The organism is Arthrobacter sp. P1_B11 (assembly GCF_056406715.1).
The window spans coordinates 57,672-288,357 of the sequence record NZ_JBFTZQ010000001.1 but is presented as its reverse complement, the minus strand read 5'-3'; the positions used below and the strand labels follow the sequence as shown (position 1 = coordinate 288,357).

202 protein-coding genes, 2 tRNA genes, 1 other RNA gene and 2 riboswitches (1 of these 207 running past the window's edge) are annotated in these 230,686 nt (G+C 65.2%); of the genes, 71 read left to right on the top strand and 134 right to left on the bottom strand.

Annotated features, from left to right (window positions below; genetic code table 11):
* The 8 genes from aroA to AC1D14_RS01245 all read left to right on the top strand — a co-directional run.
* Window positions 1-1,309, top strand: partial view of a 3-phosphoshikimate 1-carboxyvinyltransferase gene (gene aroA, locus AC1D14_RS01280; RefSeq protein ID WP_476967958.1) — the 3' portion only. It extends 86 nt beyond the left edge of the window; the window shows 1,309 of its 1,395 coding nt (coding positions 87-1,395); the start codon falls outside the window, past its left edge; the stop codon is at window positions 1,307-1,309.
* Window positions 1,293-2,408, top strand: a complete 1,116-nt coding sequence (gene rsgA, locus AC1D14_RS01275; RefSeq protein ID WP_230116947.1) for a ribosome small subunit-dependent GTPase A — start codon at window positions 1,293-1,295, stop codon at window positions 2,406-2,408. Before aroA ends, rsgA (AC1D14_RS01275) begins: the two co-directional genes overlap by 17 nt.
* 66 nt (window positions 2,409-2,474) lie before the next feature.
* Complete coding sequence (gene hisN / locus AC1D14_RS01270; protein WP_230116948.1) at window positions 2,475-3,287, top strand: histidinol-phosphatase; 813 nt, start codon at window positions 2,475-2,477, stop codon at window positions 3,285-3,287.
* A 170-nt stretch (window positions 3,288-3,457) separates the two neighbouring features.
* Window positions 3,458-3,571: riboswitch (SAM riboswitch) on the top strand.
* A gap of 35 nt (window positions 3,572-3,606) precedes the next feature.
* Window positions 3,607-5,016 (top strand): aminotransferase class V-fold PLP-dependent enzyme, encoded by a 1,410-nt coding sequence (locus AC1D14_RS01265; protein ID WP_476967957.1) that lies wholly within the window; start codon window positions 3,607-3,609, stop codon window positions 5,014-5,016.
* Between the two features lie 76 nt (window positions 5,017-5,092).
* Window positions 5,093-5,851, top strand: a complete 759-nt coding sequence (locus AC1D14_RS01260) for a class I SAM-dependent methyltransferase (protein WP_476967956.1) — start codon at window positions 5,093-5,095, stop codon at window positions 5,849-5,851.
* Window positions 5,852-5,882: 31 nt separating this feature from the next.
* A complete protein-coding gene (locus AC1D14_RS01255) occupies window positions 5,883-6,599 on the top strand; it encodes a metal-dependent transcriptional regulator (protein WP_230116951.1) in 717 nt (238 codons plus the stop codon).
* A gap of 40 nt (window positions 6,600-6,639) precedes the next feature.
* Window positions 6,640-7,092 carry a FluC/FEX family fluoride channel gene (locus AC1D14_RS01250; RefSeq protein WP_476880796.1) on the top strand — a complete coding sequence of 151 codons (453 nt, stop codon included), beginning with the start codon at window positions 6,640-6,642 and terminating at the stop codon, window positions 7,090-7,092.
* Entirely contained in the window at window positions 7,089-7,472 is a 384-nt protein-coding gene (locus AC1D14_RS01245; RefSeq protein ID WP_476967955.1) for a fluoride efflux transporter FluC, read from the top strand. Before AC1D14_RS01250 ends, AC1D14_RS01245 begins: the two co-directional genes overlap by 4 nt.
* A 58-nt stretch (window positions 7,473-7,530) precedes the next feature.
* Here the strand turns inward: AC1D14_RS01245 and AC1D14_RS01240 are convergent, their stop codons facing one another.
* Window positions 7,531-8,919 carry an MFS transporter gene (locus AC1D14_RS01240; RefSeq protein WP_476967954.1) on the bottom strand — a complete coding sequence of 463 codons (1,389 nt, stop codon included), beginning with the start codon at window positions 8,917-8,919 and terminating at the stop codon, window positions 7,531-7,533.
* A 23-nt stretch (window positions 8,920-8,942) separates the two neighbouring features.
* On the opposite strand from AC1D14_RS01240, the gene AC1D14_RS01235 reads away from it, so the two are divergent.
* A complete protein-coding gene (locus tag AC1D14_RS01235; RefSeq protein ID WP_230117053.1) occupies window positions 8,943-9,305 on the top strand; it encodes a hypothetical protein in 363 nt (120 codons plus the stop codon).
* Between the two features lie 99 nt (window positions 9,306-9,404).
* The gene (locus AC1D14_RS01230) at window positions 9,405-9,542 is read left to right on the top strand and encodes a hypothetical protein (RefSeq protein WP_230116955.1); all 138 of its coding nucleotides are present in this window, start codon (window positions 9,405-9,407) and stop codon (window positions 9,540-9,542) included.
* 91 nt (window positions 9,543-9,633) lie between these two features.
* Here the strand turns inward: AC1D14_RS01230 and AC1D14_RS01225 are convergent, their stop codons facing one another.
* The 14 genes from AC1D14_RS01225 to AC1D14_RS01160 form a co-directional block, all read right to left on the bottom strand.
* Entirely contained in the window at window positions 9,634-10,617 is a 984-nt protein-coding gene (locus AC1D14_RS01225; protein WP_230116956.1) for a S1C family serine protease, read from the bottom strand.
* A gap of 196 nt (window positions 10,618-10,813) precedes the next feature.
* Window positions 10,814-11,182: a transfer-messenger RNA gene (ssrA, locus tag AC1D14_RS01220) on the bottom strand.
* Between the two features lie 80 nt (window positions 11,183-11,262).
* The gene (gene smpB, locus AC1D14_RS01215) at window positions 11,263-11,733 is read right to left on the bottom strand and encodes an SsrA-binding protein SmpB (RefSeq protein ID WP_230116957.1); all 471 of its coding nucleotides are present in this window, start codon (window positions 11,731-11,733) and stop codon (window positions 11,263-11,265) included.
* A gap of 105 nt (window positions 11,734-11,838) precedes the next feature.
* Window positions 11,839-13,275, bottom strand: coding sequence for a M23 family metallopeptidase (locus AC1D14_RS01210; protein ID WP_230116958.1), 1,437 nt, complete (start codon window positions 13,273-13,275; stop codon window positions 11,839-11,841).
* A 24-nt stretch (window positions 13,276-13,299) separates the two neighbouring features.
* Window positions 13,300-14,214 (bottom strand): permease-like cell division protein FtsX, encoded by a 915-nt coding sequence (ftsX, locus tag AC1D14_RS01205; RefSeq protein WP_230116959.1) that lies wholly within the window; start codon window positions 14,212-14,214, stop codon window positions 13,300-13,302.
* Window positions 14,211-15,038 (bottom strand): cell division ATP-binding protein FtsE, encoded by an 828-nt coding sequence (ftsE, locus tag AC1D14_RS01200; protein ID WP_230116960.1) that lies wholly within the window; start codon window positions 15,036-15,038, stop codon window positions 14,211-14,213. The genes ftsX and ftsE overlap by 4 nt, the downstream gene beginning before the upstream one ends.
* A 243-nt stretch (window positions 15,039-15,281) precedes the next feature.
* On the bottom strand, window positions 15,282-16,397 hold the full coding sequence (gene prfB, locus AC1D14_RS01195; RefSeq protein ID WP_230116961.1) for a peptide chain release factor 2: 1,116 nt from the start codon (window positions 16,395-16,397) through the stop codon (window positions 15,282-15,284).
* 68 nt (window positions 16,398-16,465) lie between these two features.
* Window positions 16,466-16,954 carry a pilus assembly protein TadG-related protein gene (locus tag AC1D14_RS01190; RefSeq protein WP_476967953.1) on the bottom strand — a complete coding sequence of 163 codons (489 nt, stop codon included), beginning with the start codon at window positions 16,952-16,954 and terminating at the stop codon, window positions 16,466-16,468.
* A complete protein-coding gene (locus AC1D14_RS01185; protein ID WP_476967952.1) occupies window positions 16,951-17,508 on the bottom strand; it encodes a hypothetical protein in 558 nt (185 codons plus the stop codon). The genes AC1D14_RS01190 and AC1D14_RS01185 overlap by 4 nt, the downstream gene beginning before the upstream one ends.
* A 100-nt stretch (window positions 17,509-17,608) precedes the next feature.
* Window positions 17,609-18,004, bottom strand: a complete 396-nt coding sequence (locus tag AC1D14_RS01180) for a TadE family protein (RefSeq protein ID WP_290369698.1) — start codon at window positions 18,002-18,004, stop codon at window positions 17,609-17,611.
* Between the two features lie 3 nt (window positions 18,005-18,007).
* On the bottom strand, window positions 18,008-18,214 hold the full coding sequence (locus AC1D14_RS01175; protein WP_476967992.1) for a hypothetical protein: 207 nt from the start codon (window positions 18,212-18,214) through the stop codon (window positions 18,008-18,010).
* Between the two features lie 124 nt (window positions 18,215-18,338).
* Complete coding sequence (locus AC1D14_RS01170) at window positions 18,339-19,280, bottom strand: type II secretion system F family protein (protein ID WP_476967951.1); 942 nt, start codon at window positions 19,278-19,280, stop codon at window positions 18,339-18,341.
* Window positions 19,277-20,134, bottom strand: a complete 858-nt coding sequence (locus AC1D14_RS01165) for a type II secretion system F family protein (protein WP_476967950.1) — start codon at window positions 20,132-20,134, stop codon at window positions 19,277-19,279. The genes AC1D14_RS01170 and AC1D14_RS01165 overlap by 4 nt, the downstream gene beginning before the upstream one ends.
* A complete protein-coding gene (locus tag AC1D14_RS01160) occupies window positions 20,131-21,354 on the bottom strand; it encodes a CpaF family protein (protein ID WP_476880789.1) in 1,224 nt (407 codons plus the stop codon). Before AC1D14_RS01160 ends, AC1D14_RS01165 begins: the two co-directional genes overlap by 4 nt.
* Before the next feature lie 194 nt (window positions 21,355-21,548).
* Between AC1D14_RS01160 and AC1D14_RS01155 the strand changes: the two genes are divergently transcribed.
* Entirely contained in the window at window positions 21,549-23,675 is a 2,127-nt protein-coding gene (locus tag AC1D14_RS01155; RefSeq protein ID WP_476967949.1) for an acyltransferase family protein, read from the top strand.
* Between the two features lie 37 nt (window positions 23,676-23,712).
* On the opposite strand, the gene galE (AC1D14_RS01150) is transcribed toward AC1D14_RS01155, so the two are convergent.
* Window positions 23,713-24,732, bottom strand: coding sequence for a UDP-glucose 4-epimerase GalE (gene galE, locus AC1D14_RS01150; protein WP_476967948.1), 1,020 nt, complete (start codon window positions 24,730-24,732; stop codon window positions 23,713-23,715).
* A gap of 112 nt (window positions 24,733-24,844) precedes the next feature.
* On the opposite strand from galE (AC1D14_RS01150), the gene AC1D14_RS01145 reads away from it, so the two are divergent.
* A complete protein-coding gene (locus tag AC1D14_RS01145) occupies window positions 24,845-26,941 on the top strand; it encodes an acyltransferase family protein (RefSeq protein ID WP_476967947.1) in 2,097 nt (698 codons plus the stop codon).
* A 383-nt stretch (window positions 26,942-27,324) separates the two neighbouring features.
* Window positions 27,325-30,510 carry a GH25 family lysozyme gene (locus tag AC1D14_RS01140; RefSeq protein ID WP_476967946.1) on the top strand — a complete coding sequence of 1,062 codons (3,186 nt, stop codon included), beginning with the start codon at window positions 27,325-27,327 and terminating at the stop codon, window positions 30,508-30,510.
* A 78-nt stretch (window positions 30,511-30,588) separates the two neighbouring features.
* Here the strand turns inward: AC1D14_RS01140 and AC1D14_RS01135 are convergent, their stop codons facing one another.
* The 7 genes from AC1D14_RS01135 to AC1D14_RS01105 all read right to left on the bottom strand — a co-directional run bounded on the left by AC1D14_RS01135 (window position 30,589) and on the right by AC1D14_RS01105 (window position 36,859).
* The gene (locus AC1D14_RS01135) at window positions 30,589-31,731 is read right to left on the bottom strand and encodes a glycosyltransferase (protein WP_476967945.1); all 1,143 of its coding nucleotides are present in this window, start codon (window positions 31,729-31,731) and stop codon (window positions 30,589-30,591) included.
* Window positions 31,732-31,826: 95 nt separating this feature from the next.
* Entirely contained in the window at window positions 31,827-32,927 is a 1,101-nt protein-coding gene (locus AC1D14_RS01130) for an acyltransferase (protein WP_476967944.1), read from the bottom strand.
* Window positions 32,924-33,334 carry a DUF2304 family protein gene (locus AC1D14_RS01125; protein ID WP_476967943.1) on the bottom strand — a complete coding sequence of 137 codons (411 nt, stop codon included), beginning with the start codon at window positions 33,332-33,334 and terminating at the stop codon, window positions 32,924-32,926. The genes AC1D14_RS01130 and AC1D14_RS01125 overlap by 4 nt, the downstream gene beginning before the upstream one ends.
* Before the next feature lie 4 nt (window positions 33,335-33,338).
* Window positions 33,339-33,977 (bottom strand): glycosyltransferase family 2 protein, encoded by a 639-nt coding sequence (locus tag AC1D14_RS01120; RefSeq protein ID WP_476967942.1) that lies wholly within the window; start codon window positions 33,975-33,977, stop codon window positions 33,339-33,341.
* A gap of 85 nt (window positions 33,978-34,062) precedes the next feature.
* On the bottom strand, window positions 34,063-34,557 hold the full coding sequence (locus AC1D14_RS01115; RefSeq protein WP_476967941.1) for a hypothetical protein: 495 nt from the start codon (window positions 34,555-34,557) through the stop codon (window positions 34,063-34,065).
* Window positions 34,554-35,894, bottom strand: a complete 1,341-nt coding sequence (locus tag AC1D14_RS01110) for a glycosyltransferase (protein ID WP_476967940.1) — start codon at window positions 35,892-35,894, stop codon at window positions 34,554-34,556. The genes AC1D14_RS01115 and AC1D14_RS01110 overlap by 4 nt, the downstream gene beginning before the upstream one ends.
* The gene (locus AC1D14_RS01105; protein WP_476967939.1) at window positions 35,891-36,859 is read right to left on the bottom strand and encodes a glycosyltransferase family protein; all 969 of its coding nucleotides are present in this window, start codon (window positions 36,857-36,859) and stop codon (window positions 35,891-35,893) included. The genes AC1D14_RS01110 and AC1D14_RS01105 overlap by 4 nt, the downstream gene beginning before the upstream one ends.
* A gap of 169 nt (window positions 36,860-37,028) precedes the next feature.
* On the opposite strand from AC1D14_RS01105, the gene AC1D14_RS01100 reads away from it, so the two are divergent.
* Window positions 37,029-38,915 (top strand): ABC transporter ATP-binding protein, encoded by a 1,887-nt coding sequence (locus AC1D14_RS01100; RefSeq protein ID WP_476967938.1) that lies wholly within the window; start codon window positions 37,029-37,031, stop codon window positions 38,913-38,915.
* A 67-nt stretch (window positions 38,916-38,982) separates the two neighbouring features.
* Here the strand turns inward: AC1D14_RS01100 and AC1D14_RS01095 are convergent, their stop codons facing one another.
* From AC1D14_RS01095 to AC1D14_RS01085, 3 genes are all read right to left on the bottom strand, one after another.
* On the bottom strand, window positions 38,983-39,978 hold the full coding sequence (locus AC1D14_RS01095; RefSeq protein WP_476967937.1) for a glycosyltransferase family protein: 996 nt from the start codon (window positions 39,976-39,978) through the stop codon (window positions 38,983-38,985).
* A 48-nt stretch (window positions 39,979-40,026) separates the two neighbouring features.
* Window positions 40,027-41,148 (bottom strand): glycosyltransferase, encoded by a 1,122-nt coding sequence (locus AC1D14_RS01090; protein WP_476967936.1) that lies wholly within the window; start codon window positions 41,146-41,148, stop codon window positions 40,027-40,029.
* Between the two features lie 76 nt (window positions 41,149-41,224).
* Complete coding sequence (locus AC1D14_RS01085) at window positions 41,225-42,331, bottom strand: glycosyltransferase family A protein (protein ID WP_476967935.1); 1,107 nt, start codon at window positions 42,329-42,331, stop codon at window positions 41,225-41,227.
* 53 nt (window positions 42,332-42,384) lie between these two features.
* On the opposite strand from AC1D14_RS01085, the gene AC1D14_RS01080 reads away from it, so the two are divergent.
* Entirely contained in the window at window positions 42,385-43,521 is a 1,137-nt protein-coding gene (locus AC1D14_RS01080) for a glycosyltransferase family 2 protein (RefSeq protein ID WP_476967934.1), read from the top strand.
* Between the two features lie 114 nt (window positions 43,522-43,635).
* Window positions 43,636-44,700, top strand: a complete 1,065-nt coding sequence (gene wecB / locus AC1D14_RS01075) for a non-hydrolyzing UDP-N-acetylglucosamine 2-epimerase (protein WP_476874629.1) — start codon at window positions 43,636-43,638, stop codon at window positions 44,698-44,700.
* Between the two features lie 104 nt (window positions 44,701-44,804).
* On the opposite strand, the gene AC1D14_RS01070 is transcribed toward wecB, so the two are convergent.
* The 10 genes from AC1D14_RS01070 to AC1D14_RS01025 all read right to left on the bottom strand — a co-directional run bounded on the left by AC1D14_RS01070 (window position 44,805) and on the right by AC1D14_RS01025 (window position 57,205).
* Entirely contained in the window at window positions 44,805-46,817 is a 2,013-nt protein-coding gene (locus AC1D14_RS01070) for a DUF6541 family protein (RefSeq protein ID WP_476967933.1), read from the bottom strand.
* Window positions 46,818-46,941: 124 nt separating this feature from the next.
* The gene (locus AC1D14_RS01065; RefSeq protein ID WP_230116988.1) at window positions 46,942-47,670 is read right to left on the bottom strand and encodes an ABC transporter ATP-binding protein; all 729 of its coding nucleotides are present in this window, start codon (window positions 47,668-47,670) and stop codon (window positions 46,942-46,944) included.
* A gap of 1 nt (window position 47,671) precedes the next feature.
* The gene (locus AC1D14_RS01060) at window positions 47,672-48,577 is read right to left on the bottom strand and encodes an ABC transporter permease (RefSeq protein WP_230116989.1); all 906 of its coding nucleotides are present in this window, start codon (window positions 48,575-48,577) and stop codon (window positions 47,672-47,674) included.
* Complete coding sequence (locus tag AC1D14_RS01055) at window positions 48,574-50,601, bottom strand: glycosyltransferase (RefSeq protein WP_230116990.1); 2,028 nt, start codon at window positions 50,599-50,601, stop codon at window positions 48,574-48,576. The genes AC1D14_RS01060 and AC1D14_RS01055 overlap by 4 nt, the downstream gene beginning before the upstream one ends.
* On the bottom strand, window positions 50,598-51,782 hold the full coding sequence (gene glf, locus AC1D14_RS01050; protein ID WP_230116991.1) for a UDP-galactopyranose mutase: 1,185 nt from the start codon (window positions 51,780-51,782) through the stop codon (window positions 50,598-50,600). Before glf ends, AC1D14_RS01055 begins: the two co-directional genes overlap by 4 nt.
* Window positions 51,783-51,999: 217 nt before the next feature.
* A complete protein-coding gene (locus AC1D14_RS01045) occupies window positions 52,000-53,172 on the bottom strand; it encodes a glycosyltransferase family 4 protein (protein WP_476967932.1) in 1,173 nt (390 codons plus the stop codon).
* Window positions 53,169-54,164, bottom strand: coding sequence for a Gfo/Idh/MocA family protein (locus tag AC1D14_RS01040; RefSeq protein ID WP_230116994.1), 996 nt, complete (start codon window positions 54,162-54,164; stop codon window positions 53,169-53,171). The genes AC1D14_RS01045 and AC1D14_RS01040 overlap by 4 nt, the downstream gene beginning before the upstream one ends.
* On the bottom strand, window positions 54,164-55,255 hold the full coding sequence (locus tag AC1D14_RS01035; RefSeq protein ID WP_230116995.1) for a DegT/DnrJ/EryC1/StrS family aminotransferase: 1,092 nt from the start codon (window positions 55,253-55,255) through the stop codon (window positions 54,164-54,166). The genes AC1D14_RS01040 and AC1D14_RS01035 overlap by 1 nt, the downstream gene beginning before the upstream one ends.
* Window positions 55,252-55,851: an acyltransferase gene (locus AC1D14_RS01030; RefSeq protein WP_230116996.1), complete on the bottom strand. Its 600-nt coding sequence runs from the start codon at window positions 55,849-55,851 to the stop codon at window positions 55,252-55,254. Before AC1D14_RS01030 ends, AC1D14_RS01035 begins: the two co-directional genes overlap by 4 nt.
* 64 nt (window positions 55,852-55,915) lie before the next feature.
* Window positions 55,916-57,205, bottom strand: coding sequence for a nucleotide sugar dehydrogenase (locus AC1D14_RS01025; protein WP_230116997.1), 1,290 nt, complete (start codon window positions 57,203-57,205; stop codon window positions 55,916-55,918).
* A 243-nt stretch (window positions 57,206-57,448) separates the two neighbouring features.
* On the opposite strand from AC1D14_RS01025, the gene AC1D14_RS01020 reads away from it, so the two are divergent.
* Window positions 57,449-61,621: an FtsK/SpoIIIE domain-containing protein gene (locus AC1D14_RS01020; RefSeq protein ID WP_476967931.1), complete on the top strand. Its 4,173-nt coding sequence runs from the start codon at window positions 57,449-57,451 to the stop codon at window positions 61,619-61,621.
* A 12-nt stretch (window positions 61,622-61,633) separates the two neighbouring features.
* Here the strand turns inward: AC1D14_RS01020 and AC1D14_RS01015 are convergent, their stop codons facing one another.
* A complete protein-coding gene (locus AC1D14_RS01015; protein WP_230116999.1) occupies window positions 61,634-62,131 on the bottom strand; it encodes a hypothetical protein in 498 nt (165 codons plus the stop codon).
* Window positions 62,132-62,366: 235 nt separating this feature from the next.
* On the opposite strand from AC1D14_RS01015, the gene AC1D14_RS01010 reads away from it, so the two are divergent.
* Complete coding sequence (locus tag AC1D14_RS01010; protein WP_003804966.1) at window positions 62,367-62,615, top strand: WhiB family transcriptional regulator; 249 nt, start codon at window positions 62,367-62,369, stop codon at window positions 62,613-62,615.
* A gap of 103 nt (window positions 62,616-62,718) precedes the next feature.
* Here the strand turns inward: AC1D14_RS01010 and AC1D14_RS01005 are convergent, their stop codons facing one another.
* The 4 genes from AC1D14_RS01005 to AC1D14_RS00990 are packed head-to-tail and all read right to left on the bottom strand — an operon-like array spanning window position 62,719 to window position 71,086.
* The gene (locus AC1D14_RS01005; RefSeq protein ID WP_230117000.1) at window positions 62,719-64,188 is read right to left on the bottom strand and encodes a sensor histidine kinase; all 1,470 of its coding nucleotides are present in this window, start codon (window positions 64,186-64,188) and stop codon (window positions 62,719-62,721) included.
* 32 nt (window positions 64,189-64,220) lie between these two features.
* Entirely contained in the window at window positions 64,221-69,074 is a 4,854-nt protein-coding gene (locus AC1D14_RS01000; RefSeq protein ID WP_230117001.1) for an NAD-glutamate dehydrogenase, read from the bottom strand.
* Window positions 69,075-69,131: 57 nt separating this feature from the next.
* Window positions 69,132-70,445 carry a CpaE/TadZ family protein gene (locus AC1D14_RS00995; RefSeq protein WP_230117002.1) on the bottom strand — a complete coding sequence of 438 codons (1,314 nt, stop codon included), beginning with the start codon at window positions 70,443-70,445 and terminating at the stop codon, window positions 69,132-69,134.
* Complete coding sequence (locus AC1D14_RS00990; protein WP_230117003.1) at window positions 70,442-71,086, bottom strand: hypothetical protein; 645 nt, start codon at window positions 71,084-71,086, stop codon at window positions 70,442-70,444. Before AC1D14_RS00990 ends, AC1D14_RS00995 begins: the two co-directional genes overlap by 4 nt.
* 154 nt (window positions 71,087-71,240) lie before the next feature.
* On the opposite strand from AC1D14_RS00990, the gene AC1D14_RS00985 reads away from it, so the two are divergent.
* Complete coding sequence (locus tag AC1D14_RS00985) at window positions 71,241-71,456, top strand: helix-turn-helix domain-containing protein (RefSeq protein ID WP_230117004.1); 216 nt, start codon at window positions 71,241-71,243, stop codon at window positions 71,454-71,456.
* 21 nt (window positions 71,457-71,477) lie between these two features.
* On the opposite strand, the gene AC1D14_RS00980 is transcribed toward AC1D14_RS00985, so the two are convergent.
* A complete protein-coding gene (locus AC1D14_RS00980) occupies window positions 71,478-72,050 on the bottom strand; it encodes a hypothetical protein (protein WP_476967930.1) in 573 nt (190 codons plus the stop codon).
* Between the two features lie 184 nt (window positions 72,051-72,234).
* Here AC1D14_RS00980 and AC1D14_RS00975 point away from each other — a divergent pair, with 184 nt between their 5' ends.
* Complete coding sequence (locus AC1D14_RS00975) at window positions 72,235-73,050, top strand: LysM peptidoglycan-binding domain-containing protein (protein ID WP_476967929.1); 816 nt, start codon at window positions 72,235-72,237, stop codon at window positions 73,048-73,050.
* 148 nt (window positions 73,051-73,198) lie between these two features.
* Entirely contained in the window at window positions 73,199-73,627 is a 429-nt protein-coding gene (locus AC1D14_RS00970; protein WP_230117007.1) for an Rv3235 family protein, read from the top strand.
* A 69-nt stretch (window positions 73,628-73,696) separates the two neighbouring features.
* Here AC1D14_RS00970 and secA read toward each other — a convergent pair whose 3' ends face one another.
* From secA to mtrA, 7 genes are all read right to left on the bottom strand, one after another.
* Window positions 73,697-76,426, bottom strand: a complete 2,730-nt coding sequence (secA, locus tag AC1D14_RS00965; protein WP_230117008.1) for a preprotein translocase subunit SecA — start codon at window positions 76,424-76,426, stop codon at window positions 73,697-73,699.
* A 42-nt stretch (window positions 76,427-76,468) separates the two neighbouring features.
* Complete coding sequence (locus AC1D14_RS00960) at window positions 76,469-77,737, bottom strand: winged helix-turn-helix domain-containing protein (protein ID WP_476880767.1); 1,269 nt, start codon at window positions 77,735-77,737, stop codon at window positions 76,469-76,471.
* A gap of 30 nt (window positions 77,738-77,767) precedes the next feature.
* Window positions 77,768-78,493, bottom strand: coding sequence for a ribosome hibernation-promoting factor, HPF/YfiA family (gene hpf / locus AC1D14_RS00955; RefSeq protein ID WP_230117010.1), 726 nt, complete (start codon window positions 78,491-78,493; stop codon window positions 77,768-77,770).
* Between the two features lie 162 nt (window positions 78,494-78,655).
* Window positions 78,656-79,531 carry a ComF family protein gene (locus AC1D14_RS00950; RefSeq protein WP_476967928.1) on the bottom strand — a complete coding sequence of 292 codons (876 nt, stop codon included), beginning with the start codon at window positions 79,529-79,531 and terminating at the stop codon, window positions 78,656-78,658.
* Between the two features lie 106 nt (window positions 79,532-79,637).
* Window positions 79,638-81,356: an LpqB family beta-propeller domain-containing protein gene (locus tag AC1D14_RS00945; protein ID WP_230117012.1), complete on the bottom strand. Its 1,719-nt coding sequence runs from the start codon at window positions 81,354-81,356 to the stop codon at window positions 79,638-79,640.
* Window positions 81,353-83,428 (bottom strand): MtrAB system histidine kinase MtrB, encoded by a 2,076-nt coding sequence (mtrB, locus tag AC1D14_RS00940; RefSeq protein WP_230117013.1) that lies wholly within the window; start codon window positions 83,426-83,428, stop codon window positions 81,353-81,355. Before mtrB ends, AC1D14_RS00945 begins: the two co-directional genes overlap by 4 nt.
* Complete coding sequence (mtrA, locus tag AC1D14_RS00935) at window positions 83,400-84,074, bottom strand: MtrAB system response regulator MtrA (RefSeq protein WP_230117014.1); 675 nt, start codon at window positions 84,072-84,074, stop codon at window positions 83,400-83,402. Before mtrA ends, mtrB begins: the two co-directional genes overlap by 29 nt.
* Before the next feature lie 146 nt (window positions 84,075-84,220).
* On the opposite strand from mtrA, the gene AC1D14_RS00930 reads away from it, so the two are divergent.
* Window positions 84,221-84,949 (top strand): DUF4166 domain-containing protein, encoded by a 729-nt coding sequence (locus AC1D14_RS00930; protein WP_230117015.1) that lies wholly within the window; start codon window positions 84,221-84,223, stop codon window positions 84,947-84,949.
* Between the two features lie 113 nt (window positions 84,950-85,062).
* Here AC1D14_RS00930 and AC1D14_RS00925 read toward each other — a convergent pair whose 3' ends face one another.
* Window positions 85,063-86,106, bottom strand: coding sequence for a uroporphyrinogen decarboxylase/cobalamine-independent methonine synthase family protein (locus AC1D14_RS00925; RefSeq protein WP_230117016.1), 1,044 nt, complete (start codon window positions 86,104-86,106; stop codon window positions 85,063-85,065).
* A 3-nt stretch (window positions 86,107-86,109) separates the two neighbouring features.
* The gene (locus AC1D14_RS00920; protein ID WP_230117017.1) at window positions 86,110-86,565 is read right to left on the bottom strand and encodes a chorismate mutase; all 456 of its coding nucleotides are present in this window, start codon (window positions 86,563-86,565) and stop codon (window positions 86,110-86,112) included.
* Window positions 86,566-86,677: 112 nt separating this feature from the next.
* Here AC1D14_RS00920 and AC1D14_RS00915 point away from each other — a divergent pair, with 112 nt between their 5' ends.
* Entirely contained in the window at window positions 86,678-87,337 is a 660-nt protein-coding gene (locus AC1D14_RS00915) for an NADPH-dependent F420 reductase (RefSeq protein ID WP_230117018.1), read from the top strand.
* An 85-nt stretch (window positions 87,338-87,422) separates the two neighbouring features.
* Here AC1D14_RS00915 and AC1D14_RS00910 read toward each other — a convergent pair whose 3' ends face one another.
* The 5 genes from AC1D14_RS00910 to mnmA form a co-directional block, all read right to left on the bottom strand.
* Window positions 87,423-89,132 (bottom strand): ABC transporter ATP-binding protein, encoded by a 1,710-nt coding sequence (locus AC1D14_RS00910; protein WP_230117019.1) that lies wholly within the window; start codon window positions 89,130-89,132, stop codon window positions 87,423-87,425.
* Between the two features lie 2 nt (window positions 89,133-89,134).
* Window positions 89,135-90,154, bottom strand: a complete 1,020-nt coding sequence (locus tag AC1D14_RS00905; protein WP_230117020.1) for an ABC transporter permease — start codon at window positions 90,152-90,154, stop codon at window positions 89,135-89,137.
* Window position 90,155: 1 nt separating this feature from the next.
* Window positions 90,156-91,247, bottom strand: coding sequence for an ABC transporter permease (locus tag AC1D14_RS00900; RefSeq protein WP_230117021.1), 1,092 nt, complete (start codon window positions 91,245-91,247; stop codon window positions 90,156-90,158).
* 128 nt (window positions 91,248-91,375) lie between these two features.
* Complete coding sequence (locus tag AC1D14_RS00895) at window positions 91,376-93,010, bottom strand: ABC transporter substrate-binding protein (RefSeq protein WP_230117022.1); 1,635 nt, start codon at window positions 93,008-93,010, stop codon at window positions 91,376-91,378.
* A gap of 251 nt (window positions 93,011-93,261) precedes the next feature.
* Window positions 93,262-94,404 (bottom strand): tRNA 2-thiouridine(34) synthase MnmA, encoded by a 1,143-nt coding sequence (gene mnmA / locus AC1D14_RS00890; RefSeq protein WP_290369700.1) that lies wholly within the window; start codon window positions 94,402-94,404, stop codon window positions 93,262-93,264.
* Between the two features lie 250 nt (window positions 94,405-94,654).
* Here mnmA and AC1D14_RS00885 point away from each other — a divergent pair, with 250 nt between their 5' ends.
* The gene (locus tag AC1D14_RS00885; RefSeq protein ID WP_230117023.1) at window positions 94,655-95,908 is read left to right on the top strand and encodes an NAD(P)/FAD-dependent oxidoreductase; all 1,254 of its coding nucleotides are present in this window, start codon (window positions 94,655-94,657) and stop codon (window positions 95,906-95,908) included.
* Here AC1D14_RS00885 and AC1D14_RS00880 read toward each other — a convergent pair.
* Together AC1D14_RS00880 and AC1D14_RS00875 are read right to left on the bottom strand one after the other, a co-directional pair.
* The gene (locus AC1D14_RS00880; protein WP_476967927.1) at window positions 95,887-97,116 is read right to left on the bottom strand and encodes a cysteine desulfurase family protein; all 1,230 of its coding nucleotides are present in this window, start codon (window positions 97,114-97,116) and stop codon (window positions 95,887-95,889) included. The genes AC1D14_RS00885 and AC1D14_RS00880 overlap by 22 nt on opposite strands.
* Window positions 97,117-97,178: 62 nt before the next feature.
* Window positions 97,179-97,853: a helix-turn-helix transcriptional regulator gene (locus AC1D14_RS00875; protein ID WP_230117025.1), complete on the bottom strand. Its 675-nt coding sequence runs from the start codon at window positions 97,851-97,853 to the stop codon at window positions 97,179-97,181.
* 106 nt (window positions 97,854-97,959) lie between these two features.
* Here AC1D14_RS00875 and AC1D14_RS00870 point away from each other — a divergent pair, with 106 nt between their 5' ends.
* Window positions 97,960-98,373: a hypothetical protein gene (locus tag AC1D14_RS00870; protein WP_476967991.1), complete on the top strand. Its 414-nt coding sequence runs from the start codon at window positions 97,960-97,962 to the stop codon at window positions 98,371-98,373.
* Window positions 98,374-98,523: 150 nt separating this feature from the next.
* Here the strand turns inward: AC1D14_RS00870 and AC1D14_RS00865 are convergent, their stop codons facing one another.
* Complete coding sequence (locus AC1D14_RS00865; RefSeq protein ID WP_230117027.1) at window positions 98,524-99,165, bottom strand: hypothetical protein; 642 nt, start codon at window positions 99,163-99,165, stop codon at window positions 98,524-98,526.
* A gap of 416 nt (window positions 99,166-99,581) precedes the next feature.
* Between AC1D14_RS00865 and AC1D14_RS00860 the strand changes: the two genes are divergently transcribed.
* The 4 genes from AC1D14_RS00860 (at window position 99,582) to AC1D14_RS00845 (ending at window position 102,754) form a co-directional block, all read left to right on the top strand.
* Entirely contained in the window at window positions 99,582-100,529 is a 948-nt protein-coding gene (locus AC1D14_RS00860; protein ID WP_230117028.1) for a J domain-containing protein, read from the top strand.
* A gap of 42 nt (window positions 100,530-100,571) precedes the next feature.
* Window positions 100,572-101,039 (top strand): tRNA (cytidine(34)-2'-O)-methyltransferase, encoded by a 468-nt coding sequence (locus AC1D14_RS00855; RefSeq protein ID WP_230117029.1) that lies wholly within the window; start codon window positions 100,572-100,574, stop codon window positions 101,037-101,039.
* 253 nt (window positions 101,040-101,292) lie between these two features.
* On the top strand, window positions 101,293-101,898 hold the full coding sequence (sigK, locus tag AC1D14_RS00850) for an ECF RNA polymerase sigma factor SigK (protein ID WP_230117030.1): 606 nt from the start codon (window positions 101,293-101,295) through the stop codon (window positions 101,896-101,898).
* A 1-nt stretch (window position 101,899) separates the two neighbouring features.
* Window positions 101,900-102,754, top strand: a complete 855-nt coding sequence (locus tag AC1D14_RS00845; RefSeq protein ID WP_230117031.1) for an anti-sigma factor — start codon at window positions 101,900-101,902, stop codon at window positions 102,752-102,754.
* A gap of 100 nt (window positions 102,755-102,854) precedes the next feature.
* Here the strand turns inward: AC1D14_RS00845 and AC1D14_RS00840 are convergent, their stop codons facing one another.
* From AC1D14_RS00840 to AC1D14_RS00815, 6 genes are all read right to left on the bottom strand, one after another.
* Complete coding sequence (locus AC1D14_RS00840; protein ID WP_230117032.1) at window positions 102,855-104,267, bottom strand: GntT/GntP/DsdX family permease; 1,413 nt, start codon at window positions 104,265-104,267, stop codon at window positions 102,855-102,857.
* A 9-nt stretch (window positions 104,268-104,276) separates the two neighbouring features.
* Window positions 104,277-104,816, bottom strand: coding sequence for a gluconokinase (locus AC1D14_RS00835; RefSeq protein WP_476880758.1), 540 nt, complete (start codon window positions 104,814-104,816; stop codon window positions 104,277-104,279).
* Window positions 104,817-104,889: 73 nt separating this feature from the next.
* Window positions 104,890-105,669 (bottom strand): PIG-L deacetylase family protein, encoded by a 780-nt coding sequence (locus AC1D14_RS00830; protein ID WP_230117034.1) that lies wholly within the window; start codon window positions 105,667-105,669, stop codon window positions 104,890-104,892.
* A 4-nt stretch (window positions 105,670-105,673) separates the two neighbouring features.
* Window positions 105,674-106,627, bottom strand: a complete 954-nt coding sequence (locus AC1D14_RS00825) for an electron transfer flavoprotein subunit alpha/FixB family protein (RefSeq protein WP_476880757.1) — start codon at window positions 106,625-106,627, stop codon at window positions 105,674-105,676.
* A gap of 15 nt (window positions 106,628-106,642) precedes the next feature.
* Window positions 106,643-107,443, bottom strand: a complete 801-nt coding sequence (locus AC1D14_RS00820; RefSeq protein ID WP_230117057.1) for an electron transfer flavoprotein subunit beta/FixA family protein — start codon at window positions 107,441-107,443, stop codon at window positions 106,643-106,645.
* Between the two features lie 267 nt (window positions 107,444-107,710).
* Window positions 107,711-109,429: a trypsin-like peptidase domain-containing protein gene (locus tag AC1D14_RS00815; RefSeq protein WP_230117036.1), complete on the bottom strand. Its 1,719-nt coding sequence runs from the start codon at window positions 109,427-109,429 to the stop codon at window positions 107,711-107,713.
* 300 nt (window positions 109,430-109,729) lie between these two features.
* Here AC1D14_RS00815 and AC1D14_RS00810 point away from each other — a divergent pair, with 300 nt between their 5' ends.
* The 3 genes from AC1D14_RS00810 (at window position 109,730) to AC1D14_RS00800 (ending at window position 114,209) form a co-directional block, all read left to right on the top strand.
* Entirely contained in the window at window positions 109,730-111,781 is a 2,052-nt protein-coding gene (locus tag AC1D14_RS00810) for a TPM domain-containing protein (protein ID WP_476967926.1), read from the top strand.
* Between the two features lie 107 nt (window positions 111,782-111,888).
* Window positions 111,889-112,674 (top strand): PspA/IM30 family protein, encoded by a 786-nt coding sequence (locus AC1D14_RS00805; protein ID WP_230119108.1) that lies wholly within the window; start codon window positions 111,889-111,891, stop codon window positions 112,672-112,674.
* A 110-nt stretch (window positions 112,675-112,784) separates the two neighbouring features.
* A complete protein-coding gene (locus tag AC1D14_RS00800; RefSeq protein WP_230119107.1) occupies window positions 112,785-114,209 on the top strand; it encodes a cryptochrome/photolyase family protein in 1,425 nt (474 codons plus the stop codon).
* A gap of 21 nt (window positions 114,210-114,230) precedes the next feature.
* Here the strand turns inward: AC1D14_RS00800 and AC1D14_RS00795 are convergent, their stop codons facing one another.
* The 5 genes from AC1D14_RS00795 to AC1D14_RS00775 form a co-directional block, all read right to left on the bottom strand.
* The gene (locus AC1D14_RS00795) at window positions 114,231-115,166 is read right to left on the bottom strand and encodes a cytochrome b/b6 domain-containing protein (protein ID WP_230119106.1); all 936 of its coding nucleotides are present in this window, start codon (window positions 115,164-115,166) and stop codon (window positions 114,231-114,233) included.
* 165 nt (window positions 115,167-115,331) lie between these two features.
* Window positions 115,332-115,408: transfer RNA gene (locus tag AC1D14_RS00790), tRNA-Met, on the bottom strand.
* Window positions 115,409-115,533: 125 nt separating this feature from the next.
* Window positions 115,534-115,607, bottom strand: a tRNA-Met gene (locus AC1D14_RS00785).
* A gap of 154 nt (window positions 115,608-115,761) precedes the next feature.
* The gene (locus AC1D14_RS00780) at window positions 115,762-118,749 is read right to left on the bottom strand and encodes a UPF0182 family membrane protein (protein ID WP_476874591.1); all 2,988 of its coding nucleotides are present in this window, start codon (window positions 118,747-118,749) and stop codon (window positions 115,762-115,764) included.
* Between the two features lie 181 nt (window positions 118,750-118,930).
* Window positions 118,931-120,079, bottom strand: coding sequence for a YlbL family protein (locus tag AC1D14_RS00775; RefSeq protein WP_230119104.1), 1,149 nt, complete (start codon window positions 120,077-120,079; stop codon window positions 118,931-118,933).
* Between the two features lie 221 nt (window positions 120,080-120,300).
* On the opposite strand from AC1D14_RS00775, the gene AC1D14_RS00770 reads away from it, so the two are divergent.
* Window positions 120,301-121,773 (top strand): zinc-dependent metalloprotease, encoded by a 1,473-nt coding sequence (locus AC1D14_RS00770; protein WP_230119103.1) that lies wholly within the window; start codon window positions 120,301-120,303, stop codon window positions 121,771-121,773.
* 12 nt (window positions 121,774-121,785) lie between these two features.
* On the opposite strand, the gene AC1D14_RS00765 is transcribed toward AC1D14_RS00770, so the two are convergent.
* From AC1D14_RS00765 to nudC, 3 genes are all read right to left on the bottom strand, one after another.
* Window positions 121,786-122,400, bottom strand: coding sequence for a M48 metallopeptidase family protein (locus tag AC1D14_RS00765; protein WP_230119102.1), 615 nt, complete (start codon window positions 122,398-122,400; stop codon window positions 121,786-121,788).
* Window positions 122,400-124,532, bottom strand: a complete 2,133-nt coding sequence (locus tag AC1D14_RS00760) for an ATP-dependent DNA helicase UvrD2 (RefSeq protein ID WP_476874588.1) — start codon at window positions 124,530-124,532, stop codon at window positions 122,400-122,402. Before AC1D14_RS00760 ends, AC1D14_RS00765 begins: the two co-directional genes overlap by 1 nt.
* A 98-nt stretch (window positions 124,533-124,630) precedes the next feature.
* Window positions 124,631-125,683, bottom strand: a complete 1,053-nt coding sequence (gene nudC, locus AC1D14_RS00755) for an NAD(+) diphosphatase (protein ID WP_230119100.1) — start codon at window positions 125,681-125,683, stop codon at window positions 124,631-124,633.
* Between the two features lie 152 nt (window positions 125,684-125,835).
* Between nudC and AC1D14_RS00750 the strand changes: the two genes are divergently transcribed.
* The gene (locus AC1D14_RS00750) at window positions 125,836-127,167 is read left to right on the top strand and encodes a macrolide 2'-phosphotransferase (protein ID WP_476874587.1); all 1,332 of its coding nucleotides are present in this window, start codon (window positions 125,836-125,838) and stop codon (window positions 127,165-127,167) included.
* Between the two features lie 43 nt (window positions 127,168-127,210).
* On the opposite strand, the gene AC1D14_RS00745 is transcribed toward AC1D14_RS00750, so the two are convergent.
* Genes AC1D14_RS00745 through AC1D14_RS00735 form a run of 3 tightly spaced genes read right to left on the bottom strand, consistent with a single transcriptional unit; the run spans window position 127,211 to window position 134,489 of the window.
* Window positions 127,211-130,711, bottom strand: coding sequence for an ATP-dependent helicase (locus AC1D14_RS00745; RefSeq protein WP_230119098.1), 3,501 nt, complete (start codon window positions 130,709-130,711; stop codon window positions 127,211-127,213).
* Window positions 130,708-134,076 (bottom strand): ATP-dependent helicase, encoded by a 3,369-nt coding sequence (locus AC1D14_RS00740; protein ID WP_476967925.1) that lies wholly within the window; start codon window positions 134,074-134,076, stop codon window positions 130,708-130,710. The genes AC1D14_RS00745 and AC1D14_RS00740 overlap by 4 nt, the downstream gene beginning before the upstream one ends.
* Window positions 134,073-134,489 carry an MGMT family protein gene (locus AC1D14_RS00735; protein ID WP_230119097.1) on the bottom strand — a complete coding sequence of 139 codons (417 nt, stop codon included), beginning with the start codon at window positions 134,487-134,489 and terminating at the stop codon, window positions 134,073-134,075. The genes AC1D14_RS00740 and AC1D14_RS00735 overlap by 4 nt, the downstream gene beginning before the upstream one ends.
* 131 nt (window positions 134,490-134,620) lie before the next feature.
* Here AC1D14_RS00735 and AC1D14_RS00730 point away from each other — a divergent pair, with 131 nt between their 5' ends.
* The 4 genes from AC1D14_RS00730 to AC1D14_RS00715 all read left to right on the top strand — a co-directional run bounded on the left by AC1D14_RS00730 (window position 134,621) and on the right by AC1D14_RS00715 (window position 138,062).
* Window positions 134,621-135,331 (top strand): 3'-5' exonuclease, encoded by a 711-nt coding sequence (locus AC1D14_RS00730; RefSeq protein ID WP_230119096.1) that lies wholly within the window; start codon window positions 134,621-134,623, stop codon window positions 135,329-135,331.
* A 296-nt stretch (window positions 135,332-135,627) separates the two neighbouring features.
* The gene (locus AC1D14_RS00725) at window positions 135,628-136,563 is read left to right on the top strand and encodes an ABC transporter substrate-binding protein (protein WP_230119095.1); all 936 of its coding nucleotides are present in this window, start codon (window positions 135,628-135,630) and stop codon (window positions 136,561-136,563) included.
* 3 nt (window positions 136,564-136,566) lie between these two features.
* The gene (locus AC1D14_RS00720; protein ID WP_230119094.1) at window positions 136,567-137,328 is read left to right on the top strand and encodes an amino acid ABC transporter permease; all 762 of its coding nucleotides are present in this window, start codon (window positions 136,567-136,569) and stop codon (window positions 137,326-137,328) included.
* Window positions 137,325-138,062 (top strand): amino acid ABC transporter ATP-binding protein, encoded by a 738-nt coding sequence (locus AC1D14_RS00715; RefSeq protein WP_230119093.1) that lies wholly within the window; start codon window positions 137,325-137,327, stop codon window positions 138,060-138,062. Before AC1D14_RS00720 ends, AC1D14_RS00715 begins: the two co-directional genes overlap by 4 nt.
* Before the next feature lie 132 nt (window positions 138,063-138,194).
* Here the strand turns inward: AC1D14_RS00715 and hemL are convergent, their stop codons facing one another.
* The 8 genes from hemL to AC1D14_RS00675 all read right to left on the bottom strand — a co-directional run bounded on the left by hemL (window position 138,195) and on the right by AC1D14_RS00675 (window position 145,819).
* Window positions 138,195-139,526 carry a glutamate-1-semialdehyde 2,1-aminomutase gene (gene hemL, locus AC1D14_RS00710; RefSeq protein ID WP_230119092.1) on the bottom strand — a complete coding sequence of 444 codons (1,332 nt, stop codon included), beginning with the start codon at window positions 139,524-139,526 and terminating at the stop codon, window positions 138,195-138,197.
* Between the two features lie 5 nt (window positions 139,527-139,531).
* A complete protein-coding gene (locus AC1D14_RS00705) occupies window positions 139,532-140,623 on the bottom strand; it encodes an LLM class flavin-dependent oxidoreductase (RefSeq protein ID WP_230119091.1) in 1,092 nt (363 codons plus the stop codon).
* Complete coding sequence (gene hemB, locus AC1D14_RS00700; protein ID WP_230119090.1) at window positions 140,620-141,603, bottom strand: porphobilinogen synthase; 984 nt, start codon at window positions 141,601-141,603, stop codon at window positions 140,620-140,622. Before hemB ends, AC1D14_RS00705 begins: the two co-directional genes overlap by 4 nt.
* A gap of 10 nt (window positions 141,604-141,613) precedes the next feature.
* Window positions 141,614-142,606, bottom strand: a complete 993-nt coding sequence (locus AC1D14_RS00695) for a uroporphyrinogen-III synthase (RefSeq protein WP_230119089.1) — start codon at window positions 142,604-142,606, stop codon at window positions 141,614-141,616.
* A gap of 21 nt (window positions 142,607-142,627) precedes the next feature.
* The gene (gene hemC, locus AC1D14_RS00690) at window positions 142,628-143,626 is read right to left on the bottom strand and encodes a hydroxymethylbilane synthase (protein ID WP_230119088.1); all 999 of its coding nucleotides are present in this window, start codon (window positions 143,624-143,626) and stop codon (window positions 142,628-142,630) included.
* Entirely contained in the window at window positions 143,623-144,864 is a 1,242-nt protein-coding gene (locus AC1D14_RS00685) for a ferrochelatase (protein ID WP_230119087.1), read from the bottom strand. The genes hemC and AC1D14_RS00685 overlap by 4 nt, the downstream gene beginning before the upstream one ends.
* Window positions 144,861-145,562 (bottom strand): hydrogen peroxide-dependent heme synthase, encoded by a 702-nt coding sequence (gene hemQ, locus AC1D14_RS00680; protein ID WP_230119086.1) that lies wholly within the window; start codon window positions 145,560-145,562, stop codon window positions 144,861-144,863. The genes AC1D14_RS00685 and hemQ overlap by 4 nt, the downstream gene beginning before the upstream one ends.
* Window positions 145,563-145,651: 89 nt before the next feature.
* Window positions 145,652-145,819: a hypothetical protein gene (locus AC1D14_RS00675; protein WP_230119085.1), complete on the bottom strand. Its 168-nt coding sequence runs from the start codon at window positions 145,817-145,819 to the stop codon at window positions 145,652-145,654.
* Between AC1D14_RS00675 and AC1D14_RS00670 the strand changes: the two genes are divergently transcribed.
* On the top strand, window positions 145,809-146,675 hold the full coding sequence (locus AC1D14_RS00670; protein WP_230119084.1) for a hypothetical protein: 867 nt from the start codon (window positions 145,809-145,811) through the stop codon (window positions 146,673-146,675). The two genes, AC1D14_RS00675 and AC1D14_RS00670, sit on opposite strands and share 11 nt — an antisense overlap.
* A 159-nt stretch (window positions 146,676-146,834) precedes the next feature.
* Here AC1D14_RS00670 and hemG read toward each other — a convergent pair whose 3' ends face one another.
* Window positions 146,835-148,307, bottom strand: a complete 1,473-nt coding sequence (hemG, locus tag AC1D14_RS00665; protein ID WP_230119083.1) for a protoporphyrinogen oxidase — start codon at window positions 148,305-148,307, stop codon at window positions 146,835-146,837.
* A 4-nt stretch (window positions 148,308-148,311) separates the two neighbouring features.
* Complete coding sequence (hemE, locus tag AC1D14_RS00660; protein WP_230119082.1) at window positions 148,312-149,406, bottom strand: uroporphyrinogen decarboxylase; 1,095 nt, start codon at window positions 149,404-149,406, stop codon at window positions 148,312-148,314.
* A 158-nt stretch (window positions 149,407-149,564) separates the two neighbouring features.
* On the opposite strand from hemE, the gene AC1D14_RS00655 reads away from it, so the two are divergent.
* Both AC1D14_RS00655 and AC1D14_RS00650 read left to right on the top strand, forming a co-directional pair.
* Entirely contained in the window at window positions 149,565-150,914 is a 1,350-nt protein-coding gene (locus AC1D14_RS00655) for a glutamyl-tRNA reductase (protein ID WP_230119081.1), read from the top strand.
* 271 nt (window positions 150,915-151,185) lie between these two features.
* Window positions 151,186-151,431, top strand: coding sequence for a hypothetical protein (locus AC1D14_RS00650; RefSeq protein ID WP_476967924.1), 246 nt, complete (start codon window positions 151,186-151,188; stop codon window positions 151,429-151,431).
* A 34-nt stretch (window positions 151,432-151,465) separates the two neighbouring features.
* Here the strand turns inward: AC1D14_RS00650 and moeB are convergent, their stop codons facing one another.
* Complete coding sequence (gene moeB, locus AC1D14_RS00645; protein WP_230119079.1) at window positions 151,466-152,665, bottom strand: molybdopterin-synthase adenylyltransferase MoeB; 1,200 nt, start codon at window positions 152,663-152,665, stop codon at window positions 151,466-151,468.
* A gap of 83 nt (window positions 152,666-152,748) precedes the next feature.
* On the opposite strand from moeB, the gene AC1D14_RS00640 reads away from it, so the two are divergent.
* The 3 genes from AC1D14_RS00640 to AC1D14_RS00630 all read left to right on the top strand — a co-directional run bounded on the left by AC1D14_RS00640 (window position 152,749) and on the right by AC1D14_RS00630 (window position 154,014).
* Window positions 152,749-153,417, top strand: a complete 669-nt coding sequence (locus AC1D14_RS00640; protein WP_230119078.1) for a TetR/AcrR family transcriptional regulator — start codon at window positions 152,749-152,751, stop codon at window positions 153,415-153,417.
* Window positions 153,418-153,478: 61 nt separating this feature from the next.
* On the top strand, window positions 153,479-153,703 hold the full coding sequence (locus AC1D14_RS00635) for a DUF3107 domain-containing protein (RefSeq protein WP_230119077.1): 225 nt from the start codon (window positions 153,479-153,481) through the stop codon (window positions 153,701-153,703).
* A gap of 8 nt (window positions 153,704-153,711) precedes the next feature.
* Window positions 153,712-154,014 carry a hypothetical protein gene (locus AC1D14_RS00630; protein WP_230119076.1) on the top strand — a complete coding sequence of 101 codons (303 nt, stop codon included), beginning with the start codon at window positions 153,712-153,714 and terminating at the stop codon, window positions 154,012-154,014.
* Between the two features lie 24 nt (window positions 154,015-154,038).
* Here the strand turns inward: AC1D14_RS00630 and AC1D14_RS00625 are convergent, their stop codons facing one another.
* The 4 genes from AC1D14_RS00625 to thiO form a co-directional block, all read right to left on the bottom strand.
* Window positions 154,039-154,704, bottom strand: coding sequence for a 4a-hydroxytetrahydrobiopterin dehydratase (locus AC1D14_RS00625; protein WP_230119075.1), 666 nt, complete (start codon window positions 154,702-154,704; stop codon window positions 154,039-154,041).
* Window positions 154,705-154,767: 63 nt separating this feature from the next.
* Window positions 154,768-155,604: a thiazole synthase gene (locus AC1D14_RS00620; RefSeq protein ID WP_290369764.1), complete on the bottom strand. Its 837-nt coding sequence runs from the start codon at window positions 155,602-155,604 to the stop codon at window positions 154,768-154,770.
* Between the two features lie 5 nt (window positions 155,605-155,609).
* Entirely contained in the window at window positions 155,610-155,846 is a 237-nt protein-coding gene (gene thiS / locus AC1D14_RS00615) for a sulfur carrier protein ThiS (RefSeq protein WP_230119074.1), read from the bottom strand.
* Entirely contained in the window at window positions 155,843-157,267 is a 1,425-nt protein-coding gene (gene thiO, locus AC1D14_RS00610; RefSeq protein WP_230119073.1) for a glycine oxidase ThiO, read from the bottom strand. Before thiO ends, thiS begins: the two co-directional genes overlap by 4 nt.
* A riboswitch (TPP riboswitch) is annotated at window positions 157,260-157,380 on the bottom strand. Its footprint overlaps the gene before it by 8 nt.
* Window positions 157,381-157,407: 27 nt before the next feature.
* On the opposite strand from thiO, the gene thiE reads away from it, so the two are divergent.
* Complete coding sequence (gene thiE / locus AC1D14_RS00605) at window positions 157,408-158,142, top strand: thiamine phosphate synthase (RefSeq protein ID WP_230119072.1); 735 nt, start codon at window positions 157,408-157,410, stop codon at window positions 158,140-158,142.
* Here the strand turns inward: thiE and AC1D14_RS00600 are convergent.
* The gene (locus AC1D14_RS00600) at window positions 158,139-158,825 is read right to left on the bottom strand and encodes a ferritin-like fold-containing protein (RefSeq protein WP_230119071.1); all 687 of its coding nucleotides are present in this window, start codon (window positions 158,823-158,825) and stop codon (window positions 158,139-158,141) included. The two genes, thiE and AC1D14_RS00600, sit on opposite strands and share 4 nt — an antisense overlap.
* A gap of 41 nt (window positions 158,826-158,866) precedes the next feature.
* On the opposite strand from AC1D14_RS00600, the gene AC1D14_RS00595 reads away from it, so the two are divergent.
* The 3 genes from AC1D14_RS00595 to AC1D14_RS00585 all read left to right on the top strand — a co-directional run bounded on the left by AC1D14_RS00595 (window position 158,867) and on the right by AC1D14_RS00585 (window position 163,402).
* Window positions 158,867-160,393: an RNB domain-containing ribonuclease gene (locus AC1D14_RS00595; protein WP_230119070.1), complete on the top strand. Its 1,527-nt coding sequence runs from the start codon at window positions 158,867-158,869 to the stop codon at window positions 160,391-160,393.
* A gap of 394 nt (window positions 160,394-160,787) precedes the next feature.
* Complete coding sequence (locus tag AC1D14_RS00590; RefSeq protein WP_230119069.1) at window positions 160,788-162,521, top strand: DEAD/DEAH box helicase; 1,734 nt, start codon at window positions 160,788-160,790, stop codon at window positions 162,519-162,521.
* An 8-nt stretch (window positions 162,522-162,529) separates the two neighbouring features.
* Window positions 162,530-163,402 carry a DNA-methyltransferase gene (locus AC1D14_RS00585; RefSeq protein WP_230119068.1) on the top strand — a complete coding sequence of 291 codons (873 nt, stop codon included), beginning with the start codon at window positions 162,530-162,532 and terminating at the stop codon, window positions 163,400-163,402.
* A 65-nt stretch (window positions 163,403-163,467) separates the two neighbouring features.
* Here the strand turns inward: AC1D14_RS00585 and AC1D14_RS00580 are convergent, their stop codons facing one another.
* Complete coding sequence (locus tag AC1D14_RS00580; protein ID WP_230119067.1) at window positions 163,468-164,313, bottom strand: PHP domain-containing protein; 846 nt, start codon at window positions 164,311-164,313, stop codon at window positions 163,468-163,470.
* Between the two features lie 102 nt (window positions 164,314-164,415).
* Here AC1D14_RS00580 and AC1D14_RS00575 point away from each other — a divergent pair, with 102 nt between their 5' ends.
* Window positions 164,416-165,996, top strand: coding sequence for an aminopeptidase P family protein (locus AC1D14_RS00575; protein ID WP_476967923.1), 1,581 nt, complete (start codon window positions 164,416-164,418; stop codon window positions 165,994-165,996).
* 126 nt (window positions 165,997-166,122) lie between these two features.
* Here AC1D14_RS00575 and AC1D14_RS00570 read toward each other — a convergent pair whose 3' ends face one another.
* Entirely contained in the window at window positions 166,123-167,124 is a 1,002-nt protein-coding gene (locus tag AC1D14_RS00570; protein ID WP_476967922.1) for a YflT domain-containing protein, read from the bottom strand.
* 76 nt (window positions 167,125-167,200) lie between these two features.
* Between AC1D14_RS00570 and AC1D14_RS00565 the strand changes: the two genes are divergently transcribed.
* From AC1D14_RS00565 to AC1D14_RS00555, 3 genes are read left to right on the top strand one after another with little or no spacing between them, the layout of a single operon-like run.
* Complete coding sequence (locus tag AC1D14_RS00565) at window positions 167,201-168,484, top strand: magnesium transporter MgtE N-terminal domain-containing protein (RefSeq protein WP_230119064.1); 1,284 nt, start codon at window positions 167,201-167,203, stop codon at window positions 168,482-168,484.
* A complete protein-coding gene (locus AC1D14_RS00560; RefSeq protein ID WP_476874573.1) occupies window positions 168,438-169,196 on the top strand; it encodes a DUF1003 domain-containing protein in 759 nt (252 codons plus the stop codon). Before AC1D14_RS00565 ends, AC1D14_RS00560 begins: the two co-directional genes overlap by 47 nt.
* A gap of 11 nt (window positions 169,197-169,207) precedes the next feature.
* Window positions 169,208-170,335 (top strand): Mrp/NBP35 family ATP-binding protein, encoded by a 1,128-nt coding sequence (locus AC1D14_RS00555; protein ID WP_230119062.1) that lies wholly within the window; start codon window positions 169,208-169,210, stop codon window positions 170,333-170,335.
* Between the two features lie 30 nt (window positions 170,336-170,365).
* On the opposite strand, the gene AC1D14_RS00550 is transcribed toward AC1D14_RS00555, so the two are convergent.
* From AC1D14_RS00550 to sigE, 3 genes are all read right to left on the bottom strand, one after another.
* A complete protein-coding gene (locus tag AC1D14_RS00550; protein WP_230119061.1) occupies window positions 170,366-170,779 on the bottom strand; it encodes a twin-arginine translocase TatA/TatE family subunit in 414 nt (137 codons plus the stop codon).
* Between the two features lie 69 nt (window positions 170,780-170,848).
* Window positions 170,849-171,871 (bottom strand): anti-sigma factor, encoded by a 1,023-nt coding sequence (locus AC1D14_RS00545; RefSeq protein WP_230119060.1) that lies wholly within the window; start codon window positions 171,869-171,871, stop codon window positions 170,849-170,851.
* A gap of 8 nt (window positions 171,872-171,879) precedes the next feature.
* Window positions 171,880-172,497: an RNA polymerase sigma factor SigE gene (sigE, locus tag AC1D14_RS00540; RefSeq protein WP_230119059.1), complete on the bottom strand. Its 618-nt coding sequence runs from the start codon at window positions 172,495-172,497 to the stop codon at window positions 171,880-171,882.
* 360 nt (window positions 172,498-172,857) lie between these two features.
* Between sigE and AC1D14_RS00535 the strand changes: the two genes are divergently transcribed.
* On the top strand, window positions 172,858-173,490 hold the full coding sequence (locus tag AC1D14_RS00535) for an O-methyltransferase (protein ID WP_230119058.1): 633 nt from the start codon (window positions 172,858-172,860) through the stop codon (window positions 173,488-173,490).
* A 112-nt stretch (window positions 173,491-173,602) separates the two neighbouring features.
* On the opposite strand, the gene AC1D14_RS00530 is transcribed toward AC1D14_RS00535, so the two are convergent.
* The 4 genes from AC1D14_RS00530 to AC1D14_RS00515 form a co-directional block, all read right to left on the bottom strand.
* Window positions 173,603-173,770, bottom strand: a complete 168-nt coding sequence (locus AC1D14_RS00530) for a DUF3117 domain-containing protein (protein ID WP_009357720.1) — start codon at window positions 173,768-173,770, stop codon at window positions 173,603-173,605.
* A gap of 233 nt (window positions 173,771-174,003) precedes the next feature.
* Entirely contained in the window at window positions 174,004-175,176 is a 1,173-nt protein-coding gene (locus AC1D14_RS00525) for a hypothetical protein (protein WP_230119109.1), read from the bottom strand.
* 86 nt (window positions 175,177-175,262) lie between these two features.
* On the bottom strand, window positions 175,263-175,682 hold the full coding sequence (locus AC1D14_RS00520; RefSeq protein WP_476880744.1) for a DivIVA domain-containing protein: 420 nt from the start codon (window positions 175,680-175,682) through the stop codon (window positions 175,263-175,265).
* Between the two features lie 23 nt (window positions 175,683-175,705).
* Entirely contained in the window at window positions 175,706-176,491 is a 786-nt protein-coding gene (locus AC1D14_RS00515) for an LOG family protein (RefSeq protein WP_230119056.1), read from the bottom strand.
* Window positions 176,492-176,599: 108 nt separating this feature from the next.
* Here AC1D14_RS00515 and AC1D14_RS00510 point away from each other — a divergent pair, with 108 nt between their 5' ends.
* From AC1D14_RS00510 to AC1D14_RS00495, 4 genes are all read left to right on the top strand, one after another.
* A complete protein-coding gene (locus AC1D14_RS00510) occupies window positions 176,600-177,355 on the top strand; it encodes an amino acid ABC transporter ATP-binding protein (RefSeq protein ID WP_230119055.1) in 756 nt (251 codons plus the stop codon).
* 55 nt (window positions 177,356-177,410) lie between these two features.
* Entirely contained in the window at window positions 177,411-178,298 is an 888-nt protein-coding gene (locus AC1D14_RS00505; protein WP_230119054.1) for a glutamate ABC transporter substrate-binding protein, read from the top strand.
* A gap of 99 nt (window positions 178,299-178,397) precedes the next feature.
* Entirely contained in the window at window positions 178,398-179,048 is a 651-nt protein-coding gene (locus AC1D14_RS00500; protein WP_230119053.1) for an amino acid ABC transporter permease, read from the top strand.
* Window positions 179,045-179,884 (top strand): amino acid ABC transporter permease, encoded by an 840-nt coding sequence (locus AC1D14_RS00495; RefSeq protein ID WP_230119052.1) that lies wholly within the window; start codon window positions 179,045-179,047, stop codon window positions 179,882-179,884. Before AC1D14_RS00500 ends, AC1D14_RS00495 begins: the two co-directional genes overlap by 4 nt.
* A 90-nt stretch (window positions 179,885-179,974) precedes the next feature.
* Here the strand turns inward: AC1D14_RS00495 and dapE are convergent, their stop codons facing one another.
* The gene (gene dapE, locus AC1D14_RS00490; protein ID WP_230119051.1) at window positions 179,975-181,096 is read right to left on the bottom strand and encodes a succinyl-diaminopimelate desuccinylase; all 1,122 of its coding nucleotides are present in this window, start codon (window positions 181,094-181,096) and stop codon (window positions 179,975-179,977) included.
* Window positions 181,097-181,234: 138 nt separating this feature from the next.
* On the opposite strand from dapE, the gene dapD reads away from it, so the two are divergent.
* Entirely contained in the window at window positions 181,235-182,263 is a 1,029-nt protein-coding gene (gene dapD / locus AC1D14_RS00485) for a 2,3,4,5-tetrahydropyridine-2,6-dicarboxylate N-succinyltransferase (RefSeq protein ID WP_230119050.1), read from the top strand.
* Between the two features lie 60 nt (window positions 182,264-182,323).
* Window positions 182,324-183,175, top strand: a complete 852-nt coding sequence (locus tag AC1D14_RS00480) for a hypothetical protein (protein ID WP_230119049.1) — start codon at window positions 182,324-182,326, stop codon at window positions 183,173-183,175.
* A 49-nt stretch (window positions 183,176-183,224) separates the two neighbouring features.
* Here AC1D14_RS00480 and AC1D14_RS00475 read toward each other — a convergent pair whose 3' ends face one another.
* On the bottom strand, window positions 183,225-183,836 hold the full coding sequence (locus tag AC1D14_RS00475) for a hypothetical protein (RefSeq protein ID WP_230119048.1): 612 nt from the start codon (window positions 183,834-183,836) through the stop codon (window positions 183,225-183,227).
* Between the two features lie 91 nt (window positions 183,837-183,927).
* Window positions 183,928-184,557, bottom strand: coding sequence for a TetR/AcrR family transcriptional regulator (locus tag AC1D14_RS00470; protein ID WP_230119047.1), 630 nt, complete (start codon window positions 184,555-184,557; stop codon window positions 183,928-183,930).
* Window positions 184,558-184,672: 115 nt separating this feature from the next.
* On the opposite strand from AC1D14_RS00470, the gene galE (AC1D14_RS00465) reads away from it, so the two are divergent.
* Entirely contained in the window at window positions 184,673-185,692 is a 1,020-nt protein-coding gene (galE, locus tag AC1D14_RS00465; protein ID WP_476967921.1) for a UDP-glucose 4-epimerase GalE, read from the top strand.
* On the opposite strand, the gene AC1D14_RS00460 is transcribed toward galE (AC1D14_RS00465), so the two are convergent.
* The 3 genes from AC1D14_RS00460 to fdxA all read right to left on the bottom strand — a co-directional run bounded on the left by AC1D14_RS00460 (window position 185,689) and on the right by fdxA (window position 188,716).
* Window positions 185,689-186,972 (bottom strand): citrate synthase, encoded by a 1,284-nt coding sequence (locus AC1D14_RS00460; RefSeq protein ID WP_230121516.1) that lies wholly within the window; start codon window positions 186,970-186,972, stop codon window positions 185,689-185,691. The two genes, galE (AC1D14_RS00465) and AC1D14_RS00460, sit on opposite strands and share 4 nt — an antisense overlap.
* A 258-nt stretch (window positions 186,973-187,230) precedes the next feature.
* Entirely contained in the window at window positions 187,231-188,379 is a 1,149-nt protein-coding gene (gene dapC / locus AC1D14_RS00455; RefSeq protein WP_290369807.1) for a succinyldiaminopimelate transaminase, read from the bottom strand.
* 13 nt (window positions 188,380-188,392) lie between these two features.
* Window positions 188,393-188,716 carry a ferredoxin gene (gene fdxA, locus AC1D14_RS00450; protein ID WP_230121517.1) on the bottom strand — a complete coding sequence of 108 codons (324 nt, stop codon included), beginning with the start codon at window positions 188,714-188,716 and terminating at the stop codon, window positions 188,393-188,395.
* Between the two features lie 151 nt (window positions 188,717-188,867).
* Between fdxA and AC1D14_RS00445 the strand changes: the two genes are divergently transcribed.
* The gene (locus AC1D14_RS00445) at window positions 188,868-189,113 is read left to right on the top strand and encodes a putative acetyltransferase (protein ID WP_476874568.1); all 246 of its coding nucleotides are present in this window, start codon (window positions 188,868-188,870) and stop codon (window positions 189,111-189,113) included.
* Window positions 189,114-189,120: 7 nt separating this feature from the next.
* Here the strand turns inward: AC1D14_RS00445 and AC1D14_RS00440 are convergent, their stop codons facing one another.
* Window positions 189,121-190,401, bottom strand: coding sequence for an MFS transporter (locus AC1D14_RS00440; protein ID WP_230118683.1), 1,281 nt, complete (start codon window positions 190,399-190,401; stop codon window positions 189,121-189,123).
* Between the two features lie 62 nt (window positions 190,402-190,463).
* Here AC1D14_RS00440 and AC1D14_RS00435 point away from each other — a divergent pair, with 62 nt between their 5' ends.
* On the top strand, window positions 190,464-190,973 hold the full coding sequence (locus AC1D14_RS00435; protein ID WP_230118682.1) for a helix-turn-helix domain-containing protein: 510 nt from the start codon (window positions 190,464-190,466) through the stop codon (window positions 190,971-190,973).
* Here the strand turns inward: AC1D14_RS00435 and AC1D14_RS00430 are convergent.
* Together AC1D14_RS00430 and typA are read right to left on the bottom strand one after the other, a co-directional pair.
* The gene (locus AC1D14_RS00430; RefSeq protein ID WP_230118681.1) at window positions 190,970-191,368 is read right to left on the bottom strand and encodes a hypothetical protein; all 399 of its coding nucleotides are present in this window, start codon (window positions 191,366-191,368) and stop codon (window positions 190,970-190,972) included. The genes AC1D14_RS00435 and AC1D14_RS00430 overlap by 4 nt on opposite strands.
* A gap of 48 nt (window positions 191,369-191,416) precedes the next feature.
* Window positions 191,417-193,345 (bottom strand): translational GTPase TypA, encoded by a 1,929-nt coding sequence (typA, locus tag AC1D14_RS00425; protein WP_230118680.1) that lies wholly within the window; start codon window positions 193,343-193,345, stop codon window positions 191,417-191,419.
* A 272-nt stretch (window positions 193,346-193,617) separates the two neighbouring features.
* On the opposite strand from typA, the gene AC1D14_RS00420 reads away from it, so the two are divergent.
* Entirely contained in the window at window positions 193,618-194,466 is an 849-nt protein-coding gene (locus AC1D14_RS00420; RefSeq protein ID WP_476967920.1) for an SGNH/GDSL hydrolase family protein, read from the top strand.
* Window positions 194,467-194,578: 112 nt separating this feature from the next.
* Here AC1D14_RS00420 and AC1D14_RS00415 read toward each other — a convergent pair whose 3' ends face one another.
* The 5 genes from AC1D14_RS00415 to AC1D14_RS00395 all read right to left on the bottom strand — a co-directional run bounded on the left by AC1D14_RS00415 (window position 194,579) and on the right by AC1D14_RS00395 (window position 202,139).
* Window positions 194,579-196,300 carry a dipeptide ABC transporter ATP-binding protein gene (locus tag AC1D14_RS00415; RefSeq protein WP_476967919.1) on the bottom strand — a complete coding sequence of 574 codons (1,722 nt, stop codon included), beginning with the start codon at window positions 196,298-196,300 and terminating at the stop codon, window positions 194,579-194,581.
* Between the two features lie 11 nt (window positions 196,301-196,311).
* Window positions 196,312-197,304, bottom strand: coding sequence for an ABC transporter permease (locus AC1D14_RS00410; protein ID WP_230118677.1), 993 nt, complete (start codon window positions 197,302-197,304; stop codon window positions 196,312-196,314).
* A complete protein-coding gene (locus AC1D14_RS00405; RefSeq protein WP_230118676.1) occupies window positions 197,294-198,223 on the bottom strand; it encodes an ABC transporter permease in 930 nt (309 codons plus the stop codon). The genes AC1D14_RS00410 and AC1D14_RS00405 overlap by 11 nt, the downstream gene beginning before the upstream one ends.
* A gap of 215 nt (window positions 198,224-198,438) precedes the next feature.
* Window positions 198,439-200,079, bottom strand: coding sequence for a peptide ABC transporter substrate-binding protein (locus AC1D14_RS00400; RefSeq protein WP_230118675.1), 1,641 nt, complete (start codon window positions 200,077-200,079; stop codon window positions 198,439-198,441).
* A gap of 230 nt (window positions 200,080-200,309) precedes the next feature.
* Entirely contained in the window at window positions 200,310-202,139 is a 1,830-nt protein-coding gene (locus AC1D14_RS00395) for an ABC transporter ATP-binding protein (protein WP_230118674.1), read from the bottom strand.
* Window positions 202,140-202,218: 79 nt separating this feature from the next.
* Here AC1D14_RS00395 and AC1D14_RS00390 point away from each other — a divergent pair, with 79 nt between their 5' ends.
* Window positions 202,219-202,848 (top strand): PH domain-containing protein, encoded by a 630-nt coding sequence (locus tag AC1D14_RS00390; protein WP_230118673.1) that lies wholly within the window; start codon window positions 202,219-202,221, stop codon window positions 202,846-202,848.
* Window positions 202,849-202,870: 22 nt separating this feature from the next.
* Here AC1D14_RS00390 and AC1D14_RS00385 read toward each other — a convergent pair whose 3' ends face one another.
* From AC1D14_RS00385 to ychF, 4 genes are all read right to left on the bottom strand, one after another.
* A complete protein-coding gene (locus tag AC1D14_RS00385) occupies window positions 202,871-204,010 on the bottom strand; it encodes an ABC transporter permease (RefSeq protein WP_230118672.1) in 1,140 nt (379 codons plus the stop codon).
* Entirely contained in the window at window positions 204,007-205,548 is a 1,542-nt protein-coding gene (locus AC1D14_RS00380; protein WP_230118671.1) for an ABC transporter permease subunit, read from the bottom strand. Before AC1D14_RS00380 ends, AC1D14_RS00385 begins: the two co-directional genes overlap by 4 nt.
* A gap of 176 nt (window positions 205,549-205,724) precedes the next feature.
* Window positions 205,725-207,503, bottom strand: a complete 1,779-nt coding sequence (locus AC1D14_RS00375; RefSeq protein ID WP_230118670.1) for an ABC transporter family substrate-binding protein — start codon at window positions 207,501-207,503, stop codon at window positions 205,725-205,727.
* Window positions 207,504-207,830: 327 nt separating this feature from the next.
* Window positions 207,831-208,916: a redox-regulated ATPase YchF gene (gene ychF, locus AC1D14_RS00370; protein WP_230118669.1), complete on the bottom strand. Its 1,086-nt coding sequence runs from the start codon at window positions 208,914-208,916 to the stop codon at window positions 207,831-207,833.
* Between the two features lie 155 nt (window positions 208,917-209,071).
* On the opposite strand from ychF, the gene AC1D14_RS00365 reads away from it, so the two are divergent.
* Entirely contained in the window at window positions 209,072-210,313 is a 1,242-nt protein-coding gene (locus AC1D14_RS00365; RefSeq protein ID WP_476967918.1) for a DNA recombination protein RmuC, read from the top strand.
* A gap of 68 nt (window positions 210,314-210,381) precedes the next feature.
* Here AC1D14_RS00365 and AC1D14_RS00360 read toward each other — a convergent pair whose 3' ends face one another.
* The gene (locus AC1D14_RS00360) at window positions 210,382-211,458 is read right to left on the bottom strand and encodes a 4-hydroxy-3-methylbut-2-enyl diphosphate reductase (RefSeq protein ID WP_476880738.1); all 1,077 of its coding nucleotides are present in this window, start codon (window positions 211,456-211,458) and stop codon (window positions 210,382-210,384) included.
* A gap of 133 nt (window positions 211,459-211,591) precedes the next feature.
* Window positions 211,592-212,440: a hypothetical protein gene (locus AC1D14_RS00355; protein WP_476880737.1), complete on the bottom strand. Its 849-nt coding sequence runs from the start codon at window positions 212,438-212,440 to the stop codon at window positions 211,592-211,594.
* 182 nt (window positions 212,441-212,622) lie between these two features.
* Here AC1D14_RS00355 and xseA point away from each other — a divergent pair, with 182 nt between their 5' ends.
* Window positions 212,623-213,918: an exodeoxyribonuclease VII large subunit gene (xseA, locus tag AC1D14_RS00350; protein ID WP_476880736.1), complete on the top strand. Its 1,296-nt coding sequence runs from the start codon at window positions 212,623-212,625 to the stop codon at window positions 213,916-213,918.
* 78 nt (window positions 213,919-213,996) lie between these two features.
* Entirely contained in the window at window positions 213,997-214,248 is a 252-nt protein-coding gene (locus AC1D14_RS00345; protein WP_230118664.1) for an exodeoxyribonuclease VII small subunit, read from the top strand.
* 5 nt (window positions 214,249-214,253) lie between these two features.
* Here AC1D14_RS00345 and AC1D14_RS00340 read toward each other — a convergent pair whose 3' ends face one another.
* The 8 genes from AC1D14_RS00340 to AC1D14_RS00305 form a co-directional block, all read right to left on the bottom strand.
* Window positions 214,254-215,108: a polyphosphate kinase 2 family protein gene (locus tag AC1D14_RS00340; protein ID WP_476880735.1), complete on the bottom strand. Its 855-nt coding sequence runs from the start codon at window positions 215,106-215,108 to the stop codon at window positions 214,254-214,256.
* A 35-nt stretch (window positions 215,109-215,143) separates the two neighbouring features.
* Complete coding sequence (locus AC1D14_RS00335; protein WP_230118662.1) at window positions 215,144-216,364, bottom strand: pyridoxal phosphate-dependent aminotransferase; 1,221 nt, start codon at window positions 216,362-216,364, stop codon at window positions 215,144-215,146.
* A gap of 191 nt (window positions 216,365-216,555) precedes the next feature.
* Window positions 216,556-217,512, bottom strand: coding sequence for an ABC transporter substrate-binding protein (locus AC1D14_RS00330; RefSeq protein ID WP_230118661.1), 957 nt, complete (start codon window positions 217,510-217,512; stop codon window positions 216,556-216,558).
* Window positions 217,509-218,255, bottom strand: a complete 747-nt coding sequence (locus AC1D14_RS00325; RefSeq protein WP_230118660.1) for an ABC transporter permease — start codon at window positions 218,253-218,255, stop codon at window positions 217,509-217,511. The genes AC1D14_RS00330 and AC1D14_RS00325 overlap by 4 nt, the downstream gene beginning before the upstream one ends.
* The gene (locus AC1D14_RS00320) at window positions 218,252-218,965 is read right to left on the bottom strand and encodes an ABC transporter permease (protein ID WP_230118659.1); all 714 of its coding nucleotides are present in this window, start codon (window positions 218,963-218,965) and stop codon (window positions 218,252-218,254) included. The genes AC1D14_RS00325 and AC1D14_RS00320 overlap by 4 nt, the downstream gene beginning before the upstream one ends.
* Window positions 218,965-220,065, bottom strand: a complete 1,101-nt coding sequence (locus AC1D14_RS00315) for an ABC transporter ATP-binding protein (protein ID WP_290369752.1) — start codon at window positions 220,063-220,065, stop codon at window positions 218,965-218,967. The genes AC1D14_RS00320 and AC1D14_RS00315 overlap by 1 nt, the downstream gene beginning before the upstream one ends.
* Window positions 220,066-220,239: 174 nt before the next feature.
* The gene (gene rsgA / locus AC1D14_RS00310; RefSeq protein ID WP_476880854.1) at window positions 220,240-221,304 is read right to left on the bottom strand and encodes a ribosome small subunit-dependent GTPase A; all 1,065 of its coding nucleotides are present in this window, start codon (window positions 221,302-221,304) and stop codon (window positions 220,240-220,242) included.
* A gap of 523 nt (window positions 221,305-221,827) precedes the next feature.
* Complete coding sequence (locus AC1D14_RS00305) at window positions 221,828-222,280, bottom strand: NUDIX hydrolase (protein WP_230118657.1); 453 nt, start codon at window positions 222,278-222,280, stop codon at window positions 221,828-221,830.
* A gap of 56 nt (window positions 222,281-222,336) precedes the next feature.
* Here AC1D14_RS00305 and AC1D14_RS00300 point away from each other — a divergent pair, with 56 nt between their 5' ends.
* Window positions 222,337-223,410 carry a pirin family protein gene (locus AC1D14_RS00300; protein WP_230118656.1) on the top strand — a complete coding sequence of 358 codons (1,074 nt, stop codon included), beginning with the start codon at window positions 222,337-222,339 and terminating at the stop codon, window positions 223,408-223,410.
* A 27-nt stretch (window positions 223,411-223,437) separates the two neighbouring features.
* On the opposite strand, the gene AC1D14_RS00295 is transcribed toward AC1D14_RS00300, so the two are convergent.
* A complete protein-coding gene (locus tag AC1D14_RS00295) occupies window positions 223,438-224,310 on the bottom strand; it encodes an N-acetylglucosamine kinase (RefSeq protein WP_476880853.1) in 873 nt (290 codons plus the stop codon).
* A 162-nt stretch (window positions 224,311-224,472) separates the two neighbouring features.
* On the opposite strand from AC1D14_RS00295, the gene AC1D14_RS00290 reads away from it, so the two are divergent.
* A complete protein-coding gene (locus tag AC1D14_RS00290; protein ID WP_476880734.1) occupies window positions 224,473-225,507 on the top strand; it encodes a nitronate monooxygenase in 1,035 nt (344 codons plus the stop codon).
* A gap of 123 nt (window positions 225,508-225,630) precedes the next feature.
* Here the strand turns inward: AC1D14_RS00290 and AC1D14_RS00285 are convergent, their stop codons facing one another.
* Window positions 225,631-226,608, bottom strand: coding sequence for a LysR substrate-binding domain-containing protein (locus AC1D14_RS00285; RefSeq protein ID WP_230118654.1), 978 nt, complete (start codon window positions 226,606-226,608; stop codon window positions 225,631-225,633).
* Between the two features lie 97 nt (window positions 226,609-226,705).
* On the opposite strand from AC1D14_RS00285, the gene AC1D14_RS00280 reads away from it, so the two are divergent.
* Entirely contained in the window at window positions 226,706-228,022 is a 1,317-nt protein-coding gene (locus AC1D14_RS00280) for an MFS transporter (RefSeq protein ID WP_230118653.1), read from the top strand.
* On the opposite strand, the gene AC1D14_RS00275 is transcribed toward AC1D14_RS00280, so the two are convergent.
* Together AC1D14_RS00275 and AC1D14_RS00270 are read right to left on the bottom strand one after the other, a co-directional pair.
* Window positions 228,019-228,537, bottom strand: a complete 519-nt coding sequence (locus AC1D14_RS00275; protein ID WP_354962138.1) for a PLP-dependent transferase — start codon at window positions 228,535-228,537, stop codon at window positions 228,019-228,021. The genes AC1D14_RS00280 and AC1D14_RS00275 overlap by 4 nt on opposite strands.
* A gap of 4 nt (window positions 228,538-228,541) precedes the next feature.
* Entirely contained in the window at window positions 228,542-228,736 is a 195-nt protein-coding gene (locus AC1D14_RS00270; protein WP_230118688.1) for a hypothetical protein, read from the bottom strand.
* 133 nt (window positions 228,737-228,869) lie between these two features.
* On the opposite strand from AC1D14_RS00270, the gene AC1D14_RS00265 reads away from it, so the two are divergent.
* A complete protein-coding gene (locus AC1D14_RS00265) occupies window positions 228,870-229,382 on the top strand; it encodes an Lrp/AsnC family transcriptional regulator (RefSeq protein ID WP_476967917.1) in 513 nt (170 codons plus the stop codon).
* Window positions 229,383-229,429: 47 nt separating this feature from the next.
* Here the strand turns inward: AC1D14_RS00265 and AC1D14_RS00260 are convergent, their stop codons facing one another.
* Window positions 229,430-230,668, bottom strand: a complete 1,239-nt coding sequence (locus tag AC1D14_RS00260) for an MFS transporter (protein ID WP_230118651.1) — start codon at window positions 230,666-230,668, stop codon at window positions 229,430-229,432.
* Between the last annotated feature and the right edge of the window lie 18 nt (window positions 230,669-230,686).

Below are 230,686 nucleotides of genomic sequence, written 5' to 3'. Positions count from 1 at the left end.
CGCCACCGTGCGCGTCCCCGGTTCGAAGTCACTGACCAACAGGTATCTCGTGCTTGCGGCGCTGGCCGACGGGCCCTCCCGCCTGCGTGCCCCGCTGCACTCCCGGGATTCCGCGCTGATGATCGGTGCGCTCCGGCAACTCGGCGCCGACGTCCGCGAGGTGCCGGGCGACAGTACCTTCGGCCCCGACCTCGAGGTGACGCCCATCCCGTCCGGTTCCGGCGCCCTGGACGTCGCCATCGACTGCGGCCTGGCCGGCACTGTCATGCGTTTCGTTCCGCCTCTGGCAGCCCTGCGCCACGGTGTCGCTGTGTTCGACGGCGACCCGCACGCCCGGGAGCGGCCGATGGGAACCATCATCGAGGCGCTGGCGGCCCTCGGCGTCACCGTTCGCGGCGACGCCGGCGGGACACCCTCTTCCCTGCCTTTCCGCGTTGACGGGACGGGAGAGGTCCGCGGCGGCCATCTCGTCATCGACGCGAGCGCGTCATCCCAGTTTGTCTCCGCGCTGCTGCTCGTCGGCGCACGCTTCACCGAAGGCCTGCACCTCGAACACTCCGGAGACGCTGTCCCAAGCCTTGACCACATCAACATGACCGTGGCCGTGCTGCGCGGCGTGGGTGTGGAAGTGGACAACTCCACTCCGAACCACTGGATCGTCAGCCCCGGGCCGATCCGTGCCTTTGATGAGAAAATCGAACAGGACCTGTCCAACGCCGGGCCGTTCCTGGCCGCGGCCCTCGCCTCGGGCGGCACTGTGCGGATCCCGGACTGGCCCGAACACACCACTCAGGTGGGCGATCTTTGGCGGAGCATCCTGACGGATATGGGCGCGGCCGTGACACTGCAGGACGGAACGCTGACCGTCACCGGAGGCAGCGAGATCACGGGCGCCGACTTCGCGGAAACGAGCGAACTGGCCCCCACTGTCGCGGCGCTCTGCGCCCTCGCCACCGGCCCGTCACGGCTTAGCGGCATCGCACACCTCCGCGGGCACGAGACAGACCGCCTCGCCGCACTCGTCACGGAAATCAACCGGCTGGGCGGAGACGCCGAAGAGACGGGCGACGGGCTGATCATCCGGCCCGCAAAGCTCCATGGCGGTGTGGTCCGCAGCTACGCTGACCACCGGATGGCCACTGCAGGCGCCATCCTCGGACTGGCCGTGAAGGGCGTCGAAGTCCAGGACATCAGCACAACGGCCAAGACCATGCCGGACTTCCCGCAGCTGTGGGCGGACATGCTCACACAGCGGACCGGCCGCACCCAGAGGAACAACGCAGGGACCAGCGGTGGCACGCAGCACTGAGTCCTGGGACGAATCCGACGTCCGGATCCGCCCGAACAAGAAGGGCTCCCGTCCGCGCACCAAAGACCGTCCCAGCCATGACGATGCCGTCACCGGACGCATCATCACCGTTGACCGTGGCCGGTATACGGCAGTGGTGGGTGAGGACTCCGGCGACGAGCGGACGATCATCGCTGCCCGGGCCCGCGAGCTCCGCCGCTCCCCCGTGGTGGCCGGCGACTTCGTATCCCTCGTGGGTGACGTGTCAGGTGCTCCGGACACGCTCGCCCGGCTCGTAAAGATCCAGGCCCGGAAAACGCTCCTGCGCCGGAGCGCGGACGACACTGACCCGATTGAACGCGCCGTGGTGGCCAATGCGGACCAGCTGGTCGTCGTGGTGGCTGCCGCCAATCCGGAGCCCCGCACCGGTTTCATCGACCGCGCGCTGGTGGCCGCCTACGACGCCGGCATCGAGCCGCTGCTGCTCGTGACGAAGGCAGACGTCAAGGACCCCACCGAGCTGCTGGACAACTACCGCCATCTCGACTTCCCCGTCATCATTAGCCGCACAGCGGACTCTGCGGCGTCGGGCATCGACGCCCGCTCCGATGATGGCTTGTCCGCACGCCTCGACCTTGACGCCGTCTCCCAGCTGCGCGCCCACCTGGACGGCAAGGTGACTGTCATGCTGGGCCACTCCGGCGTCGGCAAGTCCACCATGGTGAATGCATTGACCGGCGCGGAGCGGGCAACCGGCGGCGTTAACGCCGTCACGGGACGCGGCCGGCACACGTCGTCGTCGGCCCTCGCGCTCAAGCTCGCGGACGCGCCCACCGGGAGCTGGATCATCGACACCCCGGGGATCCGCTCGTTTGGCCTCGCGCATGTGGACCCGGACCGAATCCTGCATTCCTTCCCTGACCTGGAGCCCGGCACCGAAGCCTGCGAACGCGGCTGCAAGCACGATGCAACCGCCGTCAACTGCGGCGTGGATGCCTGGGTGGAAGCCGGCCACGCAGGCCCTTCCGGGCCTGCGAGGCTAGCGTCCCTGCGCCGCCTGCTGGGCACCGATCCGCGCATGGAGGCCCAGGAAGCCAAGGAACTGGGAAGCGTCAGCTAGTCTCCCCGGCGGCTCCGGCATGCGGACATCCCCGCCCCGCCGGTCCTTTGACGGTAGTTTGGAACCATGACCCAACCCGCTTCGAGCTACAACGATGACCTGCGACTGGCCCATGTACTGGCGGATTCCGTGGATGACCAGACCATGAGCCGGTTCAAGGCGCTGGACCTTAAGATCGAAACCAAGCCCGACCTGACGCCGGTCACGGATGCCGACAAAGCCGCCGAGGAGTCCATCCGGGGCCAGCTCTCCCGCTCCCGCCCCCGCGATGCCGTCCTCGGCGAGGAGTTCGGCAGTTCGGGCCACGGTTCCCGGCGCTGGATCATTGACCCCATCGACGGCACCAAGAACTTCGTCCGCGGGGTGCCGGTGTGGGCCACGCTGATTGCGCTCGTCGATGAAGGCGAGCCCGTGGTGGGTGTCGTCAGCGCCCCGGCACTCGGCAAACGCTGGTGGGCAGCCAAGGGCGCGGGCGCCTACATGGGGCGCTCCCTTGCCGCAGCCACCCGGCTGAAAGTCTCGAATGTCTCGAATCTTTCGGACGCTTCGCTGTCCTACTCGAGCCTCGGCGGCTGGAAAGAACGCGGGAACCTCGACGAGTTCCTCGCCCTCACCGAAGACGTCTGGCGCACCCGCGCCTTCGGGGATTTCTGGTCCTACTGCATGGTGGCGGAAGGGTCCGTGGACATCGCCTGCGAGCCGGAACTGAACCTGTATGACATGGCTGCGCTGGTGCCCATCGTCACGGAAGCCGGCGGCCGCTTCACCTCACTCGAAGGAACCGACGGTCCCTTCGGCGGCAACGCATTGGCCACCAACTCCATCCTTCATTCGGAGGTCCTCAAGCGGCTCAACCCACAGCTGGACGACCTGCTGTAGTTCGGTCCAACAAACTTTCCGAAGAATTATCGACGGCGGGCGCCCCCTCAGGAGGGCGTCCGCCGGCGTATGTTCGGCATTCCGGCCAGATGAAGCGGGGCTGTAACAAACCGCTTAACATTCACGTTGGCCTTTTCCATCGCCCGCCGGGATGTCCTACGCTCTTTACAGGTCACGAGTGCCAGCGCGAAACCCCGGTTTGCTGGCCGGCAACCCTCCATTCGCGGTGGGGTGCCCCGGGTGACGACCAGGCCGGTCCGGAACGGACCCGGCAAGCGCGGATCCCCGTCACAAAGGGGTCCTTTCACAGCGAGGTCCCATGACTACTGCAACGTTCTCCTCCAACACCGGCGCCGGCCTGCTCGACGATCGCATTGCCGCTGCCGGACGGCCGCTGGCCGCAGTTACCGGCGCCGAGATCCAGGCTCCGCTGATCCAGGGCGGCCACGTGCGTTACGCCAACCTCGATTACGGCGCGTCGGCACCTGCGCTGTCCGTGGTGTCGGCTTACCTCAACGAGATCCTGCCGTTCTACGCCAGCGTGCACCGCGGCGCGGGTTACGCATCGCAGATCAGCACGTCGGTCTATGAGAACGCCCGGAACATCGTCCGCGACTTTGTCGGCGGCCGCCCGGATGACTCCGTAATCTTCACGCGCAACACCACGGACTCCCTCAACCTGCTGGCAGGCTGCCTCCCGGTGGAGGACCACCACCACACGGGGGAAGTCCTGTACCTCGACATCGAGCACCACGCCAACCTGTTGCCCTGGCAGGGCGTGCCGCACCGCAGCGTGGTGGCATCCGCCACCCTCGAGGCCACCATCGCCAGCCTCCGGGCTGAACTGGAGCATGGCGACGTCAGCCTCCTCGCCGTGACCGGCGCCTCCAACGTCACCGGCGAAATACTGCCAATCCGCCGCCTTGCCGCGCTGGCACACGAGTTCGGCGCCCGGATCGTGGTGGACGCGGCACAGCTCGCTCCGCACCGCCGCATCAACATCGCCGCGGACGACGTCGATTATCTCGCCTTTTCCGGCCACAAGCTCTACGCGCCGTTCGGTTCCGGCGTCCTGGTGGGACGCCCTGACTGGCTCGACGCCGGCACCCCGCACCTTGCGGGCGGCGGCGCTGTCAGTGAAGCCCGGCTCGACGGCGTCAGCTGGACCACCGGCCCCGCCCGCCATGAAGGCGGTTCGCCCAACGTCCTGGGCGCTGCCACCCTGGCCCGCGCAACGCAGGTGGTCGCTGCCCTGGACCAGGAGCGCTGGCACGCCCACGAGGCGGCCATCCGGTCCTTCCTCGTCGAGGGGCTGCGGAGGATCGAAGGCGTCACCGTGCACCAGATCTTCTCGGACACCGACGCGGACAACGACACGATCGGCGTAGTGAACTTCTCAGTGGAAGGCTACGACGCCGGCCTGGTGGCGGCCTACCTTTCCGCCGAACACGGCGTCGGACTCCGCGACGGCCGCTTCTGCGCCCACCCGCTGCTCAAGCGCCTGGGACTTCCGTCCGGCTCCCTGCGCGCCAGCTTTGGCATAGGTTCGCGGCTCGAGGACGCCCAGCGGCTCCTCGCCGGCATCGAAGAACTGCGCCGCACCGGCCTCGGCTGGGACTATGTGGTGGACTCGGGACGCTGGGTTCCGGCCAACGACACCCGCAGCTACCCGGACTGGGCACCCAACACCCCCGGCACCGCCGGCGCGGCCCCCTGCGCGCTGGACTGATCCCGGCACTCCGCCAGGGTGCTCCATGCGGTAAATTCGAAGGGTAAATTTTCAGCCTGCCCTAAGGAGACGGCGCGTGGCACGCGGTGGCCCCAAACTCGACCAGTGGCGGCGTCAGGAACTCGGGCAGAGTTTCCAGGACGGCGGCGAACACTACCACCGCGTCCGTCCCGGCTACCCTGCCGAGTCCGCGGACTGGATCATTCCTGCCGGCGCCCGGACAGCTGCTGACATAGGCGCCGGTACCGGCAAGTTCACCGCCTTGCTCGTGGAACGCGGCCTGGCGGTCAGCGCCGTGGATCCCTCGCCGGACATGCTTGATCAGCTCCGCGTCGCCTATCCGGCAGTGGCGGCGCGTGAGGGCACCGCTGAGGACACGGGGCTGCCCGGCTCGGCCTTCGACGTCGTGACGGTGGCACAGGCATGGCACTGGTGCGAGCCGCTGCGGGCCAGCACCGAAATCGCCCGGGTACTGAGACCCGACGGAGTGCTCGGCCTGATCTGGAACCAGCTGGATACGTCAGTGCCATGGGTCCACAGACTCTCGCGCATCATGCACGCCGGCGATGTCCACAAGCCGGACTTCCGTCCGCCCATAGGCCCCGAATTCACGGGCCTGGAAAGCCACCTGACCCGGTGGGACGACCCGGTCACCACGGCCGACATCCTCGAGCTGACCAAGACGCGCAGCTACTATCTCGCCGCCAACGGGGCCACCCGCGCCAAGGTCACCGGAAACCTCGACTGGTACCTCCACGACCATCTGGGTCACGCCCGCGGCGAACTGTTGAGCCTCCCCTACCTCACCCAGACATGGCGGGCCGTCAGGGCGTGATGCCGCACCCGCAACGGGTAGGCTTGGATCTGTGAAGACCAGCACGCCATCCTCCTCGATCGAGGACTACGTCAAGGTCATCTACTCTTTCACGGAGTGGCAGGACAAACCCATTACGTCGACGCAGCTGGCCCAGCGCCTTGGCGTAGCCAATTCCTCGGTGTCCGAGATGGTCCGCAAACTCAAGGACCAGGGCCTGGTCCTTCACAAGCCCTACAGCGCCATCACCCTGACCCAGGAGGGCATGCGCCTGGCCCTTTCCATGGTCCGGCGGCACCGGCTCATCGAGACGTACCTGGTGCAGGACCTGGGGTACAGCTGGGATGAGGTGCACGACGAAGCCGAGCTGCTCGAGCATGCCGTCTCCGACACATTCATCGAACGGATGGCGGCCAGGCTCGGCAACCCGACCCGGGATCCCCACGGTGACCCCATCCCCTCCGCTGACGGCACGGTACAGATGCCGCTGGCCCACCGGATGAGCGAACTCGACGAGGGCCATACTGGCAGGATCACCCGGATCAGCGACGAAAATCCGGAGCTGCTGCGCTACTTGGCCGCCGAAGAGATCGACCTGGACTCCGACGTCGAGGTCATGGGGCGCAAACCGTTCGGCGGCGCCCTCGTGGTGCGTATCGCTTCGGCGGGCAGAAGCCGCGACTTTGATCTCGCCGACGAGGTCACCTCGGCACTGTGGGTGCAGAGCGAAGAAGTGCACCCGGGCTGCCGGATGGCCGGCTCCGGATGAACGGCCACGCCATCGCCGGGCGCCCCATGACTGCGGCAGCATGAAGGCTGCGTCGGCTGATAAAGGAACCGCAGTGACAGCGGCCGGCAGCCACGGCTGGCGGACCTGGGCCGCCGTCGCCGCGGGAGGGCTGGCGGGCACAGAGCTGCGGTACGGTCTCGGCGTGCTGTTTCCGGAGTCCGCCGGCGCCGTGCCGTGGACCACACTGGCCATCAACGTCGCCGGAAGCTTCGTCCTTGGCATGCTGACCACCATCTGGATCGCGCGGCCGCACACTGCCTTCTGGCTCCGTGCCGCCATCGGGCCAGGTCTGCTCGGATCCTTCACCACCTTCTCAGCGGTGGTTGCTTCAGTGGACCAGCTGGCTCGCGGTGGGCTCCACGCAGTATGGGTTCTCTACCTGTCCCTGTCCGTCCTGCTGGGCCTTGGCGCCGCGGCAGTAGGCTGGAAAGCCGGGAAAGCGTTCGGTGCAGGAAACTGGGGCAGTCCATGACGGCCGGATTCCTGGCTACGCCGCTGCTGGTGGGACTGTTCGGCATTGCCGGCGCCCTCATCAGGTTTGCCGCGGACACCTGGCTGGCCGGCAAGCCAACGCCCCGCCGCCACTGGCCCTGGGCCACGTTGCTGGTCAATGTCGCGGGGTCCCTTGTCATCGGACTGTCGATCGGTCTCAGCAGCCGCGTCGGACCGGAATGGCATGCAGCGCTGGCCACCGGACTGGCCGGCGGCCTGACCACCTTCAGCTCCTGGACCACGGCCACTGTCCGGCTGGTCAGCGAGGATCGGTACCCTGCCGCAGCGCTCAATGTCGGGATCAACCTCGTGGCCGGGCTGGCGGCCGCGGCGGCAGGCATCGCATTCAGCGGCGGGTAGTCCCCCGGAGGCGGGCCGGCCGCCCAGGCGGCGCCAGCACCGCCGTCGTGCTCCGCTTTCAGGCTTGCTGCTGCCGGACAGGGTTGCGGATTCCGACGGCCGAGGCGGCCGCCCCGAGCAACAGCAGCGCCGCCGTGGCAATCAGGGCCCGGTGCAGGCCCTCTGTCGTCAGGACCGGGCCGATGATGAACCCGGCAAAGGCGATGCACACGAGACCGGCAATCCTCGAGACGGCGTTGTTGACGGCCGAACCGACGCCGGCTTGGTCCTGCGGAACGGCACCGAGGATCGCCGTGGTGAGAGGCGCAACGGTCATTGCCAGGCCCAGACCGAAAACCAGCTGCCCGGGCAGCACCTGGGTCCAGTAGCTCAGTGGCGTGCCCACCGTCAGGGTGAGCAGGAAGCCCACTGCACACAGTGCCGGCCCGCATGCCATGAACCAGCGGGGACCGTGTTTGCCTGCCAAGCGGCCAAAAAATGACGCCGATACCATGAGGATCACGGTGGACGGCAAGAGCGCAAAGCCCGCCGTGGTCGCCTTCATGCCGCCGATCTGCTGGATGTAGATGCCCAACGCAAAGAAGCCGAGGGAGAATCCGCCGTAGATGGCTGCAGTGGCAACGTTGCCCCAGCCGAAGTTCCGGACGGTGAACATTCCCAGCGGCAGGATTGGTGAGGCCATCCGGGATTCGTGAACAAGAAACAGAATCAGGCACACGATGCCCGCGGCGAGGGGAAGCCAGACCTGCGGGCTGGCCCAGCCCGCCGTCCCCTGCTCGATCAGGGCATAGACCGGCCCGCCCAGTGCCCCGACTGCCAGCAGCGCTCCCGTAACGTCGATGCTGCTCGCCGGATCGGGCGCAGCGTCCGAGCTCCGCAGCTTCGCCAGCACCGGCCAGATGGCGGCAGCAGGGAGGACGTTGATGAAAAAGATGACGCGCCACGAGAGGAGATCCACGGACACTCCCCCGATCAGCGGGGCGACAATGGCGGCGGCGCTGGTCCAGGCAGACCACTTGCCGATCGCCGCACCCTGCGCGCTGTCGGAAAAGTGGCTGACGATCAGGGCCAGGGAGCTGGGAACCAGCAGCGCACCGGCGACTCCCTGCAGGCCGCGGCTTATCACCAGGACCTCCGCGGTCCACGCCGCACCGCAGAGAACTGACGTTGCGGCGAACCCGGCCAGACCCCATTGCAGCACCCTGGCGCGGCCGAAGTGATCCGAGAGTGAGCCGGCGGCGAGGATCAGGGCACCCAGCGTCAGGAGGTACGCGTCCACTACCCACTGCTGGATGGGCAGCCCGCCGCCGAGTTCCCGGCCTATTGCGGGGAGTGCAATGCTGACCACAAAGCTGTCCAGGATGGCCATGAACGACGCCACGATGGCCACCATGAGGACCTGGCGCTGCAGTCGGGTAGGAACAGCGCGGGAGGCTGCATCGGTCATGCTTTACCGTATCGTGGAGTGTGATGATTAGCAGACGCGATGCGGCAATTGCCCTTGATGTACCTATGGAAATGGCCCAGCGCCACGGCATTCCCAGCCGGCTGACGGAAGCCGAGCTGGGTGAAATCCTGGACAATCCCCCACAGTGGCTACTCCAGTCGCGGGCCAACCGCACGGGAAAGCGCCCGGTGTGGGTTCATCTGCGCTGCGACGTCTGTGGCTACGAGGAGGCCGCGAGGCCCAAAAAATGGTGGCCGGAGTTTACCTACGTCAGCTGCAGCCACCACAGCCCGGCTGACATTCCGGCACCGGCTGCGGGGTTCGTCAGAAGCGAATTCGACGGCGTGGGCAGCCGCTTCGTGGGCATCTCGGACGTTTCCGTCTGAGCCGCAGGTGCCTTCGCCGGGCAGTTACATTCGGCGCGAAACAGGCGTAATTTACGTAGGGAGGGGCACTCTCCTGCTCCTCGGACGAGGGAGCACGCCATGCCGGACAAGTCGCCGCACACGCATCAGCTGAAAAAAGCGGGCAAGACCATCAAACAAAAACGCGCGGACAAGAAAGCGAAGGGGCCCCTTGAGGGAGCCCCGGATCCCGTCGCGCATCTGAAGAAACGTTCATAGCCGCACGTAAATGCAATGAAGAGCGGGGCCGGTTCCGGCCCCGCTCTTCATGTTTGGCGGTCCCGCTCCCTTGAGCGGTCCTGGTGCCGTCCTAGCCGGGTTCCGCCATTTCCGCCGGGACGGCCACAATCTCCAGCTCGTGCCCGTCCCGCAGGACCACGATGACCATGGGTTCGCCGATGGCGTCGGCGAAGAGCAGCTTTTGCAGGCTCTCGGCGTTGCTCACCGGTCGCGATGCCGCCCTCAGCAGCACGTCGCCCACCTTCAGGCCGGCGTGCTCGGCAGGGGAACCCGAGAGCACTTCAACCACGCGCAGGCCGTCGCGCTGGCCGGTGCGGATCACCGCGCTGGGGCCGAGCCTGATGGGTGTGCTGATCACGCCCAGGTAAGCGCGGCGTACCCGCCCGTCAGCCAAAAGCGCGGCGATGATCCGTCGGGTGGTTTTATTGATCGGCACCGCCAGGCCCAGCCCCGCGCCGGCCACGGCGGTGTTGATCCCCACGATCCTGCTGCGGGCATCCGCCAGGGCACCGCCTGAACTGCCGGCGTTCAGGGCGGCGTCCGTCTGGATGACATCCTCGATGACCCTGCGGTTGCGCCCGGCCCAGACGGGGATGGCCCTACCCAAACCGCTGACCACGCCCGCCGTCACAGAACCTGCGAGGCCGAGCGGGTTGCCGACCGCGATGACCAGCTGACCCACACGGAGGGATTCGGCATCGCCGAATTCCGCGGGCGCCACGTGCGGCGCCCGGCCGCGGACCACGGCGAGGTCTGAAAGGGGATCCGCCCCCACCATTTCAAGGTCAGTCGCGGAGCCGTCCGCGAACACGGCACGGCCCTTCTGCGTTCCGGCGACCACATGGGCGTTGGTCAACAGGTAACCGTCTTCCGTAAACAGCACGGCGGAGCCGGCTCCCACCCGGAACCGTCCGTTGCGCCCGTTGCCTGTCATTTCGATCGCGGCGACGTGCGGCGTGACCGTACTGGCCACCCGGATCACCGTCTCGGAGTAGGAATCGAGGGGCCCGTCGTCTCTGTCAGGACCCGGTGAAGTTGCAGGCGCCGTGGACATGGCGCGCCTCCCTTGGCCGTTTCGTGCTTGGCGAAAATTGATTGGTATCTGGAACAACCCCTGCTGCGGCCCGGCTAGTCCCCGGCGGCCTACGCCGTCGGTGAACACCGGCGTAGGTCACATCGCCGCCCGAAGACAGCGCTTAAACGCGTACAGCCCGGACGCGGGTCCGGGCTGTACGTGTTCGGCTTTTATACCGTGGAGATGGGGGGAATTGAACCCCCGTCCGATGTCGTGTTGTCAGGGCTTCTCCGGGCGCAGTTTGCGTCGGATTTTCTCGGCCCCAGCCGTCCTGCAAACAGGCGGCTGATCCGGGCCCAGTCATCTAAGAGTCCCGTTTACCCCGATGACGGGGGCAAACAGCAGTGGCTATCTAAATGACGCCAGGATCCGGGGCGATAGCAGCCTCGGGCTGACGGACTGTCTTACTGCTTAGGCAGCAAGAGCGAAGTCAGTGCGCTTAGATTCGGCACTTATTGGTTTGCAGACAGCGTTTACGAGATAATTCTGCATCCTCGGCCCGCTTCACCTGTCGCGACTAACATCGTCGAAACCGATCATCCCCGTATTTTGTTACCAAACCGGCGGGAACCACAAGTTCCTGCCGGACTATTCATCATAACGCATCCGTCGGGCGAAAAATTCCTAGCCGCGGTTGCGTTCCCGCATCACGCGGAGCGCCTCGCGCTTGTCCTGCTGTTCCCTCAGGGTCTGGCGCTTGTCATATTCCTTCTTGCCTCGGGCGATCCCGATCTCCACTTTGGCACGGCCGTCCAGGAAGTACAGCTGGAGCGGCACGATCGTAAAACCGGACTCCCTGACCTTGTGCGAGATCTTGATCAGCTCCTCGCGGTGCAGCAGCAGTTTGCGGCGCCGGCGGGCGGCGTGGTTGGTCCAGCTCCCCTGGTTGTACTCGGGGATATGGATACCCTCCATCCACAGCTCGTCGTTGTAGAACGTGCAGAAGCCGTCAACCATGGAGGCGTGGCCCTCCCGGAGGGACTTTACCTCGGTGCCCATCAGGGCGATGCCGGCCTCGTAGGTGTCCAGGACATGGTAGTCATGCCGGGCCTTCCGGTTGGTGGCCACTACCTTACGGCCACTTTCTTTCGGCACGGTAGAACTCCTCAGATCTTTGAAAGTTGGGTGCTTCGGCTGTCGCGGAGCAAAGTCATTCCAGTGTACGGCAGTCGTTCGGCCGGTTGCGGCGGGGTCAGGGCATCACAGCAGGCGCATGGGGTCGACTGCTTCGCCGTTCAGCCACGTCTCAAAGTGCGAGTGGCAGCCGGTGGAGTTACCGGTGGTACCCGAGTACGCGATCAGCTGCCCCTGGCTGACCTGTTGCCCCACGGAAACCACGACGCTCGTGTTGTGGTAGAAAATCGTTGTCAGCGAATTGCCCTGGACCACGCCGTGGGAGATCTTGACGTTGTTGCCGCCGCCGTCGTCGGCCCAGCCGGCCGAGATCACGGTGCCGGCGGCGGGCGCATAGACGGGCGTGCCGCAGGCGGCACCGAAGTCGATGCCGGTGTGCATGTAGCCGCCGGCGCCGTAGAAGTCGATCGTGCCCGGCGGCGTTGCCCGCCAGCCAAAACCGGAGGTGATCGGGACGCCGGCGTCGAACGGGTGGCGGAGACCGAAGGCCGACGGCGGACCCGCCGCCGGCGGCACGTACGGCTGCACGATCCGGGCCCGGGCAGCGGCTTCCTCGTCACCGCGGGCGCGGGCAGCAGCCTCGGCCTGGGCGCGCGCCGCCGCTGCGGCGGCCTCGGCGATGCGCCGCTGTTCCGCCAGCCAGGCTTCGCGCAGCTTCCGGTCCCGTTCAACGATCTCGGCAGCAACTTTGTCCTGGCGCGCTTTGACTGCGGCAAGTTTGCTCTGGATGCCGGGTTTGGCAGCTTCGAGCTGCTTGTTCAGGCGTGCGGTGTCCGCGATGAGCTTGTCCACCCTGGCCTTCTTGGCAGCTGCCTCGTCGCGGGCGGCTTTTTCCTTCTCCAGGGCGGCGTCGGCCTTGGCCTTCAGGTCCTGGATCTCCGCCTCAACAGCTTCCAGCCGGGCCTGCGAATTCACGTTGGTCGCATTTTGCTGGCTCAGCTTGTCCATGGCGGAGTTCTGGCTGCGCATGGCCTGGTCTGCAAGGTCGATGGTGTCGGTGAGGCTGCCGGTGTTGTTCGAGCCGAAGAAAAGCGTCAGGTTCGAAGGCACACCGCCGGACTTGTACGCCTGGGTGGCGATCTGGCCGATCAGCTTCTTGGTGCTGGCAATTTTCTGTTTGTCGGAATCAAGCTGCTGGGTGATCTTCGCCTTGTTTTGCTGGGCCAGATCCACGCGGGCAGCAAGGGCTTCCACCTCTTTCACCGCACTCGCCACCCGGCCCTGGGCCTCGAGCAGCGCCTGCTGGGCGCCGGGGAGCTGGCCACGGAAAATGACCAGGTCTCCCGCTGCTTTGGAGATCTTCGCATCAACGAACTCCAGGGACTGCTGGACGCGGGCCGCTTCGTCCTTGAGCGCGGCCTGCTGGTCTTCCAGGTCGCCGGCAAATGCGGGGGCCGACGATCCGAGCCCGGCGGCCAGCACCACCGCGAGTGCGGCGCTGATGATCCTGCGTTGGCGTCCCGAAGGGACGCTCGGCAGCTGCCGGCCGGGCTTTGCAATCATGGGCGTTCCTTCGATATGCATGGCCTATACCCTCAAGTATCGGCGGAGGGTCAACAGAGATGAAGTACCGGCCAGAACTACGCCCAGGCCGATGAGCGCCGGCGCCAGCAGCAGGGTCTGCGCTGGGGAGATAAATGCAGTGTCCGGGTACTGCTTGGACATGTATTCGCCGAGGAAGAAGTGCGCCACCGCCCAGAGGGTGCCTGACGCCAGCGCTGCACCGATCACGGCGGCGATGACGCCCTCCAGGATGAACGGCAGCTGGATCACCGTCTTTGACGCGCCCACGAGTCTCATGATCCCGGTCTCGCGGCGCCGGCTGAAGGCTGACAGCCTGATGGTGGTGGCAATGAGCAAAATCGCGCACACCGTCATGACGCCGGCGATGCTCACAGCCACCAGGGATGCTGCGTTCATGACAGAAAACAACCGCTCCAGGACCTGCCGCTGGTCAATGACCGTTTCCACCCCGGGCTGCGAGGAGAAGGTTTCACTGATGATCTGGTACTTTTCCGGATCCTTCATGTTGATCCGGAAGGACGCAGGAAGCTGGTCCGGGGTGACGGAGTCCACGATGGGAGAGTTCGAGAACTGCTCCTTGAAATGCTTGTAGGCGTCGTCCTTGGACTCGAACTGGAAGTCGTTGATGTACTGGGAAACGGCCGGTGACTCAAGGAGCGTCCGCAAGTTGTCCTGCTGCTCAGGCGTCGCTGAACCCGAAGCGCAACCGGCCGCCGTCGAACCTTCACCGCAGAGGAAGACCGCTACCTGGACTTTGTCGTACCAGTAGCCCTTCATCTGGTTGATCTGCAGCTGGAGCATGCCGGCGGCGCCGACGAACGTGAGTGACACGAAGGTAACCAGGATGACCGAAACCACCATGGACATGTTCCGGCGCAGGCCGCTGCCGATTTCCCCGAGGATGAACTGGAGCCTCACAGCCGGCCCTCCCCTGAACGGTTGGATGTATGCCTTTCCGGCGACACGTTGCGTGGGTCGTCCGGCGCGGGGAATCCCCCGCCGGCCTCCTCCCGGCCACTGGCATCGCGGAGCCTGCGGGACTGGCCGACGATCGGAATCATCGACGTGTACAGCGCGCGGGCTTCGTCGCGGATGACCACGCCGTTCTTCAGCTCTACGACGCGCTTGCGCATTTCATTCACGATGTCGTCGTCGTGCGTGGCCATGACCACGGTGGTGCCGTTCTGGTTGATCTTGTCCAGAACGCCCATGATCCCCATGGACGTGGTGGGATCGAGGTTGCCGGTGGGCTCGTCGGCCAGCAGGATGCCGGGACGGTTCACCACGGCGCGGGCGATTGCCACGCGCTGCTGCTCTCCGCCGGAGAGCTCGTGCGGCATGCGCTTCTCTTTCCCCTCCAGCCCCACGGTCTTGAGTACTTCGGGGACGGTGTCCCGGATGACGCTGCGGCTTTTGCCGATGACCTGCATGGCGAAGGCGACGTTCGCGAACACGTTCTTTTGCGGGAGCAGGCGGAAGTCCTGGAACACGACGCCGATTCCGCGGCGCAGCCTCGGAACGCGCCAGCTTGAGATGTTGGCGACGTTTTGCCCTGCGACATAGACGGTGCCGGACGTGGCGCGGTCTTCCTTGAGCACCAGGCGCAGGAACGTCGACTTGCCGGATCCGGATGCGCCGACAAGGAAGGCAAATTCACCACGGTCGATTTCAAGGGTGACAGAGTCCAGCGCGGGCCGGGTTGTCTGGTCGTAGACCTTGGTGACATTTTCGAATCGGATCATGACCCTATGTACCCTGCAGGACACGGCCCTGTGGGCCTGGTCTGCAACCGGTGCGGGGGCTTTCTCTTGGGGGAAGGAGAGCTCCGGCTTCTCGACTATACCTACGGGGGCAGGAACTCCCGGGTGAGTCAGAGGGGCGTGTCGCAGTATAGGTCGCAGTATAGAAACCGGAGGCCGGGCGGCTGGTGGGCGGCCTCCCGTCCGTCGCGCAGCCACGCCCGCGTTGCCGGCCGGCCGGCTCGCCTACTTGTCGGCGTTGCGGTTGTCGGTGCGCCAACGGATGCCGGCCTCGATGAAGTCGTCGATTGCGCCGTCGAACACTGCTGACGTGTTGCCCACTTCGTGTTCGGTCCGGAGGTCCTTGACCATCTGGTACGGGTTCAGGACATAGGAGCGCATCTGGTCGCCCCAGGATGCTTTGACGTCACCGGCGAACGCCTTCTTCTCGGCGTCCTCCTGTTCTTTCTTCAGCAAAAGGAGGCGGGACTGGAGCACGCGCAATGCAGCGGCGCGGTTCTGCAGCTGTGACTTTTCATTCTGCATCGACACCACAGTGCCGGTGGGGATATGTGTCAGCCGGACGGCAGAGTCGGTCGTGTTGACCGACTGGCCGCCGGGGCCGGAGGACCTGAAGACGTCCACCCGGATCTCATTGTCCGGGATGTCGATGGAGTCGGTCTGCTCGATGAGCGGAATGACTTCCACCGCCGCGAAGGACGTCTGGCGGCGGCCCTGGTTGTCAAAGGGGCTGATCCGGACCAGCCGGTGTGTGCCGGCCTCGACGCTCAGCGTGCCGAAAGCGTACGGTGCATTGACCTCGAAGGTGGCGGACTTAAGCCCGGCTTCCTCTGCATAGGAAGTGTCCATGACGGTAGTGGGGTATCCATGCCGCTCGGCCCAGCGCAGGTACATCCGGAGGAGCATTTCCGCGAAGTCGGCAGCATCGACGCCGCCGGCACCCGAGCGAATGGTTACCACGGCCTCGCGCTCGTCGTATTCGCCTGCGAGGAGGGTGACGACCTCAAGCTCCTTGAGGGACTTCCTGATCGACTCGAGCTCCGCGGCGGCCTCGCCCATCGAATCGGCGTCGTCCTCGTCCTGGCCCAGCTCCACGAGGACCTCAAGGTCGTCGATGCGGGAGACCAGCGTGTTCAGCCGCTCAAGTTCTGACTGGCGGTGCGACAGCCGTGAGGTGATCACCTGAGCGGCTGCGGGGTCATCCCACAGATTCGGTTCGCCGGCGCGCTCGCTCAGTTCTGCGATGTCTTCCTTCAGCGCCTCCACGTTGGTGACGTTCTCAATGGAGGTGTAGGTGGCGCGCAAGGCGCGGATCTCTGCAGAAAAATCTATTTGAGCCATGGTGGTTTAAGCCTACGCTATCCGCCTCCTTCGGCCGGACGGTGGGATGGGCGGTAGGTGCGCGCACGTCAGCGAGTGAGCCTGGACCGCGCGGTGGAGGCCGCTTCAATCCGTATGCCGTCCGGCACGAGGAAGTTGGCCACCGGAGGATGCACCGCCGCGCTGAGAACCACGACGGCGGTGGCACCGTCAGGCGTGCCGGTCGCCGGAGCGACGGCCAGCCCGTCAAAGCGCCCGAACGCACCGTTCCGGCTGAGGTAGTCAGAGGCGACGTTCCTGATGCGGTCCCCACTCAGCACGGCCGAAGGAGTGCCCCCGGCCGATTCCACCTGGCCCAGGGTGTAGCTGCCCGCGGCGGCAACGGACGCACCGTCCGCCAGGGACAGGAGCTTCTTGTGCTCGATGTAGAGGCTGGACGCGGCCATCACCACGGTGCTGACCAGGAGTGCCAACATGACGAATCCAATGATGAGCACGGTCATCTGCCCGTCTTCGGGCCCGGCGGCTACGCTGCCCTCAGCGGCGGCGGACGGTCGGCGCAGTACGGGGACACTCAACGGAACCTGCCCACAACTTGGGTCGCCGAGGCGTTCAGCTGGCTGGCGTTGAGGTGGAATGCTTCGCTGAAGGGGACAAAAGGCAGAGGCACGCTGAGATGGACCGTCACGGTGACCGCAGATCCCGCGGCCATGCAGTCCCCACGATCACAGCTCACTTCCACGCGGGCGTTTTCGGCGGGATGGCCGTAGTCCGCGATGGCCAGGACGGCTGCCTGCTCTGCTGCTGCCCGACCGGCCGGTTCGTCGGGTTGGGCCACGAAAACCTTAGCCGCCTGGTCTGCCGCGCCGACCACCGCGAATGAGCCGCCCTGGATCTGTGCCACGGTGATGATGAAGTACACCACCGGCACCATGAGGAGCAGGCCCAGGAACGTGAACTCGACGACAGCACTCCCCCGGTCCTCCAAGTCGGGCCCGCAGGACGGCTGCCGCGTTGCAGTGCCAGGCCCTGCATCCAGGACGGATTGCGCCCGCAGATGCGGGTCGGCGCCGTTCCCGCTTTGTTCCGGGACCCGGCGGTCAAGGCACAGCGCTTCGCGGAGGCGGCGCACGATTGGCCTTGTTAGGGGGCCAGTTAGAGTACCAGGCCGTGACCGGCGCCCGGACGGCGGCGACAATTCCCGCCTGGACCGTTCGGCTGCGGATGGCCGCTCAGTTGTTGATGGCCGCATGGCCCCTGACCTCCAGCAGGTCCCGCGGGCCGATCAGACCGATCACCGGCATCGGCGCCCGTACCGTTACTTCCAGTGTGCGCACGCCCTGAAACGTGACTTCACTTGTCTGTATGTCCTGGGCGAAGTCGGCGTTAAGCGCAGTCCCGATGAGTTCGCCCGTGCGTTGCCGTGCATCAATGGCGCTGCGGTCCGCCAAGGTCCCGTACCGCGCGCCCGAAGCCGCGGCGTCGATCAACGTATTACGGACATGCAGCACCAGTGCGAGCTGAATGATGGCCAGAAAGAACATCGTGAGCAGCCCGCCCACCAGGACGAAGTCGACGACAGCAGAACCACGCTCGCGCTCGGAGCCGTCCGCGGCACCCAGGATCACGAGCTATTTTCCGACCGTGTCCATGGCCTGGTTGAACATTGCTTCAAGTGCCGGTCCGGCGAGCGCAAGCAGCGCAGCCACGAGCACCGCCGACATGAGGGTAATCATGACCCAGCCTGGAACGTCGCCCCGCTCCGCGTGATCGCTGTGGACCGTTTGGTCGCCGGGAGTCGGGAGCCTCGAGGCCGTCGGTCTCCTGACGCGAGCCATCAGCGCGCCGAAAAGTGCGATTCCGTGCTTGGCTATGAATGTCATTTACTTCCCGTTTCTTTGCGATAGCGGTTGCTGGTTAGAGGAATTCGGTCTTCTGCAGGGAGGTCGGGTAGGGGCGGCATCAAAGGCTCAGGCTCAGCGCAGCGAGGCCGGGGAACACGGCGAAGACAACCGTGAGCGGCAACACTCCAAAGACCAGGGGAACCATCATGGCGATTTCTTTCTTTCCGGCGGACTCCATCAATTCGCGCTTGGCGGTGTCCCTGACGTCCTGCGCCTGGGCCCGCAGGACGTCAGCCAGGGGCGTGCCCCTCTCCACCGCGACGAGGATGCCGTCGACAAAGCGGATCAGCGGTCCGAGGTCCGTCCGGGCGGAGAACTCTTGAAGCGCTTCCACCAAAGGCTTGCCGGCACGCGTTTCTGCAAGCACTTTTTCGAACTCCTTGGACAGCTCTCCGCGGGCGCTTCTGCAGACCCGGTCCAGAGCACCGGTGGCACTTTCCCCCGCGCCCACAGCGAGCGCCATCAGCTCGGCAAGGCTCGGAAATTCAGCCATCATCCTGGTTTCCCGTTTTTTGATCTGGACTCCCAGCCAATAGTCACGGAAGAGGATTCCGCCCAGCGCGCTTCCGGCCGAAGCCACGACGGCCAGCACCGGACTAAATCTGCCGGCCGCGGCGCCCAAGGCGATGATGCCGACAGCCGCCACGAACCCGGACACAGCCCAGAGCAGTTGTTCGGCACGGAAATGAACAGGCGATTTGCTGATCCCGGCCTGCGCCAGTTTCCGGGCAAGCGCGGAGGTTCCAAGGTTGAACCTGGCCAGCTTCGCCATCCCATCCCTGATAATGGGACGCACAATACGTTCGAGCGGTCCGAAGGGCGTGAGGTTGTGGTCGGCAGCCCTCAGCAGGCGGGACTCCATGTTCTGGGATTTGAGCTGCGGTTCGATGCGTTCGACAAAGGTGGTGGGCCGCATGAACGGGAGCCGGACTAGCAGGAGCCACAGTCCGGCGCCAAGAACTATGCCGCACACGACAGCGGCGGCCGGGACGGTCGTCATCGCAGAACCCTCTCTTCCTCGGGCAGAGCACCGATCCGCAGCATGATGGAGTAGCAGACCAAGGAGACCACCAGCCCGCCGAGCAGGACCCCGGCCCCCATGGGGGTGTTGTAGGCGGCAACCGCTTCCGGGCGGCTCGCCAGCAACACCATCACGATCCATGGGGCGGCTACTGCGAGCCGGGCCGCGTTGACGGTCCAGGACTGCCGGGCTTCCAGTTCACTCCGGGTCCTGGCACTTTCGCGGAGGAACTCAGCCAGGGTCCCGAGCAGCTTGCCGAGATCCGAGCCTCCGACTTCCCTCGTGAGCCTGAGCGCCTCGATGATGCGATCGGCGACCGGATCAGCCAGGCGTTCCTTTAGTTTGTTCAGCGAGGCATCGAACTGGCCGCCCGCCCGATAGTCGGAGCCGAAGTCGCGGAACACGTGGCGGAGTTCCTCCGGCCCTTTCTCCCCCAGCTGAATAAGAGCTTCGGGCAGTGACAGCCCTGCCCTGATGGCGGATCTGAGGTGATCCACCACGTCTGGCCACAACCGCCGCAAAACTGCCGTCCGGCGTCGGGCCCTCCATCTGACCACCACCAGCGGAAGCCAGGCCCCGAACAGACCGAAGCAGAAGGAAATCGGCCACGATTTACTCAGGACGAAGAACACCAGGGTTACGAATAATCCGAGCCCCAGGCAACTGCCGACGAGACCTGCCCCCGTGACCCTTTCAATGCCGGCGGCAAGCAGCAAATCCTGCAGGCGGCTGGTCCGGGGGTCGCGCTTGGCGGCCGCAGGCTGCTCCCAAGCCGACCACCAGATCAGGAACAGTCCCGCCCCGGTCAGCACGCCAAGCAGCGGCGCCGTCAACGGGACTCCAAGAGGGCCGCGACGTCGTAACCTGCCCTCGCGAACTTTTCGGCTGCGGGCATCGAGCTGGCCTTTGGCTGAAGCTGGCCGTCGGTCACGGAGAAAACCATGGACGACTCAATGATGCCGTTCTCGACGCGCCTGCCGAGGGAGAGGATCTCCGTCACCTGCCTGCGACCGTTCGCCTGCCGGCTGCAATGGACCACGAGGTCAATGCACGAAGCCACAGTCGGGACAACAAAGGCGCTAGATATGTTGTCGCCCGCCAGCAACGGAAGCGTGCAGATCTTGGTCACCGCGTCGTGCGCAGAGTTCGCGTGGACCGTGCACATGCCAGGAAGCCCCGAATTCAGGGCAATGAGCATATCGAGGCTTTCTGCTTCCCGGACCTCTCCGACCACCAGTCGGTCCGGCCGCATTCGGAGGGCCTCTTTGACCAGCCGCCGCAGCGGTATTTCGCCCTCGCCCTCGAGGTTGGGCTGGCGGCACTGAAGTCCCACGACGTCGCGCAGCGGAAACTGGAGTTCAAAGATTTCCTCCACCGTGATGACCCGCTCACGGCTGCCGATGCTGGCGGCCAGGCAGTTCAGCATGGTCGTTTTACCCGCCTGGGTGGATCCTGACACGAGAATGTTGAGGCCGCTGGCCACCGCTGCACCAAGAAACCGAGCAGACTGGGGTGTCAGGGTCCCCAGCTCAACCAGGTGCTCAAGGCGGCTCGCCTTGACCACGAACTTACGGATATTGATGGCCCAATGGCGTCTCGTCACGTCCGGGATGACCACGTGGAGCCGAGACCCGTCCGGCAGCGCTGCATCCACAAACGGTGAGGACATGTCCAGGCGCCGCCCAGAACTCTTCAGCATTCGCTCCACGAGGTCCCGAACCTGCTGGTCCGTGAGGCTGAGCGACGTCAGCTCGGACTCGCCGTTCCGGGCCACGTAAATTTCGGTGGGGGCGTTCAGCCAGATTTCCTCGATGTTCGGATCATCCAGAAGAGGCTGCAGGGCACCGAAGCCGGCAACCGCGTCGAAAACGAACCTGCGGGCCAGCTCCAAAGGGCCGAGGGGCGGAAGCGGTCCCATCAGGGCACGCTCGTCGTAATCGCTCACTGCCGCGTCCACCAGCCGCCTGACCTCGCCGGTCTGCCGCAGCGGATCAAGACCACGTCTGCGAATCAGCTCCCGGACTTCGTCCTCGACTATCCGTACAGCATCCATGCGTTCCCCCGAACGACTGCCGCCCCCAGCGGAGACAGTCCAATTGGGTTAAAGCTAAAGGATGGCGACCCCCGAATGAAGTCATATGGGGGAAGTTGTGGATAAACAGGAACTACGGTCCGGCCGAGAGGCAGACAGCCAACTGGAGGTCTGCATTCGCGGCGGCACGCAGCTTCGCAATAAAATTGCTCATTGTGTCAGCAATCCGGATCCTGGAAACGCCAGAAAAGCGCCCGCTCGCAGACCGCGGGCCGCTGACGACGAGTCCATATCAACCTGAAATCCAAGGACTGCGGGCTATCGCGGTCGTCATTGTCGTGCTGTACCACCTCTGGCCACGCCGATTGACTGGCGGCTATGTCGGCGTCGATGTCTTCTTCGTCATTTCCGGCTTTCTGATCACTTCGCACATGTATCGCGAAGTCCGGGACGGCTCAAAAGTAGGACTCACTCGGTTCTGGGCCCGGAGGATCCGTCGGCTGCTCCCCGCTTCGATACTGGTCCTGCTGGTGTCACTGCTCGGAGTCTTCTTGTGGGTCCCCACGACTCTCTGGGAAGTTGCTGCCCATCAAATCGGCGCCAGTGTCCTGTATGTCCAGAACTGGATCCTTGCCAGCGACTCCGTTGATTACTCGGCACAGCATAACGACGCCTCAGCCGTCCAGCACTACTGGTCGCTCTCGGTGGAGGAGCAGTTCTACTTCGTCTGGCCCCTCCTGGTGGCGGCGCTGCTGTTCGTTGCCGGACGGCCCCCGGTCGCCAGGCGTTTGGGCCGTCTTGGCTCACCCAGAGCCATGATGATTGCAGGTATCACGGCAGTCGGCACCGCATCGCTGGTCTATTCAATCGTTCTGACGGCACTAAATCCCTCGGTCGCCTACTTTGCAACCCCCACCCGCGTCTGGGAATTCGCCGCCGGCGGCCTGATGGCCCTCGTCTTCAATGGAAGGCAATACTCCGGACGGCTGTCCTCGGCTCTCGCCTGGGCCGGACTGCTCCTGATCGCCTTTTCGGCGCTCACGTACGACGGCGGCACCCCCTTCCCCGGTTGGACGGCCGTGGTTCCCGTGGCCGGAACAGCCCTCGTACTGGTCTGCAGCGGGAACACTGCGGTCATGAACGCGCGTTGGTGGCTCTCCCGGAAGCCCATGACGTTTTTGGGCGATGTGTCCTACGGCCTATATCTCTGGCACTGGCCGCTGATCGTCATCGTCCCGTTCGTCCTTGGCCACGCGCTGACCACACCAGAAAAATTTCTGCTTTTGCTGGCATCGATCCTTCTGGCATGGATCACCAAGCTGACCGTTGAGGATCCGTTGCGCCGCGGCCGGGCACTCAAGACTTCCCCGCGGGCCTACGCCTTCACGGCAGGCGGCATGATCCTCACCGTCGCGTTGTGTTTTGGCCTGACGGCATCCGCCTACTCAACGCCGAGCGCTGACCGTGCGGCTGAGCTTGGAGACTGCTACGGACCTGGAGCACTGGTTCCGGCTAATGGCTGCGGTCCGGTCGTAGGCAAGGAGTCACCGAGCCCCGCACCCGCGCTTGTGGCCAAGCAGAATACGCAGCCCCTTCACCCGGGGTGTCAGGCCGACGCCGTCGGGACTGACATCGTGAGTTGCGATTTGGGGGTGGACGCCGCACAGGCGCGGGAAACAGTGGCCGTGGTCGGTGACTCCCACGCGACAGCCTGGTTCCCCGCCCTTGAGACGCTGGCAAAAGACCGCGGCTGGCACATCAAGACCTACACCAAGAGCTCCTGCCCCGTCACGGCCGCACTTCGCGTCCAGCCGGGGGAGAAGACCGATTCAAATCAACGTGACTGTTTCGCTTGGGGACAAAACGTGACTGACGAACTGGTGGCGGACAAGAAGATCACCACCGTCTTCGCCGCTTCCTACTCCACTGCCTTTACGTTCATGTCCCCAGACAACAAGAAGCTGCAGAACCCCGCCGTCGACGGATTCGCCGAAGTGTGGCGTCACTGGATGACCGCGGGCAAGCGTGTAGTGGTCTTCGATGACGTTCCGCGGACCAACGGCGAGTACGTTCCTACCTGCCTCGCACGCCATCAAAATGCACTTGATTGCGCCGTTCCAGTCGGCAAGGCGTATCCCGCCGGCACTGCCATCACCAACGCCGCAAAGGCCATGGCTTCCGAGGGCGTGCACCGCATCAACCTTCGTGACCAGTTTTGCGACAAGGCCCTTTGCTACCCTGTTGTGGGCTCCATGATTGTCTACAGGGACTTCTCCCACGTCAGCGCTGAGTATGCACGGGCACTCGCTCCGTACATAGCCAAGCAACTCCCCAAGCCCTAGCCGTCCGGGCCATCCTGCCCGGCAAGCAACGGAACAATCAGGCTTTTCCTGCGTAGCCGAACGGGTTTGAACTCTGCCAGCGCCAGTGGTCCCGGCACATCTGTGCAAGGTCCCGGTGTGCAGACCAGCCCAGGTCGGCCAGAGCCGCCGAGGCGTCGGCGTAACTTACTGCCGCATCGCCGGGCCGCCGGGGTGCGAACTCGTACGGAATGGGATGCCCGGCCGCGGCGCCGAAGGCCTCGATGACTTCCAGCACCGAGGACCCCCTTCCGGTCCCGAGGTTCCACCGGAAAGCGCCGGTCTTGGTCTCCAGGTAGTGCAGGGCGGCCAGGTGGCCGGCCGCGAGGTCCATGACGTGGATGTAGTCCCGCACTCCTGTGCCGTCGGGTGTGGGATAGTCGTTGCCGAACACCATGACCTTCTCCCGGCGGCCCACCGCCACCTGGGCCACGAACGGCAGCAGGTTGTTGGGAATGCCGTGCGGGTCTTCACCGATCCGCCCGGATTCGTGCGCACCCACCGGATTAAAGTACCGGAGCAACGCGATACTCCAGCGCGGGTCCGCCGCGCTTAGGTCGGAGAGGATGTCCTCGATCTGTTCCTTGGTCCTGCCATACGGATTGGTGGCGTCCAGCGGCGACTTCTCGATCAACGGGACGTGCTCCGAGGCGCCGTACACCGTAGCGGACGAGCTGAAGACCAGCCGCCGCACGCCCGCCTTCTCCATGCTCTCCAGCAGGTTCAGCGTGCCCACAACATTGTTCTTGTAGTACCAGAGGGGCTTCTCGACTGACTCCCCCACCGCCTTGAGGCCGGCAAAGTGGATGACGGCGTCGAAACCGCCTTCGGCAAACACGCCGTCGACGGCTTCCACGTCCAGAAGGTCGCCCTCCCGGAAATCGATCCTCCCGCCGGTGAGCTCCTCGACGCGGCGCACCGCCTCGACACTGGAATTCATCAAGTTGTCCAGCACCACCACCTCATGCCCATCCTCAAGCAGGCAAAGTGCAGTGTGTGATCCGATATAGCCGGCGCCCCCAGTGACCAAAACTTTCATGGCCACAAGTCTAGGGCAGCTGACTACTACTGCTTCATCGGCTCGGGCTTTCCTGCCTTCCGCGGTAAAGTGGCGCGTTGTGTCGCCAACCCAAACCGTAGAATCGCCTGAAGTGCACCAACGCGCGACCAGCCGTCAAGCGAAAAGCAGCCAGTTTCGGCCGGAGATTCAGGGCCTGCGGGCCGTCGCTGTCCTCTGTGTTGTGCTCTACCACTTCTGGCCGCGTGCCCTGACCGGTGGCTACGTCGGTGTCGATGTCTTCTTCGTCATTTCGGGGTATTTGATCACCTCCCACATTTACCGCGACGTTCGCGATGGATCTCCCGTAGAGCTGCTCAAGTTTTGGGCCCGACGGATCCGCCGGTTGCTTCCTGCATCAATGCTTGTGCTGCTGGCGTCGTTACTGGCAGTTTTCCTGTGGGTTCCATCGCCCCTTTGGGAAGTGTCCGCGCGGCAGATAGGGGCCAGCGCACTTTATGTACAAAACTGGATTCTCGCCAAGGACTCCGTCGACTATTCCGCTCAGCACAACGACGCCACGGCCGTCCAGCATTACTGGTCGCTCTCGGTCGAGGAGCAGTTCTATTTCTTCTGGCCGCTCCTACTGATGGCCCTCCTGTACATCTCTCGAAGGCCCGCCTTCGCCGTCGGCATGAGGCGGCTTGCAGCCACCCGTACGACAATGGTTGCAGGGATTGGTGCATTGGGCGCGGCCTCGCTCACCTACTCCGTCGTCCTCACTGCACAGTCGCCGTCAGTCGCCTACTTTGTAACACCAACGCGTGTGTGGGAGTTTGTCGCCGGAGCGCTGGCAGCCCTCCTCCTCTACGGGCGGCAATTCTCCGGGCGGCGGGCTTCCGGCCTGGCGTGGACGGGCCTCGCGCTGATCGCATTTTCCGCCGTCAATTACGACGGCGGCACGCCCTTTCCGGGGTGGACGGCACTTGTCCCGGTGGCCGGCACGGTACTTGTTCTTCTCTGCAGCGGAAACAGCGGGGCTCTTCACCCTCGTTGGTGGTTATCCCGCAAACCCATGACCTTCCTGGGGGACGTGTCCTACGGTCTCTATCTCTGGCACTGGCCATTAGTCGTGGTGGCGCCCTTTCTCCTTGGCCATACACCAGCGCTGCACGAAAAGATCGCGATACTTCTGGCATCCGTGGGACTGGCTTGGGGCACTAAGATAGCAATCGAGGATCCCGTGCGCCGCGGACCGCTTTTGGCCAACTCGCTAAGATCATACTCATTCAGTGCCATCGGTATGGCGCTGACGGTGGCGCTATGCTTCGGATTAACCGCGTCCGCCTACACGTCGCAGAACGGCGACCTCGCCGCGGAACTCGGCGTCTGCTACGGACCAGGCGCGCTGAATCCGGCCAACGGTTGCGGGCCTGTGCCAGGAAAGCAACCTCCCAGTCCCACGCCCGCGCAAGTGGCAAAGCAGAACAGTGAGCCTCTTCATCCGGAATGCCAGGCAGGTCTTGCCGGAGCGGACGTCGTAAGTTGCGAGCTGGGCGTCAGCCCTGCCCAGGCCCGCGAGACAGTTGCAATTGTGGGCGACTCACACGCAACGGCCTGGATCCCTGCGATTGAAGCGCTGGCCCAGAACCGCGGTTGGCACATCAAGGCCTACACAAAGAGTTCCTGTCCCGCCACGGCAGCGCGTCGCGTGTTGGCCTCCGAAAAAAACGACGCGAACCAGCGCGACTGTCTCGCCTGGGGCCGAAAGCTCAATGACCAGCTCCTCGCCGACAAGACGCTAACAACGGTTATCACTGCCGCCTATTCCACCGCGTATACATACAAGTCCCCGGAAGGCCAGAAGCTCCAAGATCCGGGGCCTGACGGATTTTCCCAGGAATGGCGACGATGGATGACCGGGGGCAAACGCGTCGTCGTCTTTGATGACGTTCCGCGAACTAGTGGGCAATCCGTTCCCACCTGTCTGGCGAAGAATACCGGCAATACCACAGCGTGTGCCGTTCCGGTGGGGCAGGCACTTCCCCCTGGTGCGGCTATAACACGGGCCGCACAATCCATGGTTCGGCAAGGCGTCAAACGGCTCTCTCTGCGCGACCTCTTTTGCGACAACTCCACGTGCTATCCCGTAATAGGTTCCATGATCGTCTACAGGGATTACTCCCATCTGAGCGCCGAGTATGCGCGGGCGCTGGCTCCTTACATAGCGCGGCAACTCCCAAAGAGTTGAAAGTGCGCCCCTACGATCGTGAGTTGACAAGCGTCACAGCAGTCACATTCGTCACTTCTATACCGTGAATGCTAGGATGAGCCGCGAACACCGCCGCAGGTGTGAAGGGGGACTCAACTCGGGGATAGCAGTCCAGCACCCGAGGCCACTTCAGCCGGCAGTTCTAGGCTACGGAGTACTACATGGATCGTTCCTCTAATTGCAGACTGTCCTTCGCCTTCGCGGTGAAGGCCAGGCGACTGGGCCTTCTGGGGAGCTCCGCCCTGCTGTCCGCAATGCTGTGCACCGGAGGTTTACTTCCGGCCCAGGCTGCCCCCGCACCGCCCGCAGCCCCAGGCTCTGGCGACACCGCTCAAGCCCCCGCGCCGGAGGTGACTCCTGGGGTGGACAGCGCTCCGCCCGCTGCCGAGAGCGCACCGGCCACTTCAGCCGCCAAGGTCACCGGGGTCACAGCACCGGCTGAGGAGCCGACCCCGCAGCCGGTAGACATGGAAGCTCTTCGTGCGGAGATCGGAAAAAACGGCTCCTTCATGGGCCAAGGCGCCAAGAGCCATGCCACCTCACTAGCCAGGCAGCCTGGAAGAGCATCCACCTATGCGCTAACCCCGGAAGCCGCCAACACCTGGATGGCCCCCGGCATCCAGGGCCTCGATGTCAGCAGCCATCAGCCCACGGTCAACTGGGCGTCCCAGTACAACCTCGGCGCCAGGTTTGCCTACGTTAAGGCGACGGAGGGTACGTCGTATAAGAGCGAGACCTTCGGAGCCCAGTATGACGGCGCCGTCGGGGCGGGCCTGATTCGCGGCGCTTACCACTTCGCACTCCCAAACGTATCCACCGCTTCCGCTCAGGCCGACTATTTTGTCAATAATGGCGGCGGATGGACCGGTGACGGGAAAACTATGCCGCCCCTTCTCGACATCGAGTACAACCCGTACACGACACTGGGCAACACGTGCTACAACATGAGCCCAACCGCCATGGTCAACTGGATCGCTGCCTTTTCCAACAGGGTTCTGGCCAGGACCGGGCGGCTGCCCATGATTTACACGACCACGGACTGGTGGACTACGTGCACCGGGAACTCCGGCGCTTTTGGCAACCAGCCCTTGCACATTGCGTCCTATTCAACCTACGTAGGCAATATGCCAAACGGCTGGGGTACTTACAGTGTTTGGCAGTACAGCAGCTCAGGCCCATTTGCCGGCGACTCCAACGCCTGGAACGGCGACTTCGCGGGCCTGCAGAAGTTTGCGTCCCAAGCCGACGGCGCTGTCCCCAGCCCATCCATCACGTCCCTTGGGGACGTAGTCGCGGCGGACGCCGCCGGCGTCCTGTGGGATTATCCCGCAACCGGCAGCGGATCGCTCCGCACGCGGAAGCAAATTGGCCAAGAGTGGCGAGGCCTGCGTTCAATCAACGCCATCGACTGGAATGCGGACGGCGTCCTGGATCTTGTTGCCCAATGGACGTCCGGCCGCGTCAACGTATATTTAGGAGTCGCAGCCGGCGGCTTTACGGCCGGTCCCGTCCTTGCAGCTGCCGGCTGGGCCAATTACCAGCTAACTATCGGATATTGGCTCAACAGCAGCTACTATCCCCAGATCATCACCCGTGACGATTCTTCTGGGGCTCTAACTCTTTGGCGCAACAGTGGGGGCTCCACCCTTAGCCAAGGCACCTCGCTGGGGCAGGGATGGGGCGGGATTAACCTGACCATGTTGGACTTCGACGGCGATGGCAGCCAAGATGTCCTCGCTCAGGATCCCGCCGGCGTCTTGCGCCTCTACCGCTCAAACGGCAGCGGCGCCTTTGTTGCCGAAGGCCGTCCCACCGTGGGAAGCGGGTGGCAGCGCATGACGAGCGTGACGGTCACCACTAACTTCAAGGGCGCCGGCACGGGTGGTCTAATGGCCAGAGACGGCGACGGCCAGCTCAGCTATTACCCGGTGCCCGGCAATTCGGCCTGGGGCCAGGTGTCCCCAATCGGTGTCGGCTGGAACGGCTACCTCATCGCCGGCGGTGAGAACATCAACACCGCTGCTCCATCTCCCGCACCGAAGCCGACGCCGTCAATCACCACTGCCGCAGACATCCTAACCGTTGATGCGGCGGGAGACCTCTATCGCCATGCCTCGGGCACAGGGTATATGGGAACGGCCGTCAAGATCGGCACTGGGTTCACCGGCTTCGCCTCGGTCCACGTCACTGACTGGAATGCCGATGGCCTCCAGGATTTAGCCACTTTCAGCACGGCCGGAGCACTCAGCATCTGCTTAGGGCTGTCCGCCGGCGGCTTTGCCGCCCCGTCGGTTCTGGCATCCGGCCTTTCCGGCGCCGAAGTCGCAATTGGACCGTGGTTGAAGACCTCTAAGTATCCAGGCGCCGTTGTACGCAAAAACGACGGGTCCCTCCAGTTCTATGCCAATGCTTCGGGCGGTGCTCTCTCGCCTGCAGCTGCCATCGGCTCAGGATTCGTCCGCATACACATCGCCATCATTGATGCAGACGGGGACGGCAACCAGGACATCACCGGTGTCGACTATCTGGGCTCGATGAAGCTGTTCCGATCCAACGGCTCAGGCTCGTTTATTAGCGAACCGCGGAAGGTCATCGGCACTGGGTGGAACGCCATGAACAGCATCAGTTCGGCAAAGGGATTCACGGCGCCTACATCGAACGGAATCCTTGCCCGCGACGGCGCCGGCACGCTGAACTATTACCCCCTCGCGCAGAGTGCCTTCGGCAAGAAGTCTGTACTTACCTCAGGCTGGTCAAACACCCTCATTTCCGGGAGCCCCTTCCTCGCTTCCGGACGGGCGATCACAAGCACGGCCGATGTGCTCACAGTTGATTCGACAGGCGGACTGTGGAACCGCCCGGCAGGCGGCTCTGCGGGCGTCGGCGGCGCCTACCAGATTGGCATCGGCTGGTCAGGAATGAAATCGCTCAACGTTGTGGACTGGAACAGCGATGGCGTGCCGGACGTCCTGGCCCAAAAGTCCACGGGCGGGCTGTCTGCGTACCTGGGTTCAAAGACAGGCGGCTTCAGCGGACAGATTGCTGTCGCCACAGCAGGCTTTGACCGAAGCACGATTGTTCCCGGCAAATGGGTTTCCGGGTCCACATATCCGGGCCTGGTCGGCTATGGCGCCAACGGTGAGTTGAATTACTGGGCGAATGCATCCGGAGGCACGCTCGGCGCCCCTGTCCGTATAGGCGCCGGCTGGGAGAGCTTGAAGTTGTCCATGGTCGACTTCGACTCCGATGGAAAGCAGGACATTCTGGCAGTCAACCCAGCGGGCTCCATGAAGCTCTACCGCTCCACCGGACTCAACAAATTCATCCCGGAAACCAGAAAGGTAGTCGGCTCCGGGTGGCAGAACTTCCGCCAGTTCTCCGCCGCGGCCGGTTTTGCGGGCGCTGCCAGCGAGGGTGTCCTGGCCGTGCGGACCTCGGGAGAGCTGCGCTACTACCCGGTACTCGCCGGCAGCAGGTGGGGAACGGCGTGGACCGCAGGGTCGGTGGGCGCGGTGGCACTCGTTTCGGCGTCGTCCGCCGCGGGCTAGACGCCGGGTGCAGGCAAGAACGGCGGCTCCCATTGGGGAGCCGCCGTTCTTGAATGGCGTCGGCGTGCTTGTAACAGCCTAGGCGCGGGCGTGCCGGGACCCCACGATGTCCTCGACCGCTTTCTGCCAGGCCATCACCTGGGATTCGGCTGAGAGCGGCCGGGCTGCAGCATCCGCAGCCCTCTTCCACATTGATATCTTTTCGGCGGTTAGGCAATGGAGTGTTTCGCGCAAAGAGCCGGCAGAAAAATCGGGTGTCACGGCGCCCAATCCGTACTGCTCCACAAGTGACACCATGGCCGGTGATGGGCCTACGATCAGGCCGATGCGCGCCTGGACGGCTTCGAAGAACTTATTCGGCAACGCGTTCTTGAGATTGAAGTTGGTGGGCGGCAGGAATACGAGTGAGACGTCATATTCGCTCAGGGTGGACACCAGCTGGCTGTACGGCACAGGGTCGCGGAAGCGGATCGCCGGCACTGCTGCAGCCTTCTCTTTGAGCTCATTGACGTAATCCGGCTCGTTGGGCATGACGATCATGTCAAGGGTGAGCCAATCCGGTGCGTCCCGCATTGCCTCGATGAAGTTTTCAAGCTTCCGGTAGCGCTGCCCGGCAGCGCTGTGGATCAGGCGCACCGGCGAATTGACAGGGCGCACGTCCCGCTCGGAGTATGGTGCCGCGTTAGTCACGACTCCGGCCGCCACGCCGTAATCCTTGGTGTACTCGTCCGCGATGCCTTGCGAGACGGTCGTGACGGAGGCGGCGAGGGACAAGTAGCGGCGGCAAAGCCATCGCATAAACGGTGCAACGAACAGGCGCCATTTCAGATCGTCCTCTTTTTCGCGCGGTGCGAACTCGTGGAGGTCTGCATGGACGCCGAGCCGTGGCTGGAGCTCCAGCGCCAGCGGCAACGTGTTCAGGTCATTCGCCAGAATGACGTCAAATTCGCCGCGCGGCAAGATCTTCCGTGCAGCCGACACGGCAGTCAGTCCGTCATAAACGCGGGAATAGCGGCGGGACACGAGGCCCAGCTTGTCCGACGGCCAGCCGCGCGAATCATCGGGCAAAGGGAAATGACCTTCGGTTCCCTCCGGGGCCCCACCGTAGGCACACGTGAACACCCTGTACTTGTCCTTGAACAGCTCGACCTGCTTGAGGACCCTCGGATCTGAGCGTATGGGTGAGAAGGTCAGGATCAGCAGCGAGGGGAGCTCAGTCATATGACTCATTATCCCAGACGCCCGCGCGCCTGTTAGCCGGAGACCTGACCTGCCGGCCTCCCCTGGGGCGAATGCACGGGGGACGGCCGGAAGGACTAGAAGATGCTTCTGAGCAGAGGAACGCGCCGCGCGGCCAGCGAAACGGCGAAACTGCCAATCAATGTCACGGCATAGGCAGCGAAGATGGCAGCCAGAGATTTACCGGCGGCAACTTCCGGAAATTGAAGCCGGATGACTTCAAAGATGACGAGGTGTACCAGGAAGACGCCGAAAGTTGCATTCGACAGCGCCACGATTGCCCTGCCCGCCTGCTTCACGGTGAGCTTGGCCGTGAGGGACAGCGTCACGACGAACACGCCCAGCGCTGCGAGGGCCACGAGCACGCCAACGTAGGAAACGGAGGAAACCGCATCGAGGAGCGGAAAGACGCCCTTATGGCTGTAATGCCAAATGGCTGCCGCAATGAGGCAACCCGTCGCCACAGCGGCAAGCGCCAGCTTGAACCCCTTGAGCCGGACATCCTTCAGTGCATAGCCGGCCAGGAAGTAGCCCACGTAGGGCATCCAGTGGGTGAGGAAGTTGAGATGAATCGGGCGCGAAATGCCAAAGAGGCTCAGGATTCCCGGAATCATGTAGAAGACCAGCGCAGCGGCAAGAAACGATGCGGCGGCAGTTGCAGCCCTTCCTCGGCCGCCGCCCCGCAGGAACGACGCCAAGAATGGCGCCACGGCGTACAGCCCGGCGATCAGCCAGAGAAAGTAGAGCTGGGTGAACACCGACCCGTCAACCAGCAGCTGCATAATCCGCGGCAGCGGGATAACTTCGCCGCGCATCCAGAACCGCACGCCAACCAGGTAAATGAGGTTCCAGGCGATCAGTGCGGGTACCAGGCGGACCGCTCGACGCCGATAGAAAATCCCAGGGCTCTCCGTGAGTTGCTTGGACCCAAGCATCAGCGCGCCGGAAATCATGACGAACACAGGCACAACCCAGATCCAGCCCACGTCGATCGCCATCGCAATCCACCACGCACGGCTGTCGCGCGGCGCGCGTCCAACCATGTGGCCGAAAACGTGGATCGCCACAACTCCGCAGATACTGGCGATCCGCAGTATGTCGAGGCCAAAGTCCCGTGTACGGGGCCGCTCGGAAATGCGGGTCCCGCTTAGTTGCGTGCCGGCCTGAACCGAACTCATTGTCCCCCGGCGGCCGGCGGTGTCAGACGCCGGTGGTCCTGCGTGCCCTCGCTCTGGGGCTGCTCCGCCTTGCCGGGGAGTCCCACCTCATCCAAGGCTATCCTGCGCGACAGCTTCGTAAGCGTCGCCTCCATATGACGGAACCGCTGGTACGTGGTGGCCATGAACACCAGGAAACTCACCACAAGGCCGTAAAGGACCAGGTCCGTTCCACGGCCGATGCCCAGAAGCCTCGCGACCCGCGTCAACAACTCAGGGAAGAAAATGGAAAACGCAGCCACCAAGGCAAAGAGCACCAGCATGATGCGCCGGATGGCGAGGTGCCGGGCGTTGGACCCTCCGCGCATTAGTGCCAGCGACATGACTACAACGGCCAGGACAAGAACTATCTGGACAATAATCTGCACAATTTCACCTAAAAAAGAGATCAGCGACGATATTGACCGAGTTCAACAAGGACTGGCCCTTCGATTTGGAATAGTCCGTATAGACGATTTCAACCGGTTGCTCGACCCAGCGCGGGTTCATCTCCGCCAGCTGGTGGACAAGTTCAGAAGCGTGCGCCATCCGGTTTTGCTGCAGATTGATGCCCCGGGCAACGCCTGGGCTGAACGCCCGCAGGCCGTTGTGCGCGTCGGTGAGGGCCATGCCCGTCGCCATGCGCGACTGTACGGCGGCCGTCCTCAGGACAAGTCGCTTCAGCGGCGTCAGCTTCGTCCTGTCATCGAGGAACCTCGACCCAAGAACGACGTCGGCCTCCCCCGAACGTATGCGGTCTGCCATAGCCATCGCGTCTGCCACGCGATGCTGTCCGTCCGCATCAAAGGTCACGATGCAGTCCACCTCAGGATCCTGAAGCGAATACTCAATGCCTGTCTGGAGCGCCGCGCCCTGCCCCAGATTAACTGGATGCTGGACGACCACTGCCCCGGCCTGCCGTGCTACGTCCTGGGATCCGTCCGTGCTGCCATCGTCGACACACACAACGTTGGGAAATTCTCCCCGCAGCCCCTCGATGACCGTGCCGACGACGGACGCTTCGTTGTACATGGGGATGACAATCCAGGTTCGACTCACGCGTCAAGTATTCCATAGGCGCCGTGGCTTAGGCTCGCCCAAGACTCCGTGCCGGAGCTCAATCCCGGACCATTCGTCGGAGCACATGCAACATGGCGATCGGACCATGAACCAGTTCGGCGTCTGTTCGTTTACGCAGCTGCCATACGGTACGGTCTGCGATGAGGTCAGCGGCCACCACTATGTCGGAGCCGCACAAGGTGTCGCGCAGGTCTTTCCGTCGCGCTACTGCACTGGCCAGTCGGCGGGACTCCATGTTGTCCCGAACCAGCCGGCCGGCAATCCCGACAGGCCCTGGTTTCCCGGCAGCGTCCGCTAACAACGAAATCACCCGCCCCGCGGGCGATTTTTCGAGGGTAACCACCTTCACCCGTTCATCTGCCGGAGTGACTTGAGGCCCGTCGTCGTATGTATAAACGACGGTTCCCGTCATCTGGCAGCCGTTTTGTTCTGCGAGCGCGGTAGCCCGGCTCCACAAATCGTCCATCACGGCCTGCGGATGAGCGCCGCGTCCGACAAGGATGCTGAGGTGCAGCGGTTTCTGCCCGGTCATACCTGTGTCCTTTCCTCGCGCGCGGGCATGGAGGGCGCGCTCTGACCCGCGATAGCGCGGAGCTCTGCAATTACGGGTTCCAGGATCGTGCTGCGGAGGAACTGCTGTCCGTAGGCCCAGGCCGCGTCCCAGCGTTCATCGTCCGGGTCTTGCAACGCCTCAGCACATTCCCGAAGTGCCTGCCCGATGCCTTCAGCAGTGAGCTCTTTCGCCGGAAACCACAACGGGTAGTCACGAAGCAGGTCAGTGGCGGCATTTTCCATGTCATGGACGGAAACGATCGGCAGGCCCGTGGCCAGGTACTCTGTGGTCTTGCCCCCAGTGACGTATTTGCCGGTTGAAAGCAGGAGGACAAGTGCATCCAAAGTGCCGTAGAAACCGGCGACATCCCGTTTGGAGATCGGGCCGTCGTACCGAAGCCCGTTGCGGCGGGCTTCGCCAAAGATCTGGAGAATCTCAGCGCCGGCGGCCCCCGAAGCGCTCAGCTTGCCGCGGAAGACAGCTTCGGCACCGGGCGTATCCCCGCCGAAAGCCCTGTCCCAGCCGTCCAAGAATTCCTGCAAGGGCATGTTTACGTACTGAAGCGTGCCCAAGTAGCCGAAGCGGGGATGGTCGGTTCGTTGCACCGCCCGTTTGGCATGACCGGGCTGCGGATCGAACCCATTGGCCACGACGCGCATATTTTCAGCAGATTCCGGGTACCGCCGGACGTATTCGTCCCTGATCTGGCTGTTGACGAACCAGACTTGGGCGGCCTCCCTCAGGTATTGCGCCTCGCGCTGCCCCAGCGCACTGTCCGGTCCGAAGTCTTCCGCACCGCTGATGGTGTTGAACGCCCAAGCATCGCGATAGTCCAGGACATACGGGACGCCATCAAGCGCCCGGGCAACACCAAATGACACGTAGGGGCTGGCGGAAGCCATCACCAGGTCGACGGGCTTTTCGGCGTGGACGCGTCTGGCAGCCGAGGCGGCGGGTTCCAGCCAGGAGCCATGGAAATCTTCAGGAAAGTTGCGGCGGCTGCGGCGGCGCAGCGCTTCCTTCCACAGGTAGGGCGCCTCGATCCTGAAACGGGAGAAGCGGCGAAGGTCACCCTTGGCTGGCTGCTCGGCCCCGCCGTCGTCAACTGCGATGACTTGGATGCGGGGATCGATCGACTCGGCAAGCTTCTCGTCCACTCCCGAGATCTGGGACCAGACCTCGGGGTCCACGGTAATAATCGTCACGTCCCAGCCGTCGTTGGCGAAGGCATTGGCCACAGCCGTGCAGCGGTACACAGACGACGCGGTGCTGGGTGGAAAGGCGAAAGCTATATATAGCAGGTGGGGCTTGGTCATAATGCAGTTCCTAACACTTTGGCGTAGCCGGCTTCTAATCTGGGCAGCAGGGCTGATGCGCCATGATTGCTCCGAACATAGGCGGGCCCGCCAAGGCGGAGGGATACCTCCTGCGGATCTCGCAGCACATCCCTGACGGCCTGCCCCACCTCGGCACGTTCGACGGAAACAGTCGCCACCCCCGGCGGATAGCCTTCAATGCGATCGGTGAAGACCGTCGGCACTCCGATGCCCATTGCCTGGAGCTCGCTTATTCCCAGAACGCCCGTGGTTTGTCCGACGGCTACGTGCGCGGAGGACAGTTCACGGAGGAACTCCCGTTTTGGCATTTTTGGCAGGAGCCGTATTCCGAGCCGGGCCGCCTCATCCGCACGGTCTCCCCAGTCCAGGCCCACGACATCCACGTCGTCCCCGGAACCGACGACCGAAACCACATCTGCAGCGGCCTGCAACAGCGCATCGCCGCCCTTGGAGGCATCCCAACGAGAGGGGAAGAATACCCGTGGCTTCTGAGCTGGAGCCCAGTCCGGAAGCTCTTCCATATTCACAGGGGCGGGAAGGTACTCCGCGTCCGCCCTCACACGCTCCGCCTTCTCCCGCAGATCGGGAGTCGTGTACCAGACCTGCCCCGCACGGTCGATGTCCTCTTTAATGACCGCATGGTGCTGGTCCTGCCAGTAGTTCTCGCGGATGTCAGTGCCATGAAGCGTCAGCGCGTACGGACGCGCAAAGGATCCCCGCGCCCATTTTGCCCGCCCGCCCATGTTCACATGCCAGACCTGCGTGCGCGGGTAGGCCAGAGCCTGCTCCAACCGGAACCGGTAATAGGCAGCCTTCGTTCCGCCGCGGGTCCACGGGCCCTGGATGATCTTCCACGGCTTTCCCTGCCGACGGGCTTCCATAACGAACGTCTTGGCCACATCTGCACAATCGAACAACTGTGTAACCCGAATTTGCTGACTCATTCCCCACATCATCTCATTCAACACTGGCCGACCAGTGACAGTTACTTGCCCTACCCCTCGACTGCCGCGGCACCGGGCCATGAGCTCCGCCCGCCCTGCAAAGGGTGTCTGCGGAGGGCGGCGCGTAGTATTGGGAGGGATTCTGTCCCTTGCCGTTCTGGAGTAATTCTTGAAACACCTGCGCCGCACCATGCGCGAGCTGCTGCCGCTTCTGCCGTCCAACGCAAGACGGTTCCTCCTTCTCTTCGGCGTACTGTCGGCCGTGCTGGCGCTTCTCGACTCCGCTGCTTTGGGCGTATTCGCGCTCGTGCTCAACCAGATCCTTAAAGGTGGAAGCATGAGCCTTCCTGTCTTCGGATCTGTGAGCCAGGAGTTCGGTCTACTCCTGCTGGTCTCGTCCGCGATGGTCATGATCCTCAAGTCTGTGCTCAACATCTGGCTGCAATGGATCTCCACCCGCAAGTTCGCAGACTATGAACTTGAAATCGGCACGGTTCTCTTTGAAAGCTACATCCGCGCGCCGTGGACGGAACGAATGAAGCGCTCCACTACGGAACTCGTGCGCATGATCGACGTCGGAATCGCTAACACGGTTGCGGGCGTCCTGTTCCCTGCTGTGACTCTTCCGGCGCAAGTGCTGACGTTCGCCTCCGTGCTGGTGGTGCTGATCGGCGCTTCGTGGCAGACCGCGCTCGTTACGGTCATTTATCTCGGCGCGATAGCTGCATTCCTCTATCTCTGGCTCTCGAAAAAATCCTACGAAGCCGGCAAGGTGAACCGGGACGCTGCCATGCGGATGTCCACTCTGGTCTCTGAAATGCTTGGCGCGCTCAAGGAAATTACCCTGCGTGACAAGGCAGACGAAGTCGGCGCCGTTGTCATGCAGAGCCGCGAAAGGGCCGCACGTTCCCGTTCCAACATCAGGTTCATGGGGTCGGTGCCAAAATTCGTGATCGACATGGCGTTGATTGGCGGCTTCCTCCTCATTGGCACTGTCGGTTATCTGATCGGAGGAATCCAGACGGCAATGTCATCTGTGGCGATCTTTGGACTGGCCGGTTTCAAGATGGTCCCGGCTCTTACCCAGATGCAGTCCCAGCTGACACTGGTGCAGTCGACACTGCCCTACACCGAAACGGTCATGGGCGACATCCGCGACGCTGCGGAGTACCGCAAAAACGCAGAGAAGCTCGGCAAGACACCCATCAAGCATGAGCCGAAGATGCTTGAACTGAAGAACGTGGAGTTCACCTATCCAGGGGCCGGTGGGCCTGCCGTTCAGAACATCAACCTTCGGTTGCCGATTGGGTCCTCGGTGGGCGTCGTGGGACAGTCCGGGGCGGGCAAGTCCACGCTCATCGACATCTTCCTTGGCCTACTGACCCCGTCCAAAGGCACCATGACGCTGGACGACGTTCCGCTCGAGGAAGTCCTTTCCGACTGGCGCAAACGCGTTGGCTATGTTCCGCAGGAAGTCGCTATCTTTGACGGATCGGTGGCCCAGAACGTGGCCCTGACATGGGGCAAAGACATCGACGAGGAAAAAGTTCTCAAGGCCTTGGAACGGGCCCAACTCCTGGAAACCATCGAATCGCGCAAGGACGGCATCCACGGCCGCGTCGGTGAGCGCGGGCTCGCTCTCTCGGGTGGCCAGCGCCAACGCCTCGGCATTGCGCGCGCCCTGTACATGAATCCCCTCGTACTCGTGCTTGATGAGGCCACGAGTGCCCTGGACACCGGAACGGAAGCTGCCGTTGCCAAGGCGATCAGCGAACTGCACGGCGAGATGACCGTGATCTCCGTAGCGCACCGCCTCTCGACTATCCGAAACAACGATCTGGTCTGCTTCATGAAAGAAGGAAGCATCGTCTCCCAGGGATCCTTTGACGAAGTCGTGGAACAAAACCCTGACTTCGCCGAGCACGCTGCACTTGCGGGCCTGCACAACCGCGATGGCGACGACTCTGGCGAGGAAGACGCCGGTGACGCCGGACAGAATGCGGCTCAGGAGTTCGTTGCCAAGCAGCCCCTGAGTACGCGCGGCGCTGGGTCCTAAGCACCAGATCAGAAGTACCAACAAGGCCCGGACTCAGCGTCCGGGCCTTCTTGATTCAGCGGTTGCCTCAGCCGGAAACCCGGCGGTAGAGCGCATCCAGCATGGGCACGTATCTGCCGGCATCGTATCTGGGCACAGCCCACCCGCGGCCACCCAGCCGCGCTGACTGGGCGTGCGGGTCGGCGAGCGTTCCGACGATCTGCTCGACAACTTCGTCGACGTTCCCCTCCATCACGGGGGGAACCGTGCCGTCGTCGGGTCGCGGCAGGCGGCTCCCGAGGGCAGCCACCGGCAGGCCGATGCACAGGGCTTCGAATTCGCTGGTGGAGAAGTAATTTGAAGCCTGCCCCACTCCCACCCAGGCGCGGCTGAGCTTCTCGTAATACTCCTGCTGCGGCAGCTTGTCCAACATGGTGACGCCGAGCCGCTGAGCCTGCGATGCACCGGGGCCCCAATTAAGGCCAACGACCTCAGCCTTGCCTTGAAGTGCCCGGCATAGCTCCTCCGCCAGGCCCAGCTGCTGGGTCACGCCCTTGTCGTCGTCCCAGCGTGAGATAAACAGCACTGTGGGTGGTCCCACAGGCGACCACGACGGCAATCCGGCCACATCAACCAGGGACGGAAGGAATTCCGAATCCGGACGGGCCGCGCGTGCGTCGTGCTCGTTGTCGGCGTTCGCGTAAAAGACGTGTGCCGCGCCATCGATGGCCCGCTGGATCTCATCGTGGAAGCTTGGATCCTTCCACTGCCTTCTGATGTCGGTTCCATGCAGGGTGAGGACGTACGGGCGCCGCGGCATTCCGCGTTCCTTAATCAGCCTGACGCTCGTGCCGTAGTGCACGTGCACGACGTCGGCTGCCCGGAGCTTGACGGCCCGCCGTGCAACGTACGGGATGAACCGGGCCTTGGCAAGCAGCGGATTCTTCGGCGCCACTGTCATCGGACGGACCTGCTCCGGCGGCAGGTAGTCCCAGCTGATGCCCGCGCGCGCCGCAGCGCGGACCATGTTCCGCGCCACAAAGGCGCAGTCATTGAACTGAAGAACCTTGGGTTCCGACTTCACAGTTCCCCTCCGAGAGTGTGTGCAATGATGCCTGTAACGCCCGTGGCCTCAGGCACGGGCCAGAGCAGCCGTATATGCGCGGTCGAAGAGCTCCCCCACTGCCTCCGGCGAAAACCGTTCGCGGATGGGACCGGCAATGTCTCCGGCAGGCACATCCTTGAATGCGTCCCGGGCATCCAGGACCGCTCCTCCCAACGTCTCAGGGGACACGTCGTCGACCAGTCTGCTGTTGGAGCCGTCGGCATAGTCGCTGAAGCCGCCCACCCGGGTGGCCACGACAGCGCGGCCCGCCGCCAGTGCCTCTGCGGCCGAAGTGAAGAAGTTTTCCTGGGCAGTGGGAAGAAAGAAGAGGTCGGCGTCAGACAGTTGGCCGGCAACTTCTGCGGGCCTCACCGAGCCTGTCAACGTCACCTGGTCCTCAAGCCCGAGCCTCGCAACCAGGGCCTCACATTCCCCGCGAAGCGGGCCTTCACCCACCCACGTCAGGTGCGCGTCCGTGCCGTGGTCGCGCAGCCAGGCAATGGCCCGCACCGCTTCCAGCGGCCGCTTGCGGGCAATGAGCCCGCCCACGGCAGCGAGGCGGAGCGGCGTACCGAAGGAGGAAGGGACGACGGCGCCGCGGGCTTTGACCACGCACGGCACCACGACGGCGGCGTGGGGGCGCGCAAACCGCTGCATTTCGCGCGTGAGCTGCCCGGTCACACCGGTGACGACGTGGGGCAAACGCAGGACGCCGCGCACCCAGGACAGCTTGGCCCAGAGTGGCGAGACACTGGCCGGGTTCACGACGCCGTTCCAGTGCTCTGTATGGACCCATGCTGGCCGGCGGCCCGTCAGCGCGCGTGCGGCCCACGGCATCATCGTGACGAGGATCGAGGAGAACGCCATGGTGTGGACCACGTCAGCCCAGGCCATTTCCTTGGCCAGCGTCCGGCTGGCAGCCAGGACGGTAGACGGCCGTTTCGGGTCCGCGGCCACCCGCCGCACGGGCGTGCCCTCCCACAGGCCGGAAGACTGCCGCGGCATGGCGAGGGTGGTGCCGAGCCGGACGTGGATCACGCGGACCTCGTGTCCGCGTCCCCGGATGGCTTCCACGTGCTCGGAGTTAAACGGCGCCTCGGTGGGATTTTCGTCATGGGGATACCACGTTGCGACTACAAGGATCTTCATGTGTTCTTTCGACGGAATCGGAGAGTTTTCAGGGGGCGCCGGAGCGTGGAAGCCGTGCTCATCCCGGCGTTACGCGCTAGACCAGCGCCGAGGCGCTCATGAACCTCAGTGGCGCCTCGGGATGCAGGGCGTGCGACAGGCTGCGCGGCAGCCAGGTCTGCGGGCTCGCAAACCGGCGCCGGGCCAATGCCAGCGCCTTCATCACGGCCACGTCCGCCTCTTCGCGGGCCACGGCGTCGAGCAGTCTTCTGTCCGCGAGTGAAAGCGGTCGCGCAGCATGCGGTGCCCGGAACAGCAGTTTCTGCAATTCGCGCGCCATCTCGGCGGCATCGGCCGAACTCCATGTTCCGGCCTCGGCACGCAGCAGGACGTGCCCAAAGATGTGCACCCTGATGATCTTCGTGACAATTGCTTCCCTGGCCCGGTGAGGCAAATCCTCGAACCATCCGGACGTGACCAAGTCGGTTGCGAATGCCAAGTCCTCTGCCACGGGGCGCGGCGTGTGGGTGACACGGAGGGCAGCGTCGGCGTGCACCAGGTATCGCGGGAGGCCGCGGCCGTAGCTGATGTTCGCGCCCGAAAACCACAGCTTCGCCGAAAACGACTGGTCCTCGCCGGTGGCGTAGCGGGTCGGAAATGTGAGTCCCAGCCGGCGCACGAGCGAAAGCCGCAACAGTCCGAGCGGCGCTGTCCGGTACGTCAGGCGGTCGGCCACTGGATCGAGCCGGGCGTGGCGGGTGCGCCTCACCACAGGCGTACGAATGGGACCACCGCCGGCGTGGCCCATGGGGGCTATCAGCACGTCGGCGTGGTCGCGCTCAGCAGCTTCAATCCACCGTGCCAGCGCGCCCGGCTCGACGGAATCATCGCTGCCCATGATGGCCACCCACGTGCCGGATGATTCGGCGATGCCGTGGTTGAAGGGGCCCGCGGGGCTCTTGATGCCGTCCACGTAGTGGTGAAAACGCACGAGGCTCCGGTGTTCGGGATCAACACGCTTTCGGATCGGATCCACATCCGTGTTGTGGCAAACCACGTTGATCCGCAGCCGCCGCTGCGCACCGGGAGCCGTGGGCAGACCACCGTCGACCAGCGACGCAACGGCGCGCCCCACGGGCCGGTCGGGGGTATGTACGGCGATCACCAGGTCGAGCAGCACTGAGTCCTGTATTTCGTTGTCCACCCAGTAAGGTTATCGCGGGACCCATGAAACCCTGCCGAGGAGCACGCACCCCCATGAGCCAGAGCATCGAAGTAGTCATCCCTGTCCATGATCTGGAGCGGCCCTTCGTTCGCGCGGTCCGGTCCGTGCTCGACCAGGCTCCCGGGCTTGCGGAGCTCGGGGTGGCCCTGGGAACGACGGTTGTGCTGCACAACATCGGAGGGGCCGGCGCTCCGGACCTGACGCAGGAAGGCCTCGCTTCCGACGGCGTCACCTGGCTTCGGTGCGACGACGGCATCCCCTCCCCTGCCGGTCCCCGCAACCTCGCCTTGGACGAAAGCACGGCAACGTACCTCTGCTTCCTCGATTCCGACGACTACCTTGAGCCCGGATCGCTGGCGGCCTGGTGGACGGCTGCGCAGGCCGCTGGCGCTTCCGCCGTCATCGCGCCATTGCGCACCCCTGAGGGCACCATCCTTCCGTCTCCCCGGATCCGGCCCTCCAAGCCGGCGGTTTTGGATCCGCTTAAGGACGGCCTCGCGTACCGAAGTGTTCCCTACGGCCTGCTGCGGCGCTCTGCCCTGTCAGCAGTCGGGTTCCGGTATGCCGAAGGCCTGCGCACCGGCGAAGACATCGAAACCACCCTCAAGCTGTGGTTCCGCGCCGGCGCCGTCTGCTACCCCTACGGAGCGGCCGCGTACCACCAGACCGATGACTCCGGGGCCGGCCGCGTTACCAGCTCTATTAGCCCGTTGGCAGATGAATTCCGCTGGCTCGAGCGTCTCCTCACCTCTGGTTGGCTCCGCGCCGCGACCGTTTCCGAGCGCCGGGCCGTGGCGTTGAAAATCCTGCGCGTCCATGGCATCGGCGCCCTGGTCCGGCGGGGCTCAGCGGCTGCTGACGCTCAAGGCAGGGCTCTGTGGGACGACGCTGAACGCAGCTATTGGGCTGACGTCTCCGACCGGCTGCTGGCCTTCGCAGGCGGGTCACTGCCGGCGCTGAGCCGCCGCGACGCTGACCTGGCCCGCGCCGCCGCAAAGGCGGCGGATGTCCCGGCACTGCGTGCCGCCGTCGAACATCACAGGAATGCCGGCAGAAGCGGCGATCTTGTCACCGCCAAGCCGCTGGCTGTCCTGTCACGCGACTCTGTCGTGAGGCACTATCTGGCTGAACGCCTCCGGGCGAAAGCGGGCGTCTTCAGGGTTTCCTGATGGCCGCAGCCGCCGTCGGAACCGGTGGCCGGGCCGACGCCGATGCGGGTCCCGGTGCCCGCCCGGAGCCCACGCGGGCGGAAATATGGACGGCCTGCCTCTAAACTTGAATCCATGCGAATTCTCAGCGTCGTTGGCGCACGTCCCCAGTTTGTGAAACTTGCACCGATAGCGGCGGCGATGGCCGGACAGGCCGAACACCTGATCGCCCACACGGGCCAGCACTATGACGAGCTCATGAGCGATGTGTTCTTCCGCGATCTCGGCATCCCGGCACCGGATTTCAATCTTGGCGTCGGCTCCGGCAAGCACGGTGCCCAGACAGGTGCCATGCTGCACGGCCTGGAAGGCATCCTTGAGGAGTCAGCCCCGGACTGTGTCCTGGTTTATGGCGACACCAACTCAACCCTCGCGGCGGCCATCGCGGCCATCAAGATGCACATCCCCGTTGCCCACCTGGAGGCCGGGCTCCGGTCCTTCAACCGCCGGATGCCGGAAGAGCACAACCGCGTCCTGACGGACCACAGCGCTGACCTCCTGCTTGCACCCACCGAGGTGGCGGTGAAGCACCTCGCCACGGAAGGCCTCGCGGAGCGGACGGTACTTGTCGGCGACGTCATGACCGACGTGCTTTTCAAGGTCCGCGACATGCTCGACGCCACCGAGCAGCCCCTGCCCGTCGATGCAGCGCCGGGCGAATACTACGTCTGCACCATCCACCGGCCCGACAACACCGATTCTCCTGAGCGACTGGGAGCCATCATCGAGTCCCTGGCCAGCTTGGAAAAGCCGGTCTTCGTGCTGGCCCACCCGCGGCTCGTCAGCCTGGCGGCCAAGCACGGCCTCGATCTGGAGCAGGGTTCCGTCCGGGTTGCTGCACCGCTGGCCTACCCGCAGCTGGTCCATGCCGTCCGGAACAGCGCCGGCGTGATCACCGATTCCGGCGGACTCCAGAAGGAAGCCTTCCTGCTCCGCACCCCCTGCACCACCATCCGTCCGGAAACCGAATGGGTGGAGACGGTCGAACTGGGCTGGAACGTCCTGGTCAGCGAGGACCTGAGCATCCTGGCAGACACTGTCCGCCGTCCCGCGCCGCCCGCAACCGACGCCACGCCCTACGGCGACGGCCACGCCGCCGAGCGTACGGTCGCGGCGCTGATCGAGGCGTTCGGCAGCTAGGTTCCCTGGGCCCCGCCCATGGAAAAGGCCTCCGGAACGGCAGCTGACAGGCTGCCTCTCCGGAGGCCTTTCGCGTGGGTTCTGGTCCCGCTTGCGGTAGAAAGCTATTTGGCGGCGGCGGCCGGGTCGCAGGCCACCACTTTGAACAGCTTGGCCGCTCCCTCCTGGTCCACCAGTTCCACGGCCTTGGAGGCATCCAGGTTCTGCAGTCCCGGGAACGTGCGGCTGGACGGATGGTTCAACAGGTACTGCTTGCCGAAGTCGAGCGCGTACGAAACCTTCGTCTCCCGCACGGCATCGCACACAGCCGGCGACGAGTCCGCCTTGGAGAGCGAGTCCGCGATGACACGTTCACTCTTTGATTCCCGCTGACCCATGTGGAACTCAAGGACCTTCCGGTCCGCAAATGCATAGGCCAGCGCCCCGCCGTTCCAGGGGTTGACTGCGATGACAGCATCCTCCGGAACCCGGGAATCGATACGGGCCAGCAGCTTGTACTCGTCCGAGGAAAGGATCGAATCCTTGGTGTCGCGCTCATAGAAAATATGGTTGGACGCGACATAGTCGCGGACGGGGCCGGTCTGGGTGGCCCAGGCGAGAACCACGCAGGCGATGACCATGCCGGCGAGGCCGGGAAGAAGGGCTCCGCGGCCCTTCATCAGGGCGCTCCCCCGCAGCCGCGGCGTCAGGCGCTCGAAAGCTCCCGTGGCCCAGTCCGCAAGGACCAGGACACCCAGGGCAGCGAGCACGACGCTGAAGATGGGCACGTACGCGGCCAGCCGGTACGTGTCCTGGTACCAGGTTCCCGTGAAGAATGCCCTGGCCCACCCCGCCTCGAAACCGGCGTCCACAACGTAGAGGAATCCAGCGACGAAAAAGCAGCCAAACAGCCAGAACTGGGACCGCTGGCGGACGATTCGGGCCAGTCCGATCAAAGCCAGAATGGAGATCGCCATGGTAACGTCGGTTTTCATCGGCGCATTCGCGACGACTTCACCAATGGCTCCGGCCACCGTCTGATGGGCGGTCCAGCCGTTGTAGGCTGCCGGCCTGAGTTTGTCCCAGATGACCAGTGCAAGTGCAATCCCGGCTGCCGTTGCCACTGCGGTGACGGCGAACCTCCCAGGAGAAGCCTTGGCGCGGACCATCGTCCGGACGTGCAGTGCCAGCCTCCACAGCACGATGGGGACGCCGAAGGCAAGCAGTGCGTTGATGGCGCTCATGTGGGACAGCGCCAGTCCGGGAAGTGCAAGCACGAGTACGAGCCAGCTCCGGACCGGGACGTCCTGCAACGTGGGCGCCAGCCGGCAGACAAGGACCACTGCGGCAACACCGGCCGGCAACACAGCGACCGAGAGCAGGTTGGGGAACAGCGGTCCCCACACGAGCAGGAGGTAGGGGAAGGCAAGGAACCCGGCCGATATGACGCCGGCCGCCAGCAGGCCGATCGGCCGCGGTCCAAGAACCACCCGCGTCAGGAACACCACCGATATTGGCCAGATCACCGCCGAGGCCACCAGATTCACCGCATTGACTGATACCGGCACGGATGCGCCCGTCAACTGGGCCACGAGTGCGGCCAGCGAGTGCCACACGGCGGGGTACACCGAGGACAGACCTCCTGTTCCCCCTGCCATGCTTCCCAGGTTCAACGTGGAGGCGTTGCCCGTGTCCAGCACGAAGCGGACAGCGTTCAAATGAAAGACATTGTCATAGCGCTGGGAAATGTTGTCCGGAACCCCGACCAGCTGGACGTACCGGCGCGCAATCAGAAAGGCGCCGGCAGCAATACCAATCGCTACCGTTGCCAGCACGGTCCACTTTTCCTGGGTATCATCCGTCGGCGTCCGGCGGGGTCGGGCCCAGCGCGTCCGCATGATGGCCCATGCAGCGGCGGAAGCCACCAGGGTGGTCGCAATAACAGCCCAGATGCTCCAGCCCACGTGGACAAACGGGGCGAGAATAGCGCCGATGCCCGCAATGGACAGCGACAGGGCCGGTGCAAAACCGAGAAGGCTGGTCCGCCGGAAGCCCAGCGCCCATCCCAGGGCTGCGCCCGGGAGGAGCACCACTGCTACCGCGATGAACAGGGCCGGCAGCGACGTCAGCCAGGACACATTTCCTCCAAGATTGGGTTATGTAGGTACACGGTCCGTCCGAATTCGTCCGGTCCGCAGAAAAACGGTGGGTCAGTTCCCGGCCGGCCAAGCATGGGCCTCGGCCGGCGGTCCTGACCCGGATCTATCGGTTCCGGAGCCTGCTGATGACTTCGTCAACGGGGCCGTCCATGACCACCGAGCCATGTTCAAGCATCACTCCGCGTTCGCAGACGTGGGACACCAGATCCAGGTCATGGCTGACGACAATCAGGGTCTTCCCCGCGGCGGCCAGCTCCTTGATCTTCGCAAGGCACTTCTTCTGGAACGGCTCGTCGCCTACGGCCAGGATCTCGTCAACGAGGAACACGTCCGGGTCCGTGTGGACTGCAACGGAAAACGCCAGCCGAAGGTACATGCCGGAGGAATAGAACTTCACTTCGGTGTCGATGAATTCGCCAATCTCGGCAAACTCAACAATCGAGTCGAACTTTTCCTTGATCTGCGCTTCCGTCATGCCGAGGATCGCGCCGTTCAGGTAGACGTTGTCCCGTCCTGACAGGTCAGGATGGAATCCCGCACCTACCTCAATCAGCCCTGCCACCCGGCCACCGGTGCGGACTGTGCCCGAATCGGGCAGCATGACCCCGGAAATGTGCTTGAGCAGCGTCGATTTGCCGGAACCGTTGAGGCCCAGGAGCGCCACTGTCTCACCGTGTTCGACGTCGATCGAAAGGTCCCTGAGGGCATGGAACTTTTTGGAGAGGTCGCCCTTGCGTCCCCGGATCAGCCACACGAGTGCTTCCTTGAGTGATCTGGTGTGGCGCAGGACAAACTGCTTGTTGATGTTGCGTATTTCTATGGCGGTGGTCATGTCACAGCTCCTGCGCGAAACGGCCTTCGAGCCTGCGGAAGGTCCACTGGCCGAGGAACAGAATGAGCAGGGACACGAGCAGGCCCACCGGGATCCAGACGGTGACCAGGTTGGGCGGGCTGCCCTCCGCCCCCGCCGTGGTGGGAAGCCAGAACGCGTGGTGAAACGACTCGACGGCGATCGTGATGGGGTTGAGCTGGTACACGGAGAACCAGAAGTCCCCCGCCTTGGCCTGGACCATCCGCCAGGAATACAGCACAGGCGAAACCCAGGTGGCAACCATCAGCAGCAGGTCGACGAAATTCTCCGAGTCCCGGAAATAGACGTTCACGGCCCCGAAAAAGAGCCCCAGGCCCGTGGCGAGGAGGGCAATGATCAGGAACCCCGCAACGGCTGTGTACGCCTCGAGAAGGCCCGGCCGCCACCCACTGAACAGGCAAGCGACCACCAGCACGAACGCCTGCGGCAGGAAATGCACCGCCGACACCCAAACCGACGAGACCGGAAACAGCTCGCGGGGCAGGTAGATCTTGTTGATCAGGCCACTGTTGTTGACGATCGAGCGGGTGGCAGTGCTCAGGGACTCCGTGAAGAAGTTCACCATGATGATCCCGGAGAACAGGTAGACGGCGTAATTCGGCAAGCCGCCCCTGTTTGTCGGGCTCTGCTCGAGGCCAAGGAAAACGCCCAGCGCCAGGTAGAAGGCAACAAACTGCACGCCAGGCTTGACGTAGGTCCAGAGCAGTCCGAGGACGGATCCGCGGTAGCGGATCCTGAGCTCCTTGCGGACCAGGAGTTTCAGAAGGAACCTGGACCGGAAAACGTCGGCAAGACCGTTCCCGGTTCCCGGAACGACCAGGGCGCGGTCAGCGCCCTGGCGTGTCGGGGATGTACGTCCGTTCGTCACTTATTGGGCTTCTGCTGTTCAGGGCTGGAGTCGGACATGGACTCAAAGGTCTTCGTCCAGGCTTCGGGTGACGTGAACTCACTGAGTCCACCCTTGTATGCCGCCGAGAGTTCGTCCCAGCGCGCCAGGACCCTTGCGTGCAGCGTCATGCTCCGCAGCAGCTGCTTGCGGAAACGGACGTTGTCCCGGCGGTACCAGGATGCGCCGGTTCCGTCGGAAGCAGAGACGATGGCCGAGTCCAGGTGCGACAGCCGCCACCAGCGCGCGTCTGCCGCAGGCACGACTGCTTCGGGGTGCTGGGAGGCCTCCGGGTTTACGCCTCGCAGCTGGCGAACAGCACCGGAAAGCGCACTGGACACTGTCTGAACGATGTTCTTGGGCCGCGTCGGGACCATGCCGAACTTGGGCAGGTGCACGCGCTTGACGGCGGGGAACTCGGTGATGTCCTTGGTGACCTGGGCGTCCGGGAAGCCCGAACGGACCTGGCGGATTTCCGGAAGCTTGCCGCCGATGGTCCGGTGCAGGTGCGAAGGCCCGTCGAGCAGGTCCTGGAGGGCGCGGTTGCGGAGCTCCACGGCCGAGTACTGCAGCGAGAGCAGGTGGCGGACGTCCTGCAGGAAGCTTTCGACCGGCAGCCGTCCGCCCTTCTCGTACTGTGAGTACAGCAAGGCCGCCACCCACCGGTTCCGCTGGTGGAAGTACGCCTGCCAGTCAATGGTGTCGTCCTTCTCCGTCCACGGCATATGCCACACGGCTGCTCCGGGCAGGCTCACGGTGGTGTATCCGTTGGCCTTGGCGCGGATGCCGTATTCGACGTCGTCCCACTTGATGAAGACGGGGAGGGCGAGCCCGATCTCCTTGATGATCGAGGTCGGGATCAGGCACATCCACCAGCCGTTGTAGTCGACGTCGATCCGCCGGTGCATCCAGGGCGTGGTCCGGAGGTTGCTGGCAGCGAAGTCGTGGGCTATCTGCCCCTCGCCGATCGGTTCGTACTGGAACCGGTACTCGTTGATGCCTTCACCAAAGTTGTGGATCACCGATCGCTCAAACAGGTTGAACATGTGGCCGCCCACAATGGTGGCGCTCCGCGTGAAGTCTGCAAAGTTGACGGCACGCAGCACGCCCTCGGTCTCCACCACGACGTCATCATCCAGGAGCATCACATACTTGCTCTGGCCGTCCTGTACTGACTCGTGCATTCCGCGGGCGAACCCGCCGGAGCCTCCAAGGTTTCCCTGTTCAATCAGCTTGAACTTGTCGCCGAGCACAGCGGCGGCTTCCTCGAAGCCCTGCTCGTCCCTGACCTTCTGGTTACCCTGGTCGGTGACGATGAGCCGGTCCATGACCGCGAGCAGGTCTTCTGATTCGGCGAACGTCCGCAGGTGCTTGACGCAGTAATCCGGACGGTTGAACGTGGTGACCGCGATGGAAAGCGTGCCAGGGCTGAAGCCTTCCGGTTCCGGAACCGCCCAGTCAGCCTGCTGCAGGGTCACGTCGTCGCCGTGGGCGACGAGGTCGAACCAGTACCAGCCGCCGTCGGCGAAGGTGGTCAGCGACAGTTCACACGTCGCGGTGGCCCCTCCCGTGACATGCATGCTTTGAACGCGGTTGGAACTTCCGCGGGGGCTGGACTTGTACACAATGACCGTTGCCTCGGCATCCACCTCAATGCTGAGCCGGACTTTCTGCACGTCCGTGTGGGCTCGCCAGTAGCTGGCGGGGAATGCGTTGAAGTACGTTCCAAACGAGACCCTGCGGTGGGCCGGCAGCGACAGCCGGCGGCGGCCGAGGATGAAGTCCGAACGGACCTGGCTGCGCTGAGTGGCGATAGGCGTGGCTCCGCCGCGCTTGGAGGTCGACTCCTGGCCGTCGACGACACGGCGCGCGGCATCGAAGTCAACGTACAGGGGCAGGGTGTCCGTGTCGCCGTCGACCGGGAAAACCACCCGGTGAACTGTCTTCCAGACGGTATCGTCTGTGGCCGATTCGGCTCCCTGCCGGAACTCTGTCGCTACGCTCATGCGTCTACTCCTCCGCTTTCCAGCTTCGCACCGCCGCTGAAGTGCGGCTTGATCTTGTTGTCAAACATGCTCAGGGCCGATCCAATGGCCATGTGCATGTCGAGGTACTTGTACGTCCCCAGCCGTCCGCCGAACAGCACGGAATCTTCACCGCGGGCCAGGTCCCGGTAGGCCAGCAGCTTCGAACGGTCGACGGCGGTGTTCACCGGGTAATAGGGTTCGTCGCCCTTCTCCGCAAAACGGGAGAACTCCCGCATGATCACCGTGGCGTCCTTGGTGTAGTCGCGTTCGGGGTGGAAGTGCCGGAATTCGTGGATTCGTGTGTAGGGGACTTCCTCGTCCGGGTAGTTCATCACTGCGCAGCCCTGGAAGTCCTCCACGGGCAGGACCTCTTCCTCAAGGTCGATGGTGCGCCAGGAGAGGTCACCTTCGGCGTAGTTGAAGTACCGGTCCACCGGTCCCGTGTAAATGACGGGGACCTGGCCACGCACAGAAGCCTGGCCGAATTCCCCGCCGTCGAAGAAATCAGTGTTGAGGTGAACCTCGATGTTCGGGTGATCGGCCATGCGCTCGATCCACGCCGTGTAGCCGTCAACCGGGAGACCTTCATACGAGTCGTTGAAGTAGCGGTTGTCGTAGTTGTAGCGGACGGGAAGGCGGGAAATGATCTCCGCCGGCAGGTCCTTGGGGTCCGTCTGCCACTGTTTGCCGGTGTAGTACTTGATGAACGCCTCATAGAGGGGCCGGCCGATCAGCTGGATGCCCTTGTCGTTCAGGTTCTGCGGATCAGTGCCCGCAAGCTCCCCTGCCTGCTCCTGGATCAGCGCCCTGGCTTCCGCGGGTCCCATGGACGCGCGGAAAAACTGGTTGATGGTGCCAAGGTTGATGGGCATCTGGTACACCTCGCCCTTATGGCTGGTGTACACCTTGTGCTGGTAGTTGGTGAAGGCCGTGAAGCGGTTCACGTACTCCCAGACCCGTTCGTTCGAGGTGTGGAAGAGGTGGGCGCCGTAGCGGTGGACCTCAATGCCGGTCTTGGGTTCATTTTCGCTGTATGCATTGCCACCGATATGGTGACGGCGGTCCAGGACTGCAACCTTAAGCCCAAGCTCCGTGGCGGCGCGTTCCGCGATTGTCAGGCCAAAAAAACCTGAACCGACTACGACGAGATCAGCGTTCACAACTCTCCTGTGTTCTTTGGTGGCAGGGTTAGACAGCCCTATCTGCCGGGTCTAGACTACCCGAAGTTAAAAATTGTCCCGCATTCCGGGGCTCCTGCAGAGTGCCTGTCCGGGACAGACCGAGCGGGTGCAGCAGGGCGAAATTGCTGCACCTGGCTGCTCCACCGAGGTGCACTTTCTCCTCGTGCCCGGACCGTATCCTCAGTCCCCGCTGTTCTCAGTCCCCCACGGTCGCAAGGACTTCCTGCGCGGCATGCTGCCCCGAGGTTTCCAGCGAGGCGTGCTGCTGCACCCAGCCCGCTCTGGCGGCCCGGCCGCCGTCGTCATTTCCTGAGTATTCAGCGGCCAGCACGCGGAGCATGGCCCCGGCGACACTGTCGACGTCGTAACCTGGCGCTTCACCCAGTCCGTTGTCCGCAACCAGGGCAGCGCCCTCTCCGGCGCCAGCGAAGACCACGGGGGTGCCGCATCCGGCGGCGGCGTAGATTTTGGTCGGCTTCGCGAAGTCGTAGCCCTGGCCCGGCTTGATGCTGACCAGGGCTGCCGCAGCGCCGCGGATCCACTGCGCCGCATCCGCCGGAGGAATGACCCCGCCGAAGTGCACGTGTCCGGGAACGGTTTCCGCGGCGAGTTCCCTGAGATGCGGCTCATCGGAACCCTGGCCGAAGAACCGGATGCCCGCACCCGGGTGCTCAGCCAGAACGGCAGGCAGCGCCCGGATAAAGACGTCCGCGCCCTGCCACTCCGACATGGTCCCCGTGTAGACGAAATACGGTGCCTGGGTTTCCGCTGAATCCCCGGCCGGCCCGAAGACCGAAGTGTCGATGCCGTTCCCGACGACGGCCACGCGGTCCGCGTGGACGCCGAACTGCCGGACCTTTTCGGCCACGGCGTCCGAGATCGCAATCACCTTGGCGGCCCTGCGCAGTGCAAAGCCCTCGGCCGCGCGCATCACCCGGATGACGACGCCCGGAACATCCGTTGCTGACAGGGCCTCGGTCCAGACATCCGCCGCGTAGTAGACGAACGGACGACGTCGCAGCGCCGAACTCAGGGCAACCACCACGCCCGTCGTGGGGGGCGGTTCGGACACGACGACGTCGGCATTGGTGAAAAGCAGCCGAAAGAAGGCCGGCACGTCGAAACTCATGTACTGGACATAGCCGCGCACGTTGCCGCCGGCATCCCGCAGCACCGGCCAGCGGGAAAGCCTGTACTGCGGGCTGAAGGCCGGGGAGCCCTTGGGCGGCCTGGTGGTCACGACGCTGACTTCCGCGCCGTTTGCCCTCAGGCCATCCACCAGCGCCTGCAGCCTGAAGGATGCCGCCCCCACCTCCGGGGTGAAGAGGCGTGAGGCTACGGCGACCTTCGGGGGTTTCTTAGCAGTCACGAATTGGCAATCTTCACGATCTGCCGGCTCGTTGCGGACTCCAGGACTGCCTCGGCAACCCTGAGGGTATCCAGCCCCTCCTGCATGGTGACCACGTCACTGCGCAGGCCAAGGACGGCGTCGCGGAAGGCTTCGTGTTCGGTCCGCAGCGGCTCGGGCTTGGCGATGGCGAGGCGCGTGACGTTGCCTTCGGAGACTCCGCGGAACGCCGCCATGGACTCCCACTCTGTGGCAACCGTGCCGTTTTCGAAGAACGTCAGGTCGGCGGTGATGGTGTCAGCCACGAAGGCGCCCTTCTCACCGGTGACAATGGTCAGGCGCTCCTTCATCGGGGAGAGCCAGTTGACCAGGTGGTTGGTGATGACGCCGTTCCTGAGCTGCCCGGTGGCCGCGACCATGTCCTCATGCGGACGGCCGCTGCGGGTGGTGGTGCGGGCGAAAATCGACTCGAACCGGCTCTGCGCGAGCCAGGCTGTGAGGTCGATGTCGTGCGTGCCAAGGTCCTTGACCACGCCGACGTCGGCGATCCGGGCGGGGAACGGCCCCTGACGCCGGGTCGCAATCTGGTAGACATCGCCGAGCTCGCCGGCTTCAATGCGCTTGCGCAGCGACTGCAGGGCAGGGTTGAACCGCTCGATGTGGCCAACAGCCCCCACGAGGCCCTTTGCCGCGAAGGCGTCGACGAGACGCTGCCCGGCCTCGGCGCTGTCGGCGATGGGCTTTTCAACGAGCGTGTGGACGCCGGCCTCGGCCAGAGCCAGCCCTACTTCCTCGTGCAGGCCGGTGGGTACGGCCACGACGGCCATGTCGATGCCGGCTGCAATGAGTTCCTCAACGGAAGAGAGCAAGTCCAGCTGGCCTGCGACACCGTGAGGATCCCCGAAGGAGTCCGCGACAGCCACGAGGTCGACGCCGTCGAGTTCCCGCACCACGCGGGCATGGTGACGGCCCATCATGCCCAGCCCGATCAGGCCAACGCGAAGGTTTGCCATCAGGCACCTGCCTGGACAAGCTTGTTGACCGCCGTGACGATGCGTTCCAGGTCACCCTGACCCAATGAGGGGTGCACCGGCAGGGAGAGTACTTCCTTGGCCGCGGTTTCAGTGTTGGGCAGGTCTTCCGTGCGGTTGAACGACGGGAGGCGGTGGTTCGGGACCGGGTAGTACACGCCGGTACCGATGTTGTACTCCTCGCGCAGGGCCTTGGCCAGTCCGTCGCGGTCCTCGGTGACCCGGATCGTGTACTGGTGGTAAACGTGGGATGCGCCCTCGGCGACCTTGGGCGTGCCAACACCCTGCAGGTTCTCGGTGAGGAAAGCAGCGTTCTGCTGGCGCTGTTCAGTCCAACCCAGGACCTTCTTGAGCTGGACCCGTCCGATGGAGGCGTGCAGGTCAGTCATCCGGGCATTGAAGCCGATAAGTTCGTTTTCGTACTGCTTTTCCATGCCCTGGTTCCGCAGGAGACGCAGGTTCCGTTCGACCGTTGCGTCGGGGGTGGAGACCATGCCGCCCTCACCGGAGGTCATGTTCTTGGTGGGGTAAAGGCTGAACATGGCAAATTTGCCGAACGTTCCCACCATCTGGCCGTTAAAGCTGGCGCCGTGAGCCTGGGCCGCGTCCTCGTACAGGTCGATGCCACGCTCGGCGGCAAGTTTGGTGAAGCCCTCGACGTCGAACGGGTGGCCGTACAGGTGGACGGGCATGATGCCCTTGGTCTTGTCCGTGATGAGCGAGGCAACGTGGTCAACGTCGAGCGTGTAGTGGTCCAGTTCGATGTCGGCGAACACCGGAGTGGCACCCGTGAGCGCAACAGAGTTGCCGGTCGCGGCAAAGGTGAACGAGGGAACGATGACTTCATCGCCGGCGCCAACCCCGGAGGCCAGGAGCCCCAGGTGGAGCCCGGAGGTGCCTGAGTTGACGGCTACCGAGGAACGGCCATCGAGAAGGACCGCAGAAAATTCCTTCTCAAACTCCGCGACCTGCGTGCCCTGGGCGAGCATGCCGGTGGCCAGAACAGCGTCGACGGCGGCCCGCTCGTCGTCGCCGATGATCGGCTTCGCGGCGGGGATAAAGTCGTAGCTCATGCGTTCTCCTCAGATTCTTTCAGGGAATTTCCGTCTTCAATGTACTTGGCGCCGGTGGCGGGGCAGACCCAGAAGTCGCCCTCCTGCCGCAGCGGTTGGCCGGCCTTGCCGACCCAACCGAGTCGGCGGGCCGGAACGCCCGCCACGAGGGCGAACGCGGGAACATCCTTGGTGACGACGGCACCGGCCGCCACCGTCGCCCAGCGGCCGACTGTCAGGGGGGCCACGCACACGGCGCGGGCACCGATCGAGGCGCCGTCCTCTATGGTCACGCCCACCGGCGTCCAGTCGTGGGCGCTCTTAAGCGAGCCGTCAGGGCTGACCGACCGCGGGTAGGTGTCGTTGGTCAGCACCACCGCCGGTCCGATGAAAACGCCCTTGCCCAGCCGTGCGGGTTCGTAGACCAGGGCGTAGTTCTGGATCTTCGTGTTGGCGCCGATCTGCACACCGGTGCCGACGTAGGCACCGCGCCCTACGATGCAGTTTTCACCAAGATTCGCCTGCTCGCGGACCTGGGCAAGGTGCCATACCTTCGTGCCGTCGCCGAGGATGGCCTGATCCGAAACATCAGCGCTCGGAGCAATGGTCGTCGTCATAGTTTGGTTCCTTTCAAAAGGTGCTGACGCTGAGGCCCGGCAGGGCCGCAGCAGCAAGTCAGTGTCAGGCCTTGCCAATGACGCGGTAGGTGACCCCGTCCCAGCGGTCAGCAGAGCTCACGCGGCGGCCGTCGATGAAGGCCTTGATGCCGGGCAGGTCCGCGGGTGTCAGTTCCCGGTACTCGGCGTGGTCTGCCTGGACGACGGCTGCATCAACGGGCTCGCCGACGTGGTAGGCCGCGAAGCCGAGCTTGTCCAGTTCCGCATCCGTGTACAGGGGGTCATGAACCGACACGGCAGCGCCGCGCTTCTCGAGGGAAGCCACGGCATCGAAGACACCGGAGAACGCCGTCTCCTTGACGCCGCCGCGGTAGGCCGCGCCCAAAACGACAACCCGGGCGCCGGTCAGGTCGCCGTAGGCACCTTCAAGGAGGCCCACAGTGTAGTCGGGCATGTCGGCATTGGCAGCACGGGCGGCCCGCACCACGGTGGCCTCCGGGTCGTTCCAGAGGTAAAGGCGCGGGTACACCGGGATGCAGTGGCCGCCTACCGCGATGCCCGGCTGGTGGATGTGGCTGTATGGCTGGGAGTTGGATGCTTCGATGACCTGGTAGATGTCGATGCCGGCTGTGGCCGCGAAGCGGGCAAACTGGTTGGCGAGCCCGATGTTGACGTCGCGGTACGTGGTCTCGGCCAGCTTCGCCAGCTCGGAGGCCTCCGCCGAGCCCAGGTCCCAGACGCCGTTTGGACGGCGGAGGTCAGGACGCTCATCGAAGTCCAGGACGGCCTCGTAGAACGCGACGGCCTTGGCCGCACCCGCCGCGGACAGACCGCCGACGAGCTTGGGGTACTTGCGCAGATCCTCGAACACGCGGCCGGTCAGGACACGCTCGGGGGAAAAGACGAGGTGGAAATCCGTGCCCTCGACGAGGCCGGAGCCCGCCTCGAGCGCAGGCTTCCACCGTGTGCGGGTGATCCCGACCGGGAGGGTTGTTTCGTAGGAGACGAGGGTGCCCGGGGTCAGGTGCTTGGCCAGTTCAGCCGTTGCGCTGTCCATCCAGCCAAAGTCAGGCTTTGCTTCCGCGTCGACGAACAGCGGCACCACGAGCACCACAGCATCGGCGCCGGGGACAGCTTCGGCGTAGTCGGTGGTGGCGCGGAGCTTGCCTGCCGGCACGAGTTCAGAGAGTTTCTCCTGCAGGTGGGCCTCACCGGGGAACGGTTCGGTTCCGGCGTTAATGAGGTCAACGACCTGCTGATTTACATCGACGCCGACAACGTCATGGCCTTTGGAAGCAAACTGGACCGCCAGCGGCAGCCCGATTTTCCCCAACGCAATTACAGCAATCTTCACGATTCTGATGCCTTTTCTCTCATGACTGGCAGGGAGGAGCCACACGGCGACCCCCCGGTTTTGCCTTAACACTATCCGCTGACCTGACGGAACGCCGACTCGGCTAAGGACCGCCACAGGGGTTCAGGCGGTCGCCCGGCCAGGCGTGGCTGGTTATCCACATACGCACATTCATCAGGGCGGTTCCTGCGGCAGCCGCATTAGCGTGGTCCCAAGTTGCCCTCAAGAACGGAGAGCCGGCCGGTGACCCTGCACTGCACTCTGGTCCGCGGACCCGGATCCGGGCTGGCCGACGCACCCGTGGAACTGACGGTTTCGGCCGGGGACGGATGCCCGGGATCCGAACTGGACCATGAACTTTCCCTCGGGTTTGCGACCCGGATGCTGACGGTGGACGGCCTGCCGCTCACGGCCCTGACCGTTGGACAGGTTCCCCTTGTCAATGGCGCGGTCCTGGTCGACGGGGCCATTGAGGCCGGAAGACCACGGAGGCGGACACCCGAGGAGGTCCCAGCAGTCCTGCTGTTGGCCGTTCACAGCGGCCCGGGCGCCGGAACGGTGCTTCCACTGCGACGGGGAAGCTACCGGATTGGGCGGACCGACACGGAGCTGACCATCCCGGATGCGGACCTGTCCCGGGAACACGCACGGATCGATGTCTCGGACACGGCCCTGACGATTGAGGATCTCGACAGCGCGAACGGGACTGAAGTGGACGGCACACGCGTCAGGAATGCCGTCATCTCGACCGGTTCGCTCATCCGCTGCGGAAATTCCACCATGTCCGTTGTGGTGGCCAGCAGTTCTGGCTCCCGGAGCTCCGGATTCAGCGCCGCTGGGCTGTCGGTGGCAGAGCCTTTGACGGTGCCGCGGCCGGCGCGGCAGGAAAACCGGACCACATTGTTTCTCAGCGCCGGGCTCCCCCTTCTTGCCGGGGTCGGACTCGCTCTGTTGACCGGTATGTGGATGTTTCTGGCGTTCACAGCAGTCTCGGCAGTGACACTTCTGGTCCCCTTGATCACGGGCCGGAGGCACCGGCGCGAAATGCGGTCGGCCGTTGCAGCAGCGTCGGCAACGGACAAGGAACGACGACGGCGGTCAGCTCCGTCGGCTGCCCATCTGGCTTTGGACGCCTCAGGTTCGGGAAAACACGATGAGATTCCGGACGCCGCCGGCGTCTGGCTCCGGCTCGGGCTGGCCGAACAGGTAGCAAACGTCCGCCTGGAGCCCGACGATCCGGAGTTCCGGCCGCCGCCGCTTGGACGTGTTCCACTCGTGCTGGATCCGGGGATTCCGATCGTCTCGATTCGGGGATCGGACACGGACGTCCTCGGCTTGATGCGCTCGTTTCTCATGCAGCTCAGCGGATATCCGCAGGCCCGGGGAACTCAGATTGCGGTCTGCGGGCCGGTCGCAGCCCTGCCCCTGGCGGCCAGGTATCTTCCGGCCGTCACGTTGCATGCGGCCGCCGGCGAGATCGAGGTGGTCCTTGCCGGTTCCCGCCTCGACGGAGGAGCTGCAGGAATCCTGTTGGTCACTGGGACAAAGTGCCAGGACAGGGTAGCTGAGACCGCACGGCGTCGCGGCTGGCGCGTCATCAGGTTCACGGGTTCCGGAGGCGGACCTTCAGCCACCGACATTGAACTGGGTGAACGCCAGGCCTGGTTTCGGTCCCGTGGCGCAATCCAACCCTTCGTCGCCGATCTGGTGCCCCCTGACGTCTTCGACCGATACTGCAGGCAGTTCGTAAAAGGCAGGGGCGGCGCCCCGGCTGCCCGTCCCTCAGTTCCGGCGGCATGTCCGCTTAGTGACCTCCTTGACCCGTCAACCGACGCCACAGCGCGGCGCTGGGCCAGAGGAAGACTCGCGCCGGGCCTTGCCATCCCCATCGGACTTGGCGCCGGCGGTCCCCGGCTGCTGGATCTTGAGGCTGACGGTCCGCATGTGCTCGTGGCAGGCACCACCGGCTCCGGCAAGTCAGAGCTGCTGCGGAGCCTCACTGTGGCACTGGCCCTCAGCTATCCGCCGGACCGCGTCAACCTCCTCTTTTTCGACTTCAAGGGCGGGTCAGGACTGGGCCCCATGACCGCACTCCCCCACTGCGTGGGCATGCTTACGGACCTTACGAGGAGCGAACTTGACCGCACCATGGCGTCGCTGCGCGCGGAAGTCCGCTACCGGGAGCAACTCCTCGCGAGAGTCCAGGCACCGGACCTCCGCGCTTATCGACTGTCCGGAACACCTGGCCTACCTCCTCTCCCTCAGCTGGTCCTTATCATCGATGAGTTCAGGATGCTGGTGGAAGACGCGCCGGAGAGCCTGAACGAACTGATGCGGATCGCCACCATCGGCCGGTCCTTGGGCGTCCATCTGATTATGGCTACCCAGCGTCCGCAGGGTGCGCTCAACGCTGACATCCGCGCCAACGTCACCACCAGCATTGCCCTCCGTGTCCAGTCCGCCCACGAGTCGGCTGACGTCATAGGAATCAGCGCTGCTGCCACGATTTCCGTAGAAGCACCAGGCCGGGCCTACCTTGCTCGGGGAACACAGGCCCCGGAAGAGTTCCAGGGGGCAGCGCTCTCCCTTTCCCCATCCCCGGGCCTTCGGCAGGGCAGGGTCATTGTGCGCCGCACCAGCGATGAACTCGGGAGGACGGCATCCCGTACCGCTGACCGTCGCGGCCCCGCGCCGCTCACGCCGGCAGCCGCCGTCAGGCCCCTGATCGAGTTGACAGCGTCGCTGTGGACAGCGGCGGGCGGCACCGTCCGCAGCCCGGTCGCTCCACCACTGCCGGATGCACCCACCTTCCCGCGCCGCCCCCGAACGGGAAGTGACACTGCATTCGGCCCTTCCCCGGCAGACGTCCGTTCGGCCTCATCCGCGCCGCCGGCTTCCTCCGGTAGGCAAGATGATGGCTGCTGCGTGGAGCTCGGCTGGCTTGACCTGCCCCACGAACAGAGGGTCGCCACGCTCTGGTGGCGCCCTGCAAACGACGGCCACCTCGCTTTGATCGCCGGCACGTCAGGCGATGCGACCGACGCGATGACGCTGGCTCTGGGGCAGCTGGCGACGCAGCCGGCAGAATCCCACCTCTACGTCCTGGACGCCGACGGCTCCCTGTCCGGCCTGGTTTCCTCGAGCCGGGCCGGGGCCGTCGTCGGCCTCCACGAACTGCGCCGTGGAGTCCGAGTGCTGGAACGGCTGGGCAGTGAGATGTCCCGCCGGCTTAGCGGGGCGGCAGCGGCGCAGGCCACTCCCCTGGTCCTCGCGATTTCAGGGTGGGGTTCCTGGGTTTCCGCCATGCGCGCCGGTCCGCTGATGTGGGCCGAAGAGCTGGTCCAGGACATTGTGCGCGACGGACACCGCGCCGCCATCACCGTCCTCATTTCGGGAGACCGTGAACTGGTTACCTCGCGTTTCATCTCCGCCGTTCCCAACCGCGTGTACTTTCCTAGGGGTACCAGCGAAGAGAGCCGGTTCGCGTGGCCCAAAATGTCCGAAGTTCCGGCGGTCGCCGGCCGCGCCGTGGCCTTCGGGTCCTTGTCCGGCAGCCACCCTGCGGTGTGCCAGTTCCATGCCGGCGATGGCCAGGGCAGCATCGCCGGAGCGGCCCAGGCTCCGTTACGCAGCATTCCTTTCAGAGTGGAACCCTTGCCTACTCAGGTTCCGCTGGCGAATCTCCTCATGCTGATCGGTCGAACACAAGCCGTGCCTGCTCCGGACACTCTCCATCCGGCGGACGCGGCGGATGAACGTGGCCACCGAAACCGACGGCTGTACATAGGTGTGGGCGGCGATGAGCTGACCCCCGTCGCGGTCCGCCTGCCCGCCGGCGGCGTCCTCGCCGTTGTGGGCGGCGTGGGGACTGGCAAGACCTCGTTGCTGGGTGCTCTTCCCGCCCTGAACCCATCGGCGGCGGGCTGGCTGCACCCGGACCTGCACCCGGACCCGGACCCGGACCCCAGCGCAGCAGACTTCTGGGCACAAATCCACCGGGAAGCGGTCCAAGGACGTCTGGCCAGGGATGCGGTCCTGCTCGTCGACGACGCGGATCTGCTGTCCGTCTCCACGAACCAGCAGCTTCTCGAACTGAACACCCTCGGCTGGGCCGTCGTTCTGTCCGCGGGCTTTGGGCAGGCCCTGATGCAGCGAGTCCCCCTCGCCATGGCCGCACGCAATCATGGGAGCGGGATCCTCATCGCGCCGCGGAGCCCGATGGACGGAGACCTCTTTGGCATTAGGTTCGAGCTGGAACCCAATCCGCCCCCGGGCCGGGCAGTCCTTCTTGCGGACGGCAGGGCAATGCCCGTTCAGCTCGCTTGCAGCCAGCCGGGCGCCCTCAAAACGCAGACGCAGGATCTACTGGCACGAGCCCGGCCGACGCCGAACGCCGATAATCCCGAGCCCGGCTGACGCGCAAAGGCATCAGAGCGCGGGAGGCGAACCGGCGGCCCGGGACGCGAAGCGTATGACCCGTTTGTCGAAGAGCAGCACGATGGCCGCAGCGGCGGGGATCAGCATGGCTGCACCCGCCAGCGGGTAGCCACCCGTCAGGGTGGGGAATCCAATGGTGAGCACGAACAGCTGTGCCACCAGGGCACCTGCCCGCGGCCAGCGGAAGCCCCGGAACAGGAACACCGCAACGGCGTACAGCCAGGAAGCGAACGCCAGCAGCAACGCAAGTGTGAAGACGGCACCCCAGAAGGACAGGACAGGGGCTCCGGTCAGGAGTTGGACTCCGTACCACGCGGCAGCCGCCAGCAGGGCGGTGGCCTCGGCTGCGACAATCCCTGAAATGACGGCCATGGAGCGCGGGCGCGCAGTGCCGCTAGTGGAGTGCTCAGGCCTGTCGGGGCGCCGGGGAAACCCGTCATCGCTGGGCTCAGAGTCGGGGCTGGACGGGCTGGCTGGGGGTCTTGACACACTGGCACCATACCGGACATAGTCGGACAGACGGTGGGGGCTGTTGCCCGGTGTGATGCATCGCTCACGTTTCAGGGGGATTTCGTGGACCACTACCCCTTGTTTACACAGCGTTAACATGAAACGCTTGATCCAGATGACCAAGGGGGCCCGCTGGGCCCCTTTCCTTTGTAGGCCCTAGTGAATATTTTCACAAGTGGCAAATGACTTACCAGGAATGGAGTGACTGATCAGCATGGATTGGCGTAACCGCGCAGCGTGCCTCGACAAGGACCCGGAGCTTTTCTTCCCGGTGGGAAACACCGGCCCCGCGCTCCTTCAGATTGAGGAAGCAAAGAGCGTCTGCCGCAGGTGCCCCGTCGTCGACACCTGCCTGCAGTGGGCACTGGAGTCCGGCCAGGATGCCGGCGTCTGGGGCGGCATGAGCGAGGACGAGCGCCGGGCGCTGAAGCGCCGGGCTGCCCGCGCACGCCGCGCCTCCTGACGGACAGTTCAACAGATTCGGCGACGGCCGCGGACCGAGGGTCCGCGGCCGTCGCCTTTTCATAATTTTGCTTTGATGCCCGGGCGTTCGATGCCCGGCGGCATCAGCGGCCTGCGAGACTCAGCACGATCTGCACGGCGGTACCGCCGCCGTCCCGGGGCTTCCAATGGATGGTGCCGGCCAGCTCGCTCGTCACCAGGGTCCGGACGATCTGCAGTCCGAGGCCCTCGACGTGCGGGGTGTCCGGCAGACCTACCCCGTCGTCCGCAACGGTCACCGTAAGCAGCTCAGCCCCGTCATCGCCTTCGGATCTGTCAGCCAGCAGCCAGACAGTTCCGGTCCGCCCTTCCAGGCCGTGCTCGACGGCGTTCGTCACCAGTTCATTGATCACGAGCGCCAGCGGGGTGGCAAAGTCGCTTGGAAGCTCCCCGAACAGCCCTGATTTCTGCGTCCGCACCTGCTGGGACGGTGATGCCACCTCGGCCGAGAGCCGGAACTGGCGCCCAATGAGCTCGTCGAAGTCGACGCTCTGCGTGAGTCCCTGGGAGAGAGTCTCATGGACCAGGGCAATGGTTGCGACTCGCCGCATGGCCTGTTCCAGCCCTTGCTTCGCCTCGTCGCTCACCATCCGGCGGGACTGCATCCTCAGCAGGGCCGCGACGGTCTGAAGGTTGTTCTTGACCCGGTGGTGGATTTCCCGGATGGTGGCGTCCTTGGTAACAAGCTCCATTTCCCTGCGCCGCAGCTCGGACACATCGCGGCACAGCACGAGTGCCCCGAACCGCTGCTGCTCATCGCGGAGAGGGATCGCCCGCAGGGACAGGCTGACTCCCCTGGATTCGATCTCGCTGCGCCACGGCATGCGTCCGGTGACAACCAGCGGGAGTGTTTCGTCCACCAGGCGTCGGTCCTTCAGCAGGCCGGCGGTGACTTCCGCGAGGGAGCGTCCTTCCAGTGACTCGCCGTCGCCCAACCTTCGGAACGCGGAGACACCGTTCGGGCTCGCGTATTGCACGATCCCCTCGGCATCGAGCCGGATGAGCCCGTCGCCCACCCGCGGGGCCCCCCGGCGCGAACCCGTGGGCGAGGCAAAATCGGGCCACAGGCCCAAGGTGCCCATGCGCAGCAGGTCGTAGGCACACTGTCGGTAGGTCAGTTCAAGCCGGGACGGCATCCGCGAACTCGAAAGATCCATGTGTGACGTGACCACGGCCAGCGTCCGGCCGTTTCTGACCATCGGCACGGCCTCCACCCGCAGCGCCATGTCACTGCTCCAGTTCGTTTCACTGGAGCGCTCGATCGTGCGGCTGGCCCACGCCTTGTCCACTAGGGGCTGAAGATCGGACCGGATGCCCTCCCCGACGAAGTCGGCATGGAATACCGTGTGCGTCGTGGAGGGCCGCACGTGGGCAAGCGCCACGTAACCGTAATCCGGATGCGGAAACCAGAGGGCGAGGTCGGCAAAAGCGAGGTCGGCGACCATCTGCCAGTCACCCACCAGGAGGTGCAGCCATTCGGCATCCCCCGGCCCGAAATCAGCGTGTTCCCTGATGGGGTCCGTAAAGATTGCCACTGCACCTCCAGTTTTCGACACCGGGCAACGCCCTAGCGTCGGACGATTGACCTCAAGAGCCTCAATGCTACCGACAGCGAGGCCATATCGTCCGCTTCAAGGGCATTGACCTCGTCGAACATGCTCTTCGCGCGGCCCAGCTGTTCGGCATTCAGCTGCTCCCAGCCCTTGAGGCGATCTCCGGCCGGTGACCCTGAGGCAGTCGACTCAAGCACCGCCGTCGTCATGTCCGAAACGGTCGAGTAGAGGTCATCACGCAGCGCAGCCCGGGCCAGAGCCTGCCACCGGTCCCTCCTCGGCAGCGAACTGATCCGTTCGAGCAGGGAGTCGGCATGGAAGCGGTTAAACACCGTGTAGTACACGTGCGCGATTTCCTCCACCGGCTCCTGGCGGGCGTGTGCGATCTTGGCAATGTCCAGCAGGACGAAGCTCTCGAAAAGCTCGGCCCAGCGGTGGGCAAGATCTTCTGGCAGACCCCACGACCGCGCCTTTTCAAGCCACGCGGCCACCCGCTCGCGGTCGTCCCCTCGCAGGTAGTCCAAGACACGCGCACGCATCGGATCGATGAGCGGCTTGAACTCGGCGACGATGTCGGCAATGGGGCGGGACGTGGTTCCCTGCCCGAGCACCCAGCGCACGGCCCGGTCCAGAAGCCGCCGGATGTCGAGGTGGACCGTGCTCCAGTGTTCGGTGGGGAATGACGCCGGAAGGTCATTGAGTTCGGACACGATGACGTCCAGCTCATACACCTCACGGAGCGCAACGAACGCCTTGGCCACGGCCACTTCGCTCGCTGACGTTTCCTCCATGGTCCGGAAGGCGAAAGTGATGCCGCCCATGTTGATCATGTCGTTGGCGACGACCGTTGCGATGATTTCCCGGCGCAGCGGATGCGTGTCCAGTTCGGCGTCGAACCGCTCCCGCAGCTGCTCGGGGAAGTATCCGCGCAGCGTCTGCCTGAACCACGGATCGTCAGCGAGATCACTGTCACGAAGAGCAGTTGCGAGCTCGATCTTGGCATAGGCGGCGAGCACCGACAGCTCCGGGGATGTCAGCCCCTGCCCCTGCTCGAGCCGTTCGCGAAGGACCGCAGTGGACGGCAGCGCCTCAAGGTCCCTGTTCAGATCCGCCGACTTTTCCAGCCAGTCCATCAGCCGTTCGTAGCTTGGACTCCATTCGGCCACACGCTGACGGTCGTTGAGCAGCAGGATGTTCTGGTCGATGTTGTCTTCGAGGACAAGCCGCCCCACTTCATCGGTCATGGAGGCAAGGAACTCGGCACGTTCGTCCGGCTCAAGTTTTCCTGCCGCGACCATCCGGTCCACGAAGATCTTGATGTTGACCTCGTGGTCCGAGCAGTCGACGCCTGCCGAGTTGTCGATGGCGTCCGTGTTGAGGATGACGCCCTGCAGGGCCGCCTCGATGCGGCCACGCTGCGTCATGCCCAGGTTTCCGCCTTCGCCCACCACCTTCACGCGAAGGTCGCGCCCATCGACGCGGATGGCATCGTTAGCCTTGTCTCCGACCATGGCGTGGCTCTCGGTGCTCGCTTTCACATACGTGCCGATGCCCCCGTTGTACAGCAGGTCGGCCGGCGCCAGCAGGATGGCCCGCAGCAGTTCAGGCGGGCTCAGCTGGGTGGTGCTCTCGGGCAGGCCCAGTGCGGCGCGGACCTGCGCGGAGACAGGAATCGATTTGGCCTGGCGCGGGTAAACCCCGCCGCCTTCGCTGATGAGTCCCTTGTCGTAGTCGTCCCACGACGAGCGCGGCAGCTCGAACAGACGCTGGCGTTCAGCATAGGAGCTGGTCTCGTCCGGGTTGGGATCCAGGAAGATGTGCCGGTGGTCGAAGGCGGCCAGCAGCCGGATGTGCTTGGACAGCAGCATCCCGTTTCCGAAAACATCACCTGACATGTCGCCCACTCCGACGACGGTGAACGGCTCGGACTGCGTATCCAGGTCAAACTCACTGAAGTGGCGCTTGACTGACTCCCACGCTCCCCTGGCCGTAATGCCCATGGCCTTGTGGTCGTAGCCCACCGACCCGCCGGAGGCGAAGGCGTCACCCAGCCAGAATCCGTATTCAGCCGCAAGCCCGTTCGCGATGTCCGAGAAGGTTGCCGTGCCCTTGTCCGCCGCCACCACAAGGTACGAGTCGTCGTCGTCGTGCCTGACAACATTCCCCGGCGGAACGAGCTGTTCACCCTCGGTGCCCGTAACGAGGTTGTCGGTGAGGTCGAGCAAGCCGCGGATGAACGTCTTGTAGCTTTCGATGCCTTCGGCCATCCAGGCTGCCCTGTCCGCCGCCGGATCAGGCAACCGTTTGGCGAAAAAGCCTCCCTTGGCGCCCGTCGGAACGATCACCGCGTTCTTGACGGTCTGGGCCTTGACCAACCCCAGGATCTCCGTGCGGAAGTCCTCCCGCCGGTCGGACCAGCGGAGACCGCCGCGCGCCACTTTGCCGAAGCGCAGGTGGACGCCCTCGACCCGCGGCGAGTAGACCCAGATCTCGAACCTGGGCCGCGGGTAGGGCAGGCCTTCAATGCCTGAGGGGTTCAGCTTGAAGCTCAGGTAGGGCTTGTCCTGGTAGAAGTTGGTGCGCAGCGTTGACTCGATCAGGTTGGTGAAGGTCCGGAGAACGCGGTCCGCGTCGAGGGTCGCGACACTTTCGATGGATGCGGCCAGCTCGGCACGGACCTTTTCCTGCCGTTCGGAGCGCTCCAGTTCCGTCAGAGCTGGGTCGAAGCGCGCCTCAAACAGCGCGCTGAGCCCCTTCGTGACTTCCGGATTGGCCAGCAGCGTGTCTGCCATGAACTCGAAAGAATTGGTGTTGCCCATTTGCCGCATGTACTTCGCATATGCCCGCAGCACAACAATCTGACGCCAGCTCATGCCTTCACGAAGCACGAGGCGGTCGAAGCTGTCCGATTCGACGGCGCCGGAAACCGCCGCACCGAAGGAGTCCGCCAGCAGCTGGCCCGTTGACAGCGGCTCCACCCCCGCCGGGTACTTCAGTCCGAGGTCATACAGAAAGAAATCCCGGCTGTCTGAGGTTTCGATCTCGAAGGGCCGCTCATCCAGCACCTCAAGCCCCAGGTTGTGGAAATAGGGAAGGATCTGGCTCAGGCTTTTGGGTTCGAGCATGTAGAGCTTGACGCGGGCATCCTCTTCGAGCGTTGCCCCGGCGCCTTCCGGAAGATAGACGTGGACGCCTGGGCGCTCCTGCTTCGCTCCGGCACGTCGCTCGGCTGCGGCCCCGTACTTTTCAAACCTTTCGATGTCCTCCAGGGCGTCTTCAACCTCGTAGTCCACCCGGTAGGTTGCCGGGAACGCTTCCGCCCAGATGTCGGCGAGTTCTTTGGTGCCGGCGTTGGCGCTCCTGTCGCGCAGGACTTCACTGATGCCTTCGCCCCAGGACCGCGCGGCCCGGACGAGCCGCTTCTCAAGGTCCTCGGCGTTGACGTGCCCGACGTCTGCGCCCTTTGGCAACCGGATCCTGAAGAAGAGGCGGGCAAGCGCCGACTCCGTCATCCGTGCTTCGTAGTCGATGGATTCGGCGTGGAAGGTCTCGCGAAGTTCCCTCTCGATCCGGAGGCGGACGTTCGTGGTGTACCGGTCGCGCGGCAGGTAGACGACGGCGGACATGAATCGTCCGTAGATGTCGGGCCGCAGGAACAGGCGGGTGCGGCGGCGTTCCTGCAGGCGTTGGATGCCGGTCGCCGTCGCCGCGAGGTCCGGGATTTCAATCTGGAAGAGTTCGTCGCGTGGGTACGTCTCGAGGATTCCCACCAAGTCCTTACCTGAGTGCGAATCAGGCGGGAAGCCGGCGCTGCGGAGGACAGCTTCGACTTTTTCCCGGACGATCGGAATGTTCCGCACTGAACCGGTGTAGGCACTCGTGGCGAAAAGCCCGATGAAACGCTGTTCGCCGTTGACGTTTCCTGCGGCGTCAAAGCTCTTGACGCCGATGTAGTCGAGGTAGGCCGGCCGGTGCACCGTCGAGCGCGAGTTGGCCTTGGTGATCACCAAAGCTCTTTTTTCGCGCGCTTTCCGCCGGCCCGCATCCGTGAGGTGCTGGATGTGGGGAGTTTCGCGGCGGGCACGGAGCAGCCCCAGCCCGCTGTCCTCCCGGAGTTCCAGGACATCCTCGCCGGCATCGTTGACGAGATCGTACTCGCGGTAGCCGAGGAAGGTGAAGTTCCCCTGGTCCAGCCACCGAAGCAGATCCTGGGCCTGCCGCAGCTCTGCAATCTGGGCCGGATGGGCAATCTTGTCGAGCCTCTCGGCTATCTGCCGGGCCTTGTTCCGCATCTTCGGCCAGTCTTCGACGGCGGCGCGGACATCGCCAAGCACCCGTTCCAGTCCTCCGGTCAGGCGCCCCCTGGCTTCCGCGCTGGTGCGGCCAATCTCCACTGCGATCCAGGATTCCATGTGCGAAGCATTGTCGCCCTGGGCAATCAGGCGGGACAGACTGGGCAATGCAGCGGTGTCACCGCTGGAAATACCAATATTGGACGGAACCCTGTCCACTTTGACCAGCTCATTGGTCTGACGGTTGCGCGTGACCACGAACATGGGGTGGAGCACGAGGTGAATGGCAGAGTTCTGCCGGACCAGCTCTGCGTTGACCGAATCCACGAGGAAGGGCATGTCGTCGGTGACGATGTACACCACGCTGCAGTCGGCTTCTTCAACAATCGAGATGTTGGCAGTGCCGGGCTGACGGGTCGCCGCGACCCGGCGGTGCGTCTCTGCACGTGAGCTCAAAATCTCACGAGGGTACGAACGGGCATCCTCCTCCGCGAGGTGCTCATAGTAGTCCCCAAAGAAGCCCTCTTCGGCTCCGATTGAACGGGACTGATCCTCCACGCTGGACCCAGACGACATCGACAAACGCCTCCATCACAAGTTCGCGGCCGCACCGTTGCAGCCCTAATCGTGAGCCTAGCCCCTTAGCCTGCGCTTTGCTGTGGAAGGGAACACAGAGGATCGGCTATTTCGCTGGACAGGTGCACAAACGAGAGCGGCAATGGCGGACCGCAGCCGAGATTCCGGAGCCGCCTCCAGGAGTAACGACCCGGAAATCAGGGCGGCGTCACTGGCCCCTGGGTCCGCGGGAAGGAACGCCTTGATGCCGATTGCCGGCCCGTAGCGCTCCCACGCCTCCCGCAGCTGCCGTTCGGGTGAGCGGCCCACGGCGGCGGCCCGGACTTTGTTCATCACCACCTCCGGGTTCGCGCCGGGCACCGCAGTGTCCAGCTCGGCGAGTCCCCGCACAAGCCGAGGGACGCCCACAGAATCCGCAGACCCGACGGCGAAGACAGTGTCGGCCATTTCCAGGCTCCTGAGCGTAGCGGCATTCCGACGGGGCGCCATAGTGTCGAAGCTCAGCTCCTCGTCGGCCTCGAGACAAAAGCCCGTGTCCACAACGACAACATCGGCCACTTCCCTGGCCCGTTCCAGTACAAGTGCCATTGCAGCCGCCCGGAGCTCGGTCCAGCGGTCTGCCCGTGTTATGCCGGTCAGAACGCGGAAGGTCCCCGACTTAATGGCAACCGGCATGGCAACGCGAAGCAGCGCTTCACGGTCCAGGAGGCCCTGGTCGGCCAGCCTGCATGCCTGCGCCAGGCCGGCCGCTTCGTCCAGCAGTCCGAGGACTGCGCCAATGCTTGCAGCGTAGCTGTCGGCGTCGACGAGCAGGACGGACTTTCCCTCTGCAGCAAGTTCACCGGCAATGTTCACGGCCACCAGGGTGCGCCCGGGAGAACCGGCCGGCCCCCACACGGCGATGATCTTTCCGGTTCCGGCCGGCGCCGGGGCGTCGTCGACGTCGGTGGCATCCGCCCTCAAGGCGGCACCCGTCTCGGCGAAGCCCCGCTCGCCCGGAACCGGGGCGGTGATCCCGTGTCCGGAGAACTGTGCCACCGCTTCGGAGATGCGTTCGGCCAATGCTGCGGATTCGACGGTGGAAATGGCTGCGGACACACCGATGCCGCGCAGCCGCGCCGCCTCCTCCACATTGTCGGTCAGGGCGATGATCGCGACTCCCACCGCGCCGAGCCTGTCGACGAGGGAGGCTGTCAGTTCCTCGCTCCCCCCGGCCACGACGGCTGCCCGGGCGAGCCCGCTTTGGCAGGCAGCGAGCAGTTCTGTCAGCTCCGTGCACCTCCGCACCACGGTGACTGGCCCGTGGAGCCTCTCCAGGCCGCCAACCAGGTCCTCCTGGGCCTGTCCCACCGTGACAACGGGGATGCTCATTTGGCACCGCCGGCAGGATTCCACACCACGGAGATCTTGGCCTCGTTCGCCTGCGCGCCGAGAAGGGACGGCATCTGGTTGTCTCCGACAAGGACCATCAGAACAGTGGATTTGGAGGAACCCAGGGCTGTCGATCCCGGTGCTACGTGGGCGATTTCCGCACCCGGCAGCAGCAGCTTCGGCTGCGCAAAGCCGTTCCGGGCATCGGGCAGAGAAACCCATACGTCAACGCGGGTCCCTGCAACAGCCTGCTCCGGCAGCGCCTCCTGAACGGTGATGGCGACCGGCTTCCTGCCGAGGGCGTCCACGCTGCCCAGACTTTCCCTCGGCAACAGCTGGTCCTTACCGATCCGCTGGACCGCCACCAGGCCGTCGGGCATGCCGGTCTCCGCCGTGATGTAGTGCGGCTCCACCTCCCCCAGCCGCACTTTGACCCGGCTGACGTTTTCCGGCGTGAGCCTCTCTCCCACCGCAATCGCCTCACGGGCGGCAAACACTTCGGTGGTCTTGTCTGCACTGCCGACGAGCGATATGACACCAACCACCGAGGCAAGGACCAGCAGCACCCCAACCAAAAGCCGGGGATCCTTCCATGAAGGCTTCTTCAGACGGGCCCCGGTGGCCGTGGCGCTGGCACTCATGCGTACTGCTCCCCCTTGACGCGTAGGGCGCCTTCGGTGCGCCGGTCATGATCATTGTTACGGCATGCATGCCCAAACGGAAAGTCATAGGCGCAAACATCATCAAACTGTGGATAACGGCATCATTCGGCATCACGGGTGGCAGAATTGACCTATGCCCCGTTTCCTCACGCTTGCAGATGTAGCCGAGCAGCTCCAGATCAACTCGCCCGCAGCCTACGCGCTTGTCCGCAGCGGGGAACTGAAGGCCATCCAGGTGGGCGGCCGCGGTCAGTGGCGCGTCGAAGAGAAGATGCTCGAGCAGTACATAGAAGAGCGCTACGCGGAGGCCAGCCGGATGATCGAAGAGGCGAAGTCCAAGTCAGTCTGATCCCGCGCCACACCGGAATCGCTAGAGTTCTCCAGGCCGCATCGACCGCAAGGCACCCAACGAGCCGAACGGAATCGTAGCCACGTCCATGACGTTGGACGCCCGGCGCGCTTCGCCCGGCGCCGTGATCGCGAGATCAAAAAAGTCCCGCCCCACGCGGTCAATGACTCCGGGGATCCGCACCTCCCCCGCCGCGCCACTGGCCATCAGTACCGTCAGCCCCGCCCTGTCACGGGCAAGGCTCCGCAGCGCATTTGCCAGGCCCACCTTCCGCCGCACTGCCGACGGTTCGCCCACGGCCATCCGGCCCATCCCCACGTAGCGGGACACAGCGGCGTAGGGAATCAATACCTGGTGCGCCGCTTCGTCGAGCACCAGGCTTTCCGCACCCGCGTGGCTTAGCGTCCCGGTGAACGCCGATCCGGAGCCAAGATGAACGCCGACGTACCGGCCCAGTGATCCGCGGAGCCGGTCGGCCAACCCGATGGAAGCCGTGTCCGACCTGGATCGCTCCGATATTTCGGACTCGCGTCCCAAGACCTCGGCCTCGGCTATCTGCGCCTCCAAGTCCTCAAACAGAGCATTCCATCGCATGGCGCCAGCGTAGGCGGACCGGAGAGGCGGGTCAATGCAACCGCCTTCTGAAGACAAGTATCAGCCAACTATTGCAAACAGAGACCAATCGCATCAATATTGATCAAACAACATCAAACAGCATTAAACGAAGGGCAAAGCCATGCAGCCATCTAATCCCAGGACAGTCCGGTGCGATGCAGCCATGGCGCTCCTTGTCCTGGGACTCGGCTGTTTCCTGGTGTTGTCCGGCGCCGGCCTCCTCGACCGCTGGCAGCGATCCGCATCGCGGCGGCAGTCGATGGTCTTCGAGGATCTTCTCGGCCTGGTGGCGATAGCTGCCGGGTTCATCATCGCGGTCTGGTGGGTAGCGTCGCTCGTGGCGGCGTTTGCAGCAGCATTGCTTGAACGGACGGGCCGAAATCGTGCCGCCGCGCTGAGTGGCCGTTTCAGTCCCGCCTTCATGCGGCGGCTGGCACTCGCTGCCGTGGGAGTACAGCTCATTGGTGCGCCCCTTGCTCACGCTGCCCCGCCTGACGCCAGCCTGTCTTCCACTAGCGCCGCGGCGGTCTCGGCCGCGTGGGCGCCGACTGACGGCCAGTCCCTCACCGGCCCGATCCCGGCCTTGATCCGCCAGTCCGCCGCGCCTTCTAGGCCTGACGCCGTCGGCACCGGGCAGTCGGTTCCGGACGCCGGGCAGTCGGTGCCGGACGCCGGGCAGTCGGTGCCCTCCACATCGGACGTTCAGCCGCAGTGGCAGCCGCGCCCGCCCGTTACAGCTCCCCGGCTGGTGACCTCCGCGCGGGTCCGAGCGGCCCTCGAACTTCCCGACACGGCGCACCATGAGGTAGCGGTCAGGGCCGGTGATTCGCTCTGGACCATCGCCGCAAGGGCGTTGGGGCCGGAGGCGTCCGACGTCGAAATCGCCCTGGAGTGGCCCCGCTGGTTTGACGCAAACAGGGCAGCCATAGGCAACAACCCTGATGTGCTCCTGCCTGGCCAAGTCCTCAGGGCTCCCTGATTCCGGCAGCCCCTGCGCGCCTTCGCACCCGCGCCCCTTCGCACTATCGCACCTTCGCACCCGCGCCCCTTCGCACTATCGCCTCTGCGCACCTTCGTCACCGCAATACGCCGTGCCCGCAGTTCCACTTCAACCAAAGGACCGAATCATGACTGCCGTAACCTCAGTCCGGAGCGCGGGCACCATAGCGCACCCGGCAATCCCGTCCATAGGCATCAATGCGTCCGACGAGTTGCGGGAGATTTGTGCCATTACCAGATCCACAGTCCAGGCAGCCATAGAAGTGCTTGCCGGAACCAGGCCCATAAACCAGTTGGCGCGGCGGCTAGACCAACGGTGCCTAGTGGCGCTGCAGCACCGGGCTTGCCTTACCAGGCGGGAAGCTTCCCGGACTCCCCGCAAGCTGGGACGCCTCCATCGGAACCCGACGGTCCGGTCTGTGCGCGCCTGCGAGGTAACTCCGGACATCTATGAAGCAAGTGCGGTGGTCATCGACGAACTTCGGACCCGCGCAGTCGCTGTCCGGCTCGAACGCAGCAAACAAGTCTGGCGGGTGACGGCCCTGGAAATCGGATGAGGAAGCGCAAACAGCGAGGGACCGGAATATTTGCTCCGGTCCCTCGCTGTCATTCAGACTGTGCGGCTCTTAGCGCTTCTTCTTGCCGTCACGGCGGTCCTGCGAGGCTGCCTTGGCAGGGTTTCCCGAGCGTCCCGTCGCGCGACCCTCGATCCGGGTCTGGGTCCCGCCGCCTTCCGCGGGCGCCGTGTACTGCAGTTGTGCCGGCTTTTCAGGCGCTTCCAGCCCGGCGGCGTGGATCTGCGGCTCGTGGTGTTCCGTGTGCGCACCGGCGGCATCGGCAACCACTACGTCTTCCGCAGGCGTAACTTCGACCTCAAGGTTGAAGAGGAAACCGACGCTCTCCTCCCGGATGGCTTCCATCATGGCCTGGAACATCGTGAAGCCCTCGCGCTGGTATTCGACCAGCGGATCACGCTGGGCCATGGCACGCAGGCCGATGCCTTCCTTGAGGTAGTCCATCTCATATAGATGTTCCTGCCATTTCCGACCGATGACCGACAGAACAACGCGCCGCTCAAGCTCGCGCATGCTCTCGGAGCCAATGGTTTCCTCACGGGCCTGGTACACCAACTTGGCGTCGGACAGGATCTCTTCCCGGAGGAACTCGACCGTGATGCGCGATTTTCCGCCCGCCTCATCGATCACATCGTGCGCGGTCACGCTCACGGGATAGAGCGTCTTGAGGTTCGTCCAAAGCTGGTCGAAGTCCCAGTCGTCGCCGTTGCCCTCAGCGGTGGCTCCGTCGATGAGGGCGTTGATGGTGTCCTCAAGGAAGAACTGCACTTTTTCGTGCAGGTCGTCACCCTCAAGGATGCGGCGACGGTCGCCGTAAATGGCTTCGCGCTGCCGGTTGAGGACGTCGTCGTACTTCAGGACGTTCTTGCGCTGCTCAGCGTTCCGGCCCTCCACCTGGCCCTGGGCCGAGGCAATGGCGCGGGAAACAAGCTTGGATTCAAGGGCCACATCATCGGGGACAGAGCTGTTCATCAGGCGTTCCGCTGCTCCGGAATTGAACAGGCGCATGAGGTCGTCAGTCAACGAGAGGTAGAAACGGGACTCGCCGGGGTCGCCCTGACGGCCCGAGCGACCGCGGAGCTGGTTATCGATCCGGCGTGACTCGTGCCGTTCGGTGCCCAAAACGTAGAGCCCGCCGAGATTCAGTACTTCCTCGTGCTCTTCCTTGACCGCCTGCTTGGCGGCCTCCTGGGCCTGCGGCCACGCGGCCTCGTACTCTTCCGAGTTCTCTTCCGGATCCAGCCCCTGCTTGGCGAGTTCGGCGATGGCCGTGAACTCGGCGTTGCCGCCCAGCATGATGTCCGTTCCACGGCCAGCCATGTTGGTGGCCACCGTCACGGCGGCCTTGCGGCCGGCCTGGGCTACTATGGCCGCTTCCCGGGCATGGTTCTTGGCGTTAAGGACCTCGTGCCGGATGCCCTCCTTGGCGAGCAGCCGTGAGAGGTACTCGCTCTTCTCGACGCTGGTGGTACCAACCAGGACAGGCTGGCCCTTTTCATGGCGTTCGGCGATATCCCTGACCACTGCATCGAACTTGACTGTTTCGTTCTTGTAGACGAGATCCGAGCGGTCGAGGCGCTGCATGTCCCGGTTGGTGGGGATGGCAACCACTCCGAGCTTGTACGTGCTCATGAATTCGGCGGCTTCAGTTTCCGCCGTGCCGGTCATGCCGGACAGTTTGCCGTACATGCGGAAGTAGTTCTGCAGGGTCACGGTGGCGAGCGTCTGGTTCTCGGCCTTGATCTCGACGCCTTCTTTGGCCTCGATGGCCTGGTGCATGCCCTCGTTGTAGCGGCGGCCGGCCAGGATGCGGCCGGTGTGCTCGTCGACAATGAGAACCTCGCCGTCAAGGATGACGTAGTCCTTGTCCCGCTTGAACAGTTCCTTGGCCTTGATGGCGTTGTTCAGGAAGCCGATCAGCGGAGTGTTGGCGGACTCGTAGAGGTTCTGGATGCCCAGGTAGTCCTCGACCTTTTCAATCCCGCCTTCCAGGACGCCGACGGTGCGCTTCTTTTCGTCGACCTCGTAGTCCTTCTCCGGCTGCAGCCGCAGTACGACCTTGGCGAATTCGCTGTACCACCGGTTGGTGTCGCCCTGGGCGGGACCGGAGATGATGAGCGGGGTCCGGGCCTCGTCGATAAGAATGGAGTCGACCTCATCGACGATCGCGAAGTGGTGTCCGCGCTGGACGAGCTCCGACTTATCCCATGCCATGTTGTCGCGCAGGTAATCGAAGCCGAACTCGTTGTTGGTGCCATAGGTGATGTCCGCGGCGTACTGCTCGCGGCGGACGGACGGGTCCTGATTGGAAAGAATGCAGCCGCTGGTGAGGCCGAGGAAGCGGTAGACGCGGCCCATGAGCTCGGACTGGTATTCGGCCAGGTAGTCGTTGACCGTGATGACGTGCACGCCGTTGCCGGCCAGGGCGTTGAGGTAGGCAGGAGCTGTGGCCACGAGGGTCTTGCCTTCACCGGTCTTCATTTCGGCGATGTTGCCCAGGTGAAGTGCGGCACCACCCATGAGCTGCACGTCGAAGTGCCGCATGCCAAGGGTGCGGGAAGACGCCTCGCGCACGGCGGCGAAAGCCTCTGGGAGGAGATCATCCAGCTTTTCGCCATCCTGGTGGCGGGCCCGGAGCCGGTCCGTTTCTTCACGCAGTTCGGCGTCGGTGAAGGTTTTGAATGAGTCTTCAAGGGCGTTAATGGAATCGGCATAGTTCCGCAGTTGCTTCAGGGTTTTTTTGTCACCCGTGCGGAGAAGTTTTTCGATTAGTGATGCCACGTGAAGTTGCTCCCAGTCTCATGCTGCCGAATTCTGGCGTGTTTAGTCTACGGGAGAGACGCAGAGCACGTTGCCCCTGTTCCCTGAGAGCGGATACTGCTCTCCTGTTTCCTGGACGGCGGCCGAGACACTTCCGGCGAGGTCTCCGGCCGGAGACACCACCACGTCCTCCAGCCCCAGCCACTCGGCCATCAGCCGAAGCTCGGCGGCAAGTTCGACGGCGGTGTCCTCCGGTGCGTCCGGCTCGCCAAAGCACGCCCGGACCAGCAGTTTGCCGCCGGCCCGGTCTGCTTTGAGGTCCACCCTGGCCACGAGGCGGTCCCGGAGCAGGAAAGGGAGAACGTAGTAACCGAACCGGCGCTTTGGTTCAGGGGTGTAGATCTCGATCCGGTAGTGGAACCCGAAAAGCTCTTCCAGCCTCCGGCGTTCGAAAACCAGTGAGTCGAAAGGGCTGAGCAAAGCCCGGCCGGTTGCAGCGCGCGGTAACCGGGCGTCAACATGGCGGTACAGCTTCCGGTCCCAGCCCTGCACCGTCACCGCTTCAAGCCGTCCGCTCTCCTCGAGATGCTGAACCGATACAGCCGCGGCTTTGATCGGTGTCCTGAAGTAGTCGGCGAAACACCGTACGGTCCCTATCCCGTGCGCCTGTGCGGCCGCGTCGATAAGCCTGTCCATGGCTGCAGCGGGGTCCGGTGCCGCTTGCGCGGCCGTGGCCGGCAACACGTCGCGGGTCAGCGCATACTTGCGCTCGAACTGCTCCGTGCGCGCAGCCGAAGAGACGACACCCTCTTCAAACAGGTGCTCCAGGACGCGCTTGACGGCATTCCAGTTCCAGCCCCAGTTGACGTGTTTACGGTCCTCCACGTGGCCGATGGCCGCTGTGAGCTCGGAGGCAGTCATCGGCTTTCCGCCAGCGAGGGCATCCAGCACCAGTCGGGTGACGCCGGATTTCAGGCCTGGATCCATTGCGGAAGCGCCAACCCAAGTGCGGTTCTGCCACACCACAAGGTCCTGGAAATGTTCAGGCCTGATGAAGCTCGCTTCGTGGGCCCAATATTCCATCATCCGGCGCGGATGCTTGCCCGCCATCTGCTGAAGGATGGTGCGGTCGTAATTGCCAAGCCTCGAGAAGAAGGGAAGGAAATGGCTTCTGGCCAGGACATTGACGGAGTCGATCTGGACCAGCTGGATCCGGGCAAAGGTACGGCCCACCGTCCGTGAAGTCACGGGCGCGGCGGGCCGTCCTTTGTCCAGTCCCTGGGCTGCCAGGGCAATCCGCCGGGCCTGTGAAAGGCTCAGCGTTGCACCCATGTCAGCCCTTTCGTTTGTTAGGGCACCATCCTAGGCTGTTGCAGCCGCATCGTCGGAGCGGTAGGCGTGGATCTTCTCCTCGGCGGTGTTCTCGCCGGGCTCGCAGTAATGGTCGAGTGTGATGACACCGTAGGTCCAGCCCCGGCGCCGGTAGACCACAGACGGCGCATTCGTGGCCTTGTCCACGAAGAGGTAAAAGTCGTGCCCGATAAGTTCCATGCTGTCCACGGCATCATCCAGCGTGAGGGAAGCGGCAGGGAACACCTTGCGGCGGATCAAGACCGGCGAGTCGCCGGCGGGAATGTCGTTGTCGACGTCGTACGGAGACTTCTCAACCGGCTCCTGAGCAGGCTCGTCACGGTGGCTCGCTTCGACGTAAATAGGTTCGTTAGAGCTGGCAGGCTCCAATGTTGCCGTGGCCTCGCGTACTGCTTTGGGCGTATGCCGACCGTGATGGACCTTCTTGCGGTCCTTGGCCCTGCGGAGCCGCTCAAGCAGCTTGTTGTAGGCGAGATCGAACGCGGCGAACTTGTCTGCGGCGCTTGCTTCGGCACGGATTACGGGGCCTCGGCCCAGGACTGTCACTTCGACTGTGAGCTGGTCACCGGTCTGGCGCGCGTTCGTTTCCTTGGAAACCTTCGCGTCCACCCTCTGGACCTTGTCCCCGAGCGACTCGATCTTCGAGATCTTCTCGCCGGCGTATTCGCGGAATCGGTCCGAGACCGTCAGATTTCGTCCGCTGATCATGAACTCCATGGTGCCCTCCAAATGACTTCGGTGACACGACGGCGGCGCTTCGTGGGGACGATCTGAATGACAGTCGAGCCCCTTTCCGAGCCGCTATCGAAAGGTACAACTGATCTTGGTACCCATACCCGACGTTAGTTCATAGCAACGAGTTATTCATCCTTTCGCTGTTTATTTTTTTGTATGTCTCCGGTACCGGCAGTCCGCTTCGGACCGGGCCAGCGGGGGTGCAGCATCAGGCGCACGGGCGGCAGCCAGGACCACCGCCCCGCGGACCACTCCCCCTGCCTGATGCACTGCCCGGGCGGCTTCAGCGAGCGTCGAACCCGTGGTGAGGACGTCGTCGACAATGATGCACGGGCGGCCCCGCAATCCGCCCGCACGCCCCTTCCTGACAGCGCGCATGGAACCACGGACGCGCCGGGACCTGTCCCCTCTTCCCAAGCCTTTCTGACCGCCGGGAACGGCTGAGGCTACTCCGGGCGTCCTCACCTTCCGCAACACATCGTGGCAGCTCATGCCGTGGAGGGCGTTGCTGCGGATGAGGAAGTTCAGCATCAGGTGGACCGGGCTGAACCCTCGTTTGCGGTAGGCGCCATGGCTGCTGGGCACGGGCACGAGCCAGATGTCCCCGGCTCCGGCAGCCGCGGCGAGGATCGCCCGGCCAAGGGCCTTCGCCAGAACAGCCGTGAGCGGCCGCTGTCCATGCCGTTTGAACGCAAGGACCGACTGAGCCAACTCTTCTCGGTAGATGCCCGCTGCCACCACGGGCAGAATGATTGACCCGTCCACGTCCATCAGGGCATGTGCCGCAGACTCGGCCCGGAACGGGTGCCGCGTCAGCAGCCGGACCTGCCGCTCGCAGCCCGGGCAGATAGCCCGGTCCTCCTTGCCGCAGCAGACGCACTCAACCGGCACTGCCAAGGCCACGACCTCGGCCGCCGCGCCGGCCAGCGAATCGGCGGCCCTCAGCAGCCGCTGCGGATGTTGGCCGCGGTGCCTGGCAGGCCAGACCGGCTCAGGCAGCAGGTCCGGGTCCCTTGGCATGCTGACTGCCGGCGCCCTGCGTCGAATCTCCACACAGCAAGCGTCCCTTGAATGGCGGCGCCGGGAAAGAAACCAAGGGCCGTTTGTGGAAAACCCGTCGAATCACTCAGCCGGGAAACGAGGGGTCCTTGGGTCCTTTCAGCTGAGGGGACCAACCATTTCCGAGCCGCTGGAAGACGCCGTCCGCGGACTGCGCGAAGATCTCCTCGGGTCCGTTGCCGGCGCTGAGAGCAACCAAGCCTGGCCACGGGGCCAGCTTCTGGGGCTGGGGCGAGGTGAGGGAAAGCAGCTCCGGGGTGACATTCGCAGAGGCGGCGCCCTTCATCACCGCAACGGTCGTGTCGTTGACCCAGACGCCCTGGTTGGGGCTGTCACTGGCCTGCAGCGTGATCGGGGCCGTCAGTTCCTTGGGAGTCCCGTCCGCGCTGCGGATGATGCCTGTCACCTGGACCCGGGTGGAACCGTTTTGCTCGGAAATAACCAGCGCCCGGACGCCCTCGCGGGAGACGCGGAAATCCTTGACCGTACGGCCCGCAAGCCAGGAGGGAGCCAGTGTCACCGACGGCACGGAGGCAGCTTGCGCTATCCCGGTGGGACGGAAGGCAGTGAGCTCGGTGACCCCTTGCACTCCGGGTCCCGCGGTCCAGACCCAGTCATGCAGGCTGAACGACGGATGGGACAGCGTGCTCCGCGTGATCAGGGCCCTCGGGGGTTGCCCGGGAACCATGGAATACAGTGTGCTGCGGCTGCCGTCCAGGAAGGCCACCGACTGCGAAACCGGCGACTCTGCAGGCGACCGCGGCTTCAGGCCCGCAACGGACTGCATGTCAGGAAGCGGAGAAATCCTGTTGTTTTCGTAGCGCACCAACTCGTTGTTGCTGACGGCGATCTGGCGTGCCGGGGCATTCCTGTTTTGGACCGGCGGCAGCACCGTCCCATTATCTTCAACACGCACAAGGTCCTGATTGGCCCTTAGCTCCACATTGATGACATCCGGCTGGCTGCGGAACGTCAGGGCCAGCTGGGTCTGCATCCGGAGCCTGTCCTCGGTGGAAGCTTCGGTGAGTTCCTTGGCTGACAGGTCCACCTGGGCCGCTCCTGAGACCACCGGAACCGACTCCCGCGCCAGTTTCATGCCTGACGGGAAGGCACTGACCACGGCGCCCTTGAGATAGGGCGCGGGGCCGGCGAGCAGGGCACTCGTCATCGACTTGACGGTCTTCTTCTTGATGAACCATCGCACATCAGGAACGGCGTAGGTGAAGGCGGGATCGTAGAAGTAGATCGGGTAGGCACCGTAAATGACCTTGAATGTCTCTTCGGGAATGGCGGTGCCGTCCGGAAGTTTGGAAATCCGCCATTCCCCGTCGACCTGGGTCAGTGTGACCGGGATGCTCTCCCTGGTTCCCGCCGGCATCTGGGTGGCGACGCCGTCGGAATCCACTGAATACGCAACGTCAAGTTCATAGTTGAAGACACCCTCGACGCCGGTCTTTACCACCTGCTCCGATCGGAACACCAGGGTCCGCTGGTCAGGCTTCCAAGCGACCGAAGAGGCCTGGGTGAGGTACTGCCGGGCCACCGCGTAGTCGTCCTCGTAGCCGCTGCCCGCAAGATAGAAATCCTCGATGACCGCTTCGGGACTTGAGCCCGTCCGGGGCGCCACCGGGAAAAATACCGGGGCATTCGGATTTCCCGCGCTCTCGTCGGTACTCTTCCCGACGGGTCCCGATCTCGGGATTTGGGCGCAGGACGTCGCAAACAGAAGCACGACGGCGAAAATGGTTGCCAGGATGCCCCTGCCACACAGTGCCCTGCCGCTCATGGCCTCTCCCTTGTGCCGGCTGCTTCGCGCGCCGACGTTTCGCCGGCCTGAACAGCTTCAATCACCTGCGCGGCTTCGTGGGGCTCGCCCGGATCAGCCGCTGCAGGCACGCTGTGTCCCAGCACGAGCACGGTGTGGTCGGTGGAAGAGGTCAGGCCAACCTCCGCCGGCTCAAGCTGAAGCGGCGACTTCGTGATCGTGTCGCCCTGCTTCAGGGGCAGGGTCAGCCGGAAGTTGGAGCCGGCGCCCTTACTGCCCCACGCCTGGAGCCAGCCATTGTGGAGTTTCGTGTCCTCCGTCGCGATGGACAGGCCCAGGCCACTGCCTCCCGTAGTCCGGGCCCGGGCGGGATCGGCGCGCCAGAAGCGGTCGAAGACCCGCGCCGCTTCAGCCGGACTCATGCCAATCCCGTGGTCCCTGACGGTGACAGCCACTGCGGTGCCGTTGGACGCCACCGAGATGTTGACCGGCTTTCCCTCCCCGTGTTCCAGGGCATTCAGCACAAGGTTCCGCAGAATGCGGTCGATGCGCCGGGCGTCCATTTCCACCACGATGCTTCCCTCCGGCGCATTGAGTGTCATGCCCGAACCGTACTCTTCGGCAACGGGAGCTACTCCCTCCATTACGTGGGCAATGAGCTGAACAATGTCTGTGGCTTCGGCGTCCAGCATGGCGACGCCGGCGTCGAACCGGGAGATCTCGAGCAGGTCCGCCAGCAGCGACTGGAACCGTTCCACCTGGTTGTACAGCAGCTCCGCGGACCTTTTGTTAATAGGGTCAAAATCGTGGCGGGCGTCGTACAACACCTCAGCTGCCATGCGCACGGTGGTCAGCGGGGTCCGGAGCTCATGGGAGACGTCGGAAACGAAGCGCTGCTGCATCTGCGACAGTGTTGCGAGCTGGGTGATCTGTTCCTGGAGGCTGGCCGCCATGTGGTTGAAGGACGCTCCCAAACGCGCCACTTCATCCTCACCCTTGACCACCATCCGCTCCTGCAGCTGTCCGGCGGCGAGTTTTTCGGACACTACCGCCGCATGGCTGACGGGGCTAACAACGTTCCGGGTGACGTACCACGCGATGGCGCCGATCATAAGGATCAGGGCTGCACCGCCAGCCCACAGGACGTTCTGGATCTCGTTCAGTGTCTGTTGCGCCGTGTTCAGATCGTAGATCAGATACAGCTCATAGACGGTGCCGTTGAACGTCACCTTGTTGCCGACGGCGATACCCGGGCGGTCTTCCGTTCCCACCGGGAACTCTGTGGACGCCCAGAACTGCTCCTTGCCGGAATCCTGCACCGCGGCCCGGAGCTCTTTGGGAATGACACTGACCGTTAGCTGGTCAGATGCCCGGGACTCGACCCAGCGGTTGCGGGGCTTGGTTTGCTCGGGCATCGCCTCAAACACGTATCGGCGCTGGATCACCGAGCCCTTGCCCTCAACTGCATTCAGGGTGTCGTAGACAAGCGTGATCACGCTGGACTGGTCGGTGACCTGGGCGCCGTCGAACGTGTCCTGCACCTGCTTGACGTTGTAGCGGGTTTCGGACTCCGCCTGGGTCAGGCGTTCCTGGAAGAGGTTGTTGGCAATCTGGTTGGACAGGTACGCCCCGACGATCGCAAATGAACTCATCGAAAGCAGAAGTGTCGTCAGGACTGTCCTGAACTGCAGCGAACGCCGCCACCTTCGCTGCAAGGAGTACAGCAGGAACCGGATGCCGGGGAAAACCCTGTCCAGTCCGCTACGCACCAGGCGCGCAACCCGGAGTGAGACGATCAGTGCCCGCCGCCGCCAGATCCGGGCCTGCGACGGTAACCGGGCGAGGCTGGCTGCGAGGGCGTCAGTATGCTCCGGAGCCGGATGAGAATGGGGCTTCCGGGAACTGTCCGCGGCGGTCACTACGCCGTCAGTTTCAGCGGCGCCGGTGACATCGGAGCCGGTCCCCTCAAGGTCAGTCGCAGGGCGTCCCGGCGCCACGGAATCCGGCGCCTTGGCGCCGGTGCCGCTACCCTCCGGGGCGTCAGAGGGATTCTGGCCCTGGGGTTCAGGAACCTGCTTTATAGCCGACACCACGAACCGTCAATACTACTTCCGGTGCTTCCGGATCACGTTCAATCTTCGACCGCAGCCGCTGGACATGGACATTGACCAGCCGGGTATCCGCCGCATGGCGGTAACCCCAGACCTGCTCAAGGAGCAGTTCGCGGGTGAACACCTGCCAGGGCTTGCGGGCCAGGGCTACCAGAAGATCGAACTCCAGGGGCGTCAGGGAAATCCGTTCGCTGCCGCGGTTCACCGCGTGGCCTGCGACGTCAATCGTGATATCCGCGATGCGGAGCGTCTCCGGAGCCTTCTGGTCGCCGGGCCGGAGCCTCGCCCGGACACGGGCCACCAGTTCGGCGGGTTTGAAGGGCTTAGGCACGTAATCGTCGGCGCCGGACTCCAGGCCCCGGACGACGTCCGAGGTGTCCGACTTGGCAGTCAGCATGACGATGGGAACATCGGACTCCGCACGGATCTGCCGGCACACTTCGATACCGTCGGTCCCGGGGAGCATCAGATCCAGCAGCACAAGATCCGGCTTCGAGGAGCGAAAGACTTCCAAGGCCTGCCCGCCGTCCGCGCAAAAGACAGGCTCGAAGCCGTCATTGCGCAGGACAATGCCGATCATTTCAGCCAACGCCTCGTCATCATCAACTACCAGAATGCGTGCCTTCATAGTTATATATTCCCTTATTGCCCTTGCTTTGTCTTATTGACGGGATCCTCGGCATGGCGGCGGCGCAGGACCGCACATCGATTCCGTCCGGGGATGCGGGCAGCCGCTAGGATTCAGCCAGACAGACCGCCCATCAGGAGGTCCCCGTGAACACGCCGATTTACGAACAGGCCATGGGCGCCGGCTTCGCCAGGTTGCAGCCGGAGCTGCAGGACTACTTTTCGCTGGCGCCCGGTTCAGGCCGCTATGGCGTGGGTGAAGGCATCTTCGATGTCGTGGGCTGCCGGCAACGCTGGCTGAGCCCACTGCTGCGGATCACATCCGGGGAGCAGGCATTTTTTCCCGAATACGGCGAGCGCGTGCCATTCCGGATAGAAAACCACGCGCACCTCGACCCGTTCGGCCGGTCCAGCCTGACAGCCCGGCGGCAGATATTCCTCCCCGGCCGCACCAGGATCTTCCAGGACACGACAAGCGTGCGCTCCCCGACCGCCCGCGGGGCGGAGGGACGGCCGCAGCTCGTGGATTATGTGGGCAGATATCGCCGGCTGGTCACCGACCTGAACCTCAGCGCCACGCCCGAGGGCAGGCTCCGGGGTATCTCCGATGCGTCCCGGCTGTTCCTGGGGCCGCTGCGCCTGCCGCTGCCGGCGTCGCTGGACGCAAAAGCCTATGCCGAGCAATGGTGGGACGCTTCGGCGGGCCACTATGGCCGCCACCGGATCCAGGTGAAGGTCATCCAGCCCCAGATCGGCCTCGTCCTGGTCTACGCCGGAAGCTTCGACTACAGGCTCGAGTCCTATCCGGACGGCACTTCAGCGCCTGGATTCCTTCCACCGTACGCCGCGCCGGACCGGTGGGAGCAGCGGAGCTGACCGCCCGAGAAACCCTGCCGCGTTGCAGGTTCTGCCCGGTCCGGGTTTCTTGCCGGTCCGCGGTCAGTCCGGTTGCGGGTCAGTCCGGTGACGGGTTCAGCCCGGTTGCGGGTTCAGCCCAATGCGAGCTGGTTCAGGGCATCGGCCGCGTGCGTCAGCCGGGTGAGCACCGCTGAAGCACCCGACGGCGCGTACCCCTCAAGTCCCGCGGAAGGGGTGATCCGGAGCGTGCCCAACGACGCCGCCGGCAGCCCAAGTTGCCGCCAAGGTCGCCACACCGCGTCTGCGACCTCCGCGGCCCTCGGCAATTCAGAGGCAGGGTTCTCCACTGCCAGGGCACCGGCCCAGAGCCGCTTGCCGGCTTCGACGGCCTCGGCCAGCTGTTCCCACTGGCGTGACGTCAGTGCCTTGAGCGGAACGGCTATCCCGTCGGCACCGGCGGCGAGAATCTGTTCAAACGGCGCCTCGATTTCCGGTACGGCAATGACAGTCTCGGCGGCGCCGGCGGCCCGGAGGGCATCCACCACTACCCGCCAAAGATCCGCCACCTCCTGGCCGGCGACGGAGCGCAGCGTCCGGTAACCACTGGACGTCGGAATGGTGCCGGCTAGTACCGACGCGATATCCGGTTCGTCCAGCTGAACTACGAGCCGTGCGCCCGGAACAGCGCTGGCCACGCGTCCAAGGTGCTCCCCCACGCCGGCAGCAAGGGAGGCTGCGATGTCGCGCCGTGCGCCATAGTCAATCAGGGCCCGCTCACCGTTGTGGAGGTGCAGTCCGGCGGCCAGGCTCAATGGGCCCACAAGCTGAACCTTGAATTCAGCCGCCGGGGTGTCCTCTGCCCCTGCAACATCCGCCTGCACGTTGATGTCCGTGGAGAGCGCCGACCTCGCCCTGGTGAGATCGCGACCGGGCCGGTCGACAATGCGCCAGCCGTAGGGCTGGACGTCCACCGCCATCTCCACGAGCAGGGACGCCGTGCGCCCTATGGCGTCGGCGCCGACGCCACGGTCCGGCAGTTCGGCGAGGAACGGAAGATGCGGGCTGCCCAGTTCGCCGCGGATGATGCGGGCGGCCTCAACCGGATCATGCCCCGGCCATGGGCCCAGCGCGGTGGCAGTCACCTGGAGCTGCTGCGCCTCTTCTGCTGCAGGCACGGCTTAGGCGTTGAGCGGTGTTGAGGGGCCGGAGACCGGGCCGGCCGGCCGGACGGCATCGGCCTGGCCGTTAGTACCCCGCGCGGCGGCATTGAGATGGTCCTCGGCGATCGCCTCATGGTGGCGGATCACCTCGCCGATAATGAAGTTCAGGAATTTTTCCGCGAAGGCAGGGTCAAGCTGGGCATCTTCCGCGAGCCGTCTCAGCCGTGCAATCTGCGCCGTTTCCCGGCCGGGGTCGCCCGCGGGAAGCCGGTGGGCCGCCTTGAGGAAGCCCACTTTCTGCGTCGCCTTGAACCGTTCCGCCAGGAGGTAGACGAGGGTTGCATCGATGTTGTCGATGCTGGACCGGATCGACAACAGCTCCGCCATCACTTCGGGATCCACGTGCCCGGCCAGCGAGCTCGCGGCGGGGTCGTAGGACTCAGTGTCAGGCAGATCATGGTTTAGCTCGGTCATGGTTCCAGTCTATGGGCAGAGCCGGGAACTCCGCCGGTGTTAAGCGCCCGCACCGGCCTCCGCCGGACGGAGAATGTAAGTGTTCCGCAACACACCGACGATGGAGGTTGGCATGAAGATCGCAGTTCTTGGCACGGGCATTGTGGGCAGAACCCTGGCAGGCAGACTGGTGGAGGTTGGGCACAGCGTCACGCTCGGTTCTCGGTCGGCCACGAACGAGGCAGCAGTGGAGTGGGCTGCCGGTGCCGGCCCGCTCGCGAAGGCCGCCACGTTCTTCGATGCAGCCGCGGATGGTGAGGTAGTTATCAACGCCACACCAGGCGCTGTGTCACTCGAAGTGCTCGCGGCCGCGAGCACCATGAACCTGGGCGGCAAGGTGCTGATCGACGTGGCCAATCCGCTGGACCATTCGGCGGGTTTCCCGCCGTCGCTCTCCATATCGAATACGGACAGCCTCGCGGAAACCATCCAAAGGGCGTTCCCGACGGCCAGGGTGGTCAAGGCCCTCAACACCATGCGCGCCGACGTCATGGTGGCCCCGGAGCGGCTGGCCGGCGGCGACCACGACGCCTTTCTGGCCGGCGACGACCCTGAAGCCAAGGAAGTGGTGGCGCGGCTGCTCGCGGAATTCGGTTGGCGGGCGGAACACATCAAGGATCTGGGACCCCTGGACGCCGCCCGCGGGATGGAAATGTGGCTGCCGCTGTGGCTCCGGATTTTTCTGACGCAGGGCAACAACAATGCGTTCAACATCAAGGTGGTCACCGGCTAAGGCACAAGGATGACCCCAGCAAGACAAAGCGTGCCCGCCCTCCGCTGTGGAGAGTGGGCACGCTTGCCAGTCCCTGACCGCCGGGCTAGATGCCCAGGAGGGTGCGGTGGTCTTCCCGCCGCTTCGCCTGCTCGGCAGGATCAGGCACGGGCAGCGAGGCGATGAGCCGCTTCGTGTAGTCGTGCCGCGGCGCACCCATGACGTCGTGGCCGATCCCCTGCTCAACCAGTTTGCCCTTGTACAGCACACCTACCCAGTGCGAGAGCATGTCCACCACTGCGAGGTCGTGGCTGATGAACAGTGCAGCGAACCCGAACTCCAGCTGGATTTCCTTGAACAGCTCCAGGACCTTCGCCTGCACCGAAACGTCCAGCGCAGACGTCGGCTCGTCAGCGATCAGCAGCTTCGGGTTGAGGATCAGGGCCCTGGCCAGCGATGCCCGCTGGCGCTGCCCGCCGGACAGCTCGTGCGGAAAGCGGTCAGCGTACGACGCCGGCAGCTGGACTGATTCGAGCAGCTCGCCAACGCGCTTGCGTGCCTGGGCCGGGGTTGGGTTTGTGTGGATGATGAGCGGTTCCGCCACGCAATCCCCGATGGTCAGTTGCGGATTGAACGATGCGGCCGGGTCCTGGAAGACGAACCCGATTTCCTTGCGCAGCGGCTTGAACGTCCGCTCCTTGAGGTTGAGCATCTCGTAGCCCAGCACGTTCAGGCTTCCGCCGGTGGTCCGGTTGAGGCCTGCGATGGCACGGCCGATGGTGGTCTTCCCCGAGCCGGATTCGCCCACAAGGCCAAAGACCTCCCCCTCGGAGACTGTGAAACTGACACCGTCCACAGCCTTGAAGGCAGGCGTACCCAGCCGGCCGGGGTACTCGATGGTCAGGTCCTTGGCCTCGACCAGGACCTTCCCGCCCTGGTGCGCCCGCTCAGTCATCCCTTCCGAAGCCGAGTTCCGGCCAAGGTGCGGGACGGCTGCCAGCAGCTTCTTCGTGTAGTCCTGCCGGGGTTCGGCGAACAGCGTCTTCGCCGGGGCTTCTTCGACGACGTCGCCCTGGTACATCACCACGACGCGGTCGGCGAGATCGGCGACGACCCCCATATTGTGCGTAATCAGCACGATGGCCGTTCCGTATTTGTCCCGAAGATCCCGCAGAAGCTCGAGGATTTCCGCCTGGACCGTGACGTCCAATGCAGTGGTGGGCTCATCCGCCACGATCAGTCCGGGATTCAGGGCCAGCGCTGCGGCAATGACCACGCGCTGCTTCTGCCCGCCGGAAAACTGGTGCGGGTAGTAGTTGACGCGGTTCTCCGGATCGGGGATCCCCACCTTCCGGAGGGCGTCGATGGCCCTGGTCTTGGCTTCCTTGGCGGATACCCGCTGCCCGCCGCCCGCGTGGGCACGGATGCCCTCTGCGATTTGCCAGCCCACGGTGAAGACGGGATTCAGGGCCGTGGACGGCTCCTGGAAGACCATCGCCACGTCACGTCCACGGATCTGCCTGAGTTTGGCCGCGCTGACGCTGATGACGTTGTTGCCGTTGATCAGCACCGCCCCGCCGCTCGTGGCCGTTTCCGGAAGCAGGCCGAGGATGGTCTTGGCGGTGACGGTTTTGCCGGAGCCGGATTCGCCCACGATGGCGAGGACCTCGCCGGCCTTCACCTCGAGGCTGACGTCCTTGACGGCGTATACGTCGCCGCCGTCGGTAGCGAAAGTGACCTTGAGATTCTCGATCTCAAGAACAGGGCTGCCGCTGGCCTCGTGCCGGTCGGACACTGAACCTATGTCGATGCTCAAAGTTATCTCACCTCTGCTTGCAGGGCCGCCTGGGCTACCGCTGTGGGGTCCGGTCCGCTGCCTTTGCCGCCGGCACTCTTGCGTCCGCGAAGGCGTGGATCGTTCAGGTCGTTGATGCTCTCCCCCACCAGCGTGAGGCCAAGCACTGTCCACACAATTGCCAGACCGGGAAACACTCCCGTCCACCAGATGCCGGAAGTTGTGTCAGCAAGCGCCTTGTTGAGGTCGAAGCCCCATTCCGCGGCCGAGCTGGGCTCGATGCCGAACCCCAGGAAGCCAAGACCCGCCAGAGTCAGGATCGCCTCGGAGGCATTCAGGGTGAAGATCAGCGGCAGCGTCCTGGTGGCGTTGCGATAGATGTGTCGGCTCATGATGCGGACATTCGAAGCGCCCACCACTTTGGCCGATTCGACGAACGGTTCAGCCTTGAGGCGTATCGTCTCCGCCCTGATGACCCGGAAGTACTGCGGAATGAACACCACGGTGATTGAGATGGCCGCCGCCAGGACGCCCCCGAACAGGTTCGACTCGCCGCCGCTGATGACAATCGCCATGACAATGGCCACCAGGAGGGAGGGGAACGCGTAAATGGCGTCCGCGACGACCACAAGAATGCGGTCCAGCCAGCCGCCGAGGTAACCGCTCACCAGGCCCAGGATGACGCCGGCGAAGATGGACAGCACCACGGCCACGACGATCACGAAGATGGCAGTCTGCGAGCCCCAAATGACGCGGGAGAACACGTCGTATCCGCCCACAGTCGTTCCCCACAGATGCTTGCCACCCGGCGGGTCCTGCGTGGGAAAGCTGCCGTCGTTGTCGGAGAGCTGGGCAAAGCCGTAGGGTGCCACGAGCGGCGCAAAGATCGCCGTGAGGAGGAACAGCCCGGTCAGGACGAGGCCGATGACGAGCATCGTGCGCTGCAGCCCCACGCTCTTGTTGAAGTGCGAAATGACAGGGAGCCTCTTGAACAGGGGCACCCTGCGGTGGACGGTGGACGACACCGGAGTAGGTGTGCTCATGTCAGTACCTCACCCTGGGATCGATCAGCGCGGCCACGATGTCCACGATGAAGTTGGTGACGGCCACGATGACGGCCAGCAACACCACGATGCCCTGCACCGCCACGAAGTCGCGGGCGGTCAGGTAATTGGCCAGTTGGAAGCCCAGGCCTTTCCACTCGAAGGTTTTTTCCGTGAGGACTGCCCCGCCAAGCATCACGGCGATCTGAAGGCCCATCACGGTGATGATTGGGATCAGCGCCGGCTTATAGGCGTGCTTGGTGACCAGCCTGAATTCGCTGACTCCGCGGGAACGCCCCGCCTCGATGTAGTCCTTGCCGAGAGTACCGATCACGTTCGTACGGACCAGCCGGAGGAAGATCCCGGCCGTCAGGAGCCCCAGGGCGAGCGCTGGCAGCACGGCGTGCGCCAGCACGTCTCCCAGTGCGGCCATGTTCCCGCTTCGGACCGCATCAAGCCAATAGATCCCGGTAGGCGCCTGGAGCGCTGTGAGCGATAGTTCGCTGGACGTCTTGGCACGCCCTGCAACAGGGAACCAGCCGAGCCAGACCGAGAAAGTGAGCTTGAAGAGAAGTCCCGAAAAGAAGACCGGTGTGGCGTAGCAGAGGATCGCGAACACGCGCAGCACGGCGTCGGGCATGTGGTCGCGGCGGTGCGCTGCAATCATGCCGAAAGGTATGCCGACCAGGAGCGCCACAATCAGGGCGTTGATCGTCAGTTCAAGCGTGGCCGAACCGTAGGTGGCGAGCATCTCCGTCACCTTGCGGTTGTCGGAGAGTGTGGTGCCGAAATTGCCGGTGATGAGCTGGGCGAGGTACTCGAAGTACTGCACCAGGAGGGGGCGGTCGTAGCCCGCGGCATGGATCCGCTCCTGCAGCTGTTCCGGTGGAAGCCGGCCGCCCATGGCTGCCGTAATGGGATCGCCGGTGATCCGCATCAGGAAAAACACCATGGTGACCAGGATGAAAATAGTTGGAAAGATCAGCAGGAACCTGATCATGATGTACTGGCCAAGTCCCCCGCCGGCCGATTTTTTCTTTGACGGCAGTAGGCCGTCGGCGTCGCTTGGCGGCGCCTCAATCAGAGTAGTCATTCTTACCTAAAGTTGACGTTTCCGGGGCACCGTGGCGCCCCGGATCTACTGTGCATCCAGCAGAAAAGGCGGGACGCCGGCTGGGCGTCCCGCCTCCTAAGCTGGACAGGATCTGATGGGGTCAGGTCCTACTTGGAGATCACGCCGAGACGCGTCTTGAACGACGGGTCAAGGGTTTGTTCCACGCCCTTGACATCCGCGCCGGCCACCATGAGCTGAGCGCCCTGCAGCAACGGCAACGTCGAAAGGTCCTTGGCGACGGCGGTCTGCGCGTCACCCAGAAGCTTTTCGCGCTCGGCTTTGTCAGCCGTGACCAGTTCCTTCTTGACGAGGTCGGTGACAGCCGGGTTCTCGTAGTGGTTCTTCAGGAAGTTGCCGGGGATAAAGAACGGCGTGAGGTAGTTGTCGGCGTCGGAATAGTCCGGGAACCAGCCAAGCTGGTAGACCGGGTAGGCATCCGCGGTGCGTGCCTTGGAGTAGGTGACCCACTCGGTTGACTGCAGGTCCACCTTGAACAGGCCGGACTTCTCCAGCTGTTCCTTGACCATGGCGTACTCGTCGCCGGAAGACTTACCGTAGTGGTCCGGGTTGTACTGCAGTTTGATGTTGACGGTGCCGGAAATACCGGCGTCGGCGAAGGCCTTCTTGGCCTTTTCAACATCCGGCTTGCCGTTGCCGTCACCGTACATTTCCTTGAGAGGCTGGGCTGCACCCGGCAGTCCATCCGGGACGACAGAGTACGCCGGCAGGTAGGTGCCCTTGTAGACCTGGGTGGCGATGGCGTCGCGGTCGACAATGTCGGCCATGGCCTGGCGTACTGCGAGCGCCTTCTTGGGATCCGCATCCGCGGACTTTGCGCCGAACGGCATGGTGTCAAAGTTGAACACGATGTAGCGCAGCTCGCCGCCCGGGCCCTTGTGGACCTTGACCTTGGAATCCTTTTCCAGGTCGGCGGCGTCGGTGGCTGTGAGGCTGCGGCCGGCGACGTCGATGTTGCCCTGCTGCACGTCCAGCTTCAGGTTGTTGGAGTCAGCGTAGTACTTGATGTTGGCGCCGTCATTGGCGGGTTTGCCGAGCAGGCCGTTGTAGTCCGGGTTGGCCTTGAGGCTGACAAGCTCATTCTTCTTGTAGCTCTCGATCGTGTACTGGCCCGCGAAGGGTTTGCCCTTGACGATGTCGTCGTCGCCCATGACTTTATCTGCCGGAAAGACTTCCTCATCGATGATGGGGCCGGTGTTGGTACCGAGGACGCTCGGGAAGACCTGGTCGTTCGCCGCCTTAAGCGTGAAGACGACCGTGGAATCATCCTTGGCTGCCACCGATTTCAGATTCGAGAGCAGCGAAGCCGGCCCGTTGGGGTCCGCAATCTTGACAACGCGGTCGATGGAGAACTTGACGTCCGAAGAGGTTAGCGCGTGGCCGTTGGCAAACTTGAGGCCCGGCTTAAGCTTCACGGTGTATTCCGTGGGGCTCGTGAAGGAGGCGGACTCCGCGATGTCGGGGCTGGCCTCCGCTGATCCGGGCTTGGAGTTCATGAGGAACGGATAGATCTGGTTCATGACCATGAAGGAGCCGGCGTCATAGGAACCCGCAGGATCGAGAGTAACCACCTTGTCCGTGGTGCCGTACGTGATGGTGCCACCGCCAGCACTGCCGGTGGATGTTCCGCCGCCGCCGGAGGGGCCCGTGCAGGCAGTCAGTGCGAAAGCGGAAATGCCTGCGAACGCGATAGCGCCCTGCAAGGCTTTTTTGTTCATTGCCATCTGTGAACTTTCTGTTCGATGATTGCGCGCGCGGCCCGGCATGAATTGTGCGGGCGACACGCAGTCCTGATGCCTTGATTGAACCAGACGGTTGCCCGGTGAAACGTTGCATCCTGTGAGATGAGACACAAAATTTACCATAATTGGGTGGGTCAGGGTTCCGGACCTACTCATGGGTACGAAAAAACGGCCGGCGGAAATCCGCCGGCCGCTACATGGTCCGGAGTTGAGAGATCAATCCAGAGGGCGCGTTAGTTCAGCTCGGCGCGCTGCATCGAGCGCGCGGTGTCGATCGTGGCCTGGCCGAGAACCCGGCTGCCTTGGTACAGCACAACGGTCTGCCCGGGCGCGACGCCGCGCAGGGGCTCCGTCAGCGTAACCACGAGGCCGTCCCGAGAGAGGCCGCCGTCATCGGCAATCCGCTCTACCCGGCCCTTCGCAGGAACGGGGTCGCCGTGCGCGCGGACCTGGGCGTAGCAGTCGAATTCGGCACCGGTGTCCACTTCGCTGATGGGCAGCCCAGCCCAGGAGACCTTGATGCCGCGGATCTCATCGATGGCCAGGAGCGCCTCGGGTCCCACCACGACCTTGTTTTCCTTGGGCCGGATTTCCAGCACGAACCGGGGCTTGCCGTCGGCTGCCGGCGTGCCCAGCTTCAGACCGCGGCGCTGGCCGACCGTGAAGGCATTGGCCCCCGGGTGCTCGCCGACTTTGGACCCGGTTTCGTCAACGATGTCGCCGGTGGTCATCTCGATTTTCTCCGCGAGCCAGCCGGCTGTGTCGCCGTCGGGGATGAAGCAGATGTCGTGGCTGTCAGGCTTGTTGGCCACGGACAGTCCGCGCCTCTCCGCTTCGGCCCGCACCTCGGCCTTGGACGGGGTTTCCGCGAGCGGGAACATCGAGTGCTTGAGCTGTTCGTGCGTGAGCACACCAAGGACGTAGCTCTGGTCCTTGGCCCAGTCCGCGGCACGGTGTAGTTCACGGTTGCCGTCCGAGTCTTCGATGACCTTGGCGTAGTGGCCCGTGCACACGGCGTCGAAGCCCAGGGCGATTGCCTTTTCCAGGAGCGCGGCGAACTTGATGCGTTCGTTGCAGCGCATGCAGGGGTTGGGCGTCCGGCCGGCAGCGTATTCATCGATGAAGTCCTGGACCACATCCTCCTTGAACCGCTCGGAAAAGTCCCAGACATAATAGGGGATCCCCAGGACATCGCACGCGCGCCAGGCGTCTCGGGAGTCCTCGATGGTGCAGCAGCCCCGGCTTCCCGTGCGCAGGGTGCCGGGCATCCGGGACAGCGCAAGGTGAACCCCGACGACGTCGTGCCCCGCCTCAACGGCGCGGGCGGCGGCAACGGCGGAGTCAACTCCGCCGCTCATGGCTGCTAAAACTCGCATGTCGGCTTTCTGTAGGCTGTTCACGGCAATCCGGCCTTCAGGCCGGTGCAGCAAGTCAGGGTGGTGAACCCGCTGACACGCCGCTTGCCCGTCTATTCTACCGCCCGACGGAATCGGGGCTTGAATCGCCGTGGCGGCCCATCTTCTCCTGACGTCCGGGACCTTGACGGTTCCCGGCGTCCCTTCTAAAGTCAAAGGCAATGGTTTTAGAGCGCGGGCGCAGTGGCCCGCCGGACGAATCGAGCTGATCATGACCCCTGAGAGCATCATTATTGCCGGGGCGGGACTGGCCGGCGCCACAGCCGCCCGCACACTTCGCACTGAAGGATTCCAAGGCCAGATCACAATTGCCGGGGCGGAGTCCCATTACCCCTACATCAGACCGCCGCTTTCCAAGGAATACCTCTTGGGAAAAGCGGGTGAGGACGACGTGGAGGTGGTGCCGGAGAACTGGTATGCGGACAACAATGTCAGCCTGCGCCTCGGCGTTCCCGTCACCGAGGTTGATCCGGTCAGCCACACCGTCCGTTATGCGGACGGCGGATCGCAGCACTACGGTGCCTTGCTTCTCGCCACAGGGGCACTCCCCCGGCCCCTTCAGCTGCCGGGCACCGGACTCGACGGCGTCACCACCTTCCGGACGCTGGATGACAGCCGCCACCTGCGGGACCTGCTCGCGGACGGTGGCCGCAATGTTGTCCTGATCGGTTCGGGCTGGATTGGCATGGAGCTGGCAGCAGCGGCCAGCAGTTACGGGAACCACGTCACGCTTCTTGGGCTGGAGGCGGTTCCACTCGGCGGCGCCATTGGCCCTGAGCTGGGCCGGTTTTTCCGGGCCCTGCACGAGGGCAACGGCGTGCACTTCCGGCTGCCGGCGTCGGCACGTGAAATCACCGGGCACGCGGGCAAAGTCACCGGAGTGCTCACGGATTCGGGCGAGCAGCTGCCGGCGGACATCGTGGTCATCGCCGTCGGGGTCGTTCCGGACACCGCACTGGCCGGCGCGGCCGGCCTGGAGCTACGGAACGGCATTCTCACCGATGCGTCGCTGCGGACCAGCGCCCCCGACATCTTCGCTGCCGGCGATGTGGCCAATGCCCTGCATCCGTTCACGGGCGAGCACATCCGCAGTGAACACTGGGCCAACGCGCTCAACGGCGGCAAGGTCGCAGGAAAATCCATGCTCGGCCACGACGCCGCCCTGGACGTCATCCCGTACTTTTACACAGACCAGTTTGACGTCAGCATGGAGTATTCGGGCTTCCCGTCTCTTGCCGCAGGCGCCGCTCCCGTCCTCCGGGGGTCCCTGGAGTCGAAGGAGTTCGTCGCTTTCTGGCAACGGGAAGGACGCGTAGTGGCAGGCATGAGCGTCAACTGGCCACGGTCCAGCAAGCCAAGCGCGCAGAAGACCATCAAGGCTCTCATTTCCGCGCGCTCGGAGGTGGCTGCCGAAACGCTGGCCGACCCGGCGGTCCCGTTTGATCAGCTGATGCCGGACGCCTGACGGGCAACAGTGGCAGCGGTCTGGATGGATGACTCATGGCCAGCCATCCCGGCCTGCCGGGCGCGGGAGTAGGCTCCCGGCAGGGCAGCCAGGAGCGCGTCCACATCCGCTTCCGTCGACGGATGGCCGAGGGTAAAGCGCTGCGCACCGCGGGCGGTTTCCTCGTCCAACCCCATGGCCAGCAGGACATGGGACGGGCGTGGGACACCGGCGGTGCAGGCGGATCCGGTGGACGATTCCACGCCGGCAAGGTCAAGCAGGAAAAGCAGCGAATCCCCTTCGCAGCCTGGAAAAGTGAAGTGCGCGTTCCCGGGAAGCCGGCCCGCCCCGGGCGCTCCACGTAACACCGCCGCAGGAACGGCTTCGTGGACCCCCGCAATGAGCCTGTCCCTGAGGGCCGCTATCCGTGCTGATTCTTCGCGGAGATTCTTGGCTGCTGTGTCAGCGGCTGCCGCAAAGGCGGCGATCGACGCGGTGTCCAGGGTGCCCGAGCGGACGTCCCGTTCCTGGCCGCCGCCGTGCTGCACCGGGGTGAGCTTCACGGCGCGTCCCAGCATCAGGGCGCCGACGCCCACGGGGCCGCCGATCTTGTGCCCGGAAATGGACATGGCGTCGAGGCCGGAAGTTTTGAAATCCAAGGGCACGGAGCCGAAGGCCTGCACGGCGTCGGAGTGAACAGGCACCCCTGCGCGGTGGGAAAGCTCCACGACCCGCTGGATGGGCTGGACGGTGCCAACCTCGTTGTTGGCCCACATGACCGTCACGAGGGCAACCGACTGCGGATCGCGCAGGAGTTCGGCCTCAAACGCCTCAAGGTCCAGCACGCCGTCGGAATCCACCGGAAGCCAGGCGACCTCGGCACCTTCGTGGCGTTCCAGCCATTCCACGGTGTCCAGGACGGCATGATGCTCGACGGCGGAGCAGAGTATCCGCCGCCGGCCTGGGTCGTCGCTGCGCCTGGACCAAAAGAGGCCCTTGACGGCGAGGTTGTCGGCCTCGGTGCCGCCCGAGGTGAAGATCACCTCAGACGGGTGCGCTCCAGCGGCTGCGGCGATGGTTTCGCGGGCATCCTCAACGGAACGCCGGGCGCGGCGTCCGGCACCGTGGAGGGACGACGGGTTTCCGGTCCGGGCCAGTTCGCGGGTCAGCGCGGCCAGAGCATCGGCGGCAATGGGCGTGGTGGCGGCATGGTCCAGGTAAGCAGGCACAGGATCAATTCTACCCGCGGCCCTGCGGCACGTTCGGGCCCTTCGGGCGCGAAAACAGCCCCTTACGGCCTGATCCTGGCACAGCAGCGTCCAGAGGTCCGATCCTCTTCCACCTTCTCCTCCGGCACACCGCAGGCGGAGGCGGCGCCACTGAGGAAGGCGCCGTTCATGGCGCAGACTACGTCCGCATGCCCGTCAGCGAGCCGGTGGAAGGGGCAGTTCATCAGCACAATGCCCCCCTGCCCGTCGGGCGTCGGCCGGTACCCGGTTTCGGTCAGCAGTTCCTCCAGGGAGGCCCCGCGCTCAGCCGAAGCACGGCCGCGGGAGTGGGCCGTGGCGACGAGTGCTTCGTGGGCGGAACCCTGGCCAGACATTGACGCCTCGATTGCGGACGCCATGAGCTCCCCGGCGAGGTCGTAACTCCGGTCCGGGACCGACACTCCGACTTCGTCAAGCGCCGGGCGGTACAGCTTGGCCGGGCGGCCCGAACCGGGGCCGGCCTTCCCGCCAAGCTTCCTGAATTCGACGGCGAGCAGGCCATCCCGCACCAAACGGTCCAGGTGAAAGGATGCCGTGCTGCGCGGCAGGTCGAGGGCGCCGGCTGCGTCGTCGCGCCCCACCGCAGAAGGCGATGAGGCGACGAACTCAAAAAGCCGCCGCCGGGTGGCATCACCCAGTGACGTGAGGGCGGCAAGCCGCGCTGCCCACGACAGCTTTGTGGTTGGTTCACGGGTCATGACTCAAGCGTATCTCTAAAAACAAGATCCGTTGCTTAAATGTCCACGCCGGGTCTAAAATCAAGTTATCTACTTTTAGAAGGAGCGTGTCATGAAAACCCCAGTGATGAAACCGTCTGCAAACGACGCCACAAGGACCGGAGCGTTGGCGCAGGACACTGCCCGGCAGGCCTTCCTGCTCCTGCGAACCGTCTTTACGGTGGCGCCGATCCTGTTTGGCCTGGACAAATTCTTCAACCTGCTCACGGACTGGACGGGCTACCTCGCCCCGGTCGCGACGTCGGTGGTCCCCGTGTCCGGGCAGACCTTCATGTACGTGGTGGGGATCATCGAAATTGTTGCAGGGGTGCTCGTGGCGTTCCGCCCACGGATCGGTTCGCTGGTGGTGGCTGCGTGGCTGCTGGGCATCATCGCGAACCTGCTCATTCTCGGCAACTTCTACGACGTCGCGCTGCGCGACTTCGGCTTGTTGGTGGGGGCCTTGGCGCTCAACCGGCTCGCTACGGCCGCCCGAAAGTAGCTTCGCCCCGGCCTCCGGTCCTCGGCGTAGCAAAGGTTCACGGCGTAACAAAGCATGGCGTGAACGCCCACAGCCCTGACCCGACAGCCTGAGACCCCTGACCGCGCTAGCGCATAGCTCACCACGCGCAGCACGGCAGGGGTCCGGCTGTTACTCGGCAGGCGGCACGACGGTGAGCCAGCGCGCGACGTCCGTCTTTGCGGCGGTGAGCGCTGACGCCGTCGGGCATGAGATGGCCACAAAAACGGATGAACCCGCCTTCCCGAATACCCTGGCCAGCACGGCACCGGTGGTGCCCTTGGATACAGCGGCACGCTCAAGGACGAGGACATCCACGGTCGGACCCTGCCTGCCCGGTTCTCCGCCCCAGCGAAGCGATGCCGGCGTTAGGTATTTCGGCAGGATGGTGGGATCGAGATAGGCGAAAAGCCCCTCTGTCGATTCCCTGTCGTTGCCTGCTACCAGCGGCCACTGATTGATCCGGACCTTGGCCGCGGCCAGGCAGCCGTCGGATTTCCGGTACTCACTGGCGCCTCCGGAGCCGTTCCCTGCCCGCCGCCAGCCCGGCGCGTCAGCCAGACCGTCGGACAACTGCACGGGAACGCCGCGGGCGAGCGTGGACCCTGCCGAGAAGGGCATGCTGCGCGCGGCGACGGCGCCGGCGTCGTGACCCGGTGAGACCGTAGGGGTGGCGGGCTGGCGGGTGGCGGGTGCCGTGTCCGGGGCGGCCGGGTCCGGCACCCGCACGCTGCAGCCGCCGAGAAACGCCGCGGCCACTACTGCAGCCACCACTACCCACGCCCGACGTGCTTGAGCCCTGCGCCCGGGAGCCAGTTGCCCCGGACCGGGGCGACGTCGGTCACGGCTTCTCAGACTGCCTCGCCGCAAAGCGCATAGCACCTCGGCCATCTCCACCTTCCAATTGTCGCCGGCACCCGGATGCGGCGTGCGGCTCGTCCCCCGCGCACTACGGGCCTTCGCAAAAGTCTAGACGGGGCCGCCCCTCCCTCTAAGTGCCGGGCCGTTGGGCGCAGCTCCATTGCCGCCGGGGCCGTTCGATGTGGACCCGGCCGCGGGGGCGCTCCATTGCCGCCGGGAACCTTGGACACAGCCACGGACGTTGTCTGACTAGTCCGGCATGGCCGGCCGATATGCTTGGCTGACCGGGCGGCGTGAGTGCGCTGGCAACATCAACCGAAGGACCGTGCTTGACCGAGGGCAACAGCTCCCACTACGAGGTACTCCGCGTCCCCGTGACCGCGACGGACAGGGAGATCAAGGTGGCCTACCGCCGGGCGGCAAGGGCCTCGCATCCCGATCACGGCGGTGACGCCGCAACGTTCCGGCTAGTCACCCTGGCGTATGAAACCCTGATCGACCCCCGGCGGAGGGCGGCCTATGACCGCTCTTACGCCGGCGGACCCCGGCACCGGAACAGGGAAGGCGCGGACGAGGCACACTTTGATGCACCGGCGGCCGGAAGCCATGCCTCCGCGACGATCCACAGGCCGGGAACTCCCCGGAACACCTCGGGGGACGAGCCCATTTACGTGCCGCCCTTTGACGCCCCAGGCGCCGTCCCACTTGTCCCGTTCGACGTGGCCAGCCGGCAGGTCCATGGGATGCCGAGAAAACGCGGCATCTTCGGCGCCGAAGCCCGGATCCAGCGCGAGCTGCGGACCGTTCAGCTCATCAGCCGGCAGGTTCTGCCTGCGATCCCGGCGGCACGGCTGATCAATGGCCTGCAGTCTCCCGCGGACAACAGCCACATCGATCACGCATTGCTCTCGGGCTACCGGCTTGCCCTGATCGGATCCATGCTCCTGCCCAAAGGCGCCTATGCCTGGGACGGCGGCACGCTTAACCACGGCGGCCGGTCAATCGCTCCCCCGCAGCTGACCCAGGTGGTCTGGGCAATGCAGGACATCTTCCCCGAACTGAACGTGACGGGGTGGACAGTGGTCCACAGCCCGGACGGCAACCTTCACGAACCCGTCATCGATCACCACCGCCGGTCCCGCGGCTCCTCCGATGTTGTTCAGGTGGTCAACGCAGCCGGTCTCGCCAGGGGCCTCAAGCAGTTCCTGGCCGGCGGGCCCGCGCCGAACACTGTCAACGTCCCGGTGCTTGCCAGGCTGCTCAGGGGGATGCACTGACCCGGCGCCGGCCCGGCATTTTCCCGGCGTTAGGATGGAACGGTGTTCCGCATCCTCTTCCACACCCCTGAAATTCCCGGCAATACCGGCAACGCCATCCGGCTTGCCGCCATCACCGGCGCCGAACTACACCTCGTGGAGCCGCTGGGCTTCGATTTCTCGGATGCCAAGCTGCGCCGCGCCGGCCTGGACTATCACGATCTTGCAGTCGTGACAGTCCATCCGGACCTTGAGGCGGCCTGGACGGCCCTGCAGCCCGAACGCGTCTTCGCCTTCACCTCCGACGGCGAACTGTCCTACACCGACATTTCATACCTGCCGGGCGACGTCCTGCTGTTCGGCCCGGAGTCGGTTGGGCTGCCCGAGCATGTGAAGAACGATCCCCACGTGACGTCCCGGGTGCGGCTCCCCATGCTGCCCTCACTGCGGTCCTTGAACCTGGCGAACGCCGCCTCCATCGCCGTGTACGAAGCCTGGCGGCAGCACGGCTTCGCCGGCGCGCAACTCTGATCCGGGACCCTTCCCACGGGCGCACACCTGTTGTGCGGGTCATCCAGGTTTTTACCGGGCATTTTTACCTGTCACACCCATCCGCCGCACCTCCCGCACCGAATCACTCCTGAACACATTCCCCGGGCATGAGGAGCGGCAGGTGAAAACAGTACATTCGGGCCAACCGACCCTGCGTTTTGCCCAGCACGATGCTGCCGTATCCGGCGCAACTGCTCAGGGATCGGCTCCCGGAGACCTATGCTTGACTGTGATGGAAACTCCCAACGCGCCGAACTTTGACGCCCCGGCCCCGCCCGGCACCGCCGTCGATCTTAACCGCCAGTTGGCGGCACTGCTGGAGCGCATTGCCGGCGGCGATCAGGCGTCCTTCGCCGAGTTCTACCGGCTGACCTCACGCCGGGTCTACGGCATGGCCCGGCGCGTCCTGATCGATCCGGAGCTCAGCGAGGACACGACGCAGGAGGTCTTTCTGCAGGTGTGGCAGATTGCCGGCAAGTTCGACGCTGCAAGCGGGAGCCCCCTGGCGTGGCTCATGACCATCTCGCACCGGCGTGCTGTGGACAAGGTGCGGTCCTCGCAGTCCGCCAACGACCGCGAGGCCAAGTACGGCGCCAGCAGCCAGGACATCGACCACGATTCCGTGTCTGACGAGGTGGGCAGCCGGCTGGAGGCCGAAGCCGTGGTCCGGTGCCTTGACACACTGACTGAAACACAGCAGGAGTCCGTGCGGCTGGCCTATTACGGCGGGCTCACCTACCGCGAGGTCGCCGAAAAGCTGAATGCGGCCATACCGACCATCAAGTCCCGCATCCGCGACGGACTGATCCGATTGAAGACCTGTCTGGGGGTGAGTTGAAATGAACGAAACACATGATGCCAACGGGCGACAGCTGCCCCGGGCGTTCGCTGCCGACATTTCCACTGACCTGACCGCCGGCCGCGCCGTTGAACTTGCCGAGGTCTACGCCTTGGACGCCGTGACTGATGAAGAGCGTCAGGCCATCGAAGCCTACGTCAGGGCGGCTCCGGAGGCGGAACGGGCGTCCTTCCAGGAACGGGTTCGCCAGGCCAGGGAATCACTGGCCACGACATTCACCGTGGAGGAAGAACCTCCGGCAGATCTCTTTGAGCGCATAGTCGCCCAGCTTCCCGCGAAGCCTGCAGCGGAGCGCGCGGAAGCTCCGCCGGCAGAGCCGCCGGTTGAGGACGAGCTGCCGCTTGCGGACGAGCTTGCCGCTGCACGCGAACGCCGTGAAGTCCGACGCCGGTCCCCCGGTGTGCGGAACTGGCTGATCGGTGTCGCGGCTGCTGCAGTCATCGCCTTGGGCGGTGTGGGAGTCGGGGCCTACGTGGCCAACCAGAACGATCCGCTGAGGCAGGTCCTGGAGGCACAGGACGTTCGCCAGGCAACGGTGGATGTCAGTGGCGGCGGTACAGCGACAGTTTCCATATCGTCATCGACGGACGCCTTGGTGGTACGGATGAAGGACGTTCCCGCCCCTCCGCCTGGAAAGGTCTACCAGATGTGGCTGATTCCGAAGGACGGTTCCGCTCCTGTTTCCGAGGGCCTGATGGATGCTGAGGCCCTGTCAAAGCCTGCCGTCGTCAAGGGGATTGGCACGGCCGCCTCGCTCGGAATCACCGTGGAGCCTGCGGGGGGCTCCGCCTCGCCGACGCTTCCCACCGTGGCTGCTGCGCCGCTCAATACCTGAGCACACCAGAGCCTGGCCTACGACAGAAGCCGCGCAGGCCTTGCTCCCACCGATTGGTAGGAGCAAGGCCTGCGCGGCTTCGATTGTCCCGACTGTGAAGCTAGATGATAAGGGACAACAGCATCACGAAGCTGAAGCCGACCACCGAGATCAGTGTCTCCATGACGGACCAGGTCTTGAAGGTCTGCCCGACGGTCAGCCCGAACAATTCCTTCACCAGCCAGAAGCCGGCGTCGTTGACGTGCGAGAGGAACAGGGATCCCGCACCGATGGCCAGGGCAAGCAGTGCCGCGTGGGTGGGGCTCAGCGAACTGGCCAGTGGAGCGACGATGCCGGCCGCCGTCACCGTTGCCACGGTGGCCGAACCGGTGGCGAGCCTGAGCGCAACGGCCACGATGAAGCCGAGGACCAGCACGGACATGTTGGTGCCTTCAGCCCACTTCTTGACCGCGTCCCCAACCCCTGCGCCGATCAGCGTCTGCTTGAAGCCGCCGCCCGCACCGACGATGAGGAGGATGGCCGCGATGGGTCCGAGGCTGGCGCCGATCTTGGCGGTAATCCTGTTGCCGGTGAAGCCCACGGCGTAGCCAAAGGTGAAGATGGCCAGGAGCACGGCCAGGGTCATGGCCACGAGGGGCTGGCCGACGAAGTCGAAGAAGGTCCGGATTCCGGGTGCCGTCTCGGGATCGGGCCAGACGATGTCCACCACTGCTTTGGCGAGCATGAGCACCACGGGAAAGATGATGCTCAGCAGGGTGACGAGGAACGTGGGCTGCCGCTTGACGCCCGTCGTGTCGGCTCCGTGTTCGGTGTCGATGCCGCCGGCCACCGCCGGCGCGCCTACGGGAACCCACTTGGCGGCAAGGCGCGAGAACAGCGGTCCGCAGATGATCACGGTGGGAATGGCCACCAGTAGGCCGAGGGCGAGCGTGGTGCCGAGCTCAGCTTTGACCGCGCTGATCGCGATGAGGGGTCCCGGGTGGGGCGGAACGAGGCCGTGCAGGACCGACAGGCCGGCAAGTGCCGGAATGGCGATGCGCATCAGCGGCATCCGGGAGCGCTGGGTGACAAGCACGACCACAGGAAGCAGCAGCACGAGGCCGATTTCGAAGAACATCGGCAGGCCGATGATCACGGCCACGAGGGTGATGGACCAGACCACCTTGTTCCCGCTTGCCTTTTCCAGCAGCGTATCCACCACGCGGTTGGCCCCGCCGGAGTCAGCCAGGAGCTTGCCGAGCATGGCGCCGAGCGCGATCAGCAGGCCGACCTCCCGGAGCACTCCGCCCACGCCTTCTTCGAAGTTGGTGATGATCTTGGGCAGCTCCACGCCGGACGCCAGGCCCACGAAGGCCGATCCCAGCACGAGCGCCAGGAACGGGTGCAGCTTGAGCTTGGCGATCAGCACCACGATCAGCGCGATGCCGATGCCCGCTACAACCAGCAGCTGGGTGTCGTGGCCTGTCCAGCCCTCGACGGCAGCGGGTAGCTGCGTTGCAATAAGAGAGTTCAAAATGAGTTCCTAGTTCTGATCCGGAGCGGCGGAGGCGGCTGTGAGATTCAGTCGTTCAATGATTTCCTGCGCTTCCTCGGCCGGAGTGGCCGAGACGCACAGGGAGATGTAGTTCTCATCCTCGGTGGGTTCTTCCAGCGCCTCGAATTGCGATTCGAGCAGCGCCGGCGGCATAAAGTGGCCGTGGCGAGAGGCCAGCCTGCCGGAGATGTTGTCCTTGCTGCCCTGAAGAAACACGAAAACGACGTTTTCGCCCCGAAGGACATCACGGTATCGCTTCTTGAGGGCTGAGCACGTAATAACGCCGGGGGTGCCGGCTTGGGTGTGCTGACGGATCCAGTCCGCTATGGTTTCCAGCCACGGCCAACGGTCGTCATCGGTGAGAGGTTGGCCGGCCTGCATCTTGGCCACGTTCGCTGCAGGGTGCAGGTCGTCGCCTTCCGCGAGGTCCCAGCCGAGCCTGCCGGACACAACGCCTGCCACTGTTGATTTGCCGGATCCTGAGACGCCCATGATCACCAGAACCGGCTGCTGTGCAGTCTTCGCCATCAAAGTCTGCCTTCCTGAATAAATATGATTTAAGCAGAGGCCAGCATATGACACGGGTTACAGTGTGGCAATCCTAGAACCCTGCAATCGTTCCCGGACCGTTGATTGTGACGACATGAAACGCCTCGGCGCTGCGTCCGTCCGGGAACCCGGCGCGCTGCGCGTTAACCCGCATTCCGTTCCGCACGGACGTTTCCATGGCCTCCACGTCCGGGTGCTGGCTAACGTGGACGTGGATCGCCTTGAGCTTGCTTTCCACGTGCGCGGTGACGTCCACGAAGTGGTTTTCCCGCTCGTCCGGCCCGGCGTAGAGCCACAGCCACGGTACTTTGTAGGCGGGCACCCCGGATTCGGCGAGTTCCGGATACGCGAAGGGGTTTTCAACCGCCGGATAGATGGAGCGCGTCACCGCTTCACCCACGGCCAGATGGTCCGGGTGGCTCTTCTGGATGCGGTTCCAGTTGCGCTCCGGATGCATGGAAAGCACGACGTCGGGCCGGATTTCGCGGATCAGCTTCACCACTCCCCACATCACCTGGTGGTTGGGTTCGAGAAACCCGTCCCGTTCATGGAGATAGTGGATGTCGGTGACACCGACGAGCGCTGCCGCACGTTGCTGCTCGGCGGCCCGCAGTGCGATGATTTCCGCCCGATGAGCCGGATCGAAGCCGCCGGCATCGCCGTCGGTCATGATGCAGTAGCTGACCTCGACGCCGGCCGCCGTCCAGGCGGCGATGGTGCCGGCGGCACCAAAATCGATGTCGTCCGGATGGGCAGCAAAACAGAGCACCCGCTCAACCCGGTGCTTGTCCGGGTTGAACGGGCTCTGTGCTGGTACAGCGTGTGCGGTCAAGGGCTCAGGCCTTGCGCTTCTTGATTTCTTCAGTCGCCTGCGGCAGAACCTGGAAAAGGTCCCCGATAATGCCGAAGTCCGCGATTTCAAAGACGGGAGACTCCGCATCCTTGTTCACGGCCACGATCACCTTCGCAGTCTGCATGCCGGCCTTCTGCTGGATGGCTCCGGAGATGCCGGCCGAGATGTAGAGCTGCGGGGATACGGTCTTGCCGGTCTGGCCAACCTGGGCGTCGTGGCTGATCCAGCCGGCGTCGGTGGCGGCACGGGATGCCCCCACTGCTGCGCCGAGGGCGTCAGCCAATTCCTCAACCGGGCTGAAGTCCCCGTCCAGTCCGCGGCCTCCGGCCACGACGATCCGTGCATCGGTGAGGTCCGGGCGCCCGCTGGCAACCTTCTGCTCGCGTGCTGTGATCCGGGCCGCTGTGGCGGCTGCATCGGCAGGGACCTCCACCGTCACCGTTTCCGGCGTGCCCGGCGCTGCCGCTGTTTCGGGGGTGACGCTGTTGGCCTTGACCGCCAGCACGCTGACCGGCGTGGTCGCTTTCGCTGCGGTGGTGTAGGAACCAGCCAGCACCGATTTGTGGGCGGTGCCGTCGGCGTCGACGGCGACGACGTCGGTAATGACGCCCGCGCTCAATCGGATCCCCAGCCGTGCCGCGATTTCCTTGCCCTCGGGCGAATTTTCAACCAGCACTGCGGTGGCGCCGGACTTGTCCGCCGCCGTCGCCACAAAAGCTGCTTTGGCGGCCACCAGGTAGTCATCCAGGTCGTCAGCCGACGGGCGGTAGACAGCGGCCGCACCGTAGGCACCCAAGGCGGCTGCGACGTCGTCGTGCAGTTCTCCGTTGAAAGCGACGGCGGTTTCCCCGAGGGACCGCGCGATGGTCAGGAGTTCAAGGCTGCTCTTCTTGAGAGCCTGGCCCGGGTTGTCAATGAATACGAGTACGTTTGCCATGTCTTGTGATCCCTCTTAGAGCAGCTTCTGGGCGGCCAGGAAGTCAACCAGCTTGATGCCGGCGTCGCCTTCGTCGGTGATGATAGTGCCAGCCGTGCGCGGCGGGCGTTCCTCAGCCGACGTCACCGTGGTCCAGGATCCGGCGTGGCCCACCTGGGAGGGATCGACTCCCACGTCGGCCAGCGAGAGCGTGGTGATGCTCTTGCGCTTGGCCGCAATGATGCCCTTGAAGTTGGGGTAGCGGGGCTCGTTGATCTGGTCCGTCACGGATACCACTGCCGGCAGCGCGGCCTCAACCGTTTCCGAGTGGGTGCCTGCGTCACGGCGTGCCGTGATGCGTCCTCCGTCGACATCCAGTGAGGACGCGAACGTCACCTGCGGAAGACCCAGGCGTTCTGCGAGCTGGGCCGGCACGAGGGACGTTTCACCGTCGGTGGAGGCCATGCCGGTCAGGACAAGGTCCACGGGGCTGTCGCCGCCGAGGTGCCGGACCGCCGCCGCGAGGGCGAGCGACGTGGCGGCCGCGTCCGAGCCGGCCAAGGCGTCATCCGTGAGGTGCACGCCCTCCGTCGCGCCGATCTGCAGCGACTTCTTGATGGCGTTGGCTGCACCGGCCGGCCCCATGCTGAGCGCGATGACCTTGTTGCCGGCCTTGCTGCCGCCACGGGCCTCGATCAGCTGCAGCGCGGCCTCCAGGGCGTATTCATCCAGTTCGGACAGAATGCTCTCGTCGCGGTCCGTCGTGTGGCCCTCGCCGCTGAGGTGCCGGTCGAACTGGGCGTCCGGCACATGCTTGACCAGGACGATGATCTTCAATGTCTCTTCCACTGTATTTACAGCAGCCTTCCATGCTTGTGGATAGCCAGCCGGGTGAGGTCATGGCCGCGGAACGCCCGGGGTACGGGTAGCTCCTAGCTAACCATATAGGGGCGGGCTGGTGCCGTCCCGTGTTAACCCCTGTGTCAGATCCGGCCCCCTGTGCAGACGAAGGCGCCGGGGCACTTCGACACAACCGGGGACGCCGACGGCGGGCCGCACCTCCCATGGTGGGGCCCGCCGTCGGCGGTACTGCTTTTTGACTGTCTACTGTTCTGCTGCGGCGCCGAGCGTCACGTCTAGCTGCTGCTCGCGGCCGTTCCGCTGAATGGTGACCTTCACCGAAGCACCGGCCGGCTGCTCCCGCACGGCGGCGGTCAACTGGTTCGGGTCGCTGATGGCGAGGTCGTTGAAGCGTGTAACGACGTCGCCCACCCTGATGCCTGCCTTGGCTGCCGCGGAACCCTGTTCCACCGTGGCGACGTCTGCGCCGACCGAGAATCCGGAGGAGGAAGTCGAGGCCGTCTTTTCCCTGACGCTGACGCCAAGCTGGCCGTGAGTCGCCTTGCCCTTATCGATGATCTCCTGGGCCACCCGCTTGGCGTGGTTGATCGGGATGCTGAAGCCCACACCGATGTTGCCCGTTCCGGTCGCCGCGGAGCTGCCGCCGGCCGAGGCGATGGCAACGTTGACACCAATCACCTCACCCTTGCTGTTCACCAGCGCACCGCCGGAGTTGCCCGGGTTGATGGCTGCGTCAGTCTGGATCACGTTGATGGCGATCGAGCCTTTGCCCGCGGAGCTTTGGCCTTGGCCCTGGCCCGGAGGTGCGAACTCGAAGCCCTGGTCGCCGCCCTGGGAACTGTCCTGGCCGCCCTTGGGCGCGGCCGACGACGCGACGCTGATGGTCCGGTTGAGGGTGGAGACGATGCCGTCCGTCACCGTCCCGGTGAGACCCAGCGGTGAGCCGATGGCCACTGCCGTGTCGCCGACATTCAGTTTGCCTGAATCACCGAGCGTGGCGGGAGTCAGCCCGGACGGGTTATCCACCTTGATGACGGCAAGGTCGGAAAGAGGGTCGGTTCCAACGATTTTGGCGGAAAGCACCCGGCCGTCGTTGGTGCGGATTTCAATGGCCGCACTTGCCGTTGCGCCGTCCAGGGTCACCACGTGTGTGTTGGTGAGAATGTGGCCCTGGTCGTCGAGGATGATGCCGGAGCCCGTGCCGCCTTCGCTGCCGCTCGTGGCTTTGATAGTGACAACGCTCGGTGATGCTTTGACGGCCGCGGCCGTGATGGCGTTGACGTCCTCCTGGTTGTTGACGATTACCGTTCCGGGCTGGCTGCCTGTGCTCGCCGCCGGCGCGGTTCCGGGGTCGAAGAGGTTGCCGGCTCCCACCGTTGCCACCCCGCCGCCAACGAGTCCGGCGGCAAGGATGCTGGCCACAAGGGTGCCCACGCCAAAGGTTGCCTTGCGCTTGGGGGCATTGGCCGGGTTGCCCTGAACGGCAGAGTGCGCACCGTGCTGGCCATACACCGGCTGATGCGGCTGACCGGGTCCGCCGGTGTGCTGGGGCGAATTCTCGTGCGCGGACGCGAACTGCTGAGTCGCAGGCCCGGACTGGTGCCCATAGAACGGGGCGTGCTGGGGATAGACGGGCCGCGGTCCGTTGAAGGACTCCGGCGGCGGATTGCCCTGGGCGTCCCCCCTATCCTCGGGACGGTCCAGCCTCATGGTGGGGTTCTCCCGGGCGCGCCAGGCACCGTCATCGGCGAGTCGTTCAGTGTCGTTGCCCGACCGCTCAGTGTGGCCGTTCGGCTGCTCAGGGGCTCGGTCCTGATAGCTCCCCAGCGGCTCAACATTCCCCGGCTGGCCGTCCCCCTGCTGGAGACCCTCCGGGGTGGCGGGCCGAACCGTAGGATCAGCGGGCCGCCCTGCAGGATCTCGATTCTCAGGCGCTGCCCCCGGTAGTGGGTTCTCAGTCATTGGACTTCCTTTCATCCTCGTCTGCCATTAACTATGGACGATGGGACTGAAACTAAAGCGAACGTTTGCTGGGAGGTTCCTGAACGTGCCCGCCGGCACCGGACGAGACCCGTCCACCTAGGATAAGAGCGCTTTTCGCTGGTGGCATATTCCCGGCCGTGGACTGCCCCCTTGGTGCACCATAGAATCAAGAAGAATTGCCACAGCGACCTGCGGCTTTACACCCGGCGTGGGGGCGCTGCTGCATTCTGAGACGGCTGTTTCATCCTGAATCAGTCGCAGGCGTGCTGAAGGGTTGCCATGCGGTCAATGTTGAAACGTGTTCTCGCCGTGATCGGCCTGACTGGAATGCTGGCGCTTCCTGCCGCAGCGGCTTGGGCTGAAGATCCGGTATCCATCCCGTCCGGCCAGAACATCGTGGATGATGCGAATGTCCTCGGCAGCCGAAAGGGCGAGGTCCAGGACGCCGTCCAGAAGCTGCTGAAGGACCACAAATACAACCTCTACGTGGTCACCGTGAAGTCCTTCGAGAATCCGGCCGACCCCAAAGCGTGGGGGCAGGCGGTCGCCACCGAGAAGGGCATGGGCAGGGCAGACGTTCTGCTCGCTATCTCGACAGCGGGCCAGTACTACTTCGCCCCGAACTCGGCAAGTGCCATCGCGTCCAAGACGTCGAACATCACGCAGAACGCCATCGTTGCAAACCTCGCCGGAGGCAAGAGGGACTACGCACAGGCCGCCATTGATACTGCGTCAGCCGTTGGCGATGCGGCTGGCGGCGGGAGCGGCACTGTTTCCTCCGGCGGCGCCGGTGCTGCGGTTCTCGTTGGCGCCGGTGTTGTGGCCGCCGGCGGTGCAGGAACCTATCTCTACCTCCGGAACCGGCGGAAGAAGGCCCAGGCGTCCAGCGCCAGCTATGGACCGCAGGGCGCCGAGCTTGATCCGCTCGCTTCGCTGAGTGTCGAGGAGCTGCGCCGCAAGAGCGGCTCGCTGCTCATTGAGGCCGACGACGCCATCAAGTCCAGCGAGCAGGAACTTGGGTTTGCGCAGGCCCAATACGGCGACGCCGCCGTCGGGAATTTCACCAAGGCGCTTGAGGAAGCGAAGGCCCACATGTCCGAGTCGTTCAAGCTGCAGCAGCAGCTGGACGACCATATCCCGGACACAGAAGAGCAGCAACGCAGCTGGCTGGGCGAGATCATCCGCCGCTCCGAAGCCGCCCTCGCTTCCCTGCAGGAACAGAAAGCGGACTTCGACTCGCTCCGCGAACTCGAAAAGAACGCGCCCCAGGCGCTTGCCGCCGTGAATTCCGGGGCGGTCGAGGCCGACGCGAAAATCGCCAAGGCGGAACAGACGCTGGCGGACCTGCGCGGCAAGTACGCCGACAGCGCGCTTGTCCAGGTATCGGACAACATCGCGCAGGCCAAGGAGCGCCTCGCGTTCGTGCAGAATGCCGGCGCGACTGCCCGCGAAAAGCTGGCGGCCGGTGAAGGAAGCCTTGCCGCCGTGGCCGTCCGCGCCGCAGAGGAGAGCCTGCACCAGACCAACGTCCTCCTGGACGCCATCTCCAAGGTTGCCGGCAGCCTGGACGAGGCCCGGAACGGGCTCGAAGCCGCCGTCGTGGATACCGCCCAGGACCTGGCTCAGGCGAAGGCCATCATCCAGTCCGGCGCCCATCCCGAGCTTGCCGGGCCGGTGGCCGCGGTTGAAGCGGCCCTCGGCCAGGTGAAGGGCGAAATCCAGGCCGGCAAGATCGATCCGATCGCCACGCTCGAGCGTGTGGAATCAGCCCACCAGTCCCTTGACCGTTCCCTCAGCGGCATCCGTGACCAGCAGGAGCAGGCCCGCCGGGCGCAGGCTTCACTGCAGCAGACCATCATGTCCGCGCAGGCACAGATCAGCGCCACCTCGGATTACATCACCGCGAGGCGTGGCGGCGTCGGCACTGAAGCGCGGACCCGCCTGGCCGAGGCGCAGCGCAACCTGGACTATGCGCTGTCTATCTCCCGGAACGACCCTGTCACGGCGCTGACCTACGCCCAGCAGGCCCACGCGCTGGCCGCCCAGGCCGCCCAGTTGGCCCAGTCCGACGTCGACAGCTTCGGCGGTTACGCGAACCAGGGCTATGGCCGTGGCGGCATGTTCGGCGGCGGCGGCGGAGGCGGCGGCCTTGGCGGTGCCATCCTCGGCGGCATCCTCATCAACTCCATCCTCAACGGGGGCAGTGGGGGCGGCTGGGGCGGCGGCCATGGTGACGGCGGCGGCTGGGGTGGGGACTCCGGCGGCGGCGACTTCGGCGGCGGGGACTTTGGCGGCGGCGACTTCGGCGGCGGTGATTCCGGCAGTTTCTAGCCGGCAAGACTAGCGCTGGCGCGACAATGCAGCCGGCGGGTAGAAGCGGTACATCAACTGTTCACTGGATTCAGTGGGAAACACTGAGCAGGACGAAAGGTAACACCATGAAGCAGTCCATTTTCGGCCGCATGGCGCAGCTGGCAAAAGCAAACATCAATTCGCTGCTGGACCAGGCCGAGGATCCGCAGAAGATGCTGGACCAGATGGTCCGCGATTACACCAACAACATCGCCGAGGCCGAAGCCGCGGTTGCCCAGACCATCGGAAACCTGCGCATGCTCCAGGACGACTACAACGAGGACATCAAAAACGCGCACGACTGGGGAAACAAGGCACTGGCCGCGTCTCGCAAAGCCGACGACTACCGCAGCGGCGGCAACGCGGCCGACGCCCAGAAATTCGACAACCTGGCAAAGGTCGCCCTGCAGCGCCAGATGTCCTCGGAAAACGAGGCCCGGGCCGCTGAGCCCAATATCGCATCACAGTCCGAGGTGGTGGACAGGCTCAAGACCGGTCTGGACCAGATGAAGGGGAAGCTGAACCAGCTCACCAGCAAGCGCAACGAGCTTGTGGCCCGTTCCAAGACCGCCGCCGCGCAGTCCCAGGTCCATGACGCGCTCAAGAGCATCGACTTCATGGATCCCACCAGTGAAGTCGGCCGGTTCGAAGAGAAGATCCGCCGTGAAGAAGCAAAGGTGCGTGGCCAGCAGGAACTCGCGGCCTCCAGCCTGGACGCCCAGTTCAACCAGCTCGAGGATCTCGGCGAGCAGACGGAGATTGACGCACGGCTGGCAGCGCTGAAGTCAGGCAACGCCAAGCCGGCAATCGGGGCGTCGGGATCGGCCGCTACCGGCTCGACCGTCGACGAGGCTGACTTCGACAAGCTGTAAAGATGCCGGCCCTGGGCGCATAACCCCGGGCGCTCTTATCGCCAGCCTGGCAAGGCCGGGGTCCGCTGGACCCCGGCCTTGTTCGTTTCCGCGGCGTGTAGCGTGGAGCCATGGCTTCAACGATTGTCTGGCTGCGCGATGACCTTCGTCTCGACGATAACCCTGCCCTCGCCGTGGCGGCATCGTCGCCGGAAAAGATGACCGTGGTCTACGTCCTGGACGAGGCCTCCCCCGGCATCCGCCCGCTCGGCGGTGCGGCCAGATGGTGGCTCCACCATTCATTGAGCGCCCTTTCGGCGGAGCTTGAGTCGAAAGGGTCGCGGCTGCTGCTCCGGCGCGGTGCCGCCGCACCGGCAATCCGGGAACTGGCCAACGAGACCGCGGCGGGCACCATCTTGTGGAACCGGCGCTACGGGCTTCCAGAGCGCACGCTGGACGCGGGCCTCAAGGAATGGGCCACCGGCGAGGGCATCGAGGCCACCAGCTTCCAGGCGAACCTCCTCTTCGAACCGTGGACTGTCCGGACGGGCTCGGGCGGACCGTACAAGGTGTTCACGCCGTTCTGGCGTTCCTGCCTGGCCGGCGCCGAGCCCCGGTTGCCAGTTGACGCCCCACAGCGCCTCCCGGAGCCGGCAGCCGGCCCGTCCGGTGCCCCGCCGGCCGGCGACAGCCTCGATTCCTGGGGGCTGCTCCCCCACCGGCCGGATTGGAGCGGCGGGCTCGCGGACACGTGGGCTCCCGGCGAACAGGGGGCCAGCCAACGGCTTGAGGATTTCCTGGACGGGCCCGTGGAGGAATACGGCACCGGCCGGGACGTTCCCGGCGTGGAAGGCACCAGCCGGCTCTCCCCGCATCTTCGCTTCGGCGAAATCAGCCCGTTCCGAATCTGGCATGCGCTCCGCGAACGATTCCCCCGGAACGCTCCTGCCGACGTCGGCATCTTTCGAAGCGAGCTTGGCTGGCGTGAATTCTGCTGGCAGCTCCTGTACGAAAACCCGGGGCTGGCCACCGAAAATTACCGTCGCGAGTTTGACCGTTTCCCCTGGCAGACGCCGTCGGACGCCGAACTCGAGGCGTGGCAACAAGGGCGCACGGGGTATCCGCTCGTGGATGCCGGGATGCGGCAGCTCTGGCAGACGGGATGGATGCACAATCGGGTGCGCATGGCAGCGGCATCGTTCCTGGTGAAGAATCTGCTGGCCGACTGGCGCCTGGGCGAGGCATGGTTCTGGGACACCCTTGTGGACGCCGACGCCGCGAGCAATCCCGCCAACTGGCAGTGGGTGGCCGGCTCCGGAGCGGACGCCTCGCCGTACTTCCGGATTTTCAATCCGGTGACGCAAAGCAAGAAATTCGACGCCGGGGGGCGGTACCTCCGGGGCTATATCCCGGAGCTCTCGGGCCTGGACGATAAAAGGATCCACGAACCGTGGAAGGACCCCGAAGCGGCGTCCGGCTATCCCGAGCCCCTCGTCGGGCTGCAGGAGTCCCGCGAACGTGCGCTGGACACCTACCAGCGGCTCAAAGCGCTGTGAGCCGCTGGGGCAGCCGCCGCTTCAGCGGCTGCTGACCTTGCCCATGAGGGAGGCGATGGGCCGCAGGAAGAGCGGTCGCGCCAGGAACCATGCTGCCACCATCACGGCGACTGAGGCTGCGAAGATGCCGAACCCGACCCAGCTGACGTCGTCGCTGCCGCCATACATGTGGTTGAGGTTCCGGAGCGCGCCGGTGGCCAGGACCAGGAACACGTGCACCACGATGAAGGCCACAAAGTAGATCATCACCGGGAAATGGATCGCACGGGCGACCTCAATCGGATACGCCTTGTTGAGGGCGGTGGCCTTTTTCGGCCAGGCGGATGACGTCCTCAACCCGGAAATGAAGGCCAAGGGTGCGGCGATGAAGACAGTCACGAAGTAGGTCAGGAGCTGCAGGGCGTTGTAGTTGACCCAGCCGTTCTCAGTGGGCCAGCTCAGTGATGCGTACTGCAACGCGGCCGAGAGCGCATTGGGGAACACATCCCAGCTGGTGGGCACGATCCGCATCCATTGCCCGGTGGCGAACAGCAAAACAGCGAATACGAGCCCGTTCAGGATCCACAGGGCATCAAGCGTGAGGTGGAACCAGAGTTCAAGGCTGATTTTGGTGGGGGCGTTCCTGGTTCGGATGATCCCCTTGTTGTTCCGTGTCCAGTAGCCGCTGGGGCGCGTCGTGGTCCGGACCTGCCACCCCGTCCGGATGATGAGCAGGAGGAAGAAGGCGTTCAGGAAATGCTGCCATGCCAGCCAGGCCGGAAAGCCCACCGGCGCTCCGGCGGGGAGTTCAGAGTGTCCGGGGTAGTCCGCCATGAAGGACCGGACGCCCGACAAGCCCGTGACCCACTTCGCGAGCAGCACCACCAGCACTATGGCCACCAGCGCCGCAGGCACTGCCCAGTAGAGCCGGGACCGCTTGCCTTTGGACGTGCCGGACTTGTTCTTGGTTGTGGACATCGAACTACATTCCTCTCGAGAATGACTGACCAGTGCGGGGCCGTGTGCCGGCCTGGATTTCCGGGCCCTGCGAAAGAGAATACTAGGAACCGCTGGCCCTTGGGCAAAACGAACGGGCAAAGCAAGAGGCCCCGACCGGCCAATCGCCGGTCAGGGCCTCTCTTCTGGTTGCGGGGACAGGATTTGAACCTGTGACCTCTGGGTTATGAGCCCAGCGAGCTACCGAACTGCTCCACCCCGCGTCGCTTGATCAACACTACCCTACTTTTGGTGCCGCACTTTCCACCCCGCTCGTCGGGTGCAAACGAAACCTGTGGAGACAGCAAAAGGCCCGGACTACCTTGCGGTGATCCGGGCCTTTCCTCAGTTGCGGGGACAGGATTTGAACCTGTGACCTCTGGGTTATGAGCCCAGCGAGCTACCGAACTGCTCCACCCCGCGTCGCAAGAACAACTCTACCGTTCGGTGAACGGGAGGCCAAATCGAGGCGACGTGATCTGCGTCTCGGCGCGGCCTCATTGGTGGCAGCACAGCAAAAGGGCCGGCCCCGGCCTCCTTGCGGAAGCACGGGACCGGCCCTGTCACTGTCAGTGCGTCAGCTGCTCGGCGTAGGCGTCGGCGTGGCCGAGGGGGTGGTCGGCGTGCCGGCCGTTCCGGTGGCGCCGATCTTCGCCTCGGCGTCGAGCGCCTTCTTCAAGGCGGCCGCCAGCTTCTTCTGCTGTTCGCCGTAGGCTGCGAAGTCCCCCTTGGCCAAGGCGTCCTGGCCGGCCTTGATGGCTGCGTTCGCCTCGTCCAGGGCAGCCTTCAGTGCAGCCTTGGCATCCGTTCCGCCTGCCGGAGGAGGCGTGGTGCCGCCCGGCGGCGCGGGCGTCTGCCCGTTGTTGTCCTTGTCTCCGGCCGTCGCTCCGGAATTGCCGCCGAACAACTGGTTCAGGGCGGCATCCAAGGTGGGCGCGAAGCCGATCTTGTCGCCAAAGGCCACCAGCACCCGCTGCAGCGTCGGGTAGGAAGTCTCACCCGTGGACTTGAGATACACGGGCTGGATGTACAGCATGCCGCCGCCCGCAGGCAGCGTCAGCAGGTTGCCGTTCAGCACGTCAGAGGCACCCTGCCGCAGCAGGTTTAGTGCCTGCGACACCGTGGGATCAGAGTTGAACTTGTTCTGTGCCTGGCCCGGGCCCGGAACCTGGGCCTCCGGCGGAACCTGCAGGAGCCTCAGCTCACCGTAGGAACCAGCCTTGACACCCTTCTTGTTCCCCGCGTCCGAATCCGCGGCGAGGAAGCCGTAGAGGACGTTGCGGGCATTCCCGTCCACCACCTGCGGAATGTAGCCCGACGTCAACTGGAAGGCCGGTTTCTTCTGGTCGGGCATCTGCAGGGACATGTAGAACGGCGGCTGCTTGACCGCATCCGAAACCGTAGGATCGTTCGGAACGCTCCAGGCGTCGTCGTTCTTGTAGAAGCTGACCGGGTCCGTCACGTGATAGCGCCCCAGCAGCTCCCGCTGGACCTTGAACAAGTCCTCCGGGTAGCGCACGTGGCTCATGACCTGCGCCGACATCTCCGAGTAGGGCTTAAGGGACGTCGGGAAGACCTTCTGCCAGGCCTTGAGAAGTGGGTCCTGGTCGTCCCAGGCGTACAGGGTGACCGAACCGTCATACGCATCCACGGTGGCCTTGACCGAGTTGCGGATGTAATTCACGGAGCTGTTGGGCAGAGCCACGTTGCGGCCGGTCGTCGTCTGCGAATCCGTGGTGGCGTCCGAGAGCTGCTCCTGCTGCGAGTACGGGTAATACTGGCTGGTGGTGTAGCCGTCAACAATCCACTTGACCCGGCCGTCAACGACGGCGGGATAGGCGTTGCCGTCCACGGTCAGGTAAGGCGCCACCTTCTGTACCCGTTCGCGGGGATTGCGTTCGTAAAGGATCTGCGACGCATCGTTCACGCCGTCCGACAGCAGCAGATCTGAGGACTGGAACTTGATCGAGTAGAGCACGCGGTTGAGGAAGCTGCCGACGTTCGGGCCGCCGCTGCCGGTGAACGTGTACTGGGTCTCGCCGCCGTCCTTGGAGGCAGGACGGTCCTGCTCGCGGTGCGCCGCGCCCTGCGGCGCTCCGACAATTGAATACTCCGGCGAATCCTCGCCAAAGTAGATCCGCGGCTCGTAAGTCTTGTCAGTACCGAGCACGCCGGTCGAGGGGATGCCGGACTGCAGGAACTCCGGTTTGCCGTCAGCCGTGAATTTGTTGCCTTTCGCGGCAACCACGCCGTAACCGTGGGTGTACACCACGTGCCTGTTCAGCCAGGACTGCTGATCGGCGCTGAGCCCATCCGGGTTGAGTTCGCGAACAGCAATGACGGTGTCCTGCATCTTCCCGTTGACCTCGTACCGGTCCACGTTCAACGCTTTGGGGAACTGGTAGTACGGGCGGAACTGCTCAAGCTGGGAGAAGGCGTCGGATATCAGGTTCGGGTCCAGAAGCCGGATGTTAGCAGTGGTCTGCGCGTCCGGCGCCAACGCTCCTGCGGTGGTGGTTGTTGTGGCGTTGTAGCGTTCAACCTTGACCTGGTCGAGTCCATAGGCGGCACGCGTCATGCCGATATTGCGTTCGATGTATTTCTTTTCCAGGGTCTGCTCCGACGGCCGGACCTGGAACTGCTGGATGACCCAGGGGTAGACGCCGCCGGCGAGGATGGACGTGATCACCAGCATGGCCGTGCCGATGAGGGGCAGCCGCCACTTGCCGATGACTGCCGCAACAATGTACAGGATCGCTACCAGGATCGCGGCAACGGCCAGGATCGCCTTCGTTGGAATGACGGCACTGACGTCCGTATACAGCGCACCGGCCCACCTGCCGCCGCTGTTCTGCACCGCAGCGAAGCGGTCCAGCCAGAAGTTGATGCCGAGGAGGATCAGGAATGAGGCGCCCGTCACGGCGAGGTGGATCTGTGCAGCGCGGCTCGTGAAAATACCGCGTTCCAGAATCCGGATGCTGCCGTACAGGTAGTGCGTGAGGATGCCCGCGATGCCGGCAACGACGGCCACACTGATGAGGAACCCCACGACGAAGCCCAGGAACGGCAGCGTCATGAGGTAGAAGCCGATGTCGAGTCCGAACTCGGGGTCATTCTGGCCGAACGGTTCCTGGTTGAAGAACAGCAGGACTTTCTGCCATTGGCTGGAGGCCGCGCTGCCGGCGAAGAGCCCGAACAGCACCGGAAGGCCGATCATGACCACCCGGCGCACGGGTTCGAGCTGGGCCTGGTACCGGTTCAGGTTGTCCCTGATCTCGGAGTCGGGGGCGTACACAGGACGCGCGTGGTAGGCGATCCGGATGGCGTAGAACACGCCGGCGAACATGATGGCGAAGCCAGCCGCAAAGATGCTGATCCGCGCCAGGTTTTCCGTCAGGAACACTTCAAAGAACCCCAGCTGCTGGTACCAGAGGACGTCCGTCCAGACATTGGCGAAGAAGATGAATCCGACGACAACCAGTGCTACGACAATGAGCGTCGGCGTCAAGGCACCGCGCCTTGGCTGGAGTCTTCCGGGCGGGGTGGGGCTGGCAGGACGGGACAAACTCTGTACCTCATAGCTTTGTCAGTTGCTGATGATATTTGAAGTTTTCATGGGACAACATGCATCGCGCACTGCGCGCTGGGCGCCATGCACGTGTCAGCTTGCGCGGCCCGCCACACACCCTGGCGACGGCTGTCATTAGTGCCACGAGTGGCGCCGGGCCTTAGTTCCTCCATTTAGTCTAGTTGTTTGCGCAGGTGGGAAGGCCCGATGTGTCCGCGCCTCTTGCCGTCAACTCCACCGCCCGCTTCGCCTCGTCCAGGTTCTCGACCTTGACCACCTGCAGACCGTCCGGAATGTGCCCTGTGACCTCGGCGCAGTTTGCGGCCGGGGCGAGGAACATGGTGGCGCCGTCGGCCCGGGCGCCGTGCATCTTGACAGCGATTCCTCCAATGGGACCCACTGCGCCGTCCGGGCTGATGGTGCCGGTGCCGGCAATGTGTTTCCCGCCCGTGAGATCACCGGGAGTCACGGTGTCGATGATCCCCAGCGCAAACATCATGCCGGCGCTTGGTCCACCGACCTTGTCCAGTGAAATCTTTACGTCGAACGGGAACATGAAGCGGTATTTGAGCAGCACGCCGAGGATGAACCTGCCGGAATCGCTTCGGGTGGGGGTTATTGTTTCCGAGACGGGCTTTCCCGAGCGGTCCACGACGACAGTGGCCGGCCGGCCCTTTCCGGCAGCCAGTTCCTCCTGGACGACAACCAGCGATGTAATGGGTTTGCCGTTGATCGAGGTAAAGACATCCCCGGATTTCAGTTTTCCCTGGGAGGCGGAACCCTCTGAAAGCTCGGCGACCTCAAGTTTCTGCCCGAAGGGTATGTTGAGTTCCTTCAGTGCCGAAGCCACCGCGTTTTCCTGCGACGTGGTCATGGCCACGGCGCTCTCCTGCTGTGACTGCTCCTTCGTCACGCCCGTCGGAAATATCAGTTCCTGCGGATAAACGGCCTTTGAACCATCGAGCCACGCAGAGAACGCCTCAAAAACACTGACCGGCCCGTTGGGACCGCCGTCGACATAGACGGTGGTGAGATTGAGGTTTCCCTTCGCCGGATAGGTCTCCCGCCCGGTGACGCTGATGACAGGCTTACCGTTGTCCTTGCCCAGCGTGTTAAACGTGGGTCCGGGCGACTCCACTACGTACGGGACCGGCAGGACGGCGGCCGTAACGCCGAGGCCGAGGGCGAGAAGCCCCGACAGCATCATGGCGGACACCCGGGGATCGCGCGCCCTGGAATGGCGGGAGCCGCGGGCGCCCGCCGGTTCGCCACCGGCAGCGGGAGCAGCGGACTCCTCTGAGGGCTGATCGCCCTTGGTTATCGTCACTGAAGAACCTCTCCGCACCGCCGTCGTCCAACGCGGCACTGTGGCTGCACCAAGCGAACGGCCGGGTGCAGCCTGCAAACATTCCGACTCCTAACACTACGCGTCCGGGCGCGGCGAAAGCTCTTTGCCTACAGCGAACGGACGCCCTTTCGGCAGACAGCCGCTCTCGCACAGGGGTAGCGTGAAGTTGATCAATAGTCACACCGACGATCGGCGGGATCATGACCTCCAACCCACTCAATCCGTCCAACGGCGACGAAAATCCTAAGGATCCGCTGGCGGAAATGCTGCAGAACCTCATGGGCGGCAAGGGCATGGGCGACATCGACCCCGCCGAACTGGCAAAGGCTGCGGGGCTTCCCGATGACCCCAATCTCCTGGCGCAGATGTTTTCGCAGGTTCAGGCCATGATGAGCGCGCCCTCAGAGGGCCCGGTCAACTGGAAACTCGCCCACGACAACGCACGGCGGGTGGCCGCCGGCAGCTCCGATCCGTCCGTCTCCTCGTCACAGTCCCGCGAGGTGGACGAAGCGTTGCGGCTGGCTGAGCTGTGGCTGGACCAGGTCACTGACCTGCCGGCCACGGGCCTCATCGGCCGGGCGTGGTCCCGGGCCGAATGGGTCGAGGAAACGCTGGGAACGTGGAAGCGTCTTACCGAACCAGTGGCCAACAGCATCGCCAACGCCCTGTCCACCGCCATGACGGAGCAGATGCCGGAGGAAATGAAGTCCATGATGGGCGGCGCCTCCTCCATGCTGCAGAACATGGGCGGCGCCATTTTCGGCATGCAGCTGGGCCAGGCCATCGGCGCGCTCTCCGCGGACGTGGTCAGTTCCACTGACATCGGCGTGCCGCTGGCCGATCTGGAAATGGCACTTCTCCCGAGCAATGTTGCGAAGTTCGGCGAGGGGCTCAGCCTGCCGGAAAACGACATCCGGCTGTTCCTCGCCGTCCGCGAAGCCGCCCACGCACGGCTGTTCGTCCAGGTCCCCTGGCTGCGGGGGCACCTGCTGGGCGCCATCGAGGCGTACGCCCGCGGAATCCACATCGACACCTCCCGGATTGAAGAACTGGCCCGCGACCTCGACCCCAGCAACCCGGAAGGAATCCAGGAGGCCCTGTCCCAGGGCGTCTTCATGCCACAGCGGACGCCCGCGCAGGAGCAGGCACTGCAGAAACTGGAAACCGCCTTGGCGCTCGTTGAGGGCTGGGTTGACGAACTCACCTCGGCGGCAACGGAAAAAGTCCTCCCGTCCGCCGCGGCACTCCGCGAGACGGTGCGGCGTCGGCGCGCAACGGGCGGTCCTGCCGAACACGCCTTCGCCTCGCTCGTGGGTCTCGAGTTGCGTCCGCGCCGTCTCCGTGAGGCGGCAACGCTGTGGGCCTCACTCAAGCAGGAACGCGGGATCGAGGGCCGTGACGCCATCTGGAAGCATCCCGATTTGCTCCCCACCGCCGAGGATCTGGACGACCCCAAGGGCTTCAGTGAACGCCGCCAGCTGGCCGAAGCCAGCGACAGCGAAGTGGATGACGCCCTGATGAAACTCCTGAACGGCGGTTTCGACACTCCTGAGGCCGGGACCGAGGAAGACGGCGGTCCGGCCGGAGACAGCGGCACGGCCGAAGACGCCGCAAAGAAGGACGATGGCAGCAAGAAGGACGACGGTTCCGAGGGAACGGACACCCGCGGCTAGGACACGCCGCAGCTAAGGGCCGACGGCGGCGGGGAACCCCGCCGTGTCGGCCTGCCCCTGCGGGTCAGGCCCGTCAGCTGGCAGGCCGCGCGAAGTGGCAAACGAAACGCCTTCCAGGAACGCCTTGGCCCGCGCTGTTTCGGGGTACGCCTCCAGCAGCTTCCAGAACGCGGCGTTGTGCCCTGCAACCAGCAGGTGTGCCAGCTCGTGGAGCAGCACGTAGTCGATCACCCACTGCGGCATGGGGCGGAGCTTGTCCGAAAGCCGGATGGACCCGTCAGCGGGCGTGGCCGAACCCCAACGCGAGTTCTGGTTGCTGACCCAGCGGACCGACGTCGGAACGGCCCTGCCGCCAAGATAGCGTGCCGAAAGCTCCGCAGCATGGCTGGCAAGGGCAGAGTCGGTCGCGGGGCGCCGCCCGCCTTTGGACTGCCGGTCCCCCTGGACTTTCAGCTTGTCCAGCATCCGCCGGACCCACTCGGCTTCCTGTGCCCGGCTGAAATGCGCGGGGATGGCGACGACGGCTGTACCGTTCTCCCAAAACGCGGCCACGGTGCGGCGCCGGCGGGCGGATCGGCGCACGACGACGGGTGAGCCATCGTGCGTCGTCAGCTGCGTCCCCGCCATCAGAGGACGCTGCTTTCCACCAGGACCGCCAACACAGCTTCGCCGTACCGTTCGAGTTTTGAGGGGCCGATTCCGGCCAAGAGCGCCAGCTCCTCAAGGGACGAAGGCCGCGCCTCAGCGATGGCGGTGAGCGTCGCGTCGGTAAAGACGACGAACGCCGGCACGTCCGCGGACAGGGCAACTTCCTTCCGCCATTCCCGGAGGGCGTTGAAGGTCTGTTCCTCGTAACTTGGCGGACACTGGTCGCAGCGGCCCACCTTCCGTTCCGCGCCGCTGGACAGCATGCTGCCGCAGACGCGGCAGGAAGCCGGAACAGCAGCCTTGCGGCGCGGCGCCGGACCTTTGCCCCGTGCGGAGGAGCTCATCACGGAATCCGGCCGGAGTCCGTCCAGGAAGCGGGATGGCTTGCGGTTGGCCCGGCCTCCGGGCGTGCGGGCGGTGGACCACGACAGCGCCAGATGCTCCCTCGCACGCGTGATGCCCACGTACAGCAGCCGGCGTTCCTCGTCCACCGCCTCCGGTGTATCGGCGAAGGAAATGGGCATGAGGCCTTCACTGAGCCCGACGAGGAACACGGCGTCCCACTCGAGGCCCTTCGCAGCGTGCAGCGAAGCCAGTGTGACGCCCTGAACGGTGGGTGCGTGCTGGGCAAGCGACCGTTCCTGCAGCTCGTTCACGAAATCCGAGAGGGTAAACTGCGGCCCGCGGCTCAGCACCAGCTCATCCGCCAGCGCCACGAGGGCGGCCAGTGACTCCCAGCGTTCGCGCAGCGCGCCACCGCTGTGCGGGGCGGAATCCGTGTAGCCAAGCGAGGCCACGATGTCCCGGACCAGCTGCCCGAGCGGCTGCGGAGCCGACTCCGCCGCCGCGCGAGTTGCCGCCCGAAGCTGCAGAATGGCGTCACGGACTTCCTTGCGCGCGAAGAAACGCTCACCGCCGCGCAGCTGATAGCCGATACCGGCCGAGGCCAGGGCCTGTTCGTAAGCCTCGGACTGCCCGTTGGTGCGGAACAGGACCGCGATCTCACTCGCCGGGACGCCTGCGTCCATCAGTCCACGGATCTTGAGCGCCGCGGTGGCGGCCTCGGCTTCATCGTCCGAGCACTCCGTGAACTCCGGCACCGGGCCTGCGGAGCGCTGGGCGACCAGCTTCAGCGGCGATGCCCAGGCGGCGTCGGCCACCGGACCCCCGCTGCGTCTTGCGGCAAGCAGGTCATTGGCCAGCTTGACCACCTGGGGCGTGGAACGGTAATCGCGGATCAGCTTCACCACGTTGGCGTTCGGGTACATGGCCTTAAACCCAAGCAGGTGCTTGGGCGAGGCCCCGGTGAAGGAGTAGATGGTCTGGCTCGCATCACCCACCACGCAGAGTTCATCGCGGCCACCCAGCCACAGTTCCAGGAGCCGCTGCTGCAGCGGCGAAACGTCCTGGTACTCGTCCACCACGAAATGCCGGTACTGTTCGCGGACAGTGGCCGCCACCTTCGGGTCCTCCTGCAGGATGCCCACGGTGATCAGCAGGACGTCCTCGAAGTCGATCACGTTCCGGTCTGTTTTGACGTCCTCATAGGACTGGAACACCCGGGCCACGGCCGTGAGGTCGAAGCCGCCGGGGTTTCCCCGGTCCTGTGCGTTCTCAAGATAGTTGGCCGGGGTGAGCATGGAGACCTTCGCCCACTCGATCTCGGAGGCCAGGTCCCGGATGGAGGCGCGGTCCGTGCTCAGCCGGAGCCGGCGGGCGGCCTCGGCGATCATCTGCGCCTTGTGGTCAAGCAGGTTCGGCAGCGTTCCGCCCACGGCCTGCGGCCAGAAGAACTGGAGCTGGCGCAGCGCCGCTGCATGGAAGGTCCGGGCCTGGACATTGCCCACTCCCAGGTCGCGCAGCCTGCTGCGCATTTCCGCCGCAGCCCGGGCGGTAAAGGTCACGGCCAGCAGCCGCTGCGGACTGTAGACCCCGGAGTGCACGCCGTACGCAATCCGGTGCGTGATGGCGCGCGTCTTCCCGGTGCCCGCTCCTGCGAGGACGCACAGCGGCCCGGCGAGGGTGCTCGCGACCTCACGTTGCTCGGCGTCGAGGCCGCCAAGGATGCGGTCCTCAAGGGAGGCATTGCCGTCAGGAATTTCTGTAGTCACTTCTGCTGCTCAGTCGAAAGGATGGATGGTGTGCTCGCTCCGGTCATATGCGCCGGCGCGAAAGGCAGGCGATATGCCTTTGCCGCGTTCCCGCAGCGTCATTCGTCCGCGGGCCGGTCCTGGATAACGCCGCCATACCAGTGTTCAATGAGGGACCTGGCGATGGACAATCTGCTGGAGATGACGATCTCGCCGCTGAGCACAGCCTCCTGGAGTTCCTCCCGGCTGAACCAGCGCGCCCGGGTGACCTCCACGCCGTCGGGCATTGCCTCGGTGTCATCCGTGGCAGCGGTGAACCCGAGCATCAGGGAGGCGGGGAAGGGCCAGGACTGCGAACCCAGATACTGGCACGCCTTGACCCGCACGCCCACTTCTTCGTGGATTTCGCGGTCCACGGCCTGCTCAAGGGACTCCCCCGGTTCTACAAAACCGGCCAGCGTGGAGTAGTTCTTGGCATCAAGGGGGCCGCCGCCGCCCAGGAGCAGGCGGCCGTCCGGGCCCACCACTGTGACGATGATGGCGGGATCAGTACGGGGATAGTGTTCGGAGTTGTCAGCCGGGCATCGCCGTACCCAGCCGCCGGTCTCCACTGTTGTCGGCGTGCCACAGCGGGGGCAATGGGTATGGGAGGCATGCCAGTTGGCAATGGCGCTGGCCTCTACGAATAGGGCCGTATGGGTGGGGTCCAGCCGGGCAGCGACGTCACGGAAGCCTTCCCAGGTGGCATCCGAGGGGAGTCCGGCGGCTCCCGGCTCCATCTGCTCGGGCAGGATGAAAAGGAGGATCTCCGTCCCAGCCGGTAGACCGGGGGAACCGAGTGCAGCGCCCAGGTAGACAATGAGCGAGGGCCCGGACTCGGCGTTGTGGATCCTGTCCCGCAGCTGGCCGGCGTCTGCCAGGACCAGGGCATCGCCGTGGATCAAGGCCTGCCTGCCGGAGAGGACCATGGCCCTGGCGCGTCCTGCTGCCAGGAGTCCGTCCACGAAGTTTGGTTTCATCCGCTCCGCGGAGCCGCGGTTCACCAAGGCGGGACGCACGGGAAGAACGGTATCGAAGAGATGGTTTGCCGGTACCTCACCCGCTGGCAGGTGATTTTCGGGCGCTCGGCCCGCCGGCTTAATGACCGGCGCAGCGGCCTCCGCATGACTCATGTATCCACCGTACTGACTCGGGGTGACAATTCACATTTCACCGGGTTGCCGCCGGTTCTCCGCGGGCGGCGCAACGGTGTTATTTCGGCTGGATCTCAAGACTCGCCGCGACACATCGTTGTCTTGGACGCGAGTCAATCTACCGTGGAAGCGTGAGAAGAGAACCGATCGAATTGGCAGCTGTGGCAACCGCTGCAGTCCCCGGACTGAGCCCGACTGCAGTGAGTTCCGCCCCGGACGATCCGGCGGACTTCGACTCGGCCCTTCTCCTTGATTCCGAGGGCAAGCGCTGGCGGGTCAGATCGCCGCGGCATGCAGAGGCCAGCACACGGCTGGAGACGGAGTTCCTGGTGCTGCGCGCCTTCGCGCCGGCCATCCGGGCGGAGCTCCCGTTCCTTATGCCAACGGTGGCCGGAACCGTCCGGCAGCAGAATCTGACCACCTTTGTCTATTCCCACCTAAGTGGCTCGACTCGCACTGTTGAAGAACTGACCGCCGGCTCCCGGAGGCTGGCGAAGGAGATCGGCACGGCTCTGGCCGCCATCCACGACCTTCCCCGCGCCTTGGTGAACAACGCGGATCTGCCCAGCTATACACCCAACGAATTCAGGCAGCGCCGGCTCAACGAACTCGACATGGCGGCCACCACGGGCAAGATCCCGCCATTGCTGCTCCGCCGCTGGGAACACGCCATGGAGGACGTCTCGCTCTGGCGCTTCAATCCCTGCGTGGTCCACGGCGACCTTCACGAAGATAATCTGCTGGTCGAAGAGGACAGGGTGACGGCCGTCACCGGCTGGACCGATCTGCGGATCGGCGATCCTGCAGACGACCTGGCATGGCTGGTGGCCTCCAACGAGCAGGATTTTGTCGATGCTGTGGTGCGCCACTACTCCGAACACCGACGTGACGCTCCGGACAACCACCTGCTGCGCCGGGCCGCGCTGTCCGCGGAATTCGCGCTGGCCCAGTATCTCGTCAAGGGGATCGCCGCCAACGACCCCGTGATGATCTCCGAAGCGGAAAGCATGCTCAGCACTCTGGCCGACGATATCGCCGAGTACGGCGGGCAGCCCATCAGTGTGGAGCCCCTGCCGCAGCCGGCAACACCGCCCGCGCCGGCAACTTCACCGGCGGACTCAGACGGGCCGACAGCGGGCCCGCCGAACCATGCGGCGGGGCCAGGACCGGTTTCGCCTGAACTGATTCCGGCGCCGGCGGCCACCGACGTCTCCGAGCAGATGCCCGCCGTGCATGTCACGCCTATCCCTGCTGATGCCGTGCATGTCACGCCTATCCCTGCTGAGGACGGCCCCGCGAGCACGGACGCCCCGGACACCCGGCCCAGCCCAGTCCCGCAGGACGGGCTGGGCGACCAGGACAGCGCAGACACTCAGGACGGCCCGTCGGGGCCACGGCCACCACTCACCGCTGATGACACGTCCACTACGGCCCTCACCATCGTCGAGGCCAAGGCCCCCTGAGCAAGCAGCCCAGCGCGGCCGGCTTCCGGGATCCCTCAGCTGCCTAGGGCTCTGGAACCGCCAGGGCCGCTGTGACAATTGACTCGAGCTCACCGGCAGAGGCGAGGTCATGGGGGCGCACAACCTGGTTGTCCGCCACGTAATAGAAGGCAGCCCGCACCTCGTCGACTGGGACGCCCTTCAGTCTTGCCCAGGCCAGCCGATAGACCGCGAGCTGGACGCTCTTCGTCTTCAGCTGCCCCGCTGACGGGCGGCGTCCGGTCTTCCAGTCAACGAGGTCCCAGCCGCCGTCGGCGTCCCGGAACACGGCATCGATCCGGCCGCGGACCACAACGTCGCCCACCCGGGTTTCGACCGGCACCTCGACGTGGGCGGGCGAGCGGTGCGCCCATTCGGATTCCCTGAACGTAGCCACCATGTCCTCCAGGCCATAGGCCTCGTCAATGTGGTTATCGGATCCGGGGGCTTCATCGATGTCCAGCATGCCGGCCGTTCCGAAGTATTCTTCCACCCAAGCATGAAATGCCGTGCCCTTCCGGGCGGACATCCCGGGTTCCCGGGGGATGGGTCTCCGGAGCCGTTGCAGCACCGCTCCGGCGTCTTCCTCCAGGTCAACGAGGGTGGAAGCGGAAATGTGTCCGGGCAGGTGGACGTCGCGGCTGCGCGCCCGGCGGGACCGGCGCTCAAGGAGCCGGGAAGCTTCCCTGGACCAGTTCGCAGCTTGAGGCCGGAGCGCGGACACGTGCCCGCGCGGCGGCTCCAATTCGGGCTCCGCGCCTTGCAGTGTTCTGAGACGGGTGGCGGCTATTTCCTGTAGCAGCCGTTCAGCGGCGTGGTCCATTGCCGCCCGCCTTCCCGGGACAAGCCGGAGCCGCCTCCCGGTGCGCGGATCGACAGGCCCCTCCAGGGGGTCGTACGGCCATACGGCCACCTCAAGGTCCTGGGTGAGGGGACTTTTGTCTGGCAGGGATTCCTCGTCCACCGAATCAGGGTGGACTTCGCCCGCCGAGACTCCTGCCGGAACGGAGCCGGATTTCCCGCCGACTCCGGCCAGCGGCGCCAGCTCCGCGAGGAATGGTGACATCTCAGCCATTCCCGCCCGGGCACCGACCCAGGCGGCGCTGGAAACCCACAGCACGTGCTTGGCCCGCGTATACGCAACGTAAGCGAGCCGCCGTTCTTCTGCTTCCCCGTGTGTTTGGACGGCAGCCTTGAAGTCCTTCTCGGCGTCCAGCCATCCTTTCTGGTCAGGCTGGTCCAGATCCCACTGGGGCAGGTCTGCCCGGTCGCCGCGGAGGGGCCAGGGAAGTGCCGCCGAGCCGCTGCTCCACCGTGAATCGCGGCTGCTCGGGAACGCCCCGGAGTTCAGCCCCGGGACAAAGACCACATCCCATTCGAGTCCCTTTGAAGCGTGCACCGTCAAGAGCTGGACCGCTTCATGGTTAACGTCGGACGGCGGCACATCAAGGCCGCCCTCCTCAACCGCCGCGGCTTCAAGCCAGGAGAGGAAGGCGAGGACATCCACACGTTGCGACGTCTGAAGAAAACCCGCCGCCGCGTCCTGAAAGGCGTCCAGGTTCCTCCGGGCCTGATGGATGCTGAACCCGGGCCGGGCTGCGACCTCAATATCCAGCAGCATGGCCCGTTCCACCTCGCCCAGGAGGGTCGTGAGGTCGTCCCCTATGAGTCCGCGCAGCTGCCGCAGCTCCGTGGCCAGCCTGTGCAGACGGTCCAGTGCCGGCACCGTCAGCGTTCGCCCCTGCGCCGAAGTCCAACCCTCCTTGGGCAGCCAGTCCAAGGCTTCCACCAGGCTGGCGGCGTCTGTGAGGTCCCCCTCGACGACAACATCGCCGGAGGGGCCCTCCTCGGCAATGGCAGCATCGGCCGCACTCTGCCCGCGCCGACGCGCGAGGAAGGACGACCAGTCACGGAACGCCATAAGGTCCGCAGGACCGATTCGCCATCGCGCGCCGGCCAGCAGCCGCATCAGGGAATCCGACCGGCCAGGATCAGCAAGGACACGGAGCGTGGAGACGAGGTCCACGATCTCCGGAGTGTCCAGCAGTCCGCCGAGTCCCACGATTTCATACGGGATACCGTTGGCTTCGAGTTCCCGCCTGATGCACTCCATTTGGGCACGCCGGCGGCACAGCACTGCCATAGCGGGCGGAACTGGTGCGCCAGCGGACTGATCCTCGAAATCGGTCACCCGAAACTTCAGGAGGTCCCGGGCAATCGCCGCCGCCTCCTCTTCATCCGTGGCAAACCGTCCCATGACTACACGGCCCTTGACCGCCACCGGGCTGGGCTGCAGCGGCGGCACTTCAACAGCGGCCGCCGACTTCCGCTGACCCGCAGGTCCCGCCGCCGCTGCTGCAGCGCTCAATGGCGCGGAGATGACGTTGGCCGCCTCGAGAATGTTCCGGCCGTTCCGCCACGCGGTGGTCAGGTAGGAGGTTGGGGCTGGGCTAAACCGGGGCGAGCCTGACTCCTCAGCCACTTTGACGGGGAACTCGCTGACGAAGTGGAACAGCTGACCCGCTGAAGCGCCGCGGAAGCCGTAGATGGACTGGTTGGGGTCTCCCACGGCGGTGACGGCGTGCCCGTCTCCGAACAGCCTGGAAAAGAGGACCAATTGCGCGTGCGAAGTGTCTTGGAATTCGTCCAACAGCACCACTTTGTATCGCTGGCGTTCCATATCGGCCGCGAGGGGGATCTCCCGGGACACCCTCGCCGCCAAAGCAACGAGATCGCCGAAATCCAAGGCGCCGCGTGCTCTTTTGGCCTCGGAGTAGCGACCTACAAGATCGGCCACACTGGCCCTTGTCCGCAGCATCGCGCCGAGATCGAGGGCCGCCTGGCTCGGGTTCTTCTTCGCCTCTGCCACGTAGGGAAGGCCCTCGAACGCGGCGAGCCGCTCCATGAGCCAGGCCTGAACCTCGCCCGGATCACGGAGGTGCTCTGCACACTCGCCGGCGAGCTGGATTACGGCCTGGACCAGCGTGGACTTGGCCACTCGGAAATGGGAGTATTCGCCGTCGAACGTCTCGACGACCTCGCTTGCCAACTGCCAGGCCTGGGCCCCGCCCAGCAGCACGACATCGCGCTCGATGCCGAGACGGAGGCCGTAGTCCGAGACGATGCCGCTGGCGAACGAGTGATAGGTGGACACCTTGGGCTCCAGGGCATCGGCGCTCAGGAGCCCGGCAGGGAACAGCGTGTGCCCGGCATCCGCTGCCGCGATCCGATGCAGGGCGCCAAGCTTTGCCCGGATACGGCTTGCCAGTTCACCGGCCGCTTTCCTGGTGAACGTGACGCCGAGGACTTCTTCTGGTTTGACCCAGCCATTGGCGACCAGCCAGACGACTCGGTCAGCCATGGTGGCGGTCTTTCCGGAGCCGGCACCGGCAATGACCAGTCTGGGGGTCAGCGGCGACGAGATAATGGCCGATTGTTCTGCTGTGGGCAGGTTCTTCTCCCCCAGCAGGGCGGACAGTTCTTCGGGGCTGAACATGGCTGCGGGGAGGTCTGCGGTGTGACTCATTCTGTGACCTGCTTTCCCCGTGCGCACAGCGGACAGACTTCCGGAAGCCGACAGCCATGACCGCCAAAGCTGCCCTTGGAAGGATCGTGTCTGGCTTCGAATTCACGGCCGGACATGACCTCGGCAGCGCCCTTCACCATGTCCAGTGCCCAGTTGTCCTGCGGATCCAGCGGATCCTGGTGCTGGACACCGGGACTCTTGGACGTGGTGCCCAGCTGGGCGAGTACGGCACCGCCCGGCTGGGCATCGGCGGTAATGCCTGGGCCCTCGAATCCCCCCGCCAGCACCGCCGCCTGATAGGCGCCAAGCTGGGGATGCCGGCCGAGCTCGGCTTTGCCGGGCTGCCTTTTGCCCGTCTTGAGGTCAACGATCACGAGCCGGCCATGGCAGTCGATTTCCAGCCGATCCACCTGGCCGCGCAGGACGGCGGAACGGGCAGTCCGGTCGGCGCCGGCATCTGTCTGGGGTTCGGCTCCGGCCTGGCTCAGCTGCACCTCGAAGTCCTGCTCCACGCCGACGAGCTGTCTGCCTTCGCTGCGCATCACCAGGATGTACTGCGCAAGTTTCCGCACCATGGATTCCGCCCGCTGAAAGTCCAGCCGCCCTTCCCAGTTGTCTTTCATCCCCAGGGCGGGCCAGCGCCGGACGAGCTCTGCGAGATATTCGGAGCCGGAGCCCTCAGGAAGATCCTGGGCGATCGAATGCACCAAGGTGCCCAGGCTCCGGGCGAAATCGGTGGCAGCCTCTCCGCCCGCCGCCTGGATAAACCAGTCCAGCGGCGATTTCTGAACAGTCTCAACCTTTGAGGGCGAAACGTACACCGTGCCCCCGGGCGGCACAATACGATCGTCGGATGTCAGGGGCGCCAGCCCCCACCAGGTGTCGGGGTGTGCCCCGGGAACGGGAGGATCCGCGGTCGCGAGGCGGCCCAGGACACGGACTGCTTCCTCAGATTCGGCAGCGAACCTGCCGTCGAGCTGTGCGTACTGGCGCAATTCGGCCACAAGGGCACGGAGCGTCAAAGGCCGTTCCACAGGAGTGAACCCCCTCGAGTCCTGGCCGGGGCGCAGCGGAGCGACGTAATCCAGAAATGAGGAGGGCTGTTCATCTTCCGACGCCACGGCGGTACAGATCAGTACTTCCCTGGCCCGCGATACCGCCGTCGAGAAACTGCGGAGTTCGTCGTACCGGATCTCCCGGAGCCGGCTCAGCGGGCCGAGCTGGAGCGCGTGTTCCACGCCGTGTTCCACGGCGTCGGCGAACAGCGTGCTGCCCAGCAGTTCGCCGCGGAGCCGGGTGTTCGGCCACACGCCTTCCTGAAGTCCTGCCACGATGACCAGTGGCCACTCCCGTCCTGCAGCGCTGGCAGGGGTCATCAGCTCCACGGCGTCGTCAACCTGCGCCCGCGCCGCCAGCGTGTCCATGGGCAATTCCTGGTTGAGCAGGTACTCAAGGAACTGCTCCGGGCCCGAACCCGGCATCTGATCGACATAGCGTTCGGCGGTGTGGAACAGCGCCATCATCGCGTCCAAGTCACGGTCAGCCCGCGCCCCGACGAGTCCGCCGGACAGAGCCGCTGCCGTCCAGGCTGCCGCAAGACCAGTGGAGTTCCACAGCGCCCACAGAACAGTCTCGGCGTTCGCCCCGGCTTCGGCAGCGGCCCTCCGGCCCGCCTGGATCATCTTCGCGACGCGACGTGCTGACCGCCCCTCGATCCCCAGTGACGCGAGCGCCCCGGGCTCCCCTAGGGCCTCAACGAGCAGCGAGTCGCTGGAGCGTCCGCCGCCGCCCAGGATTTCCTCCCGGCGCAAGGACTGGCGGAGCCTGCGCAGCTCAAGCGACGTTGCGCCCCCGATTCGTGAGGTCAGCAGCGACACGGCGGACTCCGGAGTCAGGAGGTCAGAATCAAGGGCCACGGCATAAGCGTCAAGCAACGGACGCACAGCGACTTCGTCGCGGACGGCGGACTCCGCCACGGGAATCCGTACGGGAATGCCCTGACCGGACAGATAGCGCTGGAGCTGACTGAGCTGGCCGCCGTTGCGGACAATCACGGCCATCTCCGCCAAGTCGCGGCCGTCGTTTATCTGGGCTTCAAGGATCCTTTGCGCCACGTACCGCAGCTCATGGACCGCCGACGGCAGCAGATGTGCCTCCACCGTTCCATCGAAATCCTCGCCGTCCCGGGCGGCCGCCTCCACACCGGTGCCGCTGTCGCCGTCGAGTTCATCAAGGCGCCGGGCGAGCTGCCCACCTGCCCGAAGGGAGATCCGGTCCGCGACGCCCAGCCACGCCCTCGCCACGGCGGGCTTGTGCCGGTGCGCGTGGCGGAGCGGCTTCTCCAATGCCTGCCTCCCTTCGTCAGCGCCTGCCAGGAGGCGCGGAAGCTCCGCAACAAGGTCAGGCCGCGCCCCCCTGAACCCCTGGACAACGGTGTCCGGGGAGGACGTGACGTAGACGTCCTTGCCGCTGGCAATATCTGCCAACAGCTCAAAGACCGCCGGGTTGGCTTCCTGAACATCGTCAACAAGGATCAGCTGGAGGCGTTCCCGCTCCGCGGCCAGAAAATCGGGACAATCCTGGAACAGCTGCCGGGCCGCCGTGATGATCCCGGCAGGGTCAAAAGCCTCGGGCATGCGGAGGTCCAGGACATCCCGGTATTCGGCGTACAGTGCAGCGGCCGCGATCCAGTCCGGCCGGCCGCACTCGCGCCCCAGATTCTCAAGGTCCTCGGGGGTTCGCCCGGATTCAATGATCCGGTCGAAGAGCTGCCGCACTTCCTGCCGGAAGCCTCTGGTGGGCAGCGCAGCATCAAGATCGGCGGGCCACGGCAGTCCCAGGCCGGGCAGGGCGTGGCCTTCCAGCAGTTCCTTGATGATCAGGTCCTGTTCCGGACCGGACAGCAGCCGCGGGGCACGGGGCAACGGCAGGATACCTTCCGCCTTGGCGCGCCTGATGAGATCGAATGCATAGGACGCCCAGGTTCGGGCGGGAGTGGTACTTAGGCTGCGGTTCAGCCGAGCCGTGAAGCGGTCACGCAGGGTGTCCGCGGCCAGCCTGCCAGGCGCCAGAATTAGCACCCGCTCCGGATCCGTTCCGTTCATCTCTACCCTGCGGACCGCCGCTTCTATGAGAACGGTCGATTTTCCCGTGCCGGGCCCGCCAGGGACCAGCACGGGACCGGAGCCTGGCGCCACCTCGACCGCGGCCAGCTGGTCCTCGGATAGGACCGGAACGGCACTGTGGATCTGGCGCGGCGGCAGGAGCCGGAGACCGGTCCCGGCCAGCTGCGGGGCGGTCGCGGGGGTTTCCCAACGCGCCCCCGGCTCGGGGAAGGGTGCGGTTTGCTGGATGGTTACGGTCACTCAGACATTCCATCATCCGCGACTGACAATTTATGCAGCGACGCCTCCAGGCCCTCGGCGATCACGTCCAGGGCGTCGAACTCTGAATCCGAAGGCGCCCACCGTGCCGTAGCCAGGTCCACGCGCCAGCGGCCGTCCCCTGTCCTTGCGAACCGGAGGAAGTCGCCGCGCAACGGGGTTCCCTCGCGGAGATAGAACTGGAGGGCTTGGGACTCGAGGCCCTCCGGCGCCTGCCCGCTGGCCTTGAGGACCCGCCACCATGGCACGGCGTTTCCATGGTGGCTCATGACAGCGCCGATCTGGCGCGGGCCGCCGGATCCGAGCAATTCAGCAACGTCCCCGTAGGCAACGGCCGAGCCGGCGGGGATGAGCCCGACGACCGCCAGCACCGCCTCCACATACTCCGTCCGCATGGCTTCAGACTATCGGCCGCTCTGCCTCCCGGCCGAACCCCGCAAGTGACCCGCGCAGCAGCCCGACGCCAGTTCCGGCGGAGCCCGCGACACGGTCCGAAACTGTCAGTGCCAGCCGGTAGCGTGTAGCCATGAGCACTTGGAACACCCTCCCCCGGGCCGCCTTCGACCTCGAAACCACCGGCCGTAATTCCCGCGCCGCACGAATCGTGACGGCCTCCGTGACCGTGGTGGACGCCTCCGGAGGCGTGATCCAGGAACATGAGTGGCTGGCGGACCCCGGCGTCGAGATTCCCACGGAAGCGAGTGACATCCACGGGATCACCACCGAGCACGCACGCAGCAATGGCCGGCCAGCAGCGGAAGTCACCCGGGAACTCGCAGCGGTACTTCAGGAGCTCTTCGACGCCGGAGTGCCGGTGATCGCTTTCAACGCCAGCTACGACTTCACGGTCCTTGCCGCCGAATCGGCCCGGTACGGCGTCCCGCAGCTAAGCAGGTTTCCGGTCCTCGACCCGTACATCATGAATAAGCAGGTGGACCGTTACCGCAAAGGCAAGAGGACGCTGACGGCACTGTGCGACGAGTACGGCGTGGACCTCGAAAACGCCCATACCTCTGCCGCGGATGCCTTGGCGACTCTCCGCATGCTGGATGCGATGGCCGGCAAGTTCCCCAAGCTGAAGCTGCCCGCCAGCCAGTTGCACCAGCTCCAGATGGATTGGGCCGTCAGCCAGGCGGCGGATTTCCAGCAATATCTCCGCAAGACCAAGCCGGCCGCGGTGATCGAGGGAGACTGGCCTGTCCTGCCCCCTGAAGACGCCAGCCGGGGCGACTTCTGAGGTCTGCGACGCAACTCACACGCAGAGGAATGCCGCCACCGACACAAAAGGAACTGGTCCAGATTCCGCAAACGGGCTTCATTTGCAAAGGAAGCACTTACGCCGCACCGCGCATCTGAATTAGATTCAGCAATAGAGATATTTCCTCGCGATTAATTCGGCTCAGCCCCTATTCAGCGGGTGGTGAGATGATTAAGTTTTGCGGTCCGGCTCTGCTATGGCAGTCGTCTTCGCGCTGACTGCGCGACTGGACCGCCCCCAAATCCTCGTGAAATCTCTATGAAAGTGATTGCTTGATGAAAATCAAAGCTATGAAGTGGCTGACCAGCGTTCCCGTGGCAATTGCCGTGGCCGTCTCCCTGGCCGCATGCGGCGGCGGCGCCGCTGCGCCCAGCGGGTCGCCGACCGATGCCCTTGCAGGCAGCGATCAGACCTCGCTGGACAAGTACACCACCAAGGACGTCACCGCCTTGGACAAGATCGACAAGTCCAAGCTCGGCCTTCTCAGCGAAGGAACACTCAGCGTCGGCACGCTTTCGGATGCCCCGCCGAACATCTTCATCGACAAGTCCGGCAACTTCACCGGATTCGACAACGAACTGCTCAAGGCGATGGCCGCCAAGCTCGGACTGAAGGTGGAGTTCGCGGCCACCGATTTCTCCGCCCTGCTGGCCCAGGTTCAGAACAAGAAGTTCGACGTCGGATCCTCCTCGATCTCCACCACGGACAAGCGCCGCGAATCCGTTGGGTTCACCAACGGCTACGACTTCGGCTACATGGCAGTCGTTGCCAAGACCGACTCCAAGATCAAGGGCTTCAAGGACGTCAGCAGCGACCAGCGCGTCGCCGTCGTCCAGGGCACCGTGCAGGACGATTACGTCACCAACACGCTCAAGATCGAGCCGGTCCGTTTCCCCGATTACAACACCGCCTACGCCAACGTGAAGAACGGCCAGGTGGATGCTTGGGTAGCCCCTTCCCAGCAGGCTGACGGCCAGGTCAAGAGCGGCGACGGCACCGCCATCGTCGAGAAGACCATCAACACCCAGAACTTCACGGCCTACGCGGTGAACAGCAAGAACCAGGCGCTGACCGACGCGCTCAACTCGGCCCTCGACGCCGTGGTCGCCGATGGTACCTGGTCCAAGCTGGCCAAGCAGTGGTACCCGGACCGTGAAACCCCCAAGAACTGGAAGCCGGGCAGCAAGGCTTCCGCACTCCCGGCCTCCTAGCCTATGGATTTCGCCCAGTTTCTTGACACCTTTTTCAACTGGGAGGCGATGGCCCAGGTCATCCCCTCCCTGTTGACGGTTGGCCTTCCCAACACGCTGATCCTGGCCGTTTTGTCCGGCATCATCGGCTGCGTTCTCGGCATGCTCCTGGCCATTATGGCCATCGCCCGCAATGCCGTGCTGCGCTGGATTTCACGGGTTTACACGGACATTTTCCGGGGCCTGCCTGCTGTCGTCACCATCCTGATCATCAGTATCGGGCTCGGCCCGGTGGTGAAAGACATCACCGGCAGCAGCAATCCCTACCCGCTGGGCATCATGGCTCTGTCCCTGATGGCAGCGGCGTACATCGGGGAGATCTTCCGGTCCGGAATCCAGAGCGTGGAGAAAGGCCAGCTGGAGGCGTCCCGGGCACTGGGGTTCAGCTACGGATCGTCCATGCGGCTCGTGGTGGTGCCGCAGGGCATCCGCCGCGTCCTGCCGGCGCTGGTCAACCAGTTCATCGCGCTGATCAAGGACTCGTCCCTGATTTACTTCCTGGGCCTGCTTGCGTCGCAGCGGGAAATCTTCCGCATCGGCAACGACGCCACGGCAAACTCTGGGAACCTGTCCCCGCTGGTAGCCGCGGCGTTGCTTTACCTCCTGTTGACCATCCCGCTGACGCACCTGGTCAACTACATCGACAACCGTCTGCGCACCGGACGGCCGGAAAAGAAACAGCCGGACGACGCCGCAGCACTGATTGGGAAGGGAGCGCAGCCATGAGCGAATTCGCGTCCGGTTCACTGACTGGCAAGAACCTGCACCTCTCCTTCGGCAGCAACCATGTGCTTCGGGGCATCGACCTGCACGTGGAAACTGGAACGACTGCGTCGGTCATCGGCCCGTCCGGTTCCGGAAAGTCCACCCTTTTGCGGGTCATGAACCGGCTGATCGAACCGGACCAGGGTGACATCCTGCTGGACGGGCGCTCCGTGCTGAAAGACAACCCGGACGAGCTCCGCCAGCGCATCGGCATGGTCTTCCAGCAGTTCAACCTCTTTCCGCACAAGACCGTCGTGGAGAACGTGGCTCTCGCGCTGCGAAAGCTGCGGAAGCTGCCCAAGGACCAGGCGCGCGCCGAGGCCCTGGAACAGCTGGACCTCGTGGGGCTCAAGCACAAAGCGGACTCGCGACCGGCCAACCTCTCGGGAGGCCAGCAGCAGCGCGTGGCGATCGCACGCGCGCTGGCCATGAAGCCGGAGGTGATGTTCTTCGATGAAGCGACGTCGGCCCTGGACCCCGAGCTCGTCAAGGGCGTCCTGGCCCTGATGGCCGATCTGGCCAAGGGCGGGATGACCATGGTGGTGGTGACCCACGAAATGGGCTTCTCGCGGAACGTCTCGGACACCGTCACCTTCATGGACGGCGGCGTTGTGGTGGAATCCGGCCCGCCGGAACAGATCTTCACCGGTCCCCGCACCGAGCGGCTGCAGGGCTTCCTGTCCGACGTTCTCTAAGGTCGTAGCCAAGGTCGCATTACCGTTCATGCCCGGAGGGCAAGGATGCAGAAAATCCCCGGTCCTCGGACCGGGGATTTTCCGTTTCCGGCACGGGCGGTGATAACCCGCGCCCGGGAGGACGACGGCGGGTCAGGCCTTGGCGGCGGCGGCCGCCTTCGCGGCGGCAGGCAGGGCTTCGAAAATTCGGTTCATGGCGGCGTCGTCGTGCGCTGCCGAGAGGAACCAGGCCTCAAATACCGATGGCGGGAGGTACACGCCCGAGTCCAGCATGGAGTGGAAGAAGGGCGCGTAGCGGAACACATCCTGCTTCTGGGCGTCGCTGTAGTTGTGGACGCCGTGCTGCGAGGTGCCGAACGCCACCGAGAACAGGTTCCCAGCGCGCTGGATGGAGTGGTCCACGCCGGCCGCGTCCAAGGCGGATGAGAGGGCCGAGGAGAGCTCCAGCGAGCGGGCGTCGATGAACGAGTAGACCTCACGGGTGGCGTGCGTGAGGGTGGCAACGCCGGCGGCCATGGCCACCGGATTGCCGGACAGTGTGCCGGCCTGGTAGACCGGGCCGAGCGGGGCGAGGTAGTCCATGACGTCGGCGCGTCCGCCGAGTGCCGCCGTCGGCATGCCGCCGCCGATCACCTTTCCGAAGGTCAGCAGGTCCGGGGTCCACTTTTCGGTGGACTCTGCGGCCCCGCCGGTCAGGCCCCAGTAGCCGGAGTAGCCCGTGCGGAACCCGGTGAGGACCTCATCGACGATCAGCAGAGCGCCGTGGGCGGCCGTGATGCGCGACAGCCCCGCATTGAAGCCGTCACCGGGGGTGACGACTCCCATGTTGGCGGGCGCGGCTTCGGTGATGACGGCGGCGATGTTGGGGCCGTGCTCGGCGAACGCGGCCTCGACCGCTCCGAGGTCGTTGTACGGGAGCACCAGGGTTTCGGCAGCCGTGGCTGCGGTGACCCCTGCCGACCCGGGAAGGGCCAGGGTGGCAACGCCCGAACCGGCCGAGGCCAGCAGGCCGTCGAGGTGGCCGTGGTAGCAGCCGGCGAACTTGATCACGAGGTTTCGGCCGGTGAAACCCCGGGCAAGCCGGACGGCGGTCATGGTGGCCTCCGTGCCGGTGGACACCATGCGGAGCCGCTCCACGGCGGAAACGCGTTCCTTGACGATCGCCGCCAGGTTGGCCTCGTCCGGGGTGGACGCGCCAAAGGACAGCCCGCGGTCCACGGCTGCGTGGACCGCTTCGAGGACGGCCGGGTGGGCGTGGCCCAGCAGTGCCGGACCCCAGGAGCAGACCAGGTCAACGTATTCGTTGCCGTCGGCGTCCGTCAGGTACGGACCCTTGGCCGAGACCATGAACCGCGGAGTGCCGCCCACGGAGCCGAAGGCCCGGACCGGGGAATTGACTCCGCCCGGCATCAGCTGGCGGGCGCGGTCGAAGAGTTCCTCGTTGCGAGGCATGCTGGAAGTCATGCGTCCTATTCTTTCAGGAGTTCGTTGACGCGGGGTGCCACAACCGTTCCGAGCAGCTCGATGGAGCGCATCATGGCGGCATGAGGCAGCGATCCGCTGCTGTATTTGAGATCGAAGCGGTCCGCCCCAAGGTTGTGCTTGAGCCGGACGATCTTTTGTGCCACGGTCTCGGGCGAGCCAACGTAGAGGGCGCCCTCGGGTGTGCACATCGCGTCGAACTCGGCGCGGCTGCCGGGGCCCCAGCCACGCTCCGAGCCGATCCGGTTCCGAAGTTCGAGCCAGTGCGGGAAAAACTCCTCCCGCGCTTCCCCGTCTGTGGGCGCAACGTGCCCGGGCGAATGCGTGGCAACCTGCTGCAGGGGATGGCCGTACTTGGCCATGGCCTCCCGGTAAAGATTGGCCAGCGGCGCAAAGGAGCGCGGCTCGCCGCCGATGATCGCGAAAATGATGGGGTATCCGTATTCGGCGCAGCGGAGCACGGATTCGGGGGTGCCGCCCACCCCGATCCAGGCAGGCAGGAGGTGGTGCTCCAGATGCGGATATACGCTCAGCCCGCTCAGGGCCGGCCGGGTGCGCCCTTCCCAGTGGACGGGGTTCTGCGCGCGGACTTTGTGGAACAGCTCGAGTTTTTCCTCGAAGAGGACCTCGTAGTCCGCGAGGTCGAGCCCGAAGAGCGGGAAGGATTCGATGAACGAGCCCCGTCCCAGCATCACTTCCGCCCGTCCGTTGGAAAGCGCGTCAACGGTGGAGAACCGCTGGAAAACCCGGATGGGATCGTCGGAGCTGAGCACGGTGACAGCCGAACCGAGCCGGATCTGTTGGGTCCGTGCGGCCGCTGCGGCGAGGAAGACCTCCGGGGCGGATACTGCAAAGTCTTTGCGGTGGTGCTCCCCCACGCCAAAGGCGTGAAGTCCGACGGCGTCTGCCAGCTCCGCCTGTTCCAGCAGTTGCCGCAGGACCTGGGCATGCGGCACCGGGCTTCCGTCCGGCCCGGTCCCTGCATCACCGAAGGTGTTGAGCCCTAGGAGGATCCGGGTTGGCCCGACCGGTTCAGTGGGGCCGGCCGGAGCGGGCGAACTCACCGGAGTTTCGCTCATCTGGATTCCTTCAGCCAGCCAGCCAGCTCGCTCGCCCAGTAGGTCAGGACCATGTTGGCGCCGGCGCGCCGGATGCCCAGGACGGACTCCGTGATGGCGGCCCGCCGGTCGATCCAGCCGTTCGCCGCTGCCGCCTCGATCATGGCGTACTCCCCCGAGATCTGGTACGCAGCAACCGGCACGGGGCTCATTTCCGCGACGTCCCTCAGGATGTCGAGGTAGCTCATGGCGGGCTTGACCATCACCATGTCGGCCCCCTCAGCGAGGTCCAGTTCCACTTCCTGGATGGCCTCGCGCCGGTTGGCGGCGTCCATCTGGTAGGTCCGGCGGTCGCCCTTCAGCTGCGAATCGACGGCCTCCCGGAACGGGCCGTAAAAGGCGGAGGCGTATTTGGCGGCGTAGGCCACAACGGCGGTGTTGACGTGTCCGGCGTCCTCAAGGGCCTGGCGGATGACGCCGATCTGGCCGTCCATCATTCCGGAGGGGCCCAGCACGTGGGCGCCGGCGTCGGCCTGGGCCACGGCCATCTTGGCGTAGATCTCCAGCGTGGCGTCGTTGTCCACGTAGCCGTCGCTGTCCAGGACGCCGCAGTGGCCGTGGTCGGTAAATTCGTCCAGGCAGACGTCGCTCATGATCACCAGGTCGTCGCCCACCTCGGCCCGCACATCGCGGATGGCCTTGTTCAGGACACCGTCCGGATCCAGCGATGCGGTTCCTTCGGCGTCGCGAACCTCCGGAATGCCGAACAGCATGATTCCGCCCACGCCCAGCTCCACGGCCTCTGCGGCGGCACGCCTAAGGGTTTCGGTGGTGTGCTGAACCACGCCCGGCATGGACGCGATCGGACGGGGTTCGGCGAGGCCCTCGCGGATGAACGCGGGGAGGATCAGCTCTGCGGGGGCAAGCCTGTTCTCGGCAGTGAGCCTGCGCATCGCGGGAGTGGTGCGGAGCCGCCGGGGGCGGTGGTTCGGAAAACTCATGTCCTGTCCTTCACTGGGAGCCTGCTGCTGACGAATGGATGTCTGGGGTCGTGCCGGCTTCGGGATGGAGGGCCCGGATGACCGCCGTCACAAGCCCTTCAGGGGTGGACTCGCCTGCCGTGGCAGCAACGGTCAGGCCCAGGGCCTCAGCTTCCGCCGCGGTTGTCTTCCCGATGGCAACGAAGCGGCAGGCTCCCAAGGGTGAAAGCGCCGCGTGGATGCGGCGGGCGGCACTCGGCGAAGCCGCGACGACGGCGGCAATCCCGCCGTCGGCCATGCGGGCTTTTGCTTCCGCCGGAGTCACCAGGAATGAGCCGCCGTCGGAGTCCGCACCGCCGCCGGCCGACGTTCGGTCCGCGGCAAGGCGGCGGCCCGGCCCCGCCGGGTAGTCCACCGTGTGGTAGGCCACCACCGTCCGCACATCCGCGCCTTGTGCCTTGAGTCCGCGGGCAAGCGTGGGAGCTGCGATATCGGCCTGCGGCAGCAGCACCCTGGCCGGCCCCCCGGGCCATTCCCCGGCAAGACCAGCCGCGGACTGTTCGTGTTGGGGGACGAAGTGCACGGCGATCCCGGCGGCCTCCAGTGCGCTTCGGCTGGACGGTCCCACCGCGGCCACCCGCGTTCCCGACGGTATCCACCGACGCAAGGCCACGTTTCTTTCGGCCGCCTTGTGCTCCAGCGCCAGGACGCTGGTGGCGCTGCTGACCACGAGCCAGTCAAAGTCGCCTGCGCCCAGGCCATCGAAGGCATCGTCCAGGGCCGCCTGGTCCGCAGCGCGTTCGAAGTCCGTCAGCGGCAACAGCAGCGGCTCTGCACCGGCCAGCCGAAGCTGTGCTGCAAGGGCGCCGGCGCGTTCCGAGCTCCGGGTGATCAGTACGCCGTCGCCCGCCAGCGGGCGCCGCGTTTCAGAGAACTCTCGCGTTTCAGGAAACTCTTCTTCGGGGCGCTGCGCGTCCTGGTTCCGGGCAGAGCCGATCGCCGGACCTTCGCCGCTTCGTTCCATAAAGTGGTCCCCGCCGGCCGGTCAGGACGCTGTCAGGTCCGCGATGTCCGCAGCCCCTGCGGCCAGGAGGACTTCCGCCAGTTCGATGCCGAGCAGCGTCGCGCCAACTTCGGTCAGTCCGTCCGTGGCCCGCTTGTCGCGCACTGAAGCCGTACCGTCGACGGCGCAGACCACTGCTTCGAGGTGGAGCATGCTGCCCTTGCGGTAGGCGTAGGCGCCCACGGGGGCGGCGCAGCCTGCCTCGAGCCGGGCCAGCAGCGCACGCTCCGCGGTGACGGCAAGCCGGGTGTCTTTGTCGTCGAGGGCCGCCAGTGCCTGTGCGAGAACGCCTTGCGAACCCTCGGTGGAACCTGCTTTTCGGGGGGCATCGGCTGTGCGGCATTCGATGGCAAGGGAACCCTGCCCCGCGGCCGGCAACATGATGTCCGTCTCCAGGTATTCGGTTACGGTGTCCAGCCGGCTGATGCGCTCCAGGCCCGCAGCGGCCAGTATCACGGCATCGAGATCACAGGATTTTCCGTCCACTACGGCGTCGGTGGCGTTTCCGGGGAGGCCCGGAACGCGCCCAAGGCGGGTGTCCACGTTGCCGCGGATGTCCACGATGTCCAGGTCAGGGCGGACCGCACGGAGCTGGGCGGCCCGGCGGGGCGAGCCGGTGCCCACCCGGGCGCCCTTGGGGAGATCAGCCAGCTTGAATCCGTCGCGGGAGCACAGGACGTCCCGGACATCCACGCGGCGCGGAGTCGCGGCGAGGGTCAGCCCTTCCGCCGGGCCCGTGGGCAGGTCTTTGAGGGAATGCACGGCGACGTCGCACTCGTTGCGGAGCAGGGAGTCCCGGAGTGCGGCCACGAAGACACCGGTGCCGCCCATCTGTGACAGCGAACCCTTAAGGACGTCGCCCTCGGTCCTGACGTGGACAAGCTCCACGGGGAAACCCCCGACGGCGGCCAGCAGGTCAGCGGTCTGCTGTGTCTGGGTGAGGGCCAGTTTGCTGGCCCGGGTGCCGATCCGTACAGTCACTGCGCGTCCTGCCTCGCTGAAGGATGGGGGTCGTGGCCGGTGCCCACAGTGGTATCGGCACCGGCGATGGTTGGCTTTTCGCCGCGGAAATTTGCGCAGCACCCGGGACGGCAGACGTCGTACCAGGGCCCGAGCGGTGTCGCCGCAGGGCGGTCCGCGATGTTGTTCGCCGCGGTGCGTTCGCAGATGAGGTCCACAAGGCCTGATACAAAACGGTGGTGGGTCCCCGGCGTGGGAACGCGGGTTGCGGCGAGCCCGAGGTTGCTGCAGGTCTCCATGGCTTCCGTATCGAGGTCCCACACCACTTCCATGTGGTCGCTGACGAACCCGAGCGGAACGATCACGATGCCTTTGACTCCCTGCTTGGCCAGGTCCTCAATGGCGTCATTGATGTCTGGTTCGAGCCAGGGCACATGGGGGGCGCCGGAGCGCGACTGGTACACCAGGGACCACGGTGCGGAAAGGCCGGATTCGTCTTCGACGCGGCGCATGACCTCGGTTCCGGCGGCCAGGTGCTGGGCGACGTAGGCCGAGCCCTCGGCAAACTCGCGGGGTTCGTCCACCGAACGTCCGGCAGCATCAGCGTCACGCGTCGGGATGGAGTGCGTGGCGAAGAGAACATGGATGGGGGCCCCGGAGGTTCCGGCTGCTTCCAGCTGGGACCGGACGTCGGCGATTCCGGCGGCCGTGCCTTCGATGAAGGGTTCCACGAAGCCGGGGTGGTCGAAGTACTGGCGCACCTTGTCCACTTCGAGCTTGCCATCGAGGCCCGTCTCGGTCAGTGCCATGCCGATGTCCTCGCGGTACTGGCGGCAGCTGGAGTAACAGGAGTAGGCGCTGGTGGTGACCATGAGCAGCTTGCGGTGGCCGGCGTCGTAGGCGTCCTGCAGGGTCTGCGGGATGTAGGGGTCCCAGTTGCGGTTGCCCCAGAGCACCGGCATCCCGATGCCCCTGGCCGCCAGCTCCGCTTCCAGCGCCGCCTTCAGTTCGCGGTTCTGCTGGTTGATCGGGCTGACGCCGCCGTTGGCACGGTAGTGGTGCGACACCTCTTCCAGCCGCTCATCCGGGATCCCGCGCCCGCGGGTGACATTCCGCAGGAACGGGATGACGTCTTCCTGGCCTTCCGGGCCGCCGAACGAGGCGAGGAGAACGGCGTCGTAATCCTTGGGCGCCATCCGGCCGGCTTCCGTCACCGCGTTCACGGCAACGGCGGATTCCTGGGGACCCAGCGGGCTCATGCCAGGACCTCGGCAATCTCCCCGGCAGTGATCCGGCGGCCGGTGTAGAAGGGGATTTCCTCGCGGACGTGGTTGCGGGCCTCGGTAGAGCGCAGGTGGCGCATGAGATCCACGAGGTCCACGAGGTCGGGAGCCTCCAGGCCGAGGATCCACTCCCAGTCGCCGAGCGCGAACGAAGACACGGTGTTGGAAATAACCTGCGGGAAGTCGCGGCCCAACAGTCCGTGGTCCCGCAACATCTGGCCGCGCTCATCCTCCGGCAGGAGATACCACTCGTAGGACCGGACGAAGGGGTACACGCAGAGCCATTCGGCCGGTGCCACGCCGCGGGAGTAGGCCGGCGTGTGGTTCTTGGCGAACTCAGCCTCGCGGTGGACACCCATGGCGGACCACACTATTTCCGTTCCGGCAAACAGCTTGCTGCGGCGGATGTCCCGGATGGCCTGCTGCAGCGCCTCAGGTTTGGGCCCGTGCAGCCAGACCATGATGTCGGCGTCGGCGCGCATGGCGGAGACATCGTAGCTTCCGCGGTGGGTCACCCCGCCCTCTGCCAGGCGCGCCACGAGGGCGTCGAAATCTTCGGCAGCATCAGCGGTGCGGAGGACGTCTGCGGAGCGCTTGAATACGGTCCAGAGGGTGAAGAACTGCTCGGCTGTTTCTTCGGCTTTGGTGACAGATTCGGCAGGAGTGTGGCTCATGGATACCATCCTGCCCCTTTCATGCTCCCAAGTCGAAAAACTCCACTTCTACGGCGTGTAGAAGTGGCTTATTTCACAGCATCCTGCTGTCACAGGGGCCTGCGAATTCTCAAAGCGACGAGGCCGGCGGCACCGGCGAGGACCACGAGCCCGGCTCCTGCCCAGACCAGCGGCCAGGCAGCGCTGCCCTGCGAAACGCCAAGAACTGCGCTTTCGGACGGCGCATGCGCTGTGTAGCGGGAGTCTATGGTCGCCATGTTCATCGGGCCGGACAGTTCTGCCGCCCCCCACACTCCGGAGGCTGTCCCGGTAGCGCCGAGCCCGTGGGCGCCCAACGCCGCAGCGGGCCTGCCGATTGCCTCCGCCAGGGAATGCGTCTTCGCGGAAGTTGACGATCCGGATGCCGGAGCCGCCGCGTCCTGCGGACCAACCCCGGATGACGGCAGCGCGGGGCCCTGCGCCGGGGCTCCGGCTGCGGGGGCGGCCCCGGAGCCAGTCGACGCCGGCGAAGACGCCTCCGTGGGAGCACTTGCCGATGTCCCGGGTGGCGTAGCCGTGCCGGCGGGAGCCTGTGAAGGCGAGGAAGACGGCGCGGAAGCCGTAGCGGACGGCGAAGGGAGCGGCGCAGCCGGCGACGGCGTCGTGGAAGGCGACAGCGACGGCTCGGGCGATGTGGGCACCGACGGCACTGGGGACAGCGTCGGCACGGTCGGCGTCGGCACTGCCCGTTGCGGCACGGTGGGCGTCGGAACCGGGGACACTGGCGGGGAGAATGACGGCGAAAGGGCGGGTGTCGGAGCCGGCGGGTCCGATCGCCCCGCCAATGCTGCCGCGGCCCAGGCCTCGAGGCCCGTACCGCCGGAGCCCGAGTCACCAGGGCCCGAGTCTCCGGAGACCAAGTCGCCACTGACCGTGGCGCTGACCCTCGTGCCGGCCGGAGCCGGGCTTGAGGTGCCGCCTTCTTCCGTGTCTGTGAGAGACCCGAGGCTAACAGCGTGGGATGCAGGAACACCTGCGGACAAGACCAGTACCGCTCCGAGCGCAGCTGCTGCAGTGCCGCGCCGAAGTCCCCCATGGAAACCAGTCAGCGTACGAAAATTATCGGACTTCTGATTGACCATAGTCATCGACCCTAGACACAAATCGCCGCCGGGAAAAACTTGCGGTCAGGGCCGCCAGCAGGTATCGCGGGCGGTCGTACAGCAGCCTGGCCCGCGCCGTGCACAGGCCGGAACGGGCCCGTTCATCACCGGCTCCGGACGGAAAAACAGGCTAGTGGAGGACGTCTTGCAACTGTTTGCGGGTGTCCGCCACCACTGCGGCCAGCCCGTTTCCGGCGAGCCATCCGCCCACCAGCAGCAGTCCCTCGCTGCCGGCGCAGATCCTGCGGACCTCGGCAACCCGCTGCCGGTGCCCGACCGCGGCAAAAGGCAGCGCGCCGGCCCATGACACGACATCCCAGTCCACCAGGCTGTCCGCACTAACGGGCACGGTCAGCAGGGCGGACGCGTCGCGCATTGCCTGCTCAAGCAGCGCCGCGTCGGCGCTCAATTCCGGCGTGTCGGCGGCCGGAGCGGCGCTGTCGCGGCGGCCATACGACAGCCTCAGGACATGCCTGCCCGGGCCGGCCGCCGCCGCCAGCCAGTCCCACTTCGCTGTGGCATGGGTGAGCGCCTTGGCGCGGATGCCGGGGGTCTGCGGAGCCACCAGGATGCCGGTTCCGCGCGGACGCCGGTCCAGCTCAGGGAGATCCACAACAAGTGTTACCAGTTTGACTTCCGGGCCGGGGCCGGGCCGGTGGCCGGCCAGGGCCGGCACGGCGTCCTCAAGAAGCCCGACGGCGGCAGGACCGTCCAGCGCGATCACCAGCACACCGGCGTCGTACGTTTGTCCGTTGGCCCCGTCTTCCGGAGTCCCGGTTCCGCTGGTACGGATCCGCCAGCCGTCCGGGGTCCGCGCCGCCGAGTCCGCCCGGGCGCCGGTCACAAGCCCCACGCCGCGGCGGCGTAGATCGGCCACGAGGGCTGATACCAGGGTGTGCATGCCGCCCCTCAGCCCGGCGACGGCAGAGCCTGCCTTGGCTGCCGCTGCCCCCTCGGCGGGCCGGCGGCGCTGGGCCGCCACCGCGGCGGCCAGCGAACCGTGCCGGGTGATCCCGGCGCGGAGCCCGGGAGCCACCATGTCCACGTCCAGGAGTCCCGGATCAGCCGAGTGCACGCCGCCCACCACGGGCTCTACCAGGCGGGTCAGGACACGCCGCCCCATCCTGGCGCGGACCAGCGAGGAGACACTCGCGACATCGGCTGTGGTGCCCACGGACGCGGGCAGGAACCTGTCAAGCGAGGCGCGGAGCGAACCGCCGAGCCCGAGGGACCGGCGCACTTCGGGGTCCCACGGGTTCGCCGGAATGCCCAGCACACCCGTCTTGGGAAGCTCACGCGGGCCGTCCGGCAGCTGCACCCAGGCACCGCCGGGATGCGGGGCAACAATGTCTTTGGTCAGGCCCAGCTCCGTCGCCAGATCGGCCACGGCGCTGGAGCGCGTGGCGAACGACTCGGCGCCGCTGTCCAGGTCCAGGCCGGCGACCTCATGGCGGCCGACGCAGCCGCCCCACGAGTCCGTGGCTTCGAGCAGCGTGGTGTCCAGTCCGGCCTGCGCCAGTTCCCGGGCTGCGAGGAGACCGGAGATGCCGCCGCCCACCACCAGGGCCGTCCGTCCGGCAACAGGAGAGCTGCCCGCACCCATCGCTTTACTCCGGGGCGATGGAGTGGATAAGTTCGACGACGCGCGTCAGCACGTCCGGGTCCGTTTCCGGCGGCACGCCGTGGCCGAGGTTCAGGACATGGCCCGGCGCCGAGGCGCCGGACGCGATGACTTCCCGGACATGTGCTTCGAGCACCTCCCACGGGGCGGACAGGAGCGCCGGATCGATGTTGCCCTGGAGCGGCACGGTGCCGCCCAGCCGGCGGTTCGCTTCGTCAAGCGGCAGTCGGTAATCGACCCCCACCACGTCCACGCCGACGTCGCGCATGGCCACCAGCAGTTCCGACGTTCCGGTGCCGAAGTGGATCAGCGGTGCGCCCAGGTGCCGGACGTGGTCGAGGGCGCGCGCCGAGGCCGGAGCCACGGACCTGGTGTAGTCCGCGAGGCCCAGGGATCCCGCCCAGGAATCGAACAGCTGTCCCGCAGAGGCGCCGGCCTCCAACTGGGCGCGCAGGAACATGCCCGAGGCGTCGGCTGCCCAGTTGGCCAGCGCCGTCCAGGTTTCCGGGTCCGCGTGCATCATCGTGCGCGGGCCGAGGTGGTCGCGTGAGGGCTTGCCCTCCACCATGTAAGCGGCCAGGGTGAATGGCGCTCCGGCAAACCCGATCAGCGGCGTCTTGCCAAGCTGTGCCACGGTGAGCCGGACGGCCTCCCGGATCGGCTCCAGCGCCTCCCACGTGAGCTTGGGCAGAGCGGCGACATCGGCGGCGGTGCGGACCGGTTTGTCCAGGACCGGGCCGACGCCCGGGACGATGTCCACTCCCACGCCGGCCAGCTTGAGCGGGATGACGATGTCCGAGAAGAAGATCGCCGCATCGACATCGTGGCGGCGCACAGGCTGCAGCGTGATCTCGGAGGCAAGCTCAGGGCGCAGGCACGAGTCCAGCATGGCCACGCCTTCGCGTACCTTCAGGTATTCGGGCAGGGACCGCCCTGCCTGGCGCATGAACCACACCGGCCGGCGGCTCGGCTTCCCGCCGCGGTAGGCGGTGATGAGGGGCGAGTCGGAAGTGCGCCCGTCCACGAGCGGATGGCCTGCATCAAGAACCGTGCCATCTGATGTTGCAGCGCTAGAAGTCATGCCTTTGATTGTGCCGAAAATCGCCACTAAAAGATAACGACAGCCTGTCATCCCCTGGCCGGAATTAGCCCGCGTGGCAGGAATCACAGGCTGTTGGACCGGGCATTGCGGCCAGGGGTTGTTCTACGTGGTTGCGAAAAAGCTATGATTGTCCTGCTGTGGTTCTTTTTTCATTGGTGGCTACACACGCCGACATCGACCTCGAAACCGTTGCTCAGCTAAGCAACGGTTCTTCAGGCATCGCTACATCCTCCCTCGCCGGATCGCCGGCAGTGACGGGTGCGGTTGTCCTTGCCACCTGCAATCGCTACGAGATCTATGGCGAAGCTCCGCACGCGGATGACGTCGAAGCCGCGCGGGCCGCCCTGGTGGGACAGATCAGCGAGATGAGCGGACTCAGCGAACAGCTCGTGTCCCGTTCCTTCAGCACACGGACCGGCCCGGAAGTCAGCCAGCACCTTTTTGCCGTCAGTTCGGGCCTTGACTCCGCGGTCGTCGGAGAACGGGAAATTGCCGGTCAGGTCAGGCGGGCGCTGATTACCGCGCAGCATGAGGGCACCGCCAGCTCCGGCCTGGTCCGGCTCTTCCAGGCAGCGTCCAAAACGGCAAAGGACGTCGGTGCACAGACGGCGCTCGGGTCCAGGGGCCTCTCCATCGTCTCGGTGGCCCTCGACCTCGCGACTGACCTCTCCGAAGACGCCGACTGGTCCACCAAGAAAGTCGTGGTGTTCGGCACGGGCGCCTATGCGGGCGCCACCATGGCGCTGCTGCGGGAACGCGGCTGCAGCGACATCTCCGTCTTTTCATCCTCAGGCCGCGCGGCCACTTTCGTGGCAACGCGCGGCGGTACCGCGCTCGACGGCGACACCCTGCGCCCCGCCGTCGCCGCCGCCGACGTCATGATCGGCTGCAGCGGTTCGGACACCAGGGTGGAGGCAGCGGAGCTCAACGAGGTCCGTGCCGGATCCACCCGGCCCCTGATCGCCATCGACCTGGCACTCACCCACGATTTTGATCCCGCGGTGGGAGAGCTCGACGGCGTTGAGCTCCTAACGCTGGAATCCGTACGCCTGGCAGCTCCCCAGGAACAGGCCGAGTCCCTGACTCAGGCCAGCAGCATCGTTTCCGGCGCCGCCGAAGCATTTGAACAGGAACGCGAGGTCCGGTCCGTGGACTCGGCCATCGTGGCCCTGCGCCGCCACACCATGAACGTGCTGGACGCGGAAATGGAAAAGGTCCGCGCCCGTCACGGCTGCACCGCGGCCGCTGAGGAAGTCGAATTCGCCCTGCGGCGTATGGTGAAGCAACTGCTCCACGTCCCCACCGTCAGGGCACGGGAGCTTGCGGCCAAAGGTCAGCAGGACGATTACGTTGCCGCACTGGAAACCCTCTACGGCATCGCCGTGGAACAGCCTGCCGCCAAGGCCACGGCCGAATGCCCTGTGGACCACGGCGTACCGGCTCCCTCCCAGCTCCCTGAGGCCGGGTCCCGCAGGAACTCCGCCTAGCCTTCTGCACCTGCGCCTGCACGGGTCCTCGGGCCGCTGAGCCGTCGGGTGTTGGCATCGCCGGGTCCAAAAACGCAACACCGAGGCCGGACTGAAGCCCAAGCTTTCCATAGGTTTTGTGCGCACCATTGGGGCTACCGCGACGCCTACTTGGAGGTGCGACCTTGGATTCACGTTCACGCACAATTTCGGGCCCGGTCCTCAGCCGACGACGATTCGGACTGGTAGTAGGTGGTCCATCCGGACCACCCGGTGACCAAGACGTGTTGCCATGGCCGAGCTGATAGCCCACGACGGACGGGCCTTCCGCGACACGTCCAGCCCGTCGGCGCCTGCACGGCCAATTTCCGCCACTGGCCCCCTGCGGACCAGCATCGTCAATTTCGGCGCTGCCGAGCGCTATGACATGCTCCTGCGACCGCCTGCGACCGGGACCTACAAGCTCACCGTGGACCTGCTGCACTGGATCACCGGCGAAGTCATTATGTCCCAGCAAATTCCGATCATCGCGGGGTGATATGCCCTGCCCCACCGACAACACGGCGCCCCTGTCAGTAGACGGGCTTCTGGGGCTCTACGTCCCTGACCCAGGCGAGGATGCCGCCGTCGAGATGGCTCACGCGCTGGTAGCCGGCCTTCCTGGCGGCGGCCAGCACGGCCGCGGAGCGTGTTCCGGCCTTGCAGTGGAAGACGATGTCCCTGTCCTGCGGCAGGTCGCCCCAGGCCTCGCCGGAGAGGATCCGGCCCTGCGGGATGAGCACGGAGCCCTCGATCCGGACGATGTCGTATTCCCCCGCTTCCCGCACGTCAACGAGATCGAAGTCCTTCAGCCCGGCGTCGCGGGAGGCCAGCATCGTGGCCAGCTGCGTCGCCGTGACGGTGTGCTCCGTGTCGGCGGCTTCCGCCGGGGCGATTCCGCAGAATACCTCGTAGTCCGTCAGCTCCGTAATCCTCGGTGCCGCCGGGTCCTTTGCCACCCTGATCTCGCGCCAGCTTCCGCCCAGGGCGTCGTACAGCGCCACCCGGCCGAGCAGGGAACGTCCGACGCCGGTGATCAGCTTGACGGCCTCCGTCACCATCAGCGCTCCGACCGCAGCACACAGCATTCCGAATACACCGCCCTCGCCGCACGACGGCACCGAGCCCGCCGGCGGAGCTTCGGGATACAGGTCCCGGTAGGTGGGGCCGTGGTTTTCCCAGAACACGCTGACCTGTCCGTCGAAGCGGAAGATCGAACCCCACACGTACGGCTTGCCCAGGATCGCCGCGGCGTCATTGACCAGATAGCGGGTGGAAAAGTTGTCGGCTCCGTCAAGGATGAGATCGTAGCCGGCAAAGAGATCAAGGGCGTTGGAGGCATCCAGCCGGACATCGTGCAGGCGGACTTCAACCAGCGGGTTCAGCGCCACGATGGCATCGCGCGCCGACTCGATCTTGGGCCGCCCCACGTCGGCCACCCCGTGGATGATCTGGCGCTGCAGGTTGCTCAGGTCCACGTCGTCGTCGTCGATGATACCGATGGTCCCGACGCCGGCCGCGGCGAGATACAGCAGGGCCGGCGAGCCGAGACCGCCGGCGCCGATCACCAGGACCCGGGCGTTCTTCAGACGCCGTTGGCCAAGAGCCCCGATCTCCGGAATGATCAGGTGCCGGGAATACCGCTCCACCTCTTCGGGCGAAAGTCCGGACGCCGGATCGACGAGCGGTTCCAGTGGGATGCGGGCTGTATTTGCGGTGGACGGAGAAGCCATACTTCAATGTATGCCTGAAGATACCGCGCGGTCATATTACCCCCGGGTAAAGTGAAGCTAACTGAAATGGAAAGAAGGCCACAGTGGTTCACGATGCACCGGTTGATCGAACTCAGGCTGCGCATTCCTCTTCCGGCGCCCCCCGCGCCGCCGGGCAGCGGTCGGCCAGGCTGCCCCGCGACGAGCGCCGTGCCCAGCTGCTGACGGCCGCGCAGGAGGTCTTCGTCGCCAATGGGTACCACGGCGCCGCAATGGACGAGATCGCGGAAACTGCCCATGTGAGCAAACCGGTGCTGTACCAGCACTTTCCGTCCAAGCGCGAGCTCTACCTCGCGCTCCTGGACAGCCACCTCAGCGCGCTGACTGACCTCATGATGGGGGCGCTCGACTCCACCACCGACAACAAGGAGCGCGTCCAGGCTGTCATGCGGGCCTACTACCGCTTCATCGACAGCGACGACCAGGCGCACCGGCTTGTCTTCGAGTCTGACCTCATCAACGATCCCGACGTCAGTTCGCGCCTTGAGACTTTCAACAAGGCTTTCGCCGACGCCATCGCGCGCGTCATTGCGGAAGACACCAAGCTGCCGCTCCTGGAGGCCCAGCTGCTGGGCCGGGGTCTTGCCGGCATGGCCCAGGTCAGCGCCCGCTATTGGCTTGAGACGGACGGAAACCTGGACCTGGATGTGGCCAGTGACCTGATCTACCGTTTAGCTTGGCGCGGAATCTCTCGCTTCCCCAAAGAGACCTAGACTACAAAGGGAGAACTACCTTTGGAAATGATTCAACATTGATTGGCTGGGAGGCCTTGCTGTGGAAGTAAAGATCGGCATTCAGAACATCGGCCGCGAAATTGTGCTGGAATCGACCCAGGATGCTGACTCCGTGGCCAAGGTTGTGTCGGAGTCCCTCGCGAAGGGCACGGAGCTGCGGCTGAGCGACGAGAAGGGCCGCCAGATTATTATTCCGGCCAGCGTTCTGGGCTATGTCGAGATCGGCGCGGAAGAAGTCCGCCGGGTCGGCTTCGGCGCACTCTAGGCCAAGCCGTGCTGTCCCTCGTCATCGTCTTCCTGGTCACCGTTGCTGCAGGCTTCATTGTCTGGGCCAATGACAAGCGCCATGCCAAGTACGGCATGATCCTGCCGGCAGGCGTGGCCACGGCGGTTGGGATGCTCGCCTGGATTATCTGCATCTGGGCGGGCCTCGGCTACCAGCCGGGCCTCACGTGGATTCCGTGGATACTTCCCATGGCGGCCGGCACCTCGGCGGCTGCAGCGGTAGCGGTGTTCCTTGGCCGGGTCCGTTCCAGGCAGGACACGCAGCGGCTGACCGCGGCCCTGAAGATGTAGGGAGCCACCCGCGACCCGGCTGGCTCAAAGATCCGGTCCGTGGCCTTCCTCGGTGCACAGGCACAACCGGTTACCCTGAGCGTCAGTGACCACCACCCACATGGGTGCGTGGTCACTGTTCATTAACGCGCCGGTTGCCGCGGTCTTGTCCAGGACGGGCGCGGATTCAGCCTTGGACCGGTGGATGTCCAGATGGAGGCGGTTGTCATTCGGGGTATCCGTTTCCTGGAACCACAGACCCGGACCGCGGCCGTAAGGGTCCACAAGATCGCCGAACCGGCCCTTCTTATAGCCCAGGGCAACGCGCCAGACCTCCGATATCTCTGTTGCGGCCGCCGTATCGATCCCAATATCCACTGTGCGGTACAGTCCCGGCTCCGCCTGGGCACCCGCCGCTGCGGCTGCCTCGCTGACCGCGGCCGCGGCGCCGACGTCGCGTGCCGTCACCTCCGTTCCGGCGTCATGGGAACTGAACCGGATGAACACGCGGTTGTAGCGCCAGTCCAGGTCCGGATGGTGGTTGCGTTCTTCCGCAAGGCGCCCGACGGCGGCAATCAGCTCAAGCGCGCCGGCCGCCGTCGGCGTCTTATAGACGGTGACCAGTCCGCCGAGCCGGTAACGCCAGTCCGGCAGGCCCCCGAGGGCCTCGTCGATCTGGGGGCGGGTGAGGATGTCGTCCGTGGCGGCCACTGCTGACTCCTTGGCGAGGTTACGGGCTAAGCCTGCCCGCCGGACGGGCCGCGGTGATCCGGGTTAGAGGAACTCCGCCCGGCCTTCCATGGCCGATGACGCCAAGGCATGCTCGCGGCGCGGGATCCGCCCGGCCGCTTTCGCCAGCCTACCGGCGATAACCGCGTGTTTGAAGGCCTCCCCCATCAGGGCCGGGTTCTGCGCCCGGGTCACGGCGGTGGCCAGGAGCACGGCGTCGCAGCCCAGCTCCATGGCCAGTGCGGCATCGGAGGCTGTGCCGATGCCGGCGTCCAGCACCACCGGGACGGAGGCGCGGGACACGATCAGCTCGATGTTGTGGGGATTCAAGATTCCCAGGCCGGTGCCGATCGGCGATCCCAGCGGCATGACGGCCGCCGCACCCAGGTTTTCAAGGCGCAGCGCCAGGACCGGATCGTCGTTCGTGTAGGCGAAGACTTTGAAGCCGCGGCTGACGAGCTGTTCGGTGGCATCCACGAGTTCCACCGCGTCCGGCAGGAGAGTGTGCTCATCGGCGATGACTTCGAGTTTGACCCAGTCCGTTTCCAGGGCCTCGCGGGCGAGTTCCGCCGTCATCACGGCGTCGCGTGCCGTGAAGCAGCCGGCCGTGTTCGGCAGCACACGGATGTTGTGGTCAAGGAGCAGCTGGAACAGGGATCCGGTTTCGGCGGGCGAATAGCGGCGCATGGCCACCGTGGTCAGTTCGGTGCCGGAGGCCAGGAGCGCCGCGCCCAGTCCGTCCAGGCTCGGAGCCCCGCCGGTGCCCATGATCAGCCGCGAGGTCAGCTCCACGCCGTCGATGACCAGGGGGTCTGCCTTGAACCCCGCCCTGCCCGTCGCCTTATCAGTCGTGCCGGTCGCCGCTGTCGTTGTTTCAGTCATCGTCCTCATCCTCCCTGAACTGCCGTGACGAGTTCGATTTCATCGCCCTCGGCGAGCGCCGTGCTGTTCCACTGGCTCCTTGGCACAACCTCCGAATTGCGGGCCACGGCCACGCCAAGCCGCTGGCCGTCGGCCGCCTGCCCGTTTGCAGCCAGTGTCCGCCCGGTGACGTTGCTGACCAGAGTTGTCACGGAGGCGCCTGCGCCCACTGCGTGTTGGTTGCCGTTCAGTGTGATGTTCATGCTGGTTCCTTGTCTCGGTCAAATGTGACTGTGCCCGTTGCGCAGCTGGCCGGTGTGCCGTTGCCCGGGGCGGCTGCGCCCGCCGCGGCGGGGCGCCCGGCCGAAAACCGCTCCGGACGGAAGGCGTGCCAGCGTTTGTCCTCCACGCCGTCCATCAGCCCGCGGCAGATGGCGGCTGCGGCTGGCGTCAGCAGCACGCCGTGGCGGAAGAACCCGGTGGCGATGATGAGCCCGGCAACAGTTGCCCGCAGCCCCCCGTCGGCCGCAGTGCCCGCCCGGCCCGCCGTGCTTCCGTGCCGCACGGTGCTGCCCTGCCCCGCCGTAATGCCGCCGAGGGGTACGCGGCCCAGCAACGGGGCGTTGTCGGGGGTACCCGGCCGGGCCCTGGCGGTCGATTCCAGGAGCTCGAGTTCTGCCACGGCCGGCACCAGCACCTGGGCGTCGCGGAGGAGCTGGTAGACCCCGCCGGCGCTGGGGGCTGAATGCCCGTCCTCCCTCTGGGTGGCGCCGATAACCACCGTTCCGTCCTGCCGCGGAACAAGATAGACGGGTATTCCGCGGACAATGCCCCGGACCGTGGCCGTAAGCAGCGGCCGGAGGTGCGCGGGAACCCGGAGCCTGAGGATGTCGCCGTAGACCGGGCGCAGGGGCAGCTTCAGCCCGTCCGGCAGTCCATCCAGCGACGCCGCCGCGAGTCCGTTGGCCACCACGGTTTCGGCGGCACGCACAGTGCCGCCGCCCGCCAGCCGGACGCCGCAGACCCGTTCGCGCTGCCCGCCGTCCCACAGCAGGCCGGCAGCGTTTTCCCTGATCTCATAGCCGTTTTCTGCACCGGCAACGGCCGTCCGCGAACCGGGTTCGTGGCGGGCCAGCGCAGCTGCGATGCTTGCCACCAGCATCCGCGGATCAACCTGGTGGTCAGCCGGGATGTCCAGCGCACAGGAGATGCCCGGGCTGAGCAGCGGCTCCCGCGACCGGGCCTCACGGATGGTCAGCGGCGCGACAACCAGGCCGCACGCCTGCTGGACTTCCCGAAGGTCCGTCAGGGTGCGGCGGTCGGCGGGGTCCGCACCGACGGCGATGGTCGGCGTCGAAAGATAACCGGTCTCCCTGCCGGCTCCGCCATCGGCGAGCGCCGCGGCGAAATCGGGCCATCTGGCAGAGGATTCGAGCATCAGTTCCAGGAGTTCCTGCTCCTGGTAGTGCAGCTCGCTGACAGGGGCGAGCATTCCCGCAGCGGCCCAGCTGGCCCCCGTCCCCGGCGCATCGTCAATAAGCACCACTGAGCGTCCTGAACGCCTCGCCTCCCAGGCAATCCCGTGGCCGATCACGCCGCCGCCGATGACGGCAACGTCAGCGTGCAGCGGTTCCGCGGCAGAAGTGTTTGTGGCGGAAGTGCTCCCGCCGGATCCAAGCTGCATGGAAATCCTTCCCTACGCCGGTACTAACCGGATCAGGTCAAGCGGTCGGCTCTTACGCCCTCTCAGCCCTGCGGCGTTTGTGACAGCTGCAGCGGGCTCCCGCGGTACCTGCCCAGTTTAGAGGAACTAGGCTGGTTGCCATGACCGCGCATGATGTCCACACCACCGCCCGACTGTACCTTTGCACCGATGCCCGCAAGGAGCGCGGCGATTTCACCGATTTCGTTGATGCGGCCTTCGCCGGAGGGGTGGATATCATCCAGCTGAGGGACAAGACCATCGAGGCGGCCGAGGAACTCGAACTCTTGGAAGTTGTGCGCCAGGCAGCCCACAGGCATGGCCGGCTCTGGGCCGTCAATGACCGGGCAGACATTGCGTCGCTGTCCGGGGCCCCGGTGTTCCATATCGGCCAGAAGGACCTGCCGCTGCGCTCCGCACGGAAGCTGCTGCATGACGCCACGGTGATCGGGCTGTCCACGCACACCCCTGACCAGGTGGATGCCGCGATCGCCGCCTCCCCCGGGCGAAGCGGTCTGGACTATTTCTGCGTTGGCCCGGTGTGGGCCACCCCCACCAAACCCGGCCGGGCCGCCGTCGGGCTCGATCTTGTCCGCTATGCGGCGGAGGCCGTAAGGGCGGCGGACGAGGAAAGGGTCGGCGGCCTGCTGCTGCCCTGGTTCGCCATCGGCGGGATCGACCTCACCAACGTGGAGCAGGTCGCGGCAGCGGGCGCCGGCAGGATCGTCGTCGTCCGGGCTATCACCGAGGCGCCGGATCCGGAGGCCGCGGCAGCCGAACTGCTCGAGGCCCTGGATGCGGGAGCGGAGAACGCCGGAGTGAAGGGCGCAGGCGCGCCGGTGGCAGGCCTGAACTAGCCGCTCAGACCGAGCTGCACCATCCGCCGGGAATGGTTTTCGGCGAGCTCGGAGGTGAGGCTGCGCACCCGCTCCCGGGCCGCGGCGTCGTCAGCACCGCTGTCCGCTTCAGTGATCAGCTCGGTCAGGAAGGCGTGTTCATAGCCCACGCGCTGTGCCTGCGTGAGCGCCTCTCCCAGGAGCCGCCGTCCCCACAACGCCAGCCGTGAGGCGAGCCGGGGATCATCGGCAAGGGCCACCCTCAACCTCTCGCGGAGGACCGCCGTCGCTTCCTCGGAGGACTGGATCTGCTGAATAAGCTCCCGGGTCCCGGCATCCACGTAGCGGGCCACGGCCTGGTAGAAATCGGCCGAGACCGTGTCCACCACATAGGCCTTCATCAGGGATTCGTACCAGTCCGCGGGCCGCGTCCGCTCATGAAAATGGTCCACCGCTGCCTGGAACGGGAGCATCGCGTCCTCGACGTCAACGCCCATCCCGGCGAGCCTCTCACTCACGAGCTCGTAGTGCTGGAATTCGATGACGGCAATCCTGCCGAGCACCGCGCGGTCGTGGAGCGTGGGCGAGTAGCGGGCGTCCGACGACAGCCGTTCGAAGGCGGAGAGCTCGCCGTATGCCATCACCCCGAACAGATCAGCGACGAAACGGTCGTACCGAGCGGTGTCAGCCGAGGATGTGCCCATAATCCAAGACTAACTGCGGAAATCGGGCTAACCTGATTTTCGTGCCACATCATCGCCTATCCCCCAGCGTCCATGAACAGACCAATGCCCTGGCGGAGGCCCTGAGTGCGCTGCGGACCGAGCTGGAGCTCCCGGGGCAGTTCCCCTTGGAAGTGCTCAAGGAGGCCGAGGCGGCTGTGGCGCAGCGGCAGCTCCCGGAGCTGGACTTGACCGACGTCGAATTCCTGACCATCGACCCGCCATCCTCAACCGACTTGGACCAGGCCCTCTTCATCGAAAGATCCGCAGACGGCTACCGCATCCTGTACGCCATCGCCGATGTGCCGTCCTTCGTGGTGCCCGGCGGCGCCCTCGACGCCGAAACCCGCCGCCGCGGCCAGACCTTCTATGCTCCGGACGGCCGCATCCCCCTGCACCCCGAGGTCATCAGCGAGAATGCGGGCAGCCTGCTCGCCGGCCAGCTCTGTTCGGCGTTCGTTTGGGAGTTCGAACTCGACGCAACGGCCGAGGTCGTCTCCGCCCTGGTGCGGCGGGCGATGGTCCGCAGCCGTGAGAAGCTCAATTACAAGGGCGTCCAGACCGAGCTGGATGCGGGAACCGCCTCCCCGCTCCTGCAGCTCCTTCGCGAAGTCGGGCTCAAGCGTGTCGAGCTCGAGCGGGCCCGCGGCGGTGCCAGCCTGAACATGCCGGAGCAGGAAATCGTGCAGCTTCCCGACGGCGGTTACCGGATTGTGGCGGCCCCGCAGCTTCCGGTGGAGGACTGGAACGCCCAGATCTCCCTGATGACCGGCATGGCGGCAGCCTCGCTGATGCTCGACGGCAAAGTGGGCGTCCTCCGCACAATGCCGGCCCCAGACGAACGCTCGCTCGCCCATTTCAGGCGCCAGACCGATGCATTGGGCAAGCCGTGGGACGGAAAAGTCAGCTACGGGGAGTACCTGCGGACGCTGGATCCCACCGACCACCGGCAGCTCGCCATCCTGCATTCGGCAGGAATGCTCTTCCGCGGAGCCGGGTACACCTATTTTGACGGCACGGTTCCGGACGACGCCATCCAGTCCGCCATTGGCACGGCGTACGCCCACACCACCGCGCCCCTCCGGCGGCTGATCGACCGCTTCGTCCTTGTCATTTGCGAGGCGCTGAGCAATGACCGCCCCGTTCCGGCCTGGGCCCGCGCAGCGCTGCCCTCCCTTCCCGACATCATGGCGTCCTCGGACCAGCTGGCCGCCAAGATGGAGCGGCTGGCCCTGGACACCGTGGAAGCGGCCCTGCTCAGCAACCATATTGGCCAGGAATTCGACGCCGTGGTGATCTCAGGGTCCAAGCCCGCCAAGAACAACGGCAATGGAAATGCGAACGGAAACGGGAACTGGAAGGGTTCAAACGGCAGGGCGTCCAACGGCAAGGCGTCCAACGGCACTGGCCCGTCCGGCATCGTCCAGATTGCCGAACCTGCTGTCACTGCCCGCTGCGCCGGCGAAATGGAGCCGGGCACCAAAGTCCGGGTCCGCCTGATCTCCTCGGACATCGCGACACGCGAGGTGCACCTCGAACTGGTCGGCTGACTCGGGCCAGGAAGCTGATGCCTCGGCGTTGACTTGCCGCTACGCAGCGCCTTCCTGCCCTGATGCGCCTTCCTGCTGCGCTGCGCCTTCCTCCTCTGCTGGCCCTACTCCTGCCCGCGCTCCGCCGCGCACGTCAGGGAAACGGGTTTTGCCGGTTAGACTGGAAGGGTAGATATGGATGCCCGGTCGTTGATTTCCTTAATTTTCGAATTCAACAAGCCCGCCCCTACGCGATCTTGAGACACACCCGCTGGTCCCCAGTGCCAGTATTTAGATAGCCCGCGATCGGCTTCCACTGGATTTGCTTGCGCGCCTGAGCGTGCTCCGGAACGGCCCTTGCGGCTGGCCGTTGAGCAGGCGGCGCCAATGCCCAAATGAATAAGGAAACTCCACTGTGAGTGAATTGCATACCCACCAGCTTCTCTCTGATGACTCCGGAATCGAGACCATCGAGCCGGAAGAAACCATCATCTCGGACGAAAAGCCGCACGAGATCGCGGAGAAGACCTTCGCGGACTTCGACGTCCGCGCCGACATCGTGGAGTCCCTTGCCGACGCCGGCATCACGCACCCCTTCCCGATCCAGGCCATGACCCTACCGGTCGCCCTCAGCGGCCACGACATCATCGGCCAGGCCAAGACCGGCACCGGCAAGACCCTCGGCTTCGGCATCCCGGCGCTGCAGCGCGTCGTCGGACCGGACGACGCCGGCTATGACTCGCTGCCCGCGCCCGGCGCCCCGCAGGCCCTCGTGATCGTGCCGACCCGCGAGCTTGCCGTCCAGGTCGCCAATGATCTGCAGAACGCCGCCCGCAAGCGCAACGCCCGCATCACCACGATCTACGGCGGCCGCGCGTACGAGCCCCAGGTCGAGGCGCTGCAGAAGGGCGTCGAGGTCGTCGTCGGCACCCCCGGCCGCCTCATCGACCTCTACAAGCAGAAGCACCTCGTGCTGAAGAACGTCAAGATGGTCATCCTTGACGAGGCCGACGAAATGCTTGACCTCGGCTTCCTCCCGGACGTCGAGACCCTTATCGCCGGCACCCCCGCCGTCCGCCAGACCCTGCTGTTCTCGGCCACCATGCCCGGACCGGTCGTCGCCATGGCGCGCCGCTACATGACCAAGCCCACGCACATCCGCGCGGCCGACCCGGACGACGAGGGCCTCACCAAGCGCGACATCCGCCAGCTGATCTACCGTGCCCACAGCATGGACAAGATCGAGGTGGTGGCCCGCATCCTGCAGGCCCGTGGCCGCGGCCGCACCATCATCTTCACCAAGACCAAGCGCACGGCCGCCAAGGTTGCCGAGGAACTGGTGGACCGCGGATTCGCCGCGGCCGCCATCCATGGCGACCTCGGCCAGGGCGCCCGCGAGCAGGCCCTGCGCGCCTTCCGCAACAACAAGGTGGATGTCCTTGTGGCCACGGACGTTGCAGCGCGCGGCATCGACGTCGACGACGTCACGCACGTCATCAACTACCAGTGTGTTGAGGACGAAAAGATCTATCTGCACCGCGTGGGCCGCACCGGCCGCGCCGGCAACAAGGGCACCGCCGTGACGTTCGTGGACTGGGACGACATGCCGCGCTGGGGCCTCATCAACAAGGCATTGGGGCTGAGCGTTCCGGAGCCCGTCGAAACGTACTCCTCGTCGCCGCACCTGTACGAGGAGCTGGACATCCCGGAAGGCACCAAGGGCAGGCTTCCGCGCAGCAAGCGCACCCTGGCTGGCGTCGACGCCGAGGTCCTGGAGGACTTGGGAGAGACCGGCAAGAAGAACTCCCGCACCAGCGGACGGGACAGTGGCGGACGCGAAAGCGGCGGACGCGAAAGCGGCCGTTCCGGCGGCCGCGACGGCGCACGCTCCGGCAGCAGGGAAGGCAGCCGCCGCACCGGCGGCGAAACGGGCGGACGTTCGGGAGACCGCCGTCGTCGTTCCACCGATTCCGCCTCCGACGCCGGTAGCGCACCCGCAGCGGCTTCCGCCGCAACCGCGACAGCGGACGGCGAGCAGCCCTCACGAGCCCGTCGCAGCCGCACGCGCACCCGCCGCCGCGACGGCGAAGTGGTCGCAGGCAGCGAGTCCGCGGCAACCGGCTCACAGCCGGGCAGCACCGAGGCCTAAAAGCCTCAATGACTGAAACTGTCTGGGCGCCGGACGGCAGCAACCTGGTGGTACACGCGGACAACGCGGATTTCCTCCCCACGCTGCCGGACGGCGCCTTCACACTCATTTACGTGGACCCGCCGTTCAACACGGGACGGACCCAGCAGCGCCAGGAAACCAAAATGGTGCTCAACGCCGGCGGCGACGGCGACCGTGTCGGCTTCAAAGGCCGTTCCTACGACACCATCAAGGGCGCCCTGCACCGCTACGACGATGCGTTCAGCGACTACTGGTCGTTTCTGGAACCGCGGCTCGTTGAGGCATGGCGCCTGCTTGCTGACGACGGCACGCTCTACCTGCACCTGGACTACCGCGAGGTGCATTACGCCAAGGTCATGCTGGACGCGATCTTCGGCCGCGAGTGCTTCCTCAACGAGATCATCTGGGCGTACGACTACGGGGCGCGCGCCAAGTACCGCTGGCCCACCAAGCACGACAACATCCTGGTTTACGTGAAAAACCCGGCCAAATACCACTTCAACAGCGCCGAAGTGGACCGGGAGCCATACATGGCGCCTGGGCTGGTGACGCCGGCGAAGCGTGAGCTCGGCAAGTTGCCCACGGATGTCTGGTGGCACACGATCGTCTCCCCTACGGGAAAAGAGAAGACCGGCTACCCCACGCAGAAGCCTGAAGGCCTGGTGCGGCGGGTTGTTGCCGCCTCAAGCCGCCCGGGCGACTGGTGCCTGGACTTCTTCGCAGGATCCGGGACGCTCGGCGCCGTGGCCGCCAAGCTGGGCCGCAGATTTGTGTGCGTGGATCAGAACCAGCCGGCCATCGACGTCATGGCCAAGCGCCTGGGCGCGCATGCCGAGTTCGCCTCCTACCCGCCCGAGTGACTCGCACTTACTGTTGTTTTGAGGGCTGAAAACGGCCACCACTGCGAGTTAGTTGGGAACGGCGGTCAGCGGATGACCGCGCTGCCGGTGCCGAGCTCTTCGATCCGGGCAAACGCCTCGGGCGCCGTCAGATTTTCGCCCAGCAGGTTGGGCTTTCCCGTGCCGTGATAGTCCGACGATCCCGTAATGAGCAGGCCGTGCCTGGCGGCGAGGCCGCGCAGGAACTCGCGGCCCGCTTCGGTGTTGTCCCGGTGATCGATCTCAAGTCCCGCCAGTCCGGCGTCGATCATTTCCCGGTAGGTGCGCTCCCCCACCACGCGTCCGCGGGCGGACGCCACCGGATGGGCAAAGACCGGGACGCCGCCGGCTGAACGGACAAGTTCGACGGCGAGCGCGGGAGCCGGCGCATAGTGCTGCACGAAGTACCGCGAATGCGAGGTCAGGATCGAGGTGAACGCTTCAGTGCGGTCCGCCACCACGCCGGCGGCCACCAGCGCGTCGGCGATGTGCGGCCGTCCAAGGGTTGCCCCCGGCGCCACATGGTGGATCACGTCGTCCCAGCTCAGCGGGTAGTCCTCGGCCAATAGAGTGACCATGCGTTCGGCCCGTGTGAGGCGCGCGTCCTTGGCCTTGGTGATCTCTTCGAGCAAGCCCGGGTGGGCCGGGTCGTGCAGGTAGCTGAGCAGGTGGACGCTGATCCCCTCTTCCGTGCGGCAGGAAATCTCCATGCCAGGCACCAGTGCCACCCCGTTTTCGAGCGCCGCCCGCGAGGCTTCGTCCCAGCCGTCCGTGGAGTCATGGTCCGTCAGGGCAATGACGTCCAGCCCCGCTGCCGCCGCGGCTGCCATGACAGCGGCCGGCGGCTCCGTGCCGTCGGAGATGTTTGAGTGGGCGTGCAGATCTATCCTCACTAGCCCAGCCTAGTAGATGCCCGGCTGATACGGCCGGACGGGCCGGTGCCGCTTCGGGTTCGGTGTTGGCCTAAGCCGCACGGCTGGTGAGACTATGGGACGGTGAACGACGCAGAAAACACCCAAAACTCCGCTTCCCAGCCTCTCGAAGAGCGGGTCAACAACCGCTCGCAGCGGCCCAGTTCCGAGGCTTTCAAGGCATTCATGGCCAGCAACTGGGCGCCGTCTCCGCAGGTGACCCCCGCGCGCGACGCCGTGGCAGGCCACGCAGCGAGAAGGCGCAGGGCCATCTCCGACCAGTTCAACGGTGAACGCCTGGTAGTGCCCGCCGGTCCCCTGAAGGTCCGCTCCAACGATTGCGACTACCGCTTCCGGCCGCACTCCGGCTTCGCACACCTGACGGGGCTGGGCCTGGACCATGAGCCCGACGCGGTGCTCATTTTCGAGCCCGTCGAGGACGGCACCGGGGACGACGGCGGCAATCACCGTGCGACTCTCTACTTCCGCCCGCTGGCCGGACGGGACACCGAGCATTTCTACGCCGACTCGCGGTCCGGTGAGTTCTGGATCGGCGCCCGCCCCACGCTGGCAGAGTTCGAGGCACGCCTCGGCCTCCCGGCGGCCCATATCGACGAACTCGAGACGGCCATCACCAAGAATGTTGGCGCCCCTGAAATCGGCGGCATTTCGATCCGCCTGGTGCGCAAGGTCGACGAGAACATTGACGCTCTCGTGGACACTGCCCGCTACAACACCGCCAAGGACCCTGACAACCTGGACCTCGGCGTGCTGGACGCCCTCGACGAGAAGCTGTCCGAAGCCCTTTCCGAGCTCCGCCTGACCAAGGATGAGTGGGAAGTCGAGCAGATGCAGATCGCCGTGGCCGCCACGGTGGAAGGCTTTGCTGAAGTGGTCAAGGCGCTGCCCCGTGCCCTGACCCACTTCCGCGGTGAGCGCGTGGTGGAGGGTGCCTTCTTCGCCCGCGCCCGGGAAGAAGGCAACGAACTCGGCTACGACACTATTGCAGCCTCCGGCAACAACGCCACCGTGCTGCACTGGACCCGGAACACCGGCAAAATCAACGCAGGGGAACTCCTGCTGCTGGACGCCGGCGTGGAGGCCGACTCCCTCTACACAGCAGACATCACCCGCACGCTGCCGGCCAACGGCACCTTCTCCGATGTCCAGCGCAAGGTCTACGAGGCCGTGCTGGACGCCGCCGACGCCGGATTTGCGGCCGCGCAGATCGGCACGAAGTTCCGGGACATCCACACTGCCGCCACCACCGTCCTCGCGGAACGGCTTGCCGAATGGGGCCTCCTTCCCGTACCGGTCGAGGAAGCAATCAGCGACGAGGGGCAGCAGCACCGCCGCTGGATGCCGCACGGCACCAGCCACCACCTGGGCCTGGACGTCCACGACTGCGCGCAGGCCAAGCGGGAGCTCTACCTGGACGGCGTGCTGGCCGAAGGCATGATCTTCACCATCGAACCTGGCCTGTACTTCAAGAATGAGGACATCGGCATCCCCGAGGAGTACCGCGGGATCGGCGTCCGCATCGAGGACGACATCCTGATGACCGCCGACGGCCCCGTCAACCTCAGCGCCGCGCTCCCCCGCACGGCCGACGACGTCGAAGCCTGGATGGCTGGCATCTGGCAGGAAGTCAACGGCAAGGGTTAACCGGAGCGGGCTCTTGCGGGAGTCCAGCCTCTACAAACGAGGCAAGCCTCTACAAGAAAAAGGGAGGGCAACCGGATTTCTCCGGTGGCCCTCCCTTTCCGTCTCACCTGGGGGGCTCGCCTGTCGCTAACGCTGCGGCTCGTCCTTGCTTTGCGCCGGCTGGTTGGCATCGTTCACGCGCACGCCGTACTGCGGGCGGCCGTCAGGCAGGTCAGGGTAGCGGACAGCCGCAGGCCGCTGGCCGGCGCGCAGCGCGGCGTCCGGGGTTTCGGCGGCTTCCGGGGCTTGGCTATGCTGGCCCTGCCGGCCCTCGACGGCCCCATACAGGGGTGCAACCGGTGCGCCGTGCGCCTGGGCACCGGGAGCCTGGGAACCCCGAGTTTGGGAGTCCTGGAGGTCATGCCCCTGGGCATCCTGCGTCCGCTGGCCGTAGGGGTCGTTCCAGCCGGCCGGCCGCTGGGGCGCCTGGCCCTGGTAGGGGCCCTGCTGGCCGGACTGCGGAGGCTGGCCGGGCTGCTGGGGCTGGCCGGGCTGCTGGAAAGGCTCGTTCTGGTACTCACGCTGGGTGTCGCTCGGCGGCGCAGTGTAGCTCGACGGCGCAGCGCCGGCGGTGGCGTCGGACGGTGTCATAGGCAGCTGCTGCAGCAGCCGGCGCGCCTCGTGGGCGGCTTCGAAGGACACCACGACGTCGTAGTTGCTGGCCAACACCTGGCTGGTGGACGTGAAGTCACGCTTGCCCCGCTGCATCGCGTACGTGACGATGCCGAAGAGCATGAAGAAAGCGGCGCCCATCAGGACCGAACTGATGATGGAGAACGTTCCGCCGGCCGGTGTGAAGAAGGAGAGCATGACGCCGACGAAGAGGCCGAACCACATGCCGCTCAGTGCACCCGACAATGCCACCCGCGGGTAGCTGAGCCGGCCTGTCACCCGCTCCACCATCTTGAGCTCGTTGCCGACGATGGACACCATGTGCACCGGGAACTGCTGGTCCGCCAGGTAGTCGACAGCCTTTTGGGCGTCCAGGTAGGAGGTATAGCGGCCGACGGTATCCCCGGTGGGGACAGTCCGGGACTCGTCGGAGCCGTTGGGGACACCAGCCTTGGGAGCACCAAAAATGTTTGACATACACCCATTCTTGCCCATAAGGATGTGCGCGGGCTGAAATTCAGCTAAAAGTGAGCAGACTCGGTAGCCTGTAGAGGTGAGCACACATCTATCGCGCGTGTTTGTTGCGCGCCTCCTGGGACTGGACGTCTTCGACCCGCTGGGCGACCGTCTGGGGCGGCTGCGCGACGTCGTGGTGCTCTCACGCGGAACCCGCGGCGCCCCGCACGTGGTGGGCATCGTCGTCGAAGTCCCGGGCAAGAAGCGCGTCTTCGTTCCCATGACCCGCATTACGTCCATCGACCAGACGCAGGTCATCTGCACCGGGCTGGTCAACCTTCGCCGCTTCGAACAGCGGGGTGCAGAGACCCTCGTGGTTGCGGAGATGTTCGACCGCCGCGTCACCCTTCGCGACGGCAGCGGCGACGCCACGATCGAGGACATTGCGATGGACCAGCACCGCTCGGGTGACTGGTTCGTCAGCAAACTGTTCGTCCGCCGCGGCCATTCCCTGGCCCCCCTCAGCCGGCTCCGGAGGAACGAAACCATGATCATCGACTGGGCGGACGCCCACCAGGGCGCCAAGACGGAGCCCCAGGCTGCAACCCAGTTCGTTGCCAACCACGAGGACCTCAAGCCCGCCGACTTCGCCGAGGCCTTGCAGGAGATGAGCGACAAGCGGCGGTTCGAAGTGGCCAGCGAGCTGCAGGACGAACGCCTCGCCGACGTCCTGCAGGAACTGCCGGAAGACGACCAGGTGGAGATCCTCTCCGCCCTCGACGTCCAGCGGGCCGCCGACGTCCTGGAGGAAATGGATCCCGACGACGCCGCCGACCTCCTCGGCGAGCTCCCGACCGCCCAGGCTGAGGAGCTGCTGCAGCTGATGGAACCGGAAGGCGCAGAAGACGTCCGGCGCCTGCTCGAATACGACGAGGACACGGCCGGCGGCCTCATGACCCCCGTTCCTGTCATCCTGCCGCCCGAGGCCACGGTGGCAGAGGCACTCGCCCACGTCCGCCGCGAAGAGCTGTCGCCTGCCCTGGCATCCTCCATCTTCATTGCCCGGCCCCCGCTGGAAACCCCCACCGGCCGCTTCCTGGGCGTCGTCCACATCCAGCAGCTGCTGCGCTTCCCGCCGTTCGAACCGCTCGGCAATCTGGTGGACAAGAACCTCGAGCCGCTCTCGGACCAGGCCCACATCAGCGAAGTGGCACGCACGCTTGCAACCTACAACTTGAACTCCCTTCCGGTGGTCAACCAGGCCGGCCGGCTGGTGGGCGCCGTGACTGTTGACGACGTCCTCGACCATCTGTTGCCGGATGACTGGCGGGCAAATGACGGCGAAGCTCCGATCAGAAGGCTTGGAGGCCGCATTGGCTGAAAACACTGCAAAGGGCGCCGTTCCGCGGTCACCAGGCAAGGCAGCGGGCAAGGGCAGCCTGGACACGCCCCTGAGCGGCCGCCAGCGCATCTTACCCAAGTTTTCGCCGGACCCGGACGCTTTTGGCCACGCCACAGAGGGCTTCGCCCGTTTCATGGGAACCCCGCAGTTCCTGCTGTATATGACGGTGTTTTGCCTGTTCTGGCTGGCCTGGAATACTTTCGCGCCCGCCGCCTGGCAGTTCGACAAGGTGGAGCTCGGCTTCACCCTCCTGACGCTGATGCTCTCACTGCAGGCCTCGTACGCCGCACCGCTGCTGCTGCTGGCCCAGAACCGGCAGGACGACCGTGACCGCGTCTCTCTCCAGCAGGACCGCCAGCGCGCGGAACGCAACCTGTCCGACACCGAGTACCTGACCCGGGAGCTGGCGTCGCTGCGGATCGCGCTGCGGGAAGTGGCCACGCGCGACTACGTCCGGGCTGAACTGCGGAGCCTTCTGGAGGACCTGCTGGAAGCCCAGGAGGAGCTCCGGACCCACGATCCTTCCGGTCCCGGCAGCCATGAGTCGCCGCGCGAACTCGTCAGGGAAAAACTCAAGGAAAAGCGGGAGCGGCAGCGCAATCCGCGGACCCAACAGATACCCAAGGTCAAGTCGGACAAGCCCCGCCAGGGCCGGTCATCCCAGCCGCGCCCCACCTCCCCGGAAAGCTGAGCATCCACAGCATGAGCACCACCCTCGCCGCGGCAGTCAACGCTGCCCTGGCAACCGTCATCGATCCGGAACTGCGCCGTCCCATCACGGAACTCGGCATGGTGGATTCCGTTGACATCTCCGACGACGGCGCGGTGCACCTCTCCGTGCTGCTCACCATTGCCGGTTGCCCTCTCCGGGACACGATCACCAGAGATTCTGAGGCAGCACTGCTTGACGTTCCCGGCGTCACGGGCGTCGACGTCGAACTGAAGGTCATGACCCAGGCCCAGCGCGATTCCCTGAAGGAGCAGCTCCGCGGGCCCGGCGGCCAGCGCGGAATCCCGTTCAACCAGCCCGGGTCGCTGACCAAAGTGTTCGCCGTGGCCAGCGGCAAGGGCGGGGTGGGCAAGTCCTCAGTCACCGTGAACCTGGCCTGCTCCCTGGCTGCCCAAGGGCTGCGCGTGGGAATCGTGGACGCGGATGTCTACGGCTTTTCCGTACCTGCCCTGATGGGCATCACCCAGGCACCCACGCGGGTGGACGACATGATCCTCCCGCCGGTGGCGTACGGCGTGAAAGTCATTTCCATCGGCATGTTCGTCACTGGCAACCAGCCGGTTGCATGGCGCGGGCCGATGCTGCACCGTGCACTGGAGCAGTTCCTCACCGACGTCTACTTCGGCGACCTCGACGCCCTCTTCCTGGACCTGCCTCCGGGTACCGGGGACATCGCCATATCGGTTGCGCAGTTGCTTCCCAAGGCCGAGATCCTCGTGGTCACCACTCCCCAGGCGGCCGCAGCGGACGTCGCCGAACGCGCCGGGGCGATCGCCACCCAGACCGGGCAGACGGTGGCCGGCGTCATCGAGAACATGTCGTACATGGAGATGCCCGACGGCGGGCGGATGGAGCTGTTCGGAAGCGGTGGCGGGCAGCTGCTCAGCGAACGGCTGAGTGCCGCCACCGGCACGGACGTGCCGCTGCTCGGCCAGATACCGCTCGACATACTCCTGCGCGAAGGCGGGGACTCCGGCAGGCCCATCGTGCTCGGCCGCCCGGAAACACCGGCAGCAGCCGCTCTGTCCGGCATCGCCGGGAAACTTGCGGCCAGGCCGCGGGGACTTACCGGAATCTCACTGGGCCTGCAACCCAAGTAACCGAACGCCTGGCGGGCGGTGTAAGGCGCCCTAGGTGGCTTCCGTGTCGAAAGGTGCGGCTTCGCCGTCGGGCAACCGTTCCAGGACGTGACCGGGCCGCGAGTCGGGCACCGGCTCCACTGCCTCGGAAACGGCAGCCGTTGTGGCAGCCGTACCGCTGAGCGGCGCTCCGGGGCTGACGGGCTTCGTGTCGTCGTCGAGCAGTGCTTCCTTGATGATGCGGCGAGGATCGTACTGGCGCGGATCGTACTTCTTCCAGTCGACCTCATCGATGTCGATGCCGACTTCTTCCTTGATCTGTTCCCGCGCGCCGGACGCCATCCGGCGCACTTCGCGCACAAGGTTGGTCAGCTTCTGGGTGTATTCGGGCAGCCTTTGGGGGCCGATCACCAGAATGCCGATGAGCAGCAGAAGTAAGAACTCCGGGCCATTGATTCCAAACACTTTAGGAAGATTACCCTCTCCGGGGAGGCGCTGACGATTTCGCCACCGTCACGGCGGCCGGGAGTTGTGTCACTGCGCCAGGTGTTCGGTCATCTTGCCCACCTGCCGGGCTATTCTGCGCAGCCCGCGTTCCAGCCGTTCCACAACGGATTCGCTGCCGGAACCGCCCGGGGACGCCTCGGCGGCGGCGTCCGCCGCAATCCCCGGCTCCCCCGTTCCCTGGCTTACGGTGGCACCGGCCACCGCCAACGCCGGGACGGCGTCATCCGCGGCGTTCGCCGGCAGGTCCGAGACGTACGTGAACGTGGTCCGGCCTGTCTGGTAGATGGCGCTCCACGGGGCGGACACCCTGATCCAGAGCCTGCCGCCAACGGCTTTGCCGGCGTCAACGGCCACGAATCCGTCCTGACCGGCGGCGTGCCCCGTCAGGGGGTTGAGCGGAACATCCGGCGCTGCCGTGGCTGCCGGCGCCGCTCCGCTGCCGGCAGCTGTGCCGGAGTGCTGTTCAAGGACGGTGGCTGTGTGCCGTCCGTCCGAGAGGCGCACTTCAACACCCGGGTGGCCGGCGAAAACCTTTGACGTGGCCGAGACGATGTGGAAGCCCATGGCCTGCAGGTCAGGACAGGCCCATCCGTGGGTGCGCAGGGCGGCCACCCTGGGGTCAGCCGACGGGCCCCCGCCGGCGGCAGCTTCCGCCGGGCTCCCGGCCTGTCCCGAGAAGGTCGCCGCCCCGTATTGCCGCGGCTCCCCCGCAGAGATGTAGGCACCGGCCACAACCGTGCCTGCGGCCAGCACGGCCACCCCTCCAGCCAGGCCGGCCAGCTTCAAGGGGGCCGTCCGAGGCGCCGGCGCGGCAGGCGCCATGGCGAGCTGCTGCGTCCGGAGCAGCAGCCGTGCCGTCAGTTCATCGCTGGCCGCGGGGACGGCAGCATCGCGGAGCTTTTCAAGGTACTGGCGCTGTCGGCGGAGTGCAGCGGCGCATTCGCTGCACTGGCGGACATGGTCGGGCGTGCCCGGATGCTGCCTCCCTGCCCCGGGCAGGGAGGCAGACAATTTCCTGAGGTCCTCCAGCAAGCGGTTCAGTTGACGCATGGCGCCGATCAGAGAACTCCGGCGATGCGGGGCATCTTGAGCCGCGGCTTGCGCGACTGCTGGGGACGCGGATCGCGGTGGGCAAGCTTTTCCCGCAGCATGGTCCGGCCACGGTGGATTCGCGAGCGCACTGTCCCCAGCTTCACGCCCAAGGCCTCGGCAACCTCGTCGTAGGACAGGCCCTCCAGGTCACACAGCACCACGGCGGCACGGAAGTCCGGCGGGAGCTCCTCCAAGGCGGCCTGGACGTCGAGGTCCAGGTTGTTGTGCTCGAAGCTTTGCTCAGGGCCCGGCTCCCGTCCCGGCAAGCGTGATTCGGCGTCCTCCGCCAGCGCGTCGAAGCGGATCCGGCTCTTGCGCCGGGCCTGGTCGAGAAACAGGTTCGTGGTGATCCGGTGCAGCCAGCCGTCCAATGTTCCCGGCTTGAAATTCTCCAGGGAGCGGAAGACCCGGACGAACACCTCCTGAGTGAGGTCCTCGGCGTCGTACTTGTTGCCGGTAAGACGGTACGCAAGCCGGTAGACCTTGGCAGAATGGTTGGTCACCACTTCTTCCCAGGTGGGCCTGACCCAGTCAGCCCCCGGTTCTTCAACTGCAGGGACAGGTGCCACAACTGATCCTGACATCGTCCACTCCCCTCGTGGATGTACTAACGCCTGATGCGATTTACATCATTGGTTCGGCGCCGATCACCACTTGGATGAGCGGATACTTATCATGTCAAATTTGGCTGGGAATTTCCTGACTGTGGGGCCCCCTTTAGCCGTGGGCGCAATGAACGCGGAGCGGTGGCAGCGGGGACGTCCAGCAATGGCATGCCGGGCCCTCTTCAGGGCCCCGATGGGGGGCACGGAGACGTCGGCTCCGGCTGCCCGCACGGAAGTAGCCGCCATCACAGCCGGCCCCGCCGTCACCTTCCGGCGGCACACCGCCGGACACAGTACGCTGTAAGAAACATCCCCCCTGCCGCCCAGAAAGCGAAACACATGAGCGCCGACAAGTCCACGAGCTGGTCCTACGCAGAAGATCTGCCTGCCGAGGATGAGGTCCTGCTGCGTGCCAGGGAACGCTCCTTCGAACTGGGTGTGACGCCTATCGGCCGGGGCGTCGGGGCCGTGCTGACTGTTCTGGCTGCGGCGTCGAAGGCGCAGACCGCCGTCGAAATCGGCACGGGCGCGGGCGTCTCCGGCGTCTGCCTCCTTCGCGGGCTCGGGCCGCAGGCCGTGCTGACCACCATCGACGTGGATGTCGAACACCTCAAGGCAGCACGCGAGGCCTTCCAGGAATCCGGCAGCCCGGCGAACCGGACACGAACCATTTCCGGCCGGGCCGGGGATGTTCTGCCAAGGCTGACTGACGCTGCCTACGACCTCGTTTTCATCGACGGGGACAAGCCCAGCTTCCCCCGCTACGTGGAGCAGGCCGTGCGCCTGCTCAAGTCCGGCGGTCTCCTCATCGTCAACGACGCTCTGGACAAGGACCGCGTGTCCAACCCCGCCGCCCGAGACTCCACCACTGTGGTGCTGCGGCAGGTGGGCAAGGCCGTCCGCGACGACGACCGGCTGGCCTCCGCCATGCTGCCCACCGGTGACGGGCTGCTGGTAGCGGTTAAGAAGTAAGGCCGGATGTTTCTTCGTTAAAGACGAAACGATCGTTGCAACTCCCAAAATCTCGGGGGTTGCAACGACCGCCAGAACCCAAGCCTTCCGGCTGCAGGCCCTGCGTGGCAATCTATTCGGTAACGCCTACGAGGCATTCCTTGAGGTTGGCCGCCTCAGCAGCATTGAGTTCGACCACGAGCCGACCTCCGCCTTCGAGCGGCACACGCATAATCAGGCTGCGGCCCTCCTTGGTTACTTCCATAGGGCCGTCGCCGGTGCGTGGTTTCATAGCCGCCATGAGGAAATTCCCCTCCAATAGTCCCAGGACTGAGCAGCCCGGCCGGGCTGAGTCCGCATGATCAAACAAGCCGCTATGGCGGCCCGTTCGGCAGCCGCCATGACTGAACGCTTCGAATGCTTTTGTCCTTGCTTACCCCCTATTATCCTGTAATTACCCGTCTGTAGCTAATCGATGGACATTCGATGCGGCTGGACGATAACCCGCGTGCCGACTCTGGGCCGGCATCGATCTCACGGCGGGTAGTCGCCTCCGCCTGGCAGTTGGGCCCACGCCCACAACCACACCACCCACACGATCTGTAGCAGGACGAACATGGTGATAACGGCCCCGCGGTAGGCGCGCGACCTTGAGACCATCGCCGCTCCCAACGCGAGCGGGAACAGCGGCAGCAGCATGCGGAAGGTGCTGGTCTGCGGATGCAGGAATACCAGCAGATACCCCATGTAGCAGGCGCACCACAGTCTGAGTTCCGTACCGAGTTGCAGCACAGGCCTGGACATCATGAGCAGCGCGAACGCAGCGACGAAAATGAACGGCGCCGCCAGGCCCAGCACCGGCCCGAACAGCAGCACGCCGGTGTCGAACCACGGTTTGACAGGCACCAGGTCGTGCCCGCGCCAGACAGTTTCGGTCTTGGTGTAGGCCTCAATGTCGCCCGTTGTTATCCAGGCGATGGCAGGCCACAGGAGCGCTGCTGCCCCACTGGCGGCGGTCAGCACAGCCAAGGACCACAGTTCCCTGGGGCTATGCACGCGCGGTGCAGGTTCAGGGACCGCGACGCCCTTGCTTCGGCCGAGGATCCATACCTCCGCCGCCCGGTACAGGAAAAGAATCCCGGCCATCGCGGCAAAGGGTACCCCCGTGGGCCGGGAGAGGCACATCGCCAGGACCACCGGGATGGCCCAGATGTACTGCCTCCGGAGCACGAGCAGCAGGGCCGAGGCCAGCAGGAGGATGTTCAGGGATTCCGCATAAGGAACCTGGAGCACCGGGGAAACCGGAAACGCGGCAAAGAACGCAACGGCCCACAGGGCCGGCCCGTGTTCCGTCCGGCGACGGAAAAGGGCGTAGACCACCACAGACGCGGCGAGGCCGGCGAGCATCGCAATGACCGTGAGGGAGGCCGCGGGGCTGATACCCGTGGCAGCCGTGAGAGTCCGCGCCAGTACCGGGAACAGCGGATAGAACGCCCAGGTGTTTTCCTTGACGCTCCCGGCGCCGTCCACCGGCAGCTCCGACGGATAGCCATTCGCGATGACCTCGCCGTACCAGCGGGCATCCCAGATATTGATGAAGTTCCAATAGTCGGGTTTCGCCGGGAACCACGGATTGACCCCCTGGTGCAGCGCCGCCGACATGAAGATGCCGGCGCTGACCAGCCGGGCCGCCATGTAGATCACCATCACCTGGACCCACCACGGCCAGCGCGCGGCCCCTGCCGACAGCCGCGCCGTGGCCAGGCCGATCGTGCTGGCGGCGGCAGAACCGGTCAAGACCTGTCCTCGGCAGCAGTAAGGTCGTCGGCTGCGGGCCTTTCCTCAGCGGTGGCACGGGCCACGGCCGCAACGCCGGTGCCGTCGATACGGAGGCGGGCACGCAGCCGCTCGATTTCTGCGTCCTTGACTGCAAGCTGATCGCGGAGTTCATCGAGCACCTGGTCTACCTGGTCCATCCGGTAGCCCCGTAGCCCAAGGGCGAACCGCACGTGGTCGACATCGGCCGGCTTGGCGTCAGCCGGCAGCAAGACCGGCGGCAGGGAAGGTACAGGCTCATCGAAGCCGTCGTCAATCAGCCGGCCGCCCGGGCGGCTCTTCCGCAAAATGCCGGCCCCGATGTCTGTCCCGATGACGGCGGTGATGCCAATCAGGACTATGGCAAGGAAGACGAGGAAGAAACTCACATCACCCATCGTGCCAGACCACGGTCCCGCCGCTACTCAGGCCGCTGGTCCCCGTTGGTTGAGGGCGGGCGGACGTGGCCGTGGAGGACGAGGTTGACGGCCTCTTCGGGGTCGTCCACCACCTGCACCAGATCCAGGTCTTTCTCGGACACCATGCCTTCGGCGACCAGGGTGCCCTTGATCCATTCGATCATGGGCCCCCAGAACGACGAGCTCAGGAGAACGATGGGGAAGGAGGTCACCTTCTGCGTCTGGACCAGGACCATGGCCTCGAAGAGCTCATCAAGGGTGCCGAGTCCCCCTGGCAGGACGATGAAGCCCTGTGCGTATTTCACGAACATGGTCTTCCGCGCGAAGAAGTACCGGAAGTTGATGCCGAGGTCCACCCATTGGTTCAGGCCCTGCTCGAACGGCAACTCGATGCCCAGGCCGACGGAGACGCCATTGCCTTCCACAGCTCCCCGGTTGGCGGCCTCCATGGATCCCGGTCCGCCTCCGGTGATGACAGCGACGCCGGCCTCCGCCAGTTTGCGTCCCACTTCAACGCCCATTTCGTAGAACACGCTGCCCGGCTTGGTGCGCGCCGAGCCGAAGACGCTGACCGCCTGTCCCAGGTCAGAGAGTGCCCCGAAGCCTTCAACGAATTCGCTCTGGATCCGCATCACCCGCCACGGGTCGGTATGGATGAAGTGGCCCGGCCCCTTGGTATCGAGCAGCCGCTGATCCGACATCTCCACGGCAGCCTGTTTGCGGCGGAGCTCGAGGGGCCCCTTGCGGCGCGGCTGGACGGATTTAGACGGATCTGCGTTGATGCTCATCATCCAAGGCTAACCTGCCGCTGAACTGCAGGTATCTCTTGAATTACGATCAGCAGGAAGTCGGAGTGATTGCGGTCATAAGTCGCTGATGTTCGCTAGATTCTTCTTATGACTACTCAAGTGCCCGGCAATGCGCTCGTCTCCCTGAATGCCGTGAACAAGCATTACGGCCAGCTGCATGTTCTGAAGGACATCAATCTCCACGTCCGCAAGGGCGAGGTCGTGGTGGTCATCGGGCCTTCAGGCTCGGGCAAGTCCACGCTGTGCCGCGCCATCAACCGCCTCGAAACGATTGACGACGGCGACATCTCGATTGACGGCAAGATGCTGCCCGAGGAAGGCAAGGAGCTCGCGAGCCTTCGCGCCGACGTCGGGATGGTTTTCCAGTCCTTTAACCTGTTCGCCCACAAAACCATCCTCGAGAACGTGACGCTCGGACCCATTAAGGTCAAGGGCGTCGCCAAGGCTGAGGCGGACAAGGAAGCCATGGCCCTCCTGGAACGTGTCGGCGTCGGCCATCAGGCACCGAAGCTGCCGGCCCAGCTCTCCGGTGGCCAGCAGCAGCGCGTGGCCATCGCCCGCGCTCTGGCAATGAAGCCGAAGGTCATGCTGTTCGACGAGCCGACTTCGGCGCTGGACCCGGAAATGATCAACGAAGTCCTTGACGTCATGATCCAGCTGGCCAAGGAAGGCATGACCATGATCGTGGTGACCCATGAAATGGGGTTTGCCCGCAAGGCCGCCGACCGTGTGGTGTTCATGGCGGACGGCCAGATCGTGGAGGATGCCACGCCGGAAGAGTTCTTCAACAATCCGAAGAGCAGCCGTGCCAAGGATTTCCTGTCCAAGCTCCTCACTCACTGAACCCCCGAGTTCGCACCCAGGCCGTCTTCGGCGGCCGCCCAATGAAAGGAATGTCATGAAGGCATTTTTGACCCGAAGGAAATCCCTTCTGGTAGCAGCATCCGCAGCCTTGGCGCTGACCCTGAGTGCCTGCGGTGGTGGCGGCACCGGCGGCGGCACCAACCCCACGCCCGTCGAGAAGCCCAGTTTTGCCGCCGGCTCCACCATGGAAAAGCTCGCTTCTGCCGGCAAGATCACCATTGGCACCAAGTTTGACCAGCCGCTGTTCGGCCAGAAGGGCCTGGACGGCAAGCCCGTGGGCTTCGACGTGGAAATCGGCAAGCTCATCGCAGCCAAGCTGGGAATCCCCGCCGACAAGATCGAGTGGGTTGAAACGGTTTCCGCCAACCGCGAGCAGTTCATCAAGCAGGGCAAGGTGGATCTGATCGTTGCGACGTACACCATCAACGACAAGCGCAAAAAAGAAGTCAGCTTTGCCGGCCCGTACTACGAGGCAGGCCAGGCCCTCATGGTGAACAAGGACAACACGACCATCACCAAGCCTGAGGACGTAAAGGGCAAGAATGTCTGCTCCGTGACCGGCTCCACTCCCGCGGCCACGATCGTGGAGAAGTACGGCGCAGTCCTGGTGCCGGCCGCAACCTACTCCGCTTGCCTCGAGCCGCTGCGCAACAAGCAGGTGGAAGCCGTCACCACCGACAACGCCATCCTGGCCGGTTTCGTCAACAAGGAACCGGACGCCTTCAAGCTGGCATCCGAGGAGACCTTCACCAAGGAGCCCTACGGCATCGGCCTGAAGCTGGATGACACCGAATTCCGCAACTGGATCAATGACCAGCTGGAAAGCTTCGCCAAGGACGGGTCCTACAAGAAGGCCTGGGAAGGCACGGCCGGCGCCGTCATCAAGACGGCACCGGAACTTCCCGCCATCGACCGCTACTAGAACGGGCCTGGCGGTCACCGGCTGCCGGAAATCTTTCCGGCAGCCGGTGACCCCGCTCCCGTCTACCGCACATCCCCACAAACGCAGCTGAAGGATCCTATGGACGTCATCATTGAAAGCCTCCCGCAGTACTGGGACGGCTTTCTCAGAACCCTGTTCCTGGCCGTCGTTTCCGGCATCATTGCCTTGGTGGTGGGCACGCTCCTGGCCGCCGCCCGGGTATCACCGGTGACGGCCCTCCGCGGATTCAGCATGGCCTACGTGGAGGTGGTGCGAAACACTCCGCTGACCATCGCCTTCTTTTTCGCCGCGGTCGTTTTGCCCCGGCTTGGCGTCACGTTCCAGCAGTTCGAAATCGCGGCCATCATCGCGCTGAGCGCCTACACCTCGGCGTTCATTGCCGAGGCAGTGCGCTCGGGCGTCAACAGTGTCCCGGTGGGCCAGGCTGAGGCTGCGCGCAGCATCGGCATGAAATTCAGCCAGGTGCTGTCCCTCATCATCCTGCCCCAGGCGCTCCGCACAGTGATCCCGCCCATGATCAACATCCTGATCGCGCTCGTCAAGAACTCCTCCGTGGCCGGCGCTTTCTACGTGCTTGAGCTGTTTGGCTACGGCAAACAACTGGCGAACGAACACGGCGATGCGGTCATGTGGGTACTCGTGGGCGTTGCCTTCTTCTATCTCCTGATCACCGTGCCGCTGGGCTACGTGGCTCACCAGGTCGAACGAAAGGTGGCGATTGCACGATGACTTCTGTTCTCTACGACGTCCCGGGCCCCAAAGCCCGCAGAGTTTCCCTGATCGGCTCGATCATCGGCGTGGTGGTCATCGGCGCCCTTCTCGCCCTTGCCCTCGTCACACTTGCCCAGCAGGGAATCTTCCAGGCGCAACGGTGGGCGATCTTTGGCCAGGCGGACGTCTGGTCGCTGATCTTCAACGGCATCGGTGCAACATTGAGCGCCGCCGCGATCGCGGCAGTGATCGCCTTCCCGCTGGGACTCCTGCTCTGCCTCATGCGCATTTCCGATGTAGCCTGGATCCGGGTTCCCACAAGAATCGTGCTGGAGTTCCTCCGCGGCATGCCCGTGGTGCTGATGATGCTGTTCGTCCTGCTCGTGTTCGCCACAAGTTCGTTCATTGCCGTGGTGGCCGGGCTGGTGCTCTACAACGCGGCCATCTTCGCCGAGATCATCCGCGCCGGCATCCAGTCCCTTCCCAAGGGCCAGCGCGAGGCCGGCCTGGCGATCGGCCTGACCAGCTTCCAGTCACGGCTGAGCGTCGAACTCCCGCAGGCCATCCGGCGCATGCTCCCGTCCCTCGTGGCTCAGCTCGTCGTCCTGCTGAAGGACACCTCCCTGGGCTACATCGTTGCGTACGGCGAACTGCTCCGCGCGGTGCAGGTCATGGCGGACTTCCTCGGCCCGCAGTTCCTGTTCCCCGTGTTCTTCGTGGCTGCAGCGATCTACATCGCCATCAACCTTGCGGTGTCCCGCCTGGCCATCTGGATTGAGCGTCGCGGGTCCAAGAAGGCGGCCGGCGGCGTGGCGAAAGCTCCCACCGCCGGGGTGTCCACCATCGTGAAGTAGGCCCCCGGGCACGTTGACTGCAAACGACAGAAGGTCCGCAACCATCCCGGTTGCGGACCTTCTGTCATTACGGGCTGCTGTCCTGCGGCGTCAGGCCAGCCAGTTCTGCAGCGCACGGAGGCAGGCACGGATGGCCTCGGCCTCAACGTGCTCGTTGTCCTTGTGCGCCAGCAGCGGATCGCCGGGGCCGAAGTTCACCGCCGGGACTCCCAGCTCACTGAAACGCGCGACGTCGGTCCACCCGTATTTGGGTTTGGGCTCGGCTCCGACTGCGGCCACAAAGGACGCGGCGGCCGGGTGGTTCAGCCCGGGCCGGGCGCCTGCCGCGGCGTCGGTGCGGACCACATCGAATCCCTCCAGCAGCCCGCGCACATGTGCCTCAGCCTGGTCAGGTGACTTGTCCGGCGCGAAGCGGTAGTTGATCTCCACCACGCAGCGGTCCGGAATGACGTTGCCCGCGGTACCGCCATGGATTTTCACGGCGTTAAGGCTTTCGCGGTACTCCAGGCCGTCCACGTTGATGGTCTGCGGGCTGTACGCCGCAAGCCGTTGCAGGATGGGCGCAGCGGCGTGGATGGCGTTGCTTCCCATCCAGGCACGCGCTGAATGGGCGGCTTCCCCGAGTGTCGTAGCCTCAAGCCGCATGGTGCCGTTGCAGCCTCCCTCCACGGTGCCGTCCGTCGGCTCCAGCAGGATGGCAAAGTCGCCCTTGAGCAGGTCCCCGTGGTTCCGCACCAGTCTGCCCAGGCCGCTTTTGACGGCTTCCACTTCCTCGTGGTCGTAAAAGACGAAGGTGACGTCCTTGGACGGCGACGCGCCGCCGTCCAACATGGATGCCGCAAGCGCAAGCTGGACGGCGACGCCGCCCTTCATGTCCGTGGCTCCGCGGCCGTAGAGGACGCCGTCGCCAGGAATGCCCGATGGCCAGGTGGACGGGACAGTTCCCAGGGAGCCGTCCGTCACCGGCAACGGCACCGTATCCAGGTGCCCCGCGAGGATGACTCGCTCAGGGCGGCCGAGGGACGTGCGGGCGATGATGGAATCCCCGTCCCGGATTAGCTCAAGGCCAGGGAGCTGCCGGAGGGCCAGCTCGACGGCGTCGGCAAGCTCAGCTTCGTTGCCCGACACGCTGTTGATGTCGAGCAGCTTGGCGGTCAGCAGGGCAACGTCCTGGCGCAGGTCGAGGGTTACGGGGGCAGTTTCGGCAATCATCATCCAACTCTATCTCCCGGGCCCTGCCCGGTCGGGCAGCAGCAAATCCTCCATGTTGGCTACTTAACGGCGTCAAATGCGACCAGCCGGGCACGGATTCATTTCGGCGCGTGCACGACGGCTCGATACACTGGGGCCATGACTGAAACCGCTTCTTCCGCCGTGCCCGCTGCCCAAACGCTGTCCGACGATTCCCGCTCGGCCTACGGATTCGGAGTGGCCACCGTTGCCACCCGCAACGGTGAAGCCACGGTGCTGGATGTCTGGTTCCCGGCCCCCGCCCTGGGCGTGGCAGCCGAAAGCCTGCGCGCAGTCGAGAACGCCGATGAAACCCTTGGCGACATCGCGGCCGGCGGAGCGGACGCGGACCGCGGTACTGAGCAGAAGGTAGTGTTCGTCCAGATCAACCTCGACGAAGCACCGGCGGACACGGCGGATGCCTACCTTCGGCTGCACCTGCTGTCGCACCGACTCGTCCGTCCCAACACCATCAACCTGGACGGCATCTTCGGCAAGCTCCCGAACGTCGTGTGGACCAACTTCGGCCCCTGTGCCGTGGACGGCTTTGAGCTGACCCGCGCCAAATTGCGCAAGCGCGGCGCGGTGACCGTCTTCGGCGTCGACAAGTTCCCGCGCATGGTGGACTACGTGGTCCCCGCCGGCGTCCGCATCGCCGACGCCGACCGCGTCCGCCTGGGCGCGCACCTCGCCGAGGGCACCACTGTCATGCACGAGGGCTTCGTCAACTTCAATGCCGGCACGCTGGGCACCTCCATGGTCGAAGGCCGCATCTCCGCCGGCGTCGTGGCCGGGGACGGCACGGACGTCGGCGGCGGCGCCTCGATCATGGGTACCCTCTCCGGCGGCGGCAAGGAAAAGATCGCCCTCGGCGAGCGGGTCCTGCTGGGCGCGAACTCCGGAGTCGGCATCAGCGTCGGCGACGACTCCGTGGTGGAGGCCGGGCTTTACGTCACTGCGGGCACCCGGGTACGGGTTATTGGCCCGAAGGACGCCGACGGCGAGGACACGAGCCGGATCGTCAAGGCCGTGGAGCTGTCGGGGGTTCCGAACCTGCTGTTCCGCCGCAACTCCACCACCGGCGAGGTGGAGGTACTCCCCCGCAAGGGCCAGACTGTGGAGCTAAACGACGCCCTGCACGCCAACTGACCGTCCAGGAGCGGCCGGCACCCGAACCGGCCGGCCGCCCCGGACCAAGGGAGTAACCTCGTGACACGCCGACGCAAGCTGCGCGGAGCGGTCGTTGTGCTGCTCTCCGTCGTGCTCGTCGGCGGCGGCATCTACACCGCCGTGGCCTTGCTGCAACAATCGGAGCAGCTGGTCACGGAAGAATGTACCGCCGCCGTCGGTTCACAGCGGGCAGAACTCGCCACCGACCAGGCGGCAAACGCCGCCCTGATCACCGCCATTTCAGTGCGGCGGGGACTGCCGCCGCGCGCCGCAAGCATCGCCCTGGCGACTGCCATGCAGGAATCGAAGCTGCGGAACATCGAGCACGGCGACCTGGCGGGTCCGGATTCCCGGGGGCTTTTCCAGCAGCGCCCTTCGCAGGGCTGGGGCACCCTGGAACAGGTCATGGATCCGCACCACGCAACCAATGCCTTCTATGACGCGCTGGTCGAAGTGCCTGGCTACGCAGAGATGGACATCACCGAAGCAGCGCAACGTGTGCAGCGTTCGGCCTACCCGCGCGCCTACGCCCAGCACGAGGAGATGGGCCGGGCCTTCGCCTCGGCGCTGAGCGGCCAGGCGCATACTGCACTGGACTGCACTCTTCGCTCACCGGAGCGGCCCGGTGAGCCCGAGGCCTTGCTCCAGGAGCTCGAGGCCGCGTACGGCAGCATCCCTTCCTCGACCTCCGGCCCGACTCTGGTACTTGAGGCCACGGGCGACCTGGCGTGGTCGCTGGCCCACTGGGCAGTGGCAAATGCCAAGGAATTTGCGGTTGCACAGGTGGATGTGGACGGAAAGAGCTGGGACCGGCGGGCACGGAACGGGTGGCAGGATTCACCAGGCTCCGACGGTACGGTAACAATCACCTTTGCCGAGGCACCCGCCTGATGGGTTCCCCGAACGGCCGGGCTTCCCGCCCGGCCGGGTCACTCTTCCCTCAGACGAGAATTTCCACGACAGGCTGCACGTAGCTCCGGAACACTTCAGGCTGCTGCAGCAGACCATGGCTCATGATGATCTTGTCCGGTTCGAGGAACCATGCGCGCTGTTCGTCCAGCGGCAGTTCGATGATCGTCAGGTCGAAGTCGCGTGAGTTCCGGCCCACCTCCAGCAGCCGGTCCTCCACGATGTCTTCCAGCAGGTGCACCGATCCTCCGGCCACCCGCTCGGCCTCCAGTTCCGCATACTCCTTACGGCGTTCGCGCGCCCAGGTGAGCGCTGCGCCGAAATGTGCCTGCAGGACCCTCCGCAGCGCCGGGGAATTGGCGAACGACCGGAATCCGGGCGGCGACATTTCCGGGGACATTTGCGGATGCGCCTTCAGCAGTTGCTCCCACCACGCTTCCCACTCGGTCTTGAGGGCACTGATCCCGCCCACCTCGGCGGTCAGGTGGGAATGGTCCGCGTGCCTGACTTTCGGGGCGGCGTGGGACAGTGCCGGAAAGCCGGCACCGTCCAGCCCGGCGACGTCACGTATGTAAAGAGCAATGAGCATGGGCCCCGACGTGTCCATGGTGATCCGCCAGCCTGGACCGCCTGTGTGCTGCATCCGTATGCCTCCCTTGGCATGTTCCTATCCGCCCCCGATTGACGCGGCATCCCGCTCTCCGGCTCCAGTCTATTCCCCCAGCCCGGGGACGTTAATGCTTGGGTGCCAGCGGTCCTTCCAGCCCTGCCAGATGGGATTCAAGCACGTCCTGGCACATCTCCAGGGTCATCCACTCCGGCTGCAGGAGGGCATGCATCGTCAGGCCATCGAGCGTGGCGAGGAGCCGCTCCGCTTCGGTGACCAGCCGCTGTTGCCCGCCACCATCATCTTCGACAAGACCGGTGATCAACTGCCCGACGACGGCGGCCACCGCCCGGTGGCTTCGATCCGCCTCGGCAGCAAGGAACGGCCGGATTCTCGCGGCATTCTTGAAGGCCAGCCAGGCGCAGGCGTCCAGCGCGCGTTGTTCGTCCAGCGGAAGGAATTCACCCAGCAGGGTTAATACCGCCGAGCGCTGCGTCTCGCTGCCGGCTGACGAAGCGGACACGCCGGCATACGCGCCGCTCAGTCGTGCCACGATGCGGTCCACCACGGACGCAAAGGAGAAGGCCAGCAATTCCTCGCTGCTGGCGAAATAGTGCCGCACGGATCCGACCGCCAGGCCTGCTTCGTCGGCCACTTCCCGGAGGGATGCCCGCTCCAATCCGTCGGAGGCGATGATCCGGCAGACGGCATCTACGATCTCCTGGCGCCGGGCGGCGGCATCCACAATTTTCGGCACTCTTTGTTTTTAGCACGGATGTGCTGCAGGGATAGGCCGCCCCGCCGCAACGTGACCGGCCACACACAACGGACACATTCAGCGGGGTCCCTGCCTGCTGGGATAGCGTGGGAGCATGAAAATTCTGGTCACGGGTGGCACCGGCTACATTGGCTCGCACACCGTCTTGTCCCTGCAGGAAGCCGGTCATGAAGTCGTGGTGATCGACAATCTGGTGAACTCCAGCGAGGAGTCCCTGCGCCGGGTGGCTGAACTCACCGGCAAGGAAGCCGTCTTCCACCGCGTGGATCTCGTGGACGAGGCCGCGGTCGACGCCGTGTTCGACCAGCACGCCATCGATGCGGTCATCCACTTTGCCGGCCTCAAGGCTGTGGGCGAATCCGTCCGGGAACCGTTGAAGTACTACCACAACAACCTCGTCGGCACCCTGAACCTGATCCGTGTGATGGACCGGCATGACGTCCGCTCGATCGTCTTCAGCTCTTCGGCTACCGTCTACGGCGAGCACAATGCCGTCCCGTACGTAGAAAAGATGGAAATCGGCGCGAACAACCCCTACGGCCGCACCAAGGAGCAAATCGAGGACATCCTCGCCGACCTCGGTGCCGCCGACGAGCGCTGGCACATTGCGCTGCTGCGCTACTTCAACCCGGTCGGCGCCCACCCGTCGGGCCGGATCGGCGAGGACCCCCAGGGCATCCCGAACAACCTCGTGCCGTTCATTGCCCAGGTCGCGGTCGGCCGGCGCGAGAAGCTCATGGTCTTCGGGGGCGACTACGACACCCCGGACGGCACCTGCCTGCGCGACTACATCCACGTCGTGGACCTCGCCGACGGCCACGTCGCCGCCCTGAATCATGTGGCAGACCGCACCGGCGTGTTCCGGTGGAACCTCGGCTCCGGCAGGGGATCCTCTGTCCTGGAAGTCATCCGTTCCTTCGAAAAGGCCGTCGGGCGCCCCATCCCCTACGAAATCACGGGACGTCGCGCCGGCGACCTCCCTGCCTTCTGGGCAGACGCCACCTCGGCCCTCGCCGACCTTTCGTGGTCCACCACCAAGACGGTGGACCAGATGTGCGACACCTCGGAAGGTGGGCGGCCGCCGTCGTTGTTGCTTGTGTCCCTGCTGCCTTAGCGTGCCGGGTACTGGCGCTCGGGCTCTCCTGTGTAGAGCTGCCGCGGGCGGCCGATCTTCGTATTAGGATCGCTGATCATTTCGCGCCACTGGGCAATCCAGCCCGGCAGGCGGCCGATCGCAAAGAGCACCGTGAACATCTTCTCGGGGAAGCCCATGGCCTTGTAGATCAGGCCGGTGTAGAAGTCCACGTTCGGGTAGAGCTTGCGCTGGATGAAGTAGTCGTCATTCAGGGCCTTCTCTTCGAGACGCAAGGCGATGTCCAGGAGTTCGTCGTTGCCGCCGAGCTTGGTGAGGATCTCGTGCGCCGTGGCCTTGACGATTTTGGCACGCGGGTCGTAGTTCTTGTAGACCCGGTGTCCGAAGCCCATGAGGCGGACGCCATCTTCCTTGTTCTTGACCTTCTCCATGTAGTCCTCGGGCCTGGTGCCGTCGGCCTGGATCTGGCGCAGCATCTTGAGCACGGCCTCGTTGGCGCCGCCGTGGGCGGGGCCGAAGAGGGCGTTGATGCCGGCGGAAACGGAGGCGAAGAGGTTGGCGTTGGAGGAACCCACGAGGCGCACTGTGGAGGTGGAACAGTTCTGCTCGTGGTCTGCGTGCAGGATCAGGAGCAGATCCAGCGCCTTGGCGACAACCGGGTCCACCTCGTACTGCTCGGCCGGAAGGCCGAAGCTCAGGCGCAGGAAGTTCTCCACGAGGTTGTGGGAGTTGTCGGGGTAGAGCATGGGCTGGCCGATGCTCTTCTTCAGGGCGTAGGCGGCGATGACCGGCATCTTGGCCAGCAGTCGGTAAGTGGAAACTTCCACCTGCTCGGCGTTGAACGGGTCCAGCGAGTCCTGGTAGAACGTGGACAGCGCCGACACAGCGGAGGAGAGCACCGGCATGGGGTGCGCATCGCGGGGGAAGCCGCTGAAGAAGCCCTTGAGCTCTTCGTGCAGCAGAGTGTGGTGGCGGATGCGCTGGTCAAAGGATTCCAGCTCAGTGGGGGTGGGCAGGTTGCCGTAGATCAGCAGGTAGGACACTTCCAGGAAGCTGGAGTGCTGGGCAAGCTGCTCGATCGGGTAGCCGCGGTACCGCAGGATCCCTGCGTCGCCGTCGATGTACGTGATCGCGGAGGTGGTGGCAGCGGTGTTCATGAAGCCAGGGTCAAAGGCAACGGCGCCGGTCTGCTTCAGCAGTTTGGAAACGTCGTAGCCTTCGTTTCCCTCTACAACCTTGATGCGCGGGAGCTCGAGCTCGCCGCCTGCGTGGCGCAGGGTTGCGCTGGTGGTCTCAGTCATGGAGTCCCCTTCATGAGGCATCTGGGCCTCTGTAGAAAGCTTGATCCAACATCAGGTGAGCCGCGCGGGGATCCCGCACAGGCGGGAATTCCAACGGCCGTGCTGCCTTCTTGTAGAAAGCCACCATTGATAGTCAGTTAAAAAGTACCGTCACTTTCAGCCTGCTACTAATCCGGGACACGCTTATACGCCGCAAAATGCGTCACTTGTGGCGGGTGTCACACCCATTGTTACGGGGCCGTTGCTCCGGAACCGCGGTTAGGCGGTCGCAGCCAGCCGGGCCACGGCAGTGTCGATCCGCTCGTCGCTGCCGGTCAGCGCCACACGAACGTAACCGTTGCCGGCCTCGCCGTAGAACACGCCCGGACCCGCCACGATCCCGCGTCCGGCGAGCCGCTCAATAGTGTCCCAGGTGGCTTCGCCTGCCGTGCACCACAGGTAAAGTCCCGCGGAGGACTCATGGATCTTCAGTCCGAAGCCTTCGAGGGCCGGCACAATCCGCGTCCGGCGGCCGCGGTACATGTCCTTCTGCGCCTGAACGTGGGCGTCGTCGCCGAGGGCCACGCGCATTGCCTCCTGGACCGGGTAGGGAACGATCATCCCGGCATGCTTGCGGCTGTTCACCAGGTTCGCCATGATGGCCGGGTCTCCGGCCACGAACGCTGCCCGGTAGCCGGCCAGATTGGATTGCTTGCTCAGGGAATAGACGGCAAGGAGCCCGTCATGGGAACCGCCCGCCACCCGGGGATCCAGGATGCTGGGGACTGCCTGCCCGCCCCGCTGAAGATCCCACTCGCCCCAGCCGAGTTCCGCATAGCATTCGTCCGAAGCCACGAGCGCCCCGACGTCCCGCGCCTGGTCGACGAGTTTTTTCAGGGAGGCGGCGTCCCGGACACTTCCGGTCGGGTTGCCCGGGGAATTGACCCACACGAGCCGGACCTTCGCCCGGGTGGCAGCATCGAGTTCGTCGAGATCATCAGCAGCCACTGCCGTCGCTCCGGCGAACGTCGCACCGATGTCATACGTGGGGTAGGCAACGGCGGGACGGACGACGACGTCCCCCGGCTTCAGCCCAAGCAGGAACGGCAGCCATGCCACCAGTTCCTTGGAGCCCACCGTCGGCATGACGTCGCGGGGATCCAGCCCCTCAACGCCCCTGCGGCGTGCAAACCATCCGGCGATGGCCTCCCGGAGCGCCGGGGTGCCGTGCACTGTGGGATAGCCGGGAGCGTCTGCTGCGGCCCGGAGGGCCTCCTGGATCACCGCGGGCGTGGGATCCACCGGCGTCCCGATGGACAGATTGACTGCTCCACCCGGATAATCAGCCGCTTTGGCCAGGTAGGGCGCCATGGCCTCCCAGGGGTAGTCGGGAAGGCTCAGGCCGAAGCTCCGCACAGCTGTTGTCACCGAAGCGCCCGCCTCAGTCCTGGTTCTGCGGCGGCAGCGCGGCAATCATCGCGTGGTCGGTGTGGGTGTTGCCGACCTTCGCGGCGCCGCCCGGGGAACCGAGCTCGTCGAAGAACTCGACGTTGGCCTTGTAGTAGTCGGCCCACTCTTCCGGGGTGTCGTCCTCGTAGTAGATGGCCTCGACCGGGCAGACGGGCTCGCATGCACCGCAATCGACGCATTCATCGGGATGGATATAGAGGGAACGCTCGCCTTCGTAGATGCAATCGACGGGGCACTCCTCAATGCACGCCTTGTCTTTGACATCTACACACGGCTGCGCGATTACGTACGTCACGTCCCTTGCCTCTCCACGTTGGTTCCGGCGCTGGCCGGTTGGTGCTTCCGGCCTGCATGCCGGTCTATCGACTTCCGAGCCTATTATCTCCCAGCACCGTTCCGCGAATGAAGCGCCGCGTCACACTCGGGAAGCGGCATACGATAAACGCGTGAGTCTGACAACGCCCCCGCCCCGCGAGTTCCTGGCCGCCGCGTCCCCCGGGACCCGGGTGGTGGTGCGCTACAGGGTCGACGGCGGTTATACGGATGCGCTGGGAGACCTCCTGGAGTGCCGGGCAAGTGACTGCACCGTACGTACCCGAAGTGCCGACGTCGTGGTTCCCCTCGACCTCGTGGTGGCGGCAAAAGAGGTGCCGCCCGCACCCGCGCGGCGCAGACCGCAAACACGACACTGACTTCCGGTCAGCCTGCCTCGACCTGACTGGGCAGTTTCCGCATGCCCAGCAACGGCGAGAACAAGACCGGTGCGACCGCCAGGAAGCTTCCCGCCGTGCCGATCCAGATCACCGGCACGAGCCCAAGGTGCTCGCCAAGGAGGCCGGAGGCAAGCGCCGCCAGCGGCATCACTCCCCACACAACGAACCGGATGGACGCGTTCATCCGGCCCAGGAGCCTGGCCGGACACACCCGTTGGCGCATGCTGAGCTGCATGATGTTGTAGACCAGGACAACGAAGCCGAAACCGAACTCGGAAAGGAGCAGCAGCGCCAACGAAATCCCGGGCTGGGCAATCATGGCCGCCACTGGAACGGGTATCAGGAACACCGCGCTGACACTGGCGCAGACCGGTATGACGGTGCCCTCGCCGGCCCACTCGGCCAGGCGCGGGGCAGCGATGGCGCCCAGCAGTCCACCGACCGCGCCGGCCGCCATGATGAGACCCATGCCCTGCGGCCCAAGTCCGAGATTCCGGAGAATGAGCACCGGGAGCATGGTGAAAATCAACATGCCGCAGAAGTTCATCGCGCCGGTGCAGACGGCAATCCGGCTGATCAGCGGATGCCGGATCACGAACGAGAGTCCTTCTTTGATCTCGACACTCAGCGGCCGCCTGTCGGCTGCCGGCGCGGCCACCTCGCGGTCACGCGTGCGGGCGAGGAACACTGCGGAGAGCAGGTAGCCGGCGGCCTCCCCTATGAACAGCACCGGCGCAGTGACCACCGTCAGCAGGAGGCCTCCCGCTGCGGGTCCTCCGATTCTGGCTATCTGGGCCGTCGCTTCAAGTTTGGAGTTGGCCTGGCCGACGTTGCCGGGAGAAACGAGAACAGGCACGTAGCTCTGGTACGACACATCAAAGAACACCGTGGCCGTGCCCACTATCGCGGCGACGACGTACAGGTGCCAGACTTCCAGCAGGCCGCCCCACCACAGCAGCGGCACCGCCGCCATGGCGGCGGTCCTGACGATGTTGGCGGCGATCATGGTTCGCCTCTTCAGCCAGCGGTCTACCCACGCGCCGGCTGGCAGCCCCACGACCAGGAACGCTGCCAGGCCGGCAGCATTCAGCACGCCGACCTCGAATGCCGTGGCCTGCAGCATGGCCACGGCAAGCACCGGGAACGCCAACTGTCCCAGCTGGGCACCAAGCTGGCTCATGGTTTGGCCGGTCCAGAAAGTGGTGAAGTTACGGTCCAGCAACAGGGATCTGGTTGCTTCACCTGCAGCAGTGGATTCGGCGGTCACCGCATCAGTTTCCAGTGGTGATTGATATATGTCAATCACTTATTGCTGGCTAGACTTGCGCTATGACACCCGCGCCGGAGAGCGATGAAGCGGACCTGGTGGCGAAGGGCCGCGCGCTCAGCTCCCCGCTCAGGCTTCGGATTCTACGGCTGTGCCTGCACCAGGCCCGCACCAACAAGGAAATCGCAGAACTGCTGGGCATCAATCCCGCTTCCAGCCTTCATCATGTGCGCACGCTGGTGCGGACCGGTTTCCTGCTGGCGGAGGAGCGCCGGAAGGGTCGGCGGGGGGCAGCTGAGGTGCCCTACATCGCAAGCCGCAAGTCCTGGAGCACTCCGGTGGACAACGTCTCCCCCATCCTCATCGAGACGTTCCTGCAGGAAACCCGGGACCTTCCGCCGGAGGACATTGAGGTCTGGCGCCTGGGAGTGAAGTTCAACGATGCCCGGCGCGAGGAAATGCTGGGCAAGCTCCGCGCGGTGCTGGACGAGTACATGGCACTCCCTGCAGACGCCGACGGCCAGGCCACCTCTTTGATGATCGCCCACCACCGGGACCCCACAGCGGACTAGGCTGGCGCTCCGGTTGCCGGGCCCGGCGCGTTTGCGGCCGGAAGCCGGCGGCGGTACCGCCGGCACCATGCCAGCATCAGCACCGTGACAACGGCGATCCCGTAAACCCAAAAGTTCCCGGCGAGGTCCCCGGCAATGAGGCGCTTTCCGGGCTCCATGGCCGACCACCACCCTGCCAGGACATAGCAGAGAACTCCGCAGGCCGCCGTCGGGATAAGCGACCGGAACGCCGCACCCAAGAACAGTTGAAGCGAGCCCAGGAGCGCCAGGGCAGCCAGCGCGCCGAGCGGCAGCGCGACGTCGGCCGCCACCAGCAGTAGCTGGCGGTGCAGTGCCGTGCCGGCAACGGCAGCAAAAAGAGCTGCCGGCACGGCGGCGGCAACGCCGCCTGCCATGCCGGCAGCTCTATTGTTCACGAGGGTGATGACCGGAACGTGCCTGGATCAGACCTTCGCGCGGGCGCGGTTGGCCTTGGCGCGCTCGTTGGTGTCAAGGATGAGCTTGCGGATGCGGATGGACTCCGGGGTCACCTCAACGCACTCGTCCTCGCGCGCGAATTCGAGGGACTCTTCGAGGGTCAGATCGCGGGGCGGCGTCAGGTTCTCGAAGGTGTCAGAGGAAGCGGCACGCATGTTGGTGAGCTTCTTTTCCTTGGTGATGTTCACGTCCATGTCGTCGGCGCGGGAGTTCTCGCCAACGATCATGCCCTCGTAAACCTCGGACGTGGGCTTGACGAAGAAGGAGCCACGTTCCTGCAGGTTGATCATGGCGAACGGCGTCACAACACCGGCGCGGTCGGCGATCATCGAACCGTTGGTGCGGTACTCGATCGGACCGGCCCACGGCTCGTAGCCTTCGGAGATGGATGCCGCGATGCCGGCGCCGCGGGTGTCCGTGAGGAACTTGGTGCGGAAACCGATCAGGCCACGGGCCGGAACGATGAATTCCATCCGGCACCAGCCGGTGCCGTGGTTGGCCATGTTGGTCATGCGGCCCTTGCGGGCAGCCATGAGCTGGGTGACGGCGCCGAGGTACTCTTCGGGCACGTCGATGGTCATGTGCTCCATCGGCTCGTGGACCTTGCCGTCGATGGTCCTGGTGACCACCTGCGGCTTGCCGACGGTCAGTTCGAAGCCTTCGCGGCGCATCTGCTCAACCAGGATGGCAAGGGCGAGCTCGCCACGGCCCTGGACTTCCCAGGCGTCGGGACGCTCGGTGGGCAGAACCTTGATGGAGACGTTACCGATCAGTTCCTTGTCCAGGCGGTCCTTCACCTGGCGGGCAGTGACCTTGGCGCCCTTGACCTTTCCGGCCAGCGGCGAGGTGTTGATACCGATGGTCATGGAGATCGCGGGATCATCCACGGTGATCAGCGGCAGCGGCTGGGGGTTCTCGGCGTCGGTCAGGGTCTCACCGATGGTGATCTCTTCGATGCCGGCGACGGCGACGATCTCGCCCGGTCCTGCGGACTCGGCCGGAACGCGGTCCAGTGCCTTGGTGGCCAGGAGTTCGGTGATCTTGACGTTCTTGAGCTCACCGTTGGCGCGTGCCCAGGCGACGGTCTGGCCCTTGCGCAGGGTGCCGTTGTAGATGCGGAGCAGCGCGAGGCGGCCAAGGAACGGGGAAGCGTCCAGGTTGGTCACGTGGGCCTGCAGCACGCCGTTCGGGTTATACGTGGGTGCCGGGATGTGCTCAATGATGGTCTTGAACAGGGGCTCAAGGTCCTCGTTCTCGGGCGCTGAGCCGTCGGCCGGCTGCTCGAGGGAGGCGCGGCCTACCTTGGCGGCTGCGTAAACCACGGGAACTTCGAGGATCTTGTCCAGGTCGAGGTCCGGAACCTCGTCCGCGAGGTCGGAGGCCAGGCCCAGGAGCAGGTCCATGGACTCGTGGACAACTTCTTCGATCCGCGCGTCGGGGCGGTCGGTCTTGTTGACCAGCAGGATGACCGGCAGGTGCGCGGCCAGGGCCTTGCGCAGTACGAAGCGGGTCTGGGGCAGCGGGCCCTCGGAAGCATCAACGAGGAGCACCACGCCGTCCACCATGGACAGGCCGCGCTCAACCTCGCCGCCGAAGTCAGCGTGGCCCGGGGTGTCGATCACGTTGATGGTGATGGTCTCACCCTTGGAGGACGGTCCGTTGTAGGCCACGGTGGTGTTCTTGGCCAGGATGGTGATGCCTTTTTCGCGCTCAAGGTCACCGGAGTCCATGACGCGGTCTTCGAGGTGGTTGTGCTCGGCAAAGGAGTTGGTCTGCTTGAGCATGGCGTCGACCAGGGTGGTCTTGCCGTGGTCAACGTGGGCCACGATCGCGACGTTGCGCAGGTCACTGCGCGATGCAGTGGCTACCGCAGTGTTGGTGGTGGTTTCAGACATGCGTTATTGCTCGATTCAGTGGTGAAGTCAGCTGTTGTATCGCGACATTTCCAACTGGAACGCACGACGGATCAGTCCCTTTAACACAGGGCACCTACAGCTAGTCTAAACGCTCTGCCATTTATTGGCCTAAAATCCGAAAGCGCGCCCTCCCCCGGCCCGTTACCAAATCGTGAGTCCGCACGCACGTCACGTGAGCAATCTCACTGGCTTTTCCCGAACTGATCCATCACTATTGCTTGGAACACTACGACCAGGCCAGGAGTCCACGGATGCTGCAAGCCTCAACGCTGGCCGTCCTGATCGCCCCGATCATCGCCGCCGGCGTGTTTTTGGCCGGCTGCGGGACGGCGTCCCTGCCAGCGCCGGGCACGGGCAACCCGGCCACGCCCCGCCCCGCTGCCCTGGCACCGGCCGCAGGGCCCGGCGAGGCCGTTGCCGCAGGCTCGCCCGTGGGAAGGGACCTCATCGCGGCGGACCCGGCAGGCCTTCCGGCCGGATCCCTCTTCCGGAACCCCGCGAACGGACGGGACGAAGTGATCATCGACAATATCGACCGAACGGCCCTGCTGATCGGCGATTCGCAGTCCGAACCGGAGGCAAGCTGGCCGCGCCGGGCCTTGACCGGGCTGGGTTACGGGGTCTTCTTCTGCGGCAAGGGCGGCACCGGCTTCGTTGCCTCCAACGGCACCACGGGAAACTACGTCGACGCCCTGCAGCGGGGCGACTGGCACCTGCCCTATGGCTTTCCTCCGCTCGTGGTCATTGAAGGCGGCGGCAACGACGCCAAGCAGGGCGCCGCTGACCGGGAGATCGTCGCGAATGCGGAGAGCCTGATCACCACACTCAAGCAGCGGTATCCGGGAGCAAAACTCGCCATGGTCGGCACGCTGGCCAAAGGTGCCGGCAACGGCGGCGGGAGGCGCACCGAAGTGGACGCGTTGCTGGGGAAAGTGGCGGCTGCCCATCGCATTCCGTTCGTCGGTGTCGGTGATTGGCTGACCCGCTACGGCCTGGAGGCCTCGCTTGCGGACAAGGTCCACATGAACGACGACGGCCACCGCGCCTTGGGGACGCTGCTGGGCAGCCGGCTCGCGGCCCTCGGGCTCGGCCCCGGCTAGGAGCGGAGAATCCTGGCGCGGAGAAGCCCATGCGGACGACAAAGGAGCCGGTGCGCACCTTCGGGTGGGCACCGGCTCCTTTAATGCGCATACTCTTGCTGCGGGACGGCGCCTAGGCCGTGGCCACCTCGGGAGGAAGCATAAGGTGGGCGCCGGGAATCGCGTTGAGCAAGGCCTTGGTGTAGTCCTGCCGCGGCGAATCGAATACATCATCCGTTGACCCGGTCTCCACCAGTTTGCCCTTCTCCATGACACACACGTGGTCGGCTATCTGCCGGACCACCGCCAGGTCGTGGGTGATGAACAGGTAGGTAAGGCCGAGGTTGGACTGCAGGTCCGCGAGCAGGTTCAGCACCTGCGCCTGGACCAGCACGTCGAGTGCGGAAACAGCCTCGTCGCAGATGATCACCTCCGGGTCCAGCGCAAGTGCGCGTGCGATGGCCACGCGCTGGCGCTGGCCGCCGGAGAGTTCATTCGGGTAGCGCTGCATGGCGGACTGGGGAAGCGCCACCTGGTCCAGCAGTTCGCGCACCTTCTTCTCGCGGCTGGCCTTGTTCCCCACTTTGTGGGTGCGCAGCGGCTCCTCGATGGTCCGGAAGATGTTGTACATCGGGTCCAGCGAGCCGTACGGGTCCTGGAAAATCGGCTGCACCCTGCGGCGGAAAGCGAACAGCTGCCTGCTGTTGAGCGTGGAAGTGTCAACGCCGTCGAAGACGATTTTCCCCGACGTAGGCGCCAGCAGGTTCAGCACCATCTGCGCCACCGTCGACTTGCCGGAGCCCGACTCCCCCACGATGGCTGTCGTCGTGCCGCGCTTGACGCTGAACGAGACGTTGTCCACCGCGGTGAAATCTGTCGACCTTCCGAGTGCGCCGCGGAGCTTGAAGACCTTGGTCAGGTCTTCAATCTTCAGGACGTCCTCGGGCAGCGCTTCCTCCACGACAACGGGTTCCGTCGGCGCCAGCAGGTCCGTGGATTCGACTCCCTGTTCCTTCGCCACCTGGATACGGCGGGAAGCCAGGGAGGGGGCGGACGAGACGAGCCGCTGCGTGTAGGGATGCCGGGGGTTTCGCAGCAGTTCCAGGGACGGGCCAGCTTCAACCACCTGGCCGCGGTACATGACCACCACTTTGTCTGCCCGTTCGGCCGCGAGGCCCAGGTCGTGGGTGATCAGCAGCACGGCAGTGCCGAGCTCGGTGGTCATCGTGTCGAGGTGATCCAGGATCTGCCGCTGAACGGTGACGTCCAGGGCCGACGTCGGCTCGTCGGCAATCAGCAGCCGGGGCTGGCATGAGAGGCCAATGGCGATCAGCGCACGCTGCCGCATGCCGCCGGAGAATTCGTGCGGATACTGCTTGGCGCGCCGCGCCGCATCCGGCAATCCTGCCTGGGAAAGCACCTCGGCAACATCGTCGGGGCCGCTGGGCAGCCCGTTCGCCTTGAGCGTCTCGCGGACCTGGAACCCGATCTTCCACACCGGGTTGAGGTTGGACATCGGATCCTGCGGCACCATGCCAATGTGGCTGCCGCGGAGTTCGATCATCCGCTTTTCGCTGGCGTTCGAAATGTCCTCGCCGTCGAAAAGGATCTGGCCGCCGGCCACCCGGCCGTTGGTGGGAAGAAGGCCGATCGCGGCCAGCGCCGTCGTGGATTTTCCCGAACCTGATTCGCCCACGATGGCGACCGTTTCGCCGGGCATGATGGTCAGGTGCGCATTACGCACGGCATTGACGTCGCCGTGGCTGGTGCGGAAGTTGATTGCCAGGTCTTTGATTTCAAGAAGCGGACGCTCGACGTCGGACCCTTGTTCCCGAAACTGGACAGCGGAGCTCATGGCGTCTCCTTTCATCGCTTGCGCGCTTTCGGATCGAGGGCATCACGCAGGGCGTCGCCCAGCATGATGAAACTCAGGACGGTGATGGACAGCGCAATGGCCGGGTAGATCAGGGGCATCGGGTTGGACCTCAGGGAGGCCTGCGCCGACTGGATGTCGTTGCCCCAGGACATCACGCTGGGCGGCAGCCCGATTCCCAGAAACGACAGCGTCGATTCGGCAACAATGAAGGTGCCGAGGGATATGGTGGCCACGACGATGATCGGCGCCAACGAGTTAGGCATGACGTGGCGCATGAGCGAGCCGAACTTTGAGACGCCCAGGGAGCGCGCGGCCGTCACGAAGTCCGCGTTGCGGACCTCTATCACGGCGCCGCGGGTAATGCGGGCGATCTGCGGCCAGCCGAAGGTGACCAGGATCAACACGAGCGTCCAGGCCGTGCGGTTGGCACGGAACACAGGCAGCTGCATCATCACGATGGCGCCGAGGATCAGCGGCAACGCGAAGAAGATGTCGTTGATGCGGGCCAGGATGGCATCCACCCAGCCGCCGTAGTATCCGGCGAGGGCTCCCGTGATGCCGCCGATCATGAGGACGCCAAGGGTGGTGAAGAGGCCCACAGTCACCGAGGAACGCGTGCCGAAGATGACGCGCGCGTACACGTCGCAGCCCAGCTGGGTGAAGCCCAGCGGGTGTCCGGTCGCCGGTCCGGCGTCGGAGTTGGCCAGCTGGCACGCTTCTGAGGCCGGGTCGATGCCGGAAAAGAGCCAGGGGAAGAGTGACACGGCGACGACGACGAGGATCAGGAATGCGGAGATCAGGAAGAGCGGCTGCCTGCGCAGGTTCTTCCAGGCCTCTCCCCAAAGGCTCAGCGGGGCCTGGTCTTCCTGGACCTTGTCGGTTGCTTGCAGCGGTGTCTCGGAAAAGTCGGCAACGAAGTGTTCGACGTGCCGCCTCGCCGGCGCCGCAGTGCGCAGGTCTGGGGTCATGTTCTCAGGCGTCATAGCGGATCCTTGGGTCAAGCCAGGCGTACAGCAGGTCTACAAGCAGGTTGGATACGACATAGATCAGCACCAGCACGGTGACGATCGAGACGACCGTGGGGCCTTCACCCTGTGTGACGGCGCGGTAGAGCCGGTTGCCGACACCCGGCACGTTGAAGATGCCCTCGGTGACGATGGCTCCGCCCATCAGGGCGCCCAGGTCCGCGCCGAGGAAGGTGATGACCGGGATCAGCGAGTTACGGAGGATGTGCACGCGGACCACGCGGAAACGGGACAGGCCCTTGGCAGTGGCGGTGCGTACGTAGTCGGCGTTCATGTTTTCGATGACGCTGGTCCGGGTGAGGCGCAGGACATAGGCGAAGGAGCCCAGCCCGAGGACGATCGCCGGCAGGATTAGATCCTGGACCGTGGCGGCCGAACTGACGGTCGGTTTGGCCCAGCCGAGCTGGACGCCGATGGTGAACTGCAGCAGGAAGCCGAGCACGAAGATCGGGATGCCGATCACGATCAGGGATGCGATCAGGACGGTCGCGTCGAAGAACTTGCCCTTGCGGAGTCCCGCGATCAGGCCGAAGATGATGCCGAAGACGGCTTCGAAGATCAGCGCCATGACGGCCAGCCGGGCCGTCACTGGGAAGACCTCGCCCAGCACTGCGGCGATCGGTCGTCCGGAGAAGTCCTGGCCCAGGTCGAAGGTGAAGATCCCCTTGAGGTACAGCAGGTATTGGATCCAGAACGGCTGGTCAAGGTGGTACTGCGCGCGGAGCTGGGCAGCCACGGCCTCATTGACGGGCTTGTCGCCGAACAGTGCCACGATGGGGTCGCCAGGCAGGCTGAAGACCAGGAAATACACCAGCAGCGTGGCGCCCAAGAATACCGGAATCAGCTGCAGGAAACGCTTGAGGATGTAAGTCGCCATCAGCGAAGGACACCCCCGTCAGCAGGCATCCTGTCCAAGGATGCGGCGGAGTTGTTCATCAAAGAACCTTTTCACTATGGGTGCAGCCGACGCCGGTGCGGTCACGGCGGGCCGGCTGCGAAGTGCACCGGGCGAAGCGGGTGCTGAGAAATTGGGTGGAAGCAAAACAACGGCGGAGGCCCCAATCCAGGCAGCCCCCGCCGTCGTTTTAGTAGTTACTTGCCAGTGATGTTGTAGTAGAGCGGAACACCGTTCCACGCGTAGTCAACATTGGTGACCTGGTCGCTCCAGCCACCCTGGGAGACCTGGTACCACAGCGGGATGGCCGGAAGGTCCTGCAGGAGGATCTCCTGGGCCTTGTTCATCGCCGTGTTGCCCTCGCTGACCGAGGAGGCTTTCAGGCCATCGGAGACGGCCTTGTCGAACGCCGGGTTTGCGTATTCGGCGTCGTTGGAGCCTGCACCGGTCTTGTAGATCGGGCCGAGGAAGTTGTACAGCGACGGGTAGTCCGCCTGCCAGCCGGCGCGGATGGAGCCGGTCAGCGTCTTGGCGGTGGCGTCGTTGCGGGCTTCCTTGAACGTCGCATACGGCTTGCCTTCAACCTTGATGCCGAGGTTGTTCTTCAGCTGGTTGACGACTGCTTCAACCCAGGCCTTGTGGCCGCCCTTGTCGGCGTTGTAGGCAATGGTGAACGTCTTGTTGGCGTCCCACTTCTGGATGGCGTCGGCCTTGGCCCAGAGGTCCTTGGCCTTGGCGGCGTCGAACTTCAGGTTTTCCGAACCCGGGATGCTGTCGCTGTAGCCGTCCAGCACGGGAGCGGTGAAGTCCATGGCCGGCTTGCGCGCACCGTTGAAGATCACCTTGGTGATCTCGTCGCGGTTCATGGCCATGGAGATGGCCTGGCGGCGCAGCTTGCCCGCTTCGCCGCTCCACTCGGGCAGGTATTCCGGGATGGCGATCGTCTGGTTGCCGGCGTACGGCTTCTCGATGGTCCGCTCGCCCAGGTCGGATTTGAAGTTCTTGAGCGCGCTCGTGGGGATCGTCTGCAGCACGTCGAGGTTGTTGGACAGCAGGTCCTGGTACGCGGCGTCGTCGTTCTGGAAGATCTTGAAGGTCACGCCGGCGTTCTTGGCCTTGCGGGGACCGTTGTAGTCCGGATTCGGCACAAGCTGGATCTGCACGTTGTGCTGCCAGCCGCCGTCGGCCATCTTGTACGGGCCGTTGCCGACGGGCTTTTCGCCGTAACCCTTCGGGTCCTTCAGTGCGGCGGACGGAACCGGCACGAATGCGGAGTAACCGAGGCGCAGCGGCCAGTCGGATTCCGGCTGCTTCAGCTCAACGGTGAACGTCTGGTCGTCAACGACCTTCAGGCCGGACATAGTGTCTACCTTGGAGCCCTCTGCGCTGGCTTCGTCGTAGCCCTTGATGCTTTCAAAGAACGCACCGCTGAGCTGCGCGTTCTTCGCGGCGGCGCCGAAGTTCCAGGAATCCACGAAGGTCTTGGCGGTGATGACCTCGCCGTTGGTGAACTTCTGGTCCTTCTTGATCTTGATCGTGTAGTGCTGGGCGTCTTTGCCCTCGATCGACTCGGCGAGTTCGTTGACCGATTTGCCGCTGGGGTCATAGCTGACAAGACCTGCGAACATCATGTCGATGACCTTGCCGCCGCCAACTTCATTGGTGTCGGCCGGCATGAGCGGGCGCTGGGGTTCGGATCCATCGGCAAGAATGACCTTGCTCGAGTTTCCGGCTGCGTTGGAGCTGCCGGAGTTGGATCCGCCGCCGCCGCATCCGGTCAGGGCAAGTGCGGCGATAGCCATCATGCCCAGTGCTTTGGAAGTGCGCGAAAAACGCATTCCGCCTCCTATGTGTTGTGGGAGAGATTCAGGGGATATCTTTTGCATCCCCGCAGTCCAGGCACAGACGTATCGTGTGACGTGGGCTACATGAGGAAGAAGCCTAACCGCAAGTAGTCCAAATAGTGGTACGCCGTTGCCAAACCGTGACCGGGTTCTATCGCTTTAGCGCAGAGACCGCAAGTCACAAGTTACCGTCGAGTACTATACTCCACAAAATGTGGCGCAGGTTACTCCGCCGCCGTGGCGAGCAGCTGCGCCCTCAGCTCGCGCCGTTCGCGCTGCCTTTCCGGATCCGGCAGCGGTACGGCCGCCAGCAGCCTCTGTGTGTAGGGCTCCTGGGGGCTCCTGAGGATCTGGTCGCGCGTCCCCTGCTCCACGATGCGACCGCGCTGCATGACGCAGATCCTGTCCGCCAGGACGTCCACCACGGCAAGGTCATGCGTGACGAAGAGGCAGGCGAAGCCGAGCTCGCGCTGCAGGTTCTGGAAAAGCTCCAGGACCTTCGCCTGCACGGACACGTCCAGTGCCGACGTTGGCTCATCTGCCACCATGAGCTTGGGTTTCAGCGAGAGGGCGCGGGCAATACCCACGCGCTGTTTCTGCCCGCCGGAGAGCTCATGCGGATACCGGTTGCGGTAGTCGCGGGGAAGCTCAACCTGGTCTAGCAGCGCCTCGATGCGCTTCTGCAGGTCAGGACCCTTCGCCACCCCGGCGAGATACATAGGTTCGCCGATGCTTTCCCCGATGGGCAGGCGCGGGTTCAGGGACGAAGACGGATCCTGAAAGACCATCCCGATGTGGCGCCGCACCTGGTGCAGTTGCTTGCCGTTTTTCTTGGCCGCGGAAATATCCTGGCCCACCACGTGCATCTTGCCGGCGGCCACAGGCAGCAGCCCCACGGCTGCGCGCCCAATGGTGGTTTTTCCGGACCCTGACTCCCCAACGAGCCCCACGACCTGGCCGGGGTAGATGGTCAGGTTGGCACCCTCCACCGCCCGGAAGGCGGGCACGCGCCCCTGCTTGGGGTACTCGATGGCGACGTCCGTCAGTTCGAGGACCGGTTCGCCGGAGGCCCTGGCCGCCTCGGCAGCGGCCAAGGCCGCGGCATTCTCGCGCTCCCGGCGGGCCAGCTCCTCGCGGTCCACCGATTCAAGTTCGGCGTGCGTGGCGGCAGCCAGCGCGGCCGTCACGTCCACCTCCCCCTCTGAACCGGCGCCGCCCTGTCCGAGGTGGGGCACGGCGGCAAGCAGCGCCTGCGTGTAGGGGTGCTGAGGGTTGTGGAAGATCTGGTCGGCGGTGCCGGTCTCGACGATCAGCCCGCGGCGCATCACTGCGATCCGGTCGGCGAGGTCAGCGACGACGCCCATGTCGTGGGTGATTAGGACGATTGCACTATCGAGCTTGTTCCGCAGGTTCCTCATCAGGTCAAGGATTTCGGCCTGGACTGTCACGTCGAGGGCCGTCGTGGGTTCGTCCGCAATCAGCAGTTTGGGATCGCAGGAGAGCGACTGGGCGATCATGGCGCGTTGCCTTTGCCCGCCTGAGAGCTGGTGGGGGTATGACTTGAACGCCTTCTCGGGATCCGGGAGTTCCACGAGGTCCAGCATGCGCAGCGCGCGTTCCCGGGCCTCCCCGGGTGACACTTCGTTGTGCAGGCGCACAGTTTCGACAATTTGGGCGCCCACCGTGTAGACCGGGTTCAGGGCGGTCATGGGCTCCTGGAAAATGACGGCCACGTCCTTGCCGCGGACACTGCGAATGTTGGAGGCGTCGCCGCCGAGCAACTCCTTACCCGAGAGCTTGACACTGCCGGAGACCCGGCTGTTGCTGGGAAGCAGGCCCAGCAACGCCATGGAACTGGCACTCTTTCCCGAACCTGATTCACCGACGATCGCCAGGACCTCGCCGGCCCGGACTTCGTAGTTAAGTCCGACGGCGGCCGGAACCCACTTCTTGTCCACGCCGAAGTCGACGCTCAGGTCGCGCACCTCAAGGACGACAGCACCTATATTCTCGGGGCCGGTGAGGGCAGGGCCGTGGCTGATGTAGTCAGACATGTTGGGGTTTTCCTTCCACCCGGGCCAGCGGAGCAGCTGAAATTAGTGCTGCGGCTCGGAATCCTGAATTATTGGGGGCATGAGCACTGCGCCGCACGCCGAAAATGCTGTGATCTTCAAAGCCCGCACCAACAAATGGTTCGCCGGGCTTGCCTGGCTTGTGGCCGGCGTCGGGCTCGTCGGCACAGCAGTGACGGGCGGGGCCGGGTCGATGCTCGGCACCGGCCCGCTGCTCCTTATCGCCTATCTTGGCTGGCTGTTGTTTTGGCGGCCGTCCGTGGTGGTCCACGACGCCGGCGTCCGGCTCGAGAACCCCTTCCGGTCCGTCATGGTGCCCTGGGCTGCCCTCGTCCATGTGGATACGAGGTACGCCCTGACCCTGGTCACACCGTCCAGAAGCTACGGTGCCTGGGCAGCGCCCGCTCCCGGCATCTGGGGCGGACGCAACGCCCGCCCGGAAGACCTCCACGGCCTGCCGGGGACCACCTACGGCCCCGGGAATTCCGTCCGGCCAGGTGACCTGAAAAGCACCGACTCCGGGCAGGCGGCACAGCTGGTCCGCACCCGCTGGCAGCAGCTGGTCGAATCCGGGGCCATTGACGCCGGAAACGCTGCGGCCACCCCGGTGTTGATAACCGTCCGCTGGCTGGAGGTGGGCGGCACCGTGCTGCTCCTTGCGTTCAGCATCTGGGGCGTTGCCCTGCTGTAGCCCTGGGCGCTGCGGTAGCACGTCAGGCTCCCCGGTGTTCGCCGGCCGCGTTCCCGCCCACGGTTCCGCCGTCAATGGCCGTCACCGGCGTTTTCTCCGCTGCTGGAGAGCCGCCTGCGGCCCGCGCCTTCTTGGCATTGAACTTCTTCTGGCGCGGATCAAACGCGTCCCGCAGTCCGTCGCCGATGAAGTTGATGCTGAGGCAAATGAGGACGATGAAGAGGCCCGGGAACCAGAACAGCCACGGCCGGGTCGCAAAGGCTTCCTGGTTCTGCGAAATGAGCAGGCCGAGGGAGGTGTCAGGAGACTTGACGCCGACGCCCAGGTAGCTCAGTGCGGTCTCGGTCAGAATCGCCGCGGACATCGTCAGCGTGACGTTGACGATCAGCACTCCCACGGCGTTGGGCAGGATGTGCTTGAAGATGATCCTGGCGTTGCTCGCTCCCGATATCCGCGCGGCGTCAACAAATTCACGCTCCCGCAGGGAGAGGAATTCACCGCGCATGAGCCTTGCCAGCCCCACCCAGCTGATCAGCCCGAGGAAAATGCCGAGTGCCAGGACGCCGTTGGAGCTGGCGAAGGTGGCAAACCAGCTGCCCTCATCCCGCCGGCCCGCGAACTGGGCCATGACCGCCGCGAGGAGCAGTGCAGGGACGATGATGATGACGTCCGTGAGGCGCATGAGGATGGCTTCCATCCAGCCCCTGAAGTAGCCGGACAGGGCGCCGACGACCACGCCGATGAGCCCGGCAATAAGACCGATGACCAGCATGATGGTGATGGACTGCTGGGCCCCGCGCATTGTCATGGCGAACAGGTCGCGGCCGATCCGGTCCTGTCCGAAAGGATGTTCACCCCAGGCCAGAGGCCAAAGCGAAGCTGTTGGCGCACCGTCGTTGACCAGCGGCGAAACGTCCTCGTGGCCGTAGCGCCACCATCCGGGGATCCCTGCATACCCCACGGCGGTGAAGGCCATGATGAAAATGATGGCAAAGACGATGAGGCCCACGATCGCCCCGGAATGGCCGAGGAACCGCTTGCGGACGATCTGTCCCTGGCTTAGTCCTTTGGCCTCGATAACGGGCTCGATGCCGGCAGCCGCCTGCTGTTTCAGGCTGGCCTGCTCCGCCACGATTTCGTCCTGCTGACTCGGCTGGCTCATGCTTTTACCCTTACTCGTGGATCCAGTGCGGAGTAGGCAAGGTCCGCGATGAGGTTGAACACCATGGCCGTGATGGCGACGCAGATAAAGACGCCCATGACCGGGTTGGGGTCAACGTGCAGAATGCCATCGAGGAACAGGAAGCCCATGCCGCGGACGGAGAACACCGTCTCCGTGATCACGGCACCGCCGATGAGCCCGCCAATGTCGAAGGCAACGATCGTGGCGACCGGGATGAGGGCGTTCCGGAACGCGTGGCGCATCACCACGGTCCGTTCAGAAACGCCTTTGGCCCGGGCCGTTCGAATGTAGTCCATGTTCATGATTTCGAGCATGGAGGCTCGGGTGAACCTGGTGTAGCCGGCCAGCGAGATGAGGATGAGCGCCGTGGTGGGCAGGATCAGGTGGGTGAATGAATCGAGCCCAAGTACCCAGAAATCCCCCTCGATGTTCGGGGTGCCGGCACCGATGGTGGCGATGGGGCGTCCCCGCACCCTCCCGTTGTTGAAGTACGCCGGCCACGCCTGCATGAACCGGTCCAGCAGGACGAGAAATCCCAGGAGGACGGACGTAATGGCTGCGGCGCGCATGGATTGGCCGCGGTCATAGCCGCCCACCAAGTAGCCGATCGCCATGCCGACAAGAACGGTGGCGACGGCGAGCAGCACAATCATGAGGAAGGTCGCCTGATTGAGCAGCGGCTGGATGAGGAAGTACGCGACCACGCCCACGCAGACGGCGATGAGTGCGGACTGCAACGCCTTCCGGTTCCTGAGCCCTGCCGTCAACAGGGTCACCGCAAAGGCGAGTCCGACGCCGGCAATGGCGATGACCACAGGCCCGAGCCCTGGAGTCTTAAACCATTGGGTGACCGAGAAGTAGATGAGCACTGCCGTCACGACGGCGAATACGATCCCGCCCGTCAATACCCGCCGCTTCGTGTCCCCACCTGCAACCACCATGGCCACCAGGCCGAACACCACGCCGATGCCTATGGCCAGCGGAAGCGGTATCTGCGGATTCCTGAGGAAGTCGTTGAAGCCGATGGCGCCGAATTCCTTAAGCAGTACGGCGACCCAGAAAATGGGGAGGGAAAAGAACAGGAAGGCCATGAAAGTCACGCCGTAGTCCAACGTGCTGTACTGCCGCAATGCCGTGATGATGCCGAGCGTAATGCCCACGAGGATCGCCAGGACGGCGGCGCCGGTAACCAGCGTGAGTGTCTGCACGAGGGCATGCCCCAACGCATCGGTTATGGGCTGTCCAGCGATGTTCTTGCCGAGATCGCAGGAGCCGGCGAACGGCACGAGGCACTTGGCGGCGCCGCCGAGCCATTTGAAGTACCGCAGCGGAGCCGGGGTGTCCAGATCCAGGAGTGCGGACCTTGAATCCATCAGCTGCTGTTTATTGGGCTGGCTGCTGGCCCGGAACTCTGCAAGCGGATCACCGGACGCCGCGGTCAGCAGATACACCAGGAAGGATGCACCCAGAAGAATGAGTGCCGCGGTGACTAGCCGCCGGACGATGTAGGTCACCATTTTGATAGAACCTCAGTATTCGGGCCCAGGGATTGCCCGGACCGGTCGCAGGTTTGGCCGTGCCCGCCTGTTGTGTTTCGGCAGCGGCACAGGCGGGAGATGTCGCTGCAAGGCGCCGGGACCATGGTGCTTGATCCCGGCGCCTCAGCTACCTTGTTGCGGTTGTGGTCATCGGCTTACTTCTCGGCCCACTCCCAGAAGTTCCACCAGACGCCCGTCTGGTTCGGCATGAACTTCACTCCGGTGATGCGGTCGCTGTAGGCGTCCACTCCAACGGACTGGAACAGAGGAAGGCCGTAGGCAGAGGCCCAGATCTTCTTGTCGACCTGCTTGATGAGGTCGTCCTGCTTGCCCCGGTCGGTCGTCACGATGAGTTCATCCATCAGCTTGTCGGCCTCGGGATCGCTGAACTTGTTGAAGTTGGAACCGTTGCCCGTCCGGAAGATCTGCGGCACGCCGGAGACTCCAACGCCCGGGTTGATCCAACCGAAGATCGTGGCGTCGTAACCGCCCTTGCCCAGCGCCTTACCCCAGTCAGAGGCGCCAAGGCCGCCGTCGACGATCTTGAAGCCCGCCTTGGTTGCCGACTCGCGGATCAGGGAGAAGGCATCCACACGGTTCGGGTTGTCCTTGTTGTACATGATCCGGATTTCCGGAGTCTTGCCGGCGAGGAGCTTCTTGGCTCCGTCAACGTCAGCGTCCTGGTACGCCGAGGCGCCGTTTTCCTTCACGGAGTCTGCGTAGGCAGGCTGGGCCGGAACAAAGAGCTGCGAATCCAGCGGCTTCGCTTCCGGATCAAGCTTCTTTACGATCTTGTCGACGATGTCCTTGCGGGGAACCGTCTTCATGAATGCTTCGCGGACGTTCTTGTCTGCCAGCGGTCCTGAGAAGTTAAGGTCGATGTGGTCGTAGGAGAGCTGGTTGCCCTGCTCTACGGTCACGCCCTGGCTCTCAAGTGCCTTCAGCTGGTCAAGCGTGTCTGCGGAGGCCTGCGGGGCGATGATATCCGCCTCGCCATTTTTCAGTGCCTGTACCTGGGCAGGAGAGGAACCGATGTAGCGGACGGTGATTTCATCGAGCTTGGCTTCGGGGCCCCAGTTGTAGTCCTTGTTCTTGACCATGGTCAGGGACTGGTCCTGGTTGACGCTCTTGACGATGAAGGGACCGTTGGACAGGAACAGGCTCGGATCACTCGGCAGGGTCTTGGAGTCGAATCCGGTGTTCCAGAGATCAGACATTGCCTTAAGCTTGGCGTCGGCAGGCTTCGGGGCCTTGGAGTCGCCGCGCGGCATGCCCTTGAGGAGGTCAATGAACGCCTGGGTGTCCGCCAGGCCGGCTTTCTTCGCCAGCACGTGCGCCGGGATGTCAATCCCGGGTCCGCCAAGTGCGATTTCCCAGTCAGCGAACGGCTTGGAGTACTTGATGGTCATCGAGTGGTTGTTGTCGCCGATTTCCGGGAAGTCCGTGAGGGCGAGGCCGGTGGGGTCACCCGCGTAGGAGAAGTACGACGTTCCGGCTTTCCCATCGGCGTCGGCGTCGTTGTAGTAGCCGGAGAAGGCAGCCCATTGGAGGAGGAGATCCGCTGCCGTGACGGGCGTGCCGTCCGACCATTTGACGCCTTCGTTGATGGTGTACTTGACGGTCAAGGGATCATCGGAGGTCTTTTCCATCTTGCCGAACTTTTCATTGCGGACAACGTTGAGCTTGTTGTCGATGTAGTAAAAGCCCGAGTGGGTGGCGTAGCTGACCTTCGAGTTGATGTCAGTGTTGCCGTCGGCCGTATTGGGGTTGAACGTATTGAACGCATTCACCTCGACCACAGTGGCGGTGCCCCCCTGTTTGCCGGCCGCGTTGCTTGACGGGGTTGTCCCGGTGTTGGTGCTGGCGCAGGCGCTGAGCGCCAGCGCCGCAGCCGCGGCAACGCCTACTGCTTTGGAAATACGACCAAATCGCATTCCGCCTCCTATGTCTCTTTAGTGTGGAAAGGACCGCCGCTGTAGACGCCGGCCAGACCGCCACATCCCCCCAGTGAGCATGTGGCATGTCTCACATGGGAAGTAGCCTAGACCCGAAGGCGGGGGCTGCGGACCGAAAGTTGTCCCTCAGTAAAGGTTGTTATCGAGATGCAACCTAGGCGGAAACTGGAGGTGGCATTCTGCAAGAAACGCTTGACTGCATCGGTGCGGGTGGGTATGCGCGCCAATCACAGCAAAAGCCCCGATCCTAGGGATCAGGGCTCCTACTTGTTAATTCTCAATCACTGAAGAGTGCGTACCGCAACCTCAGACGTTGAAGCGGAACTCGACGACGTCGCCGTCGGCCATGACGTATTCCTTGCCTTCGATGCGGACCTTGCCGCGGGACTTCGCCTCGGCCATGGAACCGGCATCGATGAGGTCCCCGAAGGAAACAACTTCGGCCTTGATGAACCCGCGCTGAAAGTCCGAGTGGATGACGCCGGCCGCCTGCGGCGCGGTGTCGCCCTGGTGGATGGTCCACGCGCGGGTTTCCTTCGGGCCTGCCGTCAGGTACGTCTGCAGCCCGAGGGTGTGGAAGCCCACTCGGGCAAGTTGGTCCAGGCCGGATTCATCCTGCCCGTTCATTTCCAGCATTTCACGCGCTTCCTCCTCATCCAGCTCCACGAGGTCGGACTCGAGCTTGGCGTCGAGGAAGATGCAGTCTGCAGGCGCGACCATGGCGCGGAGCTCTTCCTGCTTCTCGGGGCTGCCCAGGATTCCTTCGTCCGCGTTGAAGACGTAGATGAAAGGCTTGGCCGTCAGGAGGCTGAGTTCCTTGAGGTGCTCCATCTCAAGCTTGTCGCTCTTGACCGAGGAGAAGATGGTGTCGCCGCGTTCCAGCACCACCTGGGCCGCCTTGATGGCGGCCAGCTCCGCGGCCTCGCGCTTCTTGATCTTGACTTCTTTTTCGATCCTGGGGACGGCCTTTTCGATCGTCTGGAGGTCAGCCAGGATCAGCTCGGTGTTGATGGTCTCCATGTCGGAGCGCGGGTCCACCTTGCCGTCGACGTGGATAACGTCGGGGTCGTCGAACACGCGGACGACCTGGGCGATCGCCTCGGCCTCCCGGATGTTGGCGAGGAACTGGTTGCCCAGGCCCTCGCCTTCGGACGCACCTTTGACGATGCCGGCGATGTCAACAAAAGACACCGCGGCCGGCAGCAAACGCTGGGACCCGAAAATCTCCGCGAGCTGCTGAAGCCGGGGGTCGGGCAGGTTCACGACGCCGACATTCGGTTCGATGGTGGCGAACGGATAGTTCGCCGCAAGCACCTGATTACGGGTCAGGGCGTTGAAAAGAGTTGATTTGCCGACGTTGGGCAGTCCGACGATGCCAATAGTAAGAGCCACGGACATTGATTCTACCCGTTACGGCGGCGCCGGCGGCTACCGGCGCCCCGCTGCCGGACGCGCGGGCCTGCGGCAGACACAGTTCAATTGAGGCCTGCGGCCGTGGCGCCGTTGCCTTCGGCAAAAATGTCGCACCTGCATGCCACAGTGAATGCATGGATTCTTTTTCAGTCATTCTGGCCCTCCTGATGCTGCTGCTCGGCGCCCTGGCGGGGGCAGCCTTCGCCTACACGGTCTTGCGCCGCCGGAGCGCCGCGCTTGAAGCGGATTTCGACGGCGTTTCGGCGCGGCTTTCGGAGGTCAGCGCCCACTACGCTGCTGCCGACGCCGAGCGGAAGCTGCTGGCCGTCCAGAACAGGGAGCTGGGCGAATCCCGGCAGCAGGACGGCAGCGTGCTGCGGGCTTTGGCGCCGGTTGCCGAAAAACTGACGGCCGTCCAGCAACAGGTCTCCCTGCTGGAACGGGACAGGCTCGAGCAATATGGGCAGCTGGCACAGCAACTGCAGGAAGCCAGGCTCTCGGACGAACAGCTGATGAGGTCCACGCACGCACTCGAATCGGCGCTGCGTTCCAACAGCGCGCGCGGCCAGTGGGGCGAGGTGCAGTTGCGCCGGGTGGTTGAAGCCGCCGGGATGCTTCGCCACGTCGATTTCCACGAGCAACTCCGCAGCCAGGGTTCTGACTCGTCGGTCCGTCCGGACCTGGTGGTTCAGCTGCCCGGCGACAAGCAGCTCGTGGTGGACGCCAAGGTGCCGCTGTCCGCGTACCTTGAGGCACAGGATCTTGGCCAGCCGGACAGGGACAAGGCTGTGCTGACCCAGTCAACCCAGCAGGCACTCCTGACAGCCCATGCCAAGGCTCTCAAGACCCATGTGGATGCCCTCAGCAACAAGAAGTACTGGGACATATCGGGCAACTCCCCTGAGCTCGTCATTTGCTTCCTGCCGGCGGAGTCAATCCTCGCCGCCGCGCTGTCCGCTGATCCCGGGCTTTTGGACCACGCCCTTTCCAAGAACGTGGTCCTTGCTTCGCCCGGCACGCTCCTGGCCGTACTCAAGTCCGTGGCGTTCACGTGGCGGCAGGACGTCCTGACGGACAGTGCCCGCGAACTGTTCGAACTCGCCCGGCAGCTCTACGAGCGGATGGGGACACTCGGCGACAACGTCAGCAAGCTGGGGTCTTCGCTGAAATCGTCGGTCGACCGTTACAACTCAATGGTGGGCACCCTTGAAGCACGGGTCCTCCCCACGGCGCGGAAACTGAATGCCCTTGACGCGGCCGGGCTTGTGACGCCTCCGGCGGTCCAGGTCACACCCCGCTCCGTTTCCGCTCCCGAACTGCAGGCCACCGACCAGACCGGCCGGGAACTCGAGGAAGCGTCCGAAGACGCCGCGTAGGCAGGCGCCACGTCCGGGAGCCGCCGGGCCGACCGCACTTCCGGACACGGCCCCGTCGGGAAGGTGAGTTAGCGCGAGCGCCTGCCGCCGAGGGCACGGGAGACGTCGCCGGCTTCCTTGAGGGTGGCGCGGAGCTCCTTGGGCAGGGAGAACAGCAGATCCTCCTCTGCGGTGACTACCTCCTCGACAGCGCCGTAGCCGTAGTCGGCCAGGAGGCGGAGGACGTCCTTTACCAGCACCTCCGGCACGGATGCACCGGACGTGACTCCAACGGTGGCGACACCTTCAAACCAGGCCTCATCCACCTCGTTCGCGAAATCCACGCGGTAGGAAGCCTTGGCACCATACTCCAAGGCGACCTCAACCAGCCGCACCGAGTTGGAAGAGTTCGCCGATCCGACGACGATTACCAGATCCGCCTGGGGCGCAATCTTCTTGATGGCCACCTGGCGGTTCGTGGTGGCGTAGCAGATGTCATCACTGGGCGGGTCCTGGAGGGTCGGGAACCGAGCCTTGAGCAGCCTAACAGTTTCCATGGTTTCGTCAACGCTCAGTGTGGTCTGGGAAAGCCAGATCACCTTTTCCGGGTCCCGGACGGTCACCTTGTCCACTTCGTGCGGGCCGTTGATGATTTGGATGTGCTCCGGGGCTTCGCCGGCGGTTCCCTCGACTTCCTCGTGGCCGTCGTGGCCGATGAGGAGGATGTCGAAGTCGTCTTTCGCGAAGCGGACCGCTTCCTTGTGGACCTTGGTCACCAGGGGGCACGTGGCGTCGATGGTGCGCAGACCGCGCTCCTCAGCAGACTGGACCACGGCCGGGGACACGCCGTGGGCTGAGAAGATCACCAGGGCGCCCTCGGGCACCTCATCGGTTTCATCGACGAAAATGGCGCCCTGTTCTTCAAGGGAACTGACCACGTGCACGTTGTGGACGATTTGCTTGCGGACGTATACAGGGGGCCCGTAGTGTTCCAGAGCCTTCTCAACGGCGATCACGGCGCGGTCCACACCGGCGCAGTATCCGCGCGGAGCCGCCAGCAGAACCCTCTTGGTGCCGGTAACCGGCGCGGCTGCCAGAACTTCCTCCGGCGGACGCCGCCTGCGCGGGACGGTTGGCATCGAAAGGGAGACTGCTGAGGAGGTCATTTCTCCATGCTACCGGGTGCGGGACTTCGCCCCGGGTGCGCGGCCGCTACTGTAAATCGGCCGCTCCGGTAAATCGGTCGGTCCGGCGATTCAGCCGGTCCGTCACGCCGGGGGTGATCACGGCGAGAGGTGCTCAGCCCTTGCGGGCGCGGGCGCCGATGATCCCGGCCACGAGTCCTGCTGCCAGAAGCGCGGCTCCGGTGATCGCGGCAGCGAGGATCCAGGACCCGAAGCCAGCCGTCGATGCTGCCACGAACTCCCGCTTGAACAGGTCCGCCACTTCGTTTCCGCTTGCAGTGCCCACGACGGCGTCCGAGGCCCAGCTTGACCCCAGGTTCCACAGCCCGGCAAGCGCAAGCGCTCCGATACCGATTCCTGCCAGCACTTTCCAGCGGCGCCGGGCAACAAGGAGGGCCAGGAGGAACGCGATTCCTGCCCCGATGGCCAGACTGTAACCGACCGGGGCGTACACGGCGACCCGTTCGATAAGCTGCCGCTGGTTGGACTGGCCGATGTTTACGAGGGTCTGGGCCGGCGCCTCCAGCGGAACCCCCGCCTTGGCCGAGACCTGTTTCGTCACCAGGGCCACGAGTGGCGCCACATCCAGGGTGACGGAAGTCGCGGAGTCGGCGTCGGGCGGAAGGGTGGCTGGGGCTGCAAAGTTGAGGCGGTGGCTCTTTCGCAGCGTCTCTTCCCAGGCTGCAGGGTATCCCGGCAGTCCCGTGAGAGACGCGGCAGCCGATTCCAGCACCGGCCGGACGAGCTCTGACAGGGGTCCGGGGATGCTGCCCGCCGTGTCGATACTCGCCACGGCTGCAGTTGCAAGGCGCTTCTGAAAAGTCGGATCCTTACCCAAGGGGGCGGCCAGTGCCGCAAATCCGTCCTCCTGCACGATATTGCGGTCCACCCAGATGGCCGGGACAGCAATCGCTGACAGCAGCAGGCCAAGGATGACGGCCAAGGCCGAAACAAAAGAGCGCAAGGGGGTTCCTAGCTGGTCGGGGTTCCTGGCTGGCAGTTGGGACACTGCCATCCTAGGGGCGTCGCCGCATGTTCAAAAAATGTCGGCAACCGGTGATAAAGCTATGGATAGAGTTGGTTAACCCACCGCGAAGGCAAAGGACCGCCACATGCATCAGGCAATCACGGCTACCCGGGCAGCGCATGGCTGAAAATGCCACCGTGCCGGCCGGGGGTCCCACAACGGTGCCCGCCACCGCCGCCGATACCAGCCCGGACAACCCGTGGCCGCTGCAGTTGCTGTCCCAAAAACTCAAGACGCACATTGAACGGGCACCGGCCGCGTGGGTGGAGGGACAGGTCATCGAGCTGAACCGCCGCGGCAGCAGCGCATTCCTGACACTCCGGGACGTGGATGCCGAGATTTCCCTTCCGGCTTCCATCTGGTCCAAGGTCCTCGACCGCCAGGAGACCCCGCTCGAACGCGGAAGCAGGGTGGTAGCCCTGCTCAAGGCCGAGTTCTGGCTGAAGACCGGCCGCCTGAACATGTCCGTCAAAGACATCCGCCCGGTGGGCCTGGGCGACCTCCTCGCCCGGATCGAACGGCTGCGCCACGCCCTCGCTGCCGAAGGTCTCTTCGCCGAGTCCCGGAAGAAGCGGCTGCCACTCCTCCCCCACCGCATCGGCCTGATCACCGGCCGGGACTCGGACGCCAAGAAGGATGTCCTCCGCAACGCGGCCCTGCGCTGGCCCGCCGTCGAGTTTGAGGTCCGCGAAGTCGCCGTCCAGGGAAATACAGCGGTTGCACAGATTATTGGTGCCCTGAGGGAACTCGACTCCCGCCCCGACGTCGACGTCATCGTCATTGCACGCGGAGGCGGCGCACTGGAGGACCTCCTGCCCTTCAGCAACGAGGAACTGATCCGTGCCGTCGCCGGCGTCCTGACCCCTGTCGTGAGCGCTATCGGGCACGAGGCGGACCGTCCCATCCTGGACGACGTCGCCGACCTGCGCGCGTCCACCCCGACGGACGCCGCCAAGCGGATAGTTCCGGAGGTCTCTGAAGAGCTCGCCCGAGTGCGCCAGGCCGAGGCCCAACTGCACCGCTCGGTGACGCAGCTCGTTGCCAGGGAGTCCGACCGCCTCGCCGCGCTGAGGTCCCGCCCCGTCCTTGCCGCGCCCGAAGGCATGGTCTCCGCGCGCGCGGACGACGTGGAACGGCTTGGCCGCCGATCGACTGCAGCCATCAGCGCCGCCGTCACAAGGGCCGCCGACCAGCTTGTGCATCTTCAGGCCCAGGTCCGCGCCCTGTCACCCCAGCAGACCCTGGACCGCGGATACGCCGTGGTCCAGCTCGCCGGAGGCAAGGCCCCGGGCACGGAAGGGGCCGTCGTTCGCCATCCGGCCCAGGTTCCGTCCGGGACAGAGCTCTCCGTCCGTGTCGCGGGCGGGCGGTTCGGTGCCACCTCCATTGGAGGGCACCAGGCGTCAGGTGCCTGACCCAGCGAACCCGGCCCCATCCTCCGAATTAATCCCACCCGCGAAACCAGCCAGACCAACCCGACAGGTGAAACCGACATGACAGACCGCTCCGACCAGACCGGCTCCAGCAGCGCGGCAGCGACAGCGCTGCCGGCAGAGATAGAGGCCCTCAGCTACGAGGAAGCCCGCGAACAACTGGTGGGCGTCGTGTCCAAACTTGAAGCAGGCGGCACAAGCCTTGAAGATTCACTAGCCCTCTGGGAGCGCGGTGAGGCCTTGGCCCGGCGCTGTGAAGAATGGCTGGAGGGCGCGCGGAAGAGGCTGGCTGCCGCCCGCAAGGACGGCTAGAACGGCTAGGACTTCTCGAGGAGGCGGCGCTCGGCGTCGACGTCGAAGTCAGCCTTGGGCCACTCCAGCTTGAGGGCCATGAGCGCCTCGAGCAGCAGCTGCTGCACCGCGATGCGCGCATACCATTTCTTGTTCGCCGGAACGACGTACCAAGGGGCGCCGTCCGTCGACGTGGCATCGAACGCAGCCTGGTAAGCGGCCATATAGTCATCCCAGAAGGCGCGCTCCTTCAGATCCCCGGTGCTGTATTTCCAGTGCTTCGCCGGTGTGTCCAACCGTGCCAGCAGCCGCTTCTTCTGCTCGTCACTGCTGATGTTCAGCATGACCTTGATGACCGCGGTACCCACTGCCGTCTGCCTGGCTTCGAATTCGTTGATGGCGGCGTACCGCCGCTGAAGTTCTTTCGGGTCGGCCCAGCCGTGGACACGGTGGATCAGGACATCCTCGTAGTGCGAACGGTCGAAGACGCCCATCGTGCCCGCAGCGGGCACTACCTTTTCAATCCGCCAGAGAAAGTCGTAGGCCTTCTCCTCATCGGTGGGCGCCTTGAACGACTTGAACCTGACCCCTTGGGGATCCATCGCGCCCAGGACGTGCTTCACGATTCCGCCTTTACCTGCGGTGTCCATTCCCTGCAGGATCAGCAGGACCCGTTTGGAGCCGCCAAACTTGGCCTCAGCGAACAGCTTCTCCTGCAGCTCGGCCAGCTTGCCGTCAAGATCCGCGAGCAGCTCCTCGCCGTCGGCTTTCTTCCCGGTGTAGCCAGGCGTCGCATTGGGGTCCACATCCTCAAGCTTGAATCCCTTGTCAACTCTCAAAGTCCCGGAGGGGAACTTCCCGAATTCCACGACGCCGGCCATGGTGACCTCTTTCTGCAGTTGTACGTGGGAACAGGCTAGTTCCCTTGGTACCTGCTGAGGAAGTCTCCCATGCGGCCGATTGCCTCCTCGATGTCCTTGACGTTCGGCAGGGTCACCATCCTGAAGTGGTCAGGCCGCACCCAGTTGAAGGCCCGGCCGTGGGACACCAGGATTTTCTGCTCCCTGAGGAGGTCCAGGACGAACTTTTCATCATCGCGGATGTGGTAAACATCGGGGTCCAGCCTGGGGAACAGGTACAGGGCTCCCCTGGCCTGCTGAGTGCTCACGCCGGGAATGGCGTTCAGCATGTCATAGGCCTTGTTCCGCTGCTCCAGCAGGCGGCCGCCGGGAAGAATGAGGTCGTTGATGCTCTGATAGCCGCCCAGCGCGGTCTGGATGGCATGCTGTGCCGGTACATTGGCGCACAGCCTCATATTGGCGAGCAGATTGATGCCTTCGAGGTAATCCGAGGCGTCCTTCTTCGGCCCCGAGATGGCCATCCACCCTGCCCGATAGCCGCACACACGGTAGGCCTTGGACAATCCGCTGAAGGTCAGGCACAGCACGTCGTCGCCGGTCAGGCTGGCCAGGTTCACGTGAACGGCATCCTCGTACAGGATCTTCTCGTAGATTTCGTCCGCGAAGAGGACCAGACCGTGCTTCTCAGCCAGGGCCACAATCTTCTTGAGGGTCTCCTCCGGGTACACGGCACCGGTGGGGTTGTTCGGGTTGATCACCACGATGCCCTTGGTGCGCGGCGTGATCTTGGACTCGAGGTCCTCCAGGTCCGGCTGCCAGCCCGATTCCTCATCGCACAGGTAGTGCACGGGCCGCCCGCTCGCCAGAGCCACCGAGGCAGTCCACAGCGGGTAATCCGGAGTGGGGATGAGGACCTCGTCGCCGTCGTCAAGGAGCGCCATTAGCGACATGGTGATGAGCTCGCTCACGCCGTTGCCGAGGTAGATATCATCCACGTGGATGTTCTGGATGCCCCGGGTCTGGTAGTACTGCGAGACTGCTGTACGAGCCGAGAAGATGCCCCGCGAGTCGCTGTAGCCCTGGGCATGTGGCAGGTGGCGGATCATGTCCACCAGGATCGCGTCCGGCGCTTCAAAACCGAAAGGTGCCGGGTTTCCGATGTTCAGTTTGAGGATCCGGTGACCCTCCGCCTCCATCTGCTGGGCGGCCTGAAGAATCGGTCCACGGATGTCGTAAAGGACATTATGAAGCTTGGTGGACTGCTTGAATTCTGCCATCCATCAAATATGCCATATGCGGGTTGTACTTCCGGGGAGACTTGGCTCACACGGAACGGCCGGACCATCGCATCCGCTGAGGTCCGTTAAACCCCGACGGCGGCTGCCGGCACCCCCAGCTGGGTCCGGCAGCCGCCGTCGTCGTTAGCTCAAGTGCTGTACCGCTGTTTCAGCGCAGGACAGCAAAGGGTTTACTTGACGATGCCCTTGTCCTTGAGCCAGGCGGCTGCGGCGTCCTTGGCGTTCTGCTTCTGGCTGCCGCTCACTGCCCGGTTGAGGTTGATAAGGTCCTCCGTGGTGAGAGTCTTTGAGACACTGTTCAGCGCTTCCTTTGCCTTGTCTGTCACCTTGGCCTCGTTGTAGAGCGGCAGCACCTGCTGGGCCTTGAAGTTGCTCTTGGGGTCTTCCAGGACCACGAGGTCGTTGTCGGCGATGGACGGTGTGGTGGTGAAGATGTCGGCCACCTGGACCTCATCATTCAGGAGGGCCTTCAGGGTCAGGTTTCCGCCGCCGTCGCTGAAGGGCTTCAAAGCCTTGAGCTCGCAGCCATAGTTCGTCTTCAGGCCCGGGAATCCATAGGACCGGGTTTCGAAGGTGGCCGGAGCTGCCATGGTGAGGTCCTTGCAGACCTTGGCGAGGTCTTCAATGGACTTCAGCTGGTACTTTTCCGCGGTGGCCTTGGTGACCACCATGGCGTCCTTGTCCTCAGCCTTGGAAGGTTCCAGGACTGCGACGCCCTTGGGAAGCTTTTCCGGCAACGCCTTGAAGATGTCGTCCGCCGAAACTTCGGGCGCCTCGGTGTTTACAAAGGACAGCAGGTTACCGGAGTAGTCCGGAACAACGTCAACGGACCCGTCCTGGACAGCCTTGAAGTAGATCTCCCGGGAGCCGATGTTCGGTTTTGTGGTTGCTGTGACACCGGCAGCGTTCAGGGCACCGGCGTAAATCTCGGCGATGATCTGGCTCTCGGGAAAGTCTGCGGAACCGACCACCAGGGAACCGCCGGCGGCCGCACTGCCCGCACTGGTGGTCGGTGAGGACAGCGGACTACCGCTGCTGCACGCGGAGAGGGCAAGGGCAATACCGACACCAGCGGCCAGGCCGCCCAGGCCACGGCGGGTGATGGTCGTGTGGACGGGGTGATTCATTGGGAGCCTCCTTGAACAGCGGCCGCCGCGGGTGCGGCAGCCGTGAGATCGGTGACGGCCTTGCGGCCGCCCTTGGAACGGGTGGAAAGTCCGGGTGACACCAGCAGCCGCTGGGCTGCTGCCAGGATAAGGTCGACGGCGATTGCCAGGCCTGCGATCAGCAGTGAGCCCGCCAGCATCCGCGGAAAGTCCTGAAGGACGAGCCCGTCGAACAGGTAACGTCCGAGGCCGCCGAGCGGAAGGTAGGCCACCACGGAGACAGTGGCGATGACCTGGAGCACGGCGGTGCGGATGCCGCCGAACATCACCTGCAGTCCGTTGGGAAGCTCCACGCTGAACAGGATCTGCAGTTCCTTCATGCCCATGGCGCGTGCGGCGTCCACCACCGTGGTGTCCACGCTCGAGATGCCCGCGTAGGTACCTGCCAGCAGCGGCGGGACGGTGAGGATCACCAGCGCCCATACCGGTGGCATGAGCCCGCTGCCGGCAATCAGGGCGAACAGCACCAGGAGTCCCAGCGTCGGCAAGGCGCGCAGGGCACCTGCCACGGCCACGGCTGCCACCCGGCCCCTCCCGGTGTGCCCGATGTACAGCCCCACGGGAAGGGCGATGGCCGCGGCGATGACAAGCACAAGGCCGCTGTACTGCAGGTGCTCCAGCAGCCGCACGGGGATTCCGGAGCTTCCGGACCAGTGCTTAGGATCCGCGAGCCAGGCGAAGGTATCGGTAAAGATGTCGCTCACGATCCCGCCCCCGCATGGACGTGCGTCTCGGCGATGAACTCAGCACCCGTTTTCACATCGGAGCGCGGCGAGGCGGCCGACGCCCGGGTCCACGGTGTGAGCAACCTTTCCAGCACAACCAGGATCGCGTCCATGAGCAGCGCCAGCAGCAGGATGGCAACGATCCCCACCACCACTTCGGTGACAAAGTTGCGCTGCAGTCCGTCGGTAAACAGCATTCCCAGGTTTCCCACCCCGAGCAGCGCCGCCACGCTGACGAGCGAAATATTGCTGACCGAGACCACGCGGAGACCTGCAAAAAGGACAGGCAGGGACAGCGGCAGGTCGATCTGCAGGAAGCGCGCGCCAGGCTTGTAGCCCATGGCCACAGCCGCCTGGCGGAGGTCGTCATCCACCGAATCGAAGGCATCCATCGCGGCCCGTACCAGGAGCGCCACCGCATAAATAGTCAGGGCGACTACGACGTTCGCAGGGTCCAGGATCCGGGTCCCCAGCAGGGGCGGCAGGATGATGAACAGCGCCAGTGAGGGGATGGTATAGAGCAGCGAACTGATGGTGTTCACGAGCGACCTGAGCGCGGTGTGGCGGCGTGAAAGCTGCGCCAGCGGAATGGAAATCAGCAGGCCAAGGAGCATCGGAACCAGGGCCAGGACCAGGTGCTGCCCCGCCCGTTCAAAGACCATGCCGTTGTTGGCCAGGAACCAGTCCATCAGAGCGCGGCCTGCCGGACCTGGCGGGCAGACTCGATGACGGCCAGCACTTCGGCAGCCTTGACCACGCCCGCGACCCGTCCGTCACCGTCCACCGCGACTCCCAGCCCTGACGGGGAGGAGAGTGCCGAGTCCAGAGCCCGCCGTAGCGTCTCGCCGGACCGGAACAGCGAACCGCCGGGGATGAGCTCCGCATCACGGTCCGGGCTTTCCCAACCCAGCGGCCGCGACTCCTGGTCCACCACCAGGCGCCAGCCGTCAGAAGAATCCGCCAGCGGGGCTGAGCTGTTGCCGCCCCTGGTGACAGTCGGCACAGGATGGATGGTCACGCCGTCGGCCGCGGTGAAGGCCAGGTGCCGGAACCCGCGGTCGCGGCCCACGAAGGAAGCAACAAACTCGTTGGCGGGGGCCCGCAGGATCTCCTCCGGCGTCGCGTATTGCGCCAGTTTGCCGCCGACGGCGAAGACCGCCACCTTGTCCCCCAGGACTGTCGCCTCGTCGATGTCATGGGTGACAAAGACAATCGTCTTCGCCAGATCTCGCTGCAGCCGCAGCAGCTCGTGCTGGAGCTCGTCCCGCACCACGGGATCCACCGCGCTGAAGGGCTCGTCCATGAGCAGAACCGGCGGGTCGGCGGCGAGCGCGCGGGCCACGCCGACGCGCTGCTGCTGGCCGCCGGAGAGCTGCGACGGATACCGCTTCCCGAGCATCGACGCCAGCCCGACGACGTCGAGCAGTTCCTCCGCCCGTTTGCGGGCGTCGGCTTTGGACACGCCGTTCAGGCGCGGCACGGTAGCGATGTTGTCCAGGACCGACCGGTGCGGCATGAGCCCGGAGGACTGCATAACGTACCCCATGGACCGCCGCAGTTCTGCCGCCGGAACGGATGTGACGTCTTTGCCGTCCACGGTGATGGTTCCGGACGTGGGCTCAACCATCCGGTTGATCATGCGCAGGGATGTCGTCTTGCCGCAGCCTGATGGTCCGACGAACACCGTGATGGAGCCTTTGTCGATGGACATGCTCAACTGGTCCACTGCCGGCTGTCCGCTCTGGTACCTCTTGGTGACGCTCTCGAACTCAATCATGGCTTCGGCCATTCCCTGGCTTACCTAACTGTTGGCGGCAACTTTGGACGGTGAAGCGAGCTGATCATAAGCCCGCCCATTTTTAGGTGTAAAGCACGTCTTGACAAAGCGTAACCAGTGCCCGCAGCAATGTAACCGCCGACGCGGATACCGTAACCATTCGGAGACAACGCGGGTTGGGATGGGTCAGCGTTTCCTGGGCCGGTCACCTGCGCGCTGGGTTCTGGCCGCCACGGCGACCTTCTGGTGCCATTCACGCTGGTACGCCCTCCGTGCCGCGGCGTCGTGGCGCCGGTTCAGGGCCGCCAGTTCACGCTGCAGCTTCAGGTAACTCGCCCACCTCCTGGGATCGAGGGAGCCGTCGTCGAGCGCGGTCCGGACTGCGCAGTCAGGCTCCCGGTCATGGGCACAGTCGGAAAAACGGCACTGCCTGAAGAGTTCCGCCAGATCACCGAACATCTCGCCCATGCCGTCATCGGCATCAAAGAGGCCAAAGCCGCGGACGCCGGGCGTGTCCATGAGCACTGCACCGCCGGGCAGCGGCACCAGCTCCCGCGACGTGGTGGTGTGCTTTCCCTTCCCGTCCGCGGCGCGCACTTCCCCGGTGGACTGGACCTCGTGGCCGGCGAGCGCGTTGATGAGCGTGGACTTTCCGGCCCCGGACGGCCCGAGCAACACGAGCGTCCCGCCCGGCGGCACATGGGCCAGCAGCTCGTCCAGGCCGTCGCCCTGCTCCGCGGAGGTGGTCACCACGTCCACTCCGGCGGCCTGCAGGATCACCTTTCCCACGACGTCATCCGCCAGGTCGGACAGATCGGCCTTCGTGATGATCACCAGGGGCACGGCACCGGAATCCCAGGCGGCCACAAGGGTCCGCTCCAGCCTGTTGTGGGTCAGCGGCCGGTCCACCGGGACCACCACGCCAACCACGTCAATGTTGGCGCCGAGAACCTGCGCGTCAGAGGACGCTTCGAATGCCCGCTTGCGGCTCAGCTCGGACGTGCGCGGAAGCACGGCCGCGACACCGGGTCCACCGGCATGGATGGGCCCGAGCCAGACCCAGTCGCCGGTGGCCGGCACCGGTCCGGCAGACGGGTAGGGCACGCTCATCTGACCGTCTGCCGTTGCGACGAGAAGGCGGTTGCGGTCCACCCGCACAACCCGGCCCGGCGTCTGTCCGCCGCCTGCCGGGTGGGCCCTGAAGCGCACGGCGGCACTCTCCGTAAAGCCAAACTGCACGGGTCCCCTCAGCTTTTCGGTGCCGGCAATAGGGGTTGCCGCTTCGCCGTGGCTCGGGGTCGGATCGGAATTGTGGCTTGAACTGGAACCATGGCTTGAACTGGAACTGTTGGTTGATTGCTGCACTGCGGCCGCTAAAGGGCCGGAAGATATTTTCACTGTGAACCTCAGGGTGGGCCCCTGGCACCGCATCGGCCGTCTTGTGCGTTCCGTCGTTGCCCATCAAATGTCCTGGCATTTGTCGCTCAGGCCAACGGATGGAGGGGGGAAGGCTGCGCTGACTGCCGTTAGGCGGTGCGCAATATCGGGGCAGGATTAATGAAGGAGACTTTGCTGGTGCGCGGCGCGCACAGGAATTCTGCAGTCATCAGGTCCACCTCCCCGTTTTTGCGTTCGGTGCCGGATCACCTGTCCGGAAGCTCCCCCTAGGATAGCCAGCCGGTTCCCGGCTTGGCTAGGGAAATGTTGTCAGGAAACTTTGGTCAGGAAACTTTTCTGAGGAAATTCTGGCCAGGCAAACGCCGCAGCCGAAGCATCAGTCAAGCTTGCCGTTGGCGGGACGCTCCCGGAAGAGCCGCAGCGCCGCATCCACCAGCGAGACCCTGTTCAGCGAGCCGACCTCGGGGAGCGGTATCCACGCGGCATGAGTGGTGGTACCGTCCACTTCGTGGCTGAGTTCCCCGCCGGTCACCCGGGCCTCGTAGACAAGGCGGAGGGCCTGGAAATCCCTGTCGATGCCGTCCAGCCGTGTTCCGGCCGGCCAGTGGCCCACATCGATGCCCAGCATGGAACCGATCTCGGCGTGGTAGCCGGTTTCCTCAAAGACTTCCCGGATGCAGCCGTCCACCGGATGTTCGGCGAGGTCCAGGCCGCCGCCGGGAAGCGTCCAGCCCTCCTTGCCGTCCTGCTTCCAGTACGCCAGCAGGATGGCGTCATCGCGGATGATGACCGCGTAGGCAGCAGGGCGGGTATCGAAGAGAACGCTCATGGAGTCAGCCTAGCCCGGAGCTATGCCCCGGGGTGCGGCGGTCCTAGAGTGGGACTGTGACGAATCTGGAGGTCCTCCCCCAGGAGGAAGTGTGCCCGCCCGCAGGACCCGACGCCGGGACGGGCACCGGTCCGTGCGTGCAGCTCTGGCCAGCGCGTGAGGTGCCGCTCGGCGGTGTCCGCGCCATGAACGTGCTCCGCACCCTGCCGCAGCGAGGCCTGCCCACCGTGGGGGCCTGGTGTTTCCTGGACAGCTTCGGTCCGGACCGGATAGCGATGTCCGTCCTGCCGCACCCGCACACCGGGCTTCAGACCGTCACCTGGCCGCTCGCGGGACACATCCGCCACCGGGACAGCGTGGGCAGCGACGTGATCGTGCGCCCGGGCGAACTCAACATCATGACCGCCGGCCACGGTGTCTCGCATTCAGAGTTCGCCGTGCTGCCTGCTGAGAGTGGCGCGGCGGAAGGCGCTCCGGAAGGCGACGGCAGCCAAACTCACGACGGCGGCGCGCAGCTTCCGCTGCAGCGCGGCCTCCAGCTCTGGGTGGCTTTGCCGGATGCCGAACGGCACCGTCCTCCGGCCTTCGAACAGCACCGCAACCTCCCCACCGTCCGGGGTCCTGGCTACACCGCCACGGTGATGGTGGGCACGTTCGCCGGCGGCACGTCCCCCGCCACCATGTACACGCCGATTGTCGGCGCGGATGTCCGGTGCGACGGCCCCGCGGGCCTCCCGCTGGAACCGGAGTTCGAGCACGCGGTCCTGGTGCTCGACGGCGGCCTGACGGTGGATGGGCAGCAGATCGGGCCCGGGCCGCTGGGCTACCTGGGGGCCGGCCGCGAACTGCTCCGGGTGGACGCTCTGCCGGGTACGCGCTTCCTCCTGATTGGCGGTGAGCCCCTCGAGGAGGAACTCCTCATGTGGTGGAACTTCGTGGGCAGGACCCATGACGAGGTGGCGCAGGCCAGGGCGGAGTGGGAAGCGCAGGCCACGATGCCGGACGCCGCTGCCGAAGCCGCCCGCTTCGGACTCGTCCGGGGCCACGGTCCTGACGCCGGGCGCGAGGCCGGCCGCATTCCCGCGCCCCCGCTGCCCGGCGTGCAGCTCAAGCCGCGGACGCGCGCCTGACACCGTTCGTTGGAACCGGTTTCTCCGTCACCCCAGTTCGCCGACGAGCTGCAGAACACCGAAGACGGGCTCCCGGTCCAGCACGCGGACGTCCGTGACGCCGGCCGCAGCGAGGTGGTTCCTGAACGAGTCCTGAAGCCGGACGACGTTCATGCCCAGTCCGCTTCCCAGAATGACAGGGCCCTCGAGCTTCAGTTGCCGGAGGACCTGCGCGGCCATCTCGGCCAGGTCCCTGCCCGCCTGGTCGACGAGCCCCTGGCTGACCCCGTGGCCGGCGTCTGCGGCTTCCACCACCAGCCGGGCCTGCTGGGCCCAGTATCGGCGTCCCGTGGCAGGCGAATGGAACAGGGCGATCAGCTTGTTGGGCTCGTCAAGGCCGCAGGACTCCAGGAGGGCACGCGTGAGCGCGTCCGGCTCCAGCCCCTGGTTCATGCGGCGCAGGCTGTGGCGGACGGCTTCCCGGCCCAGCCAGTAGCCGCTGCCTTCGTCGCCGAGGAGATAACCCCAGCCGCCGGCCCGCGCCTCTTCACCCAGCCCGTTCCGGCCCCAGGCCGCCGAGCCGGTGCCCGCGATGACAGCCACCCCCTCGCTCGCCCCGCCGGCCGCCAGCAGCAGGCGGGAGTCATGGACCACTGTGATCCTGGCACCCGGCACGTGGGGCTCGATGAGAGCAGCCAGCGCGGCCGCGTCCTCAGCGGTGTCGATGCCGCCGGCCCCTGCGTAAACGAAGGCCACGGGTCCCTGGCCAATTTTTGCGAACAGCTCCGCCAGATGCGACGCCGCTTCGTCGCGGCTGACGTTCTGGACGTTGGAGCTGCCGACGATTTCGTCGGCGACGGGCTTGCCGTTCTCGAAGCGGACGCCCCGCGTCTTGGTGCCGCCGATGTCCAGGCCGATCACGACGCCCGCGGAGGGGACAGCACCGGCAAGAGGAAGGGCATCCGCGGAAGCAGCTGCCCCGGAAGAAGGAACAGCGCTGCCGGAGGGAACAGACAGGGCATCGGGTAGGTTGTCAGAGTCAGTCACCCCAACAGCCTACTGAAGCGTCTCGAGGAGCAGGCAATGTCCCACGGCATATTTGGCACCCGGATCATCGCAGCGCCCATGGCCGGCGGCACGTCCACCACCCGCTTCGTTGAGGCCGTCCACCGCTCCGGCGGTCTCGGCTTCCTAGCAGCCGGGTACAAGTCGGTTGCGGCCATGAGCGATGAGATGCGGGTCGCCCGCGCGGCCGGCGTCCGGTTCGGCATGAATGTTTTTGTCCCGGATCCCCAGCAGCTGCAGCCCTCCCCCGCGGCCGTGGCACTGCTGGAGCACTACCGCGACCGCCTTGCCGCTGATGCCGCCCGCTATGGCGTCGAGGTTCCGCCTCTGATCCTCGGCGACGATGATGGCTGGCAGCACAAGATCGACGAACTGCTGCTCCATCCTGCCGAATTTGTCAGCTTCACCTTCGGGTTGCCCGACGCCCGCGTCATCGCCGGGCTCCGCAAGGCCGGCTCCACAGTCCTTGCCACGGTCACGAGTACGGCTGAAGCGGCGCTCGCCGCGGACCGCGGCGTGGACGCGCTCGTCGTGCAGCACGGCAGCGCCGGTGCTCACAGCGGCGCCTTCCTGGCGGACACTGCCCGGAGCAGCGTCCCGTCCACGACGGCGGCGCTGGTCCTGCAGGTGCGCGCCGCCGTCGGCCTTCCGCTGGTGGCTGCCGGTGCCGTGTCCGATGCTGCGGCGGTGGGGTCGGCACTCGCTGCCGGCGCGGAAGCGGTGCAGGTGGGCACAGCCCTCCTGCGGACGGACGAAAGCGGTGCCCGGCAACTGCACAAGGACGCGCTGGGGGCTGACCGGTTCACGGAGACGCAGCCGACGCGCGCTTTCACCGGCCGCTACGCGCGTGCCCTGGTCAACGCGTTCGTGCGGGACCATCAGGACGCCCCGGACGGCTACCCGGCCATCCACCACCTCACTGCGCCCATCCGGGCCGCTGCCGCTGCAGCAGGGGACGCGGAACGCCTGAACCTGTGGGCGGGAACGGGCTGGCAGAGCGCCCGGCCGGGCCCCGTGGCCGACGTCATGAGCCGTCTTCTCGCCGAGGAGTGAGATCCAGGCACTCTGACTCAACAGGCACTCTGACTCAACAGGCTCTCCGACTCAACAGGCGCTCTGACGCTACCTGAGCGCCTGGATCTCACGCCCCGATGAACGCTGTATCCCGATGAAGGGTCACACACCCGAGGGGGCAGAGACCAGCCCGGCCAACAGCGCCGGGCCTTCCCCGAGTACGAGTTCGCGGAAGAGGCGCACAGGATCTGGCTCGGAATCGCGCCCTCGGCGCTCGCGCCAGGCGAGGCCGATTTCGCGGTACGCCAGTTCCGATTCCAGCGGTATCTCCACCCAGCCCAAATCTCCGGTACTGGCCGCTGTGCCTGGACCTGCACCGCCGCCCGGCGGCAGGATACTCACCCCCAGTCCGGCTGAGACTAGACCGCGGACAGTGTGGGAATCCTGGCTTTCGAAGGCGATCCGGGGGCGGAAGCCGGCTTCGCGGAACATCGCATCCGTGAGGGACCGCATGCCGTATCCGGGCCCCATGGCAACAAAGGGGTCCCTCCTGATATCCCCCACCGCTGCCGCCTGCCGGCCGGCAAGGCGGTGCCGGCGATGCACCACGAGCCGAAGCGGCTCCCTGTAGAGAGCGGCCGAACCGATGCTCCGGCTGGCAACAGCCACCGGGGCCGTCAGGGCGAGATCTGCCGTTCCAGAGGCGAGCTCCGCGAGACAGCTGTCCCTGGATCCCTGGCTGAGGTCAAATTCCGCCTGCGGGTGACGGTTCCGGAACGCGCTGATCAGCAGCGGCAGGGTGGCCTCGCCGAAGGTGTGCTGGAAGGTCACCGCGATCCGGCCGCGGACCACCTCGGATTCGTGTTGCACCAGATCAAGACCGGTCCGGAATTCTGCGAGCGCGGACTCGATGTACGGGAGCAGGGCCTTGGCGGCGGGCGTGAGGCGGACACCCCGGCCCTCTCGGATGAGCAGCTCCGTGCCCACCGCGGCGCTGGCGCGGGCCATCGCCCGGCTCACCGTGGATTGCGGAACGCCGAGCAGCTCGGCCGTTTCTGTGATGTGCTGCGTGCGGCCGAGTTCCGCCAGCACCGGCAGAATGGGCAGCAGCTGGGCCAGTTGCTTGTGCTGAATATCCATGGCTCCCCGGATCGAAATACGTGCGTTAGTGCATGAATCCGCACTGAATCATGCATTGGATGCTAAATCAGGGTAGATCTACGCTGGAAGAATGCCAATGCCCCAAAGTCCGAACCCCAGCTTTGAATCCGGTTCCGCTCCGCAAGCGCTGTGGGAGGGTCATCCAAAGGGTTCGGCCGCGTACGGCAAGGTCCTCGCCGGGCTTGCCTTTGCGGGTGTGGCAACCTTCGCGCAGCTCTACTCCACGCAGGCGGTGCTGCCGCTGATGTCCAGGGAGCTCGGGGTGACGGCGGCCGAGGCCGCGCTGACCATTTCACTGGCCACGGTGGGGCTGGCGCTCACCGTCATCCCCTGGTCGTTCCTGGCCGACAGAATCGGACGCGTCCGGGCGATGACCTGGGGCATCTGCGCCGCCACCGCGCTGGGGCTGCTCGTTCCGCTGGCTACGTCGTTCCCCTTGCTCCTTGGACTCCGGATGCTGGAAGGCATGGCACTGGGCGGCATCCCCGCGATTGCGATCGCCTACCTGAACGAGGAAATCAACAAGGCCCATGCCGCCATGGCCGCCGGCAGCTATGTGGCCGGAACCACCCTGGGCGGACTGGCCGGACGGCTGGTGGCCGGGCCGGTCGGCGAGCTGTGGGGCTGGCGCGCCGCCGCCCTCGCAGTCTCCGCGCTGGCCACCGTCGCCGCTGTCTTGTTCCTGGTCCTTGTGCCGAAGGCCCGCGGCTTCAGGGCCGTTCCGGCCAAGGGCCTCCGGGGAGCCGCGCGGACGCTGGGCGGCCACGTACGCAATCCGCGCCTGCTGGCACTCTACGTCCAGGCGTTCCTCCTGATGGGCGGCTTCGTGGCCGTCTACAACTACCTCGGATTCCGGCTCTCCGGGGAACCCTTCAGCCTTCCGGCCACCGTCATCAGCCTGATCTTCCTCGCCTACCTGTCCGGGACCGTGACGTCGCGCTGGGCGGGCGGGCTGACACTGCGCTTCGGCCGGCGCTCCGTGCTGCTGGCGGGCATCGTCCTGATGGCGGCGGGCATGGCCCTCACCCTCACCCAGGTGCTCGTCCTCATCCTGGCAGGGCTGCTCATTTTCACCGGAGGCTTCTTCGCCGCCCACAGCATCGGAGCGGGCTGGACGGGTGCCATCGCCGTCACCGGCCGGGCGCAGGCCGCGTCGCTATACAACCTCGCCTACTACCTGGGGTCCAGCATCATCGGCTGGGCCGGCGGCCTGGTCTACCAGTCCCTCGGCTGGACGGCCCTCGCCGTCACCGTGATTGTGCTGGGATGCACGACGGCGGTGATCACCGCCGTCGTGCATCCCGCCGCGGCGGGCGGTACCGGCCGCCGCCCGCACCACAGGGAGCGCGGGCGGCAGGCGGCCGGACAGGAGAACCCGGCAGCCGGCGGCTAGCGGGTCCCTTCGATGGCCTGGACCAGGTCTCCGAGAATGTCCGTGGCGTCTTCGAGCCCCACCGAGACCCGGAGGAGGCTGGCGTGCGGCTTGGCCTCCGGGGCCACCGGGCGGTGCGTGAGGCCTGCCGGGTGCTGGATGAGCGTGTCGACGCCGCCAAGGGACACCGCGTGGGTGATCATCCGGACGGCGGCAGGGACCCGCCCGGCATGTTCGGCGCTGCGCAGTTCAAAGGCGAGCAGGGAACCGGGCCCGGACATCTGCGTTCCCACCAGCCCGTGGGGATCGCCTTCGGGAAGGCCCGGGTAGCGGACCGTGCGCACCAGCTCATGTTCCGCCAACCCGGCGGCCACCTTGTGGGCGGTGGACTGCTGCGCCCGCACCCGGACGGGCAGCGTAGCAAGTCCGCGGTGAAGGAGGTAGGCCGGCCACGGTGTGAGGATGCCGCCGGTGACGGCCCTGACTTGACGGAGGCGGGTGGCCCACTCCGGCGAAGACGCCACTACACCGCCCATGGCATCACCATGGCCTCCCATGAACTTGGTTGCACTGTGCAGCACCAGGGCGGCACCCCATCTGCTCGTAGGCGAGGCCGGCGTCCGCGACCGAGGGCAGCGGAGCCGTGGTGGAAAGGTCGATGGGCACCGCATGGATACCCTGGCCTGTGAGCCCGTCGCGGCCGGCGTGGACTGCCAGTGAGTCGAGAGAACGCATTCTGCTCCTTGTGAATTATTCGCCATTGAACGCCGCGAGTATCTGGCAAATATTCGGAGATATACAGTCCTTGTGAATGGATCGGCCGGAAAGCCGCGACTATGATGAACGGAGAACACTTCGAGGAGGATCCGTGACCACGAACGCGAAGAATATTCGGTCTGGATCGGGAAATGCCGAGCCGCTGGACGCCATCGACGAACGGTTGCTGGCCGCGTTGGTTGACGACGCCCGGATCTCCAACAAGCAGCTTGCCGAACTGGTGGGTATCGCCCCGTCGACGGCACTGATGCGCACCAGGGCACTCTCCGAGCGCGGCATCATCCAGGGGTTTGAGGCCAAACTGAGCCTGTCCGCAATCGGCCGCTCCGTCCAGGCCCTGATCGCCGTCCGGCTCCGCGCCCACGACCGCGAGCAGATCGACCGTTTTACGGCCCGCGTCCCCAGGCTGCCGGCAGTGCTGTCGACGTTCCACACCTCCGGCTCGGTGGACTACTTGCTGCACATCGCCGTCGCCACCACCGAGGACCTCCGCGACTGGGTCCTGGACAACCTCGCCACAGATCCTGTGGTGGGACATACCGAAACCACGCTGGTGTTCGACCACATGCAGGGCAACCACGGGCCGCTTCCGGAGCAGGACTAGGCGTTACCGCCGCAGGCAGCAAAACGCCGCCCCGTCAGGCGTCCCCGTCAGGCGTCCCGAAGGGACTGGCGCAGCGTGACCGCAGCAAGCGTCCCGGCCGCAATGCCGCAGAGCACGACGAATCCGGCGACGGCCCCCTCAAGCCCGTAGGCCGCCGTCGCGATTCCCAGCCCGACCACCGGGACTGCACTGCCGAGGTACGTGATCACGTACACCGTGCTGATGATCTGGGCGTGACGGGAGGCTTCCACCTTGCCTGCCACGTCGTTGAACACGGTGCGGAAGGCGATGCCCTGGCCGACGCCGGCGGCCAGGCTGGCACCGACCAGCAGCCAGGGGTTGCTCCAGGACGCCGCGGCGGCGATGAACATTACCGACCCTCCAAGCAGGGCCAGCCCTGCCGGAACCGCGAACCGGCCGCGGACACTGAGCAGCTGGCTCAAGGCTGATGCGCCGAGGGTGAGTCCGGACAGGACGCCGATGAGCGGCCGGGAATCAATGCTGAGGATCCGGGCGAAGTAGCCGGGCGCCAGTGAGAGGCAGAAGCCAAAGACGGTGAAGCTCAGGAACCCGACGGCGGCGGCCAGCCAGAACGCGCCGCGCGCCTCCTCCGACACCGAGGGGCGTCGGGGCGCGAGGGCCCGAAGCGGCCTCGGTCCCTCAGCCGGCTTGATGGCGGGACGGGCGCGGAGCAGGTACAGCGGGACCAAGAGTGCCAGCAGGACCAGGGAGTGAATGAAGTAGGGCGTGGAGGTGGGGCCGGGGAGGAGCGACAGGACTCCCCCGATGGCCGGACCGGCCGCGACTCCCCCGGCAGAGGCCAGAAGGGTGAAGCGTGAGGCCCACTCGGGCCGCGCCGGGAGCAGTTCGCGCAGCGCGGCGGAGCTGGCGCCCGTGGCCAGGGCCACGGCCACGCCCTGGAGGGCCCGCCCCGCCGAAAGCGCCGCAAGGCTGTCCGCGTGGGCGAAGACGAAGCCACCCGCCAGCCCCGTCAGCACAGCGAGCAGCAGTGCTGCGCGGCGTCCGATGTGGTCCGACCAGTGTCCCGCCAGCATAAGGGTGGACACGAGGGCGAGGACGTAGACGGAAAATGCCACCGTGATGTCGAAGGAGCTGAGACCGAGCGTTGCCTGCAGCAGAGGGTACAGCGGCGTTGCCAGATTGGCCCCCACCAGCAGCGTGAAAATCACCACGCCGGCCATCGCAAGCCGTGCGGTGTTGGAAGCATCCCAACCCCACCGGCTGGCGGCGGCCGGTCGCATTCGAAGTTCGCTGAAGACGGTCATACCCGTGCCCTTGCCTGT

Bases quoted from the DNA above. Each gene is read 5' to 3' on its own strand.
- hisN (WP_230116948.1), top strand. From the start codon at position 2,475: ATGACCCAACCCGCTTCGAGCTACAACGATGACCTGCGACTGGCCCAT.
- AC1D14_RS01265 (WP_476967957.1), top strand. From the start codon at position 3,607: ATGACTACTGCAACGTTCTCCTCCAACACCGGCGCCGGCCTGCTCGAC.
- AC1D14_RS01250 (WP_476880796.1), top strand. From the start codon at position 6,640: ATGAAGGCTGCGTCGGCTGATAAAGGAACCGCAGTGACAGCGGCCGGC.
- AC1D14_RS01245 (WP_476967955.1), top strand. From the start codon at position 7,089: ATGACGGCCGGATTCCTGGCTACGCCGCTGCTGGTGGGACTGTTCGGC.
- AC1D14_RS01240 (WP_476967954.1), bottom strand. From the start codon at position 8,919: ATGACCGATGCAGCCTCCCGCGCTGTTCCTACCCGACTGCAGCGCCAG.
- AC1D14_RS01235 (WP_230117053.1), top strand. From the start codon at position 8,943: ATGATTAGCAGACGCGATGCGGCAATTGCCCTTGATGTACCTATGGAA.
- AC1D14_RS01230 (WP_230116955.1), top strand. From the start codon at position 9,405: ATGCCGGACAAGTCGCCGCACACGCATCAGCTGAAAAAAGCGGGCAAG.
- AC1D14_RS01225 (WP_230116956.1), bottom strand. From the start codon at position 10,617: ATGTCCACGGCGCCTGCAACTTCACCGGGTCCTGACAGAGACGACGGG.
- AC1D14_RS01210 (WP_230116958.1), bottom strand. From the start codon at position 13,275: ATGATTGCAAAGCCCGGCCGGCAGCTGCCGAGCGTCCCTTCGGGACGC.
- ftsE (WP_230116960.1), bottom strand. From the start codon at position 15,038: ATGATCCGATTCGAAAATGTCACCAAGGTCTACGACCAGACAACCCGG.
- prfB (WP_230116961.1), bottom strand. From the start codon at position 16,397: ATGGCTCAAATAGATTTTTCTGCAGAGATCCGCGCCTTGCGCGCCACC.
- AC1D14_RS01175 (WP_476967992.1), bottom strand. From the start codon at position 18,214: ATGGCTCGCGTCAGGAGACCGACGGCCTCGAGGCTCCCGACTCCCGGC.
- AC1D14_RS01170 (WP_476967951.1), bottom strand. From the start codon at position 19,280: ATGACGACCGTCCCGGCCGCCGCTGTCGTGTGCGGCATAGTTCTTGGC.
- AC1D14_RS01160 (WP_476880789.1), bottom strand. From the start codon at position 21,354: ATGGATGCTGTACGGATAGTCGAGGACGAAGTCCGGGAGCTGATTCGC.
- galE (WP_476967948.1), bottom strand. From the start codon at position 24,732: ATGAAAGTTTTGGTCACTGGGGGCGCCGGCTATATCGGATCACACACT.
- AC1D14_RS01135 (WP_476967945.1), bottom strand. From the start codon at position 31,731: ATGACTGAGCTCCCCTCGCTGCTGATCCTGACCTTCTCACCCATACGC.
- AC1D14_RS01130 (WP_476967944.1), bottom strand. From the start codon at position 32,927: ATGAGTTCGGTTCAGGCCGGCACGCAACTAAGCGGGACCCGCATTTCC.
- AC1D14_RS01120 (WP_476967942.1), bottom strand. From the start codon at position 33,977: ATGTACAACGAAGCGTCCGTCGTCGGCACGGTCATCGAGGGGCTGCGG.
- AC1D14_RS01115 (WP_476967941.1), bottom strand. From the start codon at position 34,557: ATGACCGGGCAGAAACCGCTGCACCTCAGCATCCTTGTCGGACGCGGC.
- AC1D14_RS01110 (WP_476967940.1), bottom strand. From the start codon at position 35,894: ATGACCAAGCCCCACCTGCTATATATAGCTTTCGCCTTTCCACCCAGC.
- AC1D14_RS01105 (WP_476967939.1), bottom strand. From the start codon at position 36,859: ATGAGTCAGCAAATTCGGGTTACACAGTTGTTCGATTGTGCAGATGTG.
- AC1D14_RS01090 (WP_476967936.1), bottom strand. From the start codon at position 41,148: ATGAAGATCCTTGTAGTCGCAACGTGGTATCCCCATGACGAAAATCCC.
- AC1D14_RS01080 (WP_476967934.1), top strand. From the start codon at position 42,385: ATGAGCCAGAGCATCGAAGTAGTCATCCCTGTCCATGATCTGGAGCGG.
- wecB (WP_476874629.1), top strand. From the start codon at position 43,636: ATGCGAATTCTCAGCGTCGTTGGCGCACGTCCCCAGTTTGTGAAACTT.
- AC1D14_RS01065 (WP_230116988.1), bottom strand. From the start codon at position 47,670: ATGACCACCGCCATAGAAATACGCAACATCAACAAGCAGTTTGTCCTG.
- AC1D14_RS01055 (WP_230116990.1), bottom strand. From the start codon at position 50,601: ATGAGCGTAGCGACAGAGTTCCGGCAGGGAGCCGAATCGGCCACAGAC.
- AC1D14_RS01040 (WP_230116994.1), bottom strand. From the start codon at position 54,164: ATGGCAAACCTTCGCGTTGGCCTGATCGGGCTGGGCATGATGGGCCGT.
- AC1D14_RS01035 (WP_230116995.1), bottom strand. From the start codon at position 55,255: ATGAGCTACGACTTTATCCCCGCCGCGAAGCCGATCATCGGCGACGAC.
- AC1D14_RS01030 (WP_230116996.1), bottom strand. From the start codon at position 55,851: ATGACGACGACCATTGCTCCGAGCGCTGATGTTTCGGATCAGGCCATC.
- AC1D14_RS01010 (WP_003804966.1), top strand. From the start codon at position 62,367: ATGGATTGGCGTAACCGCGCAGCGTGCCTCGACAAGGACCCGGAGCTT.
- AC1D14_RS01000 (WP_230117001.1), bottom strand. From the start codon at position 69,074: ATGTCGTCTGGGTCCAGCGTGGAGGATCAGTCCCGTTCAATCGGAGCC.
- AC1D14_RS00995 (WP_230117002.1), bottom strand. From the start codon at position 70,445: ATGAGCATCCCCGTTGTCACGGTGGGACAGGCCCAGGAGGACCTGGTT.
- AC1D14_RS00990 (WP_230117003.1), bottom strand. From the start codon at position 71,086: ATGAGTGCCAGCGCCACGGCCACCGGGGCCCGTCTGAAGAAGCCTTCA.
- AC1D14_RS00985 (WP_230117004.1), top strand. From the start codon at position 71,241: ATGCCCCGTTTCCTCACGCTTGCAGATGTAGCCGAGCAGCTCCAGATC.
- AC1D14_RS00980 (WP_476967930.1), bottom strand. From the start codon at position 72,050: ATGCGATGGAATGCTCTGTTTGAGGACTTGGAGGCGCAGATAGCCGAG.
- AC1D14_RS00975 (WP_476967929.1), top strand. From the start codon at position 72,235: ATGGCGCTCCTTGTCCTGGGACTCGGCTGTTTCCTGGTGTTGTCCGGC.
- AC1D14_RS00970 (WP_230117007.1), top strand. From the start codon at position 73,199: ATGACTGCCGTAACCTCAGTCCGGAGCGCGGGCACCATAGCGCACCCG.
- AC1D14_RS00960 (WP_476880767.1), bottom strand. From the start codon at position 77,737: ATGGGTGCAACGCTGAGCCTTTCACAGGCCCGGCGGATTGCCCTGGCA.
- hpf (WP_230117010.1), bottom strand. From the start codon at position 78,493: ATGGAGTTCATGATCAGCGGACGAAATCTGACGGTCTCGGACCGATTC.
- AC1D14_RS00950 (WP_476967928.1), bottom strand. From the start codon at position 79,531: ATGCCAAGGGACCCGGACCTGCTGCCTGAGCCGGTCTGGCCTGCCAGG.
- AC1D14_RS00945 (WP_230117012.1), bottom strand. From the start codon at position 81,356: ATGAGCGGCAGGGCACTGTGTGGCAGGGGCATCCTGGCAACCATTTTC.
- mtrA (WP_230117014.1), bottom strand. From the start codon at position 84,074: ATGAAGGCACGCATTCTGGTAGTTGATGATGACGAGGCGTTGGCTGAA.
- AC1D14_RS00920 (WP_230117017.1), bottom strand. From the start codon at position 86,565: ATGACCGAGCTAAACCATGATCTGCCTGACACTGAGTCCTACGACCCC.
- AC1D14_RS00915 (WP_230117018.1), top strand. From the start codon at position 86,678: ATGAAGATCGCAGTTCTTGGCACGGGCATTGTGGGCAGAACCCTGGCA.
- AC1D14_RS00905 (WP_230117020.1), bottom strand. From the start codon at position 90,154: ATGAGCACACCTACTCCGGTGTCGTCCACCGTCCACCGCAGGGTGCCC.
- AC1D14_RS00900 (WP_230117021.1), bottom strand. From the start codon at position 91,247: ATGACTACTCTGATTGAGGCGCCGCCAAGCGACGCCGACGGCCTACTG.
- AC1D14_RS00895 (WP_230117022.1), bottom strand. From the start codon at position 93,010: ATGGCAATGAACAAAAAAGCCTTGCAGGGCGCTATCGCGTTCGCAGGC.
- mnmA (WP_290369700.1), bottom strand. From the start codon at position 94,404: ATGCGAGTTTTAGCAGCCATGAGCGGCGGAGTTGACTCCGCCGTTGCC.
- AC1D14_RS00885 (WP_230117023.1), top strand. From the start codon at position 94,655: ATGACCCCTGAGAGCATCATTATTGCCGGGGCGGGACTGGCCGGCGCC.
- AC1D14_RS00875 (WP_230117025.1), bottom strand. From the start codon at position 97,853: ATGACCCGTGAACCAACCACAAAGCTGTCGTGGGCAGCGCGGCTTGCC.
- AC1D14_RS00870 (WP_476967991.1), top strand. From the start codon at position 97,960: ATGAAACCGTCTGCAAACGACGCCACAAGGACCGGAGCGTTGGCGCAG.
- sigK (WP_230117030.1), top strand. From the start codon at position 101,293: ATGGAAACTCCCAACGCGCCGAACTTTGACGCCCCGGCCCCGCCCGGC.
- AC1D14_RS00845 (WP_230117031.1), top strand. From the start codon at position 101,900: ATGAACGAAACACATGATGCCAACGGGCGACAGCTGCCCCGGGCGTTC.
- AC1D14_RS00835 (WP_476880758.1), bottom strand. From the start codon at position 104,816: ATGGCGAAGACTGCACAGCAGCCGGTTCTGGTGATCATGGGCGTCTCA.
- AC1D14_RS00825 (WP_476880757.1), bottom strand. From the start codon at position 106,627: ATGGCAAACGTACTCGTATTCATTGACAACCCGGGCCAGGCTCTCAAG.
- AC1D14_RS00815 (WP_230117036.1), bottom strand. From the start codon at position 109,429: ATGACTGAGAACCCACTACCGGGGGCAGCGCCTGAGAATCGAGATCCT.
- AC1D14_RS00810 (WP_476967926.1), top strand. From the start codon at position 109,730: ATGCGGTCAATGTTGAAACGTGTTCTCGCCGTGATCGGCCTGACTGGA.
- AC1D14_RS00805 (WP_230119108.1), top strand. From the start codon at position 111,889: ATGAAGCAGTCCATTTTCGGCCGCATGGCGCAGCTGGCAAAAGCAAAC.
- AC1D14_RS00800 (WP_230119107.1), top strand. From the start codon at position 112,785: ATGGCTTCAACGATTGTCTGGCTGCGCGATGACCTTCGTCTCGACGAT.
- AC1D14_RS00795 (WP_230119106.1), bottom strand. From the start codon at position 115,166: ATGTCCACAACCAAGAACAAGTCCGGCACGTCCAAAGGCAAGCGGTCC.
- AC1D14_RS00770 (WP_230119103.1), top strand. From the start codon at position 120,301: ATGACCTCCAACCCACTCAATCCGTCCAACGGCGACGAAAATCCTAAG.
- AC1D14_RS00765 (WP_230119102.1), bottom strand. From the start codon at position 122,400: ATGGCGGGGACGCAGCTGACGACGCACGATGGCTCACCCGTCGTCGTG.
- nudC (WP_230119100.1), bottom strand. From the start codon at position 125,683: ATGAGTCATGCGGAGGCCGCTGCGCCGGTCATTAAGCCGGCGGGCCGA.
- AC1D14_RS00745 (WP_230119098.1), bottom strand. From the start codon at position 130,711: ATGAGTCACACCGCAGACCTCCCCGCAGCCATGTTCAGCCCCGAAGAA.
- AC1D14_RS00735 (WP_230119097.1), bottom strand. From the start codon at position 134,489: ATGCGGACGGAGTATGTGGAGGCGGTGCTGGCGGTCGTCGGGCTCATC.
- AC1D14_RS00730 (WP_230119096.1), top strand. From the start codon at position 134,621: ATGAGCACTTGGAACACCCTCCCCCGGGCCGCCTTCGACCTCGAAACC.
- AC1D14_RS00725 (WP_230119095.1), top strand. From the start codon at position 135,628: ATGAAAATCAAAGCTATGAAGTGGCTGACCAGCGTTCCCGTGGCAATT.
- AC1D14_RS00720 (WP_230119094.1), top strand. From the start codon at position 136,567: ATGGATTTCGCCCAGTTTCTTGACACCTTTTTCAACTGGGAGGCGATG.
- AC1D14_RS00715 (WP_230119093.1), top strand. From the start codon at position 137,325: ATGAGCGAATTCGCGTCCGGTTCACTGACTGGCAAGAACCTGCACCTC.
- hemL (WP_230119092.1), bottom strand. From the start codon at position 139,526: ATGACTTCCAGCATGCCTCGCAACGAGGAACTCTTCGACCGCGCCCGC.
- AC1D14_RS00705 (WP_230119091.1), bottom strand. From the start codon at position 140,623: ATGAGCGAAACTCCGGTGAGTTCGCCCGCTCCGGCCGGCCCCACTGAA.
- hemB (WP_230119090.1), bottom strand. From the start codon at position 141,603: ATGAGTTTTCCGAACCACCGCCCCCGGCGGCTCCGCACCACTCCCGCG.
- AC1D14_RS00695 (WP_230119089.1), bottom strand. From the start codon at position 142,606: ATGGAACGAAGCGGCGAAGGTCCGGCGATCGGCTCTGCCCGGAACCAG.
- AC1D14_RS00685 (WP_230119087.1), bottom strand. From the start codon at position 144,864: ATGAGCCCGCTGGGTCCCCAGGAATCCGCCGTTGCCGTGAACGCGGTG.
- hemQ (WP_230119086.1), bottom strand. From the start codon at position 145,562: ATGAGCCACACTCCTGCCGAATCTGTCACCAAAGCCGAAGAAACAGCC.
- AC1D14_RS00670 (WP_230119084.1), top strand. From the start codon at position 145,809: ATGGTCGCCATGTTCATCGGGCCGGACAGTTCTGCCGCCCCCCACACT.
- AC1D14_RS00675 (WP_230119085.1), bottom strand. From the start codon at position 145,819: ATGGCGACCATAGACTCCCGCTACACAGCGCATGCGCCGTCCGAAAGC.
- hemG (WP_230119083.1), bottom strand. From the start codon at position 148,307: ATGGGTGCGGGCAGCTCTCCTGTTGCCGGACGGACGGCCCTGGTGGTG.
- hemE (WP_230119082.1), bottom strand. From the start codon at position 149,406: ATGACTTCTAGCGCTGCAACATCAGATGGCACGGTTCTTGATGCAGGC.
- AC1D14_RS00650 (WP_476967924.1), top strand. From the start codon at position 151,186: ATGGCCGAGCTGATAGCCCACGACGGACGGGCCTTCCGCGACACGTCC.
- moeB (WP_230119079.1), bottom strand. From the start codon at position 152,665: ATGGCTTCTCCGTCCACCGCAAATACAGCCCGCATCCCACTGGAACCG.
- AC1D14_RS00620 (WP_290369764.1), bottom strand. From the start codon at position 155,604: ATGACTGAAACAACGACAGCGGCGACCGGCACGACTGATAAGGCGACG.
- thiS (WP_230119074.1), bottom strand. From the start codon at position 155,846: ATGAACATCACACTGAACGGCAACCAACACGCAGTGGGCGCAGGCGCC.
- thiO (WP_230119073.1), bottom strand. From the start codon at position 157,267: ATGCAGCTTGGATCCGGCGGGAGCACTTCCGCCACAAACACTTCTGCC.
- thiE (WP_230119072.1), top strand. From the start codon at position 157,408: ATGACCGCGCATGATGTCCACACCACCGCCCGACTGTACCTTTGCACC.
- AC1D14_RS00600 (WP_230119071.1), bottom strand. From the start codon at position 158,825: ATGGGCACATCCTCGGCTGACACCGCTCGGTACGACCGTTTCGTCGCT.
- AC1D14_RS00585 (WP_230119068.1), top strand. From the start codon at position 162,530: ATGACTGAAACTGTCTGGGCGCCGGACGGCAGCAACCTGGTGGTACAC.
- AC1D14_RS00570 (WP_476967922.1), bottom strand. From the start codon at position 167,124: ATGTCAAACATTTTTGGTGCTCCCAAGGCTGGTGTCCCCAACGGCTCC.
- AC1D14_RS00560 (WP_476874573.1), top strand. From the start codon at position 168,438: ATGACGGCGAAGCTCCGATCAGAAGGCTTGGAGGCCGCATTGGCTGAA.
- AC1D14_RS00555 (WP_230119062.1), top strand. From the start codon at position 169,208: ATGAGCACCACCCTCGCCGCGGCAGTCAACGCTGCCCTGGCAACCGTC.
- AC1D14_RS00545 (WP_230119060.1), bottom strand. From the start codon at position 171,871: ATGCGTCAACTGAACCGCTTGCTGGAGGACCTCAGGAAATTGTCTGCC.
- sigE (WP_230119059.1), bottom strand. From the start codon at position 172,497: ATGTCAGGATCAGTTGTGGCACCTGTCCCTGCAGTTGAAGAACCGGGG.
- AC1D14_RS00535 (WP_230119058.1), top strand. From the start codon at position 172,858: ATGAGCGCCGACAAGTCCACGAGCTGGTCCTACGCAGAAGATCTGCCT.
- AC1D14_RS00530 (WP_009357720.1), bottom strand. From the start codon at position 173,770: ATGGCGGCTATGAAACCACGCACCGGCGACGGCCCTATGGAAGTAACC.
- AC1D14_RS00525 (WP_230119109.1), bottom strand. From the start codon at position 175,176: ATGGTGATCTACATGGCGGCCCGGCTGGTCAGCGCCGGCATCTTCATG.
- AC1D14_RS00520 (WP_476880744.1), bottom strand. From the start codon at position 175,682: ATGGGTGATGTGAGTTTCTTCCTCGTCTTCCTTGCCATAGTCCTGATT.
- AC1D14_RS00515 (WP_230119056.1), bottom strand. From the start codon at position 176,491: ATGAGCATCAACGCAGATCCGTCTAAATCCGTCCAGCCGCGCCGCAAG.
- AC1D14_RS00510 (WP_230119055.1), top strand. From the start codon at position 176,600: ATGACTACTCAAGTGCCCGGCAATGCGCTCGTCTCCCTGAATGCCGTG.
- AC1D14_RS00505 (WP_230119054.1), top strand. From the start codon at position 177,411: ATGAAGGCATTTTTGACCCGAAGGAAATCCCTTCTGGTAGCAGCATCC.
- AC1D14_RS00500 (WP_230119053.1), top strand. From the start codon at position 178,398: ATGGACGTCATCATTGAAAGCCTCCCGCAGTACTGGGACGGCTTTCTC.
- AC1D14_RS00495 (WP_230119052.1), top strand. From the start codon at position 179,045: ATGACTTCTGTTCTCTACGACGTCCCGGGCCCCAAAGCCCGCAGAGTT.
- dapE (WP_230119051.1), bottom strand. From the start codon at position 181,096: ATGATTGCCGAAACTGCCCCCGTAACCCTCGACCTGCGCCAGGACGTT.
- dapD (WP_230119050.1), top strand. From the start codon at position 181,235: ATGACTGAAACCGCTTCTTCCGCCGTGCCCGCTGCCCAAACGCTGTCC.
- AC1D14_RS00475 (WP_230119048.1), bottom strand. From the start codon at position 183,836: ATGCAGCACACAGGCGGTCCAGGCTGGCGGATCACCATGGACACGTCG.
- galE (WP_476967921.1), top strand. From the start codon at position 184,673: ATGAAAATTCTGGTCACGGGTGGCACCGGCTACATTGGCTCGCACACC.
- AC1D14_RS00460 (WP_230121516.1), bottom strand. From the start codon at position 186,972: ATGACTGAGACCACCAGCGCAACCCTGCGCCACGCAGGCGGCGAGCTC.
- AC1D14_RS00435 (WP_230118682.1), top strand. From the start codon at position 190,464: ATGACACCCGCGCCGGAGAGCGATGAAGCGGACCTGGTGGCGAAGGGC.
- AC1D14_RS00430 (WP_230118681.1), bottom strand. From the start codon at position 191,368: ATGGCAGGCGGCGTTGCCGCCGCCGTGCCGGCAGCTCTTTTTGCTGCC.
- typA (WP_230118680.1), bottom strand. From the start codon at position 193,345: ATGTCTGAAACCACCACCAACACTGCGGTAGCCACTGCATCGCGCAGT.
- AC1D14_RS00420 (WP_476967920.1), top strand. From the start codon at position 193,618: ATGCTGCAAGCCTCAACGCTGGCCGTCCTGATCGCCCCGATCATCGCC.
- AC1D14_RS00415 (WP_476967919.1), bottom strand. From the start codon at position 196,300: ATGAGCTCCGCTGTCCAGTTTCGGGAACAAGGGTCCGACGTCGAGCGT.
- AC1D14_RS00410 (WP_230118677.1), bottom strand. From the start codon at position 197,304: ATGACGCCTGAGAACATGACCCCAGACCTGCGCACTGCGGCGCCGGCG.
- AC1D14_RS00405 (WP_230118676.1), bottom strand. From the start codon at position 198,223: ATGGCGACTTACATCCTCAAGCGTTTCCTGCAGCTGATTCCGGTATTC.
- AC1D14_RS00400 (WP_230118675.1), bottom strand. From the start codon at position 200,079: ATGCGTTTTTCGCGCACTTCCAAAGCACTGGGCATGATGGCTATCGCC.
- AC1D14_RS00395 (WP_230118674.1), bottom strand. From the start codon at position 202,139: ATGTCTGACTACATCAGCCACGGCCCTGCCCTCACCGGCCCCGAGAAT.
- AC1D14_RS00390 (WP_230118673.1), top strand. From the start codon at position 202,219: ATGAGCACTGCGCCGCACGCCGAAAATGCTGTGATCTTCAAAGCCCGC.
- AC1D14_RS00385 (WP_230118672.1), bottom strand. From the start codon at position 204,010: ATGAGCCAGCCGAGTCAGCAGGACGAAATCGTGGCGGAGCAGGCCAGC.
- AC1D14_RS00380 (WP_230118671.1), bottom strand. From the start codon at position 205,548: ATGGTGACCTACATCGTCCGGCGGCTAGTCACCGCGGCACTCATTCTT.
- AC1D14_RS00375 (WP_230118670.1), bottom strand. From the start codon at position 207,503: ATGCGATTTGGTCGTATTTCCAAAGCAGTAGGCGTTGCCGCGGCTGCG.
- AC1D14_RS00365 (WP_476967918.1), top strand. From the start codon at position 209,072: ATGGATTCTTTTTCAGTCATTCTGGCCCTCCTGATGCTGCTGCTCGGC.
- AC1D14_RS00360 (WP_476880738.1), bottom strand. From the start codon at position 211,458: ATGACCTCCTCAGCAGTCTCCCTTTCGATGCCAACCGTCCCGCGCAGG.
- xseA (WP_476880736.1), top strand. From the start codon at position 212,623: ATGGCTGAAAATGCCACCGTGCCGGCCGGGGGTCCCACAACGGTGCCC.
- AC1D14_RS00345 (WP_230118664.1), top strand. From the start codon at position 213,997: ATGACAGACCGCTCCGACCAGACCGGCTCCAGCAGCGCGGCAGCGACA.
- AC1D14_RS00340 (WP_476880735.1), bottom strand. From the start codon at position 215,108: ATGGCCGGCGTCGTGGAATTCGGGAAGTTCCCCTCCGGGACTTTGAGA.
- AC1D14_RS00335 (WP_230118662.1), bottom strand. From the start codon at position 216,364: ATGGCAGAATTCAAGCAGTCCACCAAGCTTCATAATGTCCTTTACGAC.
- AC1D14_RS00330 (WP_230118661.1), bottom strand. From the start codon at position 217,512: ATGAATCACCCCGTCCACACGACCATCACCCGCCGTGGCCTGGGCGGC.
- AC1D14_RS00320 (WP_230118659.1), bottom strand. From the start codon at position 218,965: ATGGACTGGTTCCTGGCCAACAACGGCATGGTCTTTGAACGGGCGGGG.
- AC1D14_RS00315 (WP_290369752.1), bottom strand. From the start codon at position 220,065: ATGGCCGAAGCCATGATTGAGTTCGAGAGCGTCACCAAGAGGTACCAG.
- AC1D14_RS00305 (WP_230118657.1), bottom strand. From the start codon at position 222,280: ATGAGCGTTCTCTTCGATACCCGCCCTGCTGCCTACGCGGTCATCATC.
- AC1D14_RS00290 (WP_476880734.1), top strand. From the start codon at position 224,473: ATGTCCCACGGCATATTTGGCACCCGGATCATCGCAGCGCCCATGGCC.
- AC1D14_RS00285 (WP_230118654.1), bottom strand. From the start codon at position 226,608: ATGGATATTCAGCACAAGCAACTGGCCCAGCTGCTGCCCATTCTGCCG.
- AC1D14_RS00280 (WP_230118653.1), top strand. From the start codon at position 226,706: ATGCCCCAAAGTCCGAACCCCAGCTTTGAATCCGGTTCCGCTCCGCAA.
- AC1D14_RS00275 (WP_354962138.1), bottom strand. From the start codon at position 228,537: ATGGGCGGTGTAGTGGCGTCTTCGCCGGAGTGGGCCACCCGCCTCCGT.
- AC1D14_RS00270 (WP_230118688.1), bottom strand. From the start codon at position 228,736: ATGCGTTCTCTCGACTCACTGGCAGTCCACGCCGGCCGCGACGGGCTC.
- AC1D14_RS00260 (WP_230118651.1), bottom strand. From the start codon at position 230,668: ATGACCGTCTTCAGCGAACTTCGAATGCGACCGGCCGCCGCCAGCCGG.